Origin of the sequence: Pseudoflavonifractor capillosus (assembly GCF_016899775.1) — a bacterium.
Classification (GTDB): Bacteria; Bacillota; Clostridia; order Oscillospirales; family Oscillospiraceae; genus Lawsonibacter.
The window spans coordinates 1-166,596 of record NZ_JACJJE010000001.1 but is presented as its reverse complement, the minus strand read 5'-3'; the positions used below and the strand labels follow the sequence as shown (position 1 = coordinate 166,596).

At 54.1% G+C, this 166,596-nt stretch carries 160 protein-coding genes and 3 pseudogenes; 57 read left to right on the top strand and 106 right to left on the bottom strand.

The features are described 5' to 3' along the window. The coding region (locus H6B31_RS17655) for a helix-turn-helix domain-containing protein (protein WP_346014018.1) at positions 1–623 on the bottom strand (623 nt) is incomplete at its 3' end. A 203-nt stretch (positions 624–826) separates the two neighbouring features. Here H6B31_RS17655 and H6B31_RS00800 point away from each other — a divergent pair. Beyond that, the gene (locus tag H6B31_RS00800) at positions 827–1,309 is read left to right on the top strand and encodes a hypothetical protein (protein ID WP_204896763.1); all 483 of its coding nucleotides are present in this window, start codon (positions 827–829) and stop codon (positions 1,307–1,309) included. Positions 1,310–1,869: 560 nt separating this feature from the next. On the opposite strand, the gene H6B31_RS00795 is transcribed toward H6B31_RS00800, so the two are convergent. Then, positions 1,870–2,229, bottom strand: a complete 360-nt coding sequence (locus tag H6B31_RS00795; protein ID WP_204896762.1) for a helix-turn-helix transcriptional regulator — start codon at positions 2,227–2,229, stop codon at positions 1,870–1,872. A 370-nt stretch (positions 2,230–2,599) separates the two neighbouring features. Between H6B31_RS00795 and H6B31_RS00790 the strand changes: the two genes are divergently transcribed. The 22 genes from H6B31_RS00790 to H6B31_RS00690 all read left to right on the top strand — a co-directional run bounded on the left by H6B31_RS00790 (position 2,600) and on the right by H6B31_RS00690 (position 27,816). After that, positions 2,600–4,378 carry a hypothetical protein gene (locus H6B31_RS00790; protein ID WP_204896761.1) on the top strand — a complete coding sequence of 593 codons (1,779 nt, stop codon included), beginning with the start codon at positions 2,600–2,602 and terminating at the stop codon, positions 4,376–4,378. After that, complete coding sequence (locus H6B31_RS00785; RefSeq protein ID WP_204896760.1) at positions 4,359–5,183, top strand: hypothetical protein; 825 nt, start codon at positions 4,359–4,361, stop codon at positions 5,181–5,183. The genes H6B31_RS00790 and H6B31_RS00785 overlap by 20 nt, the downstream gene beginning before the upstream one ends. 12 nt (positions 5,184–5,195) lie before the next feature. Then, positions 5,196–7,838, top strand: a complete 2,643-nt coding sequence (locus H6B31_RS00780; protein ID WP_204896759.1) for a hypothetical protein — start codon at positions 5,196–5,198, stop codon at positions 7,836–7,838. Further along, positions 7,831–9,462 (top strand): MORN repeat-containing protein, encoded by a 1,632-nt coding sequence (locus H6B31_RS00775; RefSeq protein ID WP_204896758.1) that lies wholly within the window; start codon positions 7,831–7,833, stop codon positions 9,460–9,462. The genes H6B31_RS00780 and H6B31_RS00775 overlap by 8 nt, the downstream gene beginning before the upstream one ends. After that, the gene (locus H6B31_RS00770) at positions 9,459–10,028 is read left to right on the top strand and encodes a Pvc16 family protein (RefSeq protein ID WP_204896757.1); all 570 of its coding nucleotides are present in this window, start codon (positions 9,459–9,461) and stop codon (positions 10,026–10,028) included. Before H6B31_RS00775 ends, H6B31_RS00770 begins: the two co-directional genes overlap by 4 nt. Further along, entirely contained in the window at positions 10,025–10,411 is a 387-nt protein-coding gene (locus H6B31_RS00765; RefSeq protein ID WP_243418778.1) for a DUF4280 domain-containing protein, read from the top strand. The genes H6B31_RS00770 and H6B31_RS00765 overlap by 4 nt, the downstream gene beginning before the upstream one ends. A 159-nt stretch (positions 10,412–10,570) precedes the next feature. After that, positions 10,571–12,166: a phage tail sheath family protein gene (locus H6B31_RS00760; protein ID WP_346014017.1), complete on the top strand. Its 1,596-nt coding sequence runs from the start codon at positions 10,571–10,573 to the stop codon at positions 12,164–12,166. Between the two features lie 21 nt (positions 12,167–12,187). Beyond that, positions 12,188–12,622 (top strand): phage tail protein, encoded by a 435-nt coding sequence (locus tag H6B31_RS00755; protein ID WP_204896755.1) that lies wholly within the window; start codon positions 12,188–12,190, stop codon positions 12,620–12,622. A gap of 18 nt (positions 12,623–12,640) precedes the next feature. After that, positions 12,641–13,009 (top strand): hypothetical protein, encoded by a 369-nt coding sequence (locus tag H6B31_RS00750; RefSeq protein ID WP_204896754.1) that lies wholly within the window; start codon positions 12,641–12,643, stop codon positions 13,007–13,009. After that, positions 13,006–13,188 (top strand): DUF6760 family protein, encoded by a 183-nt coding sequence (locus tag H6B31_RS17650; protein WP_346014016.1) that lies wholly within the window; start codon positions 13,006–13,008, stop codon positions 13,186–13,188. Before H6B31_RS00750 ends, H6B31_RS17650 begins: the two co-directional genes overlap by 4 nt. A 12-nt stretch (positions 13,189–13,200) precedes the next feature. Beyond that, complete coding sequence (locus H6B31_RS00745) at positions 13,201–13,635, top strand: phage tail protein (RefSeq protein WP_204896753.1); 435 nt, start codon at positions 13,201–13,203, stop codon at positions 13,633–13,635. Next, a complete protein-coding gene (locus H6B31_RS00740; RefSeq protein ID WP_204896752.1) occupies positions 13,607–14,569 on the top strand; it encodes a hypothetical protein in 963 nt (320 codons plus the stop codon). The genes H6B31_RS00745 and H6B31_RS00740 overlap by 29 nt, the downstream gene beginning before the upstream one ends. Next, on the top strand, positions 14,566–15,132 hold the full coding sequence (locus H6B31_RS00735) for a CIS tube protein (protein WP_204896751.1): 567 nt from the start codon (positions 14,566–14,568) through the stop codon (positions 15,130–15,132). The genes H6B31_RS00740 and H6B31_RS00735 overlap by 4 nt, the downstream gene beginning before the upstream one ends. A gap of 80 nt (positions 15,133–15,212) precedes the next feature. After that, positions 15,213–16,277: a hypothetical protein gene (locus H6B31_RS00730; protein ID WP_204896750.1), complete on the top strand. Its 1,065-nt coding sequence runs from the start codon at positions 15,213–15,215 to the stop codon at positions 16,275–16,277. An 11-nt stretch (positions 16,278–16,288) separates the two neighbouring features. After that, positions 16,289–17,026, top strand: coding sequence for a hypothetical protein (locus H6B31_RS00725; protein WP_204896749.1), 738 nt, complete (start codon positions 16,289–16,291; stop codon positions 17,024–17,026). A gap of 26 nt (positions 17,027–17,052) precedes the next feature. Beyond that, the gene (locus H6B31_RS00720; RefSeq protein ID WP_204896748.1) at positions 17,053–17,421 is read left to right on the top strand and encodes a GPW/gp25 family protein; all 369 of its coding nucleotides are present in this window, start codon (positions 17,053–17,055) and stop codon (positions 17,419–17,421) included. 49 nt (positions 17,422–17,470) lie between these two features. Beyond that, on the top strand, positions 17,471–19,936 hold the full coding sequence (locus H6B31_RS00715; RefSeq protein ID WP_204896747.1) for a baseplate J/gp47 family protein: 2,466 nt from the start codon (positions 17,471–17,473) through the stop codon (positions 19,934–19,936). Next, entirely contained in the window at positions 19,933–21,846 is a 1,914-nt protein-coding gene (locus tag H6B31_RS00710) for a baseplate J/gp47 family protein (RefSeq protein ID WP_204896746.1), read from the top strand. Before H6B31_RS00715 ends, H6B31_RS00710 begins: the two co-directional genes overlap by 4 nt. Before the next feature lie 61 nt (positions 21,847–21,907). Next, positions 21,908–22,852, top strand: a complete 945-nt coding sequence (locus H6B31_RS00705; RefSeq protein ID WP_204896745.1) for a hypothetical protein — start codon at positions 21,908–21,910, stop codon at positions 22,850–22,852. A gap of 15 nt (positions 22,853–22,867) precedes the next feature. Further along, positions 22,868–24,805, top strand: a complete 1,938-nt coding sequence (locus tag H6B31_RS17645; RefSeq protein WP_204896744.1) for an AAA family ATPase — start codon at positions 22,868–22,870, stop codon at positions 24,803–24,805. 134 nt (positions 24,806–24,939) lie between these two features. Beyond that, positions 24,940–25,344, top strand: a complete 405-nt coding sequence (locus tag H6B31_RS00695; RefSeq protein ID WP_204896743.1) for a hypothetical protein — start codon at positions 24,940–24,942, stop codon at positions 25,342–25,344. A 129-nt stretch (positions 25,345–25,473) separates the two neighbouring features. Next, entirely contained in the window at positions 25,474–27,816 is a 2,343-nt protein-coding gene (locus H6B31_RS00690) for a LuxR C-terminal-related transcriptional regulator (RefSeq protein ID WP_204896742.1), read from the top strand. Between the two features lie 57 nt (positions 27,817–27,873). Here H6B31_RS00690 and H6B31_RS00685 read toward each other — a convergent pair whose 3' ends face one another. The 13 genes from H6B31_RS00685 to H6B31_RS00625 all read right to left on the bottom strand — a co-directional run bounded on the left by H6B31_RS00685 (position 27,874) and on the right by H6B31_RS00625 (position 38,397). Beyond that, on the bottom strand, positions 27,874–28,089 hold the full coding sequence (locus tag H6B31_RS00685) for a hypothetical protein (RefSeq protein ID WP_204896741.1): 216 nt from the start codon (positions 28,087–28,089) through the stop codon (positions 27,874–27,876). A 451-nt stretch (positions 28,090–28,540) separates the two neighbouring features. Continuing rightward, positions 28,541–28,774, bottom strand: coding sequence for a hypothetical protein (locus H6B31_RS00680; protein WP_204896740.1), 234 nt, complete (start codon positions 28,772–28,774; stop codon positions 28,541–28,543). 13 nt (positions 28,775–28,787) lie between these two features. Beyond that, positions 28,788–29,405, bottom strand: coding sequence for a hypothetical protein (locus H6B31_RS00675; protein ID WP_204896739.1), 618 nt, complete (start codon positions 29,403–29,405; stop codon positions 28,788–28,790). 80 nt (positions 29,406–29,485) lie between these two features. Next, positions 29,486–30,613, bottom strand: a complete 1,128-nt coding sequence (locus tag H6B31_RS00670; RefSeq protein ID WP_204896738.1) for a CHC2 zinc finger domain-containing protein — start codon at positions 30,611–30,613, stop codon at positions 29,486–29,488. Between the two features lie 33 nt (positions 30,614–30,646). After that, a complete protein-coding gene (locus tag H6B31_RS00665) occupies positions 30,647–31,429 on the bottom strand; it encodes a hypothetical protein (protein WP_204896737.1) in 783 nt (260 codons plus the stop codon). A 70-nt stretch (positions 31,430–31,499) separates the two neighbouring features. Then, complete coding sequence (gene recD2 / locus H6B31_RS00660; protein ID WP_204896736.1) at positions 31,500–33,701, bottom strand: SF1B family DNA helicase RecD2; 2,202 nt, start codon at positions 33,699–33,701, stop codon at positions 31,500–31,502. Position 33,702: 1 nt separating this feature from the next. Beyond that, the gene (locus H6B31_RS00655) at positions 33,703–34,047 is read right to left on the bottom strand and encodes a DUF7768 domain-containing protein (protein WP_204801783.1); all 345 of its coding nucleotides are present in this window, start codon (positions 34,045–34,047) and stop codon (positions 33,703–33,705) included. A 16-nt stretch (positions 34,048–34,063) separates the two neighbouring features. Further along, the gene (locus H6B31_RS00650) at positions 34,064–35,098 is read right to left on the bottom strand and encodes a YqaJ viral recombinase family nuclease (RefSeq protein WP_195607926.1); all 1,035 of its coding nucleotides are present in this window, start codon (positions 35,096–35,098) and stop codon (positions 34,064–34,066) included. Continuing rightward, positions 35,098–35,505, bottom strand: a complete 408-nt coding sequence (locus tag H6B31_RS00645; RefSeq protein ID WP_204896735.1) for a hypothetical protein — start codon at positions 35,503–35,505, stop codon at positions 35,098–35,100. Before H6B31_RS00645 ends, H6B31_RS00650 begins: the two co-directional genes overlap by 1 nt. Before the next feature lie 215 nt (positions 35,506–35,720). Then, entirely contained in the window at positions 35,721–36,704 is a 984-nt protein-coding gene (locus tag H6B31_RS00640) for a hypothetical protein (RefSeq protein ID WP_204896734.1), read from the bottom strand. A 15-nt stretch (positions 36,705–36,719) separates the two neighbouring features. Beyond that, positions 36,720–36,971 (bottom strand): hypothetical protein, encoded by a 252-nt coding sequence (locus H6B31_RS00635; RefSeq protein ID WP_204896733.1) that lies wholly within the window; start codon positions 36,969–36,971, stop codon positions 36,720–36,722. Next, a complete protein-coding gene (locus H6B31_RS00630) occupies positions 36,968–37,237 on the bottom strand; it encodes a hypothetical protein (RefSeq protein WP_204896732.1) in 270 nt (89 codons plus the stop codon). Before H6B31_RS00630 ends, H6B31_RS00635 begins: the two co-directional genes overlap by 4 nt. A 5-nt stretch (positions 37,238–37,242) precedes the next feature. Then, positions 37,243–38,397, bottom strand: a complete 1,155-nt coding sequence (locus H6B31_RS00625) for a transposase (RefSeq protein ID WP_204896731.1) — start codon at positions 38,395–38,397, stop codon at positions 37,243–37,245. 358 nt (positions 38,398–38,755) lie between these two features. Between H6B31_RS00625 and H6B31_RS00620 the strand changes: the two genes are divergently transcribed. After that, the gene (locus H6B31_RS00620; RefSeq protein WP_204896730.1) at positions 38,756–39,442 is read left to right on the top strand and encodes a helix-turn-helix domain-containing protein; all 687 of its coding nucleotides are present in this window, start codon (positions 38,756–38,758) and stop codon (positions 39,440–39,442) included. Continuing rightward, a complete protein-coding gene (locus tag H6B31_RS00615; RefSeq protein WP_204896729.1) occupies positions 39,439–39,732 on the top strand; it encodes a hypothetical protein in 294 nt (97 codons plus the stop codon). The genes H6B31_RS00620 and H6B31_RS00615 overlap by 4 nt, the downstream gene beginning before the upstream one ends. A 48-nt stretch (positions 39,733–39,780) precedes the next feature. Here the strand turns inward: H6B31_RS00615 and H6B31_RS00610 are convergent, their stop codons facing one another. The 4 genes from H6B31_RS00610 to H6B31_RS00595 all read right to left on the bottom strand — a co-directional run bounded on the left by H6B31_RS00610 (position 39,781) and on the right by H6B31_RS00595 (position 42,005). Beyond that, on the bottom strand, positions 39,781–40,167 hold the full coding sequence (locus H6B31_RS00610) for a hypothetical protein (RefSeq protein WP_204896728.1): 387 nt from the start codon (positions 40,165–40,167) through the stop codon (positions 39,781–39,783). Positions 40,168–40,224: 57 nt separating this feature from the next. After that, positions 40,225–40,443, bottom strand: a complete 219-nt coding sequence (locus H6B31_RS00605) for an IreB family regulatory phosphoprotein (protein WP_204896769.1) — start codon at positions 40,441–40,443, stop codon at positions 40,225–40,227. A 475-nt stretch (positions 40,444–40,918) separates the two neighbouring features. Then, positions 40,919–41,464 (bottom strand): ImmA/IrrE family metallo-endopeptidase, encoded by a 546-nt coding sequence (locus H6B31_RS00600; protein ID WP_243418779.1) that lies wholly within the window; start codon positions 41,462–41,464, stop codon positions 40,919–40,921. 103 nt (positions 41,465–41,567) lie between these two features. Beyond that, a complete protein-coding gene (locus H6B31_RS00595) occupies positions 41,568–42,005 on the bottom strand; it encodes a helix-turn-helix domain-containing protein (RefSeq protein WP_204896726.1) in 438 nt (145 codons plus the stop codon). Positions 42,006–42,222: 217 nt separating this feature from the next. On the opposite strand from H6B31_RS00595, the gene H6B31_RS00590 reads away from it, so the two are divergent. From H6B31_RS00590 to H6B31_RS00545, 10 genes are all read left to right on the top strand, one after another. Beyond that, entirely contained in the window at positions 42,223–43,467 is a 1,245-nt protein-coding gene (locus H6B31_RS00590) for a DNA polymerase Y family protein (protein ID WP_204896725.1), read from the top strand. Positions 43,468–43,480: 13 nt separating this feature from the next. Further along, positions 43,481–43,705, top strand: coding sequence for a hypothetical protein (locus H6B31_RS00585; protein ID WP_204801800.1), 225 nt, complete (start codon positions 43,481–43,483; stop codon positions 43,703–43,705). Continuing rightward, on the top strand, positions 43,690–43,836 hold the full coding sequence (locus tag H6B31_RS00580) for a hypothetical protein (protein WP_204801802.1): 147 nt from the start codon (positions 43,690–43,692) through the stop codon (positions 43,834–43,836). The genes H6B31_RS00585 and H6B31_RS00580 overlap by 16 nt, the downstream gene beginning before the upstream one ends. Positions 43,837–43,851: 15 nt before the next feature. Continuing rightward, complete coding sequence (locus H6B31_RS00575) at positions 43,852–44,442, top strand: hypothetical protein (protein ID WP_195607936.1); 591 nt, start codon at positions 43,852–43,854, stop codon at positions 44,440–44,442. Positions 44,443–44,745: 303 nt separating this feature from the next. Then, positions 44,746–45,144 carry an RNA polymerase sigma factor gene (locus tag H6B31_RS00570; protein ID WP_195607937.1) on the top strand — a complete coding sequence of 133 codons (399 nt, stop codon included), beginning with the start codon at positions 44,746–44,748 and terminating at the stop codon, positions 45,142–45,144. Positions 45,145–45,261: 117 nt separating this feature from the next. Beyond that, a complete protein-coding gene (locus H6B31_RS00565; protein ID WP_204801804.1) occupies positions 45,262–46,191 on the top strand; it encodes a ParM/StbA family protein in 930 nt (309 codons plus the stop codon). Then, on the top strand, positions 46,178–46,501 hold the full coding sequence (locus H6B31_RS00560) for a hypothetical protein (RefSeq protein WP_204801806.1): 324 nt from the start codon (positions 46,178–46,180) through the stop codon (positions 46,499–46,501). The genes H6B31_RS00565 and H6B31_RS00560 overlap by 14 nt, the downstream gene beginning before the upstream one ends. Before the next feature lie 35 nt (positions 46,502–46,536). Next, positions 46,537–46,959 (top strand): hypothetical protein, encoded by a 423-nt coding sequence (locus H6B31_RS00555; protein ID WP_195607940.1) that lies wholly within the window; start codon positions 46,537–46,539, stop codon positions 46,957–46,959. Beyond that, positions 46,952–47,170, top strand: coding sequence for a DUF5348 domain-containing protein (locus H6B31_RS00550; protein WP_423786026.1), 219 nt, complete (start codon positions 46,952–46,954; stop codon positions 47,168–47,170). The genes H6B31_RS00555 and H6B31_RS00550 overlap by 8 nt, the downstream gene beginning before the upstream one ends. Before the next feature lie 259 nt (positions 47,171–47,429). Then, positions 47,430–48,476, top strand: a complete 1,047-nt coding sequence (locus H6B31_RS00545) for a Fic family protein (RefSeq protein WP_195607942.1) — start codon at positions 47,430–47,432, stop codon at positions 48,474–48,476. Between the two features lie 119 nt (positions 48,477–48,595). Here the strand turns inward: H6B31_RS00545 and H6B31_RS00540 are convergent, their stop codons facing one another. The 5 genes and pseudogenes from H6B31_RS00540 to gpr all read right to left on the bottom strand — a co-directional run bounded on the left by H6B31_RS00540 (position 48,596) and on the right by gpr (position 53,494). Continuing rightward, entirely contained in the window at positions 48,596–48,919 is a 324-nt protein-coding gene (locus tag H6B31_RS00540) for an endonuclease/exonuclease/phosphatase family protein (RefSeq protein ID WP_338111915.1), read from the bottom strand. 75 nt (positions 48,920–48,994) lie between these two features. Then, positions 48,995–49,066, bottom strand: a pseudogene (locus H6B31_RS17785) (SEC-C metal-binding domain-containing protein); the annotation flags it as partial. A gap of 1,276 nt (positions 49,067–50,342) precedes the next feature. Then, entirely contained in the window at positions 50,343–51,638 is a 1,296-nt protein-coding gene (locus H6B31_RS00530) for an ATP-binding protein (protein WP_204896724.1), read from the bottom strand. A 167-nt stretch (positions 51,639–51,805) separates the two neighbouring features. After that, positions 51,806–52,477 carry a recombinase family protein gene (locus tag H6B31_RS00525; protein WP_204896723.1) on the bottom strand — a complete coding sequence of 224 codons (672 nt, stop codon included), beginning with the start codon at positions 52,475–52,477 and terminating at the stop codon, positions 51,806–51,808. Positions 52,478–52,627: 150 nt separating this feature from the next. Next, positions 52,628–53,494, bottom strand: a complete 867-nt coding sequence (gpr, locus tag H6B31_RS00520; protein ID WP_204896722.1) for a GPR endopeptidase — start codon at positions 53,492–53,494, stop codon at positions 52,628–52,630. 130 nt (positions 53,495–53,624) lie between these two features. Between gpr and H6B31_RS00515 the strand changes: the two genes are divergently transcribed. Together H6B31_RS00515 and H6B31_RS00510 are read left to right on the top strand one after the other, a co-directional pair. Further along, positions 53,625–53,897, top strand: a complete 273-nt coding sequence (locus tag H6B31_RS00515) for a helix-turn-helix domain-containing protein (RefSeq protein ID WP_346014015.1) — start codon at positions 53,625–53,627, stop codon at positions 53,895–53,897. A gap of 129 nt (positions 53,898–54,026) precedes the next feature. Beyond that, a complete protein-coding gene (locus H6B31_RS00510) occupies positions 54,027–55,154 on the top strand; it encodes a hypothetical protein (RefSeq protein ID WP_204896720.1) in 1,128 nt (375 codons plus the stop codon). Between the two features lie 56 nt (positions 55,155–55,210). Here the strand turns inward: H6B31_RS00510 and H6B31_RS00505 are convergent, their stop codons facing one another. The 7 genes from H6B31_RS00505 to H6B31_RS00475 form a co-directional block, all read right to left on the bottom strand. Then, the gene (locus tag H6B31_RS00505; protein WP_204896719.1) at positions 55,211–55,972 is read right to left on the bottom strand and encodes a hypothetical protein; all 762 of its coding nucleotides are present in this window, start codon (positions 55,970–55,972) and stop codon (positions 55,211–55,213) included. Next, positions 55,972–58,011 carry a dynamin family protein gene (locus H6B31_RS00500; RefSeq protein ID WP_204896718.1) on the bottom strand — a complete coding sequence of 680 codons (2,040 nt, stop codon included), beginning with the start codon at positions 58,009–58,011 and terminating at the stop codon, positions 55,972–55,974. The genes H6B31_RS00505 and H6B31_RS00500 overlap by 1 nt, the downstream gene beginning before the upstream one ends. After that, complete coding sequence (locus H6B31_RS00495) at positions 58,011–59,036, bottom strand: patatin-like phospholipase family protein (RefSeq protein WP_204896717.1); 1,026 nt, start codon at positions 59,034–59,036, stop codon at positions 58,011–58,013. The genes H6B31_RS00500 and H6B31_RS00495 overlap by 1 nt, the downstream gene beginning before the upstream one ends. A gap of 217 nt (positions 59,037–59,253) precedes the next feature. Beyond that, on the bottom strand, positions 59,254–59,841 hold the full coding sequence (gene prfH, locus H6B31_RS00490) for a peptide chain release factor H (RefSeq protein WP_204896716.1): 588 nt from the start codon (positions 59,839–59,841) through the stop codon (positions 59,254–59,256). Between the two features lie 8 nt (positions 59,842–59,849). Continuing rightward, positions 59,850–60,950, bottom strand: coding sequence for an RtcB family protein (locus tag H6B31_RS00485; protein WP_243418777.1), 1,101 nt, complete (start codon positions 60,948–60,950; stop codon positions 59,850–59,852). 50 nt (positions 60,951–61,000) lie between these two features. Beyond that, positions 61,001–62,776 (bottom strand): vWA domain-containing protein, encoded by a 1,776-nt coding sequence (locus tag H6B31_RS00480; protein ID WP_204896714.1) that lies wholly within the window; start codon positions 62,774–62,776, stop codon positions 61,001–61,003. Positions 62,777–62,779: 3 nt separating this feature from the next. After that, positions 62,780–63,841, bottom strand: coding sequence for an AAA family ATPase (locus H6B31_RS00475; RefSeq protein WP_204896713.1), 1,062 nt, complete (start codon positions 63,839–63,841; stop codon positions 62,780–62,782). 387 nt (positions 63,842–64,228) lie between these two features. Between H6B31_RS00475 and H6B31_RS00470 the strand changes: the two genes are divergently transcribed. After that, a complete protein-coding gene (locus tag H6B31_RS00470) occupies positions 64,229–65,242 on the top strand; it encodes a helix-turn-helix transcriptional regulator (protein ID WP_204896712.1) in 1,014 nt (337 codons plus the stop codon). Between the two features lie 5 nt (positions 65,243–65,247). Here the strand turns inward: H6B31_RS00470 and H6B31_RS00465 are convergent, their stop codons facing one another. Next, positions 65,248–66,582, bottom strand: coding sequence for a hypothetical protein (locus H6B31_RS00465; RefSeq protein WP_204896711.1), 1,335 nt, complete (start codon positions 66,580–66,582; stop codon positions 65,248–65,250). Between the two features lie 272 nt (positions 66,583–66,854). Between H6B31_RS00465 and H6B31_RS00460 the strand changes: the two genes are divergently transcribed. Beyond that, positions 66,855–67,109, top strand: a complete 255-nt coding sequence (locus tag H6B31_RS00460; protein WP_204896710.1) for a hypothetical protein — start codon at positions 66,855–66,857, stop codon at positions 67,107–67,109. A gap of 153 nt (positions 67,110–67,262) precedes the next feature. Here the strand turns inward: H6B31_RS00460 and H6B31_RS00455 are convergent, their stop codons facing one another. The 40 genes and pseudogenes from H6B31_RS00455 to H6B31_RS00265 all read right to left on the bottom strand — a co-directional run bounded on the left by H6B31_RS00455 (position 67,263) and on the right by H6B31_RS00265 (position 108,011). Continuing rightward, positions 67,263–68,453, bottom strand: a complete 1,191-nt coding sequence (locus H6B31_RS00455; protein WP_111996144.1) for an IS256 family transposase — start codon at positions 68,451–68,453, stop codon at positions 67,263–67,265. A 97-nt stretch (positions 68,454–68,550) separates the two neighbouring features. Continuing rightward, entirely contained in the window at positions 68,551–68,823 is a 273-nt protein-coding gene (locus H6B31_RS00450; RefSeq protein ID WP_204896709.1) for a hypothetical protein, read from the bottom strand. 3 nt (positions 68,824–68,826) lie between these two features. Then, on the bottom strand, positions 68,827–69,585 hold the full coding sequence (locus tag H6B31_RS00445; RefSeq protein WP_204896708.1) for a hypothetical protein: 759 nt from the start codon (positions 69,583–69,585) through the stop codon (positions 68,827–68,829). Next, positions 69,582–70,691, bottom strand: coding sequence for a hypothetical protein (locus H6B31_RS00440; protein WP_204896707.1), 1,110 nt, complete (start codon positions 70,689–70,691; stop codon positions 69,582–69,584). The genes H6B31_RS00445 and H6B31_RS00440 overlap by 4 nt, the downstream gene beginning before the upstream one ends. Next, positions 70,688–73,075, bottom strand: a complete 2,388-nt coding sequence (locus tag H6B31_RS00435; protein ID WP_204896706.1) for a dynamin family protein — start codon at positions 73,073–73,075, stop codon at positions 70,688–70,690. The genes H6B31_RS00440 and H6B31_RS00435 overlap by 4 nt, the downstream gene beginning before the upstream one ends. A 1-nt stretch (position 73,076) precedes the next feature. Next, positions 73,077–75,485: a dynamin family protein gene (locus H6B31_RS00430; RefSeq protein WP_204896705.1), complete on the bottom strand. Its 2,409-nt coding sequence runs from the start codon at positions 75,483–75,485 to the stop codon at positions 73,077–73,079. Further along, entirely contained in the window at positions 75,425–77,662 is a 2,238-nt protein-coding gene (locus H6B31_RS00425) for a dynamin family protein (protein ID WP_204896704.1), read from the bottom strand. The genes H6B31_RS00430 and H6B31_RS00425 overlap by 61 nt, the downstream gene beginning before the upstream one ends. Positions 77,663–77,809: 147 nt before the next feature. Next, positions 77,810–79,558, bottom strand: a complete 1,749-nt coding sequence (locus tag H6B31_RS00420) for a hypothetical protein (protein WP_204896703.1) — start codon at positions 79,556–79,558, stop codon at positions 77,810–77,812. Positions 79,559–79,700: 142 nt separating this feature from the next. After that, entirely contained in the window at positions 79,701–82,244 is a 2,544-nt protein-coding gene (locus H6B31_RS00415; protein ID WP_204896702.1) for a DUF4268 domain-containing protein, read from the bottom strand. A gap of 54 nt (positions 82,245–82,298) precedes the next feature. Next, positions 82,299–84,923 (bottom strand): DEAD/DEAH box helicase, encoded by a 2,625-nt coding sequence (locus H6B31_RS00410; RefSeq protein WP_204896701.1) that lies wholly within the window; start codon positions 84,921–84,923, stop codon positions 82,299–82,301. Positions 84,924–84,937: 14 nt separating this feature from the next. Then, positions 84,938–86,695 (bottom strand): site-specific DNA-methyltransferase, encoded by a 1,758-nt coding sequence (locus H6B31_RS00405; protein ID WP_204896700.1) that lies wholly within the window; start codon positions 86,693–86,695, stop codon positions 84,938–84,940. A gap of 42 nt (positions 86,696–86,737) precedes the next feature. Beyond that, entirely contained in the window at positions 86,738–87,808 is a 1,071-nt protein-coding gene (locus H6B31_RS00400; RefSeq protein ID WP_204896699.1) for a hypothetical protein, read from the bottom strand. Between the two features lie 42 nt (positions 87,809–87,850). Then, the gene (locus H6B31_RS00395; protein ID WP_204896698.1) at positions 87,851–88,804 is read right to left on the bottom strand and encodes a 3'-5' exoribonuclease YhaM family protein; all 954 of its coding nucleotides are present in this window, start codon (positions 88,802–88,804) and stop codon (positions 87,851–87,853) included. Positions 88,805–88,853: 49 nt separating this feature from the next. Further along, the gene (locus H6B31_RS00390; RefSeq protein WP_204896697.1) at positions 88,854–89,723 is read right to left on the bottom strand and encodes a hypothetical protein; all 870 of its coding nucleotides are present in this window, start codon (positions 89,721–89,723) and stop codon (positions 88,854–88,856) included. A gap of 141 nt (positions 89,724–89,864) precedes the next feature. Beyond that, positions 89,865–90,059, bottom strand: a pseudogene (locus H6B31_RS17885) (competence protein CoiA family protein); the annotation flags it as partial. A gap of 21 nt (positions 90,060–90,080) precedes the next feature. Then, positions 90,081–90,692 carry a hypothetical protein gene (locus H6B31_RS00385; protein ID WP_204896696.1) on the bottom strand — a complete coding sequence of 204 codons (612 nt, stop codon included), beginning with the start codon at positions 90,690–90,692 and terminating at the stop codon, positions 90,081–90,083. Between the two features lie 85 nt (positions 90,693–90,777). Continuing rightward, positions 90,778–91,131, bottom strand: coding sequence for a DNA-binding protein (locus tag H6B31_RS00380; RefSeq protein WP_204896695.1), 354 nt, complete (start codon positions 91,129–91,131; stop codon positions 90,778–90,780). A gap of 5 nt (positions 91,132–91,136) precedes the next feature. Next, positions 91,137–91,370, bottom strand: coding sequence for a hypothetical protein (locus H6B31_RS00375; protein ID WP_204896694.1), 234 nt, complete (start codon positions 91,368–91,370; stop codon positions 91,137–91,139). 91 nt (positions 91,371–91,461) lie between these two features. Beyond that, the gene (locus H6B31_RS00370; RefSeq protein WP_346014014.1) at positions 91,462–92,418 is read right to left on the bottom strand and encodes a DNA/RNA non-specific endonuclease; all 957 of its coding nucleotides are present in this window, start codon (positions 92,416–92,418) and stop codon (positions 91,462–91,464) included. A gap of 146 nt (positions 92,419–92,564) precedes the next feature. After that, entirely contained in the window at positions 92,565–92,969 is a 405-nt protein-coding gene (locus tag H6B31_RS00365; protein ID WP_243418775.1) for a ribonuclease Z, read from the bottom strand. 419 nt (positions 92,970–93,388) lie between these two features. Next, positions 93,389–93,724 (bottom strand): helix-turn-helix domain-containing protein, encoded by a 336-nt coding sequence (locus tag H6B31_RS00360; RefSeq protein WP_195607969.1) that lies wholly within the window; start codon positions 93,722–93,724, stop codon positions 93,389–93,391. A 494-nt stretch (positions 93,725–94,218) separates the two neighbouring features. Continuing rightward, positions 94,219–94,749 carry a hypothetical protein gene (locus H6B31_RS00355; RefSeq protein WP_204896692.1) on the bottom strand — a complete coding sequence of 177 codons (531 nt, stop codon included), beginning with the start codon at positions 94,747–94,749 and terminating at the stop codon, positions 94,219–94,221. Then, positions 94,746–95,186: a hypothetical protein gene (locus tag H6B31_RS00350; protein WP_204801902.1), complete on the bottom strand. Its 441-nt coding sequence runs from the start codon at positions 95,184–95,186 to the stop codon at positions 94,746–94,748. Before H6B31_RS00350 ends, H6B31_RS00355 begins: the two co-directional genes overlap by 4 nt. Next, positions 95,183–95,668 carry a hypothetical protein gene (locus tag H6B31_RS00345; protein ID WP_204896691.1) on the bottom strand — a complete coding sequence of 162 codons (486 nt, stop codon included), beginning with the start codon at positions 95,666–95,668 and terminating at the stop codon, positions 95,183–95,185. Before H6B31_RS00345 ends, H6B31_RS00350 begins: the two co-directional genes overlap by 4 nt. A 16-nt stretch (positions 95,669–95,684) precedes the next feature. Beyond that, positions 95,685–96,038, bottom strand: coding sequence for a hypothetical protein (locus H6B31_RS00340; protein WP_204801907.1), 354 nt, complete (start codon positions 96,036–96,038; stop codon positions 95,685–95,687). Positions 96,039–96,135: 97 nt separating this feature from the next. Beyond that, positions 96,136–96,627 (bottom strand): hypothetical protein, encoded by a 492-nt coding sequence (locus tag H6B31_RS00335; RefSeq protein WP_204801909.1) that lies wholly within the window; start codon positions 96,625–96,627, stop codon positions 96,136–96,138. A gap of 54 nt (positions 96,628–96,681) precedes the next feature. After that, positions 96,682–97,539, bottom strand: a complete 858-nt coding sequence (locus H6B31_RS00330) for a hypothetical protein (protein ID WP_346014013.1) — start codon at positions 97,537–97,539, stop codon at positions 96,682–96,684. A gap of 152 nt (positions 97,540–97,691) precedes the next feature. After that, positions 97,692–98,441: a DUF1281 family ferredoxin-like fold protein gene (locus tag H6B31_RS00325; RefSeq protein WP_204896690.1), complete on the bottom strand. Its 750-nt coding sequence runs from the start codon at positions 98,439–98,441 to the stop codon at positions 97,692–97,694. Between the two features lie 85 nt (positions 98,442–98,526). Continuing rightward, positions 98,527–99,177, bottom strand: coding sequence for a hypothetical protein (locus H6B31_RS00320; RefSeq protein ID WP_204896689.1), 651 nt, complete (start codon positions 99,175–99,177; stop codon positions 98,527–98,529). 19 nt (positions 99,178–99,196) lie between these two features. Further along, complete coding sequence (locus H6B31_RS00315; RefSeq protein WP_204896688.1) at positions 99,197–99,769, bottom strand: hypothetical protein; 573 nt, start codon at positions 99,767–99,769, stop codon at positions 99,197–99,199. Between the two features lie 25 nt (positions 99,770–99,794). Beyond that, positions 99,795–100,196: a hypothetical protein gene (locus H6B31_RS00310; protein WP_204896687.1), complete on the bottom strand. Its 402-nt coding sequence runs from the start codon at positions 100,194–100,196 to the stop codon at positions 99,795–99,797. A 20-nt stretch (positions 100,197–100,216) separates the two neighbouring features. Continuing rightward, positions 100,217–101,008, bottom strand: a complete 792-nt coding sequence (locus H6B31_RS00305; protein WP_204896686.1) for an N-6 DNA methylase — start codon at positions 101,006–101,008, stop codon at positions 100,217–100,219. 13 nt (positions 101,009–101,021) lie between these two features. Next, positions 101,022–101,747 carry a hypothetical protein gene (locus H6B31_RS00300; RefSeq protein WP_204896685.1) on the bottom strand — a complete coding sequence of 242 codons (726 nt, stop codon included), beginning with the start codon at positions 101,745–101,747 and terminating at the stop codon, positions 101,022–101,024. Further along, positions 101,744–101,959, bottom strand: coding sequence for a hypothetical protein (locus H6B31_RS00295; RefSeq protein ID WP_204896684.1), 216 nt, complete (start codon positions 101,957–101,959; stop codon positions 101,744–101,746). Before H6B31_RS00295 ends, H6B31_RS00300 begins: the two co-directional genes overlap by 4 nt. Before the next feature lie 97 nt (positions 101,960–102,056). Further along, positions 102,057–104,192: a vWA domain-containing protein gene (locus tag H6B31_RS00290; protein WP_204896683.1), complete on the bottom strand. Its 2,136-nt coding sequence runs from the start codon at positions 104,190–104,192 to the stop codon at positions 102,057–102,059. A gap of 61 nt (positions 104,193–104,253) precedes the next feature. Next, a complete protein-coding gene (locus H6B31_RS00285; RefSeq protein ID WP_204896682.1) occupies positions 104,254–104,592 on the bottom strand; it encodes a hypothetical protein in 339 nt (112 codons plus the stop codon). Positions 104,593–104,635: 43 nt separating this feature from the next. Beyond that, a complete protein-coding gene (locus tag H6B31_RS00280; RefSeq protein WP_195607985.1) occupies positions 104,636–104,797 on the bottom strand; it encodes a hypothetical protein in 162 nt (53 codons plus the stop codon). 20 nt (positions 104,798–104,817) lie between these two features. Next, positions 104,818–106,623 (bottom strand): AAA family ATPase, encoded by a 1,806-nt coding sequence (locus tag H6B31_RS00275; protein WP_204896681.1) that lies wholly within the window; start codon positions 106,621–106,623, stop codon positions 104,818–104,820. A gap of 29 nt (positions 106,624–106,652) precedes the next feature. Further along, a complete protein-coding gene (locus H6B31_RS00270; RefSeq protein WP_204896680.1) occupies positions 106,653–107,486 on the bottom strand; it encodes a hypothetical protein in 834 nt (277 codons plus the stop codon). Between the two features lie 105 nt (positions 107,487–107,591). Beyond that, complete coding sequence (locus H6B31_RS00265; protein ID WP_195607988.1) at positions 107,592–108,011, bottom strand: single-stranded DNA-binding protein; 420 nt, start codon at positions 108,009–108,011, stop codon at positions 107,592–107,594. A gap of 434 nt (positions 108,012–108,445) precedes the next feature. Here H6B31_RS00265 and H6B31_RS00260 point away from each other — a divergent pair, with 434 nt between their 5' ends. Both H6B31_RS00260 and H6B31_RS00255 read left to right on the top strand, forming a co-directional pair. Further along, complete coding sequence (locus H6B31_RS00260) at positions 108,446–108,733, top strand: hypothetical protein (RefSeq protein WP_204801931.1); 288 nt, start codon at positions 108,446–108,448, stop codon at positions 108,731–108,733. A gap of 224 nt (positions 108,734–108,957) precedes the next feature. Next, entirely contained in the window at positions 108,958–109,626 is a 669-nt protein-coding gene (locus H6B31_RS00255; RefSeq protein ID WP_204896679.1) for a hypothetical protein, read from the top strand. A 45-nt stretch (positions 109,627–109,671) separates the two neighbouring features. Here the strand turns inward: H6B31_RS00255 and H6B31_RS00250 are convergent, their stop codons facing one another. From H6B31_RS00250 to H6B31_RS00235, 4 genes are all read right to left on the bottom strand, one after another. Next, complete coding sequence (locus tag H6B31_RS00250; RefSeq protein WP_204896678.1) at positions 109,672–110,112, bottom strand: hypothetical protein; 441 nt, start codon at positions 110,110–110,112, stop codon at positions 109,672–109,674. Positions 110,113–110,181: 69 nt separating this feature from the next. Continuing rightward, positions 110,182–110,865: a hypothetical protein gene (locus H6B31_RS00245; protein WP_204896677.1), complete on the bottom strand. Its 684-nt coding sequence runs from the start codon at positions 110,863–110,865 to the stop codon at positions 110,182–110,184. Positions 110,866–110,930: 65 nt separating this feature from the next. Continuing rightward, positions 110,931–111,500: a sigma-70 family RNA polymerase sigma factor gene (locus H6B31_RS00240; protein ID WP_204801939.1), complete on the bottom strand. Its 570-nt coding sequence runs from the start codon at positions 111,498–111,500 to the stop codon at positions 110,931–110,933. 14 nt (positions 111,501–111,514) lie between these two features. Next, positions 111,515–111,934, bottom strand: a complete 420-nt coding sequence (locus H6B31_RS00235; RefSeq protein WP_204801941.1) for a zinc-finger-containing protein — start codon at positions 111,932–111,934, stop codon at positions 111,515–111,517. Positions 111,935–112,260: 326 nt separating this feature from the next. On the opposite strand from H6B31_RS00235, the gene H6B31_RS00230 reads away from it, so the two are divergent. Then, positions 112,261–113,208: a helix-turn-helix transcriptional regulator gene (locus tag H6B31_RS00230; protein WP_346014012.1), complete on the top strand. Its 948-nt coding sequence runs from the start codon at positions 112,261–112,263 to the stop codon at positions 113,206–113,208. A gap of 14 nt (positions 113,209–113,222) precedes the next feature. Beyond that, positions 113,223–113,780, top strand: a complete 558-nt coding sequence (locus H6B31_RS00225; RefSeq protein ID WP_195607996.1) for a hypothetical protein — start codon at positions 113,223–113,225, stop codon at positions 113,778–113,780. Between the two features lie 38 nt (positions 113,781–113,818). Here H6B31_RS00225 and H6B31_RS00220 read toward each other — a convergent pair whose 3' ends face one another. The 21 genes from H6B31_RS00220 to H6B31_RS00120 form a co-directional block, all read right to left on the bottom strand. Further along, on the bottom strand, positions 113,819–114,532 hold the full coding sequence (locus tag H6B31_RS00220) for an HD-GYP domain-containing protein (protein WP_204801943.1): 714 nt from the start codon (positions 114,530–114,532) through the stop codon (positions 113,819–113,821). Between the two features lie 102 nt (positions 114,533–114,634). After that, the gene (locus tag H6B31_RS00215; RefSeq protein WP_204801945.1) at positions 114,635–114,994 is read right to left on the bottom strand and encodes a hypothetical protein; all 360 of its coding nucleotides are present in this window, start codon (positions 114,992–114,994) and stop codon (positions 114,635–114,637) included. A gap of 147 nt (positions 114,995–115,141) precedes the next feature. Next, complete coding sequence (locus H6B31_RS00210; protein ID WP_204896676.1) at positions 115,142–120,739, bottom strand: MSCRAMM family protein; 5,598 nt, start codon at positions 120,737–120,739, stop codon at positions 115,142–115,144. Positions 120,740–120,823: 84 nt separating this feature from the next. Next, positions 120,824–121,513, bottom strand: a complete 690-nt coding sequence (locus H6B31_RS00205) for a CAP domain-containing protein (protein ID WP_204896675.1) — start codon at positions 121,511–121,513, stop codon at positions 120,824–120,826. Between the two features lie 59 nt (positions 121,514–121,572). Further along, positions 121,573–121,758 carry a hypothetical protein gene (locus H6B31_RS00200; RefSeq protein WP_195608001.1) on the bottom strand — a complete coding sequence of 62 codons (186 nt, stop codon included), beginning with the start codon at positions 121,756–121,758 and terminating at the stop codon, positions 121,573–121,575. 16 nt (positions 121,759–121,774) lie between these two features. After that, positions 121,775–122,569, bottom strand: coding sequence for a class D sortase (locus tag H6B31_RS00195; RefSeq protein ID WP_204896674.1), 795 nt, complete (start codon positions 122,567–122,569; stop codon positions 121,775–121,777). After that, entirely contained in the window at positions 122,566–123,708 is a 1,143-nt protein-coding gene (locus H6B31_RS00190) for a hypothetical protein (RefSeq protein ID WP_204896673.1), read from the bottom strand. Before H6B31_RS00190 ends, H6B31_RS00195 begins: the two co-directional genes overlap by 4 nt. Before the next feature lie 36 nt (positions 123,709–123,744). Continuing rightward, entirely contained in the window at positions 123,745–124,173 is a 429-nt protein-coding gene (locus H6B31_RS00185) for a hypothetical protein (protein ID WP_204896672.1), read from the bottom strand. Continuing rightward, entirely contained in the window at positions 124,173–125,186 is a 1,014-nt protein-coding gene (locus tag H6B31_RS00180) for a S1 RNA-binding domain-containing protein (protein ID WP_195608005.1), read from the bottom strand. The genes H6B31_RS00185 and H6B31_RS00180 overlap by 1 nt, the downstream gene beginning before the upstream one ends. A gap of 4 nt (positions 125,187–125,190) precedes the next feature. After that, positions 125,191–127,137: a VirD4-like conjugal transfer protein, CD1115 family gene (locus H6B31_RS00175; RefSeq protein ID WP_346014011.1), complete on the bottom strand. Its 1,947-nt coding sequence runs from the start codon at positions 127,135–127,137 to the stop codon at positions 125,191–125,193. Continuing rightward, positions 127,134–128,213 carry a hypothetical protein gene (locus H6B31_RS00170; protein ID WP_204896671.1) on the bottom strand — a complete coding sequence of 360 codons (1,080 nt, stop codon included), beginning with the start codon at positions 128,211–128,213 and terminating at the stop codon, positions 127,134–127,136. Before H6B31_RS00170 ends, H6B31_RS00175 begins: the two co-directional genes overlap by 4 nt. 270 nt (positions 128,214–128,483) lie before the next feature. Then, positions 128,484–129,119: a DUF6100 family protein gene (locus H6B31_RS00165; RefSeq protein WP_195608007.1), complete on the bottom strand. Its 636-nt coding sequence runs from the start codon at positions 129,117–129,119 to the stop codon at positions 128,484–128,486. 8 nt (positions 129,120–129,127) lie between these two features. Then, a complete protein-coding gene (locus H6B31_RS00160) occupies positions 129,128–129,658 on the bottom strand; it encodes a DUF5697 family protein (protein ID WP_195608008.1) in 531 nt (176 codons plus the stop codon). Positions 129,659–129,788: 130 nt separating this feature from the next. Next, the gene (locus tag H6B31_RS00155) at positions 129,789–132,710 is read right to left on the bottom strand and encodes a VirB4 family type IV secretion system protein (protein WP_204896670.1); all 2,922 of its coding nucleotides are present in this window, start codon (positions 132,708–132,710) and stop codon (positions 129,789–129,791) included. Continuing rightward, a complete protein-coding gene (locus H6B31_RS00150) occupies positions 132,703–133,047 on the bottom strand; it encodes a Lar family restriction alleviation protein (protein ID WP_204801963.1) in 345 nt (114 codons plus the stop codon). The genes H6B31_RS00155 and H6B31_RS00150 overlap by 8 nt, the downstream gene beginning before the upstream one ends. 13 nt (positions 133,048–133,060) lie before the next feature. After that, the gene (locus H6B31_RS00145) at positions 133,061–134,407 is read right to left on the bottom strand and encodes a C39 family peptidase (RefSeq protein WP_204896669.1); all 1,347 of its coding nucleotides are present in this window, start codon (positions 134,405–134,407) and stop codon (positions 133,061–133,063) included. Then, positions 134,407–135,615, bottom strand: a complete 1,209-nt coding sequence (locus tag H6B31_RS00140) for a hypothetical protein (protein ID WP_204896668.1) — start codon at positions 135,613–135,615, stop codon at positions 134,407–134,409. The genes H6B31_RS00145 and H6B31_RS00140 overlap by 1 nt, the downstream gene beginning before the upstream one ends. 27 nt (positions 135,616–135,642) lie before the next feature. After that, a complete protein-coding gene (locus tag H6B31_RS00135) occupies positions 135,643–136,353 on the bottom strand; it encodes a hypothetical protein (protein ID WP_195608013.1) in 711 nt (236 codons plus the stop codon). A 158-nt stretch (positions 136,354–136,511) separates the two neighbouring features. Then, positions 136,512–136,913, bottom strand: coding sequence for a fimbrial protein (locus H6B31_RS00130; protein ID WP_243418773.1), 402 nt, complete (start codon positions 136,911–136,913; stop codon positions 136,512–136,514). A 230-nt stretch (positions 136,914–137,143) separates the two neighbouring features. Then, positions 137,144–137,764 (bottom strand): hypothetical protein, encoded by a 621-nt coding sequence (locus tag H6B31_RS00125; protein WP_204801969.1) that lies wholly within the window; start codon positions 137,762–137,764, stop codon positions 137,144–137,146. Between the two features lie 14 nt (positions 137,765–137,778). Further along, a complete protein-coding gene (locus tag H6B31_RS00120; RefSeq protein ID WP_204896667.1) occupies positions 137,779–138,843 on the bottom strand; it encodes a hypothetical protein in 1,065 nt (354 codons plus the stop codon). 454 nt (positions 138,844–139,297) lie between these two features. Between H6B31_RS00120 and H6B31_RS00115 the strand changes: the two genes are divergently transcribed. The 7 genes and pseudogenes from H6B31_RS00115 to H6B31_RS00085 all read left to right on the top strand — a co-directional run bounded on the left by H6B31_RS00115 (position 139,298) and on the right by H6B31_RS00085 (position 146,004). Further along, entirely contained in the window at positions 139,298–139,513 is a 216-nt protein-coding gene (locus H6B31_RS00115; RefSeq protein ID WP_195608017.1) for a hypothetical protein, read from the top strand. Positions 139,514–139,559: 46 nt separating this feature from the next. Beyond that, positions 139,560–141,314 carry a recombinase family protein gene (locus tag H6B31_RS00110; protein ID WP_204896666.1) on the top strand — a complete coding sequence of 585 codons (1,755 nt, stop codon included), beginning with the start codon at positions 139,560–139,562 and terminating at the stop codon, positions 141,312–141,314. A 48-nt stretch (positions 141,315–141,362) separates the two neighbouring features. Next, positions 141,363–141,488, top strand: a pseudogene (locus H6B31_RS17030) (alpha/beta-type small acid-soluble spore protein); the annotation flags it as partial. Positions 141,489–141,846: 358 nt separating this feature from the next. Continuing rightward, positions 141,847–142,710, top strand: a complete 864-nt coding sequence (locus H6B31_RS00100; RefSeq protein WP_204896665.1) for a transporter substrate-binding domain-containing protein — start codon at positions 141,847–141,849, stop codon at positions 142,708–142,710. A gap of 122 nt (positions 142,711–142,832) precedes the next feature. Further along, a complete protein-coding gene (locus tag H6B31_RS00095) occupies positions 142,833–143,504 on the top strand; it encodes an amino acid ABC transporter permease (RefSeq protein ID WP_510186747.1) in 672 nt (223 codons plus the stop codon). Between the two features lie 16 nt (positions 143,505–143,520). Continuing rightward, positions 143,521–144,306 (top strand): amino acid ABC transporter ATP-binding protein, encoded by a 786-nt coding sequence (locus H6B31_RS00090; protein WP_204896664.1) that lies wholly within the window; start codon positions 143,521–143,523, stop codon positions 144,304–144,306. 111 nt (positions 144,307–144,417) lie between these two features. Next, positions 144,418–146,004 carry an amidohydrolase gene (locus H6B31_RS00085; protein ID WP_204896663.1) on the top strand — a complete coding sequence of 529 codons (1,587 nt, stop codon included), beginning with the start codon at positions 144,418–144,420 and terminating at the stop codon, positions 146,002–146,004. Between the two features lie 56 nt (positions 146,005–146,060). Here H6B31_RS00085 and H6B31_RS00080 read toward each other — a convergent pair whose 3' ends face one another. The 8 genes from H6B31_RS00080 to H6B31_RS00045 form a co-directional block, all read right to left on the bottom strand. Continuing rightward, positions 146,061–147,350, bottom strand: coding sequence for an O-acetylhomoserine aminocarboxypropyltransferase/cysteine synthase family protein (locus tag H6B31_RS00080; RefSeq protein WP_204896662.1), 1,290 nt, complete (start codon positions 147,348–147,350; stop codon positions 146,061–146,063). A 158-nt stretch (positions 147,351–147,508) separates the two neighbouring features. Further along, positions 147,509–147,934, bottom strand: a complete 426-nt coding sequence (locus H6B31_RS00075; RefSeq protein WP_204896661.1) for an RrF2 family transcriptional regulator — start codon at positions 147,932–147,934, stop codon at positions 147,509–147,511. A gap of 176 nt (positions 147,935–148,110) precedes the next feature. After that, complete coding sequence (locus H6B31_RS00070; protein WP_204896660.1) at positions 148,111–148,371, bottom strand: GIY-YIG nuclease family protein; 261 nt, start codon at positions 148,369–148,371, stop codon at positions 148,111–148,113. Further along, positions 148,371–149,852: a sensor histidine kinase gene (locus tag H6B31_RS00065; protein WP_204896659.1), complete on the bottom strand. Its 1,482-nt coding sequence runs from the start codon at positions 149,850–149,852 to the stop codon at positions 148,371–148,373. The genes H6B31_RS00070 and H6B31_RS00065 overlap by 1 nt, the downstream gene beginning before the upstream one ends. A gap of 36 nt (positions 149,853–149,888) precedes the next feature. After that, a complete protein-coding gene (locus H6B31_RS00060; protein WP_204896658.1) occupies positions 149,889–150,392 on the bottom strand; it encodes an NADPH-dependent FMN reductase family protein in 504 nt (167 codons plus the stop codon). Positions 150,393–150,982: 590 nt separating this feature from the next. Further along, complete coding sequence (locus H6B31_RS00055; protein ID WP_243418772.1) at positions 150,983–151,366, bottom strand: putative periplasmic lipoprotein; 384 nt, start codon at positions 151,364–151,366, stop codon at positions 150,983–150,985. Between the two features lie 3 nt (positions 151,367–151,369). After that, complete coding sequence (locus H6B31_RS00050) at positions 151,370–152,047, bottom strand: response regulator transcription factor (RefSeq protein ID WP_204896657.1); 678 nt, start codon at positions 152,045–152,047, stop codon at positions 151,370–151,372. A gap of 84 nt (positions 152,048–152,131) precedes the next feature. After that, a complete protein-coding gene (locus H6B31_RS00045) occupies positions 152,132–152,716 on the bottom strand; it encodes a UBA domain-containing protein (protein ID WP_204896656.1) in 585 nt (194 codons plus the stop codon). 259 nt (positions 152,717–152,975) lie between these two features. On the opposite strand from H6B31_RS00045, the gene truA reads away from it, so the two are divergent. From truA to H6B31_RS00010, 7 genes are all read left to right on the top strand, one after another. Continuing rightward, complete coding sequence (gene truA, locus H6B31_RS00040; RefSeq protein WP_204896655.1) at positions 152,976–153,731, top strand: tRNA pseudouridine(38-40) synthase TruA; 756 nt, start codon at positions 152,976–152,978, stop codon at positions 153,729–153,731. A gap of 107 nt (positions 153,732–153,838) precedes the next feature. Continuing rightward, positions 153,839–155,011 carry a DUF5711 family protein gene (locus H6B31_RS00035; RefSeq protein ID WP_204896654.1) on the top strand — a complete coding sequence of 391 codons (1,173 nt, stop codon included), beginning with the start codon at positions 153,839–153,841 and terminating at the stop codon, positions 155,009–155,011. Between the two features lie 31 nt (positions 155,012–155,042). Then, a complete protein-coding gene (locus tag H6B31_RS00030) occupies positions 155,043–155,756 on the top strand; it encodes a CvpA family protein (protein WP_204896653.1) in 714 nt (237 codons plus the stop codon). 77 nt (positions 155,757–155,833) lie between these two features. Continuing rightward, positions 155,834–158,152: an ATP-dependent Clp protease ATP-binding subunit gene (locus H6B31_RS00025; RefSeq protein WP_204896652.1), complete on the top strand. Its 2,319-nt coding sequence runs from the start codon at positions 155,834–155,836 to the stop codon at positions 158,150–158,152. 926 nt (positions 158,153–159,078) lie between these two features. Then, positions 159,079–159,588, top strand: a complete 510-nt coding sequence (locus H6B31_RS00020) for a cob(I)yrinic acid a,c-diamide adenosyltransferase (protein ID WP_204896651.1) — start codon at positions 159,079–159,081, stop codon at positions 159,586–159,588. A 299-nt stretch (positions 159,589–159,887) separates the two neighbouring features. Then, the gene (ppdK, locus tag H6B31_RS00015; protein ID WP_204896650.1) at positions 159,888–162,521 is read left to right on the top strand and encodes a pyruvate, phosphate dikinase; all 2,634 of its coding nucleotides are present in this window, start codon (positions 159,888–159,890) and stop codon (positions 162,519–162,521) included. Between the two features lie 676 nt (positions 162,522–163,197). Then, entirely contained in the window at positions 163,198–163,713 is a 516-nt protein-coding gene (locus H6B31_RS00010) for a hypothetical protein (protein WP_204896649.1), read from the top strand. Between the two features lie 51 nt (positions 163,714–163,764). Here the strand turns inward: H6B31_RS00010 and H6B31_RS00005 are convergent. Beyond that, the coding region (locus H6B31_RS00005) for an S-layer homology domain-containing protein (protein WP_204896648.1) at positions 163,765–166,596 on the bottom strand (2,832 nt) is incomplete at its 5' end.

The window sequence follows — 166,596 nt, the reverse complement described above, 5'->3', positions numbered from 1 at the left end:
AGACCTGTTGGCAGCAGAGGCAAAAACTCCTGGGTGGAGGGCAGGGACTCAGGCAGCGGCAGGTGGAGCAGTACAGCCGAGGTTGCCGCCACAAATGCCGCTGCCGCTTTCCGCTGGGGCGTTTGCTCCGCCCCTTCCGTCAGGAACACCTGTACCTCATCAAGCGCAAAGCGGGCGTGTTGGATCTGGTGGAGAGAGAGGTTGGCGTAGGCGTAGATCAGACAGGCGGACAGCTGTGCGCCCATATCGGGGCCGGTGAGGTAGGCCCCCGCCGCCCGTGCCGCTTTCTCCGGCTGGCCGGTGAAGTAGTAATACTCCGCCGTAGCGATGTCCCGCTGGGGGCCGGCCTCCATGGCCCGTACCGCGGCCATGCACGTGCCCGGCTGGAAGGGGGTGTTCATCAGGGGCATCAGGCAGGCACTGTCCAAAAGGCTTGGGGCAGGGGGCCTCGCCTGCTTTCGGACAGAACGGGGGTCCTGGGGCTTTTCCGCGTCGGCGGGGATGGCCCAGGAGTTCCCGAATTTCTGCGCACCGGGAATGCGGCCGGCGATACAAAACTGCTGCACCATCCGGTCTGAGAGGTCCCATTTTCTCGCTGTCTCTCGCACGGTGAGATATTCCATGGCTGTGCCTCCAGAGCTTATTTCTCACTTCCTAATTATATAAGCATCGAAACGCAGTTGCAAGGTGTGACTCCCGACTTAAAAAGGCATAAAGCAAATTATGCATAGCGCATGAACTGCAGGAATGAAGTATTGCGCCACAGATCCAAATCTGATAAGATTTTCCCGAAATACAAATTACGAAGGAAAGGAGACACTGTCCTATGGATAGCACAACTCTGCCACAGTCCTCCCATACCCCGGATGAGGGCGAGAAGCCCCGACAATTCATTCGCATAGGCAATGCTAGAATTGATTTAGGCGATGCTATTACTGCCATCTTGCAATCCGCCGGCACCGTTTTAACAGACATCCGAACAGTCGAATTCTGCCAGGAGGTGCCTGCAGGAGAATTGTCGGCAAAATTTTTCTATGACCCGAGCGGTAAGCATGTTGATCCCTACCCTGGCATTGATGTGGAGTTAACCCCGCGTCACTCACCAAACAGTACCCCAATCGCCTTGACTCGGGTTGAACAGACGGTGTGGGGGCCAGAGCAATCCAACGCAATCCGTGTCAACATATATGGACCTTCATCTCGGTATCTGGGGTATGTTGAACACGCACCAGAGGATGTTGTATCGGGGAATCGTTCTGAGCGAGCGACTCTGGTGCTGAACCAAGGCGATGAAGACTTCCTTGCTTAACTGGTCTGTGGATCAATTTCTTTGCTTATTAGATCCGGTTTTACCAGTAGCCAAGATCAGCCAGAGCAAGGATACAAATACAAGCGCAGTGAAACAAAAATAATATAAAACTTCTTTTAATCCAACAGGGCGGCTTCGTATAGAGCCGCCCTGCTTTTTATGTTTCCTGCCGTGTAGAGGATGTCGCAGTTACAGGCCTGTTCTCCCGCCTACGGAACGTCCACATCCGCCGCCAAGGCCCCGCGGGGTGCAGGAACAGCAGAAGAGCAAACAGCGTGACATACCCAATGATTTTCTTCCGCATTTGAAACCTCCTTGCGCAAACGATCCCCCGTGATCATATCACGGGGCAGGGGACATCCACTGCCCAATCAACTTGACCGGCCCTGCAGACTGGCCGGCCAGTATCTCTGTTGCATCAAGTAAATCCTACATAAGTCCAGGGCACATTGTAAGAGCGGGCCATAGAGAATTCATTGTTTCGCCATACAAAATATCAGGACGGCAGGAAGTCGCATTCCCGCCGTCCTGATCGTGTCTATTTTTACCTGTTTTCGGTGTCACTCGCCGGGGGGATCGCTGGGTGCCTGGTCCTCGCGGCCCGCTTCGGACAGCTCGGCAATGCGCAGGATCACAGGAAGCAGCCGCTCCACGTCTTCGTCGCCGAGCCGGCGCAGTGCCCGGATCGCCTGACAGGTCATCGGTGAGTCGTGGTTCTCCGGGTCAAAGAACTCCGACATGGTCATGTCGAAGTAGTCCACGATGTTATACAGCTGTTTCACCGATGGCAGGCTTCTTCCGGAGGAAATGGCCTGCACATAGCCCTCGCTCATGCCCAGCTCCGCGGACATCCGGTACTCGGAGACATTCCGCTGCAGCCGAAGCTCTGTGACGCGCTGAGAAATATATTTTTCATCCATTCAGCATCAACTCCTCGATTTGAGGATACCGAATTTCAGAACGGACTGCTGTAACTGCATTATTGATATTATGCCGTAACCATATAATGAAATTACCTACTTGTTAATCAGAGTACCGGCTATCAGAAAATAGTATCCGCGGAGATTATTTTTCCCGCTTTTTCCGGGATGATACGGTCCCTTTTCCCACGCTGATTTTGCGGCCGATCTCCCCCAAAGATTAGAAAAATCCCTCCACCCTACGGACGATAGACAGGATTTTTGTCGAATGATAGCATGGGCTTAAATATGAAAAACTCATTCCTTGGGCGGGGCACGGGGCCCGCCTCGGGGGGTGTCTCGGAGATCTGGAATTGGGGGAGGGCCAGCCATGGAGCAGTTGTATCCATTTTCAAAGAACCGATACTTCCGAAAAAAACGGATGCGCGCGGTGGACTTTGAGCGGGACCAGGCGTTCGCGGACCACAAGCTGTCCTTCCTGAGCCACTGGGTCTTCGGCACCGGCGTGGCCTTTGGCCTGGGGGTACAGCGGATCGACTCGGACTCCCTGCTGGTGGAACCGGGCCTCGCCATTGACGCCCAGGGGCGGTTCCTGATTGTGGACGAGCCCACCATCTGCCGCGTCCGCGCCCTGCCGGGGTTCGAGGCGCTTCAGAGCGAGAACGCCCTGCTGTGGCTGTCCTATAAAGAGGAACTGCTGGACCCTATGTTTGTGGCCGACGACGAGGGGCAGAACACCCAGTACGCCGTTGCCAAGGAGCGGTTTGAGTTGTCTCTCAGCGAAGAGGGACTACTCCCCATGCCAGCGGCGGATGAAGCCCTGCTCTCGGAGACCGTGCTGTTTGAGGACGAGGAGATCCGCGTGTCACAGAGCATCCCCAGAGTCCTGTCCGCCACGCACCCCTTCCATCTGCGCCTGTATATCCAGTGCTTCAGCCTGGAGCCGCTGGATCTGGAGCTGACCTACGCTCCGGACATCCCGGGTTTCACAGGGGAGAACGGCAAAGAGCTTCGGTTCCAGGAGCGCCTGCGGGCACAAAAGGGCGAGACCGTGCTCAACCTCACAGTGCTCCCCGCCCAGCCCGCCCAGATGGTGCGGATCACGGTGCCGGAAACCGGCCTGTCCGTGGAGAAACGCGGGATGCGGCACAACGGCCAGTGTGCTTATCAGGAGGAGTTTGCGGTCGTGCCCGGCGATGTGTTCGCCGCCATGGCGGAGCGGCTGAACGCACGCTCCCCCCAGGAGCTGTGGGATGACCAGCCCCTTGGCGTCCCCCTGGCCGGTGTGCGGTTCGTCCGCTACGACGACAAGGCCCTCCTGGATGACATCCTGCCCCTCGGCACCCGGCACCAGGCCTCCGTGCCCTGCCTCCAGGATAGGCTCCAGCGAGTGGCGGCCCGGTTCCTGGCAGTAGAGGACAGGGACACTCCGGAGAAAAACAGGCCGTGCCCCAAGGCAGGAACCCAGGCACAGCCCGAGGCTTCCGCTGCCGCACCCAGGCAGATGACCACCGGCTCAGTGATGGTCAACGCCGGGCTTCACATGAAGGCGGGCAGTATTTTGACCACTGACGAGATCGAGCATGGGCTTGGCCCCGGGACAGTCTTCATCGAGTTTGGCATCGAGCATATCTACCCTGTGGCCAACTCCGTGCAGAACCGGACCGACCTGCTGCTGGGGGACGTCTCCCTGTTCGATCAGGCCAGCGGGACTTATGACAAGGATTTCGACCGCGGGGTCCGTGTCCACCCGGATAAGGGCACCTTTGAGCTGGCAATCCGGCCCCTTGCCGATCTGCGGCAGAGCAACATCTGGCTTCGGTGGTTCGCCTGGCGGCCCGATGGCGCCGCCCCCAAGCCGGAGACGGGTGGCATCCTGAAACGACTGCACCCCGACGTGATCCATGTCAAACCCGGTGAGGCCATCAGCTTCACCCCCATCTTCACCAACGGGGCCACCCTCCCGTGCGACTTCTTTGTGGAGGGAAAGCAGGCCGGCGTGATCACCCGGGACGGCATCTACACCGCCCCAGAGCGGGAGGGGCTCTATCAGATCTACGCCCAGGTACGCGGGAACCCGGAGGAGCGCGCCAATGCCTTCGTCATCGTGAAGGCGGAGGAGGTGCCAGATGGACCGGGCGGCGTTTGATGGCCTGCGGGTCATCCGCCGAGAATGGGAGTGCGATACCGGCTGCTCCGACGTCTGCCGCACTTCGGCGGGCGAGGCGTGCATCCGCCTCCAGATCCGTGATGGAGCCTGCCAGCGGGAGGTTCTGAGCGGAGGGGCCAAATCCGCAGTCCGACTGGATGGAGGCACCCTGGAGATCCTGCTCCCCTACCGGGATGGGGCGCCGTTTGACAAGTGGCTGGAACGAAAACCAAGCCTGGGCCAGCGGAGGGACGCCTGCCTTGCCATTGTGGCGCAGTGCATTGAGGAGAAAGCGTCGCCCACGGTTATCGAACTGTCCGCCAAGGCGGAGAACCTGCGATTTACCGAACACGGTGTCGGGCTCCAGCTGCTCCCGGACTGGGGCGCCTGGCGGCGGACAGCGGCGGCAGACACGGCCACCGTTCAGGCAGTTGCCGCCCTGTGTGCAGAACTCCTGACCGGCGGATTCAGCAAGGTGCAGGAGCATCTCTATCCTGTGGAGCTACAGCTGATTTTTGCCCGTTTGAACAGCGGCTCTTATCAGGAGTGGAGCCAGCTCCAACGGGACCTTGCCGACATCCCGGACGACCTGCTCCCAGTCGCCCACACCCAGCGAACGGTATTGCGGCGGGCAGTAAAAACCGCCCGGCGATTTCTCAAGCCTGCCGCTTGTGCTGTGGTCGCTGTTCTGCTGATCGTGGCGCTATTGTCGCTGGCCAATGCCTATTTGAGCTGGAGAGATCGAGACATCAACACCTGGGGTGGCATCACCATCATTGGCGATCAAGATTTGCAGGGAGAGTAAGGGGGGAGCGTCTTGTTTAGCAAAGTGAAGAAGTGGCTCCCCAAATTCCGGCATTTAATTCTTCGTGTAGTCCTGACGCTGATCTGCTCCATTGCGGTCGGTGTAGGGTACAGCCTGATCATATCGGATCAGTATTTGCCCACCATGGACGGGAATGTGTACGCCATGGACCCCACAGGCAACTCTCTGTTCATGGTCCTCTCCAAAGAGGCAAACAACAGCCTGGTACATATTGACTACAACGGGAACCTGCTTCACTACGCGGTCACAGAATCGAACCAGGCCTTTGAAAATCTCGTGGTGCTGGATGACACGATCTACGCGGTCTTGACCACCTATGACGCCGGTGTGACGACGCAGACGCTGGTATCTTTGTCCATGAACACCACCCATATGCCGATGCGGGTCTTGATGGATCTCACTTCTCTCCCCGAGGTGGCCCACGCGGACATCACCTGGACAGGCGCCTATCTGCCTCTGGGGGATGACCCGCAGGAGATCTGCCTTGGCGGCGTAGACGAAGATGGCTGCGGGTACCTGCTCCACTGGAATTTGGCGACGGAGCGCGCGGACTTGGAGCACATCTTGGTCGGAGAGTCCCTCTATAAGCTGAAATATGTGGACGACGGCCGATATGTGTGGATCGACCGGGAAGGCCGTCTCGGACAGTACATAGACGGCGTGTGGCAACGTGATCTGCTGGCTGATCTCGCCAGAAGCCCGAACCACGTCTCCACCTATCAGGACCAAGTTTTTATTGCTGACAGCAGCACCGGCGACGTGTATGAGCTGTCGGCGGACGGCTCTGTGGAACTTCGGTGGTGCGGTACCGACGAAATCCGTGGCTCCGGCTACCGCTATGAAGACATTACAATCTTTACCACCAGTCCGGACAGCGATGGGGAGATCCAGGTCATTGGCCTATGCGCGGCAAAGAGTGGAACCTCCAATGTGGTCGTCGGGCCAAACGGTACGATCACGGAATTGTCCATGGGCGGTTCTCGTCTTTGGATGGTGATTCAACATGCATGGGCCACCGCCTTGATCTGTTTCCTGTTTCTTATTGTGATCGTGGAGGTCCTCCGGGCCTGCCTACGCTCCTCCCGCATGGCAGTGCGGCTGGTGATGGGTGAACTTGTCATGGCCACAGTGATGCTTGGGTCTGTCATCGGCATCCAATATGACTTCTACCAGCATACCATTCAGGAGGACGCACAGCAAACGCTCCAGCTGATGGGCGGAAACCTGGCTGATGTACTGACCTCCGATGTAGAGATGAGCAATCAGGAAGTCACAATGACGGTGCAGGACGTGTTGAGCCGAGTAGCTAACAGCGAGCAGTACACCGTGAATGTGGCCTGGGTCAGCGACGGCATTCCCCTGATCGGCTACGACGATCAGGTCCCCGCCATGTACCATGTGGAGGATGTGAAGAGCCGCGGATACTACAATGCAGTAAACAGTTTCCTCAATGGGTCCAGGAACCGTGACCTACAGGAGATCCGCAACGATATGAATGTCAGGGAGTATGTCTATATCCAGCGCATCACGCAGGAACAGTGGACAGGCTGTGTTACAGTCGCCCAGACAGAAAGTGCCATCCTGTCCGGCCGCTCCAGCTTCTGGGCCACCATGATCCCCATTCTTTGTGCCTGCCCGTTCCTATTTGCGGCCCTGATTTTTCTCACCGTACGGCTCCTCAAGCCTCTTGGTCGGATTCGCTCGGCTCTGGAGGAGTTCTACGACACTGGAGGCGGCAACCAGATTGACTTGGACCAGATACCCAAAACTGAGCTGTATGAAGTCAGTCTGGTGTTCAATGAGCTGTCCCACCGAACGAAAGTACAATTCAACACGCTCTCCCACATCAACGACGCATACACCCGTCTGGTGCCGGACTGTCTTTGCCAGATGCTCCGGAAGCGGGATGTGCTGGAACTCTCCGCTGGGGACTACACGGTGGTGGATGGTGCCATGTTGATTTTGGTGCCGGAGACACCTGCCCGGACCGCTGAGGCCCTGGAGGCACTGTTCCGTCCGGCGGCCGACCTGATTGCTGCCAACGGCGGCATGATCATTGACTACGATGAGGGCCTCGGCTCGGCCACTGCCATCTTCGGAGATCCAGAGCAGGCACAGGACTGTGCTAGGCGCTGTCTCGCAAAGCATGACGACGCTGGGCAGCGGGTCATGGCGGCGGTGTTCACCGAGCAAGTGGAGTTCGGGGTCTTCGGCTCAGAGAAGCTGATCTATCCGCTGGCTGTATCGGGCGCGCTGCACCGCCAGCATGAGGCCCTGTCCCTGCTATTGGGATTTGGCGCTGTGATGGTACAAAGCGGCGAGATCAACAGCGGTGCCTTGCGGCTCCTGGGGTGGGACGGTGAGACCGCCTACTATGAAGATCCCCGACTGCGGCCTGGCTCCTGGCGGTCGCAGTGGGAACTTGCGGGGCCGCTCTGGGCGGAGGCGATGGAGCTGTTCCGCGAAAAACGGTTTGCCGAGGCCATGCGGAAGTTCGCCCGGGTCCTGCGCCTGATCCCGGAAGATGATGCCGCACGGTGGTATCTTTTCCGGTGCGAGTCCCTGCGCGACACCGACCCGGCGCAACCGCTGGATACCGGTCTTCTGTTCAACTGGAGGGATCGGCATGGATAAAGAAGCTATCTCCAAGCTGATCCGCTCGCCCAAGGACTATTGGAAAATCGGCCCCGTCTACATCTGGAAGTGGCTGGCGCTTCTGCTGCTTGGCGTGCTCTGTGTTGCCATCATCCTTCTGTCGGGGCTTCCGTTGGGGCTGTTCTCCCGCGGCGGCGCCGGGATTCCAACCTACCGCTATAACGACCCCGACCTGCAGGAGATATCCGGCACCGTCCGCATCCTGGACGGGCAGGACGTCATCCGCTATGAGGGCGAGGTATCCGCCGGTGCCTGTACAGGGAACGGCAAAGTCTACGATGCCGCCGGCCAGCTTGTCTATGAAGGGCCTCTGGTTGATGGGGTGTATGAGGGAGCCGACGCAAAGGTCTATGCCGACGGGTTCCTTGTCTACGAAGGTGAGATGGCACAGAACCTCTACGAGGGTCAGGGACGGCGGATTGATCCCACAACCGGGATCATCAGCGAAGGCCAATTTGTCGCAGGAGTTTTCGAGGGCGAGGGGCAGGAGTTCTTTCCCGACGGCACCCTTCTCCGTTCCGGGACCTTTGCCCGGGATCTGCTCAATGGCGAAGGGCAGGAGTACGGCGAGGACGGGACGCTCCTGCGGATCGGGACCTTTTCAGACGGCCTGCTCCATGGTACGGGAACCCAGTACACCGCCAGCGGAGCCCTGCAATATGAGGGCGACTTCCAGTTCGGTATTTACCATGGGCAGGGGAAGCTGTTCGACACATTATTGCAGGCCCTCTTCTATGAAGGGGAGTTTGTGTGGGGCGAGGCCCGCGGCCTGGGCCGGATCTGTCATCCCAGCGGGCAACTGCTCTATGAGGGACAGATCTACGACGAACAGCCCCGGGCGGACGCTTTTCTGGGCCTCTCACTGGCCGAGGTAGAAGAGGCATTCAAAGAGCACTGGCTTCTCTACACCTGTGACGGAGTGACCGCATTTGTCTATCCATACTTCCGCCTGATGTTTGTCACGGAGACGCCGATCACCCTGGTATCCCAGACAGAACAGGATGAACTGACAGAGCAGGAGCGACAGGAACTGCTGGAGGCCCTGGCCCGTCAGGCAGAGCCAGCGTCCGGGTCTGGTGAGAATGCAGCGCCAGGCACTGACACTGGAGGCGGCGCGCCCCCAGAGGACAGCGGTCAGATGGAAGAGGCAGGCACAGCCGGCGGCATATCGGACAATGGGGAAACCCGCATAGCCGGCGTCCAGTATTCCGCTTCGGCAGTGACAGCGCTCACAAAGCAGTATGGGGACAAGGAGCTCTCTTCGGAGATCGACCACAAGGATATTATCATCACCGAGGTGCTCTCCTACGGTGGCCCCCTGCCCGGGACGGCGCAGCCGGAAACCGACACTGCATCCGGCCGGCACAAGCTGGGATGGCGGGAATGGTTCAGTGATTATGCCGCCGGGGAAATACTGCTCGGAGCCGGCGCCCTGCAGATAGGGCCATTCGTCTATGAGTTCACCGCGTTTGAGATGGACGAAGAACAGCAGATCGACTATACGCTCGCCACTGGCGGCGGAGTGACCACCACAACAGTCCGGCGGGAGTCCAAGGACCTGGTGCTGTGGTACCAGAGCGCGGTGCGGGAGGATGCATCATGAGCAATGATCCGGTATTTATGCGGGCAGGTGAGCTGTTGCTGGAGCATCTGCGAAGCGAGCTGGTCCCTGTGGTGATCAGCTCCGGAGATATGCTCAAAATCGCTCACCCAGGTATGGAAGAGGATTTCCGCTTGGGGCTGTACCTGCACGATCTGGAGGAGGTCCGCCCAAACGGCCCGCCGGGCATGACTCGCCTCGGCGAGGATACCCGCCGGTTTCCCGACCTGCTTCTGGCGCTCCATTTCCTTGCCTATGCCAATCGAAAGGTGGCCTTCAACAGCATGGGGTCTGAAGATGAATTGCTGTTGTTGGAGGCAGTATATCGTGCGGTACACGGCGCGGGCAAGCTGGAGCTGGACGGCCGGGAATTGAGGCTGAACTTCCACCCTCTGACACGGGCGGAGAAACTATCGCTCTGGCAGAGCTTGAATGAGCCGCTTCAGCCAGCTGTTTACCTCACGATTGAACCGATCCTGGTACCAAGCACCCGCATCTCGCGTGTGCCGCCGGTGCGCGAGGTCCAGACTTCGGCCAAGTACATGGAGAAAGGAGGGCGAGACCGTTGAGCTTTTGCCAATGCACAGGCGCGATTCTGCAATGTCCATTCGGTATGGCACCAGCTACCTTCAATGCCCTGCCGACGCCCCGCGTTCTGATCACCGGCAGGCCCGCCGGTGTCATGACGGACATGGCGCCCATGGTCAATATCCCGACCTTTGGTATGTGCCAGAGCCTCGCCAACCCCACCGTGGCGGCAGCGACAGCAGCCGCACTCGGGGTGCTGACGCCCATGCCCTGCGTACCCGTCCCCGCGGGGCCATGGCTGATCCCTTCTCCCAAGGTCTTCATCGGCGGGCAGGCAGCCATTACGGATGGCAGTAAACTCATGTGCGCCTGGGGTGGCCAGATTACAGTCCAGTTTGCAGGCCAAACCAGTGTACAGCTATAAGAACTGCAAAAACAAATCAATAGAAAGAGGGTATCGAAAATGGCAGAGTATTTGGCCCCAGGCGTGTATGTTGAAGAATTCGACAGCGGTGTCAAAGCAATGGAAGGTGTGGGAACCAGCACTGCTGGATTCGTCGGCCTGGCAGCCCGTGGGCCTGTAGTGGGCAGGCCCGTCCTGCTGACCAGCTTCGCGGACTACAAGCGCCGGTTCGGCGGCTACCTCTCCGAACTGGAGTACGGACGCTACCGCTACCTTCCCAACTGCGTGGAGCAGTTCTTCACCAATGGCGGGAGTACCTGCTACGTCATGCGAGTGGTCCCGGAAAATGCTGTGGCTGCCAAGAGCGCGAACGGACCTATCGTGGTAACGGCAAAAGAACCCGGCGCGTGGGCCAACACCATGGTGGCGTTCCTCACCCGTTCCACCCGGGCGCGTACGCAGATCCTCTCTATTCAGGACAGCATCAGCGGAAAGCAGTATGAGCTGAAAAACACCGCCGGGTTCCGTGTCGGGGATCTGGTTGCCTTCAAGGCTGCAGGAAACGTCACTTACAACAAGATCACCGGCGTAAACGGCCAGTTGGTGACAATGGCTCAGCCGCTCCCGGATGACGCGGCGGATACCTCCCTGGTGCCGCAGAAGACGCTGGAGGCTTGTGGTGTGGATCTGGTGGTTCTCTGGGAGGACATCCAGGAGTCCTATCCGGGCTGTTCCCTCAATCCAGGCGTCTCAGACTACCTGCCGGACGCCATGGTAAAGTCTACGATGGCCCAAGTCACACTGAATGTCGGGGACGAGATTGGAGACCCCTTGGTCCTGCTGGGAGCTTCCCCGGAGACTGAGACGCTCCGCATTGAGTTGAGCGGCGGTCTGAACGGTACTATGGACGCGGTCAATGCCGGCACCTTCAACGGTGTGGACAATGGTCCAGGAAAGCGCACCGGCATTGAGGCGTTCCTGGAGATCTCCGACGTGAGCATTATGGCCGTTCCCGGCGTCACTGACGCCAATGTGCAGGCCAAGCTCATTGCCCACTGTGAGGGGCTGACCAGTCGTTTCGCTGTACTGGACGCTCCGCTGGACGCCACTGCGGTCGGTGAACTCAACACCCACAAGAGCGCTTATGATACCAGCTACGCTGCACTTTACGCTCCTTGGGTGCAGGTCTTTGACCCACTGCTCAAACGGCCCACCTTCCTGCCGCCTTCCGGGTCGATGTGTGGAGTCTATGCACGGACCGACATTGAGCGTGGTGTCCACAAAGCGCCGGCTAATGAGGTCATCCGCGGGTGTACTGGCCTGTCTGTCACCTATAATGAGGCCGAACAGGGTAAACTCAATCCCAACGGCGTCAACCTGATTCGGGCGATCCCCGGCATGGGTATTCGCGTATGGGGTGCCAGAACCTGCAGCAGTGATGGCAACTGGAAGTACGTCAACGTCCGCCGTCTGTTCATCTTCCTGGAGGAGTCTATCCGTGCTAACACCGGCTGGGCCGTGTTTGAGCCCAACGATGAGGGGCTGTGGTCTCGGGTTAAGGGAAGTATCTCGCTGTTCTTGGAGACACAGCGCCGCAACGGCGCACTCATGGGGTCCACGCCGGAGGAGGCCTACTATGTGGAGGTGGGCCGCAACACCATGAGCCAGGATGATATTCTCAACGGCCGGCTGATCTGTGAGATCGGCGTCGCCCCCGTCCGCCCGGCTGAATTTGTGATCTTCCGTATCACGCAGAAAATGCAGGATGCGACCTGATTGTAAGAGGAGGGATTCAACATGGCAGATATTATTTACCCGTATAAGAAATATAACTACAAGGTCCTGCTGGACAACAGCGAGGAAGCTGGTTTCAGCGAGGTCTCTTCTCCCGATATCACCTCAGACCCTGTGGAGTACCGCGAAGGCAATATGACCGGCAAAACTGCGGGTAAGCAGCCCGGCATCCTGAAATACGGCAACGTCACGCTCAAGCGTGGCGTGACGGAGTCGCAGGTCTTTGTAGCTTGGATGAAAGATATCCAGGACGGCAAGGCACCCCGTAAAACAGTTGTCATCACCCTGATGGATGACGAGATGAACGAGGTGGCATCCTGGCAGTTGGAAAAAGCCTGGCCCACCAAGTACACCGGCACAGATATGAATGCCACCAGCAACGAGGTGGCGATTGAGAGCCTGGAACTGGTGACGGAGGGTGTCACGCGCATTAAGTAAGAAGGAGGGTCCTGACGGATGGAACTGCAAACGATGTATCCCTTCCGGCTCCCCAAGGGCTACCTGGATAGTGAAGGGACCCTTCACCGTGAGGGGCAGATGCGGCTGGCCACTGCCGGAGACGAGCTCAGTGCCCTGCGTGATCCCCGGGTAAAGGCCGATGAAAGCTATATGAACGTGGTCCTGCTGTCCAAGGTGGTGACCTCCCTGGGCACGCTTCATGAGATCACACCGGAAGTAATGGAGGGGTTATTCGTGGGTGACCTGGAGTTTCTGCAGAATATGTATGAAACGATCAACAAGGCGGATAACCCGAAGATCCAGGTGTCCTGCCCACATTGTGGGAAACAGTTTGTTGACACCATAAATTTTCTGGGAGCGGAATGAACCTTAGGCCGCAAAAAGAGTTGTATCGTCAACTCTCGTTCATTTCGTACTATTTTCATTGGGACCTCGACAGGACACTGGCATTGCCCCACCTGGAGCGAGAAAAGTTTTGCCGGGAGATCAGCCAAATCAATAAAGAGGCCAACTCGCAGGAAAAGAACATCTTTGAAATATCATAGAGGTGATTCATAATGGCTGAACTATTGCGAATTGACCCGCTTCCTGCATACAACTTCCATGTCTGGCTCGGCATCTTGGAATTTGGCTTTTCTAAGGTATCTGGACTTGCGCGGGAAAGCGATCCAATTACCTATCAGGAGGGCGGTGTCAATGACCACGTTCATGTCTTGCCGGGTCCTACAAAAAATTGCGGCACGATACGTCTTGAGAGAGGCGTATATGTAGGACAGATTCTTCCCCTTTACTTGGTGGGGGCAAAGCTGGATGTCCCTATGCGGATCGAAGTGTGGAAGCAGGACAACCCTCTTTATGGCGGAAAAGTGTTTACTCTGGATGGGTTGGTGATCAAAAGATGGGAGGTAGGTGACCTGGATGCACAGCAGAACGCGTTGCTTATCGACCGCTTTGAGCTCAGCTATGAGGATATGTTCCTCACGCAGAGCTGATCAAGCCCGATTATCCATACAGCACACCATTGTTTCAAAAATTGGTGGACGTCGCTATACGCTCTCCAGAGTGGAACTGCTCCACAAACGGCAAATCATTCTTCCCCCGCAGCCAGTAACACAGCGGCAAAATGTGCATAATACAATCTATCAGACGGTCGTACACCTGCACCAGACTACTCTGCAGCATATCCATCGTCAGATCCATGCGGCAAACTATCTGCGGCAGGACGCTTTCCTGTTCGTCCTGCCGCAGGTGGTATCGCAGCAAGTCCGCCAAAACACGCTGGACCCATCGAGGCCAACGCGAGCGGCACGTACGCTGCTCCATATCTTCTCCCGGGAGAGCGCGAAACGGGAACTGCGCCCATTTTACAGTGATGTGGTGAGAAGCGTGTTGCGGGAGGAACAGGAGCGATACAAGAGCCGACCGACCAAAGCAATCTCCCTGATATGGAATCTGTTTGGCCAGCCCAACGCATTCCGTACTCTGACCCGTTTCTACCTTGGAGCTGTGGAAAAGCTGGGCACGAACTACTTCCCAGCCCTGAACGGTCCCAATGCCCTCTACCTGGCAGCGGGGGTCGTGATGCACAGCCGGGTCTATAAACGGTACATCCACCAGTTTTGGACACAGGAGAGTCCGCAGCTCCCACTTCGCTATACAGCGAGGGAAGCGCCGGTGCTCGACGATCTCATGCAGCTTCCGGTCGCCCGGCGTACCATCCTGCCATCCAGAGAGACCTTGGAACGCCTTGTTCGCTCAGTTGATAAAGGGGATTCCCAGGCGCCGCTTTCCTCAGGAGGCTCCCCCTCGCCTGGTCAGGAGATGCGGCTGAGTGAAGCAGACTTCCGCGCACTTGTCCGAGGCGTGACCACATCGCTCAGCCGTCAGGCACGCCTTGAGAGTCTGCAGCGAGGAGGCATCTCATGAGTAAGGCACTGATCAGAGATGTAGACAATACCATTGAGGCATTCGAGGTGCAGTTTAATCCAAACTCGCTGGAATACTCCGTGGGGACGAATTATCGAAGTACAAAAGGCTCAAAAAAGACAAACGGAAAAAGCACGCTGGCTGATGACGAAAGTGCCCAAAGCGATCCATCTGGAAAAACCGGATCAGCTTCGCTGTCCGTGACGCTCTTTTATCACACATACACCGACGAAGATACATACAGCGATGTACGCGATCAAATCAAGAAAATCAGGCGTTTTATCCGTGGCAGTGGAAATAGCGGTAAAAATGACCTGCAAATGAAATTCACTTGGGGCACTTTTTCATTTGAGGGAGTCGTATCCTCATTTCGGGCCACATATCAGATGTTTGCCGCAGACGGTACACCAGTACAGGCAGAGGTAGCCATCACAATCGAAGGAGAGGACCCCGACTACACGGCGTCAACAAAATCGGCAGGAAAAAAGCTCAAAGCGAAGCAAGAAACATCCGATCAGGCGGCGGATCAGGTTTCCAAGCTCTGCAGCTGGCTGTTTGGCTAGGCGTGCCAAGGCGCGCTTTGGATTTACACAGAACACATGAGGGATCGGGAGCGGACGCGGGGAGGAGCGTAATCAGGATCATGAAATACTCCGGCCTACATGAAAAATATGGCGGTTTTCGACGCCCCACCTTCTCCCTCAAGGTCAATGGGCAGGAACTGAATGTGGGAGATGGCGCCAAGGTCGAGTCCCTGGAGTGCAGGCTCACGACCCGGCGTCAGGCCGGCAGCATATTCCTCTTGGCAGAGCTTACCCCGGGGAAGGAGCTGGCCGACACTTGGCTGAGTGCTATCCAGCTGGGGGCGGTGTGCACACTGGCATTGGGGTATCAGGAAAAGGAAGAAGATGTTTTTTCGGGCTTCGTCTACGATGTCATCTGGGACGATCCGCTGGATACCGGCATCCAGCAGGTGGAGATGATCTGTCTGGATGTGCGTGGGCAGCTGATGCTCTCCGCCCTCTCTGACGCCGGTGCCGCCCGTTCCCTGTCCCAGCTGCTCAAGGCTGTTTTGAAGCAGTCCTCCTGCACCCGGATGGCCTCCACCGTCTCGATCGGGAAAATCCCGTCCGACTGGGACCTGCCCTTTCAGCGCACGGGTCCGACCGACTATGCGATCCTGTGCGCGGCGGCCGACTTCCTTTGCTATGAGTTCTATGCCTTCGCAAATACTGTCTACTTCGGGCCTGCCAGGGATTCATCAGACGTGGCGGTCGAATTTGACGCGGCGAATGGCCTCATGCGGCTCCGGCACCGAAAGACCCTGGCCGCGCAGTGTGCGGGCGTGGCGGTCAGCGGCACAGATGACAATGGGCAGCGGCTCTATGCCCGGGAAGCCCGATCTTCTGACCAGGGCTATGGGATTGGTCAAATCAAAGCCGCATTGGGCCAGGATGTCCACCAGGCCGAGCCTGCCATCCGCACCATGGCCCAGGCCAACTATCTGGCCCAGGCACGGATGCAGATGCGGCAGCATCAGGCGGGCCTGCTTATCGGTCAGGGCACCGGAATACCGGAACTGAGGCCCGGCCGATTTGTGAAGGCCAGCGGCCTGAGCGATCAGGTCAACGGCTCATACTATATCGTCGATGTAATCCACACCATTGACGAGACCGGATTTGAAACCTATTTTGAGGCGGAAGAATAAGGAGGCTTTACATGGCCGACTTCGACTATCTGCGCGGAAAGGTGACCGCGCATCTTGGTGATGATAATAAGGGCCAGGTGGAGGTCTCCCTGGGCGGCTATGATAAGGACCAGGATAAAATTTACGCGCGGGTCTCCCAAAGCATGACCGGCGTCTATTGGCTGCCGGAGGTCGGGGATGTTGTGGATGTCGCAATTCCCAAGACACCGGGCTATCAGGCATATATCATCAATGTTCATCGCCCCGCTGGGGACAAACAGACACAAGATTGCTGGACGGAGAAGAACGACCTAAAGGAGTTTCGCACGCGCTCCGGTCACTCCATCTTATTCGATGATACAAAGGACAAGACAAAGATCACGCTTCAAACCGCAGGCGGCCTAACGTGCAGCCTGGAGGACGAACCGCAGACTGTGACGATCAAAAAGACGGACACAGAGACGCCCGTCCTCACCATGGATATGAAAAATGATGCGGTCACCCTGTCCGCGGGGAAAAAGATCCTGATCGAATGCGGCGGTGCATCGCTGGAAATAGACAGCAGCGGCAACATCACCATCAAGGCGAAAGGGAAACTGGAAATGAGCGGCCAGGAGATCTCGCTCAATGCACAGAGTAAGCTGACCGCAAAGGGCCAGCAAGTAGATATATCCGGCGGCATGACAACGAAGATTGCCGGTCAGACCCAGCTGCAGATGACTTCCTCCGGGATCACGGAGGTCAAGGGCAGCATGATCAAATTAAATTGACTTCTGAATGAGCGGAGGTGCGCAATATGCCCGCGATGAAATTCCCATGCAAATTGGAATCCGGCCTGGGCCGCTTCCGTACCATGAGCGAAGCGGAAGAGATTGCGCAATCTGTCCGAATGATCCTGCTGACGCACCGAGGGGAACGGCCATACCGTCCGGAATTTGGGTCCGACCTTTCACGATATGCCTTTGAAAATGTAGATACCACCCTGCGCACATTGATCCGTCAGGAGGTCATAGCCGCTCTGAGGAAGTGGGAGCCGAGGATCTTCAATATCCAGGTGACCTTCGAGCCAAATCTGCAAGAGGGTGCGCTGCTTGTCAATGTCTCTTACGAGATCCTGAGCACTGGCGCGTCAGCTCAGGTTTCCGTGCCGCTGAACATTTTGTGAGCCGAGCTGTGAATTTGGATTCTTTGCAAATGTGAGAGGGGGAACGGACATGGATGACTTTTGGGCACAGCTTGAGGCGTATGTCCGCTCCTACCTGCCGGAGTGGCAGTATCAAAAGGGCGGGCCGGAGCTGGAGGCAGCCCTGATGACAGCCATGGGGGAACTGCTGGAGGAATCTAGGGGCCGTCTGGAGCAATTGCCGGAGAAGCATGAGCGGGAGTTCCTGCGCCCCTGGCTCGGAGAGCCACAGGCCAGTACCCCCATGTACGCTTATGCCGCGTTGCACGCCCCCAGGAGTGTGCCTGTGTCCAAGGGCAGTCCACTCTATCGCTCGGGGAATGGCACGCAAATCTGGGAGACTGCCGAGGATGCCTGGGCCGAACCTGCCCAACTGGCTGAGATGGTTCTGGCAGGCGGCCCCAGCGGCAAACTGATCCGTCTTTCTCTTCCCACTCCCGGACAGCCGGTCAAGCTGTTCGATCTCCAGGCGCCAGGAATGCAGAAACGAGAGGTTATCTTCCGACACCCTCATGCTTTTGCCTCTCAGACCGGATGCCGGGTCTTACTCCATCTGAAGGGGGCATCAGAGCTGATGCTCCAATTCCTGCAGGACCCGGATCGGGTTTCTTGGTTCCTCATGGAACCGGAGAAGGCTGTTCCTGTCCCGCCGCCTGCCTGCACAGATGGAAAACTGCAATTCACCCTGCCGCCCGCTCCAGGCGGTTCAGCCCTATCTGTACAGGCGAAAGATGGGCAGATATCGCCGCCCGCCGCCGTTCGTAATGTAGATGCCGACCTTTCCCGTGGCCCATCAGATCAGTTCCATATCGTAACGGATGCCGGATATACCCAAGGATGCACCTGGCTTCCTTTCGGCACCCAGCTGACGCTCTGGAACTGCTGCTACTTTTCCTGCCCGGATGTGATCTGTCTGCCTGGCGCACGCCTTACGCTGTCGTGGACGCGCTCCATCCAGATACGGGACGATATCCTCCCAGGCATGGACCAGACGCCGGAGTATAGGCCAGTGATGCGAAGGATGCCGCAATCCCCGCCCAAGCCCCGCGACGTGAATGCGGACACGATCCTGTGGGAATACTGGGACGGATTTGTTTGGCGGATGATACCGGGGACAGAACCATACGCGTGCCTGTTTTCGGACCGCGGTGAAACCGGCCATAACACTAAGGATATGGAGGCCAGTTTCACCCTGCCGGCGGACGCAGTCCGTTGCGAGATTCAGGGATTGGACAGCTACTGGCTGCGCTGGCGGCTCTGTGCCTGCGACGGCTCCGGATGGCTGCCTGCCCGGTACCATATTCCGGAGATTTCAGGCTTCCGGGTATCCGCCGAGTTGGCTGGAGCAGAATTATCTGTGGAGCGATGTTGCGGCCTGACAGAGCACATCGACATCCTGACCGGCAATCAAAAAATCCTGTTCCCGCCGATCACGCCGGAACAGGATACCCTCTGGCTTGGATTTGACAGCCCGCCGGGAGGAGAAAATGCCAACCTCTATCTGACACTCCGTGGCCGGGCTCCAGGGCGGAAGCTCACCGCATGGGAGGCAACTTCTGAGGGAAACGAAACCCCGCTCACCCTGGTCGATGGAACAGACGGCCTAGCTCACAGCGGTGTGCTTACGCTGGGGGACGTCACCGGACGCACCACCATCCGGTTCGGGTCGAACCGCTGGTGGATCGCACTCCGTGATGAATCAGGGCCTCCGGAGGCCGGCAGGCTCCCTGTCCTGCAGCAGCTGGACTGCGGTGTCGTGCTGCTGCGTTCTGCAGACTCCGACGTCTGTATGCCCAGCGACCCCTTTCTCCCGCTCCGGGGCGGCATGGTGTCTGGAACGGCGCTGACAGAAAGTTTCGGTGGCGTTCAGGAGGAAACAGACCAAGACATCATCCATCGAGCCAGACAGGAGCGCCACCACTTGGGCCGCGCGGTCTCCAGCCTTGATGTCAATCAGCTTATCTGCGGGACCATCCGTAGCGCAGTCCGCACGCGTTGTATCCGGGACGGTGAGACGCTCTTTGTCGGTGTGCTGATGCGCGATGTCACGCATCACGCGGATGCCTTTGCGCTGAAAAAGGACGAAATACACCAGCTCTTGATCCAGGCCAGCGCCCTGCCGTCACTGGGCGTCACAGTGCAGGTGCGGGAACCCAACTTCTATCCCATTCATGTGATGGTGTGGCTCCAAATACCGCCCGGCAGCGACTATACGGAGAGCAAGCGGAAAATCAAGATCGCGCTGAATCGATTCCTGCATTCCGCCACCGGGAACTTTCACGGCCAGGGCTGGCGCATAGGGACGCTGCCCACTGTAGCCCAGATCCGCAACTGCCTGCAATCCGCCGCCCCTGATGTGAAACTGGTGGAACTGGTATGCGCTACGACGACACCAGAGGGGTTAGAGCGAGAACTCACAGCAATTCATGATCCGTTCGCGGTCCCAATCGGCGGGGCATACACCATCCATGAAATGAAAGGGGGGCATCGGAAATGAACCCCGTTGATCTGAACCAAACCAACCAGGCGGATCTCTATACCCGGCTCTGTAGCCGTATGTCCGAGATGGTGCCCGGATGGAGTGATGACATTCCCAGTGATCCTGCTGTCGCAATCCTGGAGTTGGTGTCCTATCTCTCCGATATGCAGAATCAGAGGATCAACGCTGTCAGCGCTGAACATTATCGTGCGTATTTGAAGCTGCTTGACGGAAAGCAGCGAAGCGCGGCTCCAGCTGAACTTCTGGCACGGGATATTGGGGATAAGCGCACTTACCCGGGCCAGCGTTTTTGGATCGATGGCGTTCCCTTTGAGGTGGTCATCTGCGGAGGCCCCGACAGCGCCATCGCATCCATCACCTATCTAAGTGGGAAGACTCAACGCACATGGGACGACAATCTGCCCTTAACAATAGAGGGGCAGGAACCGACACTCTTGATCACGTTCACGAATCCCATTCCTCAGAAGGCAGAGATCCAGTTGTGGTGCAGCCTGATCCCAGATTCCTGCCGCGTACCGCCGGATGACCAGACACCACCCCCGGTCACCATCTGTGCCCAGGTATCTGATGGAACCGGCTGGCGGGAAGTTCCGTTGGAAGATGGGACCTGTGGCTTGCTGCGCAGCGGCTACCTGATCACCACTCCAGAAGACGGCGCTGTGGCCTCTCTTCGCCTGACGATCAAGGGCAGGATTGAGGGACGGCCTCAGATCTCGCAAGTTGCACTTTCACCGATCCGCTTGGAGCAACGGCACACCCGCTGTGCCACCGTTGACCTCACCGCGCCGTTCCGTATTCCAGAGGGCTGGACAGGCAATCGGGTGATTCGGTACTTCCTGCCTGAAACCGAGGCGTGTTGGCGGGAGGCTCCCGGCCTCTTTGTGTATGAGGGAGAAGTCAGGGGGTGGGGCGAAACTCCACCGCCGGTGATCCGTGTGGTGGCCGCGGAACCGGACTTCCCCTTCGAGCATACCCTTCAATCCATCGCCGGAGAGGAAGTCGTGCTGGAGGAACCTGGCGTCCTGACAGATTCAGTCCAGCTGATGGTACAAGAGAATGGGCTCTGGTATGACTGCCCCATTGATGAACCGGAGTCCGGGCGCACATTGCCCCGCGGCTGCCGCTGGCTCCAGGAGACGCAAATTCTCCGATTTGGTGATGGCCGCGACTTCTGTGTGCCGGTGGGCGGACACCTGCTGGTCACCTCCTGTATCACTACTCTGGGCGGCATGGGCAATGGTGCCTGCGGTCTGATGACACAGGGCGGCGTCCAGCTCCTCGCTCTTGGGCCAGCAACCGGCGGCTGTGATCTGGAGGCCGCTAAGGACGCTTTCTTCCGGGTCGCAAAGGAGCAGGCCGAACCGCTCCGGGCAGTTACAACATCAGACTATGAAGTCCTTGCCCGGAAAACGCCGGGACTGGCGCTGAACCAGGTGCGTGCGATCACGCACCGTGCGCAAGGCAGGAAGGAGGCCGGAATCACGCTCATCGTGAAGCCTGATGCCCATGAGGACCTGCCGATGCTGACTCCGTGGCAGACCGAGCGGCTTCAAAACTGGATGGAGCAGTATCGTTTGATTGGCGTGCCTGTGGATATCCACAGCCCGCGCTATCTGCCATTTGAAGTCACCGCCTCTCTGCAGGTGAGCGAACCCATTGCGGAGCAGGTCATCCGCGAGACTGTGTTGGCGCTGGCCGACGGTGTATCCGGTCCACTGGACTTCGGAGCAGAGGTCTCCTTTACAGCACTTTACGCTGCTTTGGGGGCATTGGACAGTGTTGTGGCAGTGACCGCCCTGGAACTGCGACCACTATCCAGCGGCGTACGAAAATCCCAGGATGGGAGTGTGCACCTGAAGCCGGATATGCTCCCATATCTGAAGTCTCTTCGTGTAACACAGTCCTGATGACTGGAAACATGTTCAAAATGACAGGCCCACAACCACATCTGCAGAGGGGGATCGATACATGGACCAGAGATTTCGAAGATACCGCTCGGACTGGGACCTGAAGCGATGCGGTATATATGACAGTGCCGGCGGCTACCGATCCCAATGGTACCAGGGGTTCTGCGATGGGATGGAGTGGCATCGGCTCTCCCTGTCCGGCTTGTCGGATGCGCAGGTGCGGGTCTACGCCACTGACCAGCCGCCGGACATTTGGGACGGTACCTTGGTGCCTGTGATGGAGCGTCGGGCAAGTGATTTGAGCCTCTACGGAGTAAAAGGCCGGTTCCTATGTTTCACCGTGACTCCAGCGGATGCCCTGACAAGCTACACGCTCACGTTCCCGGGACGATCCATTGACTCCGCGCTGCCGCTGATCCTGCGGGATGACGCAACACTCCGTCAATTCCTGGCTGTCTATCAATCCGCATATATGAATACCAACCAGCAGGCAGCCTGTTTCCCGGGCAGGCTGGACCCTTATGCGGAAGACACAGTTCCGGAGCTGAAACTCTGGCTTGGTGCAATGCGCTGGATGCATGACGCTCCATGTGAGGAGGCTCTGCTCCGCGAGGCGCCGCGTCTTAACCGGATGCGCGGCACCCGCAATGGCTTGGCCCGCCTGTTGGAGATCGTCACAGGAGGCCGCGGAGAGCTGGTGGAAGACTTCCAGTGGAAAAACCAACCACTCAGTGCCAGTGAGCAGGAGGACTGCGCGCGGCTCTATGGGAACGAACACGCCAGTGTCTCCCTGCTTCTGCCTGCCAACACATCGACAGCGACCTACCGCTTTTTGGAGGATGTGCTGGAAGATTTCATTCCGCTGGGTGTCAGCTATTCAATTCTTCAGATCCACGAGGGCACTGCGATGGATGGGCACAGCTATTTGGACATGAACGCAGAGCTGAGCGACCCGCCGCAGGCAGTCATGGACGGCTCGGACCTTGACGACTTGATTCTGGAATAAAGGAGGGAGACTGGCGTGAAGGGTTGGGAGAATAATTCAGCCTGCATCCTTGGCTACCTGGAGTTGTTCAAGCAACTGTCCGCTGATGATGTGGACCAGAACAGCTGCCTGGAAGACTACCAGACGCTCCTGGCCCGGGACATGGCCACGCCGGAGTCCACCCCGCTGGCGACCCGTATCCTGCGGGAGCGGTTCCATCTGGACCAGAGGGAGTCCCTGCTCCTGATGGCAGCCCTTGCTTTTGAGATGGACAGCGGATTGCGCAATCAGTTCCGCTCCCGCTATGGCCTGACCCTGCCGACCATAGAATACGGCCTGCTGCTCATCACTCCGCTGTGTCCTGTGAGCGTGGAGACCATTGCGGAATTGACGGGGCCTAACATCCTGTGCGGGCTTCTCCTCACCACGGCCGAGCAGACCGCCTACGCTATGGAGCGCCCCCTGATGCTCTGCCGTGCGGCGGTCTCCTTTTTGACTGGACTTTCCCTGCCCGATCTCAAGGGCGTCCAGGCTATGATACCTCAACAGGACGCCGTGTTTCTCCCCATCCATGAGGAGGCGCTTGGGCGCGTCCAAACCTGGCATCAAAGCGGCGCGGCCAATGTCCTGTATCTGCAGGGGGAGGCCGGAAGCGGGCGGCGGACACTGCTCTGCCGCGCCTGCGGCGGCGCCGTTTGTGTGGAGTTTGAGCGGATTGAGGGGCTTTCCGCGCTGGACCGGGACCATCTGTTCCGGGAGGCCGCGATCCTCTCGACCACGCTCTCCATCCCCATCTGCGCCGTTGATCCCTCCAACCGGGAGATCCTCCGGGAACTGGAGTGGTTCCATGACCGTTTCTCCATCCCCCTCACCGTCCTGGTCGAAGGGGATATGATACCGTTCCAGGCCGACGAGGTCATTCGGCTGACCTCCCAGCTGTCTCCCCGCGAGCGGGAGGCGGCTTGGCGCGCCTTTGTGCCCCGTTCCGCCCCCCACTCCGCACCGGAGGGCTCCATGACGATAGGGGCGGTGCGGGCGACCGCGGAACTTGCTCTTCGCTCCGCAGCAGAGACCGGCCACGATATGGTACAGATTGAGGATACCAGGCGCGCCCAGCAGCTTCGCGGTGGTGCCCTGTCCTTTGGTATTCAATATACCCCCACAGCCTCTCTGACTGATATGGTACTGTCCGAGGCGGTTCTGGGACAGCTGAAACAGATCTGCATGGCCGCCCAGTGCTGGCCGCAGCTCTCCGCCTGGGGTATCCCGTATCAGAGGGAGGGCGTTACCGCCGTCTTCCATGGCCCATCCGGTACCGGAAAGACCATGGCGGCCAACGCCATCGCCCGGGAGCTTGGGATGCCGTTGCTGCGGGCGGATTTGTCTCAGATCATGGACAAGTATGTGGGTGAGACGGAAAAGCACCTGGGCCGGCTTATGCAGTGCGCCCGGGAAAATCGATGTGTCCTGCTGTTTGATGAGGCCGACTCGCTCTTTGGCAAGAGGGCCTCCGTCTCCACAGGACATGATAAGTTTGCCAACCTGTCCACCTCGTACCTGCTGCAGGAGATCGAGCAGTACGAGGGCGTAGCCCTGCTGTCCACCAACCTGCTGAGCAACTTCGATGACGCATTCCTGCGCCGGTTACACTACATCGTCCGGTTCACCCTGCCTGATGCCACACTTCGGGAGCAGCTCTGGCGCAGGGCGCTGCCAGAGGACCGTCTGGAGGGTGACATCCCCTTTTCCGCCTTATCCCAGGCGGAGTTGAGTCCGGCCCGCATCAATGGGATCGCCCGGTCCGCTGCCATCGCCGCCATGATGGATAACAAGGAGCGGATCGACACGAACACAATCGTCGGTGCTATGCGGACGGAACTTGAAAAGAACGGGAAATCTCTTCCCAGAGAATTGGCATCTCAATTATCTGTACCAACCACCAGCGAAACGAAAGTAGATATGAAAATGCTGTGAGGGGCAGACATCGTCTGCTCCCTGTAAGGGCTATGGGAAAAGCTCTGTCCACTTCCTATCATAGAAAGTCGATTGAATTTACAGAGAAATCTGGTATAATGAAAGTGATTTACTGTTGAAATGGAGGGGCTTCCATGCAGCTTAATCAGCAATTCCCGCAGTGGATAACTGCAAATGCCATTATCCGAGGGCAGATCCTTCCGCTGTTCGGTGTTTATGTCAGGTTCGAGGACAAACAAGCAAGGATCACTTTTTTCCCGGAGGATGTCGTCACCTGGGTCCCACCAGAAGATGTAGAAAAGTTTATGGACATATACAATTCCTTCGCGGCCTGGGCCCATGGCGCCCTCTCCCTGGGGCCGGCTTTGGAGCCTTTTCTATACAGCGCTGCCTGTACCGACCAGACGGCAGCCGCGATTTCGGAGACAGTCCGGGCCCGGATCGAAGCCTATGAAAGCGCGGGCAATACGCCGCTTCGCGCTAAATTTCTTGAAATGATGGGGGTGCAAAACTCCGCATTTGATCCTGACAGCAACTAACCTGTGCAAAGCACTCTAACCCATAGACCAGAGAGGCTGGGACAACGAATCATGATTGCATAGGGGGTACCCCCTATGCAATGGGCGCCGTAGGCGCCCATGATGTGTGTTAGAAAAGGAGGGATGCGATTGAACCCGCGCCTTATCACAGTGCCGCGAAGGTTGCGCAGCGCGCTGCTGAACTCCTTGACTGAGTATAAATTTATATTTCTTTCCGCCTGTGCCGGCTGGGGAAAGACCTCCATTGTCAATGAAGTGCTGAAATCCCAGACGTATCGCAGTATCAAGGTGCAGTGTGACCGCACACCGCGCTTTTCCTATCAGGAGCCGTTGGTCGTGCTGGACGATTTTCAAAATCTGTCTGCCCGCTTGGAGGAGCGGGTAGCTGGGATTTTTCGCAGATCGTCAAAGCGCCAACGGTTCTTTCTCCTTTCCAGAGGTCCCGTTCCGGCCTTCCTGCTTTCCTATCAATACGCCGGCGACCTGCGCCTCTTTCAATCAGATGATCTACGTCTGCAGGTGGAGGATATTGCGCTCCTTGCCGTGGATCGTGGCCTGAACCTGTCCACGGACGACCTGCTCCGCGTGGAATGGATTACCCATGGGTATCCGCCCTATGTCGGCTATCTCCTGGATGCAATGGCGGTGGGAAAAGGACTGGGAAAACGGGAGTGCGAATCGGCGCTTCGAAAGCTGGATGTCTATTGGGGCAGCGTCCTCTACCAACCATGTGATCCACAGACCAGATCCTTGCTGCTTCGCCTTTCCTATTTCTCTGAGGTCACAGACTCGCTTGTAGCTGCCCTCCACGCTGACTCCCAGGCGGGTCGCGCGTTGCAGAAAATTGCCCACATGACGGGGATTCTCCAGCCGGATCTGGGCGGCAGATGGAGCTATTGCGACCCGTACCTGTTCCGGCCTTACCTGCAAAGGCAGGCCGAACACGAGTTGACGGCCGACCAGATTAAGGAAGTTCACCTGGCAGGTGGCGCATGGTGTGCGGATCACGGCGACTTTGCCGGAGCCGCCGGGCATTTCCTGGCGGCGGATCACCGTGCCGACCTTGTACGCACACTAATCCAGGCCATCCGGCAGAATGCGGACTGGTGGATACTGGCCCAGCTGGAGCCCTATCTCCGTGCTTTGACAAAGGACGAGATCTGTTCCGCTCCTGAACTTCTCTATGCTATGTGTCGGGTCTCTGCCATGGCCATGGAACCAGCGAACGCATGGATGAGGTACGCCGAACTCCGTTCCATGGACGTCGGCAGCGACACAATGGAAGCGAATAGCTACCTGCTCTATCTTGACCTGATCCTGCACAATACTTCCCCTGCTGATCTGGCGAGCCGATGCCGCGAAGCCCTGCCTCGGCTCGAAGACGGAAGTTTCCTCTGCCACCCGACGGCGATCACCTGCGGCCTGCCCAGTGTCCTGCGCGGGGAGCGGGATCTATCCGACTTTTTCCTGCCGGATACAGCCGCTCCAGACAAGTCCGTCCGCCTCGTGGTGGACCACGCCCTGGGCCGTCACAGCGTTGGCCTGGAAGATCTGCTCCAGGCGGAACATCTGCTGGAACAAGGCGAGGACATCGCCCACCTGCTGCTCCAATGGCATCCCCTTCAGCTTCGCATCCGAGAGAATGGCACTCTGCCGTCCGAGTTCGTCTGCGTCGCCCTGATGGTGCGCTCACTCTGTGCGGAGGGCCAGCTACCGGAGGCGGCGGCTTTCCTGCTCCGGTTCCGCCAGCGGGTAGAGGCGGAGGGCACGGGCTATCTGATCCCCAATGTCGACGCTATGCGGTGCCGGCTGGCCCTGATGGAGGACAGCCTATACGCCGCCAACTGGTTTGCGGCACAGCCCTCCGGCGACGGTATTTGGCTGCTGCCGGATGTATACCGTCTCTTAACAAAGGTGCGCTGTCACATCAGGCGGGAGGAGTACCACACTGCCCTTCTGACCCTGGGCCACCTGCTGGATCGCTTTTCACTGGTCCACCGCCCGCTGGACACGATGGAGGTCTTGATCCTGACCGCAATCTGCCGCTTTCGGATGGGCGGCGGGGATTGGGCCGCCCATTTGGGCAGGGCGCTGTCCCTGGGTGAGCGGTACGGCTATGTGACGGTATTTGCCCAGGAGGGTGCCGCGCTCATGCCACTGCTGGAGATGTACGTTCCGGAAAGCGCCAGCACCGCCTACTGGTCATCGGTCATCCGCGGAACCCTGGCCTATGCCAGACACTATCCCTGGTACTTACAGCCGCTCCGGTATCTGACCGCGCCGCTGACGCCCACAGAGCGGGAGGTGCTGTCCCTGGTCCTCCGTTACAAGACCAATGAAGAGATTGGGCAGCTCCTCAACATCCGCGCCAGCACCGTCAAGACACACCTACGAAATCTGTTCTGCAAATTAGGTGTCCATAACCGAGAGGAGGCTAGACGAACTGCGATCCGGCTGAAGCTGGACCAATGATCAGCCAAACGCCTGCTATGCTTGTTTCCGTATCCGCTATATGGAATTGAGAGTTACTCATGTCGGGACAAAGGCGCTCAAACTTCTTTTATACAAGAAAAGCGGCTTTCCATAGTGTCTGAGAAAGAAAATCGGCCAGTCCAGAGGATTCTCATTGTTGGCCGGAAGGACGACGGCTTGAATCTGGCCCGGTTCCTGTAAAAGATCTGCCTGCAGCACAATCGGATGCCTGCGTTTTTCGTTGCCGTGCAATTTGTCGAGGCGTTCCAGCACCTTTTTTACGATCTCCTAGTTCCCAATGCCCTGATTACCTACGGGCCGGAATCTGAGGCGGTCTACGAGACTCTGAAAAAGCGCCACACCTGCCTAAAGGTCCTGCGATTGCTGAGTCAAACCGCACCGTAGCCAAAATCCTTTATATCCGGCTAGATGCAGTTTTTGCCTTGGCGGCTGGAGAAAGTTCGAGGCTTCAAGTTCATCTTGAACTGGGTGGGCCTTGTAGATAACGGCTACATTCCTGAAATGGATATGAGTGGGCACTATGATGGGGCGATCCCGGAGGACAAACTACGGGAGTATCTAGTGGCTGTACTCCTTTCCCTCTTATTGAAATCCTTTGTCACAAGGGTCTTTTCCCCATTTTGAAGTGGGTATATTTTACCCCTGTAAAACAACAAGTGCTGAGTTGCTTGAAGCAACTCAGCACTTATCATTTAGCTTTTCATTAGTACGAATCCTCTGGGGCAGTACTTAGAGAAAACCTCTTTTTCCCCTCAAACTTCTCCCGGAGCAATTGAATCTGAAGATCCAGTTCCTTAAAAATTAACTCAACTTCTTCCTCGGTGTAATCATAGGTGCTTTTTGACGCGCAGTTCCCAAGCTTCCGGAAATCACAAATCAGCAAATCCATACGATGCCCGGCAACTTTGAGGAAACGCTCATGCTTATTCTCGTTCATAGGCATCTCTCCATCAAGATGATTGAGCACTGGCACTCGCATCGTCCGCTACACGGGCAGGTGCTTGTTCCCTTTTGACTACTTGTTCCACGGAAGGCACAGTGAATCCCTTCTCCTTCAAAAAATCCTCGCACGCGGTTTTCGCCGCATCCAAGAGTTCCGAGTTCCAGGGGAACTCATTTTCTTCTCTTCCCAGGAAGACGCGAATGCAGTGGTAGAGAGCTGTCCGGCATGCGCTTTGTCTTTCCGCCCGAATGATGTCCTCATATTCCTGCGCTTCCTCGCTGGCATCTCCATCTATAAATTCGTCAGGAACAAAGGGCTCATAAACGCGCTCAGCATAGTTTACCTGATACTTCCCGTTCATAAAGAAAGCGCGCCAGTCATCGTTGTGGTCCTCCCCCTCAACATAGAGTTGGAAGTACACATCAGGGAATGTCCGCGACAGTTGGATCATATCCGCACGACAACTGTACCAGGTGTCGTCCGAATTGCACCAGTGACCAACTTCGTTTTCTATGCCGTCCTGCTCGAAATAGCAGGTATAAAGTTGGAGTTCCGCATCGATTTTTTGATACAGCTCCTGTGTCATCGGTTTTGCAGACAGGATAAAACAGCTTTTATATCCCACGTTAATCCTCCTCATAGTTATTAAGTGCGGTATTGATACAGCGGGCCGCAAGTGAATTACACATACGGCCCGCTGTCTGCTCATAACTTCCCGAAAATCGAATCTGTGATCTTCTTGCGCTCCACAAAAGAGAGCAAAAGGTCATCCACCCCCTTGTAGTTTGGACTCCACCGCTTTGGAATCATTTCGAACCCTTCCTCACAGCCTACCTGCAGGACCTTTTCACGAGCCTTACGGACATTGTCATTGACTGCCATATCCATATCAAATGCGACCTGGATCGTCTCAATGCCAAAGGCCCGGAGTTCCTCCAATGCACGGCGGAACTGGTTAAAGTTGCTAACTCCTGTGAGTCCGATAAATGCGCTTGGGTGCCCAAGCAGGCTGGAAAAGTAGTGGGCGAGATCCGCTTTCATGACCCCTTCTGTCAGATAGACAGAATCCACATCATCGGATACGCCGACGAAGTGCGGGCAGCACGAAGCAGCTGCACCATAATATTGATCCACGCTGGTGAAGGTATTGAATTTGGACTTGAACACCTTGTCCAGACGGATCTGAATTGCCTCGATTTGCCCTTTGCTGTTGCGATCCGGGATCATAATACCAGACCCACGGATGTCCATCTTCCACTTCCCGGTCTCCTCATCAATATAGAAACCTGGGACTCCGCTTAACTCGCAGCCGCGTTCCAGCAGTTCCGTCACGATTTTGGGAGCCCGGACAGCAGGTGTTGTCTTATATCCAAGCTTTATGATGTCTTCCCCTGACACCCCTCGATTCAGCATGGCTTCACGATGCGCCGTACCCAGAGAGAGCATGGAAAGAAGGTTGGAGTACGTATTGTCCCGAACGCTTGCCGGAGCGAGGTCAAGCTGGGGCTTTTGGGCCTTCTGCTTAATTACTTTCTTCTGGATACTACGTTCAGGCCTGCGCTCGCCATGGTGGTAGATACTGCATAGCTCCTCATATGCGGCATTCAGGCTGATACCATTCGCCTCTGCATAGAGGTGCAATACTCCTCCACCTTTCCCGCAGCGGTTACAGCGGAACACATTCTTGCTCAGATTGATATTGAGGTGTGCTTTACGGTCATCGCAGAATGGGCATTTGCAATGGAACTGGGTGCCGGTATTTCGGATCACCCGGATGCCGAGCAATTCCACCACATCCGCAATATCGCATGGCAGATTACCCGTATAGTCCACTGCTCATCACCTCCGTCCCATAGGTATCCGGCATTATCCGGCCTTCTCGGAAGCGGCACTGACCAACAGGATTGCGGCCGCCTTCAAAGCCAAATTTCGGCCATTATACTTCTGGACATACCAGTCCAAATCGCTGGGCTTCCGCATGGCCACTTCACCCAATGTCTTGCCGGTATTGTATCCGCAATCCACCTTGACATTCTTGGCCTCCTCCAGAGTCATGCTGTTGAGGTAGTCCTCCAGCGTCATGGGACCGCTGGTCTTCGGCTCTGCCTTAGGAATAGCCGTCGGGCGCTGCACCTCAGCCTGCTTAGATTGGGTGCGGGTCTGATGCACCACCAGACTGCCAGAATCATCGGGAGGAACATCGTCCTCCAAATTCATGGAGTCGATTGGTGCGTCAGCGATAACTCCGGAGAGCATGTCAGTTGCGCCGCAGAACTGCGTACCATAGCCTGCCGCCGCCAATACACGGCCAATTGCCGCCGTCTCCGCAATCTCCAGGTACCGATCCCCATACTTGTCATCCGTGGCAAATCTCTGCGCGGAGGACTGGGCCAGATACTGGTCCGCAGGATCGCTCCGATCCGCATACAGCCTGCAGGTGACAATGGCGGACTTTTCTGTTACGCTTACAATTTCCGAAGAAATCTTCCCCTGCGGCCGGTGAAGCCGGAACCAGAGGAGCCGATACTTCACATCCAAATAGAGGCTGGTGCCTCCATCCTCATTGGGCAGGTTCCGTGTGAATTCCGCCGGATTGAACCCATCCACCGCATTGATCGTGTGCAGGACTTGCATTGTAGTTTCCGTCATGATAATCATAACCTCCTAATTTTGTTTTTAGGGGACAGGACACATCTCTGTGTATCCTGTCCCCATCATTTCAACTCGCTGGCTTTTGTTGCGCTCGGTCATAGTAGACTACGATACGGTCGCCAAGAACGGTATTTCGCTTATCCACATCGTGCTTATGGATGGCCATGTAGATGGCCTGTCGCTGTCCGATGAGGATCACCTTCGATTTGGCTCTGGAGATAGCTGTGTAAAGCAGGTTCCTCCGAAGCATGATGTAGTGTTCCTTCAGGATTGGGATCAGTACCACAGGAAATTCGGCGCCTTGGCTTTTATGGATGCTGATGCAGTAAGAGAGGTCAACGTCCTCCATCATATCAGCTGAGTAGTTCAGCACTCTTCCGTCCAGCAATGTGATCTCAATGACAGGATCATTCGTCCCATCGCCCTTAATCGCAGTGATCACTCCAACTTCGCCATTTGCAACTTCCTCCTGGTTCCTGGTCTGGATGACCCGATCTCCAACGCGATAAGTCATTCCGCTGCACTTGATTTCGGCTCTCCCGGCCCTGGACGGGTTGACCAGGTCTCGGATCTCACTGTTCAGGCGGTTGGCACATACAGTTCCCTTCTTCCTCTGCGGGGAGAGGATCTGCACATTTTCAATCCCGTTTTGGGAAACCTCCCGCACATAGTGCTTCAGGATCAAACTAAGGGCTTCATCGCTGGTCTTCACATCGCAGAAAATGAAGTCATCGCCATAGAGCAAGTGGGTGTCGTTGTGGTTGACTGCGTGTGCATTCAGTGCGATTCGGCTATTGGATGCCTGCCGAAACACGATGTCCAGCACTGCCGTCGGTATCATCTGGCTGCGGATTATTTCTCTGAGCACATTGCCCGGCCCCACCGACGGTAGCTGATCCGGGTCACCGACCAAGATCAGCTGAGCGCCAGGTTTGAGTCTCTGAAACAGGGCATAAGCAAGTCGCATGTCCACCATAGAACACTCATCGACGATGACCAGATCCGCTGTGAGGAGCTCGTACTCCTGCGCAGAGAGGTCGGCATCATATATGATCCCCATAGCCGAGTGCAACGTCGAGGCCGGGTATCCCGTCTGCTCGTGCATTCGTCGGCTGGCTTTTCCAGTGGGTGCTGCCAGCAGGATCTCATTTTCAGGCATCACTCGATGGTAGATGTCCAGGATCACCCGAAGCGTAGTAGTCTTGCCAACACCGGGTCCACCTGTAATGACGGCAATTGAATGGGTCAGGCAAATCTCTACGGCACTGCGCTGCGAAGGAGCGAGTTGCTGATGTAGCGTTTGTTCTGACGCCTTGATTTCAGCTGTGATATTGGGAATCTCTGTTGGCCGCTCCTGTAAAAGGAGGGAAACGACCCTCTTTGCCACCTGGACTTCGCATTGGCGCTCAAAGAACTTATACACGCGCCCTTTTTCGTTGTAAATGAGCTTGTCCGTATGAGCCTTCACGACAGCTGCATGGATATCTGCCATGCTTACCACTTCCCGCTGACAGTCTCTATTCAGCAGGTCATAGCACTTGCTCTCCAATTCCTCCATCGGGAGGAACAGATGTCCGGCTCCCATTGCCTCATCTAAAAGATAGGTCATGGCGCCGACATACCGGAGCGGATGCCGTAAACTCACGTGGGTCTTCCTGGCAATCTCATCGACAGTTAAAAAACCGAAGCCTTTGATTTTGCAGAGCTGGAACGGATCGGTCTTAACGATGCGGAGACTGTCATCTCCAAAAGCCTCTTGGATCTTGTGGATCTTCTTGAGGGAAACCCCAAACGGGCTCAAATACTCTGTGATCTCACGGAGCGTTCGAGTCTGCTCGTAGGATCTCATGATCGTCGCCAGCTTCGCTCTCGCGATGCCCTTTACCTCCAAAAGGCGCTCCGGCTCATTCTCCAAGACGTCTATGGTCTTTGTCCCGAATTTAGCCACGATCGCCTTCGCTGTCTCCGGCCCTATCCCTTTGATGAGGCCGGAACAGAGGTAGGCCAGTATGCTTTTGACCGTTCTGGGCGCAACTTCCCGGCAGGAGCTGACATGAAGCTGGAGACCGTATTTCGAGTTCTCCCATTTGCCATCCAGCTCCACATCCACAGCGTCCGTGTCCGGCATCCCGTAGCCGACCGCCGTGAAGGTGTACCAATTCTCACCGAGCCGGCTGAAATGCCTGGCACTCTCCGGGGTATCCGGGTCTTGCGAATGATAAGAAAAAACGCTGAAGCCATCCGTCCCTTTGAATCTTACTCGGTCCAATTTACATCGCATCTTCAAGCCTCCCGGCCCCATTGCGGTAATAGATAGGGATACCCAACCGCTCCGCCGCAGTGATCTCACCGCGCATACCACTGGATATGCGCGATCCATACACGACCAGTCTGGAACACATCGCCAGCAATTTCTGGCCGAAGTCCAGTGCCAGAGCGCGTTCTTCAGGAACCTCGTCATCAAGTAAGTACGGGAGATATGCGTGGGGAGCAACAGCTCGATCTCCAAACTCCTTCTCCGCATAGGTCATGTAGGTCACTGCCTTCGCCGCATTCGCCAGGATGCCTGCCCGGGTAGGAGCAGACAGAGGCGAGCAGACATAGGTAAGAGACATCTGAATCACCTCCAATTCATTTGACTTCCTTCGATATTTTGAATACCCGCTTCTCCGTGGTATCCACAAAGTCGTGGTAGATGTCTGGGTGCTGGGCACGCAGCAGTTCCAGCTGTGCTTTCGTCATCTCCTCCCGGTATTGTGGGTTGTAGGAGATTTGGTAAGAGGCCGTCGGCGTCTCACACACAGCATTGCAGGCTGCGCCCATCAGGTCCAGGATCGGGGCGTAGGCGACCTTGATCTGCTTATCCAGCTGTCGTGCCCTGCGCTCCAAACTGCTCTTTTCCTCCCGCAGCTCTATGATCTGATCCAGCTGCTGGGCGTATTCCTTCCCGACAGCGACTTCCGGAATGGATTTATCTGCGGGTCCGTGGTAGCGGCGGATCACGTCAAGCACCACATCAGGCTTCCCGACCAAAGGCGGCTCCTGGCGGCGGCAGACATACTGTGTCCAGAACTCCTCCAGAAGGGAGATCGTATTCTCCTCTTCATCCAAATCCCGCTCAATCTTCTGCCAGACGAAGTCATCCTCATTATTGGAGAACAAGCAGGCGATATAAGCGGTGTTGATGTTCATGACACTCATGTAGTGCCGTACCTGAAGTTCGTAGTGGCGCGGCACACACCCATTGGCCCACAGACATTGGGCGCTGAAGTGCGCTGTCTTACACTCAAGAATGGCCTTCTCGCCATTGGGGAGCGTCACGAAGCGATCCACGTCAGCGAGCATGAATGGGAACAGTGGATGCTGATACATGGTCTGATCCCGATATACCGTGAGCCCAGTTTGCTTGGAAAACACCTGCGCTACGATATCTTCCAGCAGATGCCCGATCGCAAAGGTGATCGACTTATCCGCGGGCGCAATGACCGGCTCCACGCCGATCTTGTCGTAGTACAGCTCACGTGCGGTCCGATAGGGTGATAAATTGAGGGCGGCAGCTACATCGCTGCCGCCGATCCCCTTCTTCCGCCACGCAAGCCACTCGTCCTCGGTCAGAGTTGCGGTATCGACCAAAGCCTTCGGCTGGTAGTTCATGTCCAGGGACATCATTGATCCTCCTTTGCCATTTCAAAATTTGAACCGCTGCATTCGCAGCAGACCAGGTCATCCAGTTCTTCAAACGAAGCGATGGCCTGGGTGTTCCCGCAATCCTTACAGACTGCGGTTTTCAGATCACTGGATTCCGAGCCAAACTCACCGGTCCGGAAACACCAAATATACTCCTCAAACCACATACCCTCTTCCTTGGTGTGGATAGAGACATCGACTTGGTCTTCCAAGCAGGCATCCTGGAGCGTAATGCAGGTATCCGGCCAATGCTCAGGGTAGCCACTCTCAACGCAGGTGCTCGCAGACCATGCATAGTCGGGGTAGATTCGGAACTCGCGCTCCTCGTCTTGCGGTACCCCTCTGAATGCTTCCTCGATCTCCGCCTTGATTTCCTCCCGATCCACATGCAGAAAACTGCGGGCGAAATACTCACCCCGTCGATCGTTGTGGGCTCATCTGGGAAGATGTAGCGGTTCACAAAGGAAAGGATTGCGGCCTTTGTTCCAGTAATATCAGTGTGTCCATACGCCCAATTCGGCATTTTTAGCCCTCCTCATTTTAATCATTGTTTGGCACGATCAATTCTGCGGCTCATTTCTGAGCGGAAGATCCCACCTTTTCAGACTTCTGATGCAGTACCGGCGTCACTGCTTTGCTGTTGCTTGATCGCATCAATCAACTGGTATAAGCAGTTGAACACCTTTTCAGACCCCTTAGATCTGCTGCCAGATGCCTGCAGGTGGGAAACCTGGATTTTATTTGCCTCCATAATCGTTACCCTTGTTAGGTTGTTGTTGATCCAGCCCAAGGTCCGAATCGGAACGGCAATGTTGTACTTTTCCAGGAGGTAGCTGATCAAATGGGTCCACCTGCTTCCTCGACCACTCTGATAGACTTCGATCTTGACATTGTCGATCATGCCGCCGTCTATCAGTTTCTTCTCTGCATCCGCAACGGCATTTTCCAATTGGCGGTTGACTTCCATACCCCGTTCGTCTCGTTCCCTCTGGGCGGCGGCAATACGCTCCTGCCTGCTCCGCTCATAGTGGTCCCGATAGACGGCAAAGAGAGATGCACACTGGTCAAGTTCCTGGAGAACAAGTGCTCCGATGTAATCCGGAGCTGACTCGCCACCATTGGCTTTAGCATCTTGATATTTCTTGACTCTTTCGTCCAGCCAAGTGCTGATGTAATCTGCCTGGTATTCCGGCTTAGCGCCCATGCGCTCGATTTCATCCATTTCCTTAGAATAGAGCTCGTGAAGTGTAGGACCAGAGCCTGTGAGTGCCTGTTCCCGCTGTTCTTCACGTGCTTTCAAACTGCCATAGAGTTTCTGGTATGCAGGCTTTTTCCCGGAACTATGGATGAGATCATACTCAGACTGTCCTAAGGGGACAAGATACCCATTGAGTTCAATATGGAGCCAATAGGCATCATTTTCTGCATGCGGATAGGTGACATCCGGCTTCCCGGCAGATCTCCATAACCTGTAGGTCTCCTTACCGTTGGAGACCTCATAGCAGAAAACAGCCCGCATTTTGGTGCCATTCTTATTGAAGTGACAGCCTTGAAACAGGGGCTTCATCAATTTCGACTCACTCATTTCCTTCAGCCTCCATTAAAATGCAAGATCGTCATTTGCCTCAGACGATCCATTGGCATCTCTTTGCGCATTTTCAGGCGCACTTTCACGTGCAGAGTTGAGCTCATACACGGTTTCATCGATTTCTACAGAATCGTCCAGATAGCTGCCTTCAGGTAGTGGAGACTCAGGCCCAAGCGCATACTCGATCGCCTCTTGCAGTGAGTCTGCCTCCACATCGAGGCGTCCGTACATTTGCCAAACCATAGGGATTCTAAACCAGGTCATCGATTGTCCTCCTCTTCGGTCAAATTCTGATGTTCCACGACATTCGTTGGCTCATCGGTCAAGCCGTCGCCGTAGACACAGGTTTGGATCACCTGCTTTGTGGACTCGTACTCGACGCAGGTCAGGAGTATCGTGTCATCACTTTCTGCAGGAATTAGGTCGATGTAGACGCCCGGAAAATTCTCGGGAACATCGTCCTCCTGCTTTGCATAGACTTTCAGCTTACCAAGAGGTGTGTTCACCTCGAAGCTTCTCTCCATTTCCATGACCATCACCACTTGAAGTCGCCAGGCCGATCAAATTCGTGCCAATTGATGTGCAGGGCACGAGCGATGATCTCCTCCAGCTGTGCGATCCTGGTGCCGCTGGCACCTTCACACTGCGCTTCGAAGATCACATCAGACATGGCCAGATACAGGTGGTATGCCGTACACGGATCGTTGCCATTCTGGGCGGAGAATAGGTCTGCCACCTCATAGCTGATCCGTTTCGGAGCTCCGATCCGCTTCAGCACGCCAAGCAGCGTCGTGTAGGGGTACCGGATATCGATTTCCAGCAGCTTCTGCTGACTCTCAATGGACTCCTTAAACTTGGCATATAAGCAGTCCATCCCAGTCTTGAATGCCTCCAAGTCAGCGCCGCATTTGTGCTCCAACTTTAGAGGATCGCCGAGGGGAATGATACGGTCACTGCCACCGGTCAGAAGGATCGGATAGAGGTTTGCTCCGCTGACCCCAACATCGGAGGTCGTGAACCGAAGGCCAGGGCGCATGGAATAGGCATTGCGGATACCTTTTGCCGTAACCGCAGCATGGTAGGTATCCAGCAGTTCGTTGGTCTGCCCGTCCAGCGTCCAAATCGCTGTGACGATCGAATGGTCAAAATTCGCCGTCAGGAAGTGGTTGCCGGGGAAGTCCCTGTCCAGGACAGTTTGAACACACTGGACCAGGGGCAGGATCTCCAGCACAGCATAGTCCTTAGGGTCACCGCCATGGACAGCAGATACTTTCTCATCCGCTACCTTGATGAGGCTTTCTCCCGCCGCGACATCCATACAGTAGTTCAAGATCCTGGTGAAAACCTTCTTTGAGACTTTGTTCAGCGCATGGCCGGAGATCCGGGCACGCTCCAGGATCGTCTTGATCGCGCAGGAGCGGACGGGATAGGTTTCCCCATTGACTTTAAGGAGCAGATTGGTGTTTTCCATGGTGTCTGCGATGATCTCCGCCCTGCCCTCGTGTTCATACAGCTTGAGATAGAGATCCCCCATCGGAGTATCCTTCTCAAGCGACTCAAACACGATGTTTCTGGAGGGTGTCACCATCCACTGGCTGTTGTCCTGACGTTCCTTCAAGAAATTCAAAAACTCGCTTGGATCACTGAAGGAACAACTGTAGTTGTCTGCGTAGATGTTTCTTTCCGTCATTGGTTTTTACCGCCTTTCAAAATGATTTTTCAAACCCGCAGAAGCGGAATTTGGACAAAAAAAGAGCACTTCGATTTGTAGTGTCACAAATCAAAGCGCAAATAGTTGGTGGCTATTTTTCGTTCGGCCACCTATTCAGTCCATGAGCATAACCGCTCACGCATCACTGCTTACTCAGGTTCCCAACGGGAGAAGATTATCTAATAAGTACACGGCAATCTTAGCATGAAGCGGTTAAGGCGGCAAGCATACCGAAAAGTACTTCAATTCCCTGCATTTCGATTTTCCCTCTTGACAATACGTCCAGCTGGACGTATCATATACATATCACGTCCAACTGGACGTAAGGAGGTTTATGATGAATCATTTCTATCCCGCTGAATTTGGCTTCCTGTTTGAGGAAGAAAGTGATTTCGTCCCTGGTTTTGGAGAGATGATCACCGTCCTCGGACCAGGTGCGGAGTTCGCCAAGCAGCGTGAAGCGTTGGGGCTCACGCAGCAGCAGGTAGCTGATAAGGCAGGAATCCTAATCCGACAGTACCAACGTCTGGAGAGTGGGGAGCGAAGCCTGGACAGCACTTCTTTCCGAATTGGGCTGAACGTCTGTTATGCGCTTCAAATTGATCCCAGATTTTACTGTGAAGCCCGTATCAAAGAGGCAGGGCAGTGGGCACGCGAGCAAAGATTGCTGAAAGCCGAAGACATGGCTGAGGTCTCTCATGCGGCACCGGCAGAGGAACCTCATAAGGAAACGTCCAGCCGGCTGTTCAAGTATGTCACCTATCGTGAGACCGAGGATAGTGAAACAGGCGAAATCATAGGTGTTGAATTTGGGGCTGGGATCAATGCGGTTTTCGATCAGATCTCCCAGTCGATTCGGGATGACCTCTCTGTAAATCCTGACTACAACGGCTGCAATATTGACATCTACGACTATGAACGACTTGACGATCATCGCTACTCTGTGCAGGCTGTGGTAGACCGGCCATATGCACCGAAGAATGATTTGTTTGAGTACCTGGTAGTAGAAAGTGAGCAGAAATGAAGAAGATACAGGCCGCTTTCTACACATTTGAGGAGATGGAGCATCTGCTGGAAAGATGCTGCTTTACAAATGGCGAAGATTTTGACATCGAAGTCATTGACCACTATTATTGGAGGATCAACTACTACCCGGACGATGCACCAGATGATTCGTGTTTTACGCTATCTGACTTTGACGCCCTGCCAGTGCTTTCCAAAGTAGTCGGTTTCCGACTCGTCAATACCCACGTCAGCCGTGACGGTATTTGGCTGGAGGGCGAGGAAATGTTGCCCAAAAGAAAAAAGCGTTGAAATGAATCCCCTACCGTTTGGTCACACCCCGTAAGATACTTTTCCTATCTATCTCCACAAATTCTGCTTTGGATCAAGACAATTGGTGGAAATCTCATGAGTAAACAAATCCAAGTCGTACAAGGTGGTGGTCGCCCCAATGGCAACACCGCCCAACTCATGCATCACTTTGTCCGAGGTGCCGAGGTCGCCGGCCACACTGTAGATGTAGTCTCTCTGCTCAAAAACGAGGAGAAAGGCTGTTTGGACTGCAACGCCTGCAGGTAAGGGAAACCCTGCGTCCAAAAAGATACCTTCAATGATTTGGTACCGAAAGTCAAATCGGCGGACTGCATTGTGCTTGCCTTTTCTCTCTACTTTTGGAACGTTATCATCTAAGATTAAAGCGTTCGTTTTCGGGAAAAATTTGTATACGGAGTAAGGCTTGATAAACATTGCCCAAAAAATAGAGAACGACGCCCTACAATCTTTTGGGATTGTAGGGCGTCGTTTTTATTCTGCATCCCCAGTCAGAGCCCGCATATAATCTGCCACGATTTCAGACAGAAGTTCTGCACGATTGATCCGACCTGCCAGTGATCTTGCGCCATTGTGATTTGTAATATAGGTCGGATCACCTGTTAACAGGAAACAGACAATCTGATTGATTGGGGCATAGCCACGCTCTTGGAGCGCCGAGTATATCCACTGCAGCCTTTCCGTGTCTGTCATTTCCATATATGCCCCCTGGTTACTGTATCCGATAGCCACGCTCCAACGTGGAAAGTACATAATCCAGCATACTCTCTCGTGATGAGAATTCCTTTGGCTCCAGGCCTTCAACTTCATGAAAAGAGATAATCCGGCCAATCGAATCCTGCCAGCAAACGCAATTTGTATCTATCCTCATTCTTATCACCTTGTCGGTATCTTCCGTTCCACAAACCAGCGGCCGATGATATTTCCAGTTAAATTGGCCGTCCTCTCAAAGTAAAGGAAGCGCCGTTGTCCACGCATCATGACAGTATAGCGATCACCTTGCCCACCGGCCTTCGCCGCATATGACGGCCGGATATCGAGGACTCGATCTATTTCATATGTTATTCCATTCTCCCAGGTAAGCGCACGGGGCAACATGACACCATCCTCATTGAATTGGACTGAGACCGCCACATACGCTTTATACTCCGCCCCCGCGTCCATAGCCTTAGCAGAGCGGCTTACTGATGTCTCGCCGCAGAAAATCAGACTGCGCAAGATATGGGGCCTGGAACCGGTCGTCACTCTTTTCAAGCAGTCGCAGTTTGAAGTCCAGCAGTTCCGGCGGGACATTCAGCGAACTCGCCACAGAGAAGAAATCTGTATGGTTCTGGAGTGTATCGATCAGATCTGTGTCATCAACCAGGAACTCCGCCGCGAAAATATTGGCTTCCCGCTCCATAAAGTCCCTGTCATCCAGATAGGACAACTCGTGGAATGTGCGGATCTTACTATCCGCATGTAAAATACCATGCGCCAGCTCGTGAGCGAGGATAACCCGCTGTACCTGGTCATCCAACTCGCTGTTGACCACGGCGATTTTACATCTGCTGTGGATCATAAGGAAGCCCTTACACGACCCGGCATGGCAACCCATCGGTTGTCTGGAAACGCGGATTCCCATTGCCTCACACAATTCCCTCGCATCAGATGTCTTATATTTGCTCTTTAAGCGAGCGACTTCTCGCTTGATATTTTCTGCCCGCATCTCCATCACCTCGATTCAAAATAGAGCTGGACTCCCTTTATATGCGTCATAGTAGCAACGCAGGAGTCCCATAATCCGTACTACATTTACCGGGCTGAATCGAGTGTGGTCAATCGCGGTATTTCTTGGGCGTGAATTTGTTGTGGGCATCTTCCTTACATGCCAGGTACGCCTGCATCACTGCCTGGAAGAACTGGTCCTTGTCCTCCTGTGGGACCTCGCCGCCGGCGAACATCGTCTTGACGCCGTCAAGAAGATCCTCCAGCTCACCGGCTCCTTTCTGACCGTGCCTCATGCGCACGGCATTGAGATAAGGTGCTTCATCCAATCCATAGGAAGGGTCCTCCACATCGGGACGGGAGAGATACGCCTCAGAAACACCCAGCACTTCCGCCAGCTTATACAGGTTGCGGCCACGGGGAACTACGGAATCTGTCTCATATTTCGATACCGTGCGGATGGTGAGCCCAGATTTCTCCGCCAGCTCCGCTTGAGTCAAATTCTTCCTGGCTCTGCTCTCTCGGATCTTCTCGCCAAATGTCTTCATCGCTTCATCCTCTTTCTGCAGGTATTAACGAGCCATTTTCTCAAAAGTTCTATTGACAGGGCCCTTGATACCTGCTATTGTATGAATAGAACTTTATAGAACTTTTGTGGAATGATATAGAACTTGATTGCATTATAAATGGAAGTTCATACGTTGTCAAGTGGAATGTAAAGGAATTTTATAGAACTTCTAACGAGATGAAAGCGAGGGCAGGACTATGTGCAATCGGGTTGTGTTCCACAGCGACCTCAATAACTGCTATGCCAGTATTGAGTGTGTGTTGCACCCGGAACTGAGGGGGAAGTATCTTGCTGTCTGTGGCAGTACAGAAGATCGGCATGGAATCGTATTGGCGAAGAACCAGCTGGCCAAGAAATGTGGCGTCAAGACAGGTGATGTGATTTGGGAGGCAAAACAGAAATGTCCGCAGCTGACCATCGTCCCGCCACATATGGAGCAATATTTGAAATTTTCCAAAATCGTGCGGGCAATCTATCTGCGGTACTCTCCCGAAGTGGAGGCGTTTGGCATCGATGAGAGCTGGATCGAGATGACGGGGTCTCCTCTGCTGGAGAAGCGGCGGCCGGTCGATGTGGCCAATGAGATCCGGGAGACGGTGAAGGCGGAGACAGGACTCACGGTTTCCATCGGAGTCAGTTTCAACAAAGTCTTCGCAAAGCTAGGCTCCGATATGAAGAAACCGGACGCTGTGACAGAGATCTGGGAAGACACATTCCGCGACCAGGTCTGGCCCCTCCCTGTATCGGATCTTCTCTACGTTGGCCGCGCCACTACGGACAAGCTTGCCCGATATGGCATCCATACGATCGGCGCCTTGGCGAAAGCAGAACCGGAATTCCTGCAGCGGGTACTTGGGCGGAACGGCCTAAAGCTCTGGATCTACGCCAATGGCAAGGACACCTCGCGTGTGATGCCGTGCGATTATGAGCCGCCCGTCAAAAGCATCGGGCATGGGATCACCTGCACTGCGGATTTGGCCACAGAATATGAGGTGCGGCAAGTCCTGTTGGAACTCAGTCAAGAGGTCGGCAAGAAACTGCGCAAACATCATTTGGCCGCGACCGGCGTCCGTATCTATGTGCGGGACTGTACCCTGAACCATCGCGAATACCAAGCGCGGATGCCCTTCCCCACGCAGAGTTTTCTGGAATTGGCCGAGGCAGGCTCGAAGCTGTTTCATCGCAGGTATGGTTGGGACCACCCTGTCCGATCCCTCACCATCAGCGCGATCGACCTGGTACCGTCAGATACGCCTATCCAGCTGGATCTCTGGACAGACTTCGCCAGGCACAAAAGGAAATTGGATTTGGAGCGTACAGTAGAGGATATCCGCAGACGCTTTGGCATAAGGGCGATCAACTTTGCCTCCCTGGGTGACTCTTTGAAGATCCCATCCCACAGAGAAGTAGAATATAAAATGCCGGCTGTTATGTATCAGTGAGGAGTGAGAATCAATGACAGATCATGTGAATTATGTAGGTCGGGTGGACCATCCTATTTTGATGGACGAGTCTGACCAGACAGTGATGATAAAGGGCTTCACCGGTCGGCTTGCCGGTGATGTTATGCTCTTTAACAGCTTTGGCCGGCACTATCTCGACTATGGGATCACAGACGGAAGCTTGCTGCTCTGTGCCATGGGATCGAGCCGCATGACGGCGACTTGGTCATCAAGATGAATCAGGGCAAGCCGGCTGTCTATATCTTCCGGCTCGGCTCCACCGAGACTGCCGAGGGCTCCATGCGCGTGTTGGGAAATGCGGATGAGGCTGATTACGTGATCGTCAGTGCCTTTAACTTCTACCACTGATTGGAGGGATTCGCATTGGATAAATTCGCCAGCTATCTGAGAAAGTTAGACATCACTCAGAATGTGACAGAAGAAGAGGTGGAGAAGACGGAAATGCTGCTGCATGTCTACGCACCTACACTGCGTAGCGCCGCACATCGGCTAGAGGAATTGGGCGAGGAGTGCTATGAGGGACGGCGCCAGACGATCTCCGACTTCATCAATCTGGCAATCGACTATGATCGGGATGCAGATCGGAAAAGGATCGCAGAGCGGCTCTCTGACATGGGCCATTCCATGGAACTGCTCTCCATCCTGGAGTCTGCCCTTCTCTTGATGAAGGAAGACCCCAGGCATGGAGACCTTTACTACAAGCTCCTCTCCACCCGCTACTTTGATGCCTACTGCCGCTCCAATGAGGATGCCTTCCTCGCACTCGGGATGTCCTCTTCTTCCTACTACCGGCACATCAAGCGTGCGGTTCGAATGTACGCTGCCTACCTCTGGTGCGTGGTCATTCCCGATCTGATCCTCAAGGAGGACTTGAGAAAGGAATACAACGGAGATGCCGCCGGACATGGAGGTGGGAGTCAAGTGGGAGACAAAGTGGCAGTCAACTGGTACTGAAATGAGAACTTTTCCGGCAAGATAATGGGAGCTGACTGGCATTGATAACGAAAATCTGACCTTGTATAATTGACTATGCTGGAAGGCATATAGGCTCCTCGGAGTGATCCGAGGGGCCATTTTTTATGCCCTTCCCAGCCAATACGGGGCAAAGAGCCGGACTGCTGCGATCGTGCAGCGGCCCGGCTTTTTTGCTGCCCAGAGTTGGGAGCATAGTCTATGTCCTGCAGTCCATATCGGGCGAGAGGCCCGCCTCCATGCTGTTCGAGTTGGTCAAAAATCGAACAGTTTTGGAGGAAAAACATGAAAACAGTCAAAATTAAAGACTACTTCGGTAAGATCCATTATGTTCCGGTCAATGATGAGGTGTACGAGGCGCTGCGTGATATCCGTCGTGAGGAGGATCGACTCAGGAAAAGGACTGCTTATCACCGAAGCAGATTTTCCCTTGATGAATATGAGACGGGAATGCGCACCGGAGAGAGTGATCCAATTCAGGAGGAACTGATTCGCAAGGAGGAATGCATCCGCCTTTATGAGGCAATCTCCCAGCTGACCCCGCTTCAGCGGCGCCGTATTCAAATGCTGATGGAAGATATGAACTATACCCAAATTGCTCGCGTAGAGGGAAGAAATCCCTCCGTGATTTATCGTTCGATCCAAGGCAGTTTCCTGCACCTGCGGCGCCTTCTGAAGGAATAAAGGTTATGTGAGAGGCGGCCAGCGCATTGGCTGGCCGCCTTCTCCAAGTTTTGTGTTGTCAAAGAACTACGATATACGTAAACAATAGTAGAGTAAAAAGATAGGAGGGGTCATCCCATGATTATTTCTGTGGATCACGGCAATAAATCCATCAAGACACCACGGCTGCTCTTCACGTCCGGACTGATCGAGTCGGATACCAGGCCCGGCATTAAGACGGACTGTATTTTCTGGAACGGTAAATATTACACGCTGACAGAGAAGCGAATCTCGTACCTGCGGGACAAGACGGAGGACGATCGATTCTATGTGCTCACGCTTTTTGCCATCGCCAAAGAGCTGGAGCTGGATGGGATCATGGAGCCGGATGAGGAACTTGACATCACGCTCCTGGTCGGTCTGCCGCCCGCGCACTATGGCCAGCTGTATAGCCGGTTCGAGCAGTACTTCCTCCGAAAGCGGGAAGTGGTCGATTTCGAGTACAACGGCCGCTACTACTCGATCCGGATCACCAAGGTTGTCAGCTACACCCAGGCCCTGGCCGCTGCGGTCACAAAATATGGGGAACTCAAGAAGCACGCCGCATCCTATATCATCGACATCGGTGGCTATACCGTCGATGTTCTGAAGCTCCGATATGGGAAGCCGGACTTGGCGGTGGTGGAGAGTTTTGAGCAGGGCGTAATCACCCTCTATAACAGCATTGCCAGCCAGTGCAATTCCCAATTTGCCCTCCATCTGGAGGACTGCGACATTGATGAAGTGATTCGCGGGGAGCCGACGATCCTCCCGGGTGAGGTGCAGATCCTGATTCGGAAGATGGCCAACCAATTCCTCACGGAGCTGTGTAACTTCTTGGGTGAGCGCGGCATCGACCTGAAGGTCAGCAAGTGCGTGTTTGCGGGCGGTGGGTCCATGCTGCTGCGGAGCATCATCGAGCGCAGCGACAAGGTAGGGTTCCCCATTTTTATCGATGACATCCACGCCAATGCGCAGGGGTACCTGCTCCTTTATAAGAGTGAGGAGGCGGCCCATGGCAGCAAGTAATCACAGGCCGCGTATCTCCCTGCAATTCAATGAATTCGACTTCCGACACCGCAAGGTGCTGGAGATCCTGCGGGCCAGGCCCCGGAACATGACGGACCTCGTAGTGAATGCGATCCTCCACTTTGTGAGCTGCCCTGACGCAGAGCAGGAGTATGATAAGGAGTCCATCAAGAAGCTGATCCGCGAAGTGATATTGGAGATGTCAGCGGAGGGGAGCATTTCGCTCACCTTTGCTCCTACCGCCCCCGGAGAGCCGCCGGCCAATCCGGATTTAAGCGATATGATGGCGGCTTTCCGGAGCGGGCAGTGAGTCTGGCCAGATGATGTGCCAAGGGGCAAGAAAATATGGGCGTGAAGAATTGCATAGACAATATCAGTGGTATCCCTGCGGATGTGACGTTTCGGGACCTCAGGGTCCACTACCGTACAGGCCGGGCCGTCCGTCTGTCGGGAACGGGGCGCGATAAGGAATACACCTATCGTGTGGGCGTCCAGACTGACCTCGGAGACATTGAGCTTCCTATATGGCAGGAAGCGATGCAACGGCTGATCCATGCCAGCGGTGAGGATGAATTACAACAGGCACTTCTGGCCTATGTGAAGGACCATATCTGTTGGTGGCATACGCAGGCAGAGCGCCTGCAGGAGTCGCTGGAACTGCACGCCTGCCGTACCTTTGAAGATCCAAGATGGACCGACTATGACCTGTTCTATCAGGGCTACTTCCAAAAGGTCAAATCAAATGAAGGAGGATCTGAACTTGAATAAGAAGATGGGCGCGCTGGTGTACGATGCCGCGATCGACCGCATGGACATCCGCTACGGACTGAATCGTTATCATGGCGGACTGCATTGCGGTGAGCAGTTGGAGGTGCTGATCAATGGCCGGTGGTTCCCTACCAGAATTGAGAAGGACAAGGACTGGTATCTGGTCGGGATCAAGACAGAGAGTCTGATCGGCCTGCTGGTGCGCATTTGAGTCCGAGCATACACCTCAAACGAAATTGGGAGGATGCCGCGTCATGGCGGCGTCTTCCCAATTCATTTGCGCTCTCGGACGAATTATTGAGAAAGTCGAGAAAATTCGGAGAGGCTGTATAGTGAAGCACGATCAATTTCCCTTGCCGGCGTATAGTATCCCTTTAATTTGGAATACTATTAAGGGAATATCTTCTTTAGGAGTTGTATTTTCCCTTATTATATGCTATAATTTAAGGGAACAAAGGGGGCGTAAGGTTATGCGCACATTCAATTACTCCGCGATCCGGGAGCAGAAGTGGGATTCGGATATCCTGGGGCTGGTCGCGGCAATCTATAAGGAGGCTGGGAAACAGGAGCTGTGTCTGAAACAGCGGCCGGAGGAATTAGAGAAACTGGTGGAGATCGCAAAGGTGCAGAGCACCGAGGCATCCAATGCCATTGAGGGCATCGTGACCACAAACACCCGCATCCGGCAGCTTGTGGAGGAGAAAACGATGCCGAGAAACCGGGACGAGCAGGAGATCGCCGGCTACCGGGATGTGCTGAACCTCATCCACGAGAACTTCGATGCCATCCCCATCACCCAGAATTACATCCTGCAGCTCCACAAGATCCTCTATAGTCACATGAACAATCCCATGGCGGGTAGGACGAAAAACGTTCAGAATTACATCAGTGCCACCTATCCCGACGGCCATGTGGAGACCTTGTTCACCCCCTTGGCCCCCTATGAAACACCGGAGGCTCTGGACAGGATCTGCGAGGAGTACAATCGGGTCATCGGGAACATGGAAGTAGAGCCGCTGATCGTTATTCCCGTATTCATCCACGACTTCCTCTGCATCCACCCATTCAACGATGGAAACGGAAGAATGAGCCGTCTGCTGACTACGCTGCTGCTCTATCGCAGCGGGTTCTATGTGGGCAAATATATCTCACTGGAGGCCAAGATCGCGAAAAATAAGGATCTCTATTATGAAGTCCTGGGTCAGGCGCAGATCGGATGGCATGAAGGTACTGAAGATACGGTGCCCTTCATCAAGTATCTGCTGGGGACCATCCTCTCCGCCTACAAGGACTTTGAGGACCGTTTTGCTCTGGTAGAGACAAAGCTTCCGGCCCTGGAGACCGTGCGCCGGGCTACCATGGAAAAGATCGGGCGGTTTACGAAGCAGGACATCCGGGAACTCTGCCCTTCGCTCAGCATCAGCTCTATCGAGGGGGCGCTGCGGAAATTGGTGGCTGCCGGGGAGCTGAAACGGGAAGGCGCCGGGAAGAACATTTGCTATTACAGGTTAAAATGATTCTATGACGCAAAACAGCACGGATATGGCTTCATTGCGAAGTCAAATCCGTGCTGTTTTCATACTCTTTTGCGCGTTGAGTCTCCAGTATAGGTCAAAGTAGTTTCACTTCGATTCGCTTACTCTAAAATGATGGTGCGGCCTTCTTCATCTGCATCATCATCGCCCAATCCGAAAGATACAGAAAGCGGCTCTTTCTTGTAGAGCACAGCGGTACCCGCGTAGCCATTTCGCTGTCCGTGATTCCAGCAGTGCTGGTACCCCGGCAGGATCTGCGGCTCTTGCTGGGTCCGGATCTCCTGCAGGCAGAGTATATCCGGCCCAATATCCGCGATTGGGGCAAAGGAGTTGTTCTGACTGCAAGAGCTAAGACCATTCAAGTTCCATGAGACAATCTTCAATTCAAATCCTCTCCTCATCATGGTATGGCAAAAGCCCAGCACCTCCAAGGTACTGGGCTTTTCCTCATGTCTCCAGATCCAACGTAAAACCGCTCCGGCCTTGAAAAAACCTATTATCTATCTACCGCAGCACTTCTTGTATTTTTTGCCGCTCCCGCAAGGGCACGGATCATTCCTGCCGATTTTCGGCTTCTTCTCTCCCACCGGCTTTGCAGGAGCTGCCTTGGCCAGCTCCTGCAAAAGGCTCAGACGCAGCTGTTCATTGGGTAGGTCAGCCTCCATGATCCCTCGCCGCAGCTCCTCCGCATTCATACTTCCTTCCGCAAGCGCCTTCTTGATATTCGGGCCGAAGGACAGCGTCTGGGGCATCTGTTCCTCACGCGGCAAGAGGTCGAAAAGCTCATTGGGGGTATAGCCACGGTTGCTCTGCATCCTGGTGGTGTTGTGGAAAGCCTGATATCGTTCGATGAAGGTTTGGAAGTCCTTCCGACGAGGAAAGTGGACACCCATTGCCGTGAGCCGTTCCTGGACCTGCGGGAAATCGGCATCAGCGCAGCGGATACCGAAGACGAGTTCATCGAAAACCTCAGACTTTTTCCACTCTGGCAACTGTAGCCGAGTCTCTATGAACTCCCGCATCTGATTTGTTTCCTCTGTCGGCTCACAATAGAAGGCATCATCGTAGGCCAGCAGTTCTGCCTTCGATGGAACATAGTAGGGCTTTCCCTGCTGGCTTTTCAGGAGCGCATGGTATCTGTCCAACCCATCTCCAATGAGCGAGACATCTATGATCTCTCGGTCCAGGACATCTTTGAGTTTCCCATCCACATAGAGTTGGTCAAGACCCAGGATATAGTAGTCCTCGCACTCGTGCCGGGCGATTTCCGCAAAGGCAAGGAACTCGTCCCGCGTCACCAGCTTGGGGCTTTGAGAAGATATGATCTCGTATGCTTTCCGAAGTGGAATGATCCCATATAGGTTAGCCATCGCATTGAAGTACTTCCGCAACTGCCGGGAAGTCGTATCTTTCAGTGGGATCTCCCGGTACTTGGAATTCAATTCCCGTCGTTTATAAGGCTCCGGGAAGTCGATGTAGAATTGTCCGTCTTTTATCATGGCCTTGCCTCCAGAGAACAGTAGACATTGGAGCGGATTTTGAGCAATTCTCTCACTTTGAATTATAGCGGCGATACAAACATATGGCAAGACTACTCCTACCAGAAGTCAGAGCCAAAATAGAGGAACATGAACGATTCCTATATATAGGAATTAGTCTGACAAGAAAAAGTCCAGTACTCTAAAAACTTCTTCGAGTTTCACACGAGAAAATACTCTTATTCGAGCTGCATTAGCACAATAATTTGATGGGAGGCCGCAGAATGCGGCCTCCCGGTAGTTTAATCAGCGGTATAATTAGTCTCTTCGAACTAATAAAAAGCAATACTCTGAGCGTCGATCACTGGCATTACAACTCTAAGCTATTTTCATTCAACAAAAATTCCTTGACGCCCATTGTAACGTATCCTTTGTCATCCCGGCGAGGTTTCATTGTCCTCTCAACAACAATAATTTTCTTAAATGAGTCATTTGCCCTATCAAAAGATTTTGTCTCCTGATCCCACTTTTCTTTGCTTGGGATCTCATAGGCAGACTGGATATAATAGCGTCTGCTACCCTGGTTCGCAATAAAGTCGATTTCCAGCTGCTTGCGTTGCTCTCTCCCCTCAGAGTTTTTCTCTCTAACTTCAACAACGCCCACATCCACATTGTAACCCCGATACCGAAGTTCGTTGTAGATGATATTTTCCATAATGTGCGATGGCTCGATTTGCCGGAAGTTCAATCGTGCATTTCGGAGTCCAATGTCTTCAAAGTACACTTTGAAAGGCGTGTCAATATAGTGCTTACCTTTCACATCATAGCGTTTCGCCTTGCTGATCAGGAAGGATTCCGCCATATGGCCAATGTATTTGGCGACCGTCACTTCGCTTATTGTAGAACCCTTTACACTTTTGAAGGTGCCCGCCAATTTCCTCGGGTTCACAAGTGTTGAGATACCAGAAGCGAGGATATCCAGCAATTCCCCGATGTCTTCATCCGATTGCAAGTTATACCGTTTCACGATATCCCTGAGGTAGACATTCGTGATCTGGGTGGTCAAATAAGCAACTTTCTGTTCCTCGGTCTGCATAAGAGCGACAGAGGGGAGTCCTCCATATACCATGTAGTCATCAAATGCCTCTTCTTTGGAGCCATCGTATACGCTGAAGAATTCGGAGAAGGACAGTGGCAAAACATGGACTTCGTCGCCGCGACCAGCAAATTCCGTGATGATATCGCTGGAGAGGAATTTGGAATTACTCCCCGTCACATAGACATCCACATTGTCCTTACGAAGGTACCCGTTCAAAACGGCTTCAAAATATCCCAGATTTTGTACCTCATCTAAAAGGAGATAGTACATACCATCATCAACAATTTTATCGTTAATGTAGGTCATGAATTTTTCCGGGTCAACTTTCCGTTTTCCCTCTTCTATCTCCATTAGATCCTCACCGATCAGCATGAGGTTTTGTGCTGAGTCAAATGCGAAGCGGATGATATGACTGTCCTCTATACCGCTTTCAAGTAAATGCTGATAAAACAGTGTATTCAAAAGATAGGATTTACCACAGCGGCGAATACCAGTGATGACCTTCACAAATCCGTTGTGCTTGCGAGCAATCAATTTATTCAGATATACATTTCGTTCGATTTGCATAGCGCACCCCTCTTTATATCTTTACCGAAATCGGCAAAAATATTCAGTCCGCTGTTATTGTAGCAAATGAAGAAGCTTATTTCAAGAGAACAATGTCGATTGCGATGTAGATTTTCGGAAACATCGTCAAAAAAATTCAGAGTTTTGGGTGAGGTATATTGATACCTCTATGCTTTCAATTCTCGCTTATATTTATAATAGGTGTTTCTTGATAGCCCAGCCAGCTGCATGACATCCACGTCTTTGAGAGTTCCATTAAAATCCTTGGAGTGCTTCATGATGATTTCTTTGGCTGCGAGGCTCTTCTTCGTGGTGATCTTGGTGTCTTTTTTCCGTCCAATCTGCTTCCCGTTCAGTCTGGCCGTCTCGATTCCCTCTCTGGTACGTTGATGAAGATCTTCGACTTCTTTTTCAGACTGCTCGAATGCAAGACGGATCTGCTCCTTGGCCAGTTCCATGAGATAGCGGTTGACCCCTTCGAGGATGTAATCCACATTGCTGCCAGTGAGCTGCACATTATTCTCCAAAGCCTTCTTATAGGTGTCCGTATTGATGTGCGGCTCCTTCAGAAAGACCAGATTGACGCCTCTGTTAAAGAGATCCTCATAGGCTGCGAAGCCATCATCTGCGTTTCCACTCATTCTGGAGACGCTGTCAAAGATGATCGTGTCGCCGGCCTTCACACGCTTCATTAACTTCTGCCATTCTCTCCGATCCATCCTCGTCCTAGTGAAGACCTCTTGGACGATGACAGCATCCGGGTACTGGGCCTTGATGTTTCGGATTTGTCTCTCAATACTCTGCTTAGGCCGGGAGATCCGGCAATACCCATATCTCATACAACCTCTCCTCGGTATTAGAATAAACCTTCGTTTTCTTTGGTATTCAGGAATACGTTCGGAGGTGAGGATTTACAACAGAGATTGATACACTTTTAGGAAACGTTTATTTTGCTACTCCGAAATCGTGAAGCCGCATCGAAACTTGAGTCAGGTTGTCTCATCGGGCACAGCATTGTCTCCGGTATCATCTTCATCAAAATTCCTGTCCGGATAGGGGATCACATCTCGGTTAAACCGTATGAAATCGATGCAATTTTGCGTAGTGAGGTCAGGCCAGCATGTACGAAGGATCGCATAAGAGATGATGAAGCTCGACGCAGCTACTGCATGATGAGCGTTGAGCGTTGTGAAGGTTTCTCCCGTGAGAACTCCACTTTGAATAAAGGTACCCGCCGTGATTGCAAGAGGAACTCCTATCGAGATAACAGGCACGCCCAGTGAGGACCAATCGATCGACCTTCCTGCAAAAAAGGGATTCATTCCACCTGCGGTTGAAACCTGGATAGATTGACACAGTCGCTCAGGATTCCGGGTTACGAGAGAGTCGATCAGGAGCAAGCAGTTCGCATTTGCCTCTTTTAATATCCCTTTCACCATGAGCTCAGTATCCAAATTATTCGTCCAAGCTGTGCCTGGCACAAATGAGCAGACGGACTTAAAGAGGCCATTCAGGGAAGCCACCCCTGAAAAGACCTTCAGCGAGAGATTCCTGATCACATCAGGGCCAAGTGAATCGGCCACCAACTCCCTATTCCCTAAACCGCAAATACAAAGCGTGTTGCCTTTATATCTTGATAGTACTTCCGCCAAAACCTCAGATACACATTCACCGAGAGCCTTCAAATCTAATGTTTCTGAGCTAAGCAAACCAGTCTGAATTGTTATGTACTTTCCAACAGCCCTGTCTAAGCTCTCGGCGCCATCCTCTGTCTTTATTTCGACCGCTGTTACAGGAATACCATGTATTGTCCGCTCCTCCACTTTGACTCCATCGTCTCCAGGTTGCTGAAACATCCTGCATCCTCCTTCCGCTCGCAATAAGGCAGTTTATATGCGCAGAGCTCAAACTTGACCAATATCGCGGACAATATTTTTCGTCAGCATATCATAAACTTATCTCGATTGCAACCAATGCTGGTCAAGTATGATATGGGGCGGGAAGATGGAGCAGAAAATTAGGCGCGACAGGAACATGGGCGACAATCTCAAACGGCTACGTCTCGATCACAATATCTCCCAGGAGAAATTGTGTGCAGAGCTACAACGACGAGGGTGTGACATCGGTCGGACCACGTATGCGAAATACGAAGCTGGGCAGTTGAATATTCGTGCCAGTGTCTTGATTGAACTCAGGCAAATTTACGGATGCGAATACGATGACTTTTTCAGCGGTTTAGAGAGAAGTAGTGACGGTTAATCAAGACGAGTGCCTGCGCCGCTGCATTGGCGGTGCAGGCACTTTTCGTCTTTAAGTTCGATCCCCCCTTTTCAAGAAGCGCAATTCATTCTATAATAGCCTTACCTTTTACTGAATGGTGGAGATGTGATGAATGCTTCTCGCTTACAGCAGCTGTTTGCTCATTACATAGATAAATTCGAGTACATCAACAATCCTGAGCTCAATGAAAACTATAAATGGGAGATCGTGAAGCAGTATCAGGATATCTTTAACCTGGATGCGCCTGACCTGGCTGGAATGCTTACAGAAGCATGGCGCATAACTTCCAATCTGATCGACAGCCAATTTCAGCAGCCCTTCTATGCTCTTATCGCCTATGCCCGCGAGGAACCGGAGACCGTCCGCACAATGTTCCGTGATCTTTTCGCTGACGACGATGGCGACTTGACGATTCGGCAGCAGAAGGTATCTGCCTTCATCGCAAAGAGCGAGGAGCTGAAGGAGAAATATGCTCCAGGAAGCTGGCGCTACACCAATGATCAGCGGTCTGTGATGTCGTATCTGTTCTTCCATGATCCAGAGTCCAACTACCTATTCAAGTCCACCGAGGCCCACGAGTTCGCCGACTGTGTGGAGTTCCTTGAAGACTGGGGTGCCGGCGCGAATTTCAAACTGGACATCTATTACCGGATGTGCGATGAGCTTGTTGAGGCAATGCGTCAGAGCCCTGCGCTCATGGCCACAAATGCAAGCCGCTATGAAAACGAGGAGAAGGATCTGTATGATGATCCCAATCTTCACCTGCTGGCTTTTGACATGATTTACTCATCACAGGTCTACCATCTCTATGACGGTATTTCCTATTCGCATCCCAACTCTGCGGAAAAGAAACTATACCGTGAACGCATTGAGAAAGCTGAACAGTTGAAGGGTGCCTATGACCAGGCCCGGGACGATTATGAAAAGGTTGAAAAAATCCGGCAGCTGGTTCTGGATCATCTTCATATTGGGGATACAGTTTCTCACAAAAGCTTCGGCCAGGGTGAAGTAACTGAAATTGATGGTCAGAACATGGCCGTCCAATTCCCGGGCCAATCGGCTCCGAAGAAATTCATGCTTTTGCCTTCTCTCGGAGGTGGCTTTATCAGCCTTGGCACCCCGGATGATCAAATCATCAAAGAAAATGCGAAGCTGCTACAGATGGATACTTCGCTGAGCCGGCGCCTAAAGAGCGCAGAAGAGGCTCTACTGCCGTATTGGCAGTACCTACAATGAATATGATTGCCCCCAAAGTATCGCCAATTGTCTGGCAATACTTTGGGGGCAGTACGTTAAGAGTCAAAAGCAATCGTGTTTAATATAGAAAGTTTTTCTGAAATGATCAGGGCATTCTCACGTTCAAGATCAATAGCTTTTTCATCAGTCACCTCTAATGTTAGCTGCTGAAGAAGTTCTTTTTGCTTTTTGATCTCATTTTTGACGTTTGCTAGGACTCCATCAGCGATACTCAATGCTTTTTCACAGTATTCTCTCTTGATCTGGGAGCAAAGTGATTTGAATTTGCTTTCAGCTTCAGAGAGGACTTTCGCTTTGAAATCTTCGGCTTTTTGTTTCCTCTCGGTATCATCGTAAATCTCTAAAACTTTTAAGCATTCTTTATCGTCCAAAGAAAGTCTCGGTTGGATCAGCTTCATAACTTGACCAGACAGTCGATTCTGAATATCAGAAAGATAGCTTTCTTTTAACCTGCTTAATTCTGGGCAAGGTGTAAGCTCCATGAAGTTGTCTAGTATTTCTCCCGTTTCCGTAGTGAGTATTTTGATCAGCTCTGCTTCGCTGGTTGCAGCGCTGGGCTGGATGCTCTGGATAACAGCGTTAAGTTCCTTATGAACATCAACAGTTCGTGAAACAGAGGAACTGTTATTATATGATGTATATCCAAAGTTGCAGGCACTTTGTAGGTTAAATCCTGCGTTTTCAATTGTTCTTGAATGGACAACTTGTCCTATCTTCTCTACTCCGCGTCCTAAAGCATTACCAATCTTCTTAGCTCCATTCGAGAGCGCTCTGCCCAGGCTCTTGAAAATGCCCATTACTTGACACCCCCAACTTCGCCCCGAACCTTATCCATATATTCTTGGATCTTCATAGTTAGTTCCTCAACATCGGCCAGTGCCTGCCGCCGTTCATTTAATTCGGATTCCTTAGTTGCAAGCAACTTAAGCCTTTCATTGTATACTTCTGTTCTATCTTCAACGATATCGTGGATTTGCTTCAGAAAATCCTGAAAAGATTCGCTCATCCTTGCATAAAGGATGCGTCGCGTGCTCTTGAAAAGACGCTTTTCCAAGCAATCTTTTAGGCGAGGGATACCGCTATACTCTTTGATTTCATCAAGCTGCTCAACGATACTGGACAAATTAAAATTAAAAATATCGACAAAACCAGCGTCAGAAAGCATAGTAATGTATTTTCGGAGATCCTCCCCCTGCAATTCACCTTGTTCATAGGCAAGAGAGTGAGAATAAAGTTGAGAGGAAATTCCAAAGAATTGTTGTTCTGGCCGGTATCTTCGTTTTGCAAAAATAGATTCCCCGCTATTTGGATTAAATAGTGGATCGAGAACTTTATCTACAAAATAATCCCGATTTTTCTTGTAGTCAGATGGCTTATCCAAGTCTTTCTGTGTTGCGATTACGAACAGAGATTCCCATTCACTCCGATTTGCCATTACACGACTCACAAACTTGGTTTCTGATGCTTCATGAATATCTTTTTCCTTGATACAAGCAAGGACAGCATCGGCTTTGTCAAGATACTCCTTTGTGACTTTGGAACGGGTTTCAACCACATCATCGAGGCCGGGGGTGTCAACAAGATACACATCATTGGGGAAAAGATCGCTGTGAATTCCGACCTCAACCTCACGAACGAAAAAGTGAGCGGGTGACTTTGAGGAAGTAAACTTGCTCAGTTCTTCCTGCAATTCAGGAATTTCTATCCCGAATTTGCAGTACTCGGTTTGCCCTACCCACTTGAAACGCTCACTGTCAGCACTTAGTGCTTGGTACTCTTCGATATAAATGGACGACCGCTGAGCCTCCCTCCACACCTTTTGCCACATTTTTTCTGAATAAAAACGCACCTTCAAATAGTTTTCATCACTGGTAGTACGGTATTTAGCGAGGACCGAAGTCTCTGGAGTCGCGTCCACGGTAGCAAACTCCATATCTAAAAGAGCGTTGATGAGTGAAGATTTACCTGCTTTTACAGTACCGGCAATTGCTACTTCAATATGTTGCTTTTCGAGATTGTGTTCGAATCTCGTGCATTTGCTGAGAATGCTTCTCCGTATTTCTTCAGGAAAATCTACTTTGTCAACGTAACAGCGAATTTGCCGGATTTTTCTTTGATACCAGTCTAATTTGCTGGGAGAAACAACATTTTTCATAGACTGTGTCTCCTTAACGGAATTGGATAACTCAGTTAAGTCTGCCAAAAAGCAAGCTCTACCTTCTGCGGTCGATAGAGAATGCTCATCACCTTTGAGGATATGGCCGCATTGGTGACAGATTCGTGCAGTTCGGGTAACGTACGCTTTGCAGTTGGGACAGACAAATAGTACATGGTCGAGTTCACTTGATAGGCGCTCACTCTGTTCATTGAGATGCACAATTGCGTCGCGGTGCTCAATAAGATGAAGACACATCTGTCGCAAACGATTATTTGTATCCAACTGCCCCTGCTTGATTTCCAGCGTGATGGTATGATTTTCTTTATGTATGGCCGTAAGAAAATCCATAACTGTGGCGTTTTGCTCAATCAGCTTCACCAAAATCTGTTGCTGAGCATATTGTGTATTGGCAGTACTACGGTAAAGTGCCTCACGAAGTTTACGATTTTTTCCAGTGATATTACCAAAGAAACGCTTCACCGAACCTTGCTCCGATAACTCTGATGAGATCGAAGAACTATTAGATATATTAGAGACACATTCAAGTGTCAGTTCTTCTAATTCTTTCTTTTGACCTCTAAATTGCGCCAAACTGGCAACAACAAGTTCTTCAATCGCGTCCTTATCACTTTTTGAAACCTTGAGATCGTAGTCATAATATGGCACTTGTAGAATCATCAGAGTTTTCCCCCATTGTTAAGATTTCCAAGTAGTGAGTCTATATCTTTGCCGGTGTTCGCAATTTTTGCTTCCAGAAGTTGGTTTTGTTCCGCAAATGTTATCTGTTCTTGGTTTATTCTTTCGAAAGCAGATTGGATTCGGTTCAAAGCCTGCCCCGTTTTGAAGAGAGGTTCAAGTACTCTTATAGCATCATTATATCCTCTATTGATATTCTCCAATGCGCTTTCGCATCGAAAGTTCATAGTGCCTGAAATTAAACCGCCAAGATCTTGTTGTGGCATAATTTCAATAATACTGCAATTGGGAAATACCTTGCGGTCTACGGGCATTTCGCGAGTTAGATGAATAACAATGAGGTTCCGATACCCGATATCATACAGAGGCCTTACCGGCGTATTATCCCCAATTCCAGGAATTCCGCCATCCCAGTATAGTTCTCCATCAATATAGGTTTTTCCAAAAATGACAGGGATGCTTGCACTAGCCAAAAGTCGTTCTTTTATTCCTTCGAGAGTTCCATTTTCTTTTAAGTCGAAGTATCTTACAGACTGGGATGAAATCTTAAATGCTGCTACAAAGATTGGCCCAGGAAACTTGCAAAGACGATTAGGGTCAATTGATTCGTCAATAAGTGACGACAACCCTTTTTTGCTCAACACTCCTTGATCTGCAAACCGCTTGGTAATCCACTGATAAAGCGATTGTGCTAAGCCATAAAACCGCGTTCCGGTTAAGAGGTCTGATATAGCCGATGACAGTTTTTGAGTTGCTTGCAAGTTATTTAGAGTCATGACAGCTTCGGGGGAAATCGTACTCCACACATTAAGGGCGAGTTCTAAATCTCGTTGAGCAAAAAGAGCAGAATTTAATGCGCCAACAGATGTCCCAGAAATAGCGCCAATATTAGGAGTTACACCATACTCATCTAGGGCTTTCCAGACACCTATTTCATAGGCACCTTTGCCACCGCCACCTGATAAGACCAGGCCAACATCTTGTTTTCTATTTTCAAACGAAGGCATATTGACTCTCCTCAGTTCTTAATCTGTTCGAAGTGAAGGATAGTAAAAAATCCGGGAAGTATCGACACTCCACTGTTCATATATTCTGGGTTATTTGCTCTGGGAAGCGCAAATTTGGATCGCCTTGTAATAGCTTCCCTTGAACGAAAATATCCTATTTGAATTTATAAGTCATTTTACGACAAAATAGGAAAAAAGGCAACCTGTGGTACATGGCTCAAGTTGGTATAAACTCTATGCCGGTAAAACATTTATGTGCATTCCCACGCTCGAGCTGACTATGATAGCGCCAATTGATATTCTTTTCCTCCGCCTTTTTATTGCAGTTCTCCGCACAAATGACCGTTTGAAGTCGGGCAAGGGCCTTTCGCTTATTAGCATATTGACTCCGCTCCTCAGTACACACCACAGCCTGGCCCGTTGGCAGGTAGATTGCACGGACACCAGACTCGACCTTATTGACGTTCTGCCCACCCTTTCCGCTGCTTCGAAAAGTGTCAAAGGCAATTTGACTGGAATCGAACTTCTCCACTTTGGCAACTGTGCAGACACTAAAGTCAATGAACCAGTTTTTCCTCCTGTGCTCCGGCCGATAAGGGCTGCGGCAGGTCCACCGGACCGAACCAATGAAATCAGACAGATCCGCCTCAGTATAGAGCCGCACAGACCGATAGGTGCCTCCGCGCCACCCTGGAGATGTATCCAATACAGATACATCAAAGTTGGACTGGAGATAGGCGAGCAGCTTCGCGACGCCAAGCTCGCACTCAGAGGGTCCCTGGCCCGCGCTGATTTGATAAATCATACTTCACCTCACTTTTCACACGCCTTAAAGTTGTAGACAGGGCGGATATGCTCCTTAATCTCCACGGAGAGTCCTATCTGCGCCAAAATCTGCTCCATGGGTTTGTAGGCCATAGGGCTCTCGTCAATCGTGTCATGGCTCAGAGAGGAAGAGTAAATTCCATCCATCTCTTTTTTGAACTGGGAGAGCGTAAAGCGTTGCCGCGCCTCCGCACGGCTCATCAGTCTGCCGGCACCATGGGGAGCTGACTCATTCCACTCCCGATTGCCCTTTCCTACGCAGAGCAGACAGCCGTCACGCATATTCATAGGGATAATAAGCTGTTCTCCTTGCCTGGCGGATACAGCGCCCTTGCGCAAGACCATGCAATCCGCATCTACATAATTGTGGACCGTGGAGAAGGCAAGCTCCACATCCCATTTCATTCTTTTGACGATGTCCGAAGCGATGGCCCGCCGGTTCAGTTCGGCATAGGCCTGCACGATTTTTATATCGTGCAGATAATCTGCCATGAGCGCGCCCGACATATAGGCCAGTTCGTACGGGGTTCCTTCGGGGCAGGAGTCGAACGCAGCTTTCTGGTAGAAGTTCGCGACCCCTGCGCCGAGATTGCGGCTCCCGGAGTGGATAATCAGCCAAAAGCTGCCGTCCCTGCTTTGGTCCAGTTCAATAAAGTGATTGCCGCCGCCAAGCGTCCCAATGCATCTCATAGCCTTTTCTTCCTGGATATGGCGGGAACAATTTAGGGTCTTCAAATCGATTTGCTCAGAAAATCGATGTATTTTGGTGCGTAGTCCACAGCCGGCAGGGATCGCCTCGCGGATCGTTTTATCGAGCTTCTGCAGCTCCGGGCGTCTCCCACCCACCTTGAACACGGTCATACCGCAACCGATGTCCGGGCCAATCAGACCGGGAGCCACACAGTCGGAAATTGTCATGGTCATTCCCACGGCGCACCCCTTTCCGGCGTGGACGTCGGGCATGACGCGGATTTTGCTGTTTTGTGAAATAGGGCTTCCGCAGAGTGCACGGAGCAGGCCCGCAGCACCTGGGTCGATTTCCTCAGAGAAAACGATTGCGGTGTTGAAGCAGTTTTGTATGGTAATCAAATCATGTCCTTTCTTGATTGCACCGGGCGGCCATTGACCGCCCGGTGCAATCATTTCAATCGAAATACAGGGCCCTTGGGTATAAACGGCAGGTAACAGCCATGCGGAATCAGGTAAGCGTGCTCTCTGCCACGTAGATTCAACCGGTCGCAACCTCCGTCTGTGATGATCAGCAATGGTGCGTTCTCGGGGAACTTTGGATCGTCATCCAGAAGGTCAATTCCCGGCTGTAGAACCGTGCCTCCTCGGCCACGGACTTTTACGACTCCAGCAATCGCATCAGGTCGCATGATGCCCTGGTCGTACGCAGTAGCGTCACAGAACACAACCCGCACGTGTTCTACATCCCGGGCCCTACTGTAACTTGCGATGGCACCCAGTGCAGCGGCCAGCAGGGTGCGCTCCATAGAACCAGAGGTATCCAACAGGACACCAAAGATCCTCTGTTCAACAGGCTCCTCTGGACGATGCCACGCAGGCCGTGGAATGTCCGGGCAGGAGTTTTGGCGTCGGCTCATGCGGGAATAGGTTCTGTGTGCTTCCAGAGGTGTAAACTGCTCATCAAACCACCTTGCTAACTCGACATCCCACCGGATAGGCGGCCGGTCGATGGCGTGGATCTCCTCAACGAGGCTGGCAGGCAGATAGCCTCGGCTACGCTCCTCGTGATAGGTAAGGCCCTGTTTGAGAGCGTTCCGATAGAAAGCGTCCCGCTGAGTCCCGTCCAAACCATCCCACCACGTCTCATCGCCATAAATCATATCCCTGGGATTCATCGCCGTATAGCGCCGAATATCCTGGCTCAATTCATCATAAATGTCCTCCACAGATCGCCCATTGAGTTTGGGGTCAAAGAGGGCACCTTCCGGCATTTCACCGATACACATTTCCACGAGCCAGCCATTCACCACGAAATCGCAGGCAACGTTCCAGAGCTCTTGGTTACGCCCGTCACAGCGCACATCATGGCGCAGCGCCGCGTGGAGGAATTCATGGGCTAGGATAAAGCGCCACTCCATCTGTGTATAGTTACAACGAGGATTGATGTAAATCTCCTGAAGCTGGGGACTGATGGCAGCCACCTGGACCCCCATTCGCTTTACAGTATCCCGGTCATCAATGATTTGAAATGAGGCCGCTAAAGCACCCAGCAGAGGGTAGCTGGAGATAAACCAATCTCGTGCCTCACTCACGCTATCAGTATAGATGCAGCTCATCCGCTGCGAGGGAAGGCCCGCAGACACTCGCAGTGCGTCCTTCATGGAGGCCTGAAGGGAGCGCCCAAAGACAGCGGTAAAATCAATTCCGGGGTTTCGCTCCCATCGCATGTCCGCCCGGTTTCGAGTCATGGTTGAAAAGGTGTGCTTCATTGCGGATTCAGGGTGTTCTTTCAACCACTGGTATACCTGTATCTCATCTTTGACTGGGCATGAAAATTCGGTCTGAAATTCCGGAGGAGGCAAACCAATATGGCTGTCCTTCAGGAATTTAGCCACCACATAGTCGCACGCCTCATTCCAGAGAGGGTCATCTTTGCACTCTTGCGTGATATGTCCGAACCCCAAATGGAGCAGGCAGTGGCTGATTACATACTCCCATTCTCCGACCGATGCGGTGCGCCTGGGGTTGAGGTAGATGCCTGCGGTACTGGTGACATATGCCCAGTCCTCTCTTGACATAGGGTAGTCATCATCGCAGTGAATGCAGGTGTGATACAAGAGCATGAATAGGGGGCCGTTAGCAATCTTGGCCTCGGCCTGCTTCCAAGCAGGTGGAGCCAGTTTTTGCCGCCCCCCTTTTTCGCGTTTCTTACTGTGCTCTCTCATGACTCAACCAGACTTTCTCTGCGCCAGGGCAGGAAGTTCGCGGGAGGCATCAACGATGAACCACGCTGGCAGAGTAGCACTCCCATCATCGGAAGAAATCACCATCTGGGCAATCTCAAGGCTGATGCCGGCAAGTTCGGTTAGGAGAGCTTTTGCGTTCACGGCAAGCAGTTTGGAATCGCCTGTCAGTCCGCTCCGATTCGGGGGCAGCTCTTTCGCCAACCTGGCCCGAAAACTCTCGGCCAGGAAATAGAGCACGTCTCGATCCTCTGGCTTGTCCGGCCAGTGCTGCTGGCCACGCATGATTTTGCTGACCGAGAATTGATTTCGGATTTGCTTTACAAAGGCCAGAAAATGGGTGGCGTGGGAAGGTGTTAGGCAGCCGTTAGCAAGCACGGAAAGCGCCCGATCCGTGATGTCATCTCCGTAACTTTTGATTGCATCGCTGAGCATATGCCAGCTTCTGGGGGTGGAAAAGGGCTCTTCGGTCTTGGGCGGCTGGCTCCACAGGTGGTCGGGCCGACTGCAGATGTAGTCGTAAACGTACCGGTGAATACCGTGCTCCGCAGCCCACTTAAGCCAGATGCGGCTATCGGCGGTCATCTCCACATGGAACATCCGATTCAGAAGTGCGGAGGACATAGGCCGGGTGATGGCGTTGTCCTGAGCACGGTTGCCAGCGCCGATGACAATGGAGCCCTCAGGCAGGTGGTACTCACCAATACGTCGCTCCAGAATCAGGGAATAGAAGGCTTTCTGCACCTCCAGGGAGCAGGCGTTCAGTTCATCCAAGAACAAGCAATAGGGCTCATCTTTGGCAATCATTCTGGGCGGGCAGAATACACTGCGGCCGTCCAGGATCTGGGGTACACCGATAATGTCCTCTGGCGCTAGCTGACTGCCAAGCAGGGAAACACACACAAGGCCAACGTCATTCGCGAACTGCTCCACGATTGCGGACTTGCCAATGCCGGGCGCCCCCCAAATGAACACAGGGCGAACAGTGCCCACGTTCAGCAGTATGTCCATCAACTGCTTTTGGTCAACGGAAATTGCAAGATTCAAATAAGAAATACCTCCATTTTTTATGAGTTCTGCTTGAAATTCTATTTATATGCGCCATTTCCGATGTCTCCTTTCTCGGGATTTCGATGACAGTATAACAGAGAGGCATGACACAATGTGTCATGCCTCTCTGATTTGTAAGAAGCAGAAATAAAACCATTACGCTTTCTTTTAAGAAGCCTGTCCAGCAAAATCTTTGTGGTGAGAGGGCCGCAGGTTGGACAGTATAACCGTCCCACATCGGGATTGAACGAATTAATACGCTTACATTTCGGGCAGATGCGGTATACAGGGAATAAACTCATGATTGGCATCTCTATAAAACAATTTACATTTTCTTAAAATAACCGTATACTGAACCTGAAAACATAGGGTGGAGGAACGAAGATGGTAGATAAACAGTCAAAAAATGCTCGTGTATTGGATCTGTATGAACGTCTCTGCGCAGGGAAGGTCATCAATAAAGCCGAGGAGTCACGACGGTTCGGTGTGGATGAGCGGTCTATTCAGCGCGATATAGATGACATCCGCGCTTTTCTGGATGAACGTGCGGTCGCCGATGCGGGCGACACCAGGCGGGTCATCTATGACCGTCAGAGAAAAGGCTTCCTGATGAGCGGGTACCAGTCCCCACTCATGACCAATAGCGAAATCTTGGCGGTCAGCAAAATACTGCTGGAGAGCCGGGCCTTTACAAAAAAGGAAATGTCCCAGGTTCTGGATAAACTCATTGCCGGATGTGTTCCCGCAAAAAACATGAAATTGGTCACGGACCTCCTGGCAAATGAAAAATTCCACTATGTTGAGGTATCTCATCCCGCAGGGCTTCAAGAGAAGCTATGGGATATTGGAGAGGACATTCAGCTGCGGCATCTGATGAAAATCAGTTATACCAGGCAAGGAGGCAAATCCACGCCAGTAACCCGTATTGTGGAGCCTGTGGCCATCTTATTTTCCGAGTATTACTTCTATCTCAATGCCTATATTGTAGTTCTGCAAAGCAATGGACGATATATCCACAAATACGACTATCCTGCGATTTTTAGAATCGACCGTATTGACACCTACGAGCTAATGGAAGAGCGGTTCACTTTACCTTATGCGAACCGCTTCCAAGAGGGGGAGTTCCGCAAGCGCGTCCAGTTTATGTATGCAGGCAGCTTGGAGAGAATTCGTTTCCGATATACCGGAAAAAGCGTGGATGCCATTCTGGATCGGCTTCCAACCGCGAAAATCTTGTCTCAGGAAGAACACAGCTTTGACATTGAAGCCGAGGTTTTTGGGAAAGGGATCGTGATGTGGCTGCTCAGTCAGGGAGAGCGTGTGGAAGTGCTCGGCCCAGAGCATATACGGGCAGAGATGCGCGACACTATTTCGCATATGTTGGAGCTCTATCGCTGAGCAACTCAGGAGGCGATTTTGTCCTGCTGAAGGTCCAGTTTATCTAAGGCTTCTTCAGAGAGGCACGCACCAATCGTCTCCGCAATGGCTTCAATTTCACCGCAATAACCGCAAAAGGCTTCATATGCCCGAGAGAAGAAGGTATTAGCATGGGAGTTTACATCCTCTTGAAGTTCTACCATGACCTCGTGCATATTTTGAATCTCATACTCGGTTTCGTCATGGAGCAGGCGGGCAATCCCATTTAGAAGTTCACTTTCAAACATATCAACATTGTAGTCATGACTTTCAATGCGAATCTGATCATGAAAATAGCTGCGCTTATACATTCGGTAGTAATCAGAACTGTCATATAGTTCCTGGTCAAACTGCTTGCGCAGGTTGTCCTTAGCACGGCGAATCAGCTCCTCCAGTTCTGTAAAGGCTCCCTCAAGCACAGTGTCTCCGCCACACCACGGTACAAGCTTCTCCACAACACTGCCACAGCCTTCAGAAATGATGGCTGCATATCGCTCTGCTAATTCAGCTGAGGCGCAAGTTTGGCTACCTGGTGTAAAAAAGTCATTGGCCTGATCATAGACAGAATCGATTTCTCTCTGAACGGCATTTTCAGCTCTGGACTTTGAGTGGTAGAACTCGCCCTCCACGCTGGAGTCCCAGGATAACCACAAGTATTTTGAAAGCTGCCGGGCTTTCATTGCAAAGTGAAGTTTGCTGGAAAGAGGATTATGGCTGTCTGCAAAGTTGTCATATCCATTGGCAGCAGCGGCCTGCTCTGCGATAGAAATTGTTTTCTCAGAGATCGTTGTCGGCAGTTCGATCCCCTCAAAGGTGATGCCTGCTCGTCTGTACTGCTCCTCAGTAAATGCTGCCTCCATCTTGGGATACCCTATCCCAATGTAGTGAACGTTGCTGACGCGAATAGGTATCTGGAAAGAGACTCCGCAGAGATAGATCCTTCGCTTTCCACCGCGCAGAAACTCTGCCAGTTCTGCCTGATTAGTCGCGGTTTCGAAAACGTGTTTCAGCAGCTCTGGGTCATCAGAATGCTGTTGAATCAGATGACATTTCCGTTCATATTCGGCCTGTTGCGCTTCAGTCAAGAAGCCCGATGCAACATAATCAATCCCTAAAATGCGGCAAAGCTCCATCCTCACTTCAAAGCCATCGGAATGGTCGAGTTCGCATATATGTTCTGCCTGTTCATCATAGAAACAGTCTGACAGCCAGTGTTCTAACGTACAGTCAAGGAATGCCGTCACTACTTCTTCAAGATCGAAATTCTCCTGAAGGTCGCTGAGAGATTGGATTTCTTTTCCTTTGATTCTTAATGTATCCATTGTGTACCTCCACATAAGTTATTTTGTCCTATGCATATGGAAGTATATCATCCAAGAACGACATATTCTGTCATCGCAATTGCAATTACACTTTCCAATTTACAGAGGTGGGGGGGTTCACCTTCCGCCCCAGTTTCTGGTATAAAGCGTTCGACCTTGGCATATGCCCTTGTATTTCTTGGGCGAGATATTGCTTACATCTTCCTCCGCAAAATATAGCCAAGGGAACTTGGTGTTCCAATCATTTCTGCAACAGACGGCTGTGTGAACTTTTGCAAGTGGTAAGAAGAATCACCAGTGAAGTAATTGAAATTGATGGGAATAATATGGCGGTCCTATTCCCAGGCCAAACGGCTCCGAAGAAGTTCCTGCTTCTGCCGTCTCTCGGCGGTGGCTTCATCAGTCTTGGCACTCCGGATGATCAGATTATCAAGAAAAACGCGAAGTTGCTGCAAATGGATACTGCGCTGAGCCGGCGCCTAAAGAGCGCCGAAGAAGCATTACTGCCTTATCAGCAGTACCTATAAAATATGATTGCCCCCAAAGTATTGCCAATTGTCTGGCTATACTTTGGGGGCAATCCGTTAAGAGTCAAAAATAAATTGACTGTCTTTTATCTGCCGAAGGGGTGCCGTCAAGAGTTATGCGCAAATTTGTTTGCAGATTCTGGCTGAATGAAGTCAGCCAGCAATAGAGACGTCTTCCAGAGCCGCCTCTAAGTGCTTCATATTCATGTATTTTTTGTTGCCCCACTGGGTGCCGGCCACATGGCGCAGTCGGGCGCAGACCAGCATGAGGGCAGAGTTTCCATCGGGGAAAGTCCCCACCACACGGGTCCTGCGGCGGATCTCCCGGTTCATCCGCTCAATCACATTGTTGGTGCGAATCCGGGTCCAGTGCTCATAGGGAAAATCACAGTAAGTCAGCGTCTCCTCAACACTGTCCTCTACCTTCTTGGCGGCCTCTTTCAGCTTCATTTCCCTCAGTTGAGCCACCACAGCTTTAGCCTTTTCACGGGCGGCCTTCTTGCTTTCCTGGGCGTGGATCGCTTTAAGCATCTTGGCCACCAATTTTACTTTGGAGCGAGGAACAACGGAAAACACATTACGGTAAAAATGGACCGTGCATCGCTGGTATTTGGCGTCAGGAAACACTTCTCCCACGGCTTCCAGCATTCCCAGACACTTGTCCCCAACAATGAGTTTCACGCCGTCCAATCCTCTGTTTTTAAGCCACTGAAAGAAATTCACCCAACTGGCCTTGTCTTCTTTCATGCCCTCGGCAGCGCCCAAAACCTCACGGTATCCGTCCTCATTGACCGCAATTGCTACCAGAATCGCAACATTTTCATACTCTCCGCCCCAGTTGCGCCGCAGATAGATGCCATCCACATAGACATACGGATACTTGCCGCCCTGTAAAGGACGGTTCCGCCAATCCTCAATGTGGATATAGGCTTTCTTGTTCAACTCACTAATGGTAGCCGGAGATACCTTGCTGCCCCACAGGGCTTCCGTAATATCCTCTACCCGGCGCACAGAGACGCCTGCCAGGTACATCTCGATGAGGGCTTCTTCCACGCTGCTCTCCCGGCGGCGATACCGCTCAATGATGGCCGTTTCAAAAGAGACGCCCTTAAGACGGGGCACATGGAGCGTGACATCTCCGGAGGTGGTGGTAAGGTTCCGGTCATAGTGGCCGCTGCGGTAGCCCTGGCGGGCCTCATTGCGCTCGTAGCGGGCAGCCTGGGTCAGTTTCTCCGCCTCCTGCTCCAGCAGCTCATTCAGCGTTTCTTCCACGCTGCCCCGAACCAATTCCTTAAGCTGGCCCTTGATAACTTCTTCGTTTAGCTGTACAATTTTCTCGGACATGGTTTGCTGTCTCCTTTCAGAATGGTGTGTCGCGACTTCATTCTACCAGAGTTCTGCAAACCATGTCTCTCTTTATACCTTTTTCAATTTGCGCAACTTATCTTACCTTATCGCCGAAGGGACTATGTTTTATATAACTGTCCAATAAAACGATATACCGAGCAGCACGACGATAATGTGAAAAACGAATACTTGTTTGTATCGTTTGGTAAATTGCGCCTATCTGATCAAGATAGCTTTCAGTTTTTTTCTTATCGTTTATCATCAGAGGGAAAACCTTGGCTTGTGTAATATATACATCCATGATTCTCTCAGAGAGTTGCGACAAAGCTTCTTCTCGATCTTCATTTTTAATCCAAATATCGTCCATGTCTCAAATCTCACTTCGATTCATAAATCCCTTTAGTATCTCTGCATCTTGAGCTGTAACATCAGAGTATGTTTTCAACGCCTCGCGATAGACATCTGCTTGATCTTGGATAGCTTGTTTGAGGGCTAGGAAATTATCTGATAGTTCATCTGTAGCATCATCGAGTGCATTCTCCAAACGCTTTACCATCCCGCTCTGTCCGGCCTTAATCTCTTTCAGCCTTTCGGAGAGATCGGTCAATCGTCCAAGTGCCTCAGATATCTGCTCCACATGATCGTTCCCGGCTTTTAACAACTGATTGATATCGATAATCTCTTCTATCAGCCCATTTTGAAATTCGCTATTTTGCTTCTGATTAGAATCAATCACAGCCAGTAGGTCTTTACATTTCTGATCGATGCACTCGGTGATAGATGCTTGCATGACATCAAATCCCTTCATGATAGCCTCCATCGCCTTTCTGTCTTCCTGATGAAATGTTTCCATTGACTGATTCAAGACGGTTAGAGTGTCCTTTAAGTCTCGAAAGTCACTGCTCAATATTTTGAGGTTCTCGTTCTTTTGGCCACAAAGTTGCCGCCATTTGTTTTCCAAAACGTTTTTCGTATGGGCTACACCGAGCCAAAGAAAGAGCCCTCCAAGAATACTCCCGCCTATCCCCAGACTTAAGCGGAGTATCTGCTCCGAACACGAAATAGCCGCCACAAGGCCAGATAGTGAAAATAACACTGCCAGAGGGTAGTAAACAGCCTCTTTCTTCATACAAGGGTCACCTCTAACTTTTTGTACTTTTCATTCAAACGATGCTTTAATATCTTCGGAATGTCATCTTCAACGAATTCCTTTACAAGGTTCCACAACTCGTGCTCCAGTTCACCACCGCCAACAAAAGGCGATGGCAACGAAGCTGAAGGGACTTGGTACAATCCCTGATTCATCATGAGTTTTTCACGTAGTGCCTCTTTTAGTTCCTGTATACAAGTCTCTCGATCCTTTGTTTTGTTCCAAACTGCGAGAGGGGAGTTGTCAAAGACTTCGCAATACAAATCGACTGCAGGAAACAGTCCGCTCAGACGTTTGCTCGGGAAGGCTTTCGCTAGTATGGCTTCCGTATAATTCTCCCAAAGAGTTGGCTTTTTATATCGTTCAGTGGTAGAAAGAGAGAAAACCTCTTGCTTGGTATCAAGCGATAGGAAAGCATTCCCAAGTTCGAACTCAAAACACGTTTCTTTATAGTCAAATTCGAAGTCGGCCACAAGTTCCTTCAGTTCTAGTAACTCATTGATCGCCTTCCGGAACCACTTTCTTCCGAGAGATTCTCGCCAACTTAGGATCGGAATAACGTCTGACTGAGATCGTGCAACGATGACCGCAACCGGAAGTTTTTCTGCTTGTTCATAATGGAAACGCACGATATCGATTCTCTCCTGCGGATCAAAGTGTTCAATATCGGTACTCCCATATCGGCGTGGAAGATCCACCAAGACAACTACAATCGAAGCATCAACACCCTTCTCCCTGCGAATACTGTCGATCCACTGAACAGTTTTTTCTTTTTGGAATGGAAACTCTTCGAAAACGAGGAATCTTGTTTCAGAGACAGTATTAACTTTGAAATTCAGAGAACACTCTTCATCCAGAAAGCTTGGGAAATAGCACGATGTTCCAGGCAACATCCGGCGACTCTTTAGCCAGCAGGTCTCTCCATCCGTGCGCTGGGAATACTGATTTCCATACTGAAGCCATATTGTCAGTTTGCGCAGAACATCTATATCCTTATCTCCCAAAATCCAGCGCAGAAACTCGTAGCGAGAGCCGTCTCCTATCACCACCCAATCGGGCACCGCTTGCTGTCCACGCTCTGTCATGAGAATGCCTCCTGCAGCTGCTGTAGGAGGGAAGTCACCTGTTCCAGTTCCTCTGCGGGGACAGTGTCATTGCCTAGCTCTTGGTAAATTTTCCGCTCTTCATCAAGACGGTTGAGGATTTTTTGAAGGCCAACGTCCTGATACTGGTGTAGCCGCTCTTTTAATGTACTCATGGTTTCCTTCATCATTTGATCCAACTGAACGGAAGCCTGGTTGCGATACCAGAGGCTACAGTTTCTTCTCCAATCTGCCAGCGCTTTCTTTTGGGCACATTCCTTCATCTGCTGCTCTCGCTTTGCCAACTCAGTGCGTACTGCCTGCTCATTCACTTCCCTGGTAGCCAACTCAGCCTGCAGGCGTTCTTTTTCACTCTCAAAAGCCTTCAGACGGACTCTTTCTTGGTAGAGAAGATTCTGACGATTGATTAGCTCTTTCCTGATTTTAGCTGTCTCATCAAGATACTGCCGCTCGTATTCCTGATCTACTTCCAGCTTGGGAGGCCGGTCAAATTTCTTGCCAACCTGCTCTGCCCAATACTGAATTGTAAAATAATCCAGAAAGGAAGAAGGCACTCCACTGCCAGCTGCTGCCTTTTTAAGAGCAACAGCCGTCTCAGCCCCGGTCGCCACTTTGTTAATCATGTTGGTCGCTTTAGATATTCTCCCTGCGGTCTTATAAGTTTTGCTCATATTCTGCAGGGCAAAAATGGTATCTTTTAGAGCATCCCCTTTATTGATGATGGAGAGTGCTTTCTCGCTGGTTCCGATGGCTTTCGCAAGATTACCCACAACACCTGGTACATTGGCCATTCCTTTTATTGCACCGCCAATGGCACCGCCTGGAATCAACAAGAGTGCCCAGTCTGCAATGCCCCCAATAGTTCGTGCGATTTCAGACGGCTGCGCTTTTCCGTCTTCCACAGCTATCAGCCTGGGTGTATACTGCACTTTAGCATCGTACTGACTTTTGCTCGCTACAATTGCCTCCTCCAGTTCACGTAGGCTTGCTTGGAGTTGCTTGTATTCGGGAGAACCATCCATCTGCTCCAGTTTTTCGCTGAGTTCATCCCTATTCGCGCACAGTGCATTCAACTTGTCTCTTAACAATTCTGCCTCGTAATCTTGTTGGTGAATCAACTCCAAAAAAGAATCTGGAGCTGGAATGTCTATATCTTTCAGAGATAGTTCGTGTACCTTGAAATCATCCTGAATTCCACTCAACAGGGGATCGACGGCAAGGTTTATTTCCGCTATCACTTGCGAGAACAGTTGTTCAGAAACCTTGTCCATCAAGTTCCGCATGCTATTTGTATCCTGGATGTTTTCTGGACAGTTTTCTATCTGATCCACTGCATCTTCCAGGAGCATATAGGCCTTGTGGGTAACCCGGCCCTGGAGTTCGCCAGAACAGTGTCTGAGGTCATCATCCAGTCGCTGACGACGCTCCTCGATTTTCGTCTCAAAGTCTGCAATCCTTTGACTGGACAGTCGGAGTTTTTCAACTCGATCCCGTTCATTTCCTTCTTTGGCCTCCTGAAGCGCATCTCTCCGTTTCTTCAAAGCCTCAGTACAGTCTTTCCTCATCTCTTCCAGCTGAAACAGAGTAGCCTTTTCAAGTTCAGAACTGATCGACATTCCAACCTTCGTGAGGAAATTGCGTAAACTTTGAATCGCTTGAAACTCCTTCGCAGTCTGTAGATTGGATACATGAAAGCAATCAGCGTTTGGTATGCCAATCTTGTTTAATACACCTAAATCGCTCCGAACTACATCTTCTAGCGTTTCTTCGCTGGATCTTATCTCGTCACAGTGGGTGCGAACAACGGCTATCTCTTTTCCGCGGGCTTTCAATGTCTGCAACAGCTCAGTGTCTGTCGCGTGGAGAGCCTGTCCCGTCACATAGACAATCCGCGCTGCCAGGTCCATTGAACGGGCTAACAGTTGCTGGTGCCTCTGAATGACGGTATTGCTACCAGGGGTATCCAGGAGAATAAGACCCCTGGCAAGCAATTCATCCGGTAGAAAAACTTCTAGGTAGTCTAGTTCTATCAAGTCCCACTGACTGCCATTCTGTACGAGAGATTTCACCTCAACTAGGGGAATTTCGCGAATGGCTCCATCCAAATAGTGGAGCCGTGCTTTTTCCTTAGACCCGTAGCGGATATAGGTCAGTAACGGTGTAGTCTCTTGAATCCCAGTGGGCAGAATCGTCCGACCCAATACATTATTGATTAGATAGGATTTACCAGCAGAGAACTGCCCAATGAAGGCGACAAAGTATTGCGATTTTTCATAGTTTTCTTGAATAACGCGCAAAGACCGCCTGCGTTCTTGCCAATCCAATGTATCAACCGTCGCAAACAGAGCTTGAAACTGTTTCTCCATATCACAGTGCCTCCTGCTCTACATGATCATCCATCGCCTCTTTCAGCATTGCACACAGAGCAGTACCTTCATCAATCAGCGATTTTGCCTGTTCCTTCCAACACTGGTATTTTTCCAATTGGCGCTCGCGATCCTCGCCCTCACTTTGCAGTACCTCCATTATATCATCCAACTTTCTCTGAGCAGAGGCGATTTCTTGATCCAAGCTAGTATTTACAAGATCACGAACGGCGTGCAAATAATCTTTCTTTTTATCAACAAGGTACTGCTTGACTGTATCCTGCACTTCATAAATTGTTTGATCAACTTGCTCGAGAATATCCCTTCGCCACCGCTTGCATGCCCTTCTTGTCTTTTGCGCGATGTCTTTAAGATGCGTCTCCTGCAACTTTCGTAACTCTTCCTCACGCTTTTTTAGCTTTTCCTGGGCACGGCGGAATTTAAGCTCCTGTTCTTCGCTGCTCTCCTGAGGCTTTGGCATATTTTGCTGTTCCTCTTTGATTCGTCGGATTTCCTCGTCTACCTCTGTAAGCCGCTTCCGGTGCTGTTCAACTGCCTCGTCTCTTGCGCTAGTGTCAATATAGTCGGTCCATCGTGTGGCCTGTTTTTTTCCAAACAGCAAGTTACCAACCATTCCCAGTACACCACTCCGCCAGTGGCTGGCATCTACTTCTTTGGAACGAGTGACTGCCTCAGGAGCGACAAAATTCTCTTGAATGAATTGTTTGCTCTGGCGGAGATCTTTCAGTTCCTCCTGCTTTTCCTGTAACTTCCGCTCCATGCGGCGGGCCTGGATAGCACTTACTTCTGCTTGCTCTTTCTGCTGTTCCAAGTCGTTGATTTGATCCTGCAAGCATTTGCAATCAGCATCGAATTTTTCGAGATTCACACCGATGGACATATTATCTAAGTGAATCTTCGGGGACACAAACTTAAATCCTCGATCACCTGACACGGAATCCAACTGTTCTTCCATATCTTGGACATATGCCTCATATTCTTCCTCTGCAGCGTTCATAAGTTCTCGTCTCAAGGCATCATCCACACTTTTGCCTAATCTGGTAAATTTCGAATCTAAGAAGGATGGCAGATTTTCAACTACGGATTCAAAGTCCTCGGGGAGCACACTGGCATTCAGTTGGCTCTCGATGCTTTGGCGAACAGCATCCATCTGCCGACCAACGCATTCTTCTTGGTTGCGAATACAGATACTGACTTTTTGGTTCAGGGCAGGTGAGATGGATTTTCGATTCTTTTTGAGTTGGTTCAAGTTTTCTTCCAGATCTTCTTTCTGCTTGCGCAGCTCCTCCGCATTTGTCTGATCCTGCAGAAGCTGAATCTGGGTATCAAAAAAATCGCGACCTTGCACTATTTGTGTCACAGCGGCAGAAACCGGACCACAAAGCTGATCTCTGGATCTTTCCCCCTCAGTTAAATACTTCCAGAGCCGATCCTCAAATGCGCCCATCCGCGAGAAAGCCTCCAGCTCATCCCGGCGCTCCTGCGTTGTGACTATCTCGTTACCCAAGTACTCTGTTTCCTCAGAATCACGAGCTACCAGCGCTGCAAGCGATGAAACTGGCCATATTTTAGGGAGCTCCCTTTCATCAGGGAACTGTTGCTGATAGGTCTGCCGAAGATTTTGGATTACGCCATCTACTGTTTGGTTCTCGCTACTACGGATAGCGTCAATTTTGTTCATCACAAAAAAGATGTTGTTAGACTGATTTTTCAGTTGATGTAGCGTGTCAAATTCAGTTTTGGAACCCGGCTGTTCAGCGCGGAACATGAAAATGCAAGCATGAGAAGCTTTAATCTGCTGTTCTGTGATTTCCCTATGATACTCTCTCATACCGTTTAGGCCGGGACTGTCAACCAACATAACTCCATTTTTCAAAAACTCTGAATCCAAGAATAAATCGACATGATCGATGGCTTCCGCAACAGTCTTATCCCCGTTATCCCCATTTGTACTTACAAAACGCTCTAAGGTTGCGCGCTCTAAGTCATGGAGGTTTTCAATCCTGCCGTCACGAAAGAAGACTCTCCCCGTCGCACCTTCAGTTGCCTGATCGGTGTGACGTAAAAAATTAACAGTAGAAGTTGTCTCGCTGGTAAAAGAAGGTAAAATTCGTTTGTGCATCATCGCATTCAAAAATGTAGACTTGCCCGCGCTGAATTCCCCTACTAGAACAATGCTAAACAATCCTTCAGACACATTATCACACAATTTTATCAGTGGTACTGCGTCCTCTTCTTGCCCCCAATCTCTCAGTTGCTGGATGCAGTTGTTTAGAAATGTCAAGACACTTTCTTTCCGTTGATCGTACTGTTCCTTATATCTATTGTTCACAGAATCTCCTCCACTTCTTGCCGCAAGTTCTCCACTCGACTTCGCAAATTGCTCCATTCTTGTGTCTCCTGAAATATTGTTGGGCTATTCTGCAGACGTACTTGTTCGATCCACGCCAATTTCTGATTGAGTGCCTGTTCAAAGAGTTGAATTGCCCAAGGGATAAAATCTTTTCGAACATGTAGTAGTTCTTCTTTTATGCCCTCTATCATCTGATTAAGGACACTGCTATCACCGCAGATGAGATAGTCCTTTACCTGCTTACACAGGTTTCTTTTGTAAAAAGCCAAGAATTCTGCTGCTGCTTTTTTCTTATTCTCCTCAAGGACTTTCTTCTCCCATTTAATCTTCTCCTCCAGCTCGTTCACTCGATTCCTCGCCATTTCCCTTCGCTGTACAGCAGCAGTTGTATCTCCCTTAGCGCGTTCTGCGGCCCGGAGTGCAGCATTTCTTTGCCTTTCAAGGTTGGCAATCGTTCCGATGAATGTATTTTGAATTTTTGCCTTCTCCCGATCCCATGCTTGCCCGGCGCTGTCATCCCTAACAATTTTGGAGCGTGTAACTTCTTTAGGGCCGAACAGCCGGTCTAAGATACCCCAGCCACCTCGATATACGAGGTCTGTGTAATACTCCGTCCGTTCCTCGGCACGGGGCCGTGTGCCGAGTCGCTGAACCTGAGCTGCTTTCTCCCGCTCAGCCCGTTGTCTCTGACCGAGTAGCCGTTCTGCCTCACGTTCTTGACTTTCTACCTCAACCTGTGCCTTTAGCTGATCGCGGTCATATTCCTCGATCTTCTTTGACTCCGCTGTAATTTGATTTCTGAGTTTCTTGATTTGATCCTCCTGCTGTTGGAATTTCTCTATTTTTCGTTCCGGTAAATAAATATCTATACCTTCAAACGATACAGTTTCTGCCTTAATTCCGCTGTATTCCTCGACTCTTTCGCGAATCCGTTCATAGAGCACTTGTATTTTGTAGATATATTTTTCTCTCCAATCATAAAGCAACCCCTCCAATTTACTTTGCAGGTATTCTCCAAGAGATTCGCTCCAGTTTTCCAAATCCTCAACACGTTTATGAACATTGATTTCGTCGGCGATTACTTCATAAGACTCCGTCAAAGTCTGGTGCAAAGACTCAGTTTCCTCCCGGCGTATACCTTCGCAACTGGTGATTATAAAATTACCAAGATACTCCTCTTGCTGGCTCTTGCTGGCCAGAACTTTTTCGCGTAGGCGAATCATTTTTTCCGCATGTCGGCCTTCTTTGCTGCTATGATAAACCTCAAGCGCTAGATTCTCTCTACGCTTTACGCGCTCCAATAGGCTTCCCAACCATTGCTCAAGGGCCAAAGCCGTATCCCCAAACTGTAATTTCTCAAGATTTTGATCCTGGAATGTCTCTGATAGGATAGTGCGGAATTCCTCGAAATGGGACGCCTCGTATAACTGTTCCCGCGTCTCGTCAGTAAGCAAGGGGCTACTGTCATATAGCCTCTGGATGCTATTGTCGGCATAAGTTAGAGCCATGAGTGCGGATATACCGCAAATCGAGTAGCGTACATGATCATCGGAAGAAAATACATCGTTGTCTAGTATCTTCTTCTGTTCTGATAGTTTATCGGCAAGATCGTCCCCCTCTATGCGACTTAACTCGTCGATGAAATTCTGAACAAATATAAAATTTTTTTGATAATGTGATAGGTAGCGAATAAAATTTACGTCACTGTCACTCAGCCCGCGTAATTGAAGAAGATAAATACATGCATGAGCTTGCTGAACCAGTTCAACCGTCCGCTCTCGATGCCCTTCTGCGAGTCCGTTCAGTCCGGGCGTATCAATGAACACCACTTGATGCTTTGCGGGAAAAATCGGCATAAAAATCTCAACTGTTTTGATATCATTGATTACGTCAAAATGTGAACTGCTCTTTGTGGTGTATTCACGGAGTTCCTTAAGGTTCCCTAACTCAAGCGTTTTCCCGTTCTGGAATGTTACGATTCCAGTATGGCTTCTGGGGTCACTCTCCTCCGTATTGACGATGCGAGTAATAGCCGCAGTTGTCTCCGTCGTGGCGTGGGATAAAATATCCTGTCCTAAGAGTGCGTTGATAAAAGTTGATTTTCCCGAACTATATTCCCCAACTACTGCGATGCGAAATTCATTGTCCTCCAAACGATTTTTGAAATATTGAATCTCTTGAGAAAAATCTGCGATTTTCTGAAGGCCGTCCAAGTCATCGAGTACTCTTAGTACGCTTAGGCATTTCTGTTTTATACTTGACAAGTGAAGATGCTCCTTTCTCCGAAATATCTAAATAGTTCGTAACTTTGGAAACTATTCAATGCATAGGGGGGTAAATAAAGAAATCATTTTTCAGTTCTACTTAATGGTAACTGCCCTTAGATGATGCGGTAGGGACCCAACAACAAGCAGCTTTTTCTCATCATCATGCAGGAAATAGATTCTGAGAAGGCTTTCCGGGTCATTTCCCACCCGCAAGTGGTATTCCAGATTGCTGTCAACCTCATTCCCATTCGGATCGATGAAGTATTTGATTTTATACTCACTCGGTGTGAATTCGATAGTGGCGTTGCCAGTAGGCTTGACTTCAAAGGGCCTCCCATACTTTTGTGAACATCGAGTAAGCATTTCCTCCGTTGTTATGCGTGCATAGCGACGATCCCAGTAATCAGTTGCCAGAAAGTCCAGGGCATCACAAATCAACTCGATATTCACGTTTCGAGCGGATTTCTCGTTGAGAAGGCCAACAGCCCTGGGGTGTAGGATAAGCCTGTTGGTAAAGGTTTTCTCTACCCAGGACGCAATTTCGTTGTGATTCTTTGGCTGGCCAATTTTCCGCTTCAGGTAGGAAATTTCTGCATCACGGGCAGCAAGTTCCAGCCTCGACTGTTCAAGAGTCTCGACGAATCCATCGCGTTGCGACTGCTTTTCTAACTCCAATTGCTCTGCATACTTTTTCTGCCGGGAGACCTGTTCCAATAGTCGTGCTTTTTCAACTTCCTGACTTTGAAACAAGGCATTCCAGTTTGACTCCAGAAGTTTAACTTTTTGGGCCCACTGGTTGGAGAGAGTCGCCGCTTCGGTCGTACTCTCAGCAGTGAGGCGCATCAGGTTCTCCCGAGCGGCAGAAAGAAAGGAAAGTTTTCCAAATGAAATGTCTTTGTTTCTTGGGTACTGATACATCTCCGCTTGCAGGGATACCATAGTTTCATCCTGCCGGGATTTGCTGGGCTTATAAGGATAGATTCGCACTCCTGCGCCAAAGGTGCAAGGCTCTAAAACGGCGATGTCGCCGGGGAGAATATCACACTTCAAATCACGATTGAATCGCTCGCGAACCGTCTCATCAAGCAGGTATGTACGAAATAAGGAGACGCCATATTTTGCGATAGTTACCAAGTCATATGGCGGATCAGAAAACACAATGTTTCTATTTTGTACCTCCGGCAGCGGGAAAGGAACCGATGTCATTGGGAGGAATGCACTGGGTGCGAGGGCATCAAGCGATGGCACATGTGCCTCTGCCTTAATCTGCGAGAAAACAACTAATGGCAAATGTGCTTCTTCATTCTTGAGAAGGTTCCGGCAAGTATTGATTTGGTCAACAGAAACAATCCTTTCAAATTCGTGCTGAATAGGAACAATTTGTTTCAGCCCAAAGTCGGGATGTCTGATAAGCTGACGGATGATTGCCAGACGATACACCTCGGCCTGCTCACGTGTCCCGTCTGGGTCTGATACCACTGTCTTAAATCCGCATTCGAGCGATTGGCCCGTCACCTTATAGGCAACATTCGTCTCAATAACTCTCCCCGGCACAGGGGGACGAGCCTGTTCATCATTCCCAGGATCTGACCCGAGATCTGGCTCTGTGACCTGCATAGTCCACATACCGTGTTCCGGGAGGGAGACAATATCGATAACATAGCCCTCATTGATATGGGTGGAAAACAGGCAGCTATCATCACAGTCCAAATAGTCAACTGGGTCCGGAATATGTGTGAAAGGTTCTGGAGCATGTTCTCCTAAGCGAAGACGAATCCAATTCATGGTGATTAAAGCCGCTAACCGCAACCCGTCTTGTGGAGAAGTTTTTTTGCTTGCCATATAAGCATGAAGTTGATATGTTGGGTACAAGTGATTTCTCAATAGGCGAACAACACGATAGGATGCACTCATATTACTTCCCCCAATATTTCCTGCGCTAGACTGCCTTTTCCAAACTGCCGCCCTCGTAGTCTTTCGAGCGTCATGGCAGATATGGCGTAACGGCCTTGAGAAGCTTGGCCCCTTTCTCAACGTGGAATTTGATCATCGCAGGCCAGTCATCATGGTTCGTCACGCTGACATCAAGCAGTTCATCAAACACCTTGCAGGAACGAGTGCCTTCTTGGTTGTACCATTTCAGTGGCCGACCATAGACAGCCTCGATTTGGGATTGATGGCTTTTCAGCGCATCGTAAATCATTTGGTTCTTTCCTGCATCACCGGTATCGATATAGATTTCTACACGGGCTTGATCGTAGTTCGCCACGCAAGATAGCTGGACACCAGGGCAATTCGTGGAGCCGGACATATAATTGTTTTTGGTCGGAGAGACATAATTGAAAGTGCCTGTCTCGGTACGAATTGCAGGAAGGACCTGCGACCAGTATTCTCTACGCACCTTATGACGCAGAGAAGATTCCTCATCGCTGTACTTCTTCTCGTTGAGGAAAAATACCAAGTCAGAGGGATCTTGATCATAATGCTCAAACAGCCGTCTCAGCATATTCAGCTTGTGCTGCGTGGAGCTTCCAGTATTGACGTAGATACCTTCGGCGACCAGTACAGACGTCTCAAGCCCATCTTCTGTCCTGGAGAATTGGCTGGCCAGATCGATGCTATCGTCGGCGCCGGCGAGATAATTCAGATATGCTGTGTCGATATTGTGAAGTTCCTTCAGTACCTGGACATACATATCAACCCAAGTCGTGGCTTCATGTTCGATCCCACGGAATCGATACTTCACCAGTTGACGTCCCGTCAAAGAGACATCATCATCCAGCGCAATTTCGTCATACTGCTTCTGTGGCGGGACATACGTGCTATCCTTGTTGGGCCAAAGGGTAATGCACTGATTTACCAGCATGCTGCTCCGCTGCTCCAGTTCTGGAAGGCCCCAATGCTCAGCTTTGGCGATCTGCTGGGTCATTTTCAGTCCGCTCTGCAGATAGCCGTCTTTCATCGTCTTTTTTTCCTGGAAGGAGGCATTGCTGTACCTGATATTGTAAGAGGAGGCTGCCAGCGTCAGGTTTGCGAGCCGGTGGAGCCATTGGTCGTGGATATTCTCAGCATCGTCACCAAGCTCACTTGCCCAAGCGGGAGTTAGATGCTGGGGCATGATATGCTCAATGGTGTACTCACCACTGTCCAGCCGATTATAGATCTCTTTGTACTCCGAGCTATCGCCATTTTCCAGGCGCTCAAAGATATATGCCTTATATCTGGCCGGCATCGTGTAGATGTTCTTGTTTTTAAGCCCCTCAGCAAAATCTTCATCTGTTGGGAAGGCCGCCTTCTCCTTCTTGTTTCCAAGAACATACCGCAGTTTCTCGATGAAATCATCGTAGGTGCCATCGAGACGCTTGATGTCGTTGCAGAGCGTGAGGAATACCTTGCTCTGGGTGTTGGAGGGCAAATCGCAGATGAGGCGGCGAAGCAGATAGGACTCTACAATGCGGCAGACTGCACCCACATCCTCTAAGGTAAGCACTTCCTCCTCCTGAAGGCGGAAGACTTCCATCAGGAACGGCCTGCAAACACTGCTTTCGAAACGGTTCAGCCGATATAGCGAGGCCCGGAGTTTAAGTGGGAAGTTCGGATTCCCAACTCGGATCTTGTTGTACCGCTTCGCATAGTCCCGGAGCTCTTTAAGAACGTCCTCAATCTGGCCGCGCTTTTCGACATAATCCTTGAACTCCTGGTAGATCTCCTTCATCGCGGTCAGACGCCGCTCTTTAATCCCCAGATAGTCCCGGATAAACGGGCTCACGTCATAGGAGTTCGTCTGCTTGTCGTAGCCGGCGTTCTTTTCAATGGGGCTCCAGTAGTCATCATAGAACTGCTCCTGTTCCTCCATGGACCGGCGCATGAGAACGAAGTTCCGGATCTTATCGCCCTCATTCAAATCAAGACCAGTCGAATTGAGGCTCTCAAACACCAGCTGCGGATCGTCGTCTGGCGGCGTCAGAGTGATGTCGATGATCTGGAGCTTCTCCACCGCCGCGAATAGTTGATCTACGCTGATGTCCTCACGCTGGATCTGATTATAGAAGAAGAGGTAATTCTGCGTGATCCGGGAGCTGAAATTGTATTCAGACGGGTCGCCCCAGAGCCTGTCATAGGCGTCCTGATCCCCTTTGATGGGCTTCAGCTTCATCTTCCTCTGTTTGGGATTGATTTCATCGACGAGGTATTTCTTCGTGATGACATCATACAGGTTCGGATCATTAGGGGTAACGAGGCCAGCCCTGATCAGATTTGCAATCGCCAAGAGGAGAAGTGAAACGGTGGTGATCCGCTGTTGCCCGTCAATAATGAGGTAGTCTGAACTGCTCCCCATAGGATCGCTGACGGAGACAATACCACCGAAGAAATGCCACCGCTTGTTATCTCGGATTGTCTTTACGAGGTCGGAATAGAGTTTCTTGCAATGTTCTTCCTTCCAGTCGTAATTTCTCTGATAGACAGGTATAACCAGCTTGTCCGCATTCTTCAGAAAATGCGTCAGCAGTTTTCCTTGACCATTCACTATATCGTCTCCTCTCCGCCATACTAAATTCAAGGGGTATCAGGTGTCCAACAATCAAAGGCCTCTCACGATCTCCATGAACCTTTCCAGAGAATATGCGCCCGGATAGTTCGGCTGCTTAGTCTCAAACACCATGTAATACTTGTATTGTTTTCCGGCCAATTTCGCCCACTGGTCACCGATTTTGGCCTTCTCCCTGGATTCATCATTGTCCAAATGGTCTCCCTTGGTCTCTACCATCAGAACCTTCCCACTGTGGAGCATTACGATGATGTCAGGGTAAGCATGGACGGGGCCGTTGATCTGGAAGCCCAGTCTGGAGATATTCCGGTGCCACCACTTGACGTTGCCCAGCTCCGACAGTGCCCACACTACCTTAAACTCGTATTCGTTCATATCTTCTTCGGCGGTATAGAGCGATTTTGGCACCATCGAGGTAAATTCCGTTGGGGAGATCACCGCAGGCAGCGTATAGTTGGGCAGGCAGGAAATCTTATCCTGCTCCAGCCAGGTATCAAAGACGCTGGAGCGATGCTGGGCAATCAGTTCCTTCACCTTCTCCTGAATCTTCACGACATAGGGATAAGGCGACTGCTCCAGCTCGGAAAGCTGATCTTCGCTCATGGTTCCAATCACCCGGTCAATGTACTCATCCAGCTCCCGGTCATTGACGCAGTTCATCTTGGACAGCTTTTGTTTAATAATGCCTTTGCACAATGAAAGTCGCTTTCCCGATGGCTGGGTGTTGAACCACTCCCGGAAAAAGGCACTGTCCCCGCCGGACAACCGCCATGCCTTTGCGGTACTGTCCTTGCTATCATCTACATCCACCCGCGCCATCTCGGCATTGACCGTCGTGAAATCCACATGAGCGTCTTTGTCACGCAGAGAGAATCCACCTTCCAAATGTTCCAGTTCCAGGGTTTCGTGAGCTTTAGAGAACAGGCTGGGGCCAGTCTCCAGCATAAACTGGGGAAAGCGCAAGGCAGCAGCTTCATCTGCAAATTCCTCATTCATTCGGAACTGATTCATCTTGTCGCGTACCTCCGATGGAGCCTGGCTCAAGGCGGTGTTATCAGCCTGGTTGATCTCGTCCTCATAGGTTTTGTTCTGTTGCAGGGCCCGTGACAGCATGGGGTCGGACTTCATCGTTCCATCCTGCACGGATCGCTCCGCCTCATGCGTTGCCGCTTCAAAACGTGCCTTCAAATCCGAACCGTCTACTTCCGGCAGATCTGGTTCGTCAGCGGGAGGCGGAACCATAGAAAGCTGCTCCGGCCCCGGCGCTGGAGGCTCCATAACGGGAACATCCACATCTTGTGCCCGGTAGTCACGGCTGCTGAAACCTGCGCTGTTCAGTCCTGCCACGACCTTCTCTAGCGTCTGATGAAAGTCAGCGGAAGATGTGAGGACATAAGAGAGATTCAGCACTTCACTGCTGTTCTTTTGTGTGTAGGGCAGCCGAAGCACGCGTCCCAAAATCTGCTCCACATCTACGGTGGAAGTGCGGTTGGCAACCGTGGCCAGAACGTAGGCGAAGGGACAGTCCCAGCCTTCTTTCAGGGCATTTACGGTGATGATGTACCGGATGGGGCAGGCTGGAGACAGCAAGTCCACGTTTTTCAGCTCATCCTTATCGCCAGTTTTGATGGCGATTTCCTTTTCGGGGATACCGCCATCCACCAGCGTTTTCTTGATCTTTTCGTATGTGGTGCTGTCCGCTTTGTTGCGGGGCTGTGCCTGGAACAGAACGATAGGGCGGATATAACGCCCACTGGTTTCCTGCTCCCGCTTAGCCTGTGCCTCCAGCTTGGCACGAATGGCAATAGCATCCCCATACACATCGGCCTGGGATTTACGGTTGTAGACGATGACCGGCAGCTTGACCATGTTGGCCTTTTTCAACCGCGCAGCGTCCACAAAAGAGATGATATTACTTTTCTTTTTTGGTGTGGCAGTCAGGTCAAACACAAAGCTGGGGTTGAAGTTTTGCAGCATTTCCACGCTCAAATCCGAAGTGGCATGATGGCTCTCGTCTACGATGACTACCGGATTCAGATAGCGGATCACCTGGATCAGTGCCGTCTCATCAGTATCGGCCAGCAGAACGGACGGATCATCCATCCACTTGGCAAACTCAGCCAGATAACCATTCTCCTGATAGGCTTTGCGCCCCTCCTTCTTGCTGGTGCGGAAGGAATCATAGCTGAGGACAAACAAGGAAAGCTGTTCTGTCACCTCAGCGGGGGTGAAGTTCTGCCCCATGAGGGCCTGTTCTTTGGAGTACACCTGCACCCGCCCACCAAAATCCACATCCAATCGCTGGCGGTAGGGATGATCTGGATTTTCCAGTGCCCTGCGGGTCTGGGTCAGAATGGCCTCGGAGGGCACCAGCCACACAACGGCCTTTGCCCGACGCTGGGGCATGGCGTCAAAAATCGTCTGCAGGGAGCTGGCGGCAATATAGGTCTTCCCGCCACCGGTGGGCACCTTGGCACACACATGGGGCACGCCGGGGAGCACATTCACATAATTTGGCATACCGCCATAGCCGACCAGAACATTCTTTTCGTTCCATAGGACCTGATAAGCTTTTGCCGGGCTTTGCAGCTCCACCACTAGCTCCAGGTAGCGTGTAAGATCTGCAATGACATCTTTTTGATAAGATTTCAACTCCATTTCTTCACGCTCCTTCACAGACGGGCAATATCCCTTGGGATCTTCTTAAATGTGATGTTGTGCTTGCGAAGGGTCTCCTGTGGGATGGCACATAGATCAGCGTAGATGGTATAGCCCTCGGCTTTAGTCTGGATGGTAGTCAAAAAGGTGTAATCCAGCGTGGTAACGCTTTCCCGCTCATAGTAGAAGTAATAAGCGGTGTTGCGGCACAGGCCCATGAAGTAGGACTCGTCCTCGGACTGGGCGGTGGGCAGGGGCTCTTTTGTCTCCATATAGTAGACGTATTCCCGGATTTTCTGCGTTCCCACTACTTCGTTGAGGTTGCCATCCGGCAACAGAAGTACAGGTCCCAGCTCATAGTAGCTGAAATTGCCGCCGGTGCCTTCCACGGCTTTTTTACCCTCTCCGTAGCCGTCAATCACCCGCTTGATGCGCTCTGCGGTGATACTGTCGGCGTAGTCCATCATTTCCACCAGGATGAATTTGCGGTTTCCACCGTCGGCTTTGTTCATATTCAGCACAGCATGGGCAGTGGTGCCGGAACCGGCAAAGGAGTCGAGGATAATGGAATCAGGATCGGAAGCAATGTGAATCACACGCTCCAAAAGTCTGCTTGGTTTCGGCGTTTCAATCGGCGCTATGCCATTAAAAATAGATTTTAATTCCTTCTTGGCTTCATCTGTGTGCCCAACATCGTTAAATAACCATAAATTAGTGGCTAATTTCCCGCTATCTTGTTTTATATGATTTTTGAAACGAATTCCACCAGTACCATTACTTGTGAAGTAGTACTCCGGCCAGTTTCCTTCCTGATATCGTTTCTTTGCTTGAATAGCTGATTCTTCAATAGGCTGCGCCAGCATAACTGCCATAACGTCTTGGCGCACATCATCTTTAGAGATACCACAAAGTTGAGCTCGTACATTACTATCGTTAATGTCTCTTAATTCATACACCGCCCATTTGTTCATTCGTTCCAGCACAACGGACTGTTCATCCTTCCAATGCCGTCCCGCCGCAGGGTATATAAGTTTACCTGTGATTGGTTGTTGTATCGCATAGACCATGCCCTGATGATCGGCTGCACCGGCAGCAGAAACATCTCCAGACTGCCATGGAATTGGGTCATTGTCAGGGGTGTCATGTCTAGCATCCATTTTAGCAGTTCGTTTCAACTTATTGGGATGCCATGTGTCACTTTTTGAATAAACTAATATGTTGTCAGTTTCGTAAGGAATTCCGAGAGCATCATTTCTTGGAGAGTACGTTTTTTGCCAGACTATGTTTGCAATAAAATTCCGTGCCCCAAAGATTTCGTCGCAGATGGCTTTAAGATTATATAGTTCATTATCATCAATACTGATAAAAATGGCTCCGTCATCCGCTAACAGCCGCTGTAGTAGCTTCAAGCGGGGATACATCATGCACAGCCACTTGTCGTGCCTTGAAAGGTCCTCGCCCTCTTTGCCGACAACTTCGCCCAGCCACTTCTTGATCTTGGGGTCATTGACGTTATCATTGTATACCCACCCCTCGTTGCCGGTGTTGTAGGGCGGATCGATGTAAATGCACTTCACCTTGCCCTCGTATCGGGGCAGCAAGGCTTTCAGCGCCTCCAGATTATCACCGTGGATAATCATGTTTTCGCTACCGTTGTCCTCGGTATGCCGTCCGTTTTCATCATAGCTGTATTGGCGATCCAGTACCCGGTATGGCACTTCCTGATGGTGGTTTACCACCTTTTCTTTTCCTATCCATTCAAGCGTCGGCATACTGTATCTCCAACCCCTTTATAAGTATATCTGTGTCTTATTTCAACATAACTCTGCCTTCACCGCAAGCAGAAAATCTGTGAACAGGATAGCATTCAGCGCGGCTTTTTTGGTCGGGTAGTTTGAATACCACCAGCCATGCGCGGAGTAGTGCCTGCCTGGCGAATCACTCTTTACCTGATCCGGATTATAGCAGTGATACAAAACAAAATTGTCATAGTACTGTGCTATAGCATCTGTATAGTCATTGGCTTCTGTAAACTGTTTGACTGCTTCTTTGAGTTGCTTGGGCCCAGCTTTGCCCTCCAAGTTAGCCATATCCGCAATTAAGCCTTCCCACATCGTCGAAAGAGATACGACTACTACCGCGTATTCACGCTTCTCATAGTCGTCAAGGATATGCCTTAGCGTGCGCCTGATCTTTACGGGAACCGAACTCTTATTCCATTCCTTCTTGAGCCATGAGATATACTTTTTACCGAAATGCCTAAACACAAATTGGTCAATTTTTTGCTGACGGCTCTTTGACCCGCGCCTAGTGTGTAGAATTATTCCGTTCAACTCTTCAACCAAAGATATTGCACAAGCCTCGTAAATAAAAGGGCACCAATTTGCGTTGTATAGCTCCTTGATATAGACAGCCCGAACTCTGTCATATATGAGGCCTTGCTGCTCGACAATAGACGGCAGGATCACAGTTGCTGGGCAAGGTATTAAACTTGACCAGCTCTGATAGAGGGTATTGAATTTTTCCAGCCCCGTAGGCAGATTTATCAAACAGTTATGTGCGGCTTCAAATGCTCTGTTGGCTTCCAGCATTTGTGGAATCTGAGTTACAAGATAGTGATAGTCTTGCATTGTAAACTGGCTTGCCTGCTGCATCCTTGCCGCAAAAGTGTTTGTATTCAAACATTGGCCTATCAACTGATTGGCCTGCAAAATGGATGCTTGAGCATTTGTAATTGTATCAATATAACTTGGAGTCAGCAGCTCCCTTGGTATTTGATGAAGATAGGTGGTCCCAAGTTTCGCTGCCTGAGTGGCAGAGTTAATGATTTGTTGATTGCGTTCGATATTCTGGATCGCCCTATTAAAATCATCTATTTTAGCCATTTCAGCTCTCCTCGAGTCTCCATCAAAACCAAGATTTGCTTTTCAGGTAATGGAGTGTTTATATACGCGGCCATCTAAAGCAAAGATGCGGTTACTAAACTCTCCGTTCTCCATACCCGCAAGCGTTTCCCGATAGATCTCCATGCGGCTGTCGATCATATCGATGTAGGAGAGCAACTCACTTTCCGCGCACATGGGCTTCACAGCAGCGCCGAATTCCGGCTCGCCATGATGAGAGAGCACCATATGCTGAAGAAGGACGGCCTTCTCCCCATCAATGTCCAATTTTTTTGAGATTTCAGCGACTTCCTCGGCCCCCATAACAAGGTGGCCCAAGAGCTGACCCTTCATTGAATAGTCTGTCACCATGCCCAGCTCCGAGAAAACGAACTCCGTCTCCTTCTGCAGGTCATGTGCGAAGGTGCCCGCAAGCAGTAGGCTGCGATCAACGGTATCAGCATAGAGGCCCGCGAGGAAATCCGCGATCTTCATCATATTCCCGGTATGCATGAGCAGGCCATTGAGGAAACCGTGGTGGACACTCTTGGCTGCGGGAATCCGCTTGAAAGCATCTTCATGCCGGCGCAGGAGCTCCAACGCCACTCGTCGGTAATCGGGATCGGCGATGGAGTTGAGAAGCCCACGGACCTCACTCAGCATCGCATCTGTATCGATCGGCGCCACAGGGACCAGCGCGGAAACATCATACTGATCGTTGTCTACAGCCAGGCGGATCTTCTCGATCGTCACCTGCGGAGTTCCCCTGAACTCCGAGACTGTGCCACGGATTTTTACGACCTTGCCCTCGTCAGAGCCATTGATGGGCCCAGGATAGTCCCACACCTTAGCCTCGATTGCCCCGGTCTTATCTGACAGGGTAGCGTTAAGAAAGGGCCGCCCATTGCTGGCCACCTTAGGGTAGGCGCCTTTGAGGATGTAAAAACCCTCTACATCGTCACCGATCTGCATCATATTGATGGCCTTGTTATATTCCATTTTAATCGTTCCCTCACTTTTCTACCGAGTGTCGTCCTTTCGGATCAGGTCAGTTTGTCCCAGCCCTTGAGCACTCTCTGCAAATACCACGATTAGGCCCCATGGCACGCCCGCCGTAGTCGGACATGTCAGAGGCCTCTTTAATTTGACCACACTCAACGCATTTGAGCCATCTGCGTCCGAATCGGTCGAGAGTCTGTTCTGGAGAATCAGGATCAAAAGCCGCAGCAATGCGCTTGGCTTCATCCGCAAGAGCAGCTTGAGAAACCGTGGTGCCCACCTGGTTTGAATCTGGCCGGAGGGTATTGGCTGCCACAACTCGATTCCTTTGTGAGAAGGAACGCTCAGCCAGTTCCCGCCTTTCGATATAGGCCTCGTTATCAGAGCGGATCTGATCCATTCTGGCAGATAATTCATCCTTGTCCGACGTCAGGTCCGCGAGACTCTGAACGCCGCTCTTCGCGGTGCACAGACAACTGGGTGCCTTCGCCAAGTTGAAGCGGCAGTGCGCACAATCAACATATCTGGCCGAGTATTTCCCCTTGTATCGGCCTATGTGGGCTTCGCAGAGGAAGCCGCGTTCCCATTCTTCCGGGGTAACCGCTTTCTCCAGCATGAGGCTCCTCATGTGATCTGCCAGAGCACTCCGAACCCACTTCTTATCGCCGGAACTCGACAACAGTATATCCCTAATTTTGCTCGGTGTAAATTCTGCCTCTTTTTCAATACCTGGGAGATGCACCAGGACAGTGGAATACCCACCCTTTTCCGCTTCGGAGGAGAACACAGCCAGGTCATCCTCGGAGTAGTACTTACCAAACTCCAAAAGGAGTCGCAATTTGGAGCCGCGAACAGAGAGGTATAACTCAGGGGGATATTGAAGCGGCGCGCAGGAGTAGCTGACCTGCTCCAGCGTCACGGTTTGCTCTCCTCTGACTACCTCAGCCTCAGTCCAAGAAGGGAACCGAAGTGTGACTGGCGGGAGAAGCAAACGCAGGGATTTCCCCAGTTCCTCTGATACCGCCTTATAGATCGCGACCTCACTTGCATACATACACTCGTAATTAGAGACATGCGCAAAGTGGTGCCGGCGCTCATCGCCCTTCCTGGCCATCAGCTGCTTCCCACAGGCCGCGCAGTCACACTCGCAGTTCAGGCCGCTTGGGACACTGTCGATGTACCGCAATTCCCCGGTTTTCCGGTCTACGCCATAGTAGATATGGCTTGCGGATCGCTTTTTCACGCTTTGGCTCATCGTGGCACACACCTCCTACTATCAGGCGGTAACAGCCTTGCTTTGCGGCGCCGAAAGGGAATCGATCAGCGTCAGCACATTGTGAACAGCATCTTTGCGCGCTTTCTTCTTTTGCTGCTTAAGCTGTTTGCGGTACCGCTTGGTCCCCTTTACCGGGGGTGCCTTGTGCTGGACGGGATAGATGGGGTTCAGCATCCGGTAGTAGTCGTGCTCGACGATATAGTCGAGATATTTTAGGAGTTTTGAGTAGCTCACCTTCTGATCATGATAAGAGGAGAGCAAGTCACTGGAGCGTTTGCCTGGGTGCAGATCGTTCTTGTGGTAGAGCTTGCTCCCGGCGCGGGTATCATCCGCGATGATTCGCCACTCGCTCCTGGGGGAGCGGACCCAGATCCCACGCTTACCAAGGTGGACGGAGAGCCCATTGTTACGGCAGTACTCCTGCAGATCCTGCTCTTCCCTGCGGTACTGCTTAGATAAAGCATCACAATGGGCACATAGGCGGTATCCGGAGGAGTACGCTTCTGCCAGGGTCCGAAAGTATCCAGTAGTTTCCGGGTTCAAGATCCGGCGGAAATGGCAGCACTCGGAATGAACGATCTTCCGCCTGCTGTTTTTGCTGTAGTAGTACATCTTCAAGCCTCCTTTTTTCGTGATACCAAAATATCACAGAAGGAGTACCATAATTCGTACTACATAAAGGAGCTTTAGGCGTCCCTCAGAATCCTTCGATTTGATCCTCAAGCTCGGAGATCCGCTCTTCTAAGTGCTCATGGGCTTCTTCCCAAGCGGAATACTCCTCACTGAACATATCCTCCGGCTCCTCCAATTCAAGGTCGGCCAGCCGGTCTCTCAGTTCATCCAGCCGGTCTTGGAGGCTCTGTCCGTCTTCTGGCAGATCTTCATCGATGTCAATATCCAGGAGGAAATTATCGGCTTCCGCCTCCCGGCGTCGTGCTTCCTCTTCCTCTCGGGCCGCCTGGTCAATTATGCTCAGGCCGAGCGCGGTTTCGAAGATGTCGGTCTTGCCGTCTCTATTGAAGTCAAAGAGTCCACCAAACAGTCCGCTCATAGCAGCTACCTTCCCTTCGTCTTATTCCGCAATTCCTTGATCTCGCCATATTGCTTCTCAGCGACTGCGCGGTCAAGAAAGTGGGCGTACAACTTCCCATCCTCATAGATCTGATAATCCGGACCAAGTAGCCCGCTACCTCGTGCGAGGATCAGGCCATCCTCCTGGAGGAGGACTTCCTCGACATGGTCGCCGGCAGGCGGCTTCCGCCCTTCCATCTGGCTTTCCTCGAAGTCCATGATCAGTCTGCCTCCTCAAGATAGCTTTGCATAGTTATGGATATTATATCATCATTTGGGGCTTCATGCACATTGAATTGCTGATATTCTCTCAGGGATTGCACCTCTTGCAGGGATCATACCCTTGGGCGATGAGATCCTCTCTCGAACCACTGTACTCCTGCCTGTTGGACTCTTTAATATCGTCGGCGCTGGAGCAGGACGGGAGATGGAACTTCTTTGTATTGGTATTGAGCACATAGTCAGATTGTACGGTGCCAGTGCCCGACGTTTCAGGCTCCTCAGGCTGTTGCGGGGTAACGGGCGCGCTGGGCTCCTCAGAAATAGCTGAGCCGCCGGAGGTGAGGTAGCTGTCCCCGGTAGCATAGTCGATGGTGACGCCGGGCTGGACATTGTAAGCGTAAACGCAGAAAAGGATGTCTTCTCCGCTGTCCTCGACCGAATATCCCTCCATCAGCACGCCGCTGGCCAGCAGGTTGCTCCCCTCAAAAATGGGAGTTACCCGGTAGAGCACGTGGTTGTCCGTCTCCTGGACGTAGTCCGCCACCATATTCTCAAAGGGGAGCATCCCTTCAATGTTCAAGTACCGAGTGCCGGTGATCAGGTTATCCTCGTTGGCATTCTCGCCGGTAAGCTGGTATCCAATCAGATGACAGCGGTTATAGAGGTACTTACCATCCACACAGTCGTACTTGATCGTATGCCAGCCGGTGGGCTTGACCTGGCCGATACTCCCGCGATCTTCCGCGGGCATGATGTCCTGCCCTACGCAGGCATAGGCGACACCGCAGCGCCCCAAAGAGTCGAGGGAGCTGTAGCTTTCAGAAGATGTGGTGGTGAGGTCATCAGTCGTGAAGTAGGGGACATTTCCGTTGACTGCGACATAGGCCGATCCGGAATAGGCAGGAACCGAGCTCACCGTGAATTTCGTCTCAGCAGGCTCCAGTTCATAGCCAGATCCCGGCGCAGAGGAGTCCGTCTCCTGCTCATTGCCATCAGGCTCCTGAGTTTGATCTTCAGGATCGCTCTCCGTGTCATCAGGCTCCACATCTTGCTCGGAGTCAGGAGTATCAACTGTCGTACTCTGGCCTGGCTCAGCCGAAATATCAGGCTGGGAAGTTGTCTCCGCGCCGCAGCCGGCCAAGAGTGATAAGGCCAGAAGGAATGCCAGGATAGATGCCGTCCACTTCTTTTTCATCTTCTATAAACCTCCATTGTGATCTTTTCGTGAGAATGGCCCGGAAATTCCACCGTCCGTTCCAAACTCCACTGCGTCAGATCGATTGGGAAGGTCAGGTCTGCGGGGTAGACACGGTTCCAGCGGAATACTGTTATTTCTTCGATCTGTCGCTCGTAAGGGGTGACATCCTCCAGCTCCACAAAGCAGAAGTCATCCTCCCCAGCCCGCGAAAGATAATCCTCACTCGGTTCGAAGACGCCAGAAGGGAATAACTTCGCGGAATAGGGGGAGAAGTGGAGAGTACTCCCTTTCACCAGTTCTTCGATTGTTTCTGTTATAATGCGATCACGGCTCTGCCGCCTGTGATTGAAGGCCATGCCGTTCTTATCGTCCAAGCAAACGATCAGCCTCATTTTCATCACGCTCCAATCCTTTTCTCTATATTCAGGGCACGGTACAAACTATAAAAAATACGCTGTCCCAATTTCAGGACAGCGTAAACATTGCATCGTATTGGTCTTGAAGTCGGAATGCGATCAGCCCGTGGTGGTCAATCTTCCTGGACAGCTTCTGCAAGATTACCGAATGGAAGGGCACTCCGCGTCTGATCAGGAACTCCCCCCGCCTTCGGTACCACAGTATGTAAGCCCATTGAATTTCGATCCGGGCTGCGATCCATATCCGCTGTATCTGTTTCATATGCCATCCTCCATCATTCTAACAGAAAGAATGTCTTTCTACAAGTAAGATATTATCACAGATGCAAAGTCGAATTAAATCGAAACCTGCTGAAAAACAAAAAACACCCCGCATCGTTGAAACACGATGCAGGGTGGATTTACTTGGGCTGCTTAACAGCGTCCTCGATCATAACATCGAAGATCCGCTTAATCCTTTTCCGCTCATGGGGAGATAGCGCGGCAAGCTGCTCGGAGATCTCTGTGCTGATAATTGCGGAGGAGACTGTCAGTACATCTACCAGTAATGTATTGGCATCTACTTCAAGTGCATTTGCGATCTCGATGAATGTCTCCAGCTTCGGTACCTTAGCCCCGCATTCGATGTTGCTGAGATATTTAGGGGTAATGTCTACCTCCTGCGCCAATTCCGCCTGGGTCAGTCGGCGAACTTTCCGAGCCGCCTTGATGCGTGCTCCAACTTTGACTGCGTCCACTTGTCCACCCCCTAACAGATAGAGTTTCTGCCTATTAGGAGTATAAAATGTAGTGGCCGGCAATCAAATCCACCAGTTGTTAGACCATCTTTCTATTTGAAAGACTTTCGTTAAAATCCTGATCATTTGGGGAAATGGCGGTTGAGCTTCACAAAGAAAAAGGAGCCCGGGACAGGCGAACCTGCCCCGGACTCCTTTGCGCTGTGATCGAGTAGACGATCACTTGGAACTGCCGTATTTCTTCTTCCATACGGCATGACACCTTTTACAGGCAACGCTTGGCCGCGCTGAAACCTCGTCTTCACTGACATCCGTCTCGTAGTAGTCGGTATCTTGCTGGTACCGGCCGCACAAGGACTGCCCATTTATGAAGCAGTGGCACTTTGCCGTCATGTGGACGGTGCTATCTCTATCAGATATCGGCACTTGCCAGACGGGTTGTCCGCTATCCATTGGAAACTTGCTCATAGGCACCTCGCTTTGTACCTTTCCCTCTATGCTGATGTTGGGAGGGAGCTACCGCCATGCATCAAGGCGTCGAATTTCTGACGGTCGATCGCATGGCACTTACCCTCGCGGATATGGAAGTAGAGGCGGATCGCCCGGACTACCACTTCACAGGAGTAGACATAGAACAGGGGCAGATTCTGCAGGAGCTGTTCATCACCGAACTTGTCCATCGCCTCCATAAAATCTTTCCAGTACTGGTTGGAGTCACCAAAGTAGGGATCATCATCACCCTGCTTCTCCGACCGGCCAATATTGTCCTGGTTGAAGTATCTGGTGAAGAAGTCGATGACATACTTATAGGGCTTCTCAGCTTCAGGTGTCTGGAGGAAGAGCGGCAATGCATTGAGGAACAGGATCGCTTCACGCAGCACTTGGAGCCGGTAATGGAGCTCATCGTAGAGCCAAAAGAACCGATTGCCCTCCTGCTGGTAGCCGCGCTCCAGGGCCAGCTGGTAGCGCGGGAAATAGGCGGAGTGGATCTGATGCAGCAAGTCAATCCCATAGAGATCCATCACCACACACTCCTCCAGTCCGGCCGGCTGGCCAATTCCTCGAACACACGTCTTCTCTCGTCTGCCTCATCTTCTTCTCCTTCATCGGGGAAGTCGGAGACGTCCAGGTCATAGACATCAAGATCCACATCAGCATTGGCAATGACAGACTGCACCAAGCCACCATGCACTTTGACGGCGACTCCAACTGCCAGATCCTGTTCTTCGATCCGCCAACGCTCAATATCCATACCGTCCAGTACCGCTGCATTATCGTGGTTATACTCCCAGCAGTGGTCGTCATACATCTCCTTATCAAGGCCAAATTCCCATGACTTAAGCGCATCTTCCCAGCATTTCCGCATGCTCGCCTCAGCCAGATCTCTATTGAGAAACAGGCTCACATGGCTTCCCCATGCAGATTCCGTGTCCTGCTCATGGATCAAGACATATATCTTCATGCAAATGACCTCCTATCTGTTGAATCATCTTCTTCGGGCAACTCCTCGCCAGGCATGAAGCCAAAAGTCGCCTGAAACAGTTCCATGTACCTTTTCAAAGCTTCGCTGATCAGAGGTGCCTTCATGGAGGCGAGCGACCAGAAAATCATCTCCTCCTCTGGTACGCAGGCGGGTCCGGCGATGAACCGGCTACCATTGTATCGAGGATTCGGTTCAGACTGGATCTCTTTGAGCGCCTGGACGGTCTTGGCATCCTTGATCAGCTGCAACCGCTTTTCAAATACCGTATGCACAAGGTCATTGCGGATGCCGTGCTCTCTGTATGCAGAAACGCGGTTAAGGGTATCTGTAAGTGCCTTTTCCCTTTCCCGTAGCACGGCCTTTGGCAGATCGCCATTTTCATCGACAGCGAAAGCTGCTTCCGCTATTTCCATGACGGCGTCTATCGGTTCTCCCCAGCAATCAAAAGTTTTATCTCTCATGTTGGCAGGCATCCTTTCAAAGTGTGATGTTATCTTCACTGGCCACGAGATCCTTATAGGTCAAGTGGTTCGTGTTGGGCACCTCGGCATCCAAGCTGATGGTTTGGATTCTCCGTCTCCGTTTCTCATACTCGTGGCCGATCGCAGAGCGCATCGCATAGAAGGCAATGATTTCAAAGCTGTGTTTATGCAGCTCCGGCAGCGCGAACCAGCGTTTTACGCTCCGGCAGTATCGGAAAATCACTACGTCATACCACTCGTCGATCGGCAGGCGCCGCTTCCTCAGATACTTTGCGATGAGAAAGTGGTTCTCCTCTGCAAATTCCTGTTCTTCCTCTGTCAGCGGCGCGTTGAATCGATCGCGCCTCATCAGAGCGTCAACCTCCTTCCTGGTAAGATGAATAGGAGGGAGCGACACCTCGTGTCACTCCCTCCAAACCGCTTTTCATAGTGAACTGATTGCTTCCTCAGAAGTGGTAGTCCAGCACATTCCCGAAGTAATAGATCACGCCGGTATCTGCGTTTCTAAGCCATTCGGACAGGGGCTCCAGTGTATCGTCCTCATAGATGTAATAGCCGAATTTAGCCTCGTAGGCTTCATCCAGCTCGTACATGAGAAGGGACATCGGTTTATTCTCCGGACCACTCTCTTTGCCGATAAAGGCATCCAGAGAGAGTGTGGTCATCTGAGCGCAGAGCTCGCGGAATCGCTTATAGCCCGGCTTAAAATAATGCTCCTTCCCGCCTTCAGCGATCTGGAACGAGAACTGGTCTGGGCCTTTAACAAAGATGTTCTTAAAAGACCCCATCAAGTACTTCAGCTCCTCAGCCCTGTCTTCCACATCGTCAACATAGTCGGCGACACCGTTGTCGCATAAACGGTCCGAGACATCGGCCGGCTGGATATAGTCGCTTGGAGCGATTTCGGTCGTACTGACTTGAAAAATTCTGCTGTGCATAATCAATTCCTCTTCAATTTAAGAATTATTTGATATTGTTTTCCGTAAAATGGCTCAAAAACCATTCCAAATCTGCTGCCCGTGATAGTCGAAATATTCCGCATCATTGCAATCCGCAGGACATAGATCCACAAGCCTTTTGCGACTCCGAGAAATGAATAGGTCGGAATCCATAGGCGGCTTGGGCGTCTTATCACGCAGCAGTTCATCTATATGGACCACGTGCGCGAATTGCTCTGGTTCGTTCTCTTTCAAGAATTGGAAGAAGTAATTGCGATGATATGGACAGAAGGTGCAGGCGCTCGCTCTGGTGGAAAGTCCCCAAACATCCTTGATGTATGCGTAATTGTCCGCACGTTTTAATCCCATCTCGACCAGTGGAAATTTATTGATAAACAGCGGATTGGGGTTCTCCTTGCATCTTCGTGTCTCTTCGGCGCCGAACCCCATATGCATTTCATGCCCTTTCAGATCCGCCTCGCGAAGCCGTTGATACTTCCGATATCCAAGCAGATGCCATCGGACGTACTTTGCTATTACATTGACTTTGTAATCAATCGTACAGTTGCGTGGCATTGTGCTCTTGTGTCCATCCTTCTTTAGTGTCCACCAGGGTATACTGATCGCCCTGCGCTCACCAAAATTCTCCATGAAATCCTGGTAGAGCGGCGACTTCAGTACGACGAAGGGAACGCCGCAAGATTCCCCGCAACGCTGTAGAAATTGCACCTGCTTCAAAACCCATGGGGGTTCCAGGCCAAGATCGCAGAACACGGAGACATCGTAGATTGGGACTAACGGCCAGACAGCCGGCTTTCCCTTCTTCTTGGCAAGTGCATTCTCACAGGCCATGAGATGTAGGGCCGAGGATTGCATTCCAGCGCCACACGAGAGGATTTTCAAAAAATACACCCCCTCTCCACGGTGGTTGCCAAATCAGGCGATTTCAAAGTCATCTTTCCGAACATCCACATTACCTCTATTCTGATCCAAGTGAGGATGAGGGCACTGCTATGCAGCGCCCTCATCAAGACCGCATTTAGTACTGGGGTCTTAAAGCACGGTCAGATTTCTTCACTTTCCTGCTCGTCACCATCGCGATACTGCATTTCGCCATTTTCATCGATGTAAGCGAAATTACTTTCACCCCAACACTTCGTAAAAATCGCCAGGGCATCTTTATCTCTTTCGAAGCATTCCACGCGCTCACCGCCATCGAAAAGGATGCGGTGGCCGGTATTGGAGCCGACATCCTCATCTGCCCACCAGTGTTCGATCCTGAGAGCCGGATACAGCTCTCCGAGCTTCTGCACAATTGGAGCAGGATTTGACCATGCCGTATCAAACTGGATGGTATCGCGATCGAGAATGACCGTTTCACCGGCATTCCATTTTGTGCCCCAGTTTCTGATGCTCCACCCATACCAGGTAGCTGCTCCGTACTTCTCATAATTGGAGACATACTGACGGCCATCCGCATAGGCTTTGTCTTTCTCCGTATCAGATGCATCATTCATCCATTCGGACACCCTGCGGAATACTTCTTCCGGCCACTTGCTGGAAAAATGATTTCCTACCAGGGCGCTGACGACTCTCAGCTTCTTATCATCGAGTTCCTGCAGCTGAATACTGCACCGCTCCGTCAGGTAATACATGACACACCGCTCCGTCTTAGAGCCTTCCTCCATCATCAACTCAGCGGGCATGGGGATCAGTAAATTGAAGTCAAAGTACTTCTCTCCCTGCGCCACATTGAACAGCGGAAGTTCCGCAATCCCCTCCATTTTCAGGATGTTTCTCACATAGTTCGGCATAATTTTATTCCTCCATCATCTAGAATTTGAAAAATAGAGGGGAGTGATGCCCTTGGCATCGCTCCCCCTCAAACACGCAATTACACTAGCTATTCGCCTGAGCAGCTTGTTCTTGAGCCATGATCTGGCGAGCTTCCCGGATCTGTTTCGGACCATTGGTCAGCTCCCAGGTCTCAATGAAGCGGCAGGTCTTGACCATCAGGCAGAAGAAGTCATAGTCGTTGATATTCACGAAGACCATGTTGCCCTTGACGTAAGAGCCTTTCTTCATGTGGATACCCCCGGTCTGTGTGCTCTCCTTCGCGCCACGGCCATTTTCCACCATAATGCACCAGGGATAATTCCTCGGCCGGCCATCCTTATCAACAGAGGCACGCTTGATGGAGACCTTCGTGACGAAGCTCAGGCCTTTGGCATCCGGCTCACCGAAGATCTTCTCCTCCGAGAACTCGAACTGCTCTACGCCGATCTTCACACGGCTGAGCGCGTAGGTGAAAAACTCAGGAGACAGATTGGCCATGACTCGGATCGTATTCTCCCCAGTCCCATTGGAGTAGTCCTGGAGGATCATGCCGATACAGGAGCGCGGCCGGCTGCCGTCATCCATCTTCTCGCCCTGCGCATGGATATGTCCGTAGTATTCGACCGGAGCGGCCTTCAGCTTATCGTTGAACTCCACGAGCTTCTTGTTGGTTTTGTAAACCGCGATCTGATTCTGAATTCGATATTGACTCATTGTTGATCCCTCCTCGGTATTAGTACCATTCCCAGTAGTACAGGGCACTGTCTTCACTCGGCGCCTCCTCTGGGAGTTTCGGAGAAAACCTAGAGTTGAATTCCTTTATGGTCTCCAAATCCAGAATGTAGTAGCCAGTGTTTTCAATTCCATCATCGTGCTTATTCGCAAAGAATGCCTCAATATTGTAGTCTTTCCGCCAATAGGCGATCCGCTCTTTACGGAAGACAATGTGCTCATCAATCAGGTTCAGCAGGTGCTTATCTCGCATTTCTGCTCCGCTGATCTCCTGACTATGCTCGGTACCATCGGGCCTTTTCTCATGCACGACGATCGAGCCATCACTGTGCTGTGCAACAACATAAGCGTCCTCTCCAAAATCATACGCATCTCGAATACTCTGCATATTGATATAGGGAGATTCCACCCGCACTGTCACACAGTATGGCTTCAGTTCGCAAATTAACGGGTCATCCTGATATTCCGCTAAAACAGCATCCAGGCCCATATTGCGGAGTTCATCGCTTGAATACACCTTGTCCGCAAGTCCTTCCGGCTTTTTGACTCGATAAATATAGCTGTCCAATCCCATAATCGAAACACCTCCGTCTTGTTATTCAATCAAATCGTTCGATGTGATCGTTGATGAACTGATTTGCGTAATAGCAGATCAAATTTACCATCAACCCCATGCCGAGAAACGCATCTTTACTTTCGGACAAGGTCTTAAGCGTGTAGACGTTGACCCTTGAGCGGCAGCAGTTATCGGAATGCTGAGGAACCCATTCGCCAAAGAACTGAATGGTGCCATAGATCCCTTCGCTGCCGCCGTACTCCGGATGCCCGATCACGTTAAAGGAGCACAGCTTCACCTCATCGAATCTAGTCGTGAAACAAAGCTGGTGGTAGTCCAAGACGCATTTCTTTTCCGCCTCTTGGAATAGCGGATCTTCCTGCGCCATCTTGACTGCCGCCTCCATGATGTCCTTGACCCGCAAATACTTCTTCTGGTTTTCCAAAACAGTGTCCCTCCTCAAAATCAGTTGTCCAACGGTTTTACCTTACTTTCACTGGAGTCGATCATCTTTGCGAGCTCCTTCAGCCGACGCAGTTGCCAGATTGGGGAATACCACTTCGGCGTGTACCACAGCTCTCCGCCCTCGCCAATTGTGGGGAACAGTTCCGTTCCCCCAAGAGGGTTCGTGAGCGAATTCCCTATGGCCACATACCCGGCGTAGCCCAGGATGGATAGCTGGATATAGCACATGAGAGCCACTACCTGATCCAAATCCTGACCAACGAACAGCATATCCTGCCGGCAACTGCGATCCTTATGTGTGGCATCGTAGGCCGCAGCAGCGGCCAGGAGCATACATCCGGCACCGCAACAGGTGTCCAGTGTACTCGCATAGCCCTTTTTTGCTATGAGATCATCGTCTTGCCCCATTGTCATCATGGCCATCATGTAAGCGACGTCCCAGGGAGTAAAGAATTGCCCTCTCCAAGAGTTTCCAAAATCGAGCGACATATAAAGCCTGCCCAGGAAGTCCTGGTTTGGGTCCGCCTGAAGGGCACTCGCAGTTATCTCCAGCAGTTTGCCAAACCGCTCCAGCTCGTCATCGCTGTACCTGTCAGATACGTTGGATACCCACTTGAGTCTCTGCTCGACCCGGTCTCTATCCGCGCAATCAAACTGAACGGCTATAGAGCAGGCCGATAAGGTGACGAAATCGCTCCAGACCTTCCATGACTCATGACGGTTGGTCAATTGGCGGAAGGTTGCGACAAAGTCTTTTGCGTCTGGGGTGTCAAAATGGATTTTTTCCTTCATGTTGTACCTCCGCTCAATCCAGGCACAGATACTCGCCGGCCTTCCCGTCTTCAATGATCCAGAGCTGACGGACCATGTCGAAATTGCCGATCTTTACCGGCTCCTTCCTTTTCCGACGCGGGACGAATAGAAGGTCTCCACCTGCTGTCAGTTCCAAAGAGCCCTTCACGCCTCTGAAGGTACTAAGGCGGCCGTGCAGCTCGCGCTTTGCCCGTTCGATGGCGGCTTGGTACCGCTCTTTGTTGTATCGAAGATGGTGAAACACATTCACATGAAGGTTCGGGCTGTCACCACACAGTTCCTCCAGAAGCATCAGGAGATCAGCAAATGCCTGTTCCTGCCTCTGTGGGGCCTGGTGACCATTCTCATCCAGCGTGATGTAGGAGTAGTCCCTTCCACTCAGCGGAGGAGTCAGGTCCCGACACCAGAAGAAGAAATCCCAATCTTGCCCTTCATAGGCAAGCTCGTCGCTTTCCTCATACTGATAGCAGGGGAATCGGAACGAGATCTCATCCATCAGTGCCTTCATCTTCGCATTTCGGGCCAGCACCTGCTCATTCCGGATCTGCTCCTGTTCTTCGGGAGATTTCCCCTTGAGGAGGAGTGCTTCTTCCTGCAGGTCAGATTGCGTGAATTGATAGTTCAGCGTGACACCGCCGATCCCATCCACTGCCAATCCCTTATCGATCCAGAGTTGCCAGTCAACCGGCTGTATCCTCCAGTCGTGTGTGATTTTCACGGTTTCGCCACCTCCCCCTTTGCGCCATGCCGGCGCAGGCAGTGAAGATAGTTCTCCGTAGGTTCCCAGTCGCTCATGACGACCACATACGCCTCGCCAGGGTAATCATCACAGAGGAAGTCACCCTCTCCAACGTAGGTGCAGTGATCGCACATACCGGGGTCACACAGTTTGGGCACCGGCCGCCGTTTCATTCTCTTCTTTTTTCTCAAAATCAGAACCTCCTTTGTCCGCCGCCCAATGGGACGGCAAATAATCTATATATGACAGGAGGAGGGCCTGCCGGCTCTCCTCCAACGTCATAACCACTTATTTCGGCAAATTCCGCGTGATCAGCTGCGTGAGCATGATGGGCAACTGATTGAGGTCGGTGATGTCCAGATAGCCGGCGCCATAGATGCGCTCGATCTGTTCACGATCTGACCCAATTGCTGCCGCGAAGATCTCGACCCCACGCCGGCTGTACTCCAGTTTGATCCCGCGCAGATCCGCCTCCGCTGCGGTACCGCTATACCCGTCGTCATTCGGCTGGCCATCTGAAATGATGAACAGCATCTTAACCTCCGCCGGGTACTTGCAGAGTTTCTCAGCTACGAAGCGGAGCGCGGCGCCATCCCGGTTACAGTAGCGCGGGCTCATGTCCATCAGCCGGTAGCGGTCTTTCCGATCCACCGACCCGAACTCAGCATAGGAGAACAGCTCCACATGGGAGCTGGACGCCGTATGGCCCATAATCATCACAGGTATCCCAAGCTTCTCGCAGAAGTCCTGGACGACGATGGCTGTCGCCCTCGCCCTGGTGATCCGGTCATTGCCGCACATACTGCCGCTCTCGTCAACCAGCAGTGCCACAGCAAGGTTGATGGGCTCGGTCGGAAGTCGGGTATTGCAAAACACCCTGCCGTCGTTGCGGTAGAGCGCGTGCTGATTCAGCCGTTTTCCGATTAGGAGCCCGGTCTGTTTCCCGCCCTGGCGCTTATCACGCAGAGCGGCGCTGACACTTCTCTGGAGACGTTTTGACAGCATGAGTAGCTGCGGGGCCACCTCGTTATAGGCATTGATGAGCGACTGGTTTACCTGCGCCATCCGATGTACTGTCACGTGGATGTTCTTATGTGCATTCCCGTAGGAGATGCTGTCTGCCTCACGTTGGAGATCTTCAGCCAACTCCTCCTCCATCGACGCATAGACCTGGGCCTCGGCCATATTTTCGAGCAGCCGTCTGATCTCATCGGCCGCAAAGTCGTAGTCAGAGCCCTGGTACTGTCGATCCATCGTGATCCCGCCGTCGCCCTCGCTCTCTATCCCAGAGGTCACATGGGCGGCGATCCGCGCGGTCTCCTCGGCGATCGCCCGGCTCAGCTCCTGCTTGAGCACCTGCTCTTTCTCCTTGTCGGGGAGGAAGGAGCCATTGCAAGGCACTGGGGCCATGCGGTCATTCCGATTTTCCGCCGCCTTAGGCAACTGACCCTGCAATGCTTCCTCAACTGCCTGGATGCCGGCATCACCATCTTCTCCAGTCTCCGACTGTGAAGGCTGGCTCCCGGTGCCATTCTGCTGGCTGTTGCCAGATTTGTTCGTCTGGCCGGCTCCAGCTTGCGCCTGCTGCTGGGCGGATTTCTGCTTATCGCGCAGGTCATCGAAGCACCGCTGCATGATGGGCCAGAGGCCGATCAGGATACGGCTTACCGTTTCGCACCGGGATCTGGTATCGTCATCCCGGATGCAGGCATCCACAGCGGGAATGAATTCCAGGAGCAAGTCCATGAATTCACCCGTGTAGCCGGACAGGTTATTCACCTCGCCCGCCCGCACGTACTCGATCAGAAGATTGAGCACGATGCTGTGGTCGTAGTACTTCCGATTGACCATCTCTGTGATGTCAGGCACCAGCTCGGAATACCGCAGGTTGTTCAGGGCAATGCCTCGCGCAAGCCTTCCGGGGAACTCAAAGGACGTTCTGGCATCCACGTAGCCGTCCTCCAGGATATTCTGCAGAGCGGCCACAGTCTTCAAGATCACCGACCTTGGGACCGGATCGCTCTCATCCTGCACTGCGGCCAGGATCTCAGACGCATAGAGCTTCTGAGTCCCATCCAAGCCGGAAGGCATTGACGGGTAAAATCGGCCCTTGGCCAGGTCATGCTCATAGGCTTCCCAGATCCTGCCGTCGGTGTAGAGGTTGTGGCCGAGCTCATGCCCGTCCAGACCCTCCAGACTGATCGACTTCAATTCCCGGGACGGCATACTCTGTGTGATGTGGTTACACACATTGATGTAGATGCCGGAGTAGTCGGTATAGGCGACCGTCTGATCCGTCTCATCTGCGAACAGATTGACGCGGATCGGCCGGCGGTACCGCTTCGTTGCCGACTCGGTGATATCCGCCAGGTAGCCTCGATAGGCCCTCGATGTAAAGAACTCCTTATCGTCGATCTTGCTCATGCGATCCAAAATCTTCTTCCGGACCTCACGGTGAGATGCACGCATAATTCACGCACCTCCGTCAAGCAATGACCCGTTCTTCCATTTTGGCCAGGCCGAGCAGGGCACCTTCCAGTTCCTGAGCCACCTCGCTTGCCGTGGCATTGGGATAGTACCAGTACAGGCAGGCGTCATGCCCGTCGATGCGGATGATCAGCGGGATCTTACAGCAGCGGGGATAGGTCATGGGTTCGACCGTGGCTTCGACCGGAGCCGAAGACAACAGAACCTCAAGAACATCGCTTACATACTGGGCTGCCGCTTCAGGCTGAATGGACTCGCCCTTCGGCCGCTCATCCTCCAAGCACGCCACCGCGACCGCAACCGCGCATTTGAAACCAGTCAATTCATCGTACATCATTACAAATAGCACCTCATTTCATGTTTTGTGTTTGGAGTTGGACTCAGACGAGCTGGAATCCTCTGTGGCAGAAGCCTGTCACATCGGATAAGTAATCTGAGATCTCATCCTCGTCCTCCATGCCGTCAGGGATCTGGATCTCCGTCGGCAATCCCTCCAATTCATCAGGCTCGTCTACATCCCACTGGATGTGAATAGCTTTCATAACGCTCCCCCTAAAGAACTTCACCGCATATACTGCTTTTCCAGGCAGGTGGTGATTAGATCCGCACGGTTCTCCGGGTCTGCTGACGCGGAGGAGATGACGGTAGACAGAGCTGACTCGTAGGGATCTTTCGTGATCATCGTTGAGAGCACCCACGCCTTCAGCTCCCGCATACCGCAGCTACCGTCTGTGATCATCGTCTGTCGGCATCGTTCCGCTATATCACGGACGACCATGGCCATCTTGGTGGTCTCCTGCTCGTCCGTGCAGCCGGTCACATTCATGACCCGCTTGACCATAGTGGCCAGATCCGGTGCCTCGATGTCGTAGATCAGATCCATTCTGGAAATGATACTCTGATTGACATCCCGGCAGCCGGCATAGTCGGAGTTCGTCGTCACAATGATGACGGTGTCCGGATGCCGATGTACGCGCTCGCCGGTAGGCAGCGTGATGGTCTGGCAGTTGTCCAGAAGGGAGTTAAGACCCACCAGGACACCGGGATTGGCAATGCAGGAGGGCTCCTGAAGCTCACATACGTATCCGTATCGAATTGCCTCCAGGAGCGGTGTATCCACATAGCGAATCCGCTGCCCGTGCTGTTCCTCCTTCTGCGCCAGCCGCCCAACAGCGATCTCAATGAGTTTCTGAAGGACGTCATCCTCCGTCTTATCATCGTCGTAGATACCCGTCAGCTCCTCATAGACGGACGGCGGGTGCATGATGATATCGGAGATCTTCGGCAGAGGCGAAGATGCATCTGCCTGGCTGACTGCTCCAGCTGTATCGGGGATAAACTGACCCACGAGGTCCGTGATCTCGGTGTTGGCACTGCATGTCATGAGCGTGTAGGGCAGATGCAGGCCCGCCGCGATCGCCTGGGCGCCCATCGTCTTGCCGGTGCCCGCCTCACCGCGAAACAGGAAGTTCCGCATCGGCTGGCTCGTGGTGGAGGTTAGCTTCGCATGCTCACAGACCCGCACCACTTCCCGGGGGATAATGTACCAGTCAGGCAGTTTGGGGACCATGGCGTCTTCCCGCGCCGTCAAGCTTCGGGCGGACAGCTGGTATTTCCCAACGAAGTCAGCGTGACTGACCATGATTGCCTGCTGTTGGGGCGCTCCACCCATCTTCAAGATGGTGAATTGGCCGTAGACGGTGCCGGTAGGCGCATAGCTGCCCTTATCCAGTGCCAGATGCGAGATCGTGCTGATATTGCCCGTTGTCGGGATGGCGAGCTTCACACCAGCAGCACCCAGCTGGCCGGCGCCCTCAATTCGGCGATAGACATTGTCACAGAGGACCAACGCCATCGAGAGTGCGGAATCCATGTCCGGGTTCGCCTGATTCAGCTCATTCCTGAACTGCAGGAAGGTATCACGAAACTCATCATCCTGCTCAAATATCGGCATCAGGCAGAACAGCAGAGCACTTCCAGAGGCATTGCCAGCCGCCAGGGAATAGGCTTTCGGGGTATCGCTCCCATCCTCAAACTGGCTGACGACAAACTTTCCGGTGTTGGGATTGAAGACGACGCAGTCGGTCTTATTCGCGGACTTGTATTCCGCAATGCGGAATTTATTGTCCTGATGCCCGATCGCGCCGAGCCCATCCGTATCCTGCCCCTGCTCCGAGGTGTTGACCAGCTTCGCATAAGCCAGCAGGGCACGCATGGTAGGCGCGTGCAGCGAGGCCTTATGAAGCTTCCCGGACACATTATATTTCGACAATCCGAAGTCTTTCAGACCACTGTAGTTCGGGTCATCAAACGGCTTCGGCATGGACAGCTTGAATGTCCACGACTCAAACAATTTGTTTCTTGGCATAACTTATCTGACCTCCAACATGCCGCTCATCACCAGGCGAGCAGCAAACCTTCTTTCTCGATGGTCGCTTTGATCTCATCATCACGCAGGAGCTGGCAGAACTCATCCCAGACCATGCGGGGCGGGAAATCCTGGATCGTTTCCACAGGCTGCTCCTTACCAGACACCTCGATGACCACCTGGCCATTCTCCTTGATCAGGAGCTTCTTATGGCCTTGGGTGTTCAGGTCATCGATCATCTGGCAAAGGACTTGCTCACCCTTGGAGTTGTACCAGGTTCTCACATCCACACGTTCCAGTAGTTCCTCCTGAGCCAGGTCATCCTGCTCCTCAGCGGCGAGCGTCGCGGCGTCTTTGAGAGATACTGCCTGAAGCATGGTGATCCTTAGGCGTCCATCCGCACTCAATTCGACCTCCGCAAAATTGAAGGGGTCGGTATTGGATGTGCGAATCCGAAACGAGCCGCCTTTACACAGCTGCTCTGCTTCCGGCCTTTTGACCCAAAGCCAAGCCACCATGGGGTAGGCGCTTTTGAGCTGCTCTGTGATTCGGTAGTTTACCTGTCGTAGCACGAACAGCCGACTGCCGTCGTCTCCCGGAGCCGTTTCAGGCTTCGCGTCTTCTTTGTGTTCCTGGCTTGGGCCACGCTCCTGACAGATCGTCTGCACAGGCTTGCGGTTTCTCTTTACCCGCTTGGGGAGAGTACCTACCGCCTGCACGATCATGACAGCGAGCCAGATCCCGACTGCAGCCACGGCGATCCACTGGAAAATGGGCTTGCGCAGGATCGCACATAAGAGCAGAGCGGGTGCTACTAAGAACCGGAAGAGAGTGGAAGTCTTCATTCGGCGAACTTTCGCCATAAAATCATCATCCTTTCGGTTTTCAAGTCTGGAAATGCAGAAAAAGACGGGACCGCAAGCACTCTCTCACTTACAGTCCCGCCAATTGGTCTTTCTGCATCTTCCTCAGAGGGGAAGGTCATCCTCATCGTTGATCGGACTCTCCGGCTGTACGGTGCCAGGGGCCTTCGCCGCCGGCGCCGGGTCATCCGAATTGTCCTCGCCCTTCGGCTTCCCGCCAACGTAGCTCCAGTCGTAGAGGCCGACATCAAGAGACATCCGCGTCTCGCCGGTCTTCGTCTGGTACTCGCGGGGATTGAAGGAGCCGACCAAGTTGATGAGGCGGCCCTTCGCAAGGCCGGCCTTGGTGATCCGGTTCGCCATGTACTCATTGCCCGTACAGGTGTAGAAGGCGGCATGCTCCGTCGCACCGAACTGGTTGTTCACAGCCAGCCGGAATGTGACGAACTTGCGCTGCTCCTTGCCCTCACGGACCTCAGGATCGTTGACCACTCGGCCAAGCAGATGGATGGTTGCATTCGACATATCATTCAGTCCTTTCCTTCTGGTCATGCCAGAAAATTTAATATTCCAAACACCGATGCCCGGTGATTTGGCAAAAGAAAAAGCAGCCTCCTCTCCGCCGCATATGAAACGACGGAACTGTAGCTGCACATCATCGCCTGAGACGCATGCTCAAAGGCTCACTGCTTAATAAAGGGCTCCTCCCGGAGGAAATCACTTCTAATAAGAACACAGAAAGCATAACATGGCGGGCGATGGCAATCCATAATACCGGAATCTACTGATTCCTTGAAGGCCAACTGTTGGAGTAGGTAATAGGGCAATTCCATGAAAAGGGTCGGTGGAGATTCGGTGTTGCTAGCTTCGAATATCTGTGATAAAATAACCTAAATTTTCATATACTGGAATGCTCCGCCCCCGCATATCGGGGCCTGAGGCCAGCGAGGTGAGCTCGTATGAAGAAGCAGAAAAACTGGGAGGAGAAAAAGTCCACCGCATTCTACTACTCCTTTAAGCCCCGGGAACTGAAGTATTTTTTGTTTGGGAAAAAGCGCTGCCCCCGATGCGGCGGAAAGCTGACGCGCAGCAAGGGGTCCTTCACCACCAAGGGGGCGCTGCCCAACACCATCAATACCTCCAGCGACTTCAATTTCATCGATACCACCAAGGTCAAATATTACTACTACATCTATACCTGCCAGGAGTGTCAGAGCCAGTATTCCCTGGAGGAGCTGGCCATATGAGATGTCCCGGTCCTTTCCGCGGTCCCTCTCCCGTGTTCGGAGGGGGCCGAGCGGGGGCCGGGGCAAAATCATATCAACGGTGCGGCGGGACCGGCGGGCCTGGGGCCGCCCCGGACCATCTTGAAAAGGGAAGGCCCCCGCATGGTAGGTAATTGGGCAATCTCATCCCTTACATTTTCACATGAGATATGATAAACTGTATTACCCCAGAGGAGGCCGCTGCGATGGAACGATATTATGAGAAAATGGAACAGCTGAGGGCCCAATATGCTCCCATTTTGGAGCAGTTGAAGAACCATCGGATCCCTGACGCCTATCCGGAGGCGGAACTTCAGTTCCCCTTCTTCCAAGGAAGGTCATTGAATGAGGGGTCCCTCTATTTCAGGGAGGAGATAAACCGCCTATGCGGATTCTGCTTCCTCTCATATAACTGGATTCGCCCCTTAGCTACCTGGATTGGGGACCGCCAATGCTTGGAGATCATGTGTGGTTCCGGCGCCCTCAGCTTTGCTCTGCGGTCCTGTGGGACGAGTATCATCGCTACCGACGATCATAGTTGGGAGAAGAACTACCCGGACTGGTTCCAAGCGCCCTGGACGGAGATTGAAAAGCTCGATTGCCTTCAGGCGATCGAGAAGTACGGGAGGCAAACGGACCTCCTGCTGTGCTCCTGGCCGTACAGAGACGACTCCTGTTATCAGGCGCTCCTGAAGATGCGGGAAGTCAACCCCAGCATGAAAATGATATATATTGGGGAGCCCGCAGGGCAGGCGACCGCGTCAGATCAATTCTTCGATGCTATGGAAGAGGTGGACGATGACTCTTTCTATGCAGCAGTAGCCAGTTTCCTGCCCGCATACACGATCCACGACGCCCCTATGCTCATCAAATGACAGGAAGGCGGCCGGCAAATGCCGGCCGCATCTTCGTCCATCCCTTCAATCGAGTTCCTCATAGCCCAGAAGCGACCGCACTGGTTGCAAATACTCCGGCAATACTGTCGTGGGATCTTGCTCGTTGTTTCCAGCAAGATAAAGCCGGTACTCCGTGCCTGGCCGAAACACTGCTTTCCCCGCCAGGATCACTTTACTGATTTCCTGATCAGGCCCCTCCAATGTGACCACGTGCCTGTTCCGAAGCGGAACTGCCCGGTCAGATAGAACGACCCCTTCCAGTGTCTCATACCTGCCGGCCTTGACCGTATGATAGAGGGAGATAACTTTTGCCCCGCCGAGGATGCCCACTGCCGCTGATAAGATGAGGAATACTTTATCCTGGCTGACAATGCCCCAAATGGCGCCAAAGGATAAAACAGCAGCCCCGAGCAAGATCATCTTCAACAGCGTCCGCTGGATAGGGTGTGGGATTTGACTTATCATGATCGCTCCTCCATATGAAGTGCAGCAGGCGTGCCGGACTATTCCGGCACGCCTGCTTGGTTATGATTATTATGGGACCTCCAGGATCACCCTGCGAGAGAGATAGAGGTTGGAGACTGCCTCCAGCACCGCATTGGTATTCGGGGACCAGAACTGCTCCGCTGCGATCTCCTGCTGCGTGGACTCACAGTCGGTATAGATGCCGGCGATGACTTTCTCTGGGGTGCTGACATCATAGAGATCCAAGTCAAAGCAGCGCACCAGCTCCGCAGTACTCAACGGCGTCTGTTCGACCAGATCCACGACCCGAGCCTCATTGGGCTTCAGCTTGTTCTCCTTCGCGGCACTGATGGCGCCAATGACAGGGATCTTGCCCTTCACCACCAGGCGAATGAGGCCCCATGCCTTTCTGGGCGCCGAGATACGGTAAGGGACAACGAAGGCGTCCGCGAGCATCCGATAAAGGGCATCGACCCCGGTATAGCCAACTCCGGAAATGACCAGTTTCCTCTTGAGCAACAGCTTCAGCAACTGGTCGAAGTCGGGGACCGGCTGGGTCTGATGTGTCATGATCTCCTCATAGGCCGCCTTCAGCTCCTCGTAGGTCATGACTTGCCACAGCAGTGCGCTCCAAATGGCGAATTCCGGGACAGATATCTCATGATATTTCCCCAGCTTCTGGATGTAGGCGACCTTCCGGCCATCTTCCGTTTTGATCCTATAGCAGCCGACAGCGGCGTAAAAGGTGATCATATCGCAACCTCCTTGTTCTTCCGATCTAATCCCTTATACGCCGGCCCCGCGGATGTAACAACAGATCAGGTCACTGCGGCGAGGAATCTGCTGTCGCTCATCAGCTTGGAGCGCGCTCTGGAGATCCAGGCATTGACATTATTGACCGTGGTACTGTAGCGTTCCGCGATCTCCCGGCTGGTATAGCCAAGACTCTTCAGTTCCAGAGCCTCAATGCCCAGTCGGGCCACGCCGCTGAAGTCCTTCTTGCACTCAGACACCACCCTGGCCAGGTTCGCCCAGTCCAGTGCATCCTCTATATCCCCATCCGTGGTGCTGAGGACCTCCAGAGAGATCGCCTCATTGTCTACATCCACGGATAGATCCGAAGCAAAGCTCTGCTGTCGGTTCTGTTTGCGGCAGTGGTCGATCATCGCGTGATAGAGCATCACATAGGCGTATGGCTCAAACTCACCTTCCTCCGGCCGGTACCGCATTGCGGCATCGCACAGGGCCTCGCAGCCCACGGAGTAGAAGTCCTCATAGGACAGCAGGGGTGTCCCGCGTACCCGAATGCGCTTTCGAATGACCTGGTCGATCAGGCCCAGGTGCTCAATGACCAATTCTCTCTGGTAGTCTGTCATGATCTGATTCATCTTTGAAACCTCCTTCAGCTGGCTTTCCCGGCCTTCCACAGCAGATCTTCGCATTTCCGGATCAGCTGCTGACAGCGGTACTCGCTGAATTGTCCGATGTGGGCCTCTCGCAGCGGAATGCAGAAGTAATCCGCCATCCATCGATAGGCTGCGTCACGGGTCATCACGCCGCATTGCCACACCCGGTCAAAGGCGCGATGGGCGCGGATACGCAGATGACGTAGATCCCCATTCGCCAGAGGGCCCATGGGCTGCTTTGTCCCAGGCTGCACACGCACATAGGCATTGCATCTGGGGTAGTTCCTACAGACGTACAGGAGATCGTCCCTGCTGTCATCGTGGTAGATCTCCGCCGCCGGCCGCAGGTCGGCCAGTGCGCCGCAGTAAGGACATCGCACCACGCTCTGGTGCCGCTGCTTCGCTTTTTTCTTCATGTTCATACCTCCATTCCGAAGCCATTCGGCTCCTTCATCTCTCCTCCTCCCATTCGGTTGGCGCTAAAATGGCCTTTTTCGGCTGATTTTTTGGTTTTTCAGAAAAGTTTACAAAAAGTTCACAAATATAGACGGGTAAAAAAAGAACCGCCCAGTGAGCGGGCGGTTGCGGATAGGTTAGATTCGTGATAGAGTACGGAATATGGGACTGCGTAGCGTGTAGAATGTCCGCATAACGATGGCTGGCATCTTAGAATGCCGGTGAATTGAAGGGAGTGCTGAAAATGGCGCGTTCCTCTTATCAGAAGCTGAAGCCTTTATATATCATGAATTACCTGCTTCAGAACTCGGATGAGGAGCATCCTGTCACCATCAAGCAGATCGTGGAGTATCTCGGCGCCCAGGGCATCAGTGCCGAGCGCAAGAGTATTTACGATGACATTGAGGCTCTGCGCTTTTATGGCTTGGATATCATCCATGTGGATGCCGGCCGGTTCCAGGGCTACTATGTTGCACAGCGGAATTTCGAGCTACCTGAGCTGAAGCTGCTTGTGGATAGCGTACAGTCGTCTAAATTCATCACGCATAAGAAGACAATGACGCTGATCCGGAAGATCGAGAAGCTGGCCAGCATCCATGAGGCGCAGCTCCTACAGCGCCAGGTCTATGTGAAGAATCGGATCAAGACCATGAATGAGTCCATCTACTATAATGTGGATGCGATCCATGATGGGATCTCCCAGAATCGGAAGATCCAATTCAAATACTTCGAGTACACGGTGGAGAAGACAAGACACTACCGGAAGGACGGCGCCTTCTATGTGGTCAGCCCGTACGCACTCACCTGGGACGATGAGAACTACTACATGGTCGCCTTCGACAGCGAGGCCGGTATCATCAAGCACTACCGTGTAGATAAGATGACCGACATCTCCACGCTGGAGGAGCATCGGGATGGTAGGGACGCTTTCGAGGCCCTGGACATGGCCGTCTACGCCAGGAAGGTCTTCGGTATGTTCTCCGGCGAGGATGTTACCGTCCGGCTCCGCTTTGAGAACCACCTGGTGGGCGCTGTCTTAGACCGGCTGGGTCAGGATGTCATGATCGTAAGAGATGGCGACGACCACTTCACGGTCAGTGCGGAAGTGGTCGTCAGCCCTCAATTCTTCGCCTGGGTCTGCGGTTTCGGCGCTGCAGCTCAAATCATCGGTCCCGAGCACGTTGTGCGTAAGATGGCTGACCATGTCAAAGGCATTGCCGCAATATATGATTGAAGGAGAGATTCCAGATGCATGAGTCTAACATTTACACCTGCTCCGCCTGTATGTATACCTTCCAGGCGGAGTCGAAGCCGGAGCTGTGTCCTGACTGCGGGAAGGCGGAAGTCCGGCCCGCTACCGACAAGGAGCGCGACGAGTATCTGGCAAACAAGGCGCTTGCTGATGACGCCCGCCCTGAGCGTACGTCGAAGCTTCAGCCCGACTTGAGCGCAGAGGAGACTGCTGAACTGGAGCGCGTGATCGGTGTCATGCTGCCCTATATCCAAGAATGCCCACTCTACGACGTCATCTGGTCCGACAAATTCGGGTACCTGCTCGTAACCATCCCGGGGAAGAAAAAATCGTGTGACTCAGATGCCATCCAGCTGGACGATCCCAGAAAGCTCCTGGACGAGCTGTATTCCAATTTAGCTTACGACTTCATGGAGGATCACGGGTATCTGGGCGACTATGAAGCCATCACTCCGGAGGATGTTCTGGCCATGCGGGATTGGATGCGTGTCTACACCGATCAGTTGCCGGAATACGATGATGTCCTGGAACACATTCTGGCCAAGTTATCATGATATAGGCCCCAATTCCCTATCAGAGGAGGTGCTGGAAATCAAAGCGGCCAATCATCTGTTGGTGCGCGCTTCTCAGCCTCGGTTTTATTCTCGTATGCCCATATCAACTCATCGGCGTTGATGATTTCATCGCTGACTCCGCCGAATACCCATCTGCGATCATCATCCAGGCAGCGCAGGAGTCGTTCGTCGAATTGGCCGCAATCGCCATTTAAGATCATCTCCCATGCTCGGTCTATATAGACTGCGGGACGATACGGCCGCTTTTCCATCAGAGCAGAAAATGTGTCTGCAATGGATACGATCTGGAGCCAGGGCGTCAGTTCGGAACCTTGGAGTCCGTCAGGGTATCCTTTGCCGTCGATCCGCTCATGGTGGTGAAGAGCGATCTCGAAGGCGTATTTTCTTAATAGCGGCTCTTCATAAGCCGGATGGAAGTAAATGAGCATGGCTCCATCCATGGTATGGAGCTGCATCTTCTCGCGCTCTTCCGGAGTCAGATGACCACGCTTATTGAGGAGGCTCTTGGGAGTCAGCAGTTTTCCCACGTCATGCAGGTACGCTGCATTGGAGATCATCCTCGCCTCGCGGGGATCGAAAATAAAGTCCGGGATATGACACATGGTGGTCGTTTTCAGCATACCGAACGTGTATCTTCGAACGCAGTATGGATGCTTGCTTGAGTATCTGAACGTGTTGTTGCGTGCCGTATCCACCATGGCATTGACTTGAGATATAACCTCTTGCAACATGATGACATCTCTCCTTAATCTGATATAAAGGTGCGGAGGCCCCTGCCAGGGGGCCTCCGCTTCGATCGTGTAAGGGACTTGTGGTAAAGCAACTTGGAGGAATTAGCGCTTGTCGGGCGCCTCCACGAGGCCGATGAAGCTGTAGTCCTCATTCCAGTGCGGATCGTCGCCGTGGGTGTCCAGGGGATAACAGGACCCATCCGCAGTCAGCTCCAGGTACCTGACAGGCAACTGGAACTGCCGGGAACCGTCATCCATGATGGCGTTAAGCCCCCGGACAGGGATGATCCCGACTGTGTGCTTTATGCCCATGAGGGCGTCATCCAGTTCGGGACTACTCTGCGTGTGGAGAACCTCGCCGTTGTCCAGATGGAAGGCGGTAGTGCCGTCCGCCTCATCCACGGCCATAACGATGTGCCGGACATTGACGAGGCAGTTGTTGATGACAATGAATCTGTTCATGATTGCATGCTCCTTTCCTGGCGGGCACTTGCGTGCCCGCCAATTCCATAGTGTTGATAGGTACATATGTGCAGCTGGCCGGGGAAAAGCGCCAGCTCCCTGCCAGGTGCTGCTGAAGGAAAGTCCGCTCGATCCCATAGCCTGGCCTTAATAACCGGTCTTGGGCAGCGGGGTGTTGGGCTGGAACCGGCGCACGACAGTGACCCAGTTGCTCAGCGCAGTCTGCCACTCATTGAGGTACTGGCCGCCAACATCACTGCGGTTGACGATCTGGTATCCGTTGGCGAGCGTGCCCTTGACCTGCACCTGAATGGTGGGATTGATCACGGACGCGAAGCCGCTGGCCACCGTCCCGAACTCGAACCGGACATCCGTCACATACTCGCCCTGCGCCAGGCCGAGCGCCTGGGCACTGAGGCTGACGGAGTAGTTGTTGCTCGTGAGCAGGTTGCTTGCGAGCACCCGGTAGTCGTTGGTATTGGTCTTGAAGGTGATCCGATAGTAGAGCCGCTGGTTATAGGTGCCGGTCGTGAGGCTCATGGCATTGGTAGCGTCCGTGGGGAGCCTATCATGCCAATAGAAGTTATTGAGCGCGACATTGGAGGTATTGGCGATGTTGGAGAGGTCGTAGCGCATGCTCGTGCCGGGCTGCACCTCGTAGTTGCCGGTCTTCTTGATGGTGACGCCGAGGTTGGCCGGCTTATTGTAGGCCGTCAGCTTGATGATCTGACCGGGATACTCGATCTCCGCCTCCATCTTCTCGCCGCTGAGCTGGTAATAGGCCGGAGCCGACACCTCAGTCACATAGTAGCGGCCAAGAGGCAGCGGGTCAGATGCCGCAACGCCATGCGCGTCTGTGGTGATGTACCCTACCACCTTGCCGGATCGCGCCTGGGTGATCTCGAAGACGGCGCCCTCCAACTCCTTGCCGGCGAGGTCGCCGGTGACAGGGTTGTTCTCCGCCGCATACTTGCGGATCTGGATCTGACCGGTGATGGCAGTGTTCTCCCAGGTGATCTGGGCACACTTGCCGCGCTCCACCCAGACGGTCTTGTACTGCTCGTCGAGCGTGTAACCTTCCGCCGCTTCCAACTCGCGCAGGTAGTAGCGGCCGGGCGTCAGCTCGTCATCGATCCAGATGTAGCCGTCCTGGTCAGTCACATACTCACCGATTGGATTCTTGCCGGAATCGTACAGAATGAATTTGACTCCGTAGATGCCCTCGCGGGTGCTGGAGTCGATCTTATGGATCATAATGGAGGACATACGCTGGTTCTCGATCTCCAGTGTTGCCGTCTCCCCATCCTTGACGCAGATGTATGCGGGGGTGGTGTCCAGCTGGTAGCCATCGGCCGCCTCCAGCTCAGTCACCTGGTACCAGCCGCTCTCCGCCTCCGGGATATTGATGACGCCGTTGCGGTCAGTGGTGTAGTTGCCGAGGATCTCACCATCCATCTTGCGGACCTCGAACTTCACGCCCGGAATGCGAGTGCCGGTATCCTTGTCCGACTTGATGATCTGGAGTCCGCCGATTTTGGTGTTATAGAACGTCAATGTCTGGGTATCCTGCGCATTTACTTCAACCGTCTGCGTCCGAGTGGCGGGATCAATGAGATAGCCGTCGATCGTCTTCGTCTCCGTGACGACGATCGTGCCGGTGATCCCGGTGATCCGGATCTCACCGTTGGCATCAGTTGTGTAAAGACCCTTGCTGGACATATGGCCGTTGTCATAATCCACGTAGCTGCCATCGCTGTAAGTCAGCTGGAACTCCACGCCGGCCAAGGGTTCCTTCGTCTCGGAATCCAACTTCCGAATGACCAAGGCGCCCTTCTGGGCGTTGTAGAAGGTCAGGGTCTGGACGGTGCCCTCACGAATTTCGATCGATTTCGGGGTGGAGTCCAGGACGTAGCCATCAGGTACTTTGATCTCCTTTGCGGTAACGGTGATGCCCGGCTCCAAGCCTTCAATGACGATCTGGCCGGCCTCATCAGTGACAAATTCACCGTTGCTCTGGCCGACTACCGCGCCGCTGGAGTCAGTGACCCGGAAGGTGACGCCCTTCAGGGGCTGAGTCGTGCCCTCGATATACTTCTGGATGACCAGGGTGGTGCTGGGCGTGTTATAAAACGTCAGAGACTGGGTATCGTTGGGATTCACCACAACCGTCTGTGTCTGCGTGCTCGGATTGATGCTGTAGCCGGGGATCGACTTCGTCTCCGTGACAACGAGAGTGCCGACCACGCCGTCGATCTGGATCTGGCCATTCTCATCGGTAACGTACAAGCCGTTGCTGGAGATGTAGCCATCCTCGTCAGGTACGTACTCGCCAGTCGAAGTCGTCACCTTGAACGTGACGCCGGCCAGAGGCTTGCCAGACAGAGAGTCGCGTTTATTGATAATGAGGGAGCCGGCCTTGGAGTTGGTCACGACGACGGTCTGGGTATCCCCACCCTCGCCGATGACCACATTGGTCGTGGCCTGGTCGATCACATAGCCCTGAGGCGCCTTGATCTCAGTGACTACATAGGCACCGGGCGCTAAGTTCGTGATGTGGATCTGACCACTGGAATCCGTCTCAAAGATCCCATTCTGCGTTAAGGTGCTGGTCCCGCCGTCAAGGCCAACTTCGCACCCTGCCGCAGTCGTGATCCTGAACTGGGCGCCGGGCAGAGGAGCGCCGGTGGCACTGTCTCGCTTGACGATAATCAGTTCGCCTTTGGGCTGGTTCTTGAATGTCAGGGAAACGGTACGGCCTTCTTTGATTTGGATCGTTTGGGACTGGCTGTCGATAATATAGCCCGGAGGCGCGGACACCTCAGTGACGATGACGCTCTTGCCGGGCGTCAGGCCTTCGATCCGGATCTCACCATTCTCGTCGGTGCGGTAAAGACCATTGGAGTCGCCGATCAGAGTTCCATCGGCATACGTGACTTTGAATTCCGCATCCGGCAACGTGATGCTGGGGTTGACCGAGCACACTTTCCGGATCAGCAGGATGCCGTCGGGTGCATTTTCAAATCTCACGCTGACGACACTCTGCTCGCCGCTGTCGGCCAGGTAGATGGTCTCAGAGGACTGGATGATGTGATAGCCATCCGCCGGGTCCACCTCTTCCAGGATATAGGTGCCGGCTTCAAGACCCGTCCAAATGGCGGTGCCATTCTTCCCGGTCACCTTCTGCCCAATCACGGTACCGCCGGTACCACTCGTGCCGCCGAGGTATCTCAGCTGGAAGGTGGCGCCGGGCAGAGCCTCGCCGGTAACGCTGTCGTATTTTTCTACGATCACGGCGTTGAGGGGGGTATTCTGGAAGGTGACGGTCTTCGACTCGCCGCCATGGAGGACGATCTTCTGCGTGGTGGGCTCCTTCATCTGGAATCCAGGCGCCGGCTCGACCTCCGTGATGGTGTATTCGCCGGGGTACAGGCGCTTGCCCTGCTCATGGAGTTTGATCTCACCATTCTCGTCGGTGAGGATCTCTCCGTAGTCGATGGTTTCCGGTGCATCCGCAGCTTCGCCGGTGGATGTGAACGTGATATGAAAACGCGCTCCCTCAACGGGAGCGCCGGCAACGGAGTCTTCCTTATAGATGGTCAATTCAGGCGATTTGCTGTTTTTGAAGACCAGCTCCTTCTCGTCACCGGCATTCAAGCTGATTACCTGCTCGCGGTCAGCGTCCTTATCCGGCAGGTAGTACGGTGCGGGGACGGAGGTCTCAATGACCCGGTAGGTGCCCGGCTCCACACGCAGCGTGACAGTGCCGTCCTGCCCAGTAGTCACATAGGTCTGGAAGTCACTGTCCACGCCCTCGATCCGAAAGACGGTACCGGGAATGGTGGTATCGGTATCGGCCGCATCGACCTTCGCGATCTTCAGTTGGGGTTTTTTGAGGTTATCAAAGACCAAGGTCTGGTCATCGCCAGGGCCAAGCCAGATGGTCTGCGTAGGTTCCGCAGCTACGACATACGGCTCAGGCACCGAGATCTCCGTTACGGTATAGCTATCAACCGGGAGCCCGGTCAGGGTTGCGGTGCCATCCTCCCCGGTGATGACGTCATTGTGATAGCCGTGGTGGATGCCTTTGATCTCAAAGTGCGCGCCGGGCACGACCTCCTTGGTCTGGCTGTCGCGCTTCAGAATGGTCAAGTTAGGCAGCTTGTGATCGACGGCAGTGACGGAGATCGTGCCTCCGCCATCGATATCCGCCTGATCCACATGCACAACGACCGGCTCCGTCATCCGAGCGTAGGGGGCGGGCGCAGACACCTCAACGAAGGCGTAGAGGCCCTCGGTGATATTGGTGACGGTGATCTTGCCGGAGGCGTCGGTCTTCTCAGTCGCGACGATCTGTCCATCTCTCAGGACATTGAAGACGGCGCCTTCCAGAGGCCGCTCGGAGTCGTCCAGCTTCAGCAATTCGAGCTTGACTTTGGCATCGTTCTCAAATACCAGATCCACGTCTGCTTTCCCATCCCAGTGGAAGGTCTGCCTTACTTTGTCAGGATCACTGCTCATGGAGTAGCCGTTGGGCGGAGTGACCTCAGTGGCGACATAGTCGCCAACGGGCATGGTATCCCAAGGCACATCCTGGAGATAACCGCCTTCACCAGTCGTGTAGGTGCCAACGAATTCATTGTCAATACCCTCGATTTTGATTTCCGCGCCAGCCAGGCCCTTGGTGGGGTCATCGGCATCGACCTTGCGGATACTGCCTTCACTGGTGATGACAGGGGTGTTGGTGAAAGTCACGGTAACGGTCGTTTCGCCAGTAGTGCTGGGCAGAACGACATACTGGGGGCCGGGGTTATCGATCTCGTACCCCTCTGGCGGGTCCAGTTCCGTGACGGCATAGGTGCCGGCATCCAGCGGATAGAGCGTGTAGGTACCGTCCGAGCCGGTGACAACTTCCTGGGAGTAGCTGCCGTTCTCAGAGGTGACGAGGAACCGAGCACCGGCCAATCCCTGGTTCTGGTTGGAGGAATCCACCTTGCGTACGGTCAACTGGTACTGCTCACGGGTGACGGTCAGTTCACCAACCATGACGGACTGGACGTCGTTTGCGGGGTGATAGCTGGAGCCCGGCCCGGCGTAAGTGTACTCGTACACTGCACAATCGCCCCAGACCCCCTGCCTGCCAAGGTCGAGGATGTACTGGGCGCGGTCGCGGAAAGACCAGCCGTCCAGCTCGTCGTCAATGCTGGTGTAGCTGGCATGCTCCAAGTTATTGTAGACGTACATCAGCTCTTCCGCGCAGGCGACGGTGGGATCGGAGAGCAGATTTGCTTTGTAGCGCCACACCACCGCCTGCACCCAGGCATTCATTGTCCACGTGTAGTCCGATCCCCAGACCTCATCCACGCCCAGGGCGTGGGCTTCATCTGTGAAGATACCTTTGGAATGGGCGTAAAAGTAGGCCATCATGATTTCCACGGTCTCATTGGAGATCGACTTGGGGCTGTCCCAGGTATGGCCTTCCAAGGACCAGCCCATACCCGCACCCTTCTGGGAACAAAAGCCCATGATGCTGTCGCCATCTACATCGAACTGCATCTTATGCATATAGCAGACGCCGAGCGCCGGAGACTCATAGTGGATACCGTTGTAAGTACAGTCATCCAGAGTGATGGTTTCCGGGCCGGCGGCGAATGCAGTTACCGGGAACAGGCCCAGCATACACACCAGGACGAGCAGCATCGCTGTGAGCCTGGTATGCGATCTTCGGAAACTCTTAAAGATTTTCATTTTGCACATGCTCCTTTACTTGTCAGGGCATGAAAAAAGGCATCCCGCTTATAGCGGGAGACCTTCCGATCATGCACGATTTGGTTAGCCGTAGGGGTTATGCGTGTTGGGATTGCCGACGAACAGGTAACAGTAGGTGATGCCCCGATCCACTGCAATTCCAACGCCGATGCTGTCGCATTCGGCGTCCATCATGGTCCTGTAGTGGCCGGGTGACTGCACCCAGTTATCCACTGCCTTCTGTGCGATGGTGGATTCAGCGGTGCCGGTAAATACCGTGAGGTTACTGCCAAAGCCATAAGGATAGCCGGCCTGGATCACCGCCTCGCACTCCTCCCGGTTATGGTGCCAGGTGTAGTGGCGGTCCGCGCACTCCTGCGCGGCCTCCATCAGCGGCTGGCTGATGGCCAGGTCGGGTAGCCCCTTCTGATTGCGGAGGCGGTTTATTATACTGATCACGTCCAGACGCACCTGACTCAGGCCCGTGGCGGCGGGCTCCGGCTTCTGCCCGGTGTAGGGTGCGTCGCTTTCCATATAGACGCCATCATCCCAGTACACGTTGAAGTCGAGCAGAGCGGCGATGTCCCGCAGCTTGAAGTAGTTGTGGCCGCCGATGTTATAGCCCTGAAGGGTGACTTCACTGCCATCAAGAAAGATGGGTGAAGTGGTGAGAGTTGCCGTTACCGTTTGCGAAACCGCAGATGCCGCTCCAGTGCAAACGATCACAGCAGAGCCGAGCAGCAGGCCGGCCAGGAAGTGGATTGCATGTTTCATGTTCGTCACCTCATAGAAAGATATTCCAGCCCTCTCTACGAGGCCTAAGTCAGTGGCGATCAGCGACTCGTGCAGCTCCGGAGGCCCATGAGGAAGATCTCCTCCCTGGAAAGGCTTCTGCTGCGCTCCAGTTCTTTCATCCGAGTGAAGTCAGCCTGGGAGATTACGATGCGGACGGGCACCTGCTTCTGATTGGTGCCGGGTTTCGTGCGCTGTTCGCGGTTGCGGGATTTCTTGCCGTTCATAGGATTCCTCCGTCATTTATCGAATCTCTACTGCCTGAACACACAGGCGCAGAGAGGGCTGGTTCGCAATGCAGGTGATGAGCGTGATCCGATTATCGCCCATCTCATTGAGGTAGGAGTAATCGGTGCTGGAGATGTGGGCGACGGTTTCGACCTGATAGGTCCTGGTGCCCTGATTGGTCTGATAGGTCACGGTGTCACCGACTTTCACGTTTTTGAGTGCGTTGAAGTAGGGGTGGCTCCCGCGATTATGACCGAACAGCGCGACATTACCCGTCCAGCAGCTGCTGGAGGCATAGTGGCCGGCGCCTTTGGCCATGGAACTTGTGGTAGCGCCTTCATACACCTTGACACTCAGGCCGACCCGCTTGATCGTGACGGTCCCGATACTGCCATCCGACTGCGTGAGGTCAGCAACAGTCACCGTGGGCTGATACTCGATCTCGATCGTGCTCCCGGGTCCGGAGACGACCGCATCGCCGTAATTGACGTTGGGATACTCCGCGTTACCCACGCTCCCGCTGGTCCCTCCGGTCTGGAGTCCATACTGGGTGCCGGACGTGAGGTAGGGATTCTGAAGAGAACTCTCCAGGAAATCCTGCGCGAGGCCGTACTTGATCTCAGGGATATCGAAGTCGATCTGGTTCATGCCGCCGTAATTGTAGGCGCCATCATAGAGATCTTCATAGTTAGTGCTGCCGTAATAGTCCGTCGCTCCGGCTGTGCTGAAGGTGTAGTCGGCCGCGCTCGCAGTTACTGCCATGCCGGCCATAAGGCACAGGGAGAGACAGAGCGTGATCAGTTTTTTCATGTGGGTACCTCCTCATTTCCCATACTGTCACTGCCCGGCGCATGGCCGACATCCACTTTGAACCAGTAGGGGCCATTCACGGTCCCGACTGTGTGGGTGAAGGATGCGTCGTAGTAGTGGATATTGATGCTACGCCCGAAGAGCTTCCGGGCGGTCGCCTCTTCCACCTCGATGGCGATGATGCCTTCGGGCACCTCTTTCAGGCGGTCGATGCGCAGCTCAGGGTTCTTTGTCCGGATGAGGAGCCTGCCGCACTTGTCATATTCGTTGCCCTTGCCAGTTGCGGCATATACCGTACAGTTCTTACGGAAGAGCAGCAGGAATAACAACGCGCCGACGATAGCCAGCAGGAAAATGCCCGGGATGATCACCATGGCGGGGCTCGTGAGAAGCCCGTCCGATTCCACAACGAGCGGCGTGCCGATATAGGTCACGGTGTATTTGATACTGGAGACGCCGGAAACGCTGATGGTCCCGACATAGTCTGCCGTGGTGATGTACCCGGTCGCCGTCTTGCTGTATGCGGTGCCGCTGTAGGTGGCAACGGCGGTGTAAGTGGCAGGCACCAGCTGATCCCCAACCAGAGTCGTGCTTTCGACTGACCATGTGATGTTGGAGAGGCTGAGCGTTCGGCCGTCCTTGACGACGGTCTTATCGATGTAGGAACTGTCGTTTCGGTCAAGGCCGGTGTAGTTCTTGGTGGCAGTCACCGTGTAGCTGCTGTCCTTGTAGCCGGCCACCTGGGTGTCAATCGTGCTGTGGTCCAGCGCCAAGGTGCCGGTCGCGGTGCCATCATCGTATTCGATGGTGGGCTCCAGGGCGGCCAAGATGTCTTCCATGTTCTTAGAGGAAGTCGTGACCGTCACGGTTTCGGTGTGGAGATTCTCCTCATCGAAGGTCTGCTCCTCTTTGGTCGTGCTACTGTAGGAGTAGAGGTAGCCGTCATACTCGAAGTCATCTTCCACCAGATCCGCCGGGTCCTGTTCCGGGAGCAGGGTGTAGACTTTGATGGCGAGCTGCTGGCCATTGAGGTTCTGATAGGTGATGTCGTCAGCGACATAGTTTGCTGCGCTGGCATTCACAGCCAGTCCGAGGGAGAGTGTGAGCGCCAGAGCCAAAGCCAGGATCGGTTTTCTCATAGCATTCTTTGTTCCTTTCTTCATTTTGTTTGGCGGTCAGGACGCCTCGTGAGGAGCAAAGCGGCTGCGGCCGATTTTGTATTCCGTAATGCAGTCACAGAGGATATCAGTCAGCTCACTGGAAGTAAGCGACTCAGAGATCCAGAGGCATTGCCGGTACATGTAGATGCTGCCGCTGTCCTTGAGCACGATGGTGTGCCAGCCCGTCACGGACTCGCTGTTCAGTTCATTTGCCGTGCGGTACATTTCCGTCTCATTGCCTTCCGCAAACAGGATCTTATCCGCCACGATGACGGATAAGATCGACTGCGTGCGGATCATGGAGACCAGGATCACACACTCGGTCTCGTCATCTTTATGGATGGCGACGAAAGTGTCTCCTCTTTCCTCCACGATGTTCAGGCAATCGCGGATCACGTCACGGCAATGCTGGAGTTTCCCGTGTTTTGAGCCGCGCATGGCCATCACCTCAATCTGGAGTGACGCTTGATCACGCGGGTGATGAGGCCGAATGCGAGACCCTGCTCCAGGTCCACACTGCGAACGAGGAAGCTCACAGTGTCCAGCTTGGCGGGGATCTCCTTGGTGCGGTATGTTGCTGTCTTGGCGTTGGCGCCTGTCTGGAGCCGAATGAAAAAGATCCGGTCGCGGACCCCGGTGACGACTCCGAAGTAGTTGCTGCCGGGGACCAGCTTCTTCAGAACGGGGAGGTCGGGGTTTTCGCTCGCCGCCTTCACAGACAGACGAACGGAGTAATCGCCCGTTTCCTCATCCTGATCGATCTCCATGACTTTCGCAACCACCAGGTCGCCGGCGGCATACAGGTCACTCACATCGGCAAACCATTCCCAGGACAGATCGCTGGCGGGAATGATGGAGTCAACACCAACCGCCTCCACGGTGATTCGGTTGTTGCCCACGCCGATGACCCGGCAAGCGACACGGCTCCCGACCTTCACGCGGTTGGTGCCGTAGTAACGGGCCTGCCTCTGCTTCAGCGCCTCACGCCGGCTACCGACTGCTGCGCGATGTGTGAAGTCAATGCCGGAGAGCATGAAGTCGATGGTGGCGCCCAGGCAACGCCGCAGGCGTACCTGATAGCGGATGGACGGCAAACTGTCCTCCGGCCAGGTGTCCATGAACATCTCCCGGCCAGGGACCAGGATGCGGACACCCTCGTAGTCAACTGCGCAAATGATGTTTCCGTTTTCCAGAGTCTCAATGCCGCTGACTACGCCGGTGAGGATCTTATGTGTGTGCATGGCGCCGGAGAGATAGTTCCACTTGACGTCTTCACTGTCTTCCGGGGTGAAGCCACGCTCCTGGTCGTTCAGGATCAGGATGTCGGCCGCACTGCTGGGGGGTCTTCTCGGCACGGACGCAGGTTCCTTCGGGGATTCCGCCTGCTGGCTCTGCTCAGGAACAGTTTCCAGCTCGGGGACCTGCTGGTCCTCAGTTGCCTTTTTTCTGGGGGACATATGGCTATCGCTTCCTTCCTTTGAGTATTTCATTTAAGTTGACTGACCGACCAATGGGCGCCTCTTCGTCCATCGATGCAGAGGGGGGTGATGCACCAGTGGGTTTGGGCTGCCCTTCGCCGGCTTGGTCAACGGAAATGACAGGTTGGTCTTTATGCTCCATGACAAAAGCCCGGTTGGATCGTCTCCAATCGGGCTCATGCTGGACTGCTTTGGAATTGCGCAGTTTCTTGTACTCAGGATGCTTTGAGTAGTCAAAACGGTGCGCTCGGAACACTTTCTGGCCACGGATGAAGATCAGCTCTTCATCAGGCAGCAGACGGAGGACTTCATCCGGTGTCAGCAGTTGTCTGCGGCCGAGGGAGTTCGTCCTGCGGAATTGAGGGGTGTAGTTGCTGATGTGCATGGTATTGAGTTCCCGCATCTCACTCTCCACCTCTACGGAGGCTACGCCAATACGGTCACTGAAGTATTTCGCCGTAAGCATATCGGTACAGCCGAGGAATACCGTGGAGTCGCATGCGCCCAGGATCTCCTGCCACTGATCGTCAGGGTAGCGGTTTTTCATCTGACCGACGTTCTGGAAAAACACAGCGACAGAGACGCCGCGAGAGCGGATCGTGCTGATCTTCTTTGTAAAATCCGGGATCAGACAGCAGTTGGGGAACTCATCCAAGATGAACTTCACCTTCGGCTTGAGGACGCCGCCTTCACAGTGGCTGTCGGCGTAGCGGATGAGCTTGATGAACAGGAAACTGAAGAAGAGGGAGCTGAGGAAGTCGAAGGTGTTGTCTTGGTCGGACACGATGCAGAAGTAAGCGCACTTTTGCTTACCCGGCAGTTCCAGATCGATCTCATTGTAAGAGGTGATATTGCGGACCTGCTTGGCCTGCATGACTTGGAGCTTACTGCCCAGGCCGATGATCACGCTGGTGCGGACGGTCTCGTTGGACTGCATGAAGATCGAAAACGGCGCGAATGCCGGCGAGGGCGGCATTACCTCTCCAGTGAATTTATTGACGTGCTCACGGCGGATGCTGTTCATGATCTTATTCAGACTGCGCTCATCCTCTTTGGTCAGCAGTTCATATACCGTGCCGAGGTTGCGCTTTTCAGGAGGCATCTCCAGAGAGACATAGAGGACCAGCGCCTTGAGCAGGTTCAGCTCTGCGTTGAACCAGAAGGCGTCTTTGGAATCGCCGGAGGTGTTGGAAAGGACGATGTCACTGAAGGTCTGCGCCATCAGTTCGCTGCCGCCCACCTCCCCGAGGCAATTCCAGGAGTCGCTGTGGTCCATTTCGATCAGATTGAAGACACGGACCGTGTAGCCTTGATCCCGCAGGTACTGGCTCATGGACTCGTAGAGTTCCGATTTTGGATCAGTGACGATAATGGACTCCCCTCGCCTGGCCGCTTGAAGGATCAGGTTCCGGGAAATGCTTCTCGACTTGCCAGTACCGGAGGCACCGCATATGGCAAGATTGCTGTTGAGCCGGGTCTTCTCCGGCAGTGTGATGACCTTCCCGGAATTCGTCAGGCCCAGGATGTCCTGCTTGGTCTTGCTAGGAGTCGTCAGTTCAAAACAGTTCCTAGCCTCTCGCTCACTCATGAAGCCGGCTGTGCCATAACTGCCAGAGCTGGAGATGGTGAGGTTTCGATCCAGGTCGGTCATGCCGCCACGGTTCCAGCCAAGCCGGAGCCCGAAGACGCAGATGAGGGCAATGCCAATGACGATCGCCGCAATAGCGATTGGGCCTTCCGGGAAGGTGAAGAGTGCGGAGATGATCGCGTCCAGCTCCAGCGACGGTAGGCCGGGCGAGGTGCGATAGTCGCTGCCTGCCGCCTTCCAAGCATTGATATTGATGATGAATTGGGCCACGATGCCGGCGACAAAGAGCAGCACAGGGATCAGGACGACAATGCTGATGATGCCGCCAACTTTTTTCTTCACGAGGTATCACCGCCTTTCATAATTCGTACCTCGGTGGGTGTTTTCACAAGGGATTGGATGGTGTTGAGCTGATAATCGTAGCAGAGCACGATCGTCGGCTCCTCGAATCCGGGCATGAATGCGCTCAAATCGGAGAATGTGAGTAGATCACAGGTGTAGCCGAGAATGACGGGCCTTTTGCCGTCCGGGGTCATTGCGTCGTAGAATCGGCTTTCCCTGGGCGGGACAAAGTCCGACAGGGCCACTCGGTTGATTTCCAGCTGCTTCTGCTGGTCTACGATGATGGAGAATAGTGCATCGCCCCGCCGGTCATTGGTGACGAAGAAGATGCTGTTGCAATGAGGGGAGAGGGTAAAGTAGCGGCTATGGACATGCTTCCCCTGCCGCATGAGCTTTTGGGCTACGGGCATTCTGGAGCCAATGATGACCTCGTTGAAGGTGGTGACTGGCATACCTCGAATATTGAGGACCTGCTCCACCATCGCGCTCACGTTCTCCTCAGTGCCGGCGAGCCAGTACATCCGGGTATGACCTGTGTAGTACAGCAGGTAGCCGTAATGCTGGTGTATGAGCACCCCCAAGAGCCGCGAGGCCTTCGCATCCACCAGATCGCTCTTTTCACGGAGCGCCTGGCGGAAATCATGTGAAAAGTAGTAGTAGAATTGCGCTGGGTCATAGGGAACGGAAGATACTTGCGGCTTTGCCAGTAGGCTGGGCTTTTCCTGGGGCAGGAACTTTGCGCCGGCGTGATAGGCCATCAACAGAGCTGTGGCTTGTGCATGACGACGCATGATCCGATCTGTGGCGTTCCGATTGCCGACATTCAAGTCCTGACGGGCCATGATGTGGACCTGCGCTTTGGGATCACGCTGCCCGATATACTCAAGCCCCGCCGGCGTCAAACGCAGAGACCTTATCACCCGCTGCTGGTACACATCCCGATGCACCGAAAGATAACCACTCTTGATCGCCCTGTACTTCACATGCCGATTCCATTCCCAATGACCATCGATCCGATCAGCCAGCTGAGCCGGAAAATCCACACAGTAGCCGACAAACCAGAGAAGCTCCAGCATACGGTCATCTGACTGGAACAGCAAAGATAACCACCTTCTCGCTTGAAAAAGATATAAAAAGAGCAGGCCTTCAAAGCCTGCGGAATAGACTGCCGAAAGAAAGCCACATCCCAATCTGCTCGCGGCCCTTTCTGAACATAATCAAAAACACCCCGGTAAATCAGGGCTCCAATTCCATACCGAAAAATGAGGGCCCAGGTACATGGTTTCTGTACAGCCGATTTTCATACCAGTTTCTGAACTGGTTTTTTTGTAGGTTTCGGTATCTGTTTAGAGGTACTTCTCGACCCATTTCAGCAGGGATTCCGGGAGCATCAGATAAAAATCCGTAGCGTCCCGATCACCCATTTTGGTCGTCTGAAGCACTGAGCAGAGAAGGCCGCTGTCATTGGTCAGGAACACCGACTCGATCACATCCAGAAACCGCTTGGTCTCAATGTTGTCGTAATCGCGAACACGGCGGGTGCCAAGAGCCGCATCGTACTGGTGGACTATGCAGATCACGCACCGTTCAAATCGCTCAATGGGGTCTGCGGCCTGGAACTTCAAAAGGCAGGCACGAAGCGGCCGGGTGAGGTAAAGCGTATTGTCTCGTGCATTCCGCTTTGGGAGGATAGCGGGGACCGTGATTTTGATCCAGTTCGGGTCTTCACTGACTCGGATGCCCATTGCATCCCCGGCGGTTTCATAAAGTTCTCTGGCTTTCTCCCATTCCGTCCGTGCCGCAAGGCCACGGAGCCCGACGGTAGCCTGCTCCGCTGTCCGGACAAGGCTATACATCTCATTTTTGGGGTTATAGCCAGGGGTATCTTCCAGCTTATGAGCCAGCCGGAAGAGTTCTTGGCTCATTTGGTCGTAGTCGGAGGCCAATGTCATCATCGCCTCCATGTAAGTCTCGTTTATCATGTCACACCTCACAGTTCATAGGAGCCTGTCACGCCGTCTTTCCCCACGACGATGACGAAATCATTGCGGAACCTGCGCTCTATGCCCGCAGCGGCATCGAATGATCGGACAACCAGAAGCCGGCGCACATTACTTGGCAATTCAAAGCAGGTGTCATTGATCAAGGCCAGTGCCTTGTCATTGACGGGGATAATATCGCAGTCAAATTCACCCGTGGATACCGTCAGGATCGCCGGCATCTCGCCGGCGCAGAAGTCTTGGATGCTGTCCTTGATGCTGATCAGGGCCCAAAAACTGGCGACGCTGTCATCCCAGTTGACTTTATTGACAGAGAGACGATTGGAGGCCAGGTGCTCGGCATCAGGCAAAATGTAGAGCATTCCCTCCTGATGGAGCCTGCTCATAATCTTGCTGTACTGTTTGTCCCCAAGATGGGAGAACAACTCACGCATCTGGCAGGCTTCAACGACCCCGAAAATCGAGATCAGCTTCACCATAATGGTGAGTTCGGAGCCCCGGTACCGACTTGCAAAGGACATGAATTATCACTCCTCATGTAGAAGATTGGCGACATTCAACGCTGGCAGGGAAACCGTCAACGTTGAACGTCGCCGATGTGTAAATTGTAGCGGATGGAGCGTTGCCGCTCGTTGACGAAAAGCGTAAAAATCAAGACCGCTCTTTGAGGATTTGACTCAGTTCATAGCGGTCTGTAGTGATGAGCTGCTTCTCCAATTTGGAGGCTTTGAACTCAACCGTGATGTGATTGTTATTGGTGGAGATCAGTCCATTTCCTCGCTCAAAGCGGGTGATATTGGAAATCTCCGCGTCTGTCAGTTTAAGGGCATCCTGGACACGCATAGCTTCATCATCTTCCAGGTTCAAGATGATCTTCGTCTTGGCGTTATTGATGATGCCCTTCCCGTATTTCCCACCTTCCAGCGCAAAGAAGTCTGTCAGGTCCTGGGTCGCAGCAATCGCCGCGCCGCCATATCCGCGGATGATCTTGAAGATCTCCAGGCAGAACTCAGCGGCCATCGTGTTGCTACTGGCGCCGATCAGCTGCCAGATCTCATCTATGAAGATGGCCTTTTCCTTCGTTCGATCCTCCTTCGCCTTGTCCCAGACGTAGTCGAGTGCGACAAACATACCGACGACAAGCAGGTCGCCAGTGAGCTCAGAGATATCGAGGACCGTGTAGGGATTCGACAGGTCCACGTTGGTAGGTTGGTTGAAGGTCTTCGCGGAGCCATGCACCAGGCGGTTCAGGATGTTGCCGAGGCGTTTTGTCTCAGGAGATTGGATCAGCAGATTATAGACATCCTCAAGCAGAGGCATCTCCCGGTACTGGGAGGGATCATCAGGGTCGATCAGGGACTCATTGTCATGCGTGATCCCCTTGAGCGCATATGTTCGGATCAGCGTTTCGTCCAACAGCTGCTTCTCCTCATGGCTCATGTCTGGGATCAGAAGCGAAAAAAAGATATGGAGTTGTTGAATTTTCTTGGCCAGAATGGAGTTTTCATTGACGACTCCGTCAATGATTGCGTTGGCTGTCTGATCAACACGCCGGATCTCCATGATGTTGATGCACTGCCTGGATGCCGGACTGATCGAGATGAACTCGCCTCCGACATTCTTGCAGGCTCTGAGGAACTCATGGCCCTTCAGAGGAGCGATGATGAATACTTGGGTGCCTCTACGCCTCATCCTTAACGCCATCAGTTGCAAGGTAAAGGTCTTGCCTGCTCCGGAGGTTCCGATGATGGCCATATTCGCATTTTTATAGACCCGCGAATCGAAGATATCGACGATAACCAAGCTGTTGTTGAACTTGTTGACACCGAGCAAGATCCCGTTCTCATCCGACATCTCATAGCTCGTGAAGGGGTAGCAGCTTGCTGCGGCAGAAGTAAGCATATTCCGCTTGCCGCGCTCGAACAGTTTCTTATCCAGTTTGCAAAAGGGCATGACTGCGGTCATCGCCTGCTCCTGACGGAATCGGCATACCCGGAGATCCATGTCCTGGGAGACCATCAGGCGCTTGACCTCAGCGACCCGCCACTCCAGGTTTTCCAAAGTGTCCGCCGTCACCGTGATGAGAATAACGGCGTAATAGAAATCTTCGTAATTCGCCAGGCCCTGTTTCAAGTAGTACCCGGATCGGATAGCATCCTCGATGTCATCGTAGTCGGTGTTGGTATCGGAGGTGTCCTTGATCCGGCTGCGGTTGATGCGGATCTGCTGGCCGAGTTTTGTCTGGATGCGCTCTTTCGGCTCCCTCTGGAAGTAGATGTCAACGTCGATCCCCTCACCGGCGTTGACAAAGATGGATGTCCAGCCGGCAACAACGCGGGGATTATAGCCGTCGGAGGGGATCATGAGGTAGGAGTGGTACAGTCCATCCATGACGGTATAGCTGCCGTGCTGGAGATCAATGCACTCCGGGGCGATGATCCTCGGAATGGTAAGATCGGCGCCAAGGCCGTGAGTCAGGTTATAGGCCTCCAACTGCTCGATCCGCTTCTCCAGCGTGGTGTTCTCGCTGGTCTCACGATTGAAAATGGTGTAGAGGACCTCCAGCAGGAAAGCATTCTCGTCATCGTGGGTCACCACGATATTGTCGCAGTGCAGGAAGTACTGCTTGGCTGTCCTGGCGGCAGTCTCAAGCGTTGACACAATCTCAGAATACTCGGTTTTGCGGTTGTTGAACGTGGGCTCATATTCGAAGATAATGAGGAACCGGCGGGTAATGGCCTCCCGTGAGCCTATGGTCTTGATCAGGTTATAGTAGTCAAGCTGGAGTTCCCTGCACTTCGGGTCCTGTTCTCGTTCCATGTCTCGCTCGATGGCGTTCAGATGCTTACTGATATCCGCCTTCTTCGTGAGGACTTTGATTTGGATCTTGACCGGACTGATTTTCAGCCAGCTGGCAAATGAAGCGATGATATTTTTCTGTTCACGGACACTCCGAAGCAGGAAGTTGATGGGCTCAACCTCCAGGATTTTGATGTATCTGCCATCTTTCATATGAACGATGCCGTTTTGGATGTCCAGGACCGGGATCATGTCCTCGGTGGTATTCTCACGCCGGCTCCGCCGTTTTGGCTGCACTGTGCGGTTTCTCGTCGCCGCTTTGGGCGGAGCATGGCGGCGAGGCCTCCTTGCCTTAGTACGCATGGGATGCTGTTTGAGTGTGATGCCCAACTGCTCAGGAGGGCGATGCTCAGGCGGTGATCTTCGGAGTACGGCAGATGGCTTTTCCGGCTCCTGCTTCGCGGGAGTATCGGAGCGATAGAGGACTCTCCGATTGCACAGCCACTTTAACCAGTTGATGACGAACTCGCTCAGGGAATCACCCTCAATGCCTACGACGCCGAACACACCAAGCGGCAAAGTGATGAGGCATAAGATTATCACCCGGGCGGTCAAAGAGATGCCGAGGTTAATGATGGGAAGGCCGGTAAGTAAAACGAGTGCGCAAGCTTCAATCGCATTGCGCACCCGAATCATGCCTCCGAATAGCCGGCCACTTGTGAGGAAGTTGCCTGGGATATAATAGATATCCCTTTCTTCTTTTCCATTACTCATTTACTACATAACCTCGAATCTGGCCGGGACTGGCGTCAAAAAAGCGGCGGTTCCACACTTTTGCGGCCGCATCCAGTGAAGCGTAGATACCAGTTGCCGGCATGATGCAAAGACCATTGCGGCACCGGATGGAATAGCCGGCACGGGAGTGGATAGCAAACGGCTGACGGCCGCAGAAGGGACATGATGCCAATCCGGCGATTTTTGCCCTCTGCCTGCGGATCTCTGTCAGGCGCCTGTTTCGGGTATCTTCGTCCCAGCCGCAGGAACTGCAGCCATTGCGGTTTCCGCAATTGACCATCTTGTTGTTTTTGCATCCATACTCATTGCGTTCCATAAATACCTCCATTTCAGCCGATGATCCAAAACGGGCCGCCAGCACTGGCATAACCTGCCTCATCAAGGATAATGGACAGGTCCCACTCCTTGTTGGATCTCTGATAACTTGCAGGGTCTGCGACCAGGATCTTGCCTTCCGAAGTCACACCCCGGAGGACGATGAAATGACCGGAGGACGTAAAATGTCCCTTGGCCATGAGCGCCACAACCAATTTCCCGTCCGCAAGGGCATCAACTATCCTCTGGGGCTCAGAGGGGGTACAGCCTTCGCAGGCGAGGCCCCAGGCCTTTGCAGCACCAGGGATCAGGGAGTGGTAAGAGCCAGACTTGCTGCACCAGTAGCCGTTTTCATAGGCCCACTGCGCCATGTGAGGCGGGTCAACAGTGTCGGACGTCAGGCTGGAGACTACGATCGACATAGCGGTGGGACCGCACGCATAGCCGCCGATGTTGTCGGTGCCATAGGACTCGTCCTTCCATCGCTCATCTAACTGGTTATAGTAAACAACCTGGGTCTCGCCGTCTGTGAATACCACGCCGTCGTATGAAAGACCCATTGCGGAGAACTCAGTATCTGATAGTACCTGATAAGAGCCATCAGAGAGGAACACCGAGAGGTTTTCCGCATAGTTGTCCGCCAGGTCCTTCTGATCTTCACTCAACGCAAAGACATGGTCTGCGAAATACCACTCACCGTTGTAGGTGACTGTATAGACTCGGACAGTGATTGTTGTCTCCTCAACCTCTTCAGAACTGGAATCAGAGCTGGAGTCAGCTTCGACTGTTCTGGTCTCGTCCTTGTAGGTGAAGGAGTAGAGCTGATCGACATGCTGACGCAAAACAGCTTCCAGGTCAGACTGGGAAATGGACTCAACGTCCGTGTCTTTGCTTGCGCAGTACATTGATATGAACTGGTTGGCATTGAACAGGACATCTGCCCCATAGGGGTTATTCACCTCTTTTTCGTCACAGCCAGACGCGGCAAAATCAGCATCGATCCTGGCAAGGACATCAGTCAAGCCTTCCGATAAAATCGTGCTGATGCCCGTGTTCAGGCTTACCATGTTGGCAGAGAGGACCGTGTTATCCACGATTGCATTTGGCTCATCGGTCCCAATTCCAAATAAAGAACCGAAAATGACCACAGGGAGCATCAGTACGATCAGGACTGGCAGAAGGAGCAGGATCGCGATGCCGGCGATCCACTTCTTTGACTCCTTTGCAGCAGCGAGGGCTGCCCCGTGCGCTCCGCCGGTAGCAGCCCCCTTTGCAATATTTGCGATGGCTTTTCCCGTCTTTGCCGCTCCCCGTGCGGAGGCGGCAGACGACTCACCGCTTGTTCTCTGTTCTTCAGGCATCAGACACGATCCTTTCTTTTCGGGATTTGGGGCATCTGCTCCACGATTTTCTCATTGTATTTGATTTTCCCGGAGGCATCCTCATAGGGCGTTTTCTGAACAGTCGGCTGGGCGTACTGCTTGTACCAGCTCTCTCCATCAACTGTCTTGACGACCTCGTAAGGGCCGCTGGGGACCATGTACTGCGAGGCGTTATACATGGCAAATTGACGTTCCTCGCCTCCGCCAGCCGGAGTCTCATAGCCCGTTATGCGGCCGCCGCCAATCTCAACGTCACGAAATGTAGGGGGCTGAGAGGGGATCGGAGCACCTTCTGCTGCAGGGGCCGGTGCCGCTCCGGGAACGGCCTCAGTGGTTTTTTCAACTGCCTCATGTCCCGCTTTCGGGCTGGATGGGATCGTGTTGGGACTTTGGCCCGGAATGGAAGCCCCGCCGGCGGCCCCTCCATCCTGTGTGATGGTGACTTCGCCGTCTTCTCCGATACTGGGGTCGAGTTCTTCTCCAATGACCGTCGCTGCGGCAACTTCTCCTACGGGCGCTGTGGGTACCGCTCCACTACCATCAGTTGCCACCGAGCCGTATCCAAGGTAGTTGGTGAGTGCCTGGGCGGCCTGCTCACCTTTGATGGAGCCGACTGACGCGATATTGCCGGTGGCAACGGCGCCAACGACCTCATTGGCAAACTTCCCTCCGGACGCCATGCTGGAGCCAAACATCGCTCCACCGATGACACTTCCAAGTCCGGAGCCAGTTCCTGTTGCACTCCCAGCTGCGGCATTGCCGGCGGCACGCTTGGCGACTCCGACAAGTCCGCCGCCAGACCCTACGAAAGCCTGACCTGCAGCCTGCCTCGTTGTACTATTAGAACTTGCATGAGAACGGTTAAAGATGTTCCCGGCAGCTCCACTAAGCCCGCTTGCGGCGGCGCCGATCGCTCTGCCTGCAATCAGCAGTTCTGTCAGCATGCTTCCGCCAGTGCGCCCGACATTGACTCCGAGCCCGGCGAGGAAGCTGTCGATCTTCTGACTGATTTTCAAAAAGGCCACCGCGCAGAGGAACCAGAGAAAGATGTTCCCGGCGACAGCCTCGTTGCTGGACGCGGCGATGGCGTTCTCCACTTCCGACTCTTCAATGGCAAATGCTGGCGTGCAGAGTACGAGAGATAGAGCCATAACCGCGCCGCTGACTTTAAGGATGTTTCTTTTCATTCAAGCCTCCAATCTGATTTGGCCGGCCTAAAGGGAAAGCGGGTTTGCGATGAAGTTCCCGACCATGGAGACAAAGAGCCTGAGGCACCAGGCATTCATCACGAGCAGGAACAGTTGGCCTCCGAGCATGCGGCACCATGCACTGAAGATATTGGAGGTGCTCTCGGAAGCACCGGTGGCAAACGCCACCGGCGCCGTGAAAACCAGCACGCCGACCATGATGTACCTCTCCGCTGCTTCGAACAGCAATTTGATGTAGTTCCAGGCCACGATGATCGTGAGGATCAGGACGATCAAGGTCACAGATCCCGATGCCAGGCAGCCGACAATGACCGTCAGCACGCTCGCAAAATTCGCAAACTCGATAGGCGGAAGAGAAGCGTCAACGACCCAAGTGTACGGCGTGCCGGCAAATTGGAGGATGAGTGCCAGGATTTGGTCCGAAAAATAGGCCAGGAACAAAAAGAGGATCGACCGAAGGAGCAGTTTACCGGGGTCCTCCGCACTGAGGCCGATACCTGCGCCATAGTTCTTGAACAATTGCCAGACCAGGTTGAGCAGTATGAACCCAATTCCAATCGCCACGAAGATGTCGTACATCGTCTCCGCAGCAGGGAAATACCGAAGGAATACGGACATATCACAGCCTAATGCGCCGAGCACGGCGCCAGTCGTGAGGTCCAGCAGGTTCATGATCTGTTCAGCGATCCAACCGACAATGCTGTCAAGGATGCCCATGTGAACACCTCCTGGCAGCCATCATTCCCAGAGATCCTTGTCGCTTCGAGGATCGATAGGGATCATGCTGGCGGCAGCAAGACACAGGAAGACCCCGGTGATGACGCCGCCGATCAAGCAAAGCATATTTTTCTTCATCTGTTAGTCCTTTCTCCGCTTCAGGTAGTTGTGGGGGACCAGGTGCCGCCGGTGAAGAAGGGCGAAACGTACGCCATAATAAAGCCCAGGCCGTTGAGAATCGCCCAGGTGATGATGATCCGCTTGAGCCAGGCTCTGGATTCATCCACCGTCCTGCCCGAACGAGAGAAGTTCATCAGCAACAGCGCGATGCTGGCGGTCACGATGGCGGCAATGGTAGAGATACCGAGGATCTGGGTGTAGACATCCTGCATGATCTCAGAAGCTTTGGTCCAGATCGTATCACCGGCGGCGTGCGCCTGGAGCGGAGTAGCGGCTACAGCAGTTGGGATCAGAAACGCAGTATAGAGCGCCCGTCCGATATTGACGTCCTGTACCTTTTTCCGCATCCGCTCAGTCACGGCGTTGATTTTGGTGTGCATGGTGCGATTTGCCTCCTTTACGTTGAAGATTGCCGAAAATGCAAAATGGCCCAGACAGAAAGCGTGACAGTGCGATCAGCCTTCTGCCTGGGCCATTTCAGCCAGCAAAAAAGCCACCTGATAGGTGGCGTCATGGAAGCCTTTGCAATTTTCGACGGTAAAATCATATCACAATGTAACTCTAATAGCAATTCAAGAGCCGTATAAGTTTCCTACATCTTTCGTCTAACTCAATCCGGCAAAAACTGTTTGATGATCTCGATGCAGTCCCGTGCGGTGTATCCCCACAGAATTCGGTCAATTGCGTGGATAGCCGCATTCAGGTAATTATGGTAGGAGGCGATGGACATCGGGAAGCCCATGGAATCCAGCTTATCAATGATGTCCTCCCGGCGTCTGGGCTTGCTGGGGGTGAAGTAAGTCTCATACAGGATCTGATACATCAGTTCTCCCCGGTCGGGATCTTTTCTCACGGAATCCAGAGCAGTCTTGATGATTTCCAGCATGGATTTGCTGCGGATCACGCTTTGGGCATATGCTTCCAGCTTTGTGTTGCTCAGATCGACCCCTGCAAGTTCGGCATTGACCTCCAGAGTGGAGAGACGAGTACCATGCTCCATCTCCATCCGAAGGTTCAGCTCCGACTCGGAGATCTCCACAGCGTAGGCGACTCGGCGGTATTGCTTGAGCAGGTACTTGGTGTTGTGGGTATTATCAATCGGCTGACGGGCAGTCGTCTTCCCCTCCAGCTTTTCCACACCGACGTTCAGGCCTGTGGAGATCTCATCCCGTTTGACCTCTTTTTCTATGGCAAGCGCCGGCCGAAGGGTGCGCTTGGTTTTATTCGGCATATTATCCGCTCCTCTCATTCATTTTTCTTTGGTTTTGGTGGTCCGCGATAAGACCCTTCTGCCAGCTTGCACTTACCCCAGTCTAAGGTGCTATAGAAGATTAAGGGCACTGGCCGGGCAAAAAAAGAATCACACGGTATCCGAAACAACTGTATTTGCAAGGCTTGCGCCCCGACCAGGATCGCTTTTTCACTTGGGACGCCAAGCTGGACATCCACCTGGATATGCCCATTCCCATCAAACTGGTCCGCTGCCTTGGCGATGCCGAGAATTTCTCCTATGCGCTTGAGCTGTAACTCCTCACAGTTTTCGCCGTAAATCATTTCGCGGTAGCGGCACGGGGAGAGAACTGACCCTCGTGAACTGGAAAAGCTCACGCGGCTGATGATGCCGGCGTCTTCAATTTTGAGAATAAACCTTCCAACGCGGGACTTCGACCAGCCCCAGCGGTGGGCGAGGTAACTATATGAAAGTAGTGGCATCCCCTTCATATCCGCATAATAGACCACCGGCATATACTCTGAACCTTTGACTGTCTGATCGTTCAAGATCGTATGGAGCCAAAGATCCATGATGGCGTCCAGTTCACTGAATTGGACCTTGCCCCTTGACCGGCTCGCACGAATCAACTGCCGGCCGACGGGCAGTGGAAAAAAGAAGAACCCGGAGCCCTTATAGCTGTAGTAGTTGTACTCCAGGTGGACACAGTGCCGTTGCCAGTCTCGTATGGAAAAGCGGATCAGTTCCTTTTCTTCATCCAAGACCTCAAACTCCAGGAAGCCGGCATCTTGAAAATAGGCCATGAGTTCCCTCGCCTGGGCCTTGTGATGCACACGCAGGATGCGTGGGAGCGCAGACACCTTGCAGATCCATTGTCCTGGGCCTTCCATGTACTTCTGGTCACCGATCTGCCGCACGTTTGATCTGAAGCACGCATATGAGTACAGAGCCATGAGGCTGAAGAGATGTAGAGTCCCTTCATTTTGGAAGTCCTTGTGGTCATTAAAGTGTCGGAACCATTGTTTCTGGACGCGAGATTTCGGAAATCGGACAAGTTGGCATTTCTGCGTACAGGCCATCCTGCACACCTCCTTTCAAGAATTTAGAATAAATCGATCCCAAGTTCCCTGGTCAAAGGAAGCGCAGGCATTTCAGCCTATACCCATTCTTGTGGGCTATCCGTCCCCCGGTGTGTGGCCTGGCCGGACGAGCGTACCATTATTTTCCCATGCAGTCTTCGCTGTGGGCTTGTCCTCGGCCCTTAACACCTCGCTACGGTGGCTCGAACATGGTGATGTCTTGAGATCGTATGAAATTATCAAGGTACAAGGTGCTGGGGAGTAGTTGAGAGATACAGTTGGGGAGGATTAAAAACCCCCGTAATTTGCCTCTCATAATGCATGGAGAAAAGAGGGGGGGCATATTGCCCCCCCATTTACAAAAAACTTTTTGATTTTTACTATGCAAAAAAAGCCCCCCATTTCTCCCTCCGTTATGAAGGCAAAATTGCCGGACTAACAAGGGGGTATTTGTATGAAACAAACGCCATTAAAAGGCATGAAAAAAACGCCAGCAGCAAACAATAATGCTGGAGGCGAAACAATGCAAGAAACGGAATTCAAAATTGGTGAAGTCACGTATGAAGTTACCCGTGTGTTCAGCGGGGAGAAATCTATGGGTGAGTTGATTGCCGACCGTTTAGTGGAATCCTATTCAGAAAATCCTACCTTTGACGAAGGCCACACTTGAAGCGTATAATGGGCTTCAGTGGGTCGGTTCGTCGGAGGAGGCGAAAATGAGAACCGACGTTTTTAACTTGGCATTTGCATATCTGCGACTCTCAGATGACGAAAAGGAAGGCAAATCTGAATCCGCAAGTATCTCCAATCAGCGCATGATGATCCAAAAATACTGTGAGCAGCATGGAATCATACTGGTTGACGAGTTTGTGGACGATGGTTGGTCTGGTGGAAATTTTGACCGTCCTGCATTCCAGAGGATGCTTCAACAGCTGAAACTTGGAAAAGCCAACATGGTCATCACCAAGGACCTAAGCCGGCTCGGGCGTGATATGCGGGAGTCCAGTTACTATGCCGAGCAGTATTTCCCAGAGCACGGGATACGCTATCTCACGATTTCGGACAATTTCGATACCGAGAATGAGAACATTATGGCCCCCTTCCTGTTTGCCATGAACGAGGTCTACCTGCGGGATGGCTCCCGGAAGGTGAAAGATGTGCTCCGTAGCAAACGAGAGCACGGTCAGTACTGCGCTTGTCCGCCCTATGGGTACCGTAAAGACACGAATGACAACAATAAGCTGGTTCCTGATGAAAGCACAGCTCCGGTCGTTCAGCGCATATTTGATCAGGCTGCCAATCGCGGCGATTCAGCGAGAAAGATTGCTTCAGATCTGAATGCTGATGGAGTTATTCCGCCGTTGAAGTATCGCGTTATGTACCGCGATAAGTTCACGCCAAAGGGTGCTGCACGAGCAAGCGATTTATGGAATTACACTACCGTCAAGCGTATCCTAAAAAGCAAGGTGTATCTTGGCCATACTATCCTTGGGAAAAGCCGCAAGGTAAGCTTGAAATCGAAGAAGAAGGTGCCTGTTCCCAAGGACGATTGGGCGGTGACGATGAACACACATCCACCCTTGGTTTCAGTGGAAACTTACGAAAAAGCCCAAAGAAACCTTGGCCGAGGTGCAAAGAACTATCTGCAGTATGAGCATGTGCGCAAGAGTATTTTCGGTGGAATCGCTGTATGTGCGAAGTGTGGTTACTCACTCTGTTCCAGTGGTACGGTGTATAAGGGGGAGCGAGAAAAATATTGGTTTCTTTCATGCACCCACCAACGTCAAGATATTGCCAACCCATGTTCAGGAGTTCGCATAAGGTACGCCGATCTCGTGGAGATCGTTAAGCGAGATCTCAACGAGCTTCTGAATATGACTGACGAAGGAATCGATGAGTTAGTAAAAGCTGCACTGGAGAGCTCCGGAAACGCTGATATGCTTAAAGCAAAGAAAGCGCAGTTGCAGGCGGCGGAGGCGAGGCTGCTGACCATAGATAAGATGGTAGGAAAGCTTTATGCCGACAACGCTGAAGGCCGTATTGATGATGATAGACTTCGCCGAATGGTTTCGGATTTGGAAAAAGAGTCTGTTACTTTGAAATCGACTATTGCGCAGCTCAACCATTTGACCAAGCCGGATGCGATTAAGAAAGACTATGAGCGTTTCTTTGATATGGCCAAGCAGTATACGCACATCGAAGAGCTCACTCGGGACACGCTATTGACTTTCGTTGATCGAATCGAGATTGGTCCCAAAATTCTCCCTGATGGAACTTCAAAAGTCACTCATCGAAATCAGCCTTACCGGCAGAGTGTTCGCATCTTTTACCGCTTTATTGGTGAGGTCAAGAGAGAGGCAACCCGTGATTTACCCATTGGAGCAACTGGAGCCGCTCCCAGCACACAGGTGGGTGTCTCCATCTTAAACGGCACCGAAGTTGTTGATGGCGCACAAAACCACGCTTCGTGAATTGTGCATTATGCAGACGATTTTGGCTGTTAATAAGGAGAAAGAACATCAAGGGAGGTGGGCGTCACCCTGAAGCAGGGCTACAACGGCGATCTGACCAGCAAGCAGGCCGGCTCTGTTGGGGGCCAGATGGTGAAAAAGATGATCGAGTCCTACGAGAACGGCCTGAAGTGAGCGCTTCAAGCTGGGCATAAGCCGCCTAATGATTAGGTGAGCGCAGCCGGGTATGCCATCCCCAAGAGGGGGAGAGCTGTCATTTGGAGCTGAACGATCAACTCTCATGACAGGTTTCCTCCGGCCGGGGTGGACATGCCCGGCTTTTTCTGCTAGGATGACAGTGTTTGTCCTGCTTTGAAGCGGACGAACGAAAACGTCTAATTATCACAAAAACTACACGGAATTTTTGGTGGAAACGGAAAAGACTTTTGGGGACCGGAAATAATTCTTTACAATATTACATTAGCGTGCTAAAATGTGAAAGCAAGAAGGGGCTATCCCCCGACCTTACCACATGATATTGGAGGTTCGAACGATGAAAAAGACTCTGTCTCTTGCACTTGCTTTGACAATGGCACTCTCCCTCGCCGCCTGCGGCAACAGCGGCGGTTCTTCTTCCTCTGCTCCCGCAGACGCCTCCGGCAGCTCCAGCCAGGCGAATAGCAGCACTTCCAGCAGTTCCGCCAACACCGAGAGCGACCTGGCTTATGTCCAGGACAAGGGCACCCTGGTGGTGGGCATCACCGAGTTTGAGCCCATGGACTATCAGAACACGGACGGCGAGTGGATCGGCTTTGACGCCGACTTGGCCAAGGAGTTTGCTGAGAGCCTGGGCGTGACCGTTGAATTTCAGCTGATTGACTGGGACAACAAGGTCATGGAGCTGGACGGCAAGACTATTGATGTCGTGTGGAACGGCATGACCCTCACCGAGGACGTGCTGGCCGCCATGGAGTGTTCCCAGCCCTATCTGATCAACCAGCAGGTGGTGGTGGTTCCTGCCGATGTGGCGGAGGACTATCAGACAGAGGAGAGCTTGGCTGACCTGAACTTTGCCGTTGAGATCGGTTCTGCCGGATGCGAGGTGGCCCAGGCCAACGGATACAGCTACACAGAAGTGGCCGACCAGGCGACCGCCCTGCTGGAGGTTGCCTCCGGCACCGCCGACGCCGCCATCATCGATTCTCTGATGGCCGGTGCGATGATTGGTGAGGGAACCAGTTACGCGGATATGACCTCCACTGTGGCCCTCACCAGCGAGGAGTACGGAGTCGGTTTCCGCAAGGGCTCCGACTTGGCCGCCGCCCTCAATGAGTTCCTGAGCAGCAAGTACGCCGATGGGTCCATCCAGACTTTGGCGGAGACTTACGGGGTGCAGGACGCCCTGGTGCAGGAGTAAGACGCCCCTCCCCGGAAATTGAATGCATAACCCAAAAGCAGAGGCTCTGTCCTCTGCTTTTGGCCGGCTTTCTGGCCTCTTTTCTCTACTAAGATATCACCGAAAAGGATGATTCCATGGACATGTTTTTGACGGTCATTGGGGCTCTGAACGAGGGCTTCCTACAGACTTTGAAGTTGTTTTTTGTGACGCTTATCGGCGCGCTCCCGCTGGGCCTGATTATCTCCTTTGGCTCCATGAGCCGGTTTACCCCTCTGCGCTGGCTGACCAGAACTGTGGTCTGGATTATCCGGGGCACGCCTCTGATGCTGCAGCTGCTGATCCTCTTCTTTGTGCCCGGCATTGTCCTGGAAAGCGGAAGTCCCTGGCCCAGCGGAGAATCGGGGCGGTTTTTAGCCTCTGCCATCGCGTTCATCATCAACTACGCCTGCTACTTCTCGGAGATCTTCCGGGGCGGGATTCAGGGCGTCCCTGTGGGACAGCAGGAGGCGGGGCAGGTGCTGGGCATGACCAAGTCCCAAATCTTTTTCCATGTTACCCTTTTACAGATGGTGAAGCGCATTATGCCCCCCCTGTCCAACGAGATCATTACGCTGGTGAAGGATACCTCTCTGGCGCGGATCATCTCTCTGCAGGAGGTCATCTGGGCCGGTTACGCCTTCATCAAGAGCTCCCACGGCTACTCTGGCCTGGTTTGGCCCCTGTTCTTCACCGGGGTCTACTACCTGGTCTTTAACGGGGCGCTGACCCTGCTGTTTGGCTGGATTGAGAAGAAGCTGAGCTATTTCCGCTGAGAGAGAGGGAGACCACATGGCTGTTTTGGAAGTACATAACATTGAAAAGAACTTTGGCGCCACCAAGGTCCTGGAGGACATCAGCTTTGAACTGGAGCAGGGCCAGGCCCTGGCTATCATCGGTTCCTCCGGTTCCGGCAAGACCACCCTCCTCCGGTGCCTGAATTTTCTGGAGACCCCCGACCAAGGGAAGATCATCGTTCAGGGCAAGACCCTGTTCGACGCCGCTGATCCCAACACCCAGAAGGAGAGCGAGGTACGGAAAAAGCGCCTCCACTTCGGCCTGGTGTTCCAGTCCTTCAACCTGTTCCCCCAGTACACCGCCCTGAAAAACGTCACCCTGGCTAAGGAGCTGCTGGCTCAGGAGCAGCCCGACTATAAGAGTCGGAAAAAAGAAATTCTGGCGGAGATCGAGGCGGAGGGCCGGGAATTATTGGCCAAGATGGGGCTGGCGGACCGGGCGGGGCACTACCCCCACCAGCTCTCCGGCGGGCAGCAGCAGCGGGTGGCCATCGCCCGGGCCCTGGCCCTTCACCCGGATATCCTCTGCTTTGACGAGCCCACCTCCGCCCTGGACCCGGAGCTCACCGGCGAGGTGCTGAAGGTCATCCGGGGCCTGGCGGAGCAGAAGACCACCATGATCATCGTTACCCACGAGATGGCCTTCGCCCGGGACGTGGCCGATCAGGTGATCTTCATGGACGGCGGGGTCATCGTGGAGCAGGGCGACGCCCGGCAGGTGATCGAGAACCCCCAGCAGGAGCGCACCCGTCAGTTCCTGTCCCGGTATTCCGAAAATTGACGCCCAGACAAAACGCGGACCGTTTTTTGCGGTCCGCGTTTTTGAATTTCTCTGGCCTTTTTTCGAGAATCCTGTATAATGGGAACTACCAAGACGCGGGAGGAGACCGACATGCGCAGACTTTGGTGCCACGGCAAGGTGGACTCTATGGCCCGCCCCATGCGCCGCTGTGAGGCCGTTGGGGTGGAGAACGAAACCATTGTATTTCTGGGGACCGACCAGGAGGCCCTGACCCAAAACTGGGATGAGATCATCGACCTGGAGGGGAGGCAGATGCTCCCCGGCTTCTCGGACACCCACATGCATCTGCTCCACTATGTGCTGTTTCAGAAGAATCTGGCCCTGTTTGGGGTGGACTCCATCGAGTCCATCGTCCGCATGGGCCGGGAGCGGATCGCCCAAAACCATCCCACCTGCCTGCTGGGCATGGGCTGGAACCAGGAGCACCTGGCAGAGGGGCGCATGCCCGAGCGGCGGGACCTGGACCGCATCTCCACTGAAATCCCCATCTGCCTGCTGCGGGTGTGCGCCCACATCGCCGCCTGCAACACCGCCATGGTGGAGCGGCTGACAGAGATTCGGGACCAGGTGCCCCCGGCGGTGTGGGAGAAGGTGGATGTGGAGCACGGCTTCCTCCGGGAGGAGGCCATGCGCCTCTATATGGAGATCATCCCCCCGGAGAGCGACCAGGAGATCCGGGATATGATCCGGAGCGGGGCGGCCGACCTGAACGCCGCCGGGATCACCTGCGTCCACTCCGACGACCTGCAGGTGCTCTCCGGGACCAGTCCCGCCCACCTGGTGGAGCTGTTTCGGGCGATGGAGCGGGACGGGGAGCTCACCGTCCGGGTGTACGAGCAGTGCCTGGTGGAGCCGGAGGACTTTGAGGCCTTCCAGGCCCTGCGCAGCGACCCTGGGGACCGGACCAGCCTGTTCCGCACTGGCCCCAGAAAACTGCTCCAGGACGGCTCCCTGGGGGCCAAGTCGGCGGAGATGATTGCCGGCTATGTGGACGAGCCGGACAACCACGGCATTCCCATCCACACGGAGGAGGAGCTGTATGAGCTGATCCGGGCGGCCCACCGCCGGAGAATGGACGTGGCCGTCCACGCCATCGGGGACCTTGCCCTGCAGAAGGTGTGTGACGCGGTGGAGCGGGTCCAGCGGGAGGACCCCTGGCCCCGGGCCCGCCACGGGGTGGTCCACGCCCAGACCACCTCCCCCGCCCTGCTGGAGCGGATGAAGGCATGGAACCTCCAGGCCTATATCCAGCCCATCTTCATTGAGGCGGACATGGAGATCATTGCCCAGCGGGTGGGGGAGGCCCACGCCCGGGAGTGCTACAACTGGAAATCCATGCTGGAACTGGGGATACACGTCAGCGGCGGCTCCGACTGCCCCGTGGAGCCCTTTAACATCCTGGACAACCTGCGCGCGGCGGTGACCCGGCAGAACCGGGCGGGGGCGAAAACCTATCTGCCCGAGCAGGCCCTCACGGTGGAGGAGGGGCTGCGGCTGTTCACCTCCGACGCCGCCTGGGCCAGCCGGGACGAGGCGGTCCGGGGCACCCTGGAGGTGGGCAGGCTGGCTGACCTGGTGGTGCTGGACGGGGACCTGTTCCATATGGACCCGGCGGATTTCCCGAAGGTGAAGGTCGTGGAGACGGTGCTCAACGGAAAAACGGTTTTTCACGCATAAAATACGCATAAAACAAGACAAAATCGGCGCGGCCCTGATGGGCCGCGCCAATGTATTTATACGGATTCCAGGGCCTGCGCCAGGTCGGCTAGCAGGTCGTCCCCGTGCTCGGTGCCGATGGACAGCCGGACGGTGCCGGGGAGAATCCCCTGCTCCGCCTGCTCCTCCGGAGGCAGCTGGGCGTGGGTGGTGGTGGCCGGGTGGATGACCAGGCTCTTGGAGTCGGCCACGTTGGCCAGCAGGGAGAACAGCTTCAGGTGGTCCAGGAAGCGGAAGGCCCCCTCCTGCCCCCCTTTCAGGTCCACGGTGAAGATGGAGCCGCCGCCCCGGGGAAAATACCGCCGGTACAGTTCGTGGTCCGGGTGGCTCGGGAGGGAGGGGTGGTTGACCCGCTCCACCTTGGGGTGGCGGGAGAGATACTCCACCACCTTCCGGGTGTTCTCGGCGTGACGGTCCAGGCGGAGGGACAGGGTCTCGATCCCCTGGAGCAGAAGAAAAGCGTTGAAGGGGGAGATGGCCGCCCCGGTGTCCCGCAGCAGGATGGCCCGGACGTAGGTGGTCAGGGCGGCGGGACCGGCGGCGTCCGCGAAGCAGACCCCGTGGTAGCTGGGGTTGGGCGCCCCGATGGGGGCGAAGCGGCCGGAGGCCTTCCAGTCAAAGGTTCCCCCGTCCACGATGATCCCGCCCAGGGTGGTGCCGTGGCCCCCTAAAAATTTGGTGGCGGAGTGGACCACCACATCGGCCCCGTGTTCGATGGGCCGGATGAAGTAGGGGGTGCCGAAGGTGTTGTCCACCACCAGGGGGATGCCGTGGCGGTGGGCGATGGCGGCAATGGCGTCCAGATCGGGGAGGTCGCTGTTGGGGTTGCCCAGAGTCTCCAGGTAGACCGCCTTGGTGTTGGGGCGGATGGCCCCCTCCACCTCCGCCAGGTCGTGGGCGTCCACAAAGGTTGCGGTAATTCCAAAGGGGGGCAGGGTGTTGGCCAGCAGGTTATAGGTGCCGCCGTAGATGGTCTTCTGGGCCACGATGTGGTCCCCCGCCTGGGCCAGGGCCTGGATGGTATAGGTGATGGCGGCGGCGCCGGAGGCCACCGCCAGGGCGGCGCTTCCCCCCTCCAGGGCGGCCATCCGCCGCTCCAGCACCTCCTGGGTGGGATTGGTGAGGCGGCCGTAGATGTTGCCTGGCTCCTCCAGGGCAAAGCGGGCGGCGGCGTGGGCGGCGTCCGGGAAGACGTAGGCGGCGGTCTGATAGATGGGGACCGCCCGGGCGCCGGTGGCCGGGTCGGGGTTCTCCTGTCCGGCGTGGAGCTGGAGAGTCTCAAAGTGATAGGCGGGGTTCTGGGCCATGGGAAGCATCCTTTCTGTATCTGGGAAGTGGGCGGCCGGGGAGAGATCAACCCTGCCCCGGAATATGTAGGGCAGTATACCATCGAAAACCAATTAAGTCAATGGGTAATAGAAAAGAAAAGCGTGCCGCCCATCAGGGCGGCACGCTTGGAGGCGGGTCAGAGGACCGCCTCCTCCTCTTTGGGGCAGATCAGGTCGGCCAAGGTTACGCCGTCCAGATAGTCGTTGATGAGCTTGTCCAGCTCTCTCCACATGGGGAGGGTCCGGCAGTCCTCCGCCCGGTCGCAGCTGCGGCTGTCCAGCCCGGGACAGCCCACGGGGGCCAGCCCCCCCTCGGTCAGGCGCAGGATGCTGCCCACGGTGTACTCCTCCGGGGAGCGGGTCAGGCGGTAGCCGCCCCCCTTGCCCCGGACGCCCACCAGGTCGCCGTTTCGGGTCAGCAGCTTTACGATGCTTTCCAGATATTTCTCGGAAATATCCTGCCGGGCGGCGATCTCTTTCAGGGGGATGTACAATCCGTCATCGTGCTCCGCTAAGTCGATCATCACCCGCAGAGCGTAGCGGCCCTTTGTGGAAACCATCATAGCAGTCGTCACTCCTTTGGTGTCGAATGGTCGGTGTTATTATGCCACATGGTTTTTTGAATTTCAAGAGCCTTTTCCCGCCAAAATCCAAGGACAAAAGGGAGAAAAACCCGGACATTCAGCATAAATGTTCGCAAAAGCGGGCGGGCCGCAGTACGGACCCGCCCGTCGGGCGTTCAGATCGGACCTTGGGAGACAAACGATTGAATCAGGGAGAGTTTTTCCGCCCGGGAGAGCCGCTTTATGGCGCATTCCCGCCGGAGGGCAGAAGATTTGTTGGAGAAATTTTCCCAGTAGACCAGATCCACCGGGAGGCGGCTCCGGGTGTATTTTGCCCCCTTTCCGGCGTTATGGGCGGTCAGGCGGCGGGCCAGGTCGTTGGTGAAGCCGGTGTACAGGGTGCCGTCCGCACAGCGGAGGAGATAGACGTAGTACATTATCCCGCCGCCTCCTCCGCCGGGGGTATTTGATCGGCGGGCAGCAGGAAGGAAATCCGGGTGCCGACCCCCTCCCGGGAGACCACCTCAAACCAGCCTCCGTGGCGGTCGATGATCCACTTGGCGATGGACAGTCCCAGGCCGGTGCCGCCGGTCTTTCGATCCCGGGACTGGTCGGTGCGGTAGAAGCGGTCGAAGATGTGGGGGATGCCCTCGGGGGAGATGCCCATGCCCTCGTCCTGGACGGTGACCCGGGCGTGGCCGTCCAGCACCATCACCCGCAGATAGATGCGGCTGTCCGGAGCGCTGTACTTCACGCTGTTGTCCATCAAAATCCGCATCACCTGCTTGATGAGCCCCTGGTCGGCGTACACCGGCACCGGCTCCTCCCCCCACCGGGGCAGGAAGATGCGGTCCTCGTGGATCATCTCCTCCTCCCGCAGCACCTCCCCGGCCAGAGCCGTGAGGTCGAAGTGGGTGCGCTTCACCGGCTGGGTGTCGTTGTCCCCTCGGGCCAGGAACAGCAGCTGCTCTACCAGGTTCTCCATGGACTTGGCCTCGGAGCGGATGGCGTTGATGGACTCCTGGAGGGCCTCCGGGTCGTCCTTGCCCCACCGGTCCAGAAGGGAGGCGTAGCCCTGGATGACGGCAATGGGGGTGCGCAGCTCGTGGCTGGCGTCGGAGACGAAGCGCATCTGGGCGCTGTACGCCTTGTTGATCCGGTCCAGCATGGCGTTGATGGCCTGGGCCAGGGAGCGCAGCTCCTTCTGGGTGGCGGGCAGGTCGATGCGGCTGTCCAGATGGGTGGCGTTGATTTTCTCCAGCTCCCCCGCCAGGGCCTCCAGCTCCTGTCGGGACATGTGGGTCATGGAGTTGAGCCGGGAGGCGGTGGCGGCCAGATCCTGGATGGGCTTTAGGATCTTGTGGATGGACCGGTTATTCCGAAACAGCCCGGTGATCAGGGACAGCCCCTCGCACACCAGCAGGACGATCCCCGCCCAGTAGAGCGTGCTGGAGATGCCGGACAGGTCCACCGTGATAGCATAGGGCTCTCCGTTGTTGGGCAGTACGATGGTGTAGTAGGAGGAGAGGTCCCAGGAGCGGGTGCCGCCCTCCAGCTCCGGATACTGAGGGAGGAAGGGGATTGGGAGGAGCGAGTACCCCGCTGCAGTCTCCTCGGAGAAGGAAGGCATTTCTCTCAAGGGGATGATGGTGTAGTCGCTGGCCTCCATCCAGGGGATGGTGTCGGCGGAGGGGACGCCCCGCTCCTCCACCAGGGCGGCCACCGTGGCGCACCGGTTCTCCGCATAGAGAAACAGCCCGGCGGTAGCCATGAAGAGCAGCAGCAGATCCATCACCAGAAAAATCACCAGCTGCCGGAAGAAAAAGCCGAAGTTCAGGCGAAAGACCAGGGAGGACTTGGCGCCGCTCAGGGGGTCCTGGGACGGGGGGGCTTGAAAGCGGTGCTTCCGCTGGGGCATGGCGTTCCCTCCTTTTTGTTGAAATTCAGGGGAAGATTACTGCTTGGACAGCCAATTCTGGAGGGACGGCAGGTTGTCCGGGGAGACAAAGCTGCCCCCGTGGAGCAGCATATCCAGCATGGCCTCCTCCCGGGGCGTGCGGTCCGCCCCCTTGGCCTGGAGCTCTCTCCGGATAGAGCGGGTCACCAGATTGACCATGGCCCGGGTCATGGGATTCACCCGGTCCGGGGCCCAGCCGCCCTGGAGATAGAAGACAGGCAGGTCCCCCAGCTGATTGCCCTGGCGCAGCTTCTCCGGCAGCTCCGGAGAGGGCAGGGACATCCCAACCCCGCACACGCCTCGGAGAAGAAAGGCCTTTCGGGCCCGCTCCAGGCCCACGATCCGGCCGGCGGACAGGGGGCCCAGGAACAGAACCGGCGTGCCGGAGGAGAGCTTCTGCTCCGCCTCCTTCAGAGGGAGGACCTCCACGTGCTCCGATGCTCCCAGCATTTCAGCGTACTGTTTGGTGAAGCCGGTTTTGGACTGATAGACGATGGTCATGTTGTTTCTGCTCCTTTCGGTGGGGGATTTCGCCGCCTTCTTCGCACTTTTGTAGGGGCGGCCCCGTGTGGCCGCCCGTTCCCCGTGGGGTGCGACGCCCGTAGGGCGCGGCCTCCTGGACGCGCCGCTCCGGTGGTTTTCCGCGGGGAGATTTCGCCGCCTGCGGGCGGCGACCTTCTTTTTCCGTGGCGAAAAAGAAGGCAAAACGCCCCCGAGGACGCGTCCGATGGGCTACGGCTGCGCTTCGCTCCGCCTAGGCCCATAGGCCGCTTTCCCCGGACCCCTGTTACGGGAGATGTTCTCCTGTAAACGCGTGGAAAATTTCCGGCGCGCAAAATTTGAGTGGGTGTCTAAATCTCCGCCGGGCCACTGGGCCCTGGGTTTGCAAAAATTTACGCCGTTGCGGTTCATCTTCTGCGCCTGGCTTTGCCGAGCCAACGCTCCTGGTTTGTTTTCCGCTGTAGGGGCGGCCTTTGGCCGCCCGTCGTGAGGGGACCGTTTCCCATGTAGGGGCGGCACACTGGGCCGCCCGGCGGCTCCGGTCTCGTTTGGGCTTTGCCTGAGAAGGTAAGCTCTTGGCGATGAATTCCTCACAGGCCGGAGTTGTCCCGCCTCACGAAACTGACGCTCCCCCGGGCCTGTTCTCCGGTGACGGTAATGTTATATTCCCCGTCCTCTGGAATTTCCAAGGAGAACTGCCCGGTGGGGACGTCCTCCCGGGCATACAGAGGCGGCGCTCCCTCCTTTTGGATGTTCACCGACACGGTTCCGGAGGTGCTGACCACAGCCACGTCCAAGGCATCTCCGGCCTCCAGGGACAGGGTCTGCCCGTCGGTGGTATTGAGGACGGTATACTCCATCAAAAATTGGCTGTCGTTCCCGGTGCGGCTCCCATTGAAGGTGGGAGCGGAGCATCCCGAGAGAAACAGCGTCAGAATCAAGGCAGCCAGAGCGCTGCGGCCAAATAAGTTCAAAGGTCAGTCCTCCCGAATCACATAGCCCACGCCCCGCACGGTGTGGATGAGCTTGATGCCGAAGGCCTCGTCGATCTTGCTGCGCAGAAAGCGGATATACACGTCCACCGAGTTGGTCTCCCCCACGAAGTCGAAGCCCCACACGCTGTCCAGCAGGGCCTCCCGGGAGAGAACCCGGCCCTTGTTCTCCAGCAGGTGGTGGAGCAGGTCGAACTCCTTCTTAGTGAGCTCCACCCCCTGGCCCTTGACGGTGACCGAGTGCTTGTCCACGTCCATCTCCAGGGGACCGGCCGAGAGAACCGCGCCGGCCCGGGCGCTGGAGCGCTTGCGCAGGGCGGCCCGGATGCGGGCCAGCAGTTCCTCAATGGCGAAGGGCTTGGTGATATAGTCGTCCGCCCCGGAGTCCAGGCCGGACACCTTGTCGATGACGCTGTCCCGGGCGGTGAGCATGATCACCGGCATGTCGCTCTCCCGCCGCAGGCGGCGGAGCACCTCCATCCCCGACAGCTGGGGCAGCATGATGTCCAGCAGCACCAGGTCGTACTTCCCGGACAGGGCCTCCTCCAGGCCGCTGCGGCCGTCAAAGGCTTTGGTCACCTCATAGCCCTCATAGCGCAGTTCCATCTCCACCATGCGGGCCAGCTTTTCCTCATCCTCCACCAGAAGGATCTTCTCTGCCATTTCCATCTTCTCCTTGCGGCGGCCGCCCGGCAGGCGGCGCACCTGTTGATTTCCCTGCCCGGCGGGCGGGAACGATACAAAATGTTATTTCTTACGGTTATTATACTTTTCGTGCTGGTTTTTCAGCTCGTCCATCACCTGACGGCCCACATCGGCTGCCGTGCTGGCCGCCGAGTCCATCATGCCGTTGATGGTGTCGTTCTCCAGGTCCGGCCCGGCGATCTGATACCGGAAGCCCAGGAACAGCCCCAGGATCAGCAGGGGAATGGCGATCCAGTACAAAAAGATCACAAAAATCAGCAGAATCAGCATGGGGACGGCGGTGATGGGCTGCCCCTTGCGCCAGATCTCCAGCTCATTGTCCAGCAGGATGCGCCGCAGCCAGTGGAGCAGATGGCGCACGCCCCGGCGCTTGTGCTTTTTCTGCTTGGCCTGTTTGGCCTCGGGCTTCACCTGGAGGACCGGCAGCTCCTGGGGCGGCGGAGGGGGGGCCTCATTCTTGGTGGAGTAGTAGGTGTCCTCCGGCCGGGGGATGACCCCCTGCTCCTCCAGATAGATCAAAGCGTCCAGCAGATTGCCGCCGCTGTATTCCAGGGCCGCCTTGGCCTGGCCGTAGGACACGTTGGCCTTTTCCCGCAGGCGCTCCACTTGTTCCAATGTGATTTCCATGGGATTGCTCCTTTCCCTTGGGATGGATGACGGCCCTGGGCCGGTTCATCGTCTCTCAGTATACCGCGGCGGTCTTAAAGGGTACTTTTCTCTTTCTTAAAATCCGATTAAATGCACCTTTTTCCGAAAAAGGGACGCTTGCCCAACTGATTATACTATGTTATAATCCCGATAGCAACCCAGGAACCAGTGCGGGAGAGCGTCCCGCCCGCAGCGGCGGGCGGGATTTTTCAGCTGGGCAGCCTGTGAGGAGGATACCATGGAGGAGCGGAACATCGCCTTAAAACTGATGTATAACGGGACGGCCTACCACGGCTGGCAGGTGCAGAAAAACGCGGTCACGGTGGCGGAGACTTTGGAGAAGGCCCTCTCCACCGTGGTGTGCCACCCGGTGAAGTGCACCGGGGCGGGGCGCACCGACGCCGGCGTCCACGCCGAGGTCTATGTGGCCAACTTCCGTACCACCTCCACCATCCCCTGCGACCGGATCCCCCTGGCGGTGAACACCCGCCTGCCCCGGGACATCGTGGTGGTGAAGGCCACCCAGGTGCCCATGAGCTTCAACGCCATCGGCTCCTGCCAGCGGAAGGAGTACACCTACCGCATCTACAACTCCCGCCTGGGCAACCCCTTCTATGTGGACCGGGCCTGGTTCTACCCCAAGCACCTGGACGAGGCGGTGATGCAGCGGGCGGCGGACCAGTTCGTGGGCACCCACGACTTCCGGGCGGTGCGCTCGGTGGGGACCGAGACCCGCACCACAGTGCGCACCGTCCACTACTTCCAGGTGTCCCGGGCTGGGGAGCTGATCGAGTGTCGGGTGTGCGCCGACGGCTTCCTCTATAACATGGTCCGGGCCATGACGGGCACCATTGTCTACGCCGCCGAGGGAAAGCTGTCCCCGGAGGACATCCCGGCTATCCTGGCCTCGGGCAACCGGACTCTGGCCGGCCCCACCGTGCCGCCGGGAGGGCTCTATATGACCAAGCTGTGGTATGAGGAGAACGTGCTGTAAGGGGCGGCGCAGGAGACCTCACCCGCGGGGCAAAATGCCCGGCGCAAAGATTCCAACCATCCTGACGCATCAAACAGATGCCCAATGCAACGATAAGGAACAGGCACATGAAAGAACAACAGGAATCAAAACCGAAAAAACCGAATATCCTAGTTCGTCTGATCGCCCTGCTGGTGACGGCGGCGCTGCTGCTGGGCGCCCTAGTCCTGGTGGTCTACCGGGACCGGCTGAACCTGGACGCGCTGGCCCGGTGGTTTGAGTACCGGAATCTGGAGACCAGCGAGAGCGGCGAGGCGGCTCCCTTCTCCCACGCCGGGGGCAGGCAGGCCAGCTTCGCCTATCTGGACAGCGGCGTGCTTCTGGCCTCGGATACCGGGGCCCGGTACTACTCCTTCTCCGGGGAGCTGTACGCCGAGGAGGTGCGGAATCTGGAGCAGCCGGTGCTCACCCACTCCAGCAGCTGCGGCGTGGTCTACGACGCGGGCGGCCAGGATCTGTTCCTGTTCAGCGGGGTGGAGGAGGCATTCCACCTGACCCTGGACAGCGGGGAGCTGCTCTCCGCCCGGGTGAACGACTCGGGCTGGCTGGCGGTCACCTCCCACGGCGGGGGCTGGCGCGGCCTGGTCACGGTGTACGACAGCTCCTACAACACAGAAGAGCCCCCCATCCAGATCCGGCTGTCCACCACGTTTGTTGTGGACGCCGCCGTCTCCCCCGACTGTAAGACGGTGGCCGTCGTCACCATGGGACAGGAGGGCGGCACCTTCCAGAGCGAGGTCCGTTTTTATCCGGTGGACTCTCAGGAGCCCTCCGCGGTGATCTCTCTGGGCAACACAGTGGTGCTGGACCTGGACTATGAGGAAGGACTGCTGTGGGTTCTGGGGGAGGACCAGGTCTCCGCCATCCAGGAGGACGGGACGGCGTCCGGCGTCTATACCCTGGGCCGGAATTACCTGAAGGGGTGCAGCTTCGGCGGGGACGGATACGCCCTCCTGCTGCTGGGCCGCTATCAGGCCGGCTCGGCGGAGCAGGCGGTGATTGTGGGGCCGGACGGAACGGAGCTGGCGTCCCTGGACCTCACGGCCAACGTGCTGGACTTTGACGCTGCCGGCCGCTATGTGTCCCTGCTTACTGGGGACCGGCTGGATATTTACACCTCGGATTTCACTCCGTATAGTAGTTTGGACCAGACGCAAAACGCACGGTATATCTCTTTGACTGATTCCGGAGCGGCCCTGCTGGCCAACTCCCAGCAGGCCTGGCTGTATCTACCGTCTTAAAAACCAGCGATCCGCAGAAGAGGAGTATTTCATGGGATTTTTCATCTTTGATCTGATTGTTTTAATTGTACTGATCCTGGCGGTGATCCAGGGCTATCGGAAGGGCTTTGTCCTTACGCTGTGCGGCTTTTTGGCCGTTTTTGTGGCGTTTATCGGAGCAAGCATCCTCTCCGACGCCCTGGCCGGACCGGTGAGCCAGGCCATCACCCCCGCCATTGAGAGCGGCATCCAGGACACTGTGGGCAGCTACTACCAGTATACGCCCCCGGTTGAGGACAGCGGGGACGGCAGCACGCCGGGGGACGCCTTCTTTGACGAGCTCCCCCTGGAGGACGTGCTGGCCGCCCTCCAGGACTCCTCCCTCTACCGCAGCCTCACCCAGAATTTCCAGCAGGCGGTGGAGGACGGTGTGGAGACCGTCGCCGCCAACGCCGTCCGGGCGCTGGCGGAGTATGTGGCGGTGCAGCTGACCAGGACGGTGCTGTTTCTCCTGTGCTTCGTGCTGATTCTGGCGGGGTGGTTTGTGCTCAGCCACGCCCTGGACCTGGCCTTCAAGCTGCCGGTGCTGTCCACCCTGAACCAGTGGAGCGGGGCGGCCGTTGGGCTGGTGAAGGGCGGCGTGCTGCTGTTTATCGCCTGCTGGCTGTTTCGGGGACTGATCCCCCAGGAGGCGGTGGAGCAGTCTATCCTGCTCCGCTTCTTCTGCACCACCAATCCGTTTCTGTTAATTGCCTCCATTTTTTAAAAGATTCATAACCAGTTCACAATTATGGTGTATGGTTTCCCACGAGACGAAGTTTTCTCCGGAAAGGAGTGGTATGCATGCAGCCGACTATGTGCAGCCGCTGTCACAAGAATGTGGCGGTGATCTTTATTACCAAGCTGGAGGGCGGCGAGACCAAGAACGAAGGTCTCTGTCTCAAGTGCGCCCGGGAGCTTGGCATCAAGCCCATTGATGATATGATGAAGAAAATGGGCATCTCCGACGAGGACCTGGACAACCTCACCAATGAGATGATGTCCGCCTTCGGCGGGGCCGAGGGGATGGAGGGCCTGATGGCCCAGCCCAACCAGGAGGAGGGCGATGAGGACGACGGACGCACCGCCACCTTCCCCTTCCTGAACCAGCTCTTCGGTGGAAATGGCGGCCAGAACGGCCAGCCCAACCCCGGCGGAGATCCCAACCGGGGGGAGAAAACCGCCCAGAACGGCAAGGGGGAGCGCCCCGCCAAGCGCAAGTTTTTGGAAAACTACTGCATCTCCCTCACCAAGCGGGCCCAGGAGGGCAAGCTGGACAAACTCATCGGCCGGGACCGGGAGCTGGAGCGGGTCATCCAGATCCTGAACCGCCGCCAGAAGAACAACCCCTGCCTCATCGGCGAGCCCGGCGTGGGCAAGACCGCCATTGCCGAGGGGCTGGCTATGAAGATCGCCAAGGGGGACGTCCCCTATAAGCTCCAAGACAAGGAGGTCTATCTGCTGGACCTCACCGCCCTGGTGGCGGGTACCCAGTTCCGGGGCCAGTTTGAGAGCCGGATGAAGGGCCTCATTGAGGAGATCAAAAAGCTGGGCAACATCATCCTGGTCATCGACGAGGTGCACAACATCGTGGGGGCCGGGGACGCGGAGGGCTCCATGAACGCCGCCAATATCCTGAAACCCGCCCTCAGCCGGGGGGAGCTCCAGGTCATCGGCGCCACCACCCTCAACGAGTACCGCAAGCACATTGAGAAGGACACCGCCCTGGAGCGGCGCTTCCAGCCGGTCATCGTGGAGGAGCCCTCCATTGAGGACAGCGTGAAGATCATTGAGGGGGTGGCCCCCTACTACGAGGCCTACCACCAGGTGTCTATCTCCCCTGAAATGTGCCGTCTGGCCGTCACCATGAGCGAGCGGTACATCACCGACCGCTATCTGCCCGACAAGGCCATCGACCTGCTGGACGAGGCCTGCTCCAACGTGAACCTGAAAAACCGGACCCTGGCCCGGGAGGCCGAGATCTCCAAGGAGATGGCCGACCTGGAGAAGGAGAAGGAGGTCATGATGGCCGCCGACACCGAGGAGGCCTACGCCCGGCTGGCCAACATCCGCAGCATGGAGCTGCGCCTAGAGGCCGAGCAGCACCAGCTCCAGCAGCAGGGCGTCCCCGCCCTGACGGCGGAGCACCTGGCCAACGTGATCGAGCTTTGGACCAACATCCCCGCCAGCCGCATCCAGGAGCAGGAATTTGAGCGGCTCTCCAAGCTGGAGGACCGGCTGAAGGAGCACATCGTGGGCCAGGACGAGGCGGTCCACGCGGTGGCCGCCGCCATCCGCCGGGGCCGGGTGGGCATCAGCCCCAAGCGCAAGCCCGTGTCTTTCATCTTTGTGGGCTCCACCGGCGTGGGCAAGACCGAGCTGGTGAAGCAGCTGGCCCAGGACCTGTTCAACGCCCCCGAGTCTCTGATCCGGCTGGATATGTCGGAATTTATGGAGAAGTACGCCGTCTCCCGGATCATCGGCTCCCCTCCTGGGTACGTGGGCTATGACGAGGCGGGACAGCTCACCGAGAAGATCCGTCGGAAGCCCTACTCGGTGGTCCTCTTTGACGAGATCGAGAAGGCCCACCCGGACGTGCTGAATATTCTCCTTCAAATTCTGGACGACGGCCACATCACCGACGCCCACGGACGGAAGGTCAACTTTGAAAATACCGTCATCGTGATGACCTCCAACGCCGGCAGCAACACCAAGGTGGGCTCCGTGGGATTCAACCGCACCGCCGACGAGCAGGGGAAGGACCGGGCCATGAAAGCCCTCCAGGACTTCCTGCGGCCCGAGTTCATCAACCGGGTGGACGAGATCGTCTACTTCCACCAGCTCACCGAGGACAACTTCAAGGCCATCGCCGGTCTGATGCTCAAGGAGCTGAAGGACTCCCTGGCCGAGCGGCACATCTCCCTCACCTGGGAGGACAGCCTGCTGGACTATCTGGTCAAGAAGTCCTACTCCGCCGCCTACGGCGCCCGGAACCTGCGCCGCCTCATCCAGAAGGAGCTGGAGGACGCCATCGCCGAGCGGATCATCAGCAGCTGGCAGCACCCGGTCAGCCAGATCAACGTCTCCTCCGACGGGGACAGCCTGATTTTGACCACGGTTTGATCCTTTTCAGCAGGCCGCCCGAGGGCGGCCTGCTTTTCTTATCAGGTAAGAAGAAGGCAGACGGCGCGTCCGGGAGGCCGCATCCCGAGGTAATCATACCCCACGGGGGACGGGCGGCCACATGGGGCCGCCCCTACGGCGTACCCGGAAACCGTTCCTTCCTTTCGTAGGGGCCGGACACTGGCCGGCCCGCTGAGGGGTTCCTGTCATTCCGGAGCCCACCCTCATCCGCCTCGCATGTGCTCGGCACCTTCCCCCTGAAAGGGGGAAGGCTTTCGGGCGGCTGATAGCCGCCCCTACGGTGTATCCCGAAGCCATTCTTCCTTTATCGTAGGGGCCGGTCCCAGACCGGCCCGCCAAGCATGGGGAAATTTCCGAGATACGGCGGGAGGGACAATTCCCTATCCCCTCTGGCCCTTCGGGCCATCTCCCCTTGATAAGGGGAGTCTTCCCCTCCCCTACGAATCGCAAGAAAACCCTCCGTGTCTGGGTAGGGGAGCCCCTTGGGGCTCCCGCCGGGGGCAAGCAAAGAGGTCACCCTCATCCGCCCCCTTCGGGGGCACCTTCCCCCTTGGAGGGGGAAGGCTTAGGGCCCGCCAGGATACGCACCGGAAGCGTTGGCTGAGGAAACCCAGGCGCATGAGTGGAACCGCACCAGCGACAATTTTTGCAAACCTAGGGCCCAGTGGTCCGGCGGGAATTCAGACCAGCCATTCAGATTTTGCGCGCCGGAAATTTTGCAGAACCCATCAAGAATGCGTCCCCCGCAACGGGGGCCGGGGAAAGGCGACTATGAGCACGAAGTGCTCATCTGGAGCCGTCCCCGGGGGCGTTTTGCCTTCTTTTTCGCCATGGAAAAAGAAGGTCGCCGCCCGCAGGCGGCGAAATCCCCTGCGAAACTCCCCAAGGAAACAAGGAGGAATATTATGATCCATCTCTACTGCGGCGACGGCAAGGGAAAAACCACTGCCGCCATGGGCCTGGCCCTGCGCATGGCGGGCCGGGGAAAGCCGGTGGTCATCGCCCAGTTTTTAAAGGGGGCGGACAGCGGAGAGCGGTACGCCCTCTCTCTGCTCCCAAAGGTGACCCTGCTCCCCGCACCGGAGCAGATCAAGTTTTCCTTTCAGCTTACCCCGGAGGAGCGGGCGGCGGAGCAGAAGCGCTACCTCCGGCTCATTGCTCAGGCCCGGACGGCGGCTGGTGAGATCCCGGATGGGTTGCTGGTGCTGGACGAGGTGTGCGCGGCGGTGAACACCGGCCTGCTGCCTCTGGAGGAGGTGCTCTCCTGCCTGGAGGCGGCGGCCTGCGAGGTGGTCCTCACCGGCCGGGACCCGGCCTCGGAGCTGCTGGCGCGGGCCGATTATGTGACCGAGATGAAAAAGCTCCGCCACCCATACGACCGGGGGACGGCCGCCCGTCAGGGGGTGGAGTGGTAGCCCCTCCTTTTGGAGGATGTCCGTCATGCAGAAAAAAGTAACGATTTTTCACAATGTTCGGCGGAATAGAATATTTTTCACTCGGGCTGGGAGAAAAACCGTGAAAAATACCCAGGAAGTTGTTGCAATATTTCCTTCAAATAGGTATAATGGGGAATGCGATATCCCGGCGGAACAGGACCGCCGGACCATCGGCGTGGGGCGGGGACCTCTGCTTCCGGGCTGCTCAAAGTGAGAAGGAGACAAGCCATGGCATGGGCGCCGCCGCCGTGTTAAGCAACAGAAAGGAATGAAGGTAAATGGCTAACAAGTACGTGTACCTCTTCTCTGAGGGCAACGCCAACATGCGCGAGCTGCTGGGCGGCAAGGGCGCCAACCTGGCCGAGATGACCAACATCGGTCTGCCCGTGCCTCAGGGCTTCACCATCACCACCGAGGCCTGCACTCAGTACTATGAGGACGGCGAGAAGATCAACGATGAGATCCAGGCCCAGATCATGGAGTATGTGGGCAAGCTGGAGGAGATCACCGGCAAGAAGTTCGGTGACAAGGAGAACCCCCTGCTGGTCTCCGTGCGCTCCGGCGCCCGCGCCTCCATGCCCGGCATGATGGACACCATCCTGAACCTGGGTCTGAACGAAGACGTGGTGAAGGTGCTGGCCGAGAAGTCCGGCAACCCCCGCTGGGCCTATGACTGCTACCGCCGCTTCATCCAGATGTACTCCGACGTGGTCATGGAAGTGGGCAAGAAGTACTTTGAGGAGCTCATCGACAAGATGAAGGCCGAGCGCGGCGTCACCCAGGACGTGGAGCTCACCGCCGACGACCTGAAGGAGCTGGCTGAGCAGTTCAAGGCCGAGTACAAGGAGAAGGTGGGCTCCGACTTCCCCACCGATCCCGTGGACCAGATGATGGGCGCCGTCAAGGCCGTGTTCCGCTCCTGGAACAACCCCCGCGCCATCGTGTACCGCCGCATGAACGACATCCCCGGCTCCTGGGGCACCGCCGTCAACGTGCAGTCCATGGCCTTCGGCAACATGGGCGACGACTGCGGCACCGGCGTGGCCTTCACCCGCAACCCCGCCACCGGCGAGAAGAAGCTCATGGGCGAGTTCCTGACCAACGCCCAGGGCGAGGACGTGGTGGCCGGCGTGCGCACCCCCATGCCCATCCAGGAGATGGCCGAGAAGTTCCCCGAGGCCTTCGCCCAGTTTGAGCAGGTGTGCAAGACCCTGGAGGACCACTACCGCGACATGCAGGACATGGAGTTCACCGTGGAGCACGGCAAGCTCTACATGCTGCAGACCCGCAACGGCAAGCGCACTGCCGCCGCCGCTCTGAAGATCGCCTGCGACCTGGTGGACGAGGGCATGATCGACGAGAAGAAGGCCGTGTCTATGATTGATCCCCGCAACCTGGACACCCTGCTCCATCCCCAGTTTGACCCCGAGGCTCTGAAGAAGGCCACTCCCGTGGGCAACGCTCTGCCCGCCTCCCCCGGCGCCGCCTGCGGCAAGATCGTCTTCACCGCCGACGACGCCAAGGAGTGGGCTGCCCGGGGCGAGAAGGTGGTCCTGGTCCGTCTGGAGACCTCTCCCGAGGACATCGAGGGCATGGTCGCCTCCCAGGGCATCCTCACCGTCCGCGGCGGCATGACCTCTCACGCCGCCGTGGTGGCCCGCGGCATGGGCACCTGCTGTGTCTCCGGCTGCGGCGCCATCAAGATGGACGAGGCCAACAAGCAGTTTGAGCTCTCCGGCAAGGTCTATCACGAGGGCGACTGGCTGAGCCTGGACGGCTCCACCGGCAACATCTACGGCGAGGCCATCCCCACCGTGGACGCCTCCATCGGCGGCGAGTTTGGCCGCATCATGGCTTGGGCTGACAAGTACCGCCAGATGAAGGTCCGCACCAACGCCGACAACCCCCGCGACGCCAAGCAGGCCATGAAGTTCGGCGCCGAGGGCATCGGCCTGTGCCGCACCGAGCACATGTTCTTTGAGGCCGACCGTATCCCCGCCATCCGTCAGATGATCTGCTCCGACACCGTGGAGCAGCGCGAGGCCGCCCTGGCCAAGCTGGAGCCCATGCAGCAGGGCGACTTCGAGGCCATGTACGAGGCCATGGAGGGCAACCCCATCACCATCCGCTTCCTGGACCCCCCGCTGCACGAGTTCGTCCCCACTGAGGAGGCCGACATCGCCCAGCTGGCCCAGGATATGGGCAAGTCCGTGGAGGACATCAAGGCCATCATCGCCTCCCTGCACGAGTTCAACCCCATGATGGGCCACCGCGGCTGTCGTCTGGCTGTCACCTACCCCGAGATCGCCGTGATGCAGACCAAGGCCGTCATCAAGGCTGCCCTGAACGTCCAGGCCAAGCACCCCGAGTGGAACATGGTCCCCGAGATCATGATCCCCCTGGTGGGCGAGGTCAAGGAGCTCAAGTACGTGAAGAGCGTGGTGGTGGCCACCGCCGACGAGATCATCAAGGCCGCCGGCTCCAACATGACCTATAAGGTGGGCACCATGATCGAGATCCCCCGTGCCGCCCTCACCGCCGACGAGATCGCCAAGGAGGCCGAGTTCTTCTCCTTCGGCACCAACGACCTGACCCAGATGACCTTCGGCTTCTCCCGCGACGACGCCGGCAAGTTCCTGGACGCCTACTACGAGAAGAAGATCTACGAGTCCGATCCCTTCGCCCGTCTGGACCAGAACGGCGTGGGCCGTCTCATCGAGATGGCTGCCAAGCTGGGCCGTCAGACCCGCCCCGACCTGAAGCTGGGCATCTGCGGCGAGCACGGCGGCGACCCCTCCTCCGTGGAGTTCTGCCACAACACCGGGCTGGACTATGTGTCCTGCTCCCCCTTCCGTGTGCCCATCGCCCGGCTGGCTGCCGCCCAGGCCGCCATCAAGAACCCCCGCAGCTGAGGAACAAGCGATTCAGAACTGAAAAAACAAACCAGAAGCCCCGGTTCAGAATGAACCGGGGCTTCCTTTTCTTGAAAGAAAAGGAAGCAAAAGAACTTTTTGCGAAACTGCGTTTCGCCTCTGTGTTTTAAGGGACAGGTCTAAAACCTGTCCCTTTTCCTGCATGCAGAGCCGTTCGTAAACGCGGTGTAGGGGCGCACATTGTGCGCCCGCGTTTTTTGCCCCAATTCCGCCGTAGGGGCGGGTGTCCTCACCCGCTCACCAAAAGGGAGCGGATGAGAGACAAAATCCCAAAGATGTCAATGGATTGCACCGACGTAGGGCGGGGGCTTGCCCCCGCCGCCTCTTTTGTAGGGCGCGGCCTCCCGGATACGCCGCCTGGCCTTACCACGTCTCCGCCGTAGGGGCGGCACACTGGGCCGCCCGCCTTCCAACAGGCGCACTCCGTCCTAATTCCCAATATATGTATCAAAACGTCCCACAAAACGCCAAATTCCTCCCTATTTGAGTGGACCAAAGCCTTTCCTCCACAGGAGGAAGGCCGAAGGCCAAAAGGGGTAGGGGGGCATGCGAAGCGTGATGGATGAGGGGGCTGGTTTTCACCCCCTGTAGGGGCGGCCCCATATGGCCGCCCGTCCCAATATCGCCCCAACCCAAACAAGGAGGAATTTTACTTATGGCAACCAATCAAACGACCAATTACCAACTGAACCAGTGGGAACCCACAGACCAGGTTTTACGCACCGACTTCAACGCCGACAACGCCAAACTGGACGCGGCGTTGGAGGGCAAGGCGGACACAGACGAGGTAAAAATACTGTCAAATGCGCTGAGCAGTCTAGAGTGTAAAGGTGCTCTTCTAGAGGATGCAATTACGCAATGCGGCAACTGCAACATTTATACAACAAGTTACGTTGGAACCGGAGTCTATGGAAATGACGAGCCAAATTCTCTTACCTTCCCTAGAACACCATTGATAGTTTTTATCGGAGACTGTGGCAATGATGGCCGCTTTTTTTACGCTATACAGGGTATGACAAAAACATTTACCCAGGCTACGGGATATTCTGTTAACATCTTGGCCTGGAACGGCAGTACGCTCACATGGAGCCATCACATGGGGCCGTCCGGACAGATGAATAATTCTGGAACCACTTATAAAGTAGTCGCATTGCTCCAGGCTGGAACATGAAAAAAAGCCTCCCGGGTTTTCCCGGGAGGTCTTAATGCAAAAGTCCAGTGATTAGTTATTCGTGAAAATCACAGAGACATTGCCGCAGGTGGCACGGTAAGTAGCACCAGAAGCCACAGGCAGAGTAACCTTGCCGTCAGCGTCAGTAGTAAATGTGCCAACCGTCACGTAGCCATTGGCCTGGAGCTGTTCCAGAACGATCGTGGCATTGGGAACCTTATTGTCAGTGTTGGCTTCGGTAGCATACAGGTTGTTGCTGCTGTCAACAAAGACCAGATTTTTCACATTGCCGCTGTTGCCATAGTCAGGAGTGTTGCCGCTGTTAACAGAAGTGTAGTCGTAGAAGAACACCCACTGAGCGACACCGTCAGCATCCAGAACAGCAATCACGCGGCCAGCATACTGCAGATCGGAAGAGTTGGGGTTTGCGTCGGCCAGAGTACTGAAAGCTTCCTCAACGGAACCATACTCAACCTCGTCACGGTCACCGTTTACAACCTGGCTTACAACCGCCTTGGCGTCGCGAGCAACGGCCAGTCCCACATCGTTGCTGTCGGGAGTATAGTGCAGAGTCCGTCCGATCAGGTACAGAGGAGCACCAGCGGTATTTCTGGCAGAGACCTCGATGTTGTAGACATCAAAGCCCTCCACAGAGTCGCCCAGATCAGTATTGTCATAGATCTTATCGGTGTCCACGTCGTTGATCTTGGTCACGTAGTTGTCCGCATCCAGAACCAGTTCCTGAACAGTGCCGGGCTCCAGATAATCAACGGTTCTGCTGTACTTGCTCTTGATGGTCATGGTCTGGATCTCGCCGTTCAGAATGACGTCGATATCCCAGTAGTAGTTACCATCGGAGTCCTTCTCCTCGGCGTAAGCACCGGTCAGGATGTAGGCGTAGTTGTCCACAGCGCCCTCGGCCTCGCCCAACACGATGGCGGCGATGATATAATGATCGCTGTCATATACGGCAACGACCCAGTCATTAGGAGCATAGGACAGGCGAGCATCCTGAACACCGGTATAGATACCAGTTACTTCGTCGATGACCTGACCACCGATGCTGGCAGTGGTTTCGTCCTCAACAGTGATGTAGATAGAATCATCATTGCCGTAGGAACGACCGGTGCCAGCTTCATTTGCGGTCAGAGACAGGTTATCCGTGCGGATGGTGACATCATCACTAGTAGTGTTGCGGTTCAGAGTCCAACGGGCGACGGGCTCCAGGGTGTACACGCCATCATCTTCGGTGTAAGTGAACCAGCGGTTATACTGATTCGAATTCTCCCATTTAGCATATCCCGTGTTGCCGTCGTCGATATAATCCTGAATATTCTCGTTGGTATCCTTAGCATCAACTTCGATCTGCTCCATGGTACCGTCGGTGAAGATAGCCAGAGCATCGGCGTTCACAACACCCATGGCGCTGCTGTTCATATCATAGGCAGCGATGAAGACATACTGGTCATCGCCGGAGTACAGCTCGGCACCAATGAAGTTGCCGTACTGGTCCAGATAAACATTGTAGGTCTTATCGGTCAGCAGTTCACCGAAGTAGTCACCCAGAGTGGCCTCTTCGTACCAAGCATTCACGTTGTTCTGGTACTCAGTGCCGCCGGTGGTCAGCTTGGTGACGCGGTCAGTGGAGCTCTGATTGTTCTCGTCGTCATCACTGGACTTACTGAAGCGAGTGATCTCGACGTCGGTCAGGATCTCGACATCAAATACAGCGACAACATCCTTGTTCGCGGTACTACCTGCCCAGTTGACCAGGACAAAATCCCCTTCCTTGAGGTCGGCGATTTCGGGAACATCTTCCACATCAACACGCTTGGCAATGCCGTCAGCGGTGTTGTATACCTGCAGAGAAATAGTCTCGCTGCTCTCGCTGTAATTGCTGTTGGCCTGAGCCAGATAGGTGTTGATGGACGCGATGGTGATTTCGTCGCGGTCGTCGTCCAGATAGATCTCAGTCAGAACACCGCGGCCAGTAGCACCAACATTCTTCTCATTAGAGCGAACCAGCAGGTCCTTGCTCAAAGTGTATTCCTCGCCATCCTCATAAGCATAGAGGTCGTTGTCGCGGATGGTGGAGGTGCCCAGCAAATTGTAGATCTCGCGGCCAGTAACCCCCTCAGTGTAGGACTCAACCATCAACTCACGCTTGGCATAGGTGCCGATATCCTGGCTATCGTAGGTCCAGTTGCGGGCAGGGCGGCCAAAGTCGTCGGTGTCGTTGTCATTCAGCCGCAGGTCGCCCATGTACAGCTGCTCGCCCAGCTCCACGATGGACCGGTTAGCGTCGGTGGTGTTGCTGGTAGAACGTACATCGTCGATAGCGGTGGCATAGGTCTGGTTGCTGGTGATGTAGCTGTAGGTGACATTGTTGTTGATGGTCACGTCACCAATGGTCCAGCTGCCGTCAGTGGAAGCCTCCACAGTGCCGGACTTCAGGGTGTTCAGCACCAGCTGAGCCACGTCGTTGCGGGTCATGGCCTGAGTTACGCCGGAGTCCACGCCGTTGAACAGGTCGATGGCGTTGCCCTGGCGGGTGGTGGCCAGCTGCCAGTCGCTGCCGAAGTCGGAGGCGTACTGGAAGTAACCCAGGGCCTTCATCAGCATCAGGGCAGCCTGAGCGGTGGTCACGGTGTCGGAACCGCCGTAGATGGTGCTGCTGTAGCCGGCGGTGATGCCGTTGGTCCAGCAGGCGGCTACATAGGGCTCGGCCCAGCTGGGCACGTCGGTGAAGGGACTGGTATTCTTGTAGCTGGCGACATTGTACTCCATCAGGTTGGCCATAATGACCGCCATCTCGTTGCGGGTGACGTTCTGATCAGGGTTGAAGTCTCCGTTCTCGTCGCCGACCATGATCTCCACGGCCTG

What these genes read in the sequence shown, in the direction of transcription:
- H6B31_RS00800 (WP_204896763.1), top strand. Translation starts at nt 827, where the DNA reads ATGGATAGCACAACTCTGCCACAGTCCTCCCATACCCCGGATGAGGGC.
- H6B31_RS00795 (WP_204896762.1), bottom strand. Translation starts at nt 2,229, where the DNA reads ATGGATGAAAAATATATTTCTCAGCGCGTCACAGAGCTTCGGCTGCAG.
- H6B31_RS00790 (WP_204896761.1), top strand. Translation starts at nt 2,600, where the DNA reads ATGGAGCAGTTGTATCCATTTTCAAAGAACCGATACTTCCGAAAAAAA.
- H6B31_RS00785 (WP_204896760.1), top strand. Translation starts at nt 4,359, where the DNA reads ATGGACCGGGCGGCGTTTGATGGCCTGCGGGTCATCCGCCGAGAATGG.
- H6B31_RS00775 (WP_204896758.1), top strand. Translation starts at nt 7,831, where the DNA reads ATGGATAAAGAAGCTATCTCCAAGCTGATCCGCTCGCCCAAGGACTAT.
- H6B31_RS00770 (WP_204896757.1), top strand. Translation starts at nt 9,459, where the DNA reads ATGAGCAATGATCCGGTATTTATGCGGGCAGGTGAGCTGTTGCTGGAG.
- H6B31_RS00755 (WP_204896755.1), top strand. Translation starts at nt 12,188, where the DNA reads ATGGCAGATATTATTTACCCGTATAAGAAATATAACTACAAGGTCCTG.
- H6B31_RS00750 (WP_204896754.1), top strand. Translation starts at nt 12,641, where the DNA reads ATGGAACTGCAAACGATGTATCCCTTCCGGCTCCCCAAGGGCTACCTG.
- H6B31_RS17650 (WP_346014016.1), top strand. Translation starts at nt 13,006, where the DNA reads ATGAACCTTAGGCCGCAAAAAGAGTTGTATCGTCAACTCTCGTTCATT.
- H6B31_RS00745 (WP_204896753.1), top strand. Translation starts at nt 13,201, where the DNA reads ATGGCTGAACTATTGCGAATTGACCCGCTTCCTGCATACAACTTCCAT.
- H6B31_RS00740 (WP_204896752.1), top strand. Translation starts at nt 13,607, where the DNA reads ATGAGGATATGTTCCTCACGCAGAGCTGATCAAGCCCGATTATCCATA.
- H6B31_RS00735 (WP_204896751.1), top strand. Translation starts at nt 14,566, where the DNA reads ATGAGTAAGGCACTGATCAGAGATGTAGACAATACCATTGAGGCATTC.
- H6B31_RS00730 (WP_204896750.1), top strand. Translation starts at nt 15,213, where the DNA reads ATGAAATACTCCGGCCTACATGAAAAATATGGCGGTTTTCGACGCCCC.
- H6B31_RS00725 (WP_204896749.1), top strand. Translation starts at nt 16,289, where the DNA reads ATGGCCGACTTCGACTATCTGCGCGGAAAGGTGACCGCGCATCTTGGT.
- H6B31_RS00720 (WP_204896748.1), top strand. Translation starts at nt 17,053, where the DNA reads ATGCCCGCGATGAAATTCCCATGCAAATTGGAATCCGGCCTGGGCCGC.
- H6B31_RS00715 (WP_204896747.1), top strand. Translation starts at nt 17,471, where the DNA reads ATGGATGACTTTTGGGCACAGCTTGAGGCGTATGTCCGCTCCTACCTG.
- H6B31_RS00710 (WP_204896746.1), top strand. Translation starts at nt 19,933, where the DNA reads ATGAACCCCGTTGATCTGAACCAAACCAACCAGGCGGATCTCTATACC.
- H6B31_RS00705 (WP_204896745.1), top strand. Translation starts at nt 21,908, where the DNA reads ATGGACCAGAGATTTCGAAGATACCGCTCGGACTGGGACCTGAAGCGA.
- H6B31_RS00695 (WP_204896743.1), top strand. Translation starts at nt 24,940, where the DNA reads ATGCAGCTTAATCAGCAATTCCCGCAGTGGATAACTGCAAATGCCATT.
- H6B31_RS00680 (WP_204896740.1), bottom strand. Translation starts at nt 28,774, where the DNA reads ATGAACGAGAATAAGCATGAGCGTTTCCTCAAAGTTGCCGGGCATCGT.
- H6B31_RS00665 (WP_204896737.1), bottom strand. Translation starts at nt 31,429, where the DNA reads ATGACGGAAACTACAATGCAAGTCCTGCACACGATCAATGCGGTGGAT.
- H6B31_RS00655 (WP_204801783.1), bottom strand. Translation starts at nt 34,047, where the DNA reads ATGTCTCTTACCTATGTCTGCTCGCCTCTGTCTGCTCCTACCCGGGCA.
- H6B31_RS00650 (WP_195607926.1), bottom strand. Translation starts at nt 35,098, where the DNA reads ATGTCCCTGGACATGAACTACCAGCCGAAGGCTTTGGTCGATACCGCA.
- H6B31_RS00640 (WP_204896734.1), bottom strand. Translation starts at nt 36,704, where the DNA reads ATGAGTGAGTCGAAATTGATGAAGCCCCTGTTTCAAGGCTGTCACTTC.
- H6B31_RS00635 (WP_204896733.1), bottom strand. Translation starts at nt 36,971, where the DNA reads ATGACCTGGTTTAGAATCCCTATGGTTTGGCAAATGTACGGACGCCTC.
- H6B31_RS00630 (WP_204896732.1), bottom strand. Translation starts at nt 37,237, where the DNA reads ATGGAAATGGAGAGAAGCTTCGAGGTGAACACACCTCTTGGTAAGCTG.
- H6B31_RS00625 (WP_204896731.1), bottom strand. Translation starts at nt 38,397, where the DNA reads ATGACGGAAAGAAACATCTACGCAGACAACTACAGTTGTTCCTTCAGT.
- H6B31_RS00620 (WP_204896730.1), top strand. Translation starts at nt 38,756, where the DNA reads ATGAATCATTTCTATCCCGCTGAATTTGGCTTCCTGTTTGAGGAAGAA.
- H6B31_RS00615 (WP_204896729.1), top strand. Translation starts at nt 39,439, where the DNA reads ATGAAGAAGATACAGGCCGCTTTCTACACATTTGAGGAGATGGAGCAT.
- H6B31_RS00610 (WP_204896728.1), bottom strand. Translation starts at nt 40,167, where the DNA reads ATGTTTATCAAGCCTTACTCCGTATACAAATTTTTCCCGAAAACGAAC.
- H6B31_RS00605 (WP_204896769.1), bottom strand. Translation starts at nt 40,443, where the DNA reads ATGACAGACACGGAAAGGCTGCAGTGGATATACTCGGCGCTCCAAGAG.
- H6B31_RS00600 (WP_243418779.1), bottom strand. Translation starts at nt 41,464, where the DNA reads ATGGAGATGCGGGCAGAAAATATCAAGCGAGAAGTCGCTCGCTTAAAG.
- H6B31_RS00595 (WP_204896726.1), bottom strand. Translation starts at nt 42,005, where the DNA reads ATGAAGACATTTGGCGAGAAGATCCGAGAGAGCAGAGCCAGGAAGAAT.
- H6B31_RS00590 (WP_204896725.1), top strand. Translation starts at nt 42,223, where the DNA reads ATGTGCAATCGGGTTGTGTTCCACAGCGACCTCAATAACTGCTATGCC.
- H6B31_RS00585 (WP_204801800.1), top strand. Translation starts at nt 43,481, where the DNA reads ATGACAGATCATGTGAATTATGTAGGTCGGGTGGACCATCCTATTTTG.
- H6B31_RS00570 (WP_195607937.1), top strand. Translation starts at nt 44,746, where the DNA reads ATGAAAACAGTCAAAATTAAAGACTACTTCGGTAAGATCCATTATGTT.
- H6B31_RS00565 (WP_204801804.1), top strand. Translation starts at nt 45,262, where the DNA reads ATGATTATTTCTGTGGATCACGGCAATAAATCCATCAAGACACCACGG.
- H6B31_RS00560 (WP_204801806.1), top strand. Translation starts at nt 46,178, where the DNA reads ATGGCAGCAAGTAATCACAGGCCGCGTATCTCCCTGCAATTCAATGAA.
- H6B31_RS00555 (WP_195607940.1), top strand. Translation starts at nt 46,537, where the DNA reads ATGGGCGTGAAGAATTGCATAGACAATATCAGTGGTATCCCTGCGGAT.
- H6B31_RS00545 (WP_195607942.1), top strand. Translation starts at nt 47,430, where the DNA reads ATGCGCACATTCAATTACTCCGCGATCCGGGAGCAGAAGTGGGATTCG.
- H6B31_RS00530 (WP_204896724.1), bottom strand. Translation starts at nt 51,638, where the DNA reads ATGCAAATCGAACGAAATGTATATCTGAATAAATTGATTGCTCGCAAG.
- H6B31_RS00525 (WP_204896723.1), bottom strand. Translation starts at nt 52,477, where the DNA reads ATGAGATATGGGTATTGCCGGATCTCCCGGCCTAAGCAGAGTATTGAG.
- gpr (WP_204896722.1), bottom strand. Translation starts at nt 53,494, where the DNA reads ATGTTTCAGCAACCTGGAGACGATGGAGTCAAAGTGGAGGAGCGGACA.
- H6B31_RS00515 (WP_346014015.1), top strand. Translation starts at nt 53,625, where the DNA reads ATGATATGGGGCGGGAAGATGGAGCAGAAAATTAGGCGCGACAGGAAC.
- H6B31_RS00510 (WP_204896720.1), top strand. Translation starts at nt 54,027, where the DNA reads ATGAATGCTTCTCGCTTACAGCAGCTGTTTGCTCATTACATAGATAAA.
- H6B31_RS00505 (WP_204896719.1), bottom strand. Translation starts at nt 55,972, where the DNA reads ATGGGCATTTTCAAGAGCCTGGGCAGAGCGCTCTCGAATGGAGCTAAG.
- H6B31_RS00500 (WP_204896718.1), bottom strand. Translation starts at nt 58,011, where the DNA reads ATGATTCTACAAGTGCCATATTATGACTACGATCTCAAGGTTTCAAAA.
- H6B31_RS00495 (WP_204896717.1), bottom strand. Translation starts at nt 59,036, where the DNA reads ATGCCTTCGTTTGAAAATAGAAAACAAGATGTTGGCCTGGTCTTATCA.
- prfH (WP_204896716.1), bottom strand. Translation starts at nt 59,841, where the DNA reads ATGATTTATCAAATCAGCGCGGGCCAGGGACCCTCTGAGTGCGAGCTT.
- H6B31_RS00480 (WP_204896714.1), bottom strand. Translation starts at nt 62,776, where the DNA reads ATGAGAGAGCACAGTAAGAAACGCGAAAAAGGGGGGCGGCAAAAACTG.
- H6B31_RS00470 (WP_204896712.1), top strand. Translation starts at nt 64,229, where the DNA reads ATGGTAGATAAACAGTCAAAAAATGCTCGTGTATTGGATCTGTATGAA.
- H6B31_RS00465 (WP_204896711.1), bottom strand. Translation starts at nt 66,582, where the DNA reads ATGGATACATTAAGAATCAAAGGAAAAGAAATCCAATCTCTCAGCGAC.
- H6B31_RS00455 (WP_111996144.1), bottom strand. Translation starts at nt 68,453, where the DNA reads ATGTCCGAGAAAATTGTACAGCTAAACGAAGAAGTTATCAAGGGCCAG.
- H6B31_RS00450 (WP_204896709.1), bottom strand. Translation starts at nt 68,823, where the DNA reads ATGGACGATATTTGGATTAAAAATGAAGATCGAGAAGAAGCTTTGTCG.
- H6B31_RS00445 (WP_204896708.1), bottom strand. Translation starts at nt 69,585, where the DNA reads ATGAAGAAAGAGGCTGTTTACTACCCTCTGGCAGTGTTATTTTCACTA.
- H6B31_RS00440 (WP_204896707.1), bottom strand. Translation starts at nt 70,691, where the DNA reads ATGACAGAGCGTGGACAGCAAGCGGTGCCCGATTGGGTGGTGATAGGA.
- H6B31_RS00435 (WP_204896706.1), bottom strand. Translation starts at nt 73,075, where the DNA reads ATGGAGAAACAGTTTCAAGCTCTGTTTGCGACGGTTGATACATTGGAT.
- H6B31_RS00430 (WP_204896705.1), bottom strand. Translation starts at nt 75,485, where the DNA reads ATGGAGCAATTTGCGAAGTCGAGTGGAGAACTTGCGGCAAGAAGTGGA.
- H6B31_RS00420 (WP_204896703.1), bottom strand. Translation starts at nt 79,558, where the DNA reads ATGGCAAGCAAAAAAACTTCTCCACAAGACGGGTTGCGGTTAGCGGCT.
- H6B31_RS00410 (WP_204896701.1), bottom strand. Translation starts at nt 84,923, where the DNA reads ATGGAGTTGAAATCTTATCAAAAAGATGTCATTGCAGATCTTACACGC.
- H6B31_RS00405 (WP_204896700.1), bottom strand. Translation starts at nt 86,695, where the DNA reads ATGCCGACGCTTGAATGGATAGGAAAAGAAAAGGTGGTAAACCACCAT.
- H6B31_RS00400 (WP_204896699.1), bottom strand. Translation starts at nt 87,808, where the DNA reads ATGGCTAAAATAGATGATTTTAATAGGGCGATCCAGAATATCGAACGC.
- H6B31_RS00395 (WP_204896698.1), bottom strand. Translation starts at nt 88,804, where the DNA reads ATGGAATATAACAAGGCCATCAATATGATGCAGATCGGTGACGATGTA.
- H6B31_RS00385 (WP_204896696.1), bottom strand. Translation starts at nt 90,692, where the DNA reads ATGTACTACTACAGCAAAAACAGCAGGCGGAAGATCGTTCATTCCGAG.
- H6B31_RS00380 (WP_204896695.1), bottom strand. Translation starts at nt 91,131, where the DNA reads ATGAGCGGACTGTTTGGTGGACTCTTTGACTTCAATAGAGACGGCAAG.
- H6B31_RS00375 (WP_204896694.1), bottom strand. Translation starts at nt 91,370, where the DNA reads ATGGACTTCGAGGAAAGCCAGATGGAAGGGCGGAAGCCGCCTGCCGGC.
- H6B31_RS00365 (WP_243418775.1), bottom strand. Translation starts at nt 92,969, where the DNA reads ATGAAAATGAGGCTGATCGTTTGCTTGGACGATAAGAACGGCATGGCC.
- H6B31_RS00350 (WP_204801902.1), bottom strand. Translation starts at nt 95,186, where the DNA reads ATGAAGATATATGTCTTGATCCATGAGCAGGACACGGAATCTGCATGG.
- H6B31_RS00345 (WP_204896691.1), bottom strand. Translation starts at nt 95,668, where the DNA reads ATGAGAGATAAAACTTTTGATTGCTGGGGAGAACCGATAGACGCCGTC.
- H6B31_RS00340 (WP_204801907.1), bottom strand. Translation starts at nt 96,038, where the DNA reads ATGAGGCGCGATCGATTCAACGCGCCGCTGACAGAGGAAGAACAGGAA.
- H6B31_RS00335 (WP_204801909.1), bottom strand. Translation starts at nt 96,627, where the DNA reads ATGCACAGCAGAATTTTTCAAGTCAGTACGACCGAAATCGCTCCAAGC.
- H6B31_RS00325 (WP_204896690.1), bottom strand. Translation starts at nt 98,441, where the DNA reads ATGCCGAACTATGTGAGAAACATCCTGAAAATGGAGGGGATTGCGGAA.
- H6B31_RS00320 (WP_204896689.1), bottom strand. Translation starts at nt 99,177, where the DNA reads ATGAGTCAATATCGAATTCAGAATCAGATCGCGGTTTACAAAACCAAC.
- H6B31_RS00315 (WP_204896688.1), bottom strand. Translation starts at nt 99,769, where the DNA reads ATGGGATTGGACAGCTATATTTATCGAGTCAAAAAGCCGGAAGGACTT.
- H6B31_RS00305 (WP_204896686.1), bottom strand. Translation starts at nt 101,008, where the DNA reads ATGAAGGAAAAAATCCATTTTGACACCCCAGACGCAAAAGACTTTGTC.
- H6B31_RS00290 (WP_204896683.1), bottom strand. Translation starts at nt 104,192, where the DNA reads ATGAGCAAGATCGACGATAAGGAGTTCTTTACATCGAGGGCCTATCGA.
- H6B31_RS00285 (WP_204896682.1), bottom strand. Translation starts at nt 104,592, where the DNA reads ATGATGTACGATGAATTGACTGGTTTCAAATGCGCGGTTGCGGTCGCG.
- H6B31_RS00280 (WP_195607985.1), bottom strand. Translation starts at nt 104,797, where the DNA reads ATGAAAGCTATTCACATCCAGTGGGATGTAGACGAGCCTGATGAATTG.
- H6B31_RS00275 (WP_204896681.1), bottom strand. Translation starts at nt 106,623, where the DNA reads ATGCCAAGAAACAAATTGTTTGAGTCGTGGACATTCAAGCTGTCCATG.
- H6B31_RS00270 (WP_204896680.1), bottom strand. Translation starts at nt 107,486, where the DNA reads ATGGCGAAAGTTCGCCGAATGAAGACTTCCACTCTCTTCCGGTTCTTA.
- H6B31_RS00265 (WP_195607988.1), bottom strand. Translation starts at nt 108,011, where the DNA reads ATGTCGAATGCAACCATCCATCTGCTTGGCCGAGTGGTCAACGATCCT.
- H6B31_RS00260 (WP_204801931.1), top strand. Translation starts at nt 108,446, where the DNA reads ATGAAGAAGCAGAAAAACTGGGAGGAGAAAAAGTCCACCGCATTCTAC.
- H6B31_RS00255 (WP_204896679.1), top strand. Translation starts at nt 108,958, where the DNA reads ATGGAACGATATTATGAGAAAATGGAACAGCTGAGGGCCCAATATGCT.
- H6B31_RS00250 (WP_204896678.1), bottom strand. Translation starts at nt 110,112, where the DNA reads ATGATAAGTCAAATCCCACACCCTATCCAGCGGACGCTGTTGAAGATG.
- H6B31_RS00245 (WP_204896677.1), bottom strand. Translation starts at nt 110,865, where the DNA reads ATGATCACCTTTTACGCCGCTGTCGGCTGCTATAGGATCAAAACGGAA.
- H6B31_RS00240 (WP_204801939.1), bottom strand. Translation starts at nt 111,500, where the DNA reads ATGAATCAGATCATGACAGACTACCAGAGAGAATTGGTCATTGAGCAC.
- H6B31_RS00235 (WP_204801941.1), bottom strand. Translation starts at nt 111,934, where the DNA reads ATGAAGAAAAAAGCGAAGCAGCGGCACCAGAGCGTGGTGCGATGTCCT.
- H6B31_RS00230 (WP_346014012.1), top strand. Translation starts at nt 112,261, where the DNA reads ATGAATTACCTGCTTCAGAACTCGGATGAGGAGCATCCTGTCACCATC.
- H6B31_RS00225 (WP_195607996.1), top strand. Translation starts at nt 113,223, where the DNA reads ATGCATGAGTCTAACATTTACACCTGCTCCGCCTGTATGTATACCTTC.
- H6B31_RS00220 (WP_204801943.1), bottom strand. Translation starts at nt 114,532, where the DNA reads ATGTTGCAAGAGGTTATATCTCAAGTCAATGCCATGGTGGATACGGCA.
- H6B31_RS00215 (WP_204801945.1), bottom strand. Translation starts at nt 114,994, where the DNA reads ATGAACAGATTCATTGTCATCAACAACTGCCTCGTCAATGTCCGGCAC.
- H6B31_RS00210 (WP_204896676.1), bottom strand. Translation starts at nt 120,739, where the DNA reads ATGAAAATCTTTAAGAGTTTCCGAAGATCGCATACCAGGCTCACAGCG.
- H6B31_RS00205 (WP_204896675.1), bottom strand. Translation starts at nt 121,513, where the DNA reads ATGAAACATGCAATCCACTTCCTGGCCGGCCTGCTGCTCGGCTCTGCT.
- H6B31_RS00200 (WP_195608001.1), bottom strand. Translation starts at nt 121,758, where the DNA reads ATGAACGGCAAGAAATCCCGCAACCGCGAACAGCGCACGAAACCCGGC.
- H6B31_RS00195 (WP_204896674.1), bottom strand. Translation starts at nt 122,569, where the DNA reads ATGAAAAAACTGATCACGCTCTGTCTCTCCCTGTGCCTTATGGCCGGC.
- H6B31_RS00190 (WP_204896673.1), bottom strand. Translation starts at nt 123,708, where the DNA reads ATGAGAAAACCGATCCTGGCTTTGGCTCTGGCGCTCACACTCTCCCTC.
- H6B31_RS00185 (WP_204896672.1), bottom strand. Translation starts at nt 124,173, where the DNA reads ATGGCCATGCGCGGCTCAAAACACGGGAAACTCCAGCATTGCCGTGAC.
- H6B31_RS00180 (WP_195608005.1), bottom strand. Translation starts at nt 125,186, where the DNA reads ATGTCCCCCAGAAAAAAGGCAACTGAGGACCAGCAGGTCCCCGAGCTG.
- H6B31_RS00170 (WP_204896671.1), bottom strand. Translation starts at nt 128,213, where the DNA reads ATGCTGGAGCTTCTCTGGTTTGTCGGCTACTGTGTGGATTTTCCGGCT.
- H6B31_RS00165 (WP_195608007.1), bottom strand. Translation starts at nt 129,119, where the DNA reads ATGATAAACGAGACTTACATGGAGGCGATGATGACATTGGCCTCCGAC.
- H6B31_RS00160 (WP_195608008.1), bottom strand. Translation starts at nt 129,658, where the DNA reads ATGTCCTTTGCAAGTCGGTACCGGGGCTCCGAACTCACCATTATGGTG.
- H6B31_RS00155 (WP_204896670.1), bottom strand. Translation starts at nt 132,710, where the DNA reads ATGAGTAATGGAAAAGAAGAAAGGGATATCTATTATATCCCAGGCAAC.
- H6B31_RS00150 (WP_204801963.1), bottom strand. Translation starts at nt 133,047, where the DNA reads ATGGAACGCAATGAGTATGGATGCAAAAACAACAAGATGGTCAATTGC.
- H6B31_RS00145 (WP_204896669.1), bottom strand. Translation starts at nt 134,407, where the DNA reads ATGCCTGAAGAACAGAGAACAAGCGGTGAGTCGTCTGCCGCCTCCGCA.
- H6B31_RS00140 (WP_204896668.1), bottom strand. Translation starts at nt 135,615, where the DNA reads ATGAAAAGAAACATCCTTAAAGTCAGCGGCGCGGTTATGGCTCTATCT.
- H6B31_RS00135 (WP_195608013.1), bottom strand. Translation starts at nt 136,353, where the DNA reads ATGGGCATCCTTGACAGCATTGTCGGTTGGATCGCTGAACAGATCATG.
- H6B31_RS00130 (WP_243418773.1), bottom strand. Translation starts at nt 136,913, where the DNA reads ATGCACACCAAAATCAACGCCGTGACTGAGCGGATGCGGAAAAAGGTA.
- H6B31_RS00125 (WP_204801969.1), bottom strand. Translation starts at nt 137,764, where the DNA reads ATGCCGAATAAAACCAAGCGCACCCTTCGGCCGGCGCTTGCCATAGAA.
- H6B31_RS00120 (WP_204896667.1), bottom strand. Translation starts at nt 138,843, where the DNA reads ATGGCCTGTACGCAGAAATGCCAACTTGTCCGATTTCCGAAATCTCGC.
- H6B31_RS00115 (WP_195608017.1), top strand. Translation starts at nt 139,298, where the DNA reads ATGAAACAAACGCCATTAAAAGGCATGAAAAAAACGCCAGCAGCAAAC.
- H6B31_RS00110 (WP_204896666.1), top strand. Translation starts at nt 139,560, where the DNA reads ATGAGAACCGACGTTTTTAACTTGGCATTTGCATATCTGCGACTCTCA.
- H6B31_RS00100 (WP_204896665.1), top strand. Translation starts at nt 141,847, where the DNA reads ATGAAAAAGACTCTGTCTCTTGCACTTGCTTTGACAATGGCACTCTCC.
- H6B31_RS00095 (WP_510186747.1), top strand. Translation starts at nt 142,833, where the DNA reads ATGTTTTTGACGGTCATTGGGGCTCTGAACGAGGGCTTCCTACAGACT.
- H6B31_RS00090 (WP_204896664.1), top strand. Translation starts at nt 143,521, where the DNA reads ATGGCTGTTTTGGAAGTACATAACATTGAAAAGAACTTTGGCGCCACC.
- H6B31_RS00085 (WP_204896663.1), top strand. Translation starts at nt 144,418, where the DNA reads ATGCGCAGACTTTGGTGCCACGGCAAGGTGGACTCTATGGCCCGCCCC.
- H6B31_RS00080 (WP_204896662.1), bottom strand. Translation starts at nt 147,350, where the DNA reads ATGGCCCAGAACCCCGCCTATCACTTTGAGACTCTCCAGCTCCACGCC.
- H6B31_RS00075 (WP_204896661.1), bottom strand. Translation starts at nt 147,934, where the DNA reads ATGATGGTTTCCACAAAGGGCCGCTACGCTCTGCGGGTGATGATCGAC.
- H6B31_RS00070 (WP_204896660.1), bottom strand. Translation starts at nt 148,371, where the DNA reads ATGTACTACGTCTATCTCCTCCGCTGTGCGGACGGCACCCTGTACACC.
- H6B31_RS00065 (WP_204896659.1), bottom strand. Translation starts at nt 149,852, where the DNA reads ATGCCCCAGCGGAAGCACCGCTTTCAAGCCCCCCCGTCCCAGGACCCC.
- H6B31_RS00060 (WP_204896658.1), bottom strand. Translation starts at nt 150,392, where the DNA reads ATGACCATCGTCTATCAGTCCAAAACCGGCTTCACCAAACAGTACGCT.
- H6B31_RS00050 (WP_204896657.1), bottom strand. Translation starts at nt 152,047, where the DNA reads ATGGCAGAGAAGATCCTTCTGGTGGAGGATGAGGAAAAGCTGGCCCGC.
- H6B31_RS00045 (WP_204896656.1), bottom strand. Translation starts at nt 152,716, where the DNA reads ATGGAAATCACATTGGAACAAGTGGAGCGCCTGCGGGAAAAGGCCAAC.
- truA (WP_204896655.1), top strand. Translation starts at nt 152,976, where the DNA reads ATGGAGGAGCGGAACATCGCCTTAAAACTGATGTATAACGGGACGGCC.
- H6B31_RS00035 (WP_204896654.1), top strand. Translation starts at nt 153,839, where the DNA reads ATGAAAGAACAACAGGAATCAAAACCGAAAAAACCGAATATCCTAGTT.
- H6B31_RS00030 (WP_204896653.1), top strand. Translation starts at nt 155,043, where the DNA reads ATGGGATTTTTCATCTTTGATCTGATTGTTTTAATTGTACTGATCCTG.
- H6B31_RS00025 (WP_204896652.1), top strand. Translation starts at nt 155,834, where the DNA reads ATGCAGCCGACTATGTGCAGCCGCTGTCACAAGAATGTGGCGGTGATC.
- H6B31_RS00020 (WP_204896651.1), top strand. Translation starts at nt 159,079, where the DNA reads ATGATCCATCTCTACTGCGGCGACGGCAAGGGAAAAACCACTGCCGCC.
- ppdK (WP_204896650.1), top strand. Translation starts at nt 159,888, where the DNA reads ATGGCTAACAAGTACGTGTACCTCTTCTCTGAGGGCAACGCCAACATG.
- H6B31_RS00010 (WP_204896649.1), top strand. Translation starts at nt 163,198, where the DNA reads ATGGCAACCAATCAAACGACCAATTACCAACTGAACCAGTGGGAACCC.